The organism is Mycobacterium lentiflavum (genome assembly GCF_022374895.2).
GTDB lineage: Bacteria > Actinomycetota > Actinomycetes > Mycobacteriales > Mycobacteriaceae > Mycobacterium > Mycobacterium lentiflavum.
In genome coordinates, this window is the sequence record NZ_CP092423.2 from 3414513 (window position 1) to 3645198 (window position 230686).

Below are 230686 nucleotides of genomic sequence, written 5' to 3' on the forward strand. Positions count from 1 at the left end.
GCCGAGAATCGTGGTGACCAGGATCGCGGCCAGCGAGATCAGCAGTCGGGTGCGCAGTTCGGTCAGGTGATCGACCAGCGACATCGTCGCGTCGGGATTGGTCCGGCTGCGCCTGTTGCGCGGGTTGAGGTGCTTCAGAAACGCAGCAGTGCGCGCTGGAATCTTGAATGCTTTCACGACGGTCGGTCAGTGGCGCTCGGGCACCATCTTGGCCAACGAAGCCGATTCCCGGCTACGCGGGACGCGCTTCGGTGTGGCCCTGCTCGGTTGCCGCCGACGGGTCGACCCGCTGCGACTGGACGGGCTGGGGCGCCGCCGCGGGGCTTTCGATGGACGGCGCGTCGGACTTGTTCTCCGTCTGCATCTCGCGCAGCTCGGACTTGAAGATGCGCATCGATTTGCCCAGCGAGCGCGCCGCATCCGGGAGCTTCTTGGCACCGAACAGCAGAATCACGACGACCGCGAGGATCGCCCAGTGCCAGGGACTAAGACTGCCCACTTTTATTACCTCCAGACGTCTACCCGATGCTACCGCAGCGCGGCGTTGTGCCGGTGTGCCCGCGCCGTAGGGTCAGGACGTCACTGCCTGGTAGGACTCCAGTGCCGCCGCCGCGGCATCCCGTACACGCTCGGCAAGGGAGCGTGGTTCAACCACGCGCACGTCCGCCCCGAAACCGAGCACCAGGCGTGTCATCCACTCCTCGGAGGCATACGTCATGACCGCCTCGCACGATCCGTCCGGCAACTCGCGGACGTCGCGCATCGGGTAGTACTCGAACATCCACGACGCGGCCGGCGCCACCCGCAGCCTGGCCGACGGCAGCGACGGATCGCCGTCGAACAGCGAGGTGTCCGGCGGCGCCTGCAGCGCCGGCTGGGGTGGGGCGGACGGCTCGCCCAGCTCGCTGGCCTCGACGATCCGGTCGAAGCGGAACAGCCGCACGCCCTCGGCTTCGCGGGACCACGCCTCTAGATAACTGTGTCCGCCGATCAGCAGCACCCGGATGGGGTCGACGATCCGGCTGGTCAGGGTGTCGTGCGAGGCCGAGTAGTAGTCGATGGCCAGCGCGTGTTTGTACTGCACGGCCGTGCGCACGGTGGCCGCGGCGCGGTTTTCGATGGGCGCCGGCTCGTCGATCGCGGTGACCGTACCCGTTGCGTCCTGCCCGACGGCCCCGGCCGCGGCGGCGATCTTGGCGATCGCGCTGCGGGCCGCCTCCGGATCGACCACGCCCGGGATGTCGGCCAGCGCCCGCAGCGCGACCAGCAGGCCCGTCGCCTCCGGCGAGGTGAGCTTGAGCGGGCGGTCGATGCCCGCCGAGAACGTCACCTCGATGGTGTCGCCGGAGAACTCGAAGTCGATGAGATCACCCGGGGAGTAGCCGGGAAGACCGCACATCCACAGCTGGTTGAGATCCTCCTCGAGCTGCTTGTCCGAGACGCCCAGCTTGGCGGCGGCCTCGGCGCGCGTGATCCGCGGATTGGCCTGGAAGTACGGCACCATGTTGAGCAGCCGGACCAGGCGAGTGGAGACGGGAGTCATTGGCGCCACTCCTCCTCATCGCTTCGCTCTGCATCGTCGCCGGCGCGCGTCATGCCGGTGTCTCCGCGTGGGCGCGCAACCGGGCCAGCACATCGTCGCGCAGTGTTCGGGGCTCGAGTACGACGGCGTCGACCCCGTATCCGGCGATTTCGCGGGCCAGCCGATCGCTCGAGCTGATCTCGAGCTCGATCACCTCGCCGTCACGGCCGCCCAGTTGGCGGGTACCGGTGGACCGTCCAGCGCGACGCAATGCGGTCGCCCGCCCGGCGGCGACCCACACCAGCGCCTGCGCACCGGTCGGTGTCCCTGAAACGTCCGTGACCGTTTGCGCGACGATCTTGCGCAGGTCGACGCCGTCGGGGACGGTGACGGCGCCGGCCGGGCCGATCGGCTCGACGTCGGCGCCGATGCGGGAGAGCCGGAAGGTGCGGGTGGCATCGCGGTCACGGTCGTGGCCGACCAGATACCAGCGGCCCTTCTCGGTGACCACACCCCACGGCTCGACCGTGCGCATCGTGTAGGGCTCGGCACGCGATGGCCGGTGCGGAAACTGCACGGCCTGTCGGGAATCGATGGCGGACAACAGGATTCCGAGTACATCCTCGGAGCCGCGCAGACCCGGCACGCCCTCCGGGGAGGCGATGGCCACCGGCGCCTCGGGGTCGACGTCGACACCGGCGGCACGCAGCTTGAGCAGCGCGCCCTGCGTCGCGGTGATCAGTTCCGGTGACTCCCACAACTGGGTGGCGACGGCGACCGCGGCCGCCTCATCCGGGGTCAGCTCGACCGGCGGCAGCGAGTAGGCGTCACGGTTGATGCGGTACCCCTCGCTGGGGTCCAACGCCGACACCCGGCCGACCTCGAGCGGGATGCCGAGGTCGCGCAATTCGTTCTTGTCGCGCTCGAACATCCGGGAAAACGCCTCGAGGCTCGGGCTTTCCGAATAACCCGCCACGCTGGACCTGATCTTTTCCGCGGTGATGTAGCCGCGAGTGGACAGCAGGGCGATGACGAGATTGACCAGACGTTCGACTTTCGAGGTCGCCATTTGCTTTAGGTTAGATGGCCCGTTCTCGGCGCGCGCACCGACTCGCCATCGCCACACTGGCCACACGCGTTTCAATTTCGGAGGGCACAGGTGCTTTTGAAATGTGATAGCGCATGCGATATCGCGTTTGGACTTCGACTAGGCCAACCCATGGCGGTGCCGGTGTGACTGGTGTGACGGGCAGGCGGCGGCGGTGAGGCGGGTAGGCAACGGCTACATGCTGGCGATGAGCCGCTTGACCCGCTCGTCGACCGCCCGGAACGGGTCCTTGCACAGCACGGTGCGCTGGGCCTGGTCGTTGAGCTTGAGGTGCACCCAGTCGACGGTGAAGTCGCGACCGGCCGCCTGGGCGGCGCTGATGAACTCGCCGCGCAGCCGCGCCCGGGTGGTCTGCGGGGGGTTGTCGACCGCCTCGGCGATCTCCTCGTCGGTGGTGACGCGCGTCGCGAGGCCCTTGCGCTGCAGCAGGTCGAACACGCCGCGACCGCGCTTGATGTCGTGGTATGCCAGGTCCAGCTGCGCGATCTTGGGGTCGGACAGCTCCATGTTGTAGCGGTCCTGGTAGCGCTGGAACAGCTTGCGCTTGATCACCCAGTCGATCTCGGTGTCGACCTTGGCGAAGTCCTGGCTCTCGACGGCGTCGAGCTGACGGCCCCACAGGTCGACGACCTGCTCGATCTGCGCGTTGGGCTCGCGGGTCTGCAGGTGCTCGACGGCGCGGGTGTAGTACTCGCGCTGGATGTCCAGCGCGCTGGCCTGACGCCCGCCGGCCAGCCGCACCGGACGACGACCGGTGATGTCGTGGCTGACCTCACGGATGGCTCGGATCGGATTGTCCAGCGAGAAATCGCGGAACGGCACACCGGATTCGATCATCTCCAGCACCAGTGCGGCGGTGCCCACCTTGAGCATGGTGGTGGTCTCGCACATGTTCGAGTCGCCGACGATGACGTGCAGCCGCCGGTACTTCTCGGCGTCGGCGTGCGGCTCGTCGCGGGTGTTGATGATCGGGCGGCTGCGGGTGGTGGCCGACGAAACGCCTTCCCAGATGTGCTCGGCGCGCTGCGACAGGCAGAACGTCGCGGCCTTGGGGGTCTGCAGCACCTTGCCGGCCCCGCAGATCAGCTGGCGGGTGACCAGGAAGGGCAGCAGCACGTCGGAGATCCGGGAGAACTCACCGGCCCGCACGATCAGGTAATTCTCGTGGCACCCGTAGGAGTTGCCGGCCGAGTCGGTGTTGTTCTTGAACAGGTAAATGTCGCCGCCGATGCCTTCGTCGGCAAGCCGCTGCTCGGCATCTACGAGTAGGTCTTCCAGCACCCATTCCCCGGCCCGGTCGTGGGTGACCAGCTGCACCAGGCTGTCACACTCGGCGGTGGCGTACTCGGGGTGGCTGCCCACATCGAGGTACAGCCGAGCGCCGTTACGCAAGAACACGTTGGAGCTGCGACCCCATGACACCACCCGGCGGAAAAGGTAGCGGGCTACCTCGTCCGGGGACAGGCGGCGATGGCCGTGGAACGTGCAGGTGACACCGAACTCGGTCTCGATGCCCATGATTCGTCGCTGCACATCATCGAGGGTACTGGTTGTGTGAGCGCGAGGGTCAGCAGCCGCGCCCACGGGCTACGAGTCGTCGTCAGAATCCGGGGAATCGCCCTCTGATTTCGAGCCCTTCGAATCCTTCAGAAGGTTTTCCAGGGTCGATCGGCCGATCCGCCGGAACGCTCGCCGCGGGCGGTTGACGTCCAGAATGGCCACCTCGAGGCTGGCCACGTCGAGGCTGGGTTCGTCGTTGCCGTTGGCGCTGCCGGCCCTGAGTGCATCCAACGCGATGCCCAAAGCATCGTGCAGGTCGGCGTTTTCGGCGTAGGTCTCCTTGAGAGCGGTGGTGATCGGTTCGGTGGTGCCGCCCATCACCACGAAGTGCGGCTCGTCGTTGATCGACCCGTCGTAGGTGATCCGGTACATCTCAGGCGGTCTGGTCTCGCCGTAGTGCGCGACCTCGGCGACGCACAACTCGACCTCGTACGGCTTGGCCTGCTCGGTGAAGATGGTGCCGAGGGTCTGCGCGTAGACGTTGGCCAGCTGCCGGCCCGTGACGTCGCGGCGGTCGTAGGCGTAGCCGCGGGTGTCGGCGAACTGGATGCCGCCGCGCCGCAGGTTGTCGAACTCGTTGAACTTGCCCGCGGCGGCAAAGCCCACGCGGTCGTAGAGTTCGCTGATCTTCTGCAGGGACCGCGACGGGTTCTCCGCGACGAACAGCACACCGCCGGCGTAGGCCAGCGCCACCACGCTGCGGCCCCGGGCGATGCCCTTGCGCGCGAGCTCGCTGCGCTCACGCATCGCCTGCTCAGGCGAGATGAAGTACGGGAAGCTCACTTCTCACCGCCGTCCGGGCCGAAAGTGTCGGCGCGCGAGCGACTTTCGATGACCTCGCGGGCCAATTCGGCGATGCGGCTCTCGGGCACGTCGGCCGCCCCTTCGGCGCCGATGGTGACCGCCGTCGGGAAGATGCCGCGCACCAGATCCGGTCCGCCGGTGGCGGAATCGTCGTCGGCGGCGTCGTATAGCGACTCCACGGCTACCCGCAGCGCGGAGTCGACGTCGCTGACTTGGGCGTACAGCTTCTTGATCGATGACTTGGCGAAGATCGAGCCCGAGCCGACCGACTGGTAGCCCTCTTCCTCGATGTTCCAGCCGCCCGCCGCGTCGAATGAGACTATGCGCCCGGCGCTTTCCGGGTCGGCCGCGTGGATGTCGTATCCCGCCAGCAGCGGCAGCGCGACCAGCCCCTGCATCGCGGCGGCCAGGTTGCCACGCACCATGATCGCGAGGCGGTTGACCTTGCCGGCGAACGTCAGCGGGACGCCTTCCAGCTTCTCGTAATGCTCGAGCTCGACTGCGTACAGGCGGGCAAATTCGACGGCGATCGCGGCGGTGCCGGCAATGCCGGTCGCGGTGTAGTCGTCGGTGATGTAGACCTTCTTGACGTCCCGACCCGCGATCATGTTGCCCTGCGTGGAGCGTCGGTCACCGGCGATCACGACACCGCCGGGGTATTTCAGGGCGACGATCGTGGTGCCGTGCGGCAGGCCGGCGTCACCCCTGGATTGGCCGCCGCTACCGCCCAGGACGGCCGGGAGCAACTCGGGGGCCTGACGGCGCAACAGATCCGCGAATGAGGACGTATTTACAGCAGAAAATCCGGGTAGTGCCGAGTTAGTGGACAGGCGTTCGGGAAAAGGCCAGGTCACTGTCCGCCCTTTTGGACATACGCACGGACGAAGTCCTCCGCGTTTTCCTCCAGGACGTCGTCAATCTCGTCGAGCAGATCGTCGGTTTCCTCGGTCAGTTTCTCGCGACGCTCTTGGCCCGCAGCCGTGGTGCCGACGACGTCATCTTCGTCGCCGCCGCCACCGCCACGTTTCGTTTGCTCCTGCGCCATCGCCGCCTCCTGCTATGTCTGGGCTTGCTTACTGGCCGCTTAAGCCGCCCGTTGGTATCTCTACCCTACCGGTCAAAGCCGAGGTTCTTTGGTTAACAAGCCTCAGCTCGTCAGTTGTTCCACCAGTTCGACGGCGCTGTGCACGGAGTCCAGCAGGGCTCCGACGTGCGCTTTGCTGCCCCGTAACGGCTCCAGCGTCGGGATGCGCACCAGCGAATCGCCACCAAGATCGAAAATCACCGAGTCCCAACTGGCCGCGGCGATGTCGGCGCCGAACCGGCGCAGGCATTCGCCACGGAAGTACGCGCGGGTGTCGGTCGGTGGGTTGTCCACCGCCTCGAGCACTTGATGTTCGCTGACCAGACGCTTCATCGAGCCGCGCGCGACCAGCCGGTTGTACAAGCCCTTGTCCAGGCGGACATCCGAATATTGCAGGTCCACCAGGTGCAGCCGGGGCGCCGACCAGCTCAGGTTCTCGCGCTGCCGGAACCCCTCGAGCAGTCGCAGCTTGGCGGGCCAGTCCAGCAGCTCCGCGCACTCCATCGGGTCGCGCTCGAGCAGGTCCAGCACGTTCGCCCAGGTCTCGACAACGTTTGCTGCCCGCGGGTCCGGGTCGCGGCCGTCGACCAGTTTGGCCACTCGATCGAGGTAGATCCGTTGCAGCGCAAGCGCTGTCAGCTCCCGGCCGTCGGCCATGGCCACCGCGACGCGCAGCGACGGGTCGCGGCTGATCGCGTGGACCGCGTGCACCGGTCGGGCCAACGCGAGATCGCTCAGGTCGATGCCGTGCTGCGGGCCCTCTTCGATCAGGTCGAGCACCAGCGCCGTGGTGCCCAGTTTCAGGTAGGTCGACGTCTCGGCGAGGTTGGCGTCGCCGATGATCACGTGCAGCCGGCGATACCGGTCGGCGTCGGCGTGCGGCTCGTCGCGGGTGTTGATGATGCCGCGCTTGAGCGTGGTCTCCAGCCCGACCTCGACCTCGATGTAGTCGGAGCGCTGGGACAGCTGGAAGCCGGGCTCGTCGCCCGACGGGCCGATGCCGACCCGCCCGGAGCCGGTGACCACCTGCCGGGACACCAAAAACGGCGTCAGACCGGCGATGATGGCCGAGAACGGCGTCTGCCGGCTCATCAGGTAGTTCTCGTGCGATCCGTACGAGGCGCCCTTGCCGTCGACGTTGTTCTTGTAGAGCTGCAGCTTGGCGGCTCCCGGCACGCTGGCGACGTGGCGCGCGGCGGCCTCCATCACCCGTTCACCGGCCTTGTCCCAGATCACCGCGTCCAGTGGGTCGGTGCACTCGGGTGCGGAGTACTCGGGGTGTGCATGGTCGACGTAGAGCCGTGCCCCGTTGGTCAGGATCATGTTGGCCGCACCGACCTCGTCGGCGTCGACCACCGGCGGCGGGCCGGCCGAGCGGCTCAGGTCGAAACCGCGGGCGTCGCGCAGCGGCGACTCCACCTCGTAGTCCCAGCGGGTGCGCTTGGCGCGCTGAATGCCGGCGGCGGCCGCATAGGCCAACACCGCCTGAGTTGAAGTAAGGATCGGGTTGGCGGTCGGGTCGGTCGGCGACGAAATACCGTACTCGACCTCCGTCCCGATAATCCGTTGCATGCGTTAAGCGTAGGCCCGCCGACGTGGCGCTCCGCGCCGGGGAGCTGCCAACCGTCGAAACACCGCTTGGTTAAAGGTGATTCGCCCCAATCGCCGGCCCTTCTCCTGAACAAATGCTGACCTGCGCCAAACGGCAAGCACAGAGATTGCTGCGCCACTAGGGTGTGCCGGTGTGGAGGTAACTGCGCGCCGCACGCCGAACAGCCAAAAGGCAACGACGGCCGCGGCTGAAAGGTGGTTCCTGGAGCGCGGTTTGCCGTCGGTGCTCACAACGCGGGGCCGCTGGCGACGACTCTGGCCGCGGTGCGCTCCGATGCTGACCGCCTGGGCAGCCGTGGAAGCTTGCCTACTCGGCGTCTATTTCGTCAGCGACGGCAACGAGGTCTTCATCAACGGAACGCCGACAACCCACCAGTGGGTGATCCTCGCGCTGCTCGCCGTCGCTCTCCCGCTGGCCGCCCTGCTCGGGTGGCTGGTGTCCCGCATATCGAGCGGACGCTCTCGCACGACCGTCGCGACCGCGGCGTTGGCCGTCGCGGTCTCGTGCGGCCTCATCGAATCCGGCCCCGTCCAACTGACCCGCGATGGCGTCATCCTGCTGCTGGTGCTGCTGCTGACCGGCGCGGGCGTCGGGTCGGTGCTGGCCTGGGCGGTGCGCATGACGCTGGAGCATCTGTCCACGGTCGGCACGCTGGCGGTCCGCGCGCTGCCGATCGTGCTGCTGACCGCGTTGGTGTTCTTCAACACCTACGTCTGGCTGATGGCCGCGAACATCAACGGCGAGCGGCTCTCGCTGGCCATCTTCTTTCTGCTCGGCATTGCGGGGACCTTCGTGGTCTCCAAGACCGTCGAACGGGTCCGGCCGCTGCTGAAATCTACGGCGTCACTGCCCGAAGGCAGCGACTACCTCGCCGGCACGCCTTTCGCCGCGATGCCTGATCCCTCGGCCGGCTCACCGCTGAAGCGCGCCGAACGCCTGAATGTGGTGTTCCTGCTGGCGACCTCGCAGCTCATCGAGATCCTGGTGGTGGCCGCCGTCGGTGCCACGATGTATCTCATCCTCGGGCTGATCATCCTGACGCCGCCGCTGCTCAAGGAATGGGCACACAACACCGCCACCACCTCGACGGTGTTCGGCTTCACGTTCCCCGCCCCCGACTCGCTGATCCACATGTGCCTGTTCCTGGGTGCGCTGACGTTCATGTACATCAGTGCCCGAGCGGTCGACGACGACGAGTACCGGGGGATGTTCCTCGACCCGCTGATCGACGACCTGCATACCGCCCTGGCCGCTCGAAACCGCTATCTGGGCAACGTCGCCGACGAATCTGACACAACGACAGAAAGCGAGTAGGCAAGTGACCGACCTGTCCGGAAAGCGTTATGGCGAAGTACTTCTCGTCGAGGTGGGCGAATCCGGCCCACAAGCCACCGTCTACAACAGCTTCGGACTCAACGACTGTCCGGCCGAGTTGTGGTCCAAACTCGACCCGCAGGCCATCGCGGCCGAACACGGCGTCGCCGCGGCCTTGCTCAACGGCCCGCGCTACTGGCTGATGAACGCCATCGAAAAGCAGGCCGACGGTCCGCAGGAGCGGAAGACGTTCGGCGGCATCGAGATGATCAAGCAGGCCACCGTGGCGCTGTCGTCGATGAACCCCGCGCCCTACACCGTCAACGAAGTGACCCGCAATACGGTCTTCGTCTTCAACGCCGGCGAAGAGATTTACGAGCTGATCGATCCCGACGGCAGGCGCTGGGTCATGCAGACCTGGAGCCAGGTCGCCGACCCCAACCTGTCGCGGGCCGACCTGGCCGGGCTGGCCGAGCGACTGACACTGCCCGAGGGGTGGAGCTATCAGCCGCGCGTGCTCGACCAGACGTTGCGGGTCGACACCACGACGCGCCCCGCCCGCGTGACGCAGGACGACCTGACGAACAGCTACTCGTTCGAATTCGACTGAGCTGCTTAGGGATTGGACCCCTAGAGGTACTGGCCGAGGTTCGATTCGGTGTCGATGGCCCGCGACGCGCTCGACGACTTGCCGGTGACCAGGGTGCGGATGTACACGATCCGCTCGCCCTTCTTGCCCGAGATCCGCGCCCAGTCATCCGGGTTGGTGGTGTTGGGCAGGTCCTCGTTCTCGGCGAACTCGTCGACGATCGAGTCGAGCAGGTGCTGAATCCGCAGACCGGGCTGACCGGTCTCGAGCACCGACTTGATCGCGTTCTTCTTCGCGCGGTCGACGACGTTCTGGATCATCGCCCCGGAGTTGAAGTCCTTGAAGTACATGACTTCCTTGTCACCGTTGGCGTAGGTGACCTCCAGGAACCGGTTGTCGTCGATCTCGGCGTACATCCGCTCGACGACCTTCTCGATCATCGCGTGGATGCAGGCCGCCCGGTCGCCGTCGAACTCGGCGAGATCGTCGGCGTGCACCGGCAGCGTCTCGACCAGATACTTCGAGAAGATGTCTTGTGCCGCTTCGGCATCGGGCCGCTCGATCTTGATCTTCACGTCGAGGCGTCCGGGCCGCAGGATCGCGGGGTCGATCATGTCCTCGCGGTTGGAGGCACCGATCACGATGACGTTCTCCAGACCCTCGACACCGTCGATCTCGCTCAGCAGCTGCGGGACCACCGTGGTCTCGACGTCCGACGACACACCGGTACCACGGGTGCGGAAGATCGAGTCCATCTCGTCGAAGAACACGATCACCGGTGTTCCCTCGGACGCCTTCTCCCGGGCCCGCTGGAAGATCAGCCGGATGTGACGCTCGGTCTCACCGACGAACTTGTTGAGCAGCTCGGGGCCTTTGATGTTGAGGAAGTAGGACTTCGCCTCGCGGGCGTCGTCGCCACGCACCTCGGCCATCTTCTTGGCCAGCGAGTTGGCGACCGCCTTGGCGATCAGCGTCTTACCGCACCCGGGCGGGCCGTAGAGCAACACACCCTTGGGCGGACGCAGCGCGTACTCCCGGTAGAGCTCCTTGTGCAGGAATGGGAGCTCGACGGCGTCGCGGATCTGCTCGATCTGGCGGGTCAGACCACCGATGTCCTGGTAGCTGACGTCGGGCACCTCTTCGAGAACCAGGTCCTCGACCTCGGCCTTGGGAATGCGCTCGAACGCGTAGCCGGCCTTGGTGTCGACCAGCAAAGAATCGCCAGGCCGCAACTTGCGCGGCCTGGTGTCATCGTTGAGTGCGTCGGGAACGCCGTCGGGCAAGTCCTCTGCCACCAGGGGCTCGGCAAGCCACACGATCCGTTCCTCGTCGGCGTGGCCCACGACCAAAGCGCGGTGGCCGTCGTTGAGCACCTCACGCAAAGTCGAAATCTCACCCACGGATTCGAACGTCCCCGCCTCGACGACGGTCAGGGCTTCGTTGAGCCGGACCGTCTGTCCCTTGCGCAGCACGGACACTTCGATGTTGGGCGAGCACGTCAAGCGCATCTTGCGACCCGAGGTGAAGACGTCGACGGTTTCGTCCTCGTGCGTCGCGAGCAAAACGCCGTAACCGCTCGGCGGCTGCCCTAGCCGGTCGACTTCCTCCCGCAGGGCCAGCAGTTGTTGCCGGGCCTCTTTAAGAGTTTCCATTAATTTGGAATTGCGGGCCGCAAGCGAGTCGATCCGCGCTTCGAGTTGATGCACATCGCGTGCCGAGCGCGCGCCGGGCGGCGATTCAGCCGCTTGCTCGAGTTGCTCGCGCAGCACCGCGGCCTCGCGGCGCAGCTGCTCCAGCTCGGCAGCATCGCTGCTGGACATGCCGGTTTCATGATTGATCCCGAATGCTTCAGAACGCTCTGACTCACCCATGTTGCGCTCCTTTCCCGCCCCGAATTGATGCGGTGGATCCTTACAACGCTACCGGCGATTGGCCGTTCATGCGTGAACTCAAAAGCCATCAAAAGTCGCGTCTTTACTCCCGCTGGTAACCTCGGCGTCGATTTGGGACCACCGAAAGGACACCCCTTGACCGCAAAACCCCTCACCACAGGCCTTGCCGTGGTCGCGGTCATCAACGCAATGTTTCCAACTGTGACTTCCATTGCACCAGTTGGCCAGATCGCAGCAACCACCGCCCTCCAAGAATCAGGCCTCGAATCAGACGGCGCCGAATAGCGGGGCCGGTTCAAGGGATGCACCGACACCTGTCCGTAGCGTTGAGCGCCGCCACCGCCGTGGCGGCCTTCGGGCTCGCGGCCTGCTCGCACAGCGAACCCAAGGTGCTGCCGTCGTCGAATGCGGCGGTGCCGGTGCCGACGTCGAGTCCGTTGCTCGTCGCGGCTCCCCCGACGGCGCCGCTGCCGGTACCCGAAGCTCTGGTCGAGGTGCTGAACCGGCTGGTCGATCCGAACGTCCCGGGCGTCAACAAGGTGAACCTCGTCGAAGGCGCGACGCCGGAAAGTGCGGCCACGCTGGACAAGTTCATCAACGCGCTGCGCGACAACGGCTACCTGCCGATGACGTTCGTGGCGAACAACATCGCGTGGTCGGACAAGAATCCGGCGAACGTGGTGGCCACGGTCAGCGTCAACACCGCCAAAGGACCCAACGGGGCGTTCACCTTCCCGATGGAGTTCGCCGCCTTGGCGGGCGGCTGGCAGCTTTCCCGCAAGACCGCGGAAATGCTGTTGGCGCTGGGCAACTCGCCGGCCCCGCCGCCCCCGCCACCCAGCCCGACGCTTCCGCTGCCCCCGCCACCCGAACCGGTCCAGCCGCCGTCACCGCCGCCGGCTCCACCGTCAGCCGCCCCGGCTCCGCCGCCTGCGCCCGCCCCGCCACCGAAGCCCGCGCCGCCTTCCGAGTCCGCGCCGCCTTCCGAGCCCGCGCCACCTGCGCCCGGCTGATGTGGATCGCCTGGCTCGAATTCGACGTGCTGCTGGGCCGGGAGCTTGGGGTGCGATCGCTCAAGGAGAAGCGCTCGATGATCCGTCCCGTCGTCGCCGAGTTGCGCCGCAAGTTCAGCGTATCGGCCGCCGAGACCGGTTCGCAGGATCTGTATCGGCGAGCGAGGATCGGGGTGGCCGTCGTGTCGGGTGACCGGGCGCATGCGGTCGAAGTCCTGGACGCGGCCGAACGTCTGGTCGCCGCGCATCCCGAGTTCGAGGTGCTGTCGGTGCGACGATCGCTGGCGCGCAGCGAGGACGACGACTAGCGGGCCTAGCCGTCCCTGCCTGCCCGCTTGCGGCCCAACGGCATCGGGGCCACCGTGCCCGGCGCGAGTCGTCGCGACGCCACCAGGAACGCGGTGTGACCGCGCATGGTGTGCTGCGGCCGCACCGCCAGGCCGACGACATGCCAACCGCGCTGCATCGTCTCCCAGGCGCGCGGTTCGGTCCAGGATCCCTGGGCCCGCAGCGCCTCCACCACCTTCGACAGCTGGGTGACCGTGGCCACGTAGATCAGCAGCACCCCGCCGGCGACGACGAGGCGCGATACCGCGTCCAGCACCTCCCACGGCGAGAGCATGTCCAGCACGGCCCGGTCGAAGGAGCTGTCGGGCAGCACGGAGTCGACGACATCGCCGATGATCAGCTCCCAATTTGCCGGAGCTGCGCCGAAGAACACGTCCACGTTGCGCCGCGCATGCTCGGCGTGATCGGCGCGCACTTCGTAGGACACCACCCGCCCGTCGGGTCCCACCGCACGCAACAGCGAACAGGTCAGCGCCCCGGACCCGGCTCCGGCCTCCAGCACGCGGGCCCCCGGAAAGATGTCGCCCTCGTGCACGATCTGAGCGGCGTCCTTGGGATAGATGACCTGGGGCCCCCGAGGCATCGACATGATGTAGTCGACCAGCAGCGGGCGCAGCACCAGGTATGGGTTGCCGTTGCTGGATTTGACCACGCTGCCCTGTTGCAGCCCGATGATCGTGTCGTGCGGGATGGCGCCGCGATGGGTGTGGAACTCCGCACCTTCGGTCAGCTCCACCGTGTAGTGGCGGCCCTTGGCGTCGGTGAGCTGAACGCGCTCGCCGACGACGAATGGACCGACGAATCGACCGGGGTGGGACACGCCGTTCAGCGTGCCAGCCGACTCGCCGTCGGCGATGCTCGGGGTTGTCGGCACGGCGTCCTAGGCTGCGAATATGACCGACCAGCCAGAAGAGCAGGCGCGGGCGGCTTCCAGACCGGCCTCGAGGCCGGCCCTGTCGCCGTCGCGAGCGGCCGACTTCAAGCAGTGCCCGTTGCTGTACCGGTTCCGGGCGATCGACCGGCTGCCCGAGCCGCCGTCGACGGCGCAGATCCGCGGGTCGGTCGTGCACGCCGCGCTCGAGCAGCTCTACGGGCTGCCCGCGGCAGCGCGCGATCCCCAGACCGCGATCTCGCTGCTGGAGCCCGCGTGGGAGCAGGTGATCGCCGCCGAACCCGACCGGTTCGGCGAGCTGGACGCCGGGCAGCGCTCCCAGGTACTCGACGAGGCTCGCGCGCTGCTGTCCGGCTATTACCGGCTGGAAGACCCGACCCGATTCGACCCGCAGTGCTGCGAGCAGCGGGTGGAGGTGGAACTCGCCGATGGAACGCTGCTGCGAGGCTTCATCGACCGGATCGACGTCGCCGCGACCGGCGAGCTGCGGGTGGTCGACTACAAGACCGGCAAGGCACCGCCGGAGGCGCGCGCACTCGCCGAGTTCAAGGCGATGTTTCAGATGAAGTTCTATGCGGTGGCGCTGCTGCGCACCCGCGGGGTGCCGCCGACCCGGCTGCGGCTCATCTACCTGGCCGACGGCCAGGTGCTGGACTACTCACCCGAACTCGACGAGCTGGAGCGCTTCGAGAAGACGTTGATGGCGATCTGGCGTGCCATCCAATCTGCCGGGCAGACAGGCGATTTCCGCCCCAGCCAATCACGGTTGTGCGACTGGTGTCCACACCAGGAGTTCTGCCCGGTTTTCGGTGGCACCCCGCCGCCCTACCCTGGCTGGCCGGACAACGTTGGGGCGCAAGCTCTTTCGTGTTCGAGCGAACCGGCGGCCTAGTCGCCACCGGTTACTTGAGCGGTGTCATCTCCTGCAGCACTGTGGGAATGAGCTCGCTGACTGTCGGATGGATGTGCATCGTGCGCGACAGCGTGGTGTACGGCGCCTTAGCCGACATCACGTCCAGGATGGCGTGAATCGCCTCGTCACCGCCGACCCCGAGGATGGTCGCCCCGATGATCTGGTCGGTTTCCGCGTCGACGACGACCTGCATAAAGCCTTGCGTCTCACCCTTTTCCACGGCTCGGCCAACTTTGGTCATCGGCCGCCTACCGATCAGCGCCTTGCGACCCGACGCGCGGACCTCGCCGACGGTCATCCCGGCGCGGCCAAGCGGTGGATCGATGTAGAGCGCGTAGGTGGTGATGCGGTCGCTGACCCGGCGTGGATCGTCGTCGAGCAGGTTGGCGGCCACGATCTCATAGTCGTTGTACGAGGTGTGAGTGAAGGCGCCCTTACCGTTGCAGTCGCCCATCGCCCAGATGTGGTCGACGTTGGTCTTGAGCGCATCGTCGACGACGATGTAGCCGCGGGCGTCCGTCTGCACACCGGCGGCATCGAGTCCCAGATCGTCGGTGTTGGGCCGCCGTCCCACCGCCAGCAACAGGTGGCTGCCCGGGATCGGATCGGCACCGGCACGCGCAGTGAGCTCGAATCCGTTGTCTGTCTTGGCGATCCGCACATCGTCGGCATTGACGATGATCTCGATGCCTTCAGCCTCCAGGATTTCCTTGATGGTGGCCGATACGTCCTCGTCCTCGCGCGAGGCCAATCGCGGGCCCCGCTCCACCACGGTGACCGCCGAGCCGAAGCGCCGGTACATCTGGGCGAACTCCAGCGCGATGTAGCTGCCACCGACGATGACGAGATGCGTTGGCAGCGTGTCGAGTTCGAGGATGGACACGTTGGTGAGATAGTCGACCTCGTCCAGCCCCGGGATGTCGGGCACAACCGCGCGGCCGCCGACGTTGAGGAAGATCCGCTCGGCGTGCAACTCCTGGTCGTCAACGGCCACGGTGTGCGGGTCAATGAAACGGGCGTGGCCGCGAACGACGGTGCAGCCGTCCATGCCCTCGAGCCAGTCCTCGACACCGTTGCGGTCGGCGAGCACGATGCCGTCTTTGCGGTCTTTGATTTTCGCCATGTCCACGCTGATCCACCCGGTCGCCACTCCGTATTCGCTGCTGCGACGGGCCAGTTGGGCGACATGCGCACTGGCGACCAGCGTCTTGGTCGGGATGCATCCGTTGTTGACGCAGGTGCCGCCGATCAGTTTGCGCTCGACGATCGCGACGCGCTGCCCCGCCGCGGTCAGCCGACCCGCAAGTGACGGCCCGGCCTGTCCGGCGCCGACGATGACCGCGTCGAAATGCGCGCTCACTTAACGGCCGAGATCAGGTATTCCGTCAACACGTGGCCCGTCAGCGCCGCGATGGCGAACCCGCCCAGGATCGCGACCGCATCCTCGAGCAGCGCGATCGGCAGGTCGCGCCCGCCGCTGACCGCCACCAGACGCTTGCGTGCCTGATAGCCGCCGAGGGTGCCGAGCACCGCGCCGATGATGCCGGCCCCGAGCGCGGTGAAGGTCCAGTGCGGCCACGCGCCCAGCGCCGCGCCCGCGAGCCCGCCCATCAGGAGCCGGGCCGCGAAGACCGGTGGCGCCGTCCGCGGCGGCGTCTTGGGCAGCTTGTCGTTCACCAGTTCGCCGACGGCCAGCACGCTGAAGATGACGACCGTGATGATGTTGCCCATCCACGATGCCCAGGTGCCGTGCAGGTCGATCCAGCCGAGGTACGCGGCCCACGCGACCACCGCGGGAGCCGTCAGGGAGCGCAACCCGGCGACAACGCCAATCAGCAAAGCCAGCAACAAAACAAGGACATGTGTCACGGCGACCCTCCTGGGGATGAACAGTGCGGCAACCTAAGAGGGGGCGGCCGTACGGGTCCCCATCCTCTAGCCGGACGCTAACACAGCCGGGGCCGGGCTGGTGAGATCAGAATCGGCAGAACCTGATATCGGAAGCCAGGATCGCTTTGGCACCGATGGCCGCGAGCTCGTCCATGATCTCGTTGACGCCCCGACGCGGCACCAGCGCACGGATCGCGACCCAGTCCGGGTCGGCGAGCGGGGCGATGGTCGGTGACTCCAGACCCGGCGTGATCGACGTCGCCTTGTCCAGCACCGAGCGCGGGCAGTCGTAGTCGAGCATCAAATACTGTTGCCCGAACACCACACCCTGAATCCGGGCGACCAGCTGATCGCGTGCCGCCTGCTGTGCGCCGTCGCGGTCCGCGGCGGCGCGCTCGATCAGCACCGCCTCCGAATCACACAGCGGCTCACCGAAGGCCACCAGATCGTGCAGGCTCAGGGTGCGCCCGGACCCGACCACGTCGGCGATCGCGTCGGCCACGCCGAGTTGCACCGAAATCTCCACGGCGCCGTCGAGCCTGATGACGGTTGCTTCAATTCCCCTGTCCGCCAGATCTTTTCGCACTAGATTCGGGTAGGCGGTGGCAATCCGCTTGCCGGCCAGATCGGCCGTCGTCCAGTCGAGCCCGGCCGGTCCCGCATAGCGGAAGCTGGACGACCCGAAACCCAGCGCCAGGCGCTCTCGCACCGGCGCATCGGAGTCGAGCACGAGGTCGCGTCCGGTGATGCCGAAGTCGAGCTGTCCCGAACCGACGTAGATGGCAATGTCTTTGGGCCGCAAGAAGAAGAACTCGACCTGGTTGGCGCGGTCGATGACGGTGAGGTCTTTGGAATCGGTGCGCCGCCGGTAGCCGGCCTCCGAGAGGATCTCACTGGCCGGCTCGCTCAGCGTGCCCTTGTTCGGTACGGCGACTCGCAACATGCTCATAGCTTCCGATAGACGTCGTCGAGGGACAGTCCACGCGCGATCATCAGCACCTGCGCCCAATACAGCAACTGGCTGATCTCTTCGGCCAATGCGTCGTTGGATTCGTGCTCGGCAGCCAGCCACACCTCGCCGGCCTCTTCCAGGATCTTCTTGCCCAGCCCATGAATCCCGCCGTCGAGCGCGGCGACCGTCGCACTGCCGGCCGGTCGGGTGCGGGCACGATCGCCGAGCTCGGCGAACAGATCCTCGAATGTCTTCACGGCCAGCGATTGTTTCACGAGGCGGCGAGCAAAGTCACCTCGGTTTCTCGAGGTGACGACGCCGACCGGCGATCCCGAAGCCCCACAGGCTGTTTCGCGGTGCGCAGAACCGTTAGCCGAACCCGGCGAGCGTGGTGCGCAGCGCATCCTCCAATTGGACATTGAACGGTCCGTTCGGGGCGGCATCCGGGTTCAGCCAGCGGTCGAGGACGAATTTGACTGTGGCCAAACTCGTGTGAACCAGCAGAGCGGGTCGGACGTCGGCCTTTGCATCGACCTTTGCATCGGCCTTTTCATCGGCCTTCGCATCGACCTTTGCATCGGCCTTCGCATCGAGGCCCAAGCGGCAAGCGACCTGCTCGAGGAACTTATCGCGATCGGTCTCGCTGACCAGCGCCGTTTTACTCAACAGGTGTGGCGCGGTGGCGATGGCACGGCGCCAGGTATCCAAATTGTCGAGTTCATCCGCATCGCGGGCACGTGTGACGAATACCTGAATCAATGCCTCAACGGCCGACTCGGCAGGCGGTCTCGCGCTGTACGAACGAACGATTTCGCCGATCGCCGCCCGGACGGGATCGACCAGCAGGCCTTCTTTTGTGGGCGCATGCCGGAAATAGGTACTGATAGAAATTCCGGCGGCCGCGGCGATCTCCTCGGTAGTGACGGCATCGAATCCGTGCTCGGCGAAAAGCTCGAACGCGGTGTGCTGGATCTGTGTGAGCAATTCCGCGCGGCGCCGGTCCCGCAATGAGCCGGTGTTTGCTGAGGGCATGCCCATAACCTTCGTCGAGCTGACATTCCAACGCGTCGGTGCCGTCCGGTGACGATCGCAGGTGAGTGACTCTACACTATTGAAAGTCCCTATCAAGTAGGCTAGTGTGACTCAGCACACACCGAGAACCGCAGTTCACAGAGCCCCGTGACACTATCTTTATGCAGATGCGTTGCACGGCACCCGGCCCCTCCTGTTCTGCACTCGAGAACTTATTGGTGGGGGGAACGCCAATGGAGGCGGCAGCTGGTGCGCAATGACCGGTAGATCAGGTTTGCTGGACCGACTACCGGTGGCGCGCCGATGACGACCCGAGAAGACGGCGTCATCGCCATCCAGAACTGGTCCGTCGGCTACGTCAAACGTCATCCGATCGCATCGCTTACGACCGTCGGCGAGCAGTTCGTCCTTGGCGTGCGCACCATTCAGTACTTCTTTTTCGACCTCGTGACGGGCCGATTTCAATGGCAGGAGTTTGTTCGCCAGGGTGCGTTCATGGCGGGCACCGCGGTATTGCCGACGATTCTGGTGTCATTGCCGATCAGCGTCACCCTGTCCATTCAATTCGCCCTGCTCGCCGGGCAAGTGGGTGCCACCTCGCTGGCCGGCGCGGCCAGCGGTCTGGCCGTCATCCGGCAAGGCGCGTCGCTGGTCGCCGCCGTGTTGATGGCCTCCGCGGTCGGTTCGGCGATCACCGCCGACCTGGGGTCACGAACCATGCGCGAGGAAACCGACGCGATGGAGGTGATGGGCGTATCGGTGATCCGCCGCCTGGTGGTGCCGCGCTTTGCCGCGGCGATCATGATCGGCGTCGCGCTCACCGGTGTGGTGTGCTTCGTAGGATTTTTCGCGAGCTACATGTTCAACGTGTATTTCCAGAACGGCGCTCCCGGCAGCTTCGTGTCGACCTTCGCGTCGTTCGCGACGACCGACGACATGATTTTGGCGTTGGTCAAAGCGGTCATCTTCGGTGCCATCGTCGCCGTCGTGTCGGCGCAGAAAGGCCTGTCCACCGTCGGTGGCCCGACGGGTGTCGCGAACTCGGTCAATGCCGCTGTCGTCGAAGCCATCCTGCTGCTGATGATCGTCAATGTCGCGATCAGCCAGCTCTACATCATGTTGGTGCCCAGGACGGGGCTCTGACATGGCGGCCGCCCCCTACCTGCCGTTCGCCCCCATCACGGTCCCGATTCTGCGGCTGTACCGTCGGGGCACGGTGCCGATCATCCGGCTGGGCCATTTGCTGGTCTTTTTCATCCAGGCGCTGGTCGCGGTGCCACTCGCGTTGCGCCAGTACCGCGGCGAGTTCCTGCGGCTGCTGTCGAACATCACCTGGGGCAACGGCTCAATCGTGGTGGGTGGCGGAACCGCCGGTGTGGCCGTCGTTCTCGGCATGACCGTCGGCGCCCTGGTCGGCATCGAGGGCTACAACTTCCTGGACCTGCTGGGCCTCGGACCGGCCACCGGCTTCGTCTCCTCGTTGGTCAACACCCGCGAGCTGGCACCGCTGATGGCGTCACTGGCGTTCGCCATGCAGGGCGGTTGCCGCTTCACCGCCCAGTTGGGGTCGATGCGGATCGCCGAGGAGATCGACGCGCTGGAATCCATTGCGATCCGCCCGATTCCGTATCTGGTGACGACGCGGCTGATCGCGTCGGTCGCGGCCATCGTCCCGCTGTATGTGGCGTGCCTGGCGATCGGCTATCTGACCACCCAGGTCGTGGTGGGGATCAGCAGCGGTGGCTCGACGGGCTCCTACCTGCATTACTTCACGCTGATGCTGGCCGGCCAAGACATCGTCTTCTCGTTGATCAAGGCCGTGATCTTCGTGTGGATCGCGTCCACGATTCAGTGCTACTACGGCTACTACGCGACCGGCGGCCCCGAGGGCGTCGGGGTGGCCGCCGGGCATGGAATGCGGGCCAGCATCACCGTCGTGATCATGGTGAACATGCTGCTCACCATGGCGTTGTGGGGGGTCGACGCCGGCGCAAGGTTTGGTGGTTAGGTTGAGCGGCAAGCCGAATTCCTTTGAGCTGGACGGCCGTGGGCCCTCGGACCGGCAGTTGCTTCTCACCGGTGCGGCGGTGGTAGTGGTCGCGGCACTGCTTACCGTCGCGATGTTGCTCAAGTCCACCGGCCGGCTCAACGACTATGTCCGGGTGGTCGCCGATCTGGTCAACGTCGGGGACGGGCTACCGCAGAAGTCCGACGTCAAGTATCACGGCGTGCTCGTCGGGACGGTCGATGATGTGGTTCCCGCGTCCAACGGAAAACCCAACTACGTCCATATCGATCTCAAAACCGAGTACGCCAAGTCGATTCCGGCCGGGGTCACCGCTCGCGTGGTGCCCAGCAACGTTTTCGCGGTGTCGTCGGTGCAGCTGGTGGGCTCGCCGCGACAGGACGGCCGGGACGGGGCGATCCGCGCCGGCGCGCACATCCCGGAAGACACCCGGCTTCCGACCGTGCTGTTTCAGACCACCGTCAGCAAGTTGCGCGACCTGCTGGCGGCCGCCGGCCGTGGCCGCGACGACAGATCCATCGGGATTTTGGCCGCACTCGGGGCGGCCACCGACCACCGCCGCGTCCCTTTGCTGAACGCCGGCGCACAGCTGAATCGCCTTCTCGACCAACTAAATTCGATCGTCAGCACCGATACGGGGCCGTCGACCGTGTCCGCGCTCGTCGATGCGGCCCGTGGGCTGCAGGCCACCGCACCCGATCTGCTCGACGCCTTGCACCAGGCCGTCGAACCGATGCAAACCTTCGCCGAGACGCGAGAGCAGTTGACCTCGCTGCTCTCCGGCGCCGAAGACACCGTCGGGACGGTGCACCAATCCTTCGACCGCCACATCGACCAACTCATCCACATCACCAGCGATTTCACCCCGGTGCTGGGCGTGTTGGCGATGAAGTCCAACAATTTCGTGCCCGCCGTCACCAAGTTGGACAACCTGGCCAACAGGTTCATGGAGGAAGTGTGGGTACCGGGCCAAGATGTCGGCAATATGCGCGCAATGCTGACCTTTACCCCTAGCTCCACCTACACCCGTGCGGACTGCCCGCATTACGGAGACCTGAAGGGGCCCAGCTGCTTTACCGCACCGCTGATCCCGGTGCGTCCCGATATGCCGGAAGTGCTGCTGCCGCAGAACTATCAGCCGCCCAAGGATCTGGCGCCGCCGCCGGGTACGGTCATCGGCCCGGACGGGAATCTCGTCGCTGTCGGACCGCCGCTGATCAACCCGAACCCCGATCTGACCGATCCCAATCCCCCACTGGCCCCGGGGATTACGCCGTCGCCTCCGGTGCCGGGCAGCGCCAACCCCGATAACCCATCGCCCGGGGCTCCCGCGACTCCTGCACCGAACGCGCCGTGGGTCGCACCCGTGGCGCCGAAGGCGCCGTGGATCCCGCAATCGTCTTTCGGAGGCAACGTCGGGCCCGTCGGCAGCCAATACGAGCGAAACATGCTCAGCGTGATCACCGGGCAGGCGGCCACGCCGGCCACCGAGCTACTGCTGGGACCGGTGGCCCGCGGATCCACCGTCTCTTTAAGTCATGCACCGAAACCTGCACCCGGAGGGGCGAAATGAGATTTCGCGGCCCGTTGATCGGGCTCACCCTGTTCATGGTCGTCGCGTTGACGCTGACCTGGCTGGTGTACGTCAGCCTGCGACGTGACGTCGCCGGCGAGACCGCCAGGTATTCGGCACTGTTCACCGATGTCTACGGGCTACGCGAAGGCGACGACGTCCGGATGGCCGGGGTGCGGGTGGGCCGGGTGGAGAGCGTGGAACTCGACGGGAAACTCGCCAGAGTCGCATTCGTCGTGCAAACCGATCAGCACCTGTACGGCAACACCGTCGCGTCGGTGACCTACCAAAACATCGTCGGACAACGGTATCTCGGGCTGTCTTTGGGGCCGGAGGGGAATCGGAGCCTGCTCCCGCCGGGCAGTGTGCTGCCGCTGGAACGCACCGAACCATCTTTTGATGTCACCGCGCTGCTCAACGGCTACGAGCCGCTGTTCAGCCTGCTCAACCCGCAGGACGCCGACAACCTCACCAAGGGAATCATCGCGTCGCTGCAGGGCGACTCCGCATCGCTGACCACGCTGATCAGCCAAACATCAACGCTCACACAGACTTTCGCCGGACGAGATCAAGCCCTCGGCGACGTGATCACCAACCTCAACAAGGTGGTCGGCAACCTTGCGCGGCAAAACGACAATTTCGACGGGGTCATCACCGAAACCCGCGAGGTGGTCGATCGACTCGACCGGCGTCGCCCGGAACTGGTGGGCTCGGTGGGTTCACTGTCCCGAGTGATGGGCCGGCTCTCGACATCGGCCAACGACGTATACCCGGCGCTGCGCGAATTCATCGACCGCAAACCCGGCGTGGCCCGGCACCTGATGGACGTCGAACCGCAGGTGGCGTTCTTCGGCGACAACATCCCGCTATTACTCAAAGGCCTTGTCCGAGTGGGTAACCAGGGTGCTTACGGCAACGCCTACGTGTGCGACGTCAACTTCATGGGCTTCTTCCCCGGCCTCAACGACGTCGTGCCGATCATCGTCGCCGCGGCCACGCCGGGAAACAAGACGTGGCACACACCGAGATGCAGGAGCACCGCCGGTGGCTGATTCGTCGGTCTGGCAGCGGTTGAGGAAGCGTCCGCTGGAGAGCTACAACACCACCTGGATGGGGTCTATCGCCGTCGCGGTGGTGGCTGCCGTGATCGGCGCCATGCTGGCGGTGCACGCGCTCGGTGCCGGCTACCGGCACTACACCGCCGAATTTCTGCAGGCCGCCGCACTGCGGGCCGGCAATCCGATCGTCGTCGCGGGGATCCCGGTCGGCGAAGTCACCAGCATGAAACTCGACGGCGACCACGTCGAGGCCGGACTGAAGATTCGCGACAATATCGTGCTGGGCAAGGATTCTCGAGCCACGATCAAGGTCACCACGATCCTGGGATCGCGTTATCTCTCGGTGCAGCCCAACGGCTCGGCGGCGCTGCCCCACGGCACCTTTGACCTCGCGCACACCGAGGTTCCCTACGACTTGCAATCCGCATTACAGGATGCCACCACGACGTTCGAGCAGGTCGACTCCGACCGGTTCGCGCAATCGCTTGCCGTGCTGGGCAAGCAACTCGAGGGCCTGCCCGCGGTGGTGCCACAGGCGATGACGAACATTCGATCGCTGTCGTCCATCATCGCGGTGCGACGCGACCAACTGGGTCAGCTGCTGGGAAGCACCGAACGAGTGACCAACACGTTGCGGCGCCAGCAGGCCGGCCTCGGCAATCTGATCAACCAGGGACAGGACCTGCTGGGCCAATTCGTCGCGCGGCGAGCCGTTTTCCACGCGATGATGCAATCGCTGACCAACATCGTCGACACCATGAGCCAGATCGTGGTCACCGACCGGTCGGGTCTTGACTCGCTGATCGCCGACATGCGCGACTTCACCGCCATGATGGCCAAGCACGACGACCTGCTGAGCAACCTGCTGCAAATCAGCCCAATCTTCTTCCGTGAGGCCACCAACCTCACCGGCGAGGGCAACGCAATCAATTTCAACGCCAACAACGTCCCGCTCGTCGACTCGTGGATGTGCGCCATCAGTGGCCGCGCCAAGCAGTTCGGGATGGTCCAATACTTCAAGGACTGCAAGTGATGGCGTCGAAGATCCGGGCCAGGGCAGTGGCTACCATCGCGGCCCTGATGTTGGTGACCGCGGCCGTCGGGGTCGGCTGGTGGTACCTGGCGCCCGATCAGGACAGCATCACGGTGACGGCCCAATTCGACAGCGCCTCAGGACTTTACCAGGGCAATGTGGTCGCGGTACTGGGAATGCCGGTGGGCAAGATCACCAAGATCAACGCCAAGGGCGGCTACGTCGAAGTCGAATTCACCGTCGATCGCCACGTCAAGGTCCCCGCTACCGCCCAAGCCGTCACCGTGTCCACCTCGATCCTCACCGACCGGCAGATCGAACTCACGCCGCCCTACCATGGCGGTCCCGTCCTGGAGAACCACGACACCATCGGCTTGACCCGGACCAAGACCCCCGTCGAATTCAGCCGGGTGCTCAGCGTTCTCGACAAGGTCACCAAGTCGCTCGAGGGAGACGGCCGTGGCGGCGGCCCCGTCGCCGACGTACTGAACAACGGGACCTTGGTTATCGAAGGCAACGGCGGGCAGATCAAATCGGCGCTCGACGAGCTGTCCCGGGCGCTGCGCCTGTCCAGCGACGGCGGCGCGGCGACCCGCGAGCAGATCACCACGATCGTCAAGAACATCAGCTCGCTGTTCGACGCGGTGGCCGCCAACGACGGCAAGCTGCGCGAATTCGCTTCCACCATTCACCAAGTCAGCCAGATCATGGCCGACGAGGATATCGGCGGCGGCAGTACCGGACGAAGATTCGACCAGCTGGTGCAACGAGCCGGCGAGCTGCTCGACGCCAACCGGGACACCATCAAGACGAGTCTGCTCCACGGCAACAAGATGCTGACGATGGTGACCAACCAGCGCCGCGACCTCGCCGAGCTCCTCGATGTGGCGCCGATGCTGGCCGACAACGCCTACAACATGATCGACCGCGCCAACGGTGCCGTGCGCGCCCGTTTCCTCACCGACCGATTGGTGTTCGACAGCCAATACACCAAAGAGATCTGCAACTTGATGGGCCTTCGGCAACTCGGATGCAGCACCGGAACGATCCAGGACTTCGGACCGGATTTCGGGTTGACCTACGTATTGGACGGCATGGCCGCGATGGGGCAGAAATGATCACCGCCCGCGTCCGCGTCGCGCTGGCCATGGCGGCCACGGCGCTGATCGCCTCCGGATGCGGCACGAATGGTCTTGCCAGCCTGCCTCTTCCGGCTCCGGGGCTGGGTTCGGGCGGATACACCTTGACCGCGGTGTTCTCCAACGCGCTGAACCTTCCGATGAACGCGAAGGTGAAGCTCGCCGGCGCCGACGTCGGGCAGGTCGAAGCGATGGTCGCACGCAACTACACCGCGGTCACCACGCTGCGGATCAGAAACGGGGTGCGGCTGCCCCGCGGCAGTACCGCCGAATTGCGCACCGCCACACCGCTGGGCGACGTGTTCGTGGCCCTGAAGCCACCCGCCGACGATCCCGCCGACGATCCGATGCTGCGGGGCGGCGACACCATCGGCCTGGATTCGACAGCCGCGGCAGCGACCGTCGAATCGGTTCTGAGCTCGGCGGCGATCCTGGTCAACGGCGGAGCGGTGCGCAATTTCACCAACATCATCAACGGTTTCGGGAAGGCCACCGGTGATCAGGGCCAGGCGTTCGGTGAGCTGATCCGCAAGTCCAACCAACTGGTCGCAACGCTCGACGCCAGATCCGACCAGATCTCGGGCGCGTTGACCGAATTATCCCGTCTGGCAGACCAACTCGACGCCAAGGACGCCGCCATCACCGACCTGATGACCGCGGCCCGGCCCGCCGTCTCCGCCCTGGCCGACAACACCACCCAGCTGTCGGATCTAGCGGTGCAGGTGGGCAACACCTCCCGGTTGCTGGCCAGATTCCCGTCGATCGGGGGCACCGACACCAGCGGCCGCAGCATCATCGGTGACCTCAACACGATTGCCGGGGCCGCCAACGACGTTGCCGTGAGCCCGGATACCAGCTTTTACGCGATCAACCGGATGATCCCCCCATTGGTCAAATCGACGTCAGGGAGCGCGATTTCGGTGCACGTGGGCGTCGACAAGCTGATCCTCGGATCGCTGCCCGACATCGGATATCCCGGCGATATCGGGCTACACGGGCCGCACCACTACAACATGAACCTTCTCGTCGGCACCCTGAAATACACCCTGTGGCGCTTGCAAGAACGCGTGGTCGGGCGGGGGCCGAACGCACCGCAGGTTCCCGTCATGCCCGATCCGAACATCCCGGGCCAAATCGATATCGCCCCCGGTCCTCCCCTGCCCGCGCCGGGACCGCCACCGTGATCGCCGGAGCCGCCAACGTCGTGGTCAAAGTGGTGCGCGCCGCGCACCGCCAACAGGTCTGGCTGTCGGTGGCCGGACTGGTGCTCACCCTGGTGGTCGGAACCGCTTACCTGCTGATCGGGGCGTTGCGGGTGACACCGTTCGCGTCGTCCTACCGGGTCACCGTCCAGCTACCGGAATCCGGTGGCCTGCTGCCCAATCAGGATGTGGCGTTGCGTGGCGTGCGGATTGGCCGCGTCGAGTCGTTGCAGATCACCGACAGCGGAGTCAATGCGATCGCCAGCATCTCGTCGAAGGTGCGGGTTCCGGCCAACAGCGTCGCGCGCGTGTCGGCGCTCTCACCGGCCGGCGAGCAGTACATCGACTTGCTAGCCGAATCCGATGCCGGGCCGTATCTGCACGACGGCAGCCTGATCGCACTGGCCCACACCAGTGTTCCGGTCAGCCTGGCGCAATTGCTCGGTGACGCCGACGGGATGCTGGCCCAGGTCGATCGCCGCAAGGTCGAGCTGATCAAGAAGGAACTGAGCCTGAGCGCCGAGGGTCCGGCGAAGCTGGCCGCCATCGTTGACGGCGGCACGTTCCTGTTGTCGACACTCGATTCGGTGCTGCCCCAAACCACCAGCATCATCAAGACCAGCCGGGTGGTACTCACCCTGACGAGTGATAAGAACGCCGGATTAGCTTCCACCGCAACCGAACTCAACCGGACGTTGTCCGGGGTTGCGCGCATGCAGGCCGGCTACCGGCGGCTGACCGCGCAGACACCGCAGACGCTGTCGGCGGTCGATAATTTGTTCTCCGACAATTCCGACACGATGGTGCAGCTGCTGGGCAGCATGGCCACCATGTCGCAATTGCTCTACCAGCGGGTGCCGGCACTGAACGCGCTGTTCCCCGACTATCGCGGCTCGGTGCTGGACGCGGTGTCGAGCGCCTTCCACGACCAGGGAGTCTGGGCAATCGCCGACCTCTACCCCCGCTACGTGTGCGATTACGGGACGCCCGCGCACCCACCGTCGGCCGCGGACTACTACGAGCCGTTCATGTACACCTATTGCCGCGACACCGACCCCGCCGTGTCGATCCGCGGGGCCAAGAACGCGCCGCGTCCGGGCGGCGATGACACCGCCGGTCCGCCGCCAGGAGCGGACCTGGGGCGCCGAACCGACCCAACTCCCAAGGGCCGCTTCACGATTCCCACGCCGTACGGCGGACCCCCGCTGCCGATCGAACCGCCCCACTGAGACCAACCTAAACTCTGACCGAGGAGTCGATAATGACCGCCGCATCCGAGAAAGTTGCCGAGGCCGAAATGCCCCACGCGCCAAGCTCAGAACCCGAAGACGTCGAGGGCGCCGACGTCAAAGACGAAGACGTCGACGTTGACGACGAAGACGTCAAGGACGGCACGGACGGCACGGACGGCACGGACGGCAAGGACACCGAAGCGATCGACGCGGACGACGAGGACATCCCGTTCGGGCGCAAGGCCAATAACAACGGCGACAAGATCCCGCTGCGCAGCCGGCCCTGGGGGCACTATCTGCGCCGCAGCGCGCTGCCGCTGTTACTCATTGCCTCGCTTGCGGTTAACGGCTTGCTCGGCTGGACGCTGTGGCAAGAGCATCAGGTGAAGGAGGCGGGCCAGCAGGCTCAACAGGCCGCGATCACCTACGCGCAGGTGCTGACGAGCATCGACTCCAACAAGGTCGACGAGAACTTCCGGCAGGTGCTCGACGGCGCGACCGGCGAGTTCAAAGACATGTACACCCAGTCCAGCGTGCAACTTCGGCAGCTGCTGATCGACAACAAGGCGAGCGCCCACGGCGTGGTGGTGGATTCGGCGATTCAGTCCGCATCCACGAATAAGGTTGTGGTACTTGTCTTTATCGACCAAACCGTGGCCAATTCGCAGTCGCCCGATCCACGCATCGACCGCAGCCGGATCAAAATGACGATGGAGAAGGTCGATGGCCGCTGGCGGGCCAGCAAGGTGCAGCTGCTGTGATCGGACGACTCCTCGCGACGCTTTTATTGGCCTCCGCCGCGACGGCGATTCCCGGTGCGGCCGTCGCGCGGGCCTCGGCCCCGTCGTTCTGCGGCGAGCTCGGCGGCGACTGGGACGGCCAGTACTGCCACACCACGGTGACCTCGGAACGCAATGCCGTCCGTGACATCAAGGTGGCCCTGCCCGGCGAGCTGATCGACAACCCCGTCACCAGTGGTGTGGTGCGCGACTATCTGCACACGCTGGTCAACAACTGGCGTAACGCCAACACCCACATGGCCGCCGACAGCTATGGCGAGGAGAACTACGAAATCTTCCGGCACGCCAACCTGCTCAGCGCGGTGTTCCACGAGGACTACCACGCCGACGGGCCCAAGCCGAACAATGCCTACCGCACCTTCACGTTCGACCTGGCCAGCGGGCGCCGGCTGCAGCTGTCGGATGTGACGACGCCGAATCCGCTGACCGCGATCCCGCCGCTGGCGCAGCCCTTCATCGAAACCGCGCTCAATCAAGCACCGCCGCCGCACGATCCGGGGACCTACCCGTTCATCGTCGACCGCTGGACGCCGGACAAGGTGTACTCCGGCGCGTACAAGGCGTGGGCGCTGACCCCCGACGAGTTGATCCTCTACATGCCGGACTATCCCGTCGGCCATGACGAGCCGATCAACTTCTCACCGGGCCTGCCGCAGTGGTACATGGACGGCGGCACCGTGCAGGCCCACATCCCGCTCTCGGCATTGGCGCCGGTGCTGCGCATCTAGTCGGCGGTCCCGCCGGTGCCCGCGTACAGTGGCGGTGGTTAAGTCACCTAACTAATGCAGAGACACCGCGGAGGAACACCCATGGCCCGCACCGAGAATGACACCTGGGATCTGGCGTCCAGCGTCGGCGCGACCGCGACGGCAGTCGCGACGCAGCGCGCGATGGCGTCGCAGGGGCCGGACGCGCTGCTCAACGACCCCTGGGCCGATCCCCTAGTGCGCGCGGTGGGCAGCGACACCTTCGTCAAGCTGATCGACGGAAAGCTCGGCGACACCGACGATCCGGTGATGAACCGGCAGGCCGTGATCGAGCAGATCACCGTGCGCACCCGGTACTTCGACGAGTTTTTCCAGCAATCCGCCGAGGCGGGCGTGCGGCAGGCCGTGATTCTGGCGTCCGGCCTGGACACCCGCGCCTACCGGCTGTCCTGGCCGGCGGACACCGTGGTCTACGAGATCGACCAGCCGGGCGTGATCGACTTCAAGACCCGCACGCTGGCCGACCTGGGTGCGCAGCCGCCCGCCGAACGCCGCACCGTCGCGATCGATCTGCGCGAGGACTGGCCCGCCGCGCTCGTCGAAGCCGGACTGGACACCTCGAAGCCGACCGCGTGGAGCGCCGAAGGCCTGCTGGTCTACTTGCCACCCGAGGCGCAGGACCGCTTGTTCGACAACGTCGCCGCACTGTCGGCGCCGGGCAGCCGGATCGCCTGCGAGCACATGGATTTCCGCAACATTCCCGCGGATTGGGCCGAAAAGCTCACCGAGAGGTCGCGGCGCATCGGCTCGAAGATCAATCTGGCCGAGTTGTTCTACACCGGCGATCGCAACGCCGCCGGTGACTACCTCGCCGAGCGCGGTTGGCGGGTCGACATCACCACGACCGAGCAGGCTTTCGCCGCCAACGGTTTTCAGGTGCCGCAGGACGAGCTGGCCTCGTTCGGCGCGGCGTCCGGTTACCTGACGGCCGTGCTGGGCTGACACGCCCGGCCGGAGCGGTCCGTGTAAGCGGAGCGCACGCGGGTACACCCCGGTCGTGTCTCCGGTGCCCGACGATCTACGAAAACTCGCCAAAGCCCATGGGGTGGCGACCTTTTACCGCAATGAACGACGCGAACCGGTCGAAGTCGACCCCGAGGTCGTGGTCAAAGTGCTTTCGCTGCTCGAGGTGGATGCCGCGACCGCTGCGGATCGGCGTCGGGAGTTGGACAAGCTAGCCGACCGCGAAGGAGTCCTGTCGCCCACCGTCGCCGTCCGGGTCGGCGGCCGAACCCAGCCGTTTCCCGGTGCGGTGGGATTGGTCAGCGAGGACGGCGCCGAACGCAACCTGCGCGACGAATTACCAGCCGATCTGTCCCCGGGCTGGTACCGCCTGCATACCCGCGACGGCCAGGAAACCACCCTGGTGGCGGCCCCGCCGCAGGTGCCGCAGACACCGGCGACCTGGGGATGGATGCTGCAGCTTTACGCGCTGCGTTCCGCTGGCTCTTGGGGCATCGGCGATTTGGCCGACCTGCGCGAGTTCATCGAGTGGACCGCTGCCGAGCATGGCGCGGGCGCGGTCTTGCTGAACCCGCTGAATGCGCCCGGGCCGACGCACCCGGTGCAGCCCTCGCCCTACACGCCGTCCAGCAGACGATTCGCCAATCCGCTGGCGCTGCGCATCGAGGATCTCGATGCGTACCGTCGGGCCGACCCGGCGACGCGCACGGAAGTGGATGCGCTGCGTGTCGCACCCGATACCGGGCGCGTCGACCATGATCTCGTGTGGGTCGCCAAGCGCGGCGCGCTGGAATTGCTGTGGCGCGCCCAAGGCCGACCTAACCCCCTGGACGAGCGGGGGGCGTCCACCGCGCTGCGCGACTGGGCCACATACTGCGCACTTGCGGAGCGGCACGGTGGTCGCTGGCCGCAATGGCCGCAACCCCTACGAGATGTCAACGGCCCGGCCGTGAGCGCGGCCCGCACGCAGCTGGCGCCCCGGGTCGCCTTCCACGCATGGGTCCAGCAGCGCTGCGCGGAGCAGCTCGGCGCAGTGCGCAACACCGCGCGCGATGCGGGCATGGCGCTGGGTGTTCTGCACGACCTGCCGGTGGGAGTCGACTCGGACGGCGCCGACGCGTGGGCACTGGCCGACATGCTGGCCACCGGGGTCCACGTCGGTGTACCTCCGGACAACTTCACCCCGCGCGGCCAAGATTGGGGATTGCCTCCGTGGCGCCCAGACCGGCTCGCCGACACCGGATACGCCGCGTTTCGAGACATGTTGTGCGCCACACTGGTTCACGCCGACGGCCTACGGATCGACCATGTCGCCGGGTTGTGGCGACTGTGGTGGATTCCTCCCGGCGACACCCCCGACCGTGGCACCTACGTGCACTACGACGCCGATGTCATGCTCGCGGTGCTGGCGCTGGAAGCACACCGGGCGGGTGCGACCGTCGTCGGCGAGGACCTGGGCACCGTCGAAGCCGAGGTCACCGAGGCACTGGGCGCCAACGGCATGCTGGGCTGCGCCGTGTCCTGGTTCACCCGGAACGAATCCGAGCCCGACCAACCGTTGCTGCCGGCGTCGAAATGGCCGACGCGGGTGGCCGCCAGCCTCTCCACGCACGACTTGCCCACCGCGGCGGGTTTTTTGCGTGGCGAACATGTGCGCGCCCGCGCGGAACTCGACCTTCTCAACGACGTTGCGGCCGAACAAGCCGCGGCCGACAAGGAAAAAGCGGAGTGGCTGGCATTGTTACACGCCGAAGGGTTATTGCCGGCCGATCCGGATGAGGCCACGATCATCTCGGCCATGCATCGCTTCTTGGCGGCGACCCCGAGCCGGCTGAAGCTGATCTCGCCGTACGACATCGTCGCCGAGCCGCGCCAGCCCAACTTGCCCGGGACCATCGACGAATACCCGAATTGGCGGCTGCCGCTGCCGAAGACACTCGAGCAGCTGCGCGTCGACCCACGAGTCGCCGAGATCGCCGCCGTTTTTCAGGCTGCCGCCGAAATGCCGATCCGCTGAGGTTTTCAGTTCGCCCGACGGCGACGCAGGTCGATCGAGATCACCTCGGCGCTGCGGTTCAACTCTCGCACCAGCACGAACATCCCTCTCCTGATGTCCCCTCGAGCTTGAACGTTGACGTACCCGGCCCGGCTCAATCCTCCGGGTTGTAGCCGAGGTTGGGGCCGAGCCAGCGTTCGGCTTCGGCCAGGGTCCAGCCCTTGCGCTTGGCATAGTCGGCGACCTGGTCCTGGGCCAGCCGGCCGATCACGAAATACTGCGACTGCGGGTGCGAGAAATACCAGCCGCTGACGGCGGCACCGGGCCACATCGCCATCGACTCGGTCAGCTCGATCCCGGTCCGCTCCTTGACGTCCATCAACTCCCAGAGGGTCACCTTCTCGGTGTGCTCCGGGCAAGCCGGGTAGCCGGGGGCAGGGCGGATTCCCACGTACTTCTCGCCGATGAGTGCCTCGTTGTCCAGCTGCTCGTCGGGCTGGAATCCCCAGAACTCCTGGCGGACCCGCTGGTGCATCCGTTCGGCGAACGCCTCCGCCAGCCGGTCGGCGAGCGACTCCAGCAGGATCGCGCTGTAGTCGTCGTTGGCCGCCTTGAACTCCGCGATCTTCTCCCCGCTGCCAAGCCCCGCGGTGACGGCGAAGGCGCCGACGTAGTCCCGCAGGCCCGTCTCTTTGGGGGCGATGTAGTCGCCCAGCGAGCGGTTCGGGATGCCGTCGCGGTGCTCGCCCTGCTGGCGCAGGTTGTGCAGCCTGGTCAGCACCTCGCTGCGGGTGTCGTCGGTGTAGACCTCGATGTCGTCCCCGACCGCATTCGCCGGGAAGAACCCGATCACCCCGTTGGCCGTCAGCCACTTCTCCTTGATCAGGCTGTCGAGCATCTCCTGGGCTTCGTCGTACAGCTTGCGGGCAGCCTCGCCCGAGGTTGGATTGTTGAGGATGTCGGGGAACCGGCCCTTCATCTCCCAGGCGTTGAAAAACGGCTGCCAGTCAATGTATTCGCGCAACTCGGCGAGGTCGTAGTCCTGAAATTCTCGTATTCCCGCACCTATCGCGGGCACCGGCGGCGTGTAGTCGTCCCACTCGATCGGCGTCCGGTTCGCGCGGGCCTTCTCCAGAGTCAGCATCGGCCGCTCGTTCTTCTGGGAGTGCCGCTCGCGAAGGGCTGCGTAGTCCTTCTCGGTGGCCTCCAGCAGGCCCGGCCGCTGCTTGTCGTCGAGCAACGCCGCGGCGACCGGTACCGAGCGGGACGCGTCCTTGACCCACACCACCGGACCCGTCCGGCGCGGTGATATCTTCACGGCCGTGTGAGCCCGCGAGGTGGTCGCGCCACCGATCAGCAGCGGGATCTCGAGGCCTTCACGTTCCATCTCGACGGCGAAGTTGGACATCTCGTCCAGGGACGGGGTGATCAGTCCGGACAGCCCGATGATGTCGGCGTCGTGCTTTTTCGCCGCGGCCAGGATCTTTTCGGCGGGCACCATCACACCGAGGTCGATCACTTCGAAGTTGTTGCACTGCAGGACGACTCCGACGATGTTCTTGCCGATGTCGTGGACGTCCCCCTTCACCGTCGCCATGATGATCGTGCCGTTGGTGTCCTTCTTCGCGGCCTCCCCGGGCAGGGGCTCGGCCTTCTCCGCCTCGATGAACGGCAGCAGGTACGCCACGGCCTTCTTCATCACCCGGGCCGACTTCACCACCTGGGGCAAAAACATCTTGCCCGACCCGAACAGATCACCGACGACGTTCATGCCGTCCATCAGCGGGCCCTCGATCACCTCGATCGGGCGGCCCCCGGCCGCGGCGATCTCGGCCCGCAGTTCCTCGGTGTCGTCGTCGACGTGGGCGTCGATCCCCTTGACCAGGGCGTGCGTGATCCGCTCGCGGACCGGCAACGATCGCCACTCGGCGACCGCCGGGTCGTCCGCTTTTTCGGTGCTGTTGAACCGTTCCGCGATCTCCAGCAGCCGTTCGGCCGCATCCTCGCGGCGGTTCAGCACCACGTCCTCGATGCGGTCGCGCAGCTCGGGGTCGATCGAGTCGTAGGGCACCAGGGCGCCGGCGTTGACGATGCCCATGTCCAGGCCTGCCTTGATGGCGTGGAACAGGAACACCGCGTGGATCGCCTCGCGGACAGGGTTGTTGCCCCGGAACGAGAACGACACGTTCGAGATACCGCCGGAGATGTGCACCCCGGGCAGGTTCTCCTTGATCCAGGCGCAGGCCTCGATGAAGTCGATCCCGTAGGTCGCGTGCTCCTCGATACCGGTCGCCAGTGCGAAGCAGTTCGGGTCGAAGATGATGTCCTCGGCCGGGAAGCCGACCTCTTCGGTCAGGATCCGGTAGGCGCGCCCGCAGATCTCCTTGCGGCGCTCCAGATTGTCCGCCTGCCCCTGCTCGTCGAAGGCCATCACGACGACGGCCGCACCGTACTTGCGGCACAGCCGGGCTTCGCGGATGAACTTCTCCTCGCCCTCCTTCATCGAGATCGAGTTGACGATCGGCTTGCCCTGCACGTTCTTCAGGCCCGCCTCGATGACCTCCCATTTGGAGGAGTCGATCATCACCGGGACGCGGCTGATGTCCGGTTCGGCCGCGATCAGCTTGGTGAACCGATCCATCGCGGCGACGCCGTCGATCATGCCCTCGTCCATGTTGATGTCGATGACCTGCGCACCGACCTCGACCTGCTGCAGGGCGACCGACAGCGCGGTGTCGTAATCCTCGGCCTTGATCAGGTTGCGGAAGCGGGCGGAGCCGGTGATGTTGGTGCGCTCACCGATGTTCACGAACAGGGAGTCGTCGGTGATGTTGAGCGGCTCCAGGCCCGACAGCCGGGTCGCCACCGGGATCTCCGGCAGCTCGCGCGGCGGCTTGCCCTCGACGACCTTGGCGATCTCGGCGATGTGCGGCGGCGCGGTTCCGCAGCAGCCACCGACCAGGTTGACCAGGCCGGCCTCGGCGAAGTCTGCGATGTAGCCGGCCTGACGCTCCGGGGACTCGTCGTACTCGCCAAAGGCGTTGGGCAGACCGGCATTCGGGTAGCAGGAGACGAAGGTGTCCGCGATCCGCGACACCTCGGCGATGTAGGGCCGCATCTCCGGCGCACCCAGGGCGCAGTTGAGGCCCACCGCGAGCGGCTTCGCGTGCCTGATCGCATTCCAGAAAGCCTCGGTGACCTGGCCGGACAGCGTGCGCCCCGATGCATCGGTGATCGTGCCCGAGATGATCAATGGCCAGCGCCGTCCGCGCTCCTCGAACAGTGTCTCGACGGCGAACACCGCGGCCTTGGCGTTCAGCGAATCGAAGATCGTCTCGATGATGAGGAGGTCGGCGCCGCCGTCGACCAGGCCGTTGACGGATTCCAGATACGCGGCAGCCAGCTGGTCGTAGGAGACGTTGCGGGCTCCGGGGTCGTTGACGTCCGGCGAGATCGACGCGGTCCGCGTCGTCGGCCCGATCGCCCCGGCGACGTAACGAGGCTTCTCCGGGGTGCTGTACTCGTCGGCGGCCTTACGGGCCAGGGCGGCGCCGGCGTAGTTCAGTTCGTAGGCCAGCTCGGCCATGTCGTAGTCGGAGAGCGAGATAGCGTTCGCGTTGAAGGTGTTGGTCTCGAGGATGTCCGCGCCCGCCTCGAGGTACTCACGGTGGATGCCCTCGATGATCTGCGGCTGCGTCAGCGTGAGAAGGTCGTTGTTGCCCTGAAGAGCCGTCGGCCACTCGGTGAACCGGTCGCCGCGGTAGCCGGCCTCGTCCGGCCGGTCCCGCTGGATCGCCGTGCCCATCGCACCGTCGATCACCATGATCCGCTGGCGCAGCGCCGCCGTCAGTTCGTCCGTGCAGTCGGGGCGGATGTTCGGCGCGAAGGCCTTCGTCTCAGCGTCGTTCACGTACGTTCCTTCCATAGCGGAAGGCGTCCTTGACTCTGCCGAGCGTGGCGGCTACCGGCAGGAACCGGCGAACCGTTGCAACGCCTCTCGACCAGAAAAGTCTACGTCCTCCCCCGACGTCTGGACGCCCAGCTCGATCCGATCCACTCGGTGATCGCGGATCGTGTCGGCACAGTAGTAATTACCAATGTTAACCAGTTTGCTGCCAAGCGTATTTCGTGTCGACCGCGTCGAGGGGGCCGGTGACGAAGTCGTGTTCGCTGGTAGCAGCCACGCCACAACGATAGTCGGCCTATGCGAATGCCCAGCTGCGCTGGCTGACCGCGCGGCTGGGAGTCGTCGCCGGGCGCGCAGGCCTTAGGCTGATTCTGTGACTCCGCCCGATCGTGGCCCGGAAGCCTCAGCGCTGCCCGACCTCCGCAACACGATTGTTGTCGCGGCGTTCGAGGGCTGGAACGACGCCGGCGACGCGGCCAGCGATGCGCTGGAGCACCTCGACGCGATCTGGGAAGCCCACCCGATCGTCGAGATCGACGACGAGGCGTATTACGACTACCAGGTGAACCGCCCGGTCATCCGTCAGGTCGACGGGGTGACCCGCGAACTGGTGTGGCCGGCGATGCGGATCACGCACTGCCGGCCGCCCGGCAGCGACCGTGACATCGTGTTGATGCACGGCGTGGAGCCCAACATGCGCTGGCGCACGTTCTGCGCCGAGCTGGTGGCAATCGCCGACAAGCTCAACGTCGACACGGTGGTGATCCTCGGCGCGCTGCTGGCCGACACCCCGCACACGCGGCCGGTCCCGGTATCGGGCGCGGCCTACTCGCCCGAGTCGGCGGAACGTTTCGGCCTGCAGGAGACCCGCTACGAAGGGCCGACCGGGATCGCCGGGGTGTTTCAGGACGCCTGCGTGGCCGCCGGGATCCCGGCGGTGACGTTCTGGGCCGCGGTGCCGCACTACGTGTCGCACCCGCCCAACCCGAAGGCGACGGTGGCGCTACTGCGCCGCGTCGAAGACGTGCTGGATATCGAGGTTCCACTGGCCGATCTGCCCGCCCAGGCCGAGGAGTGGGAGCTGGCGGTCACCGAGATGGCCACCGAGGACGAGGACTTGGCCGAATACGTGCTGTCGCTGGAGCAACGCGGCGATGCCGAGGTCGATGTGAACGAAGCCCTGGGCAAGATCGACGGCGACGCCCTGGCCGCCGAGTTCGAGCGCTACCTGCGCCGCCGCCGCCCGGGATTCGGTAAGTAATTGACGGGCTTGTCCTGTTGCCCTCCCGGGCCGACTGCGACAAGATCGCTGGCAAACCAACCGGATTGACAGCCCCGGTCTTGGCGATTCGAGACCACCGCGCAGGTTGGGCGAACGACGACGATTGGACCTCGATGACCGCCCTGCCTGACACGCCTCAACCCGATGTCCCGCCGGCGATTCTCAACGAGGAAGCCGGCTATCACAAGGGACTGAAACCTCGCCAGTTGCAGATGATCGCGATCGGCGGCGCGATCGGAACCGGCCTGTTCCTGGGCGCCGGCGGGCGTCTGGCCAACGCCGGGCCCGGGCTGTTCATCGTGTACGGCGTGTGCGGCGTCTTCGTCTTCCTGATACTGCGCGCACTGGGCGAGCTGGTGCTGCACCGCCCGTCGTCGGGCTCGTTCGTGTCCTACGCGCGCGAGTTCTTCGGCGAGAAGGCCGCCTACGTGGTGGGTTGGATGTACTTCCTGAACTGGGCGATGACGTCGATCGTCGACACCACCGCGATCGCCACCTACCTGCGCCACTGGACGGCGATCGCGGTTGTCCCCCAATGGGTTCTCGCCCTGGCAGCCCTGGTGGTGGTGTTGTCGATGAACCTGATCTCCGTCGAGTGGTTCGGTGAGCTCGAGTTTTGGGCGGCGTTGATCAAGGTGTTCGCGCTCGTCGCCTTTCTGATCATCGCACTCGTGTTCCTGGCCGGGCGATTTCAAATCCAGGGGCACGACACCGGGCCCGGCATCTGGTCCGACCATGGCGGCCTGTTCCCGGCCGGTGCGATAGCACTGCTAGTGACGACCTCAGGGGTGGTATTCGCTTATGCCGCAGTCGAATTGGTGGGGATCGCGGCCGGCGAGACCGCCGAGCCCGAGAAGATCATGCCGCGGGCGATCAACTCGGTGATCGCGCGAGTCGCGGTGTTCTACGTCGGTTCGGTTGCCCTGCTGGGGGTGATGTTGCCCTACACCGCATTCAAGGCCGGCGAAAGCCCATTCGTCACGTTCTTCTCCAGCATCGGCTTCCACGGTGCCGGCGATTTGATGAACATCGTGGTCCTCACCGCGGCGCTGTCCAGTCTGAACGCGGGACTGTATTCGACCGGCCGCGTCATGCACTCCCTCGCGATGAGCGGCAGCGGCCCCCAGTTCGCGAAACGGATGACCAAACGTGGCGTGCCCTTCGGCGGAATCGCGATGACCGCCGTCATCTGTCTTTTCGGCGTCGCGCTCAACGCCTTCAATCCCGGTAAAGCCTTCGAGATCGTGCTGCACAGCGCCTCGCTGGGCATCGTGGCGTCCTGGGCCATGATCGTGTTGTGCCAGCTCCAGTTCTACAAGAAGACCCAGGCCGGGATCCTGGAGCGCCCACGATTCCGGATGCCGTTCACCCCGTACAGCGGCTACCTCACCTTGGTGTTCCTGGTCTGCGTCGTGGTGCTGATGGCCTTCGACAAACCGGTCGGCATGTTTACCGTGGGCTCGTTGCTGGTGATCGGTCCGGCGCTGGTGGTGGGCTGGTTCGCGGTGCGCAAGCGGGTCGCGGCTTCCCCCACGCACTGGTGAGCGGGCGCTAGGCCTGGCCCAGCTCCTGGTTGTAGGCGCTGGTGGAACGGCCAAGCGCGGCAACCTCGGCGTCCATCTGGGGCAGCAGTTCCGCGGCGGTTCGGCGAATCGGGAGTTCGCCGACGCGGGTGGACAGCACCGGCTTGAGCCAGCGGAACGCGACCACCCAGCCCGGGCAGTAGACCCGGTCCTTGCGGCCCTCGATGCCCTTGACGAAGGCGGTCGCGCAGCTGTCCACGTCGGTGGTCTTGCTCAACGGCCACGGCAGTTTCTTGAGCAACGTGGTGAACGCAGGCAGGTCGGCCTTGGTGTCGCGCACCAGCGCCGTGTCGATCCACGACATGTGCGCCACCCCGATTCCGACGCCGCGATGAGCGACCTCGAGTCGCAGCGCATTGGCCAAGTGCTCGTTGCCGGCCTTCGACATGTCGTAGGAAGCCATTCCCGGGGCCGCAGCGAACGCCGCGAGCGACGACACGATCAGGAGGTAACCGCGGCGGTCGATCAGCGCGGGCAGTGCGGCGCGCGCGGTGTGAAAGACACCGAGCAGGTTGACGTCCAGCACCCGCTTGAATGCCTCCGGGTCGACCTGCAACACCGAGCCGTAGCTGGCGATGCCGGCATTGGCCACGGCAACGTCGAGGCCGCCGAAGCGTTGCACCGCGTGGTCGACGACGGCCTGCATGGCGGGCAGGTCACGCACGTCGGCGACGGCGGTCAGCACGTGTTCGTCGCCACCGAGTTCGGCGGCCAGGGTGTCCAGCGCGGCTCTGTCGAGATCGGTCAGGACGAGCTTGGCGCCCTGGTGGCGCAGCCGGCGGGCGACCTCGGCGCCGATTCCCCGGGCACCCCCGGTGATGAGAACGACTTTGCCCTGCACCGAAGTCATGGCCGTCAACTACCTTTCACAGCGATCACAGTTCCACCCCGAGCAGCGCATCGATTGCGGTGGCCACCAACTTCGGCGCACCCTCGTCGTGTCCGCCGTACTCGAGTGCGTCGGTGGTCCAACCATCAAGTGCCGCAATCGCTTTGGGAGTGTCGAGGTCGTCGGCCAGGTACTTGCGCACCCGCGCGATGACGTCGGCGGCATCCGGGCCGGCGGGCAGCGTCGTCGCGGTGCGCCAGCGCTGCAGCCGCGCGGCCGACTCGTCGAGCAGTTGCTGGCTCCACGACCGGTCAGCGCGGTAGTGACCGGCCAGCAGACCAAGCCGAATAGCGGCCGGCGGGGCGCCTTGCGCACGCAGCACCGACACCAGCACCAGGTTGCCGCGGCTCTTCGACATCTTGTGCCCGTCCCAGCCGATCATCCCGGCATGCACATAATGCCGGGCGAATCGCCTTTCGCCCCTTACACATTCGGCGTGTGCGGCGGTGAATTCGTGATGCGGGAAGATCAGGTCGCGGCCGCCGCCCTGAATGTCTAGGCCGCTGCCGATGCGGCTAAGTGCGATCGCCGCACACTCGACGTGCCAGCCGGGCCGCCCGGGACCGAACGGTGAAGGCCAGCTGGGCTCCCCGGGCCGCTCGGCCCGCCACAGCAGCGCGTCGAGTTGGTCGGTCTTGCCGGTGCGGTCGGGGTCGCCACCGCGCTCGGCGAACAGCCGCAGCATGGTGTCGCGGTCATAGCCCGACTCGTAGCCGAACTGCGGCGTGGCATCCGCGCGGTAGTAGACGTCTGGATATTCGCCTACGTCTGGGTCGATGACGTACGCCGCCCCCGACGCCAGCATCTTTTCGACCAGCTCCACCACTTCGGGAATGGCTTCGGTCGCGCCGACATACTCGCGCGGCGGCAACACCCGCAGCGCGGCCATGTCCTCGCGGAACAGCGCCACCTCGCGATCGCCGAGCTCACGCCAGTCGATGCCGTCGCGCGCGGCCCGCTCGAACAGCGGGTCATCGACGTCGGTGACGTTCTGCACGTAGTGCACGTCGTGCCCCAGATCCAGCCACAGCCGGTGAATCAGGTCGAACGCGAGATAGGTGGCCGCGTGGCCCAAATGCGTGGCGTCGTACGGAGTGATCCCGCAGACGTACATGGTGGCGACTGAACCAGGACCAGACCCGGCCGCCACCGGGCGGACCTGGCGATCGGAGGTGTCGTAAAGCCGAAGCTCCGGGCCGCGTCCGGGCAGCTCCGGAACCTGTGCGGGAGACCACGACTGCATGCTGTCGACTTTAGGCCCGGTGACGGTGCGGCCCGCGCAGCGGGCCGTTGAGAAGGCGGGCAATCGGGCCAGGCCCGGTGACGATGCGGCCCGCGCAGCGGGCCGTTGAGAAGGCGGGCAATCGGGCCAGGCCCGGGGGTCAGCGCCACGCGTCGCGGATGGCGCCGAGCAGGATCGGCGCCACCTCCGCACGACACATGACGAAGTCGGGCAGGTACGGGTCTTCCTGGTTGTAGCGCATCGGCGAGCCGTCCAGCCGCGAGGCGTGCATACCGGCCGCCATCACCACCCCGGCCGGCGCCGCCGAGTCCCACTCCCATTGGCCGCCGGCGTGCAGATAGGCGTCGACGTCGCCGTCGATGATGGCCATCGCCTTGGCGCCTGCCGAACCGATCCCCACCGGCTGGATCGCCAGCGATTGCCGGATGCGGTGCAGCACGGCCGGTGGCCGGGTGGCGCTGACGGCGATGCGCAGCGTATGCGGAATCCCGGCCCGTGCCTGGCTGTCGTTCACCGTGTCGCTGCGGTACACGATGTTGTCCCGCGCCGGCAAAGAGACTGCCGCATCGGTGATTTCGGGTCGACCATCGACCGGACGCTGCCACAGCGCGATGTGCACCGCCCAGTCGTCACGTCCCGGCGTGGAGAACTCGCGGGTGCCGTCGACCGGGTCGATGATCCACACCCGGTCGTGCTCGAGCCGCTTCAGATCGTCGTAGGCTTCCTCGCTGAGCACGGCATCGTCGGGGCGCTCGGCCCGCAGCCGGCGCAGGATCAGCTCGTTGGCCAGGCTGTCACCCGCGTCGCCGAGCATCCACGGATGACCGAAGCCGATCTCCTCGCGGACTTTGAGCAGCAGCTCCCCGGCGTCGGCGGCGAGATCGGCGGCCAATTCGGCGTCAGTCATCTCCGCCGATTGGTCCTGGGAGGCCGGGCTCACCGTTTCAGTATCGCCGACGGCGATGCCGGACCCTAAAAGGCGGGCCAGGGAATCGGGCGATGCCGATTGGGGACGGGCATCACCGGGTTGTCCAGCAGCGCGTGCGCCCGCATGCCCAGCGCCGCGACCTCGCTTCGGGTGATCTGGCCCGCCAGCGCATCGCGGAATTCATCGTCCAGCGCGTCACACAGGCCGGCGATGGCCTCGCACGTCTGATCGTCGATCGGCTTGCCGGCCCAGCCCCACAACACTGTGCGCAGCTTGTTCTCGACGTGCAGGCACACGCCGTGGTCGACGCCGTAGATGTGGCCCTCGAGATCGCGCAGAACGTGCCCGCCCTTGCGGTCGGCGTTGTTGACCAGCACGTCGAACACCGCCATCCGCCACAGGCGAATGTCGTCGGCGTGCATCAGGATGACCTCGTCGCCGCGGTAGTCCTGGGCGCGCAGCACCGGCAGATAACCCGGCTGCTGCCGGCCGGCGGGAAACAGGTCCACCAGATCCGGCCCCGGCCGCGGATCGCTGTCCACCTCGTCGCCGGGCTGCTTCACCCACAGCTGCAGCATGCCCGGTCCCGCCGGACCGTGACGAATGATGGTGTAGGGCACCAGGTTCCAGCCCAGCTGTGCCGATACCTGGTACGCGGCAAGCTCGCGGCCGGCCAGCGTCCCGTCCGGGAAGTCCCACAGCGGCTGTTCGCCGGAGATCGGCTTGTAGACGCAGTGCACGCTGGACTCGCCCAGCGTGGCCTCGCACAGGAAGGTGGCGTTACTGGCCGAGCGGATCCGTCCGAGAACCGTCAGCTCGCCGTCCCGCAACACCTCGCGATCGTCATTCGTGTTATTCCGGGGGGTCATCGGTGGACCCGAGTAGCGCGCTGCGCTTGTAACCGTTGGCGCGCGGGCAGATGTGGCCCTCGGGGTCCAGCGGTTCCTCGCACAGGGGGCATGGCGGGCGTCCCGCCGAGATCACGCGATTGGATCGGGTGGCGAACTGCCGCGCCGACTCCGGGGTCAAGAACACGCGGACCGCGTCCGGGCCTTCGTCGGTGTCATCAAGCACCACCGAGGCGTCGAACTCGGCGTCGGTGACGGCCAACAGTTCGACCACGACGGTCTGGGCCTCCGAGTCCCAGCCCAGGCCCATGGTCCCGACCCGGAACTCCGCGTCGACGGGCGTGATGAGCGGGTTGAGATCGTCGACCTCGGACGGCTCCGGCGGGACCGGCGTCCCGAACCGGCGGTTCACCTCGAGCAATAGCGCGCCGATGCGTTCGGCGAGCACCGCCACCTGTTGCTTCTCCAGGACCACCGACACCACCCGGGAATCGCCCACCGCTTGGATGTAGAAGGTCCGATTTCCGGGCTGACCGACGGTCCCGGCCACGAAGCGGTCGGGAGTGCGGAATACATGGATTGCGCGAGCCATGGCACCTCCAAAATACCGGCTGTTGCCGTCGCAAGGCGATTCGATTCGGTTGCCGCAACCGACTTAGTCAGTGGATCCCCCGACGACCGCGTCGCTCGACGGCTCCGCTTCGGCCGGTTGTTGTTGCGGCTCTTCTGATTTGTCGCTCTCGTCGCCCGTCTTGGGTGGCGGGCCGGCCCGCAGCGCCGCGGCGAGCCGCCGACCGGTGTGGTTGACATGCAGCACGAACGGCCGCAGCGGGGTGTACCGGATGACGCTCACCGATGCCGGGTCGGCGGTGACGCGCTGGAAGCCGTCCAGGTGCATGCCGTACGCATCGGCGATCAACGACTTGATGACATCACCGTGAGTGCAAGCCACCCAGAGCACATCACCGCCGTGCTCCTCGCTCAGCCGCCGGTCGTGTTCGCGCACCGCGGCCACCGCACGCGTCTGCACTTGGGCTAACCCCTCGCCACCGGGAAACACCGCCGCGCTGGGGTGCGCCTGGACGACCCGCCACAGCGGCTCCTTGCCGAGCTCGCCGATCTTGCGGCCGGTCCACTCGCCGTAGTCCACCTCGGCGAGCCGGTCTTCGACGAACGGCGCCAGGCACAGCGCCTCGGCCAGCGGCGCGACCGTGTTCCGGCAACGCAGCAGCGGCGAGGTGATCACCGCGCGGATGGGCAGGTCGCCGATCCGGTCGATCAGGCCCACAGCCTGCTCGCGGCCCTTGTCGTCGAGGTCGACGCCCTCGGAACGGCCGGCCAGGATGCCCGCGGTGTTCGAGGTCGACCGGCCGTGGCGCAACAGGATCACCGTCACGTCGCGGCCACCGTTTGTGTCACGACGACGACCGTACCCGGTGCGAATCGCCGCGCTCGGAAGTGACTAACGAGCGACGGGGACCGCTGCGGCAACCGAGTCGCGCACCGCCGCGGTTAGACTGCGCTCGTCGGTGAGGTCGATGTCGACCAGACCGCGCACCGCCGTAGCGACCACGTCCTCGGCCTGCGGAACGGGCCCGGCGAGGCACGGACGGTAAATTTCGACGACGAGCGAGCGATGCTCGATGTGAAACGAAAAACTGCGTCCGTCACCAACTTGTCCGTATCCGCTCGCAAAGATGCCTGTCGAAATGTCCTCGACAGCAAACTCTTTGTGCGCGGTATGCCGGTCAGCGATGACGGTCATAATCCGACCATACCTCCCCAGTACGGGCGCATGTCGGCAACATGGCCCTATTGGATGCGCAAGCGTTCCTTAGAATTTGTATTCCGTGTCCGCCGATTCAAGGTTGGTTGTTGCTATCACGTCGTAAGGCTAAGAAACGAACAGCTCAACGATCTTTTGTTGGACTGGTCACTTTGCTGGCATTAGTCGGTGGTTGTTCATCGAATCCGCTCGACAGCGCCCCGCCGACCATCGAATCCGCACATCCCGCCGAGTCACCGCCGGTCTCGCAGCACCCGGCCGGCACGTTGCGGCCACTGCCCGATCACGCCGCGGCGACGGTCTTCGACGACGGCAGCCACCAGCTGGCGGTGCTGACCCCCGGCGCCGATCCGGGAGCGCCCGCCAGTGTCGCGGTGTTCGGCCCCGGGCCCCTCGCGCCGCGGGTGATCGGGCTGCCGGGCCCGGCGACCGCGCTGACCAGCGACGGCCACGGCACGGCCTACCTCGCCGCCCGCGGCGGCTACGTGGCGCTGGATCTGGCCGGCGGCCACACCACGCGGGTCGACGTCGCCGATTCAGCCGGCGTGGACTTCACCGCGATCGCGCGCCGGGCCGACGGCAAGCTGATGCTGGGCAGCGCCGATGGCGCCGTGTACACCGTCGCCCCGCCAAGCGCGGGCGCGGCGACGGTGCAGAACCGGACGAAGATTTTCGCCCGCGTTGACGGGCTTGTGACACAGGGAAATACGACGGTGGTGCTGGATCGTGGACAGACCTCGGTGACGACGATCGGCGCCGACGGCCGTGTCGCACAGTCGCTGCGGGCCGGCGCGGGCGCGACCACGATGGCCGCCGATCCCGTGGGTCGGGTCCTGGTGGCCGACACCCGCGGCGACGAACTGCTGGTGTACGGCGTCGACCCGCTGATCCTGCGGCAGGCCTACCCGGTGCGGCAGGCCCCGTACGGACTGGCCGGCTCTCGGGATTTGGCCTGGGTGTCACAAACCGCATCGAATATGGTTATTGGTTACGATTTATCAACCGGAATTCCCGTCGAAAAGGTGCGTTACCCAACTGTGCAGCAACCCAACTCGTTGGCCTTTGACGAGGCATCGGACACCTTGTACGTGGCGTCGGGGTCCGGTGCGGGGGTCCAGGTCATCGAACGCGCGGCGGGAACGCGTTGACGGCGCCGCGGTGGAGTCGCCTCCCGGCGGGCTGGGTTTCGGACATGTCCGACGACTACGAATGGGTGCCGCTGCGCCTGCCCCCGGAGGTGACCAGGCTCAGCGCCTCGATCCGGCTGTCCATCGAGGCCGAATACCGTGGCTGGGAGCTCACCCGGGTGCGGCTGTACAACGACGGCAGCAGACGAGTGTTGTTGCGCCGCAAGAAAACTCGTATCACTGATCGACGGCCCGATCAGCCGGAACTGTGACGGTGGATAACGGTCTGTACGGGCTGCTGCGCCGCCTGTTCTTCTTGATCCCGCCCGAGCGGATTCACACGCTGGTCTTCGCCGCGCTGCGCGTCGCGACCGCCGTCGGGGCGCCGCGCCGGCTGCTGCACCGGCTCCTGGGGCCGAGCGATCCGGTGCTGGCCAGCACGGTGTTCGGCGTGCGCTTCCCCGCGCCGCTGGGGCTGGCCGCCGGCTTCGACAAGGACGGCATGGGGCTGCGCACTTGGGGCGCCTTGGGTTTCGGGTATGCCGAGGTCGGCACCGTCACCGCGCAACCACAGCCCGGCAACCCGGCACCACGCCTGTTCCGGCTGCCAGAGGATCGGGCGTTGCTGAACCGGATGGGGTTCAACAATCACGGCGCCGGCGAGCTGGCCACCCGGCTGGCCCGCCATCGGCCGGACGTGCCGATCGGGGTGAACATCGGCAAGACGAAGGTCACACCGGCCGCCGAGGCCGTTGAAGACTACCGGGCCAGCGCGCGGCTGGTCGGCCCGCTGGCGTCGTATCTGGTGGTCAACGTCAGCTCGCCAAACACGCCGGGGTTACGCGATCTGCAGGCGGTCGAATCGTTGCGACCCATCCTGGCCGCGGTCCTCGCCGAGACGTCGGTCCCGGTGTTGGTCAAGATCGCCCCGGATGTCAGCGATTCCGACGTCGACGACATCGCGGACCTCGCCGTCGAGCTGGGACTGGCCGGCATCGTCGCGACCAACACCACGGTGTCGCGAGAGGGTCTGCGCACCCCGGGAGTCGACGAGCTGGGGCCCGGCGGCATCTCCGGGCCGCCGGTGGCCCACCGCGCCGTCGAGGTGCTGCGCCGGCTCTACCGCCGGGTCGGCAATCGCCTGGTGCTGATCAGCGTCGGCGGCATCGAGACCGCCGACGACGCGTGGGAGCGCATCATCGCGGGCGCCTCACTGCTGCAGGGCTATACCGGCTTCGTCTACGGAGGCGGCTTGTGGCCCAAGCACATTCACGACGGCATCGCGAGGCGGCTGCACGACGGCGGTTTCGCCTCACTGAGCGATGCGGTCGGGTCGGCGGCCAAGCCGGACCCGCTGCCCGGCTAGGCCCGTCCGCCCTAGGCCGCGCCGCCCGCTCCGTCTGCCTCGGCGGCTAGGAGCCGCTCCGGGTGATGAAACGTGTTGACCCGGGGCTGATCTCGATCGAGATGCGGCGGAGGGATCCACTCCGTGTCGCCGTTGGCACGTTTTCGGGTTGCCCAACCCTGCTCGTTGAGCTTGTGATCGGGGCCGCAGGCCAGGGCGAGCCGGTCGATGTCGGTGCAATGCGTGGTCGCCCAGTCTTCGACGTGGTGCACCTCGCACCAGTACCCGGGTACGTCGCAGCCCGGACGGGTACAGCCACGATCCTTGGCGTACAAGACGATTCGCTGACCGACCGAGGCCAGCCGTTTGGTGTGGTACAGCGCGACCGGCTTGGCGTCGTCGAAGACCGCCAGGTAGTGGTGGGCGTGGCGGGCCAGCCGGATCACGTCGGACATCGGAAGCACCGTGCCACCGCCCGTCAGCCCGCTGCCGTCCGCGGCGTCCAGGTCTTTGAGGCTGGTCGTGACGATGATGGTCGCGGGTAATCCGTTGTGCTGACCCAGCTTCCCGCTCGCCAACAGCGCCCGTAGCGCGGCATTGAGGCCGTCATGGTTGCGCTGGGCGGCAGTGCGGATATCACGGCGCGCGACATCGGCGGCCGGTGTGCCGTCCACGACGGGCAGGTTGTCCTCGGGATTGCACATGCCGGGCGAAGCGGTTTTGGCCAGTACGGCCTCGACCGTGGCGCGCGTTTCGGGGGTCAGCCAGCCGGACAACCGCGACATGCCGTCGATATCCTGCTTGCCCAGGGTCACTCCGCGCCGGCGGACGCGGTCGGCGTCGGTGTAGCTCCCGTCGGGATTCAGGCAGGCGGCCAGCCGGTCGGCGAGCTTGGCCACCTGGTCGGGCCGATAGTGGGTGGCGTGTTCGGCCAGATCCTTCTCGGCGCATTCCCGGGTATCGATGTCCACCCACTGCGGCAAGCGTTCGAAGAACTGGCGGATCACCGCGACATGGGATGGGCCGATCTTGCCGTCGCGCTGGGCTTTTGCCGTCGCGGTCAATTGCGGCGGCAGCGGCTCGCCGCTGATTGCACGCCGCGGGCCCAGATCGGCCGCCTCAGCAATACGCCGGCCGGCCTCACTTCGCGTGATCCGCAGCCGGTCGGCCAGCGCCGCGGTCAGGGTTCCACCCAGCTCACCGGAGTCGGACTGTTCGCCGAGCTGGTTGATCAATTCCTGCCCCGGGACCCGCAAGCGCCGAGTCTCGTGTTCGAGTCGCTCCAGCAGTGCCAGCCGCTCCGGAGTGGTCAACACGTCGAACGTGTGCCCCACAACGCGCGACACCGCGCTGCGCAGTGCGTCGAAGTCCGCTTGGATCTCCTCGCGACTACTCGAACTCATGTTCGAATGATATTCCTGCCCTACGACAAGAAGGTCCGCCTTGAAACCACTGAAACCACTGAAACCAAAGTGAATCAAGTGATTTGGGTCCGCGTGCCTTCTCTGGGGTTTCGATCAGGGCCGAAATCCAGCGCTGGCAGACTGCCAGCCGAGCACCCTGGTTACAGCTGTATGTTGACCGCACCACAATCGACCCTCCCGAGGAGGCCGCCGGTGCGATTCAACCGATTGACGATCGTCGCAACGACTGCCATGGCAGTGGTTATCGCGGGCTGCTTCGCCGGCACGGCCAACGGCGAGCCGCCCGACACCTCCACGTGTTACGACCTCGGCGGCGCCAAGGACAACCTCATGCTCGCGTCGAAGCCGGAAACCGCCCGCAAAGCTGCCGACACGCTGGAGAACTACAGCCCTCCCGACGCGGTTAAAGCCGCGATCGAGCATTTCGTCACCACGGTCGGCGCCCAGCCCAGCGATCCCACTCTCGACGTCAATCGCAGCTCAATTGCCAACTGGCTCAAGCAAATGTGCCCTATGTTGAACACTTACTGAAGGTAATCGCTTACGAAATCGACTGTGCGACGGTGCCATTCAAAGTACGGTCGCAGCATCGAATGGCCCGCACCCGCGATGCCCACCCATTGAGCGTCCAGCCCACGTTCGCGGGCTCGTAGCGTCTGGATGCGCGAGGCTTCGGGGTCGGTGCGGGCGTCGGCGGTGCCGTGCACCACCAGCAGCCGGGTCGACGGCGGAATCAGATCGCCGTCATCGCGGGGCCAATACGGTGCCAGCGCTACCACCGCACCGACCTGCCCACCGGCAGCAAGCCGAGTCGCGACTCGACCGCCCATCGAATGGCCGACCAGCACAATGTTTTTCGCATCGAACCGACGACGAACGGAGTCAAGCACCGCGGTGGCGTCGACCACCGCGTCGTATCGCGGGCTGTTCCAGCCACGAAGGCGGTACTGGACGCGTCGCACCTCGACGCCGCGGCCCAGCCGCCACCGCAGGGCGGCAGCGACCAACATCATCCGGACGTTGGCCAGCTGCCACCACCGCGACGCCTCGTCGCTGCGCACCCGCCCGCCCGGTAGGACGAGCACGATCGCGCGAGGTTTCACCTACTGTTCGTAGGTGCCGTAGATGTAGGCCCGCGCGATCGCGTGCTGGAACAGGTTGAAGCCGAGGAACGCCGGGCTCGCGTCCTCGGTGAGGTCGATCTTGTCGACGTCGACGGCGTGCACCGCGACGTAGTAGCGATGCGGACCGTGTCCGGGCGGCGGCGCGGCGCCGATATAGCGCCGCATGCCGGCGTCGTTGACCAGCTGCTGCGCGCCGCCGGGCAGTTCGCGGCCGTCGCCCGCGTCCTCGGGCAGCTCGGTGACGTCGGCCGGCAGGTTGGCCACGGCCCAGTGCCAGAACCCGGACAGCGTCGGGGCATCGGGGTCATAGACGGTAACCGCGAAGCTGCGCGTCTCCGCGGGGAATCCCGACCAGCTCAGCTGCGGGCTCACGTCTTCTCCCCCGGCGCCCATGATGCCGCTGACCTGCGGCATGGCCAGCGGCTGACCGTCGGTGATCGAGTTCGAGGTCAAGGTGAACGACGGCAGCTTGGGCAGCGCGTCATACGGGTCGGACGGCACGCTCATTGGCGATCCTCTCGTTTCGGTTTTCTCTAACAGTGGGTCAGGAAGCGGGCCAGCACGTTGGTGCCGAACCTCAGCGCGTCCACGGGTACCCGCTCATCGACGCCGTGGAACAGCGAAGCGAAATCCAATTCCGGCGGCAACTTCAGCGGCGCGAAGCCGAAGCACCGAATACCTATGCGCGCGAAAGCTTTTGCGTCGGTACCGCCGGACAACATGTAGGGCACGGTGCGGCCGTCCGGATCGACCGCAAGCACCGCGGCGTTCATCGCGTCGACCAGATCGCCGTCGAAATTGGTCTCGTACGACGGCAAGTCCCGGATCCACTCCCGGGTCACATCCGGGCCGAGCAACTCGTCGATCTCGGCCTCGAACGCGGCCTGCCGGCCGGGCAGTACGCGGCAGTCGATCACCGCCTCGGCACTGCCGGGGATCACGTTGGCCTTGTACCCCGCCTTGAGCATCGTCGGGTTGGCGGTGTCACGCACGATCGCCTTCAGCATGCGGGCCATCGGGCCAAGTTTTTCGATCACGCCCTCCAGATCGCCGGAGTCGGTGTCGAAGGTCAGGCCGGTCTCGTCACTGATGGCGGCCAGAAACTCGGCGACAGTGTCGGTCATTACCAGCGGAAACTGGTGCCGGCCGATCCGGGCAACGGCCTCAGCGAGCAGCGTTACCGCGTTGCGGTCGTTGGCCATCGAACCGTGCCCCGCCTGGCCCCGGGCGGTCAGCTTCATCCACTGGATGCCCTTCTCGGCCGTCTCGATCAGATACAGCCGGCGTTCGCCGCCGTCACGACGCGGCACGGTCAGCGAGAACCCGCCCACCTCGCCGATCGCCTCGGTGACACCCTCGAACAGCTCCGGGCGGTTGTCGACCAGCCAGTGTGACCCGTACTTGCCGCCGTGCTCCTCGTCGGCCACGAACGCGAACAGCAAATCGCGTGGCGGCACGATGCCGGCCTGCTTCAACTGGCGCGCGACGACGATCATCATGCCGACCATGTCTTTCATGTCGACCGCGCCGCGGCCCCAGACATAGCCGCCCTCGACCGCGCCGGAAAACGGATGAACGCTCCAATCGGCGGGTTCGGCCGGCACGACGTCGAGATGCCCATGGATCAGCAGCGCTCCCCGCGAGCTGTCGGCGCCCTTGAGGCGGACGAACACATTGCCCCGCCCAGGGGCGCCGGATTCGAGGTATTCGGGCTGGTAGCCGACCTCGGCGAGCTGCTCGGCAACCCAGTGGGCGCATTCGGCCTCGCCGTGGGTGGTCTCGGGGTCACCGGTGTTGGTGGTGTCGAACCGGATCAGCCTGCTGACAACTTCGACCACATCGTCGCTCGGATGGTTGGGAACTCCGTTCTCAACTGTCACAACCACCTTTCCTACCACTGCCCGGGTTGCCCGGCTCAGGCAGCGGAGGCCAGTCGGCCCACGATGCGGCCTGGAAACGCCGCGGCCCTGTCGCGTACGCCACCGCCACCGCTAGCGCGCCGTCGATTCAGACCGCCGTCGGCGAGCTAACTTGGGTCCGCGCGGGCCGATCCGCTAGCCTTAGCTGCCAACTCTCGTTGGCCTGGTCCGAGTGGCGGAATGGCAGACGCGCTAGCTTGAGGTGCTAGTGCCCTACTAATGGGCGTGGGGGTTCAAGTCCCCCCTCGGACACCCTGTGATGAGTCGAGTCATCGGTGACAGATGAGTCGGGTCATGGGTTACAGATTCCCCGGCCATCGGCCGGGGTTTTTGTTTTGGTTGCGCCAGTAGTTTGCGGCGGGGTCGATGTGGTGGCTGCTGAGGACTCGGTGCTGGCTTTTGCTGATGACCGTGACGGTGTTGGTGGTCACCAAGATGAGCACGGCGATGCCGGCGTGGGTGCGGCCGATGCCCAGGTGGTGCAGGTGGCTGCCGTGGCGCAGGGTGAGTTTGCCGAATTGGTCGACGGTGTCGTGGCGGATGCGGAAGTGTCCGGTGGGACTGTGCGGTGGGCTGGCTTTGGGGCGAGCGGTGTAGGCCTGGGCGGGAGTGGTGGCCGCGGGTAAGGCGCGGTGCGTGCGTTGGGTGTTGTAGATGACGGTGAAGTCGTCGAGCAGGGTTTGCATGGCGGCTACGGTGGCTGGCCGGGGTCGAGGGGCTAGCCAGCGTTTGAGGGTTTGGTGGAAGCGTTCGATTTTGCCTTGGGTTTGGGGATGTCCGGGGTGACCGTTTTTCTGGGTGATGCCCAGGCTGGCCAGGAGGCGTTCGAAGTCGTTGTAGCCGTGGGTGAATCGTGAGGTGTAAACCGATCCGTTGTCGGTCAAGGTGGAGGCCGGCAGACCATAGTGTGTGGCGGTGGTGGTGAAGCTGGCCACGACGTCGGAGCCACCCACGCGCCGATAAGCGGTGGTCGCCAGCAGAAATCGGGAGTGATCATCGAGCCAGTTGAGGATTTCCACACCACTGCCATCGGCCAGGCTCCAATGGGTGAAATCCGATTGCCAGCATTCGTTGGGCTGCTCAGCGGCAAAGCGGTGATAGGAGCTTTTGGGGCGTTTACGCGGCGCCGGGACGATCAGGCCATGGTGATGCAGGATGCGTCGGATGGTCGAGGTCGACGGCGATGCAAAGCCCTGTTGCGTCAGATGCCACTGCAGAGTCAGCGGGCCGGCGTCGAGGCCTTCGATGGTGAGCTTTTCTCGCAGTAACACGATCGCCGCGATCACTTCATCAGACACGGCGCGAGGGTTGCTGGCCGGGCGTCGAGACCGCGGATCCACCGCTTCCAAACCGCCCCGCTGGTAGCGACCGACCAGCCGATAAATATGTTGCCGCGACATGCCATAGACCCGGGCTGCCGCGCTCACCGACAGATGACCACTAACGACTTCAAGGACGACCACACGCGCTTTGGACATCCACCATGACTGTCACCTATGACGCGACTCATCAGGTATCGACACAGGTGTAACCCATGACGCGACTCATCTGTCACCTATGTCGTGAACTCACACACCCCCTCGGACACCCGACCCTGAGGCGAGCGGCATGAACGCCTGCGTTCATGTCCGAGCCGATGGAGTGTGTTGAGCGGCGAAGCCGCGATCACACACATGTGATGAGTCGAGTCATCGGTGACAGATGAGTCGGGTCATGGGTAACAGATTCCCGGGCTATCGGCCGGGGTTTTTGTTTTGGTTGCGCCAGTCCTGAGCCAACTTCGCTCCAGCCGGTCAGCTGGTGCTAGAACTGCTACAGAAACCACAGTGGCGCAAGAGATTTCACCCGTGTGCGCGCACGGCGGTTCTCTTTCAAAGGCAGCAAGACGACACCGACGCACGGCGCCTGCCGACTCCGTCCTGGGATCCAATTCACCTGCCGCACAACACTATTCAATCTATTCGGCCCGATTTCTCGGGAGAATCGCGGCTGCGGAGTAGGCTGAATACGACCCATGAACCCACGAAATGGCTCCCTGCGGCGCACCGCGACGCGATCCTCGCGGTCCTTCAAGGACCGCCACGAAGCCGGACGCGCGCTGGCTCAGCAGCTAACCGCCTACCGCGGCAAGGACAACGTGCTGGTGCTCGGCCTGGCGCGCGGCGGCCTTCCGGTCGCCTGGGAGATCGCCTCGGCGCTACCCGCTGAGCTGGATGTGTTCCTGGTTCGCAAGCTGGGGGTGCCGCGCTGGTCGGAGCTCGCGATGGGCGCCCTGGCCAGCGGCGGCGGCGTGGTGATGAACGACAACGTGGTCTCCAGCCTGCACATCACCGACGAGCAGGTGCGAGAGGTCATCGACAGCGAGACGGCCGAATTGGCGCGACGCGAGCACGCGTATCGGGGCGACCGCCCGATCGCGGACCCGCACGGCAAGACCGTGATCCTGGTCGACGACGGCATCGCCACGGGCGCAAGCATGCTGGCGGCCGTCCGGGCTATTCGGGCCGCCGGGCCGCAGTCCATCGTCGTCGCCGTCCCGGTCGGGCCGCGGTCGGTTTGCCGCGAACTCGCGCGGGTGGCCGACAACGTCGTATGCACAACGATGCCACCGGGATTCGAAGCCGTAGGACAGGTCTACGGCGACTTTCATCAGGTCAGCGATCATGAGGTGCGCCAGCTGCTGACTACGCCGACGCGCTGAGGCTATTTGGCCGGGTCCTCGCCGCGGGTGTCGGCCGCGACCGTCTCGTCGGCCGGCTGCTCGGCGGCTTCGTCCGGAACTTCCTCCGGGTAGTCGACGGCCTCGTCCGCCGCCGGCTGCTCTTCGTGGGCTTCGTCACTCGCGTCACGGCGCTGCCGTTCCCGCAGTGCGTCGACAATCAGCAGCACGACACCCAGGACGCTGGCGCCGATGCACACCCAGGCGACCAGTTCGTTGCTGGTCACGACTGCGAACACCAGCGCAACAAGCCCGATCAGGGCCAGTACCAGCGCAATGATCAGCATCGGTCATCCTCCAGCGGAAGGGCGGGACAGCCAGGTCCAGTGCACATAAGTGTGCCGGACAGGTCGTCCGGCACTATTCCCGCCTAGTTATTACCCCGATTGAATTGGTCGAACCCACCGGCATCGGCACTGGAGTCGACGGGAGCCGCCGATCCGCGCTGGCCGAGTTCCTCCAGCTGCGACTCGAGGTAGGTCTTGAGGCGGGTGCGGTATTCGCGTTCGAAGGTGCGGAGCTGCTCGAGACGGCCTTCCAGCACGGTGCGCTGCTGGTTGATGGTGCCCATGATCTCGGAGTGCTTGCGTTCGGCGTCGGCCTGCAGGGCATCGGCCTTCTCCTGGGCCTGGCGCAACTGCGTCTCGGAACGGGTTTGCGCGTCGGCCAGCATCGCGTCGGCGCGCTGACGGGCTTCGGTGACGGTGGCTTCGGCGGTCTGCCGGGCCTCGGTCAGGATATGGTCGGCGTTGGCGCGCGCGTCGGACAGCAGCTTGTCCGACTCGGCCTGCGCGGTGCTGGTCAGCCGGTCCGCGGTGTCTTGGGCCAGGCTCAGCACGCGTGCCGCCTTGAGGGCCTGCTCCTCGGTGGTCCCGGCTACGGCCGCCGGCGCGGGCGCCGCCCTGACCGGTTCGGGCTCCGGCTCGGGCTCGAAGACAGGGGCAACAGGGGCGGGCGCAGCGGCAGGGGCGGCAGCAGCGGCGCCGCCTCCGGCGGCCAATTCCCGGTCCAGCTCCTCGACTCGCTGGCGCAGATCGGAGTTCTCTTCGATGAGCCGCGTCAGCTCGTTTTCCACCAGGTCGAGGAACGCGTCGACCTCGTCCTCGTTGTAACCGCGCTTGCCAATAGGCGGCTTACTGAACGCCACATTGTGGACGTCGGCTGGTGTAAGCGGCATTGTTTCGTCCCCTCAAGTTCCTGTCAAACGTTCTCGAAAGTGTAGAACGGAGTGGCAGCGGTTGTGCAACTGCCGCCCATCCTGTCACACCAGACCCGGCGGTTGCCGATTCGCCCAATAAATAAGAACCAATTTCAAACACTAAGAGTCATAAAATCCCAATCCTTAGAATTTGCAAATCGCGCGCATCAAACCGAGGCCGATCCGTGGCCAAACCGTCGCTTAGAGCCGCCGATACATAACGCGGCTCACGCCGCAGCGCCGAATGCGAGCTGCATGCCGATGAACGCGACCAGCAGAAGCACCATGATGGATAGGTCGAAGCGGACCGCTCCGATCGTGAGCTGAGGGATCAGCCGGCGCAGCAGCTTCACCGGCGGATCCGTGATCGACATGATGATCTCCAGGACCACCACGGTGATGCCGGTGGGATGCCAGTCACGGCTGAACGAGCGAATGAACTCGACGACGACCCGAGCGATAAGCAGCAGCCAAAAGATGAATAGCGCAAACCCAAGGATCTGAAAGAACAGCACCAACGAGAGCCCGACCTTACCGATGAGACGTCAACCGCCGCGCGATAGCGCGGACATCGCAAGAGTACCGACTCACCCTTGAGCGGACATCTCAGATGCGCCGCATCGGCAGGCGGGTGATGGACACCTGACCCGGCGCTCCGCCGGGGCAGATCTGGCTATTGGTAAGCGTAGAAGCCGGTTTCGGCGATCCGGCGGCGCTCCTCGGGCGAGACATCGACGTCGGCGGGCGACAGCAGGAACACTTTGGTCGCGACCTTGTCGAACGAGCCACGCAGGGCGAAGGCCAGCCCAGCCGCGAAATCGACGAGCCGCTTGGCGTCGGCGTTATCCATCGACACCAGGTCCATGATGACCGGGGTGCCGTCGCGGAACCGCTCGCCGATGGTGCGGGCCTCGCTGTAGTCCTTGGGCCGCAGCGTCGTGATCTTTGACAGCGGGTGGCCGTCCTCGAACATCATCGCCATCCGGCGCGGGTCCATGGCCAGGGCGCCGCGGGTGCCGCCACCGCGGAGGAAGGACCCCAGCCGCGGGCGGCCCATCTCCGGGCGGTCGAACTCACGGCCACGGAACGGCGGCGGTTCGTCGGCGTAGCCACCGCGGTAGCCCGGAGGCGCATAGTCGCCGGCCTCGCCACGTGGGTCGTCGTATTCGGGCCGGTCATAGCCACGGCCGTAATCCTCGTCGAAGCGAGCACGGGGGAATCCGCGCGACGGCGCGCGGTCGTCGTAGTACTCGTCTTCGTAGTCGTCCATTGGGGCCATACCGAAATAGGCCTTGACCTTGTGCAGTGTGCTCATTGCGTACGACCCCTTCTAGCCCCGGGATTTTTGTTGTCTGTGATGAAGGTGTGACTACAGTGACTACTCACGGTGACGGTAGCCGCCGTGGGCCCAATAGCGCGGTACCGACACGCACACACGTCGAACCGTGTTTTACGGCAATTTCGAAATCGTTGGACATACCGGCGGACAAACCGACCGCACGCGGGTGCGCTTCCAGCACCCGCCGGTGTTCGGATTGCAGCCGCTCAAAGGCCGCTTCAGGGTCGGCGCCCAGCGGCGGAATGCCCATCAGCCCGACCAATTCCAGGCCTCGCGACTCCTCGACCTGCGCACACAGTTCGTCGAGGCGCTGCGGCGTCGTGATGTCGACGCCCCCGCGCGAGACGTCGCCGTCCAGACTGACCTGAACGTAGACGCGCAACGGGTGCTGCCGGCCACCGTCAGCCAACGTTGCCGTCACCGCCCGTTCCAGCGCCGTTACCAGTTGCGAGCTGTCGACCGAATGGGCGGTGTGCGCCCAGCGGGCCAGCGAACGCGCCTTCTTGCGCTGAATGCGTCCAACCATGTGCCAGTGCAACTCTCGCGATTCCGACCGCCCGGAAGTTACAGAAGCCGTAGCCAAGCGAGTGAGTTCCGCCACCTTTGCGGCCGCTTCTTGTTCCCGGGATTCGCCTACCGATCGACAACCCAATCGAGACAAAATCGCGACATCGCTTGCCGGAAAGAATTTGGTAATTGGCAGAAGTTCAATTTCGCCGACATTGCGTCCCGCCGCTTCCGCGGCCGCCGCTAGTCGCGAACGCACGGCGGCCAACGCGTGAGTCAATTCAGTTTCGCGGTTGCCCTGACTCGACGCCGCGTCCGCCATTCCAACCGCCATCGCGGTCACTCCATCCAGACCAGCGACGCCAGCCGCCCGGTCGGGGCGTCGCGGCGATGACTGAACAGGGCGGCGTCGGCAACCGTGCAGCGCGGATCGATGTCGATCGATGTGACGCCCAAATCCTTTAGCTGGCAGGCGATTCCGGCCCGAAGGTCGAGACCTGGCTGGCCATTCGCGGTGGTGGCGCGGCTGCCCGGCAGCGCCGCCTCGACCTCGTCGGCCATCGCCGCGGGCACTTCGTAGTTGCGCCCGGAGACCGCCGGACCGAGCAGCGCCGAGATGTCGTGGGGCTGGGCGCCCAGCTTGCGCATCGCCTCCACCGTGCGCAGCACGACGCCCCGCTGCGCACCGACGCGCCCGGCGTGGATCGCCGCGGCCACCCCCGCGCGCGCATCGGCCAACAACACCGGCACACAGTCGGCGGTCACCACCGCCAAGGCCAGCCGGGGGGTGCGCGTCACCAAGGCATCGGTGTCGTCGAAGGCGGTATCCCGCGCCTCGTCGACGACCTCGACCCGGTCGCCGTGGACCTGGTTCATCCACACCACCCGGTCGGCACCCAGGCCGATGGCGCGGGCCAGCCGGGCGCGGTTGGCGGCCACCGCCGCCGGGTCGTCGCCGACATGGTCGCCGAGGTTGAAGGTGTCGAAGGGCGGCTTCGAGACGCCGCCCGCGCGGGTGGTCGTCACTCGCCGGACGCGAACGCTCACCAGACCAGTATCCGGAGCGTCGGGTTTCCGCTGCTCGGCGTCAGCGGCGCATGAAGGGCGGCACATCGACGTCGTCGTCATCGCCACCGATACTCAGCGTCGCGCCGTTGGTGTGGACCGGGACGCTGACGGCGTCGACCGGCTCGAACAGCGTCGAGGTGAGCTTGCCCGCCTTCGCCGACTCGATCCGGTGCGCACCGCCGGCCTTCTCCCCCTTGTCGGCACCGGCGCCGACCACGGGTTTGCGCCCGGGCCCCTGCGCATCGAAGCCCGCGGCGATGACGGTGACGCGCACCTCGTCGCCCAGCGAGTCGTCGATCACGGTTCCGAAGATGATGTTGGCGTCCTGGTGGGCGGCGTCCTGCACCAGCGAAGCCGCTTCGTTGATCTCGAACAGGCCCAGGTCACTACCGCCGGCGATCGACATCAGCACGCCCTGGGCGCCCTCCATCGAGGCTTCCAGCAGCGGGGAGTTGATGGCGATCTCGGCGGCCTTGAGCGAACGGCCTTCACCGCGGGCCGAGCCGATGCCCATCAACGCGGTTCCCGCGCCGGACATGATGCCCTTGACGTCGGCGAAGTCGACGTTGATCAGACCGGGCGTGGTGATCAGGTCCGTGATGCCCTGGACACCGTTGAGCAGCACCTCGTCGGCGCTGCGGAACGCGTCCATCAGCGACACGGCGGCGTCGCCCATCTGCAGCAGGCGGTCGTTGGGGATCACGATCAGGGTGTCGCAACTCTCGCGCAGCGAGCTGATGCCGTTTTCGGCCTGGTTGCTACGTCGTTTGCCCTCAAACGAGAACGGCCGGGTGACCACGCCGACGGTCAGCGCGCCCAGTTTGCGCGCGATGCTGGCGACGACGGGCGCCCCGCCGGTACCGGTTCCGCCGCCCTCACCGGCGGTCACGAACACCATGTCCGCGCCGCGCAGCAGCTCCTCGATCTCGTCCTTGGCGTCCTCGGCGGCCTTTCGCCCGACCTCGGGATCGGCGCCGGCGCCCAATCCGCGGGTGGAATCGCGGCCCACGTCGAGCTTGACGTCGGCGTCGCTCATCAACAGTGCCTGCGCGTCGGTGTTGATCGCGATGAACTCGACGCCTTTGAGGCCCTGTTCAATCATCCGGTTGACGGCGTTGACGCCGCCGCCACCGATACCCACAACCTTGATGACGGCCAGGTAGTTATGCGGGGGGGTCATCATCTCGTCTTCCTCCCTGGTGGGGATTCGGTTCTTACCGGTACATGCGCGGTTCCTCCGGGGCAAACTCTCAACCTCAACCATAGAGTTAGAGTTATGTCAAGTAGTTCCGCGCAACCAGAACGGTATGGGTACGACGCGCACTAACCCCGCAGGCGCGCCGACGCGCCGCGCGCAAATTTTGGTCAAGTTCCCGCATCGAGCTGCTCGCGAGCACGGCTTAACTACTTGACGGTGGGCAGATCCGGGCTGGACACGTCGTAGGTCTTGCCCGGCTGTGTGAGCAGGGCGGCGAGCTTTTCGGCCTTCTCATCCGTGCGGTCGGTCGTCCCCCAAATCACCACTCGCCCATCGCCGAGGGTCAGGGTGATCGAGGCCAGCGACGGCGCCGCGATCCGGCCCACTTGCCCCGCGACCTCGGGGCGCAGTGCCAGTAGCACCTGCAGCGCGGCCTTGGTCGTCGGGTCGGTCGGCCCGGGACTGGCGACGTCGATATACGGCAACGCCGGGGGTGGCGGACCGGTCGCGAAGTCGACACCGTCGCGATCGAACAGGTGCGGCCCGTCGGGGAAGTCCTTCACCACCACGGGAACTCGCTCGATGATCGTGATCCGCAGCGCGGACGGGTACTGGCGCTGCACCCGGGCGCTGGCCACCCGGCGGATCGCGGCCACTCGGTCGGCGACCTGGTTGGTGTTGATCTGCAGCAGCGGCGTGCCGACCCGTACCTGCGCCGCGTCAAGGACCTCTTCGCGGGTTACCGCGCCGGTGCCGGTGACCACGATATTGCGCGCCGACATCACCGGCGTGAAGTAGAGGATCAGCGCCAATCCGACCCCGACGACGACCAACATCATGGTCGCGAGGAGCATCTTGAGGCCCCGGACGACGCCGCGCGCAGGTTTCTTGGGGGCGTTGGTCCCGTCGATCCGCCCACTGGCCCGGCGCTTGGCTTCGCGGCGCGCTTCCTCGATCGCGGTGGCCCGTTCCTGCGCGGCGCGGCGCTCGGCTCGTTCGCGGCGGGCCCGCCGGCGCGGTCCCTCGAATTCGACGGGCTCGTCCTCGGATTGTGTTCCCGGCTGGGCTTCTTCGACGGGGATCGGTTCGGTGATCGCGTTCTCGTCGACCGGCCGGGTGAGTTCAGCAGAGTCGGCGGCCAGGTCGGTGGATGGGGCGTCGTTGGGCTCGGTCATCGCAATACCCCGGACTGGCCGGGCGCGCTGCGATTGGCCCGCACCCGCAGCGCGTTCACGATTTCGGCGCCCAGCAGCGTCACGTCGCCGGCGCCCATCGTCACGATTACGTCCCCGGGACCGGCGGCCGCGGCGACCTGCTCGGCGACCGCGGAGAAATCCGGCAGGTAGCGCGCCGGCACGCTGACATGCTCGGCGACGCTGGCCCCGCTGACACCGGCCAACGGCTTTTCGCGCGCGCCGTACACGTCGAGCACGAACACCTCGTCGGCGGCGTCCAGGGCGTGGCCGAACTCGGCAGCGAAAGTCTTTGTGCGCGAATATAAGTGGGGCTGAAACACCACCAGCGAGCGACCCTCGCCGCCCTGCTCGACGACCGTGCGGACCGCCGCCAGCGTGGCAGCGATCTCGGTGGGATGGTGGGCGTAGTCGTCGAACACCCGCACCGAGCCGACCGTTCCGACCAGTTCGAACCGGCGACGCACCCCCTCGAAGCCGGCCAGCCCGTCGAGCACCTCGTCGGGCGGGGCGCCGACCTCGATCGCGGCCAGCAATGCACCCAACGCGTTGAGCGCCATGTGCCGTCCGGGTACCGAAAGCCGCATCGCGCGCACGGGTTCGTCACCCAACCGGATATGCGCGACGGCTCCGGTGCCCTGCTGCTCCCAGGACAGCAGCGTGCCGGCCTGGGGGTACTGCCCGCTTGCGGGGGCCTGCTGGTCAGGGACAGATCCGTAGCGCAGCACCCGGATTCCCAGTTCGCTGCTGCGCTGCGCCAGCGCGGCGGCGCCCGGGTCGTCGCTGCAGACCACCAGCGCTCCGCCCGGGGCCAGCCGCTCGACGAACGCGTCGAACACCGCGACGTAGGCGTCTTCGCTGCCGTAGAAGTCCAGGTGATCGGTCTCGATGTTGGTGACCACCGCGACGTTGGGCGTGTATTCGAGCAGCGAGCCGTCGCTTTCGTCGGCCTCGGCGACGAAACAGTCGCCGCTGCCGTGGTGGGCGTTGGTGCCGGCCTCGCCGAAATCCCCACCCACCGCGAACGACGGGTCGCGCCCGCACTGCTGCAGCGCCACGATCAGCATCGACGTGGTCGTGGTCTTGCCGTGGGTACCGGTGACCATCAGCGTGGTCCGCCCGTCCATCAGCCTGGCCAGCACGGTCGGCCGCAACACCACCGGAATGCCGCGGCGCCGGGCCTCGACCAGCTCGGGGTTGGTCTTCGGGATCGCGGCGTGAGTGGTGATGACCGCGGTCGGTCCGCCGGGCAGCAGATCCAGCGACGACGGATCGTGCCCGATGCGGATCTGGGCGCCCCGGGCTTGCAGCGCGCGCACACCGCGAGATTCCTTGGCGTCGGACCCGGATACCTGCGCGCCGCGGTCCAGCAGGATGCGGGCGATGCCCGACATGCCGGCTCCCCCGATACCCACCATGTGCACCCTTTGAAGCTCGGGGGGTAGCTCCGGGGGTAGCTCGGGGGGTAGCTCCGGCGGCATCTGGTCGGCCGTCACGGCGTTCTCCCGGCCCTCCGGCCAGACCTCGGCCCCGTAGCCCGTGCTTGTCGCGCGATGTCCAGGGCCGCCGCGGCGACCTGGCGCGCCGCGTCCGGATGCCCTACCCGGGCGGCGGCCGCGGTCATCGCCGCCAGCCGCGGCGGGTCGCTAAGCAGCCCGCTCACCTCCCGGGCCACCAGGGCCGGCGTCAGGACGGCGTCGGAGACGACCGTGCCACCGCCGGCGTTGACCACCGGCAGCGCGTTGAGTCGCTGCTCGCCGTTGCCGATCGGGAGCGGAACGTAGATGGCCGGCAGGCCCACCGCCGACACCTCGGCGACCGTCATCGCCCCGGAGCGGCAGATGACCAGGTCGGCGGCCGCATACGCCAGGTCCATCCGGTCCAGATACGGCACCGCCCGGTACGGCGGATCGCCGCCGCGGGGTTCGCGCAGCTCGAGGGTGTTCTTGGGCCCGTGCGCGTGCAGCACGGACACGCCCGCGGCGGCCAGCTCCGCGGCGGCCCCCGAGACCGCCCGGTTGAGCGAGACCGCGCCCTGCGAACCGCCGAACACCAGCAGCACCCGCGCGTCGTCGGCGAATCCGAAGTGCCGGCGCGCCTGGCCCCGCAGCGACGCGCGATCCAGCGAGGCGATCGTCGCGCGCACCGGCACCCCGACCACCTCGGCGCGGCGCAGCCCGGAATCCGGCACCGCGGACAGCACCCGGTCCGCCGAGCGGGCACCGACGCGATTCGCCAACCCGGCGCGGGCGTTGGCCTCATGGATGAGCACCGGGATACGACGCCGGAACCTGGGGAAACCGCGGGCGGCGAGATAGGCCGGCAGGGCGACGTAGCCGCCGAAACCCACCACCACGTCGGCGTCGACGACGTCAAGCACCGAGCGGGTCTCGCGCACGGCGCGCCATACCCGTGGCGGCAGCCGGGCCAGGTCACCGCTGGGTTTGCGGGGCAGCGGCACCGGGGTGATCAGCTCGAGGTGGTAGCCGCGTTCGGGCACCAGCCGGGTCTCAAGCCCACGCGCGGTGCCCAGCGCGGTGATTCGGACCTGGGGATCCAGCGCGCTCAGGGCATCGGCGACGGCCATCGCGGGCTCCACATGGCCGGCCGTGCCGCCGCCGGCCAGCACCACCGACAGGGCACCGGCGGGCGAGGGACTTGCCCCCTGCCCGCCGGTCGGCTGCGTGACCGTGTGGTTCACCCGTAACGCTGACCTTCCAGTGCGCGAGCGCGCCGTGTTTGACGCTGACCGGCTCCCTGTCTGGGGTTGCGCTGATCAGATCCATGATGCCTTGAGCGGGGTTCGGCGCGGACAGGTGTCCGCGGAAAAACCGGTCGCAGGGGCGGCTCGGGCTCTCGGCGTGCCCTACGCGCAGGTGGCTCGGCTTTCCGGGCCGGGGCCTGACGCCCACGTGCCGGGGCGGGCGGTCGCGGCGCTCGCGGCTGCGACTTGCGGTCGCGGAACGACTCGAGGCGAGTCGGCGAATACGGCTCGGGCAGCGGCAACCGCAGCAGCCGGTTCATCTTGTCATCGCGCCCGGCGCGCAGTGCCGCCACCGCTTCGGGCTCATGGCGCGCCGCGTTACACATGATGCCGATCATGAATAGCGTTGCAGCCGTGGATGTTCCGCCCGCCGATATCAATGGCAGCTGCAGACCGGTCACCGGCAGCACGCCGATCACGTAGCCGATGTTGATGAAGGCCTGACCGAGGATCCACATCGTGGTGGTGGCGGTCAGCAGCCGCAGGAAGGGGTCGGCCGAGCGGCGCGCGATCCGCATCCCGGTATAGGCGAACAACCCGAACAGCGCCAGCAGCCCGAAGGCGCCGATGAAGCCCAGCTCCTCGCCGATGATCGCGAAGATGAAGTCGTTGTGCGCATTGGGCAGGTAGTTCCATTTCGCGGTGCCCTGGCCGAGGCCGTCGCCGAAGATGCCGCCGTGGGCCAGCGCGAACTTCGCCTGACGCGCCTGGTAGCCGGTGTCCTGCGGGTCGTTCTCCGGGTTGATCCAGGAGCGCACCCGGTCCGACCGGTAACCGGCGGACATGGCCAGCACCGCGCCGGCCATGAAGACCGCGAGCAGCGAGGCGCCGAAGACTCGCAGCGGCAGGCCGGCGTACCACAGCAGGGCCAGCAGGATGATGCCCATCGACACCGTCTGCCCGAGGTCGGGCTGGGCGACGATCAGCCCGAGCGCGATGACCGCCGCCGGCACCAGCGGGATCAGCATCTCGCGCAGCGAGGCCCGCTCCATGCGCCGCGAAGCCAGCAGGTGCGCACCCCAGATGGCGAATGCGATCTTGGCCAGCTCAGAGGGCTGCATCGAGAAGCCAGCGACGACGAACCACTTCCGCGACCCGTTGGCGAGGTTTCCGATGCCGGGCACGAGCACCAGCACCAGCAGGATGATGGTGACGACGTAGCCCGGGAAGGCCACCCGACGCAGGAAGCGCACCGGCATCCGCATCGACACATAGGCCCCGAAGACCCCGATGACCGTCCACAGGACCTGTTTGCCGAAGATCACCCACGCCGAGCCGTCGTCGCCGTAGGACCGCACACCCGAGGCCGACAGCACCATGGTCAGGCCCAGCGTGGTCAGCAATCCGGCGATCGCGACGATCAGGTGAAAAGACGTCATCGGGCGGTGCAGCCACGCGCCGAACCGGGCGCGCGGACTCTCCTGCGGATCCTTGAACTGGACTTTTGCCGCCGCTGGCGGCTGCTCCGGGGTCTGGTCCGGCCCGGGGGCGCCGGACGCCTCGGGGGCCTGCGTCGCATCCGTCGGCGCCTCGGCATCCGTCACGGTGTCGGCGCCGGTGCTTTCCGGGACGGCGTCCGCCGCCTCGGCCGGCGGGGCCTCGATTTTCTTCTTGCCCCGGCGTAGGCGCCGGGTCAGCGCGTTACCCACACCCGCCTACCGCAGCGCCGCGCGTACGGCGGCCGCGAATGCGTCACCACGGTCGGCGTAGCTGCTGAACTGGTCAAACGAGGCCCCCGCCGGTGCCAGCAGCACCGTGTCACCCGACCTGGCCAAAGTACGAGCCGCCGCCACAGCAGCGGTCATCACGCGAGCGCCGAGACTATCCCCCACACTGTCAACTTTTGTCACATTAGTATCAGCAGTCGCATACATACCAGCATCCTCGCCTGTCACAACCTGGACCACGGGGACATCGGGCGCGTGTCGCGATAACGCCTCGGCAACCTCTTGGCGGTCCCGGCCGATGAGCACCGCGCCGACCAGCCGAGATGCCATTCTGGCCACCTCCGCGTCCAGCGTTGCGCCCTTCAGCAAACCGCCGGCCACCCACACCACCCGCGGGTAGGCCATCACCGACGCCTCGGCGGCGTGCGGGTTGGTCGCCTTCGAATCGTCGACGTATCGGATGCCGTCGGCCACCGCGACGACTTCGGACCGGTGTCGGCCCGGCTGAAACGTCGAGATGGCGTCCGCGATCGCGGCGGCGGGCACGTCGACGCTGCGGGCCAGCGCCGCCGCGGCCAGGGTGTCGAGCACGCCGACCGGGCCCGGCACCGGGATGGACGCGGCCGACAGCAGGGTCAGATCGTCGGCAAACGCGCGGTCGACCAGCTGGCCGTCGCGCACCCCGAGCTCCCCCGCCCCCGGCTCGCCGAGCCGGAAACCCGCCCGCACCGGTGCCGCGGCGGTGCTCAGCAGCGCAGCGGCCCGATTGTCGTCCAGCCCGACCACCGCGACCCGGCCATCCAGCACCCGGGCCTTGGCCGCGGTGTACTCGGCCATCGACGCGTGCCAGTCCAGGTGGTCCTCGGCGATATTGAGCACGACGCCCGCCTCGGGCCGCAGCGACGGTGCCCAGAACAGCTGGAAGCTGGACAGTTCGACGGCCAGCAGGTCGGCCGGCTGGTCCAGGACGTCGAGCACCGGGTCGCCGATATTGCCGCACAGCAGGCTGCGCCGCCCGCCGGCGATCAACATGGCGTGCAGCATCGACGTCGTGGTGGTCTTGCCGTTGGTGCCGGTCACGACCAGCCAGCGCCGCGGCGTGCCGTAGCACCCCGCGGCGTCTAGCCGCCAGGCCAGTTCCACGTCGCCCCAGATCGGCACTCCCGCCGCCGCGGCAGCCGCCAGCACGGGCGCCGACGGCCGGAATCCCGGGCTGGTGACGACCAGCGGATAGTCCGCGATCTGCTGCACCGCGGTCGTGGGATCGATTGTGGGGATCCCGTTTTCGGCGTACGGCGCCAGCATGGCCGCATCGTCGTCGCACAGCGTGGCCACGGCGCCGAACCGGGTCAGCGCACCCAGGATCGCCCTGCCGGTCACCCGGGCGCCGGCGATCAGGACGGGCGCGCCCGCAGACAGCGGAGCCAAGGGTTCGAGCCCGGACATGTCACGCGCCGATCGTGGCGAGCCACTCACCGTAGAACAGCGCCACTCCCAGCCCGCACGCGATCGCGGTGAGCAGCCAGAAGCGGATGATGACCGTGGTTTCGGCCCAGCCGCCCAACTCGAAATGGTGATGGAAGGGCGCCATCCGAAACACCCGGCGACCGGTGGTCCGGAAGGTGAGGATCTGCAGCACCACCGAGACGACCTCGGCGACGAACAGCGAGCCCAGCACCACCGCGAGCAGCTCGGTGCGGCTCGCCACGGACAGACCGGCGATGATGCCGCCCAGCGCCAGCGAACCGGTGTCGCCCATGAAGATCTTGGCGGGCGCGGCATTCCACCACAGAAAGCCGATGCAGGCGCCCGCGGTCGCGGCGGCGACCAGCGCCAGGTCCAGCGGGTCGCGCACGTTGTAGCAGCCCAGGCCGGGCGCGGTGGCGCACGCGTTGCGGTACTGCCAGAAGGTGATCAACACGTAGGCGCCGGTGACCATCGCCATGCAGCCGGCGGCCAGCCCGTCGAGACCGTCGGTGAAGTTGACCGCGTTAGACCAGGCGCTGACGACGAGCACGCAGAACAGCACGAACAGTCCGGGAGCCAGTGTGACGGTGGCGATTTCGCGCACGTAGGACAGATCCGCGCTGGCCGGCGTCAGGCCGTTGGCGTTGTGAAACTGCAGGACCAACACGGCGAACAGCACCGCCGCCACGATCTGCCCGACCGTCTTGGCCGTCTTGTTCAAGCCCAGGTTGCGCGACCTGCGGATTTTGATCAGGTCGTCGAGGAAGCCGACGCCACCCAGCATGGTGGCCAAGCCGAGCACCAGCAGACCGGACGCGGAGGCGCCCTCGCCGTCGAACGCCAGCCCGGCGAGGTGGGTGCCCAGGTAGCCGGCCCAGATGCCCGCCACGATCGCCACGCCGCCCATCGACGGGGTGCCTCGTTTGGTGTGGTGGCTCGGCGGCCCGTCCTCGCGGATCTGGTGGCCGAAGCCCTGCTTGGTGAACAACCGGATGAGCGCGGGGGTCAGCAGAATCGAGACGGTCAGGGCGATCGCGACGGCGACGAGAATCTGCCTCACGGACGGACCTCGCCCGCCCGGCCCGCTGGACCTTCGGTGACCAGTGCCTCGGCCAGTGTGCCCAGTCCGGCGGCATTCGACGCCTTCACCAGGACCACGTCGCCGGGCCGCAGTTCGGCCCGCAACACTTCGAGGGCGGCGTCGCCGTCGGCCACCTGCACCGCCCCTCTATCACCGGAAGAGCCCCACGAGCCCCACGCCCCTTCTAGGACCGCAGCGTGGTGCATGGCGGTTACCGACCTCCCCATTCCCACGACAACGAGTCGAGACACATCTAAGCGCACCGCCAGCCGGCCGATGGCATCGTGCTCGGTTATTGCGTCCCGCCCCAGCTCGGCCATCTCGCCGAGCACCGCCCAGCTCCTGCGCTTCTCGGCCGGCCCGGGCCCCCCGCCGCGGGCGATCTGAGCCAGCGCCTGCAGGCCCGCGCGCATCGAGTCGGGGTTGGCGTTGTAGGCGTCGTCGATGACGGTCACCCCGTCGGCGCGGTTGGTCACCTGCATGCGGTGCCGCGACACCGGGCCCGCCGCGGCCAGCGATGCGGCAATCTGCTCGACGCTGGCGCCGCACTGCAGGGCGACCGCGCTGGCACACAGCGCATTGGTGACCTGGTGTTCGCCGTACACGCCGAGTCGCACTTCGACCTCCAGAGCGCCGCGCGCGTCCATCGCGTGCAGGGTAAAGCGCGGCCTGGCCAATTCGTCCAGCGACACGCCCTCGGCCCAGACGTCGCTGGGTCCCGAATCGGTCTCGCTGGATCGGCTGACCCGAACCACCCATCCCGAGCTGACGTTCGCCATCGCCGCCACCGATGGGTCGTCGACGTTGAGAATGACCACTCCGGACGACGGAACAGCTTGTGGCAGTTCGGATTTAGTGCGTGCGATGGCCTCTCGCGAGCCGAACTCACCGAGGTGCGCGGTGCCCACGTTGAGCACCACGCCGATGGTAGGCGGGGCGATCCGCGCCAGCGCGGCGATATTGCCGGGATGGCGTGCCGACATCTCCAACACCAGGTAGTCGGTGCGCCGGGTCGCCCGCAGCACCGTCCAGGGATGACCCAGCTCGTTGTTGAACGACCCCGGCGGCGCCACCACCTCACCCAGCGGCTCGAGCACCGCGGCGACCAGGTCTTTGGTCGACGTCTTGCCCGACGAGCCGGTGATCCCGATGATCGTCAGTCCGCCGGCCACCAGCTCCTCGGCCACCACTGTGGCCAGCTTGGCAAGCGCGTCCAGCACCGCCGCGCCCGAGCCGTCCGGGTCGTGCTCGAGCACGCCGGCCCGCGAGCCCGAGGCGCCTTGCGGGGCGACGACGATGGCGGGCACCCCGACCGGCCGCGCGGCCAGCACCGCGACAGCACCGGCCGCGACGGCCGAGGCGGCGTGGTCGTGTCCGTCCGAGCGGGCGCCCGGCAGCGCCAGAAACAACCCGCCGGGGCCGACGGCGCGGGAGTCGAATTCGACCGTCCCGGTGACGTGCCGCTCGGCGGCGTCCTGCGGCGTGATGTCGGCCAGGGTGCCGCCGACGATCTCGGCGATCTGCGCGACGGTCAGCTCGATCATCGGCGGTCTTCCAACGCCTGCGCGAGTTCGACACGGTCGTCGAACGGGCGAACCACATGGCCGGTGCGCTGGCCGGTTTCGTGGCCTTTGCCGGCGACCAGCACCACGTCGCCCGGGCCGGCCCAGTCGACCGCATGCCTGATCGCGGCACGCCGGTCGCCGATCTCGACCACCTCCGCGCCGAACCCGGCCGCTCCGTCGAGGATCTCGCGGCGGATGGACGCGGGGTCCTCGCTGCGCGGGTTGTCGTCGGTGACCACGACCAGGTCGGCCAGTTCGGCGGCGACGGCGCCCATCGGCCGCCGTTTGCCGGGGTCGCGATCGCCCCCGGCGCCGAACACCACCGCCAGCCGCCGGCCCGGCTGCCGCAGGGTGGTCAACACCGCCCGCAGCGCGCCCGGCTTGTGGGCGTAGTCGACGAGGGCCAGGAAATTCTGGCCGCGATCGATTTCTTCCAGCCGCCCCGGAACGCGGGTGTTGCGCAGCCCGTCCGCCGCCTGCTCCGGCGAGACGCCAACCGCGTCGAGGATCGCCAGTGCCACAAGGCAATTCGCGATGTTGTAGGCGCCAGTGAGCCGAATGCGGATCCGGTGTTGACCGCCGGCGGGGTCCACGGCGGTGAACTCTTGCCCCACTCCCAGCGGCGTCACATCCGTCGCGCGCCAGTGCGCCGGCAGGCCGGTGGCGCTGACCGTGATCGCATCGATGGCCCGCTGCGCCATCGCGCGCCCGGCGTCGTCGTCGATGCACACCACGGACTTTCCGGCCCGCAGCGGCGAATTCGGGTCGAACAGAAGGGCTTTCGCGTCGAAGTAGTCGGCCATGGTGGGATGAAAGTCGAGGTGGTCACGGGACAAGTTGGTGAAACCGCCTACCGCGAAACGGGTTCCGTCGACGCGGCCCAGTGTCAGAGCGTGACTGGAGACCTCCATGACGACGGTGTCCACCCCGCGCTCGGCCATCGCGGCCAACATCGCCTGCAGCGCAGGGGCTTCCGGAGTGGTCAGGGCGCTGGGGATGTCAGCGCCGTCGATGCGGATGCCAATGGTGCCGATCAGCCCCGCGGTGTGGCCGCCGGCGCGCAACCCCGACTCGACCAGATAGCTGGTCGTGGTTTTCCCGGAGGTGCCGGTGATGCCGACGACCGTTACCCGGTCGGACGGGTTTGCGTACACGGTGGCGGCCAGGCCACCGAGCACGCTGCGCGGCGCGGGATGCACCAGCGTCGGCACCGCGGCGGCGCCCATCTCGTCGACTCCGGCAGCGTCGGTGAGCACCGCGACGGCGCCGCGGCCGATCGCGTCGACGGCATAGCGGGCGCCGTGGGTGGCCGAGCCGGGCAGCCCGGCGAACAGGTCGCCGGGCCGCACATCCTGGGCACGCAGCGTCACGCCGGTGATCGGCAGATCCGGGACGGCGGCGCCGTCGGCCGCCACCGCGCCCACCTGGGCGGCCAGCGCAGCCAGTGGCACGCCCGCGCCCTGGTCCGGGCGCAGCTCAGTGGGTGCCTGCATTACACACCTCCTCCCGTCGCCGCTTCATCCCCATGATCAGCCATGACACCCTACCCAGACCCACCGGCTGGTCCGGTTCTACCGCGCCCGGGGGCGCACCGCGGCGCCAGCAGCGGCAGAAAGATCGTGTCGACGATTTCTTCGATGGCCGCGTCGGGCAACGGTTGCAGCGTCATCAAGATTTCGTGACGCCACAGGTCGGCGGGTAACCGCGCGATGCGCTCGGTCACGCATTCGGCGTCGATTTCGCCGCGATCGATGGCGCGCTGGATTGCCTGCTCCATCGCGGTGTCCCGGCCGCCCCGGACGAAAGCGCTGAGATCGGCCAGGCTGGTGCCGGTTTCGCGGTAGAGGCTGCCGAGCTGGATGAACACCTGTGCCGCCAACCCGATCCTGACCTTGTTGGCCCGCCGCAGCAGCCCGATGACGTCGCCACGCAGGCTGCCGGTGTCGGGGGCGACCACTTCATCCTTGCCCGCCGCATGCGCCAAGGCGGCGACCACCAGTTCCTGCTTTCTTGGCCAGCGCCGGTAGAGCACGGCGCGACTGGTCGCCGCCCGGGCGGCCGCGGCGTCGATCGTGAAGTCGTCGTACCCACGCTCGGTCAGCTCGGCCCAGGCCGCGTCCAACAGCGCCTCTTCCAGTGCGCGGCCGCGGCGCCGCTTCGACACACCCGCGTTAAGAGACATTGCGTTTCCTAAAATCCGGATCTATGTTCTAGGGTACAAACCGTATCTTAAACGTGAAGGAGTTCGTCCGATGCGCATTCTGGTGTCCGGTGCCGGCGTCGCAGGCCTTAGCACGGCGATCAACCTTGGGGCCGACGGCCACGATGTCACCGTGGTCGAGCGCGCCGATCACCTGCGAGTCAACGGGTCCCCGATCGACATTCGCGGCGACTCGATCGCCGTGGCCGACAAGATGGGCGTGCTCGGCCAGATCCGCGAATGCCAAATCGACATGACCGAACGAGTGCAATTCGTCGACCGCGACGGCGCCGTGGCGGCCGAACTGCCCGAGGACATCGGCGATTCCCCCGACGACATCGAGATTCCCCGGGAAGACCTCACCAAGATCCTGCACAACCACCTCGGGCCGTCCGTCGACCTGCGGTTCTGCGAGTACGTCACCAAGATCGACGCCGACAACCGCGGCGTCGAAGTCGGCTTCGCCTCGGGTGCGCGCGATCGGTATGACGTGGTGGTGGGTGCGGACGGGATGCACTCGGCGGTGCGCCGGCTGGTGTTCGGGCCCGAACAGCAATTCGTACACCACCTCGGCTTCTACACCGCGCTGGCCGATCTGCCCGGCTACGTCCCGTCCGGACGAATCAATCCGATGTACAACTTCCCGGGCCACCTGGCCGGCATCGCCACCTATCGCGATAAAGCGTTGGCAGTCTTGATTTTTCGCTCACCCTGGATCGAGTACGACTACCACGATCTGGCGGCGCAGAAGCAAATTCTCGCCGATGCGTTCGCCGGTCACTGGGAGTGGAGAGTGCCCGAGTTGGTCGACGCGGCGATTGCCGACCCCGAGCTCTACTTCGATTCGGTGAGCCAGATCCACCTGCCGAGTTGGCATCGCGGTCGCGTCGTCCTGGTCGGCGACGCCGCGCACTGCGCCTCGCCCCTTTCCGGACGCGGCACCGCCCTGGCGCTGACCGGCGCCTGGTTCCTAGCACAGGCGCTGCGCGATCAACCCACCGACTTACCCCATGCATTCGCGCAATACGAACACGACCAACGGCCGCACGCCGCTCGCTCGCAGGCGACCGCGGCACCGGGCGGTGACCGCTTGGTCCCGGCCACCCAGGAGCAGATCGACGCGCGCAACCGCGAGTTCAGCGCCCTGAGTTGAACGCGGACCGCTAGGTGGCCTGCAGGGTCAGCGGCGGCCCGGGATCCGGTGAGAGCGGGACGTTTTCGCGTTGCATCAGCCAACCGGCGATGTTGTGGAACAGCGGGGCCGCCGAGTGGCCGGGCGTACCGTCGGCGTTGCGGTCCGGGTTGTCCATCATGATGCCGATCACGTAGCGCGGATTGTCGACGGTGGCCATCCCGGCGAACGTGATCCAGTACACGTTGTCGAAGTAGCAGCCGCAGCCCGGGTTGATCTGCTGAGCGGTGCCGGTCTTACCGGCCATCTGGTAGCCGGGCACCGCGGCCGCCGGTCCGGTGCCCTGCTGGTAACCCATCGGGTCGTGTTGCACGACGGCGCGCAGCATCTGCCGCACGGTCTGCGCGGTCTGCGGCGAAACGACCCGAACACCTTCCGGGCGCGCTTCTTCGGTGCGGGTGCCGTCGGGGGCGATGGTGGCCTTGATGATTCGCGGCGGTATCCGCAGGCCGTCGTTGGCGATCGTCTGGTACATGTCGGTCATCTGCAGCAGGGTCATCGAAAGACCTTGACCGATCGGCAGGTTGGAGAACGTGCTACCCGACCACTGGTCGATCGGCGGCACCAGGCCGGCGCTCTCACCGGGCAACCCGACGTTGGTCCGCTGCCCCAGCCCGAATTTGCGGACCATGTCGTAAAACCGTTCCGGGCCAACGCGTTGGGCCAGCATCAGCGTTCCGACGTTGGACGACTTCCCGAACACGCCGGTGGTGGTGTACGGCATCACGCCGTGCTCCCACGCGTCGTGGATGTTGACGCCACCCATGTTGATGGAGCCCGGCACCTGCAGCACCTCGTCGGGGTTGGACAGGCCGTATTCGATGACCGAGGACGCGGTGACGATCTTGTTCACCGAGCCCGGCTCGAACGGCGAGGACACCGCGAGATTGCCGAGTTGCCGGTCGCCCTGGCGCCCGATGTCCTGCGACGGGTCGAAGGTGTTGTCGTTGGCCATGGCCAGCACGTCACCGGTCTTGGCGTCGAGCACGACGGCCGAGACATTGTGCGCCCCAGACATGTTCTTGGCCTGCTGGACCTGCTGCTGCACGTAGAACTGGATGTCGTCGTCGATGGTCAGCTGGACGGTCGAACCGTTGACCGCCCGGTGCCGGTTGCGGTAGCTGCCGGGGATGACCACGCCGTCCGAGCCGCGGTCGTAGGTGACCGAGCCGTCGGTTCCCGACAGCACGGAGTCCATGCTGTCTTCGAGTCCGAGCAGACCGTGGCCGTCCCAGTCGATGCCGCCGACGATGTTGGCCGCCAGCGATCCGCCCGGATATTGGCGCAGATCCTGCCGCTCGGAGCCGACCTCGGGGTACTTGTCCGAGATCGCGCTGGCGACCGCCGGGTCGACGGCACGCGCCAAATAGACGAAGTTGTCGTCGGTTTGCAGCTTCTTCAGCACCGTCGCGTAGTCCGGCTTGTTGTTCAGCCGGCTGGAAACCTCTTTTGCGATGTCGCGCAGCCGCGCCTGCGGATCGGGAGCGGCCGGGTTCTTCTTCTTGGCCTCTTCCAATTGCTGGCGGATCTTCTTCGGCTGAAACGTCAGGGCGCGCGACTCGATGGTGAACGCCAGCTGCTGGTTATTGCGGTCAACGATGCTGCCGCGGATGGCCTTTGAGACGTCGGTGACCCTGAGCTGGCCCGCGGCCTGGGCGCGCAGCTTCGGCGCGTTGGTGACCTGCAGGACGAACAGCTGGGCGGCCGCCACCAGCGTCAGCGCCAAGATGACCACATTGCCGGCGCGATGCCGAAAGACGAACGACGCGCCCCGGGTGCCGGCCTCGACGGCCTGCCGGGTGCGTCGCTCGCTGGCCGAACGGCCGAGCGGCGCCTCGCCGGATTTCTTGGCCTTGCGGAATCCCGTTGTTTCCTTCGCGTCTCGGCCCTGTTGCGCCTTCTCCGGCTTCCGAGTTCGAGCGGGTTGCCGGACGTCCCGGGTCCCCCGCGGTTTACCTGAACCGCGCGTCGGCCGCGACCGTCGGGTGCGGCCGTCCTCGTCGCGACTCACCGCGCGGGCCCCGGCAACACGGCGGCGGGCGGCGCGCCGCTATTCGGTGCGATCACCGGTGCGGCTTGCGGCCCCGGCAGTCCGGGCGCGGCCGGGACCGCGGCCTGCGGCGCCCGTTGCACGGGGACCGGTATTTCGGCCGGCAACGGCGCGGGCGGTACCGAAAGGGGCAGTCCACCAACAGGAATCGGCACTTCGGCAGGCACCGGATCGGCCGCTGGACCCGCCGGCGCGGGCAGCCCCGGCATCGGCAGCCCTTGGGCCGGCCACGGCTGTGCCGGAAGTCCTTGCGTCGGAAGTACTTGCGTGGGAAGTCCTTGGGTCGGCAGTCCTTGCGCCGGCAACCCCGGCGTCGGCAGCATACCCGGGAATTGCCCGCCAACCGGGCCACCGGGCACACCGGGCGCGCCGGGTACCAGCGGCGCGGCCGGCGGCAAGTGCTGGCCGCCCACCGTCGTCGAACCATCCGGCGCGCGCAGCAACGCTTCGGGCCCAACCGGCCGGCCCGGCACCAGAGCGGCACCGGGATCCGGTTGCACGCGAACCGGGACTTCCGGCGGGGCTGCCGCCGGTTTCGGCAGCGGCTGCGGGCCTTCGTCGGGCAGCTTGGTGTTCAGCGGCGGCGGCGGAACGCCGTCGGCCGGCTTGGGCGTGCCGACCACCACCCAGCTACCGGACGGATCCTGGACCAGGTGAGCGGTGTCGCGCGTCGGGATCATGCCCTGCTTGCGCGCGGCCTCGGCGAGCGCCGGCGCGGCTTCGGCCTCGCGCACATCGCGTTCCAGCGCCTCCTTCTGCTGCTGCAGCATCCGGCTCTTCTCGCGCGCGTGACTCAACTGGTAGGAGCGTTCGGCGGCGTCGGTGGACAGCCACAGCGTCAGCGCCAGCCCGGCACCGAGCGCGCCGATGATCAGCACGACGAACGGGACCTTGGCCAGCAGGGTCTGCGGCCGCAGGTCGATCGAGGCCAGCCGGATGGCAATCCGCTCGGTCAGGCGGGGCCGAATAACCTTGGGCGCCTTGGCCTTGCGCGCCTTCGCGCGAGCCTTGGCCTGGCCGCTGCTCTTGGGGCGAGCCGTCCGCTCGACCGGCCGCGTATTCGGGCTGGTCTGCGGGCCGGATTTCGGCGCCCGCGCCTCGCGACCGGTCGTGGAACCCTGCGCCGGGCGGGTGCGCCGCGCCGTCGAGTCGGCCGCGTTGCGCCGGGTCTTGCGGGCCGCAACGTCGCGCCCACCGCGACGGTCGCTGCCGCCCCGGCGTCTCGGCGCCTCGCGCTTGGCTTTCGCTTTCATGAGTCGCCCTTCTTGGTCACCCGCTGCTGTGGTTGTCCCTCGGATTCCAGCCGTTGCAAGGCCCGTAGTCGCACGGCGGTGCTGCGAGGGTTACGTTCGATTTCGTCGGCGCCGGCGCGCTCGGCACCGCGGGTCAGCGATTGGAATCGCGGACCGCGGCCGGGCAGCTCGAACGGGAGATCCAACGGCGTGCGGGAGGCCACCGCATCGGCGAACTCGCGCTTGACGATCCGGTCTTCCAGCGACTGGTAGGCCAGCACCACGATGCGCCCGGCGACGGCCAGGGCGTCCAGCGCGGCCGGAATGGCCCGGCGCAGCGTGTCCAGCTCGTCGTTGACCGCGATGCGCAGCGCCTGGAAGGTGCGCTTGGCCGGATGTCCGCCGGTGCGCCGGGCCGCGGCCGGAATGGCCTGGTACAGCAACTCGACCAGCTCGGCGGTCGTGGTGAACGGGGTGCGGGCCCGCCGACGCACGATGTGGCTGGCGATCCGGCGCGCGAACCGCTCCTCGCCGTAGCGGTGCAAGATGTTCGCCAGCTCGGCCTCGTCGTAGGTGTTGACGATCTCGGCCGCGGTCAGCGGCGACGACGGATCCATTCGCATGTCCAGCGGCGCGTCCTGGGCGTAGGCGAAACCCCGCTCGGCGCGGTCGAGCTGCATTGAGGAGACGCCCAGATCGAACAACACCCCGTCGATCGATTCGTTTGCGGCATAACCGGATTGGGCCAGCGCCGCGTCGATGCCGTCATATCGGGTGTGCACCAGGGTGATTCGGTCGGCGAACGGCGCCAGCCGCGCGCCGGCGATGTCCAGCGCGCTGGGATCGCGGTCGAGGCCGATCAGCTTCAGGCCCGGCAGGTCGCTCAGGAATCGTTGCGCGTGCCCGCCCGCACCAACGGTGGCGTCGACGAGCACCGCGCCGGATCCGTCGGCGTGCTGGCGGGTCAACGCCGGGGTCAGCAGTTCGACACAGCGCTCCAGCAGCACGGGCACGTGCCCGAAGTCTCTGTCAGCCAACGCAACACCTCCCCGGGTCTGGAGAAATTCCTCAGATCGAGGGACGGCCTGAGAAAGACGCGCCCCTGCACCGAGGTCCCTGTCCGAAGTTACGAACCAGGCGTTGGGGAAGTACGCCAGGGTCGGTTCGGGCAGAGGCCACGATGCACGGGCATGCGCCTCAGATGATGTCGCCGAGTGCTTCATCGCTGGCCGCGGAGAAGTTCTCTTCGTGCGTTTGCTGGTAGTCCTGCCAGGCCTGGGCATCCCAGATTTCCAGGTAGTCGACCGCACCGATCACCACGCAGTCCTTGGATAGGTTCGCGTAGCGGCGGTGGTCGGACGACAAGGTGATGCGGCCCTGGGCGTCGGGGTGTTGTTCATCGGTGCCGGCGGCCAGATTGCGCAGGAACGCCCTGGCTTCCGGGTTGCTTCGAGACGTCTTGCTCGCCCGGCGGGCCAGCTGCTCGAATTCCGTCCGCGGGTAGACGGCGAGGCTGTGATCCTGGCTCTTGGTGACCATCAACCCCCCTGCCAGCGCGTCGCGGAACTTGGCGGGCAACGTCAGTCGCCCTTTGTCGTCGAGCTTGGGCGTGTAGGTGCCGAGAAACACCAGCTCACCTCCTGTCGAGGCCGGGTCTCGGCTCGCCCAAACACTTCAGCCACCATACCCCACAGTCCCCCACTTTGCCCCATAAAAGAAGTGTCGTCGGGGTGTTTCGCTGCTCATTTGCCACCAGGCACCGGCGGGCGGCCGTAGACCGCCATCTCGGGCATCGCTGGCGGCCTCGGGAAACCGCATTTCAGACCACTAAGTCGGCCAGTGGGGCGAAGTGGGTCGCGTGGTGGGGCGAAGTGGGGCTCGGATTGGCCTCGATTAGGACTCGAATCGGGCTACCCGCACAAAAACAAGGGGTAGCCGCTTCGGCTACCCCTTAAGGTCTGGTGTTCGGTGGTTCGATTACTCGTCGAAGCGGCGGCGGAAGCGATCTTCCATGCGGCTCGTGAACGAGCCGCCGCCGCCTTTGTTGCGGCGTGGGCGCGAGCCCTGCGCCGGCCCGGACGGGCTGGGGCGCCCGGACATCCGCGGACCGGTGATGGCGAACACGACACCACCGAACATCACAACGAAGCCAACGACGCTGAGAATCGGGAAGTTGCCAATCATCGTGGCCTTGAACGCCACGCCGGAAACCAGCATCGCCAGACCGATAACGAAGAGCGCCGCACCCTGCAGACGGCGCCGCGCGGTCGGTGCGCGGAACCCCCCACCCCGTACGCTCGAAGCGAACTTGGGATCCTCGGCGTAGAGAGCGCTCTCGATCTGATCGAGCATCCGCTGCTCATGATCGGAGAGTGGCATTCGTCCCTCCTTGCCGACAGTTTGACACGTAACTATCGATAGCACGCGGATGCCCATGGTATAGGCAACTAAGTCAAATGATACGAGGTCAATCTGACCCGTACCACTGGTTCGCCCGCGATTCTATCTTCGTTGCTTCCCGACAATCATCGGGCCGCAACGCCGATGCGTTACAACACCCTTGCCGAAACCCTTGCCGAAACCCTTGCCGAAACCGACGCAGCGGTCGGCTGGTTGCCACCACCGCCCGGCAGCCGTTCGGCTCCGGACCCGATAATGGCGATACGGGCCCGGGGACCGACGGCGATCAAGTGCATGAGGCCCACCGGAAGCCCACCGGAAGCCAACGGAAGCCAACGGAAGCCACTGACTGTGACGAGGAGGACACCGCGAGTTGGCGATATTCCTCATCGATCTGCCGCCGAACGATATGGAGCGCCGTCTCAGTGACGCCCTCGGGGTCTACGTCGACGCGATGCGCTACCCGCGGGGTACCGAGAACCAGCGTGCGGCCATGTGGCTCGAACACATCCGCCGGCGCGGGTGGCAGGCGGCGGCCGCGGTAGAGGCGGACGCGGACCAGGGCGGCGCCGTGCCGTCGGCGTCCGAACTCAGCCAAGCGCCGTTGCTCGGGGTGGCCTACGGCTACCCGGGGGCGCCGGGCCAGTGGTGGCAGCAGCAGGTTGTCTTGGGCATGCAACGCGGCGGCTTGCCCCCGCAGCAGATCACGCAGTTGATGGACAGCTATTTCGAGCTGACCGAGCTGCACATTCATCCGCGCGCCCAGGGCCGCGGCATCGGCGAGGCGCTGGCCCGCCGGCTGCTCGCCGGCCGCTGCGAGCGCAATGTCCTGCTCTCGACGCCGGAAACCAACGGCGAGGCCAATCGTGCCTGGCGGTTGTATCGGCGGTTGGGCTTCAACGACATCATCCGCCGCTACCACTTCGCCGGTGACCCACGGGCATTCGCGATCCTGGGGCGCCCGCTGCCGCTCTGACAGCCTTGCCGGTGGACTCGCAAGCCGAAGACGTGGGCAGGCGTCACGCCAGATCTGGCACGATAACCTGGTGCGCGCCAGCTCTGTCCCACGTCGAACCCGTGCATCCACTCGCGTGCTGGCCATCGCGATGCTGATGCTGCTGGTCCCGCTGGCGACCGGATGCCTGCGGGCCAGAGCCTCGCTGACGATCTCGCCCGACGACCTGGTGTCCGGGGAGATCATCGCGGCAGCCAAACCGAAGACGCCGAAGGACACCGGCCCGCAGCTCGACACCAACAACCTGCCGTTCAACCAGAAGGTCGCGGTGTCGAACTACGACAGCGACGGCTACGTCGGGTCGCAGGCGGTGTTCTCGGACCTAACGTTCGGCGAGTTGCCGCAGCTGGCCAACATGAACTCCGACGCGGCCGGCGTGAATGTGTCACTGCGCCGCAACGGCAACGTGGTGATCCTGGAAGGCCGCGCGGATCTGACATCGCTGACCGATCCGGATGCCGATGTCGAGCTGACCGTCGCCTTTCCCGGGGTCGTGACGTCGACCAACGGCGACCGCGTCGATCCCGATGCGGTGTCGTGGAAGCTCAAGCCGGGCGTGGTCAGCACGATGACCGCCCAGGCGCGCTACACCGACCCCAACACCCGTTCCTTCACCGGCGCCGGGGTATGGCTGGGCATCGCCTCGTTCGCGGCCGCGGGCGTGGTCGCCCTCCTGGCCTGGATGAGCCGCGACCGCTCCGAGCGGTTCACCACGCCGGGCAATCAGCCGCCGAGCTAGACGCGCTGGGCAGGCGCCCAGTAGTTGATCATCTCGGCGAAGGTCGCAAACGCCGGGCTGGACAGCCCGTACGTCGCCTCCAGGTGGACACTCAGCGGAAAGCCGAGCTCGGCGACGCCGTCCACCACGCGCTTGTACAGGTCGAGCATCATCTGGCGCTTCTGGGGCGGTTCGCGGCCGGCCAGCTCCTTGACGAAGTCCTGCTCGGCGGCCACCGCGGCGTTGCCCGGGTCCTGAATAAGCCAGTTGATCAGGCCGGTCTTGTTCTCCATCTTCGGCACGAAGCCGAACGACAGCAGGATCTCGGGCCGATGATCGGTGGTCTTGGCGAACTCGGCCAAAAAGCCCACGATCGCATCCGAATACAGCAACTGGGTCATGCCGTAGGTGGCGCCCCGATCGCATTTGAAGTTGAACCGGCCGTGTTCACCGTCGCGGGTCGGGATCAGGATCACGCCGCGATTGGGCACCAGGTCGCGATAGATCGACAGGGCGTCGGTCGGCGCGACGCCGGAGCCCTCGCCGTCGTTCATGGTGCGCGGGACGCCGACGAACACGACGCCTTCCATGCCGGAGTCGGTGAGCGACGTGAGCCGCGCACGCAGCGTCGATTCGTCTGAGAACGCGGTGACCTGCGTGCAGAGGCCGCTGATCCCCGGCAGTTCGGGCTTGATCACCGACCAGAAGTCCAGGACGTCGAACTTTGGCTTCATCGCGATGGGCCGGTCGTCGTCCTCGGCGATGATGCCCGGAATCATCACATGACGAATGCGGCCGGTCAGACCGGACTCCGCGGAGTACCGCAGCACCTTGCGCGCCTCCTCTAGCGCCCGCTCCCGACCCTCGTCCACGTTCGGCGGCACCAGCTCGAGCGCGACGGTGTTGAGAGTCACGCGGCTCCTTTCCATCGGATCCATCGGACGAATCGCACCTCGCCAGCATAGGGGCGTCGAATTACCGCCCGGCTTGGCGGGGACCGGTGGTTATGGGGAGACGCCGATCACTATGACGCCGAATACACTGGTCGGGCCTAGCAGACACCAGGGCATGCCGAGGGAGAAAGGGGCGCCGCGCTGAGCCTGCAAACCCCAGCAGAAGCGGCAACCGTCGAGTTGACCGGCGCGATCGGCGAGCAACTTCGCCGGTACCTGCACGAGCGGCGTGCGGAGACTGCCTACATCGGCGCCGACTACACCGCATTGATCTCCGCTCTCGAAGACTTCGTGCTCAACGGGGGCAAACGGCTGCGTCCCGCCTTCGCGTATTGGGGATGGCGTGCGGTGGCCGACACCGAACCCGATACGCAAGTGCTGCTGCTGTTTTCCGCGCTGGAGCTGCTGCAGGCCTGCGCATTGGTGCACGACGACGTCATCGACGACTCCTCCACCCGCCGTGGCCGTCCGACGGTGCACGTCCATTTCGCTGCGGCACACCGCGCCCGGCAGTGGCGGGGCTCGGCAGAACGGTTCGGAATTTCGGCGGCCATCCTGCTCGGCGACGTCGCCCTGGCCTGGGCCGACGACATCGTGTTCGGGGCCGACCTGCCTGCGGATACGCAGCGCCGGGTCCGGCGGATCTGGGCCGATATCCGCACCGAGGTGCTCGGTGGCCAGTACCTAGACATCGTCGCGGAGGCCAGCGCCTCGGAGTCGATCGCGTCGCCGATGAACGTCGCCACGTTCAAGACCGCCTGTTACACGGTGACGCGACCGCTGCAACTCGGCGCCGCGGTCGCCGCCGATCGCCCGGACGTGCAGGCCGTCTTCCAGCGGTTCGGGACCGACCTCGGCGTGGCGTTCCAGCTGCGCGACGACGTGCTGGGAGTATTCGGCGATCCGAGGGTGACAGGCAAGCCGTCGGGTGACGACCTGCGCTCCGGCAAGCGCACGGTGCTGCTGGCCGAGGCAATGGAGTTAGCCGACAATTCAAACCCCTTGGCCGCCAACCTGTTACGGAGTTCGATCGGCGCGCCGTTGACCGACCCGCAAGTGGCCGAGCTGCGCGACGTGATCGAGTCGGTGGGCGCGCTTGCCGCGGCCGAGCAGCGGATCGCCACGCTGACCCAGCGGGCGCTGGCCGATCTCGCCGCCGCTCCCATCAGCGATGCCGCCAAGGCGGGACTCTCCGAACTGGCCAGAATGGCCACCGACCGGTCCGCCTAAGTCGATGACCACACCGGACACCGGCACGCCAACGGTGAAACGATCTGTTGCGCAGCGCCTTTCGGAGCTAAAGGAATTCGCTTCGGCGCCGCAGGCCCGCCCCGCGAAGCTGGGCTTCCTGGGTTCACTGCTGATCACCGCCGGCGGACTGGGGGCGGGAAGCACCAAGCCGCACGATCCCGTGCTGGAGTCAATCCACATGTCCTGGCTGCGATTTGGCCACGGTCTGGTGCTGTCGTCGATCTTGCTGTGGACTGGCGTGGCGCTGATGCTGATCGCGTGGCTGGCGCTGGGCCGCCGCGTGATGGCCGGTGAAACCACCGAATTCATGATGCGCGCCACCACCGGCTTCTGGCTGGCACCGCTGCTGCTCTCGGTGCCGGTGTTCAGCCGCGACACCTATTCCTATCTGGCCCAGGGTGCGCTGCTGCGCGACGGTTTCGATCCCTACGCGGTTGGTCCGGTGGCGAATCCGAATGTGTTGCTGGACAACGTAAGCCCGATTTGGACGATCACCACCGCGCCGTATGGTCCGGTGTTCATTCTCATTGCCAAGCTCGTCACGGTGGTGGCCGGAAATCATGTGATCCTCGGCACCATGCTGCTGCGGTTGTGCATGCTGCCCGGCTTGGCGCTGTTGATCTGGGCCGCTCCCCGGCTGGCCCACCACATCGGCACCAGCGGCGCGACCGCATTGTGGATCTGTGTGCTGAACCCGCTGGTGCTGATCCATCTGATGGGCGGGGTGCACAACGAGATGCTGATGGTAGGTCTGATGACCGCCGGTATCGCGCTCACCTTCGCACGCCGTCACGCCCTGGGCATTACCCTGGTCACGATCGCGGTGGCGGTCAAAGCCACTGCCGCACTGGCGTTGCCGTTTTTGGTCTGGGTGTGGATGCGGCACCTGCGCGACCAACGCGGCTATCAGCCGGTGCGGGCGTTCGCGGTGGCCACCGCGATGGGCCTGCTGATCTTCGTCGCGGTGTTCGGCATCCTGTCCGCGGTGGCCGGCGTCGGCCTGGGCTGGCTGACCGCGCTGGCCGGCTCGGTGAAGATCATCAACTGGCTGACCGTGCCGACCGCGGCTGCGAATGTGATCCATTGGGCCGTCAACGGTTTCGTTCCGGTCGACTTCTATGCCACGCTGCGCGTCACCCGCTTCATCGGCATCCTCATCATCGCGGTGTCCCTGCCCCTGCTGTGGTGGCGGTACCGCCGCGACGACCGGGGCGCGCTGACCGGGATGGCGTGGTCAATGTTGATCGTGGTGCTGTTCGTACCGGCCGCCCTGCCGTGGTACTACTCCTGGCCGCTGGCGGTGGCTTCCCCGCTGGCGCAGTCGCGACGGTGGATCGCGGTCATCGGTGGGCTCTCGACCTGGGCCATGGTGATCTTCAAGCCCGACGGATCGCACGGGATGTATTCCTGGACGCACTTCGCGATGGCCACGGCGGCGGCGCTGATTGCCTGGCGGGCGCTGTACCGAGCCCCGGAAGCACCCGCTGAGCAGGCCGAAGAACCTCTGGCCGCTTAGTACGCCTTTTAGTACGCCTTTTAGTACGCCTTTTAGTACGCCATCGCCTGGGCCCGGCGCACCACCTCACGGGCCTGATGGGCGTGCAACGCGTCGACGGGACGAGCGTTGCTGAGCGCATCCCTGCTGCCGTCGCGCGTCACCGTCAGCGACGCATCGGGGGTGAACAGCCAGCGCACGATCTCGGTCTCGTGATAGCCGCCGTCGTGCAGGATCGTCAGCAACCCCGGCAGGCTCTTGACCACCTCGCCGGAATTCGTAAAGAAGACCTGCGGTATCACCACCCCGCCGGCGCGGCGCACCGCAAGTAGGTGACCTTCTCGCAGCTGCTGCTGCACCTTGCTCACCGGCACGCCGAGCAATTCGGCGACCCGGGGCAGGTCGTAGGTTGGCTCGTCGGGATCCAGAACGTCGTCGCCGGCCGGAATACTGCCCACGGCGCAAGTGTAGGCCGTGCTAGTCGGGTGCGGCGGCGCCTTGAGCGGATGTTCTCCTCGCCATGCGCCGGCCCGCACCTACGATGGCCCCGTGACCAGACCCGGGACGGGCGACCCGTTGGACAGCACGTTGCTGGATGGCCGCTACCTGGTCCAGGACAAGATCGCCAGCGGCGGCACCTCGACGGTCTACCGCGGCCTCGACGTGCGGCTCGATCGTCCGGTCGCGCTGAAGGTGATGGATTCGCGCTATGCCGGTGACAGCCAGTTCCTTCATCGGTTTCAGCTCGAGGCGCGCACGGTGGCCCGACTGAAGAACCCGGGGCTGGTCGCCGTCTACGACCAGGGCCTGGACGCGCGTCACCCGTTTCTGGTGATGGAGCTGATCGAGGGCGGCACCCTGCGCGAGTTGCTGGCCGAACGCGGCCCGATGCCACCCCATGCCGTGGTGGCGGTGCTGCGGCCGGTGCTGGGCGGGCTGGCCGCCGCGCATCGCGCCGGGCTGGTGCATCGCGACGTCAAGCCCGAGAACGTGCTGATCTCCGACGATGGCGACGTCAAAATCGCCGATTTCGGGCTGGTGCGTGCGGTCGCGGCCGCCGGAATCACCTCGACCAGCGTCATTCTGGGCACCGCCGCCTACTTGTCGCCCGAACAGGTGCGCGACGGCAATGCCGGCCCGCGCAGCGATGTCTACTCCGCCGGAATCGTCACGTACGAGCTGCTGACCGGCGCTGCGCCGTTCACCGGCGACTCCCCGCTGTCGGTCGCCTACCAGCGGCTGGACCACGACGTGCCGCGTCCCGGCAGCGTGATCGAGGGCGTGCCACCGCAATTCGACGACTTCGTGGCGTGCGCGACCGCGCGCGATCCCGCGCAGCGCTACGCCGACGCGATCGAGATGCTCGCCGACGTGGAGGCGATTGCCGAGGAGCTGGACCTGCCCGACTTCCGGGTGCCGGCGCCGCGCAATTCCGCCCAGCACCGCTCGGCGGCACTGCACCACGGCCGGCGCAGCGAGCAGCGGCCCCCGGCGGCGCCACCGCAGGCGCCAATCCGCCAGCCCACCCGTGCGCTGACCCGCGGACCCGGCGACTGGCCGGAACCGGAGCCCCGCAACGAGGCCGACTCCGAACCCGAAGACGATTACGAATATCAGCCCGTGGCAGGCGAATTCGCCGGCATCCCGCTGAGCGAATTCGCGGTGGCACGTCAGAATGGCCGCCGTATGGTGCTGATCTGGGTGGCGCTGGTGCTGGCGCTGACCGGCCTGGCCGCGACGGCCGGATGGACGCTGGGCAGCAACCTGAGCGGCCTGCTGTGAGTGGCGACGCGCGGCCTTGCGCTGCTGAATGAGCTTTTCAATAGCGGTTGAAATGATATGGTTCGCCCGTGCCCTCACCTGGGGAAACGACGAAGCGACGAGGCAGACGTCAAGGCGAGCCGGTATCGCGCGACACGGTACTGCGCGCGGCAAAGCGCCAGTTCGCCATCAACGGGTACGACAAGACGCCGCTGCGGGCGATTGCCGACGATGCGCAAGTCGATCCGTCGATGATCCTCTATCTGTTCGGCTCGAAGGCGGAGTTGTTTCGCGAGTCGATGAAGTTGGTACTGCCGGCCGACCTGCTGACGACCGTGGTCGCCGAGAAGGACGACGACTTGGGCTACCGCGTGGTGCGGGCCTACCTCAGTATCTGGGAGCAACCCGAGACGGCCGCGAGTATGGCCTCGATGGTGCAGTCGGCGACGTCGAACAGCGATGCCAACCAAGCGTTCCGCGTCTTCCTGCACGACTATCTGCTGACCGCGGTGTCCGGTGCCATGGGCGGTGGCGACGAAGCACGACTGCGCGCGACGCTGGCCGCGACCAACCTCGTCGGCACCGCGATGTTGCGCTACATCATGCGGGTGCCGCCGCTGTCGTCGCTCGGGGTTGACGACGTCGTCAGGTTGCTGGGGCCTGCGGTGCACCGGTTCTTGACCGCGCCCGCCGCGGAGCTGGGACTGGAGCCCGCGCAACTGCCTGCCAAGTCGCCGCGAAAGAAGGCGAAGCCGCGCGCAGCCACCCCGGCTACACCGCGGTCGCCTCGATGATGCTGAGCGGCGACACGGTTTCGACGACCCGGTTCAACCGGAAACCGGCCTGATCGAATAGCCGGCGGTACTCGTCCGCGGTGCGTTCGCGCGCGCCGGCGACGACGAGCATTTCGATGTCCACCCACTTGCCATGGAAATCCCGGTCGTGGTCGGGAATGACGAACTCGCAGAGCAACAGTCGCGCGCCGGCGGGGGCCGCGGCGCGGACGTTCTTCAGGATGCGGACCGCGTCTTCCTCGGGCCAGTCGTGTATGACGTTCTTGAGCACATAGGCGTCGCCGCCCGCCGGCGCGGAATCGAAGAAGGAACCCTCGTCGATCCGGACGCGGCCGTCGACACCGTACTTGCGAAACAACTCCGGGGCGCCCGCCACGACCTCCGGAAGATCGAACAGCACGCCGCGCGAATTCGGAGCGGTCTGAAGGATCGCCGCCAGCAGGCGACCGTGTCCGCCGCCGACATCGACGATCGTGCCGAACGCGCCGAAGTCGTAGGCCGCGGTCAGGGGCACGGTCGCGAATTCGGACACGTTGGTCATGGCGGAGTTGAAAATCGCGCCCAGCTCGGCTTCGTCGGCCAGGTACTCGAAGGCCGGCTTGCCGCGAAGCTCCGGAAGCACCGGGTTCCCGGTCCGGACCGCATCGGTCAGGTGGCTCCAATGCTCCCGGTGCTGCGGCGATCCGACCCACCGCGCCATGCCCGCCATGGACACGGGCGCGTCGGTGCGCAGTGTTTCCGCGAGGGGGCTGAGCACGTAACGCCCGTCCTTGCGCTGGCTGAAAATCCCGATGCCGATCAATGCGCGCAGGAGCCGCCGCAGCGCGTCGGGTTCGGCGCCGACCCGGTCTGCCAACTGCTCGCCGGATAGCGGGCCGTTGGCCAAGGCGTCCGCCACGCCCAGATCCGCTGCGCACGCGATCGCCTGAGCAACCCACGCATTCAAGATCAGTTCCATCATCACCGCCGCAGGCGGAGCCGAACGTTGACGCAGCCGCGACAGCTGCTCGCGGACCCGCTCGACGGCTCGCGCAACCTTGACCGGCGGAACCTTAGACGTCAAGTGACTACCTTCCTCGTTCACCGTCGCCACCTGGACGCATCCCGTGGCCGTGTCTGTCTCGGGCGCTCGGACAGCAGCGACAGCCCGCCGATGCCTGCGCTCGGCAGGCGATCCACACCGCAGACCGAGCGCCGATGCGCCCCAAGGTACTTGTTCACCTCAACGCCGGTACTGCGCGGCCGATCACCCCGTCCGCGTAGCAACTATGCCTGCAAGCTTCTCGTATTTCAATGCGTATTGAAAAAATGCTATTTTCGATCTAGAGTTCTGACAGGGGGGTCAAATGAACGGAGTCGTCATGTCAGGTCTAGCCACCAAGATCGTCGTTGCGACGATCCTCGCGTTTACCGCCGTAACAGCGACCGGATGTGTTCCGGCGGCCAGCGTGGAACCACCACTCGGGGTTGCCGCGGGGTAATGGCGCATAGCGCCGAATACCTAAGCAGCACTTCGTAATACAGGAACAGCCAACCTCTGGCGCTGCGCCGCCATGACCCAATATCGATCGGGCGTTCACCTACCGGGTGCCACCTGGTGGGTGAACGCCTGTACCCGCTGACCACCTCGCGTCGGGGCTGACCGTCACTAGATCCACCATGCCGGCTCTCAGCCGGACGCGATTTGAGCCCTCTCCAACAGCCCATCCACGTTGAGCTGAGGCTGAATTCCTGCGGTACCCGCCAGACCTGGTGTGCTGCTCAGCCCGGCTAACACGGGCACCGCTCCCGCCGCGCCGGACGAGGTGGCGGCGACCGGCGCCACGGTGGGGCCGGTGATGATCGTGCCGGTGTTGACGACGATGACGGAGCCGCTGGCGAGGGTGACGTTGGTGCCGGCGCCGACCGCGGTGATGGACCCGCTCGGGACGGTGAAAGTGCCAGCGACGCCTGAGGAGCCAGAAAGGACAGTGAAGGTTCCGCTGTCGACGACGCCCGGAACGCCAAGGGAAACATCGGTGCCGGCGGCGAAGGTAAAGGGTAGTCCGCCGTTGATGTTGACGGTGACGGTCACCTGGGTGACGGCAAAGAACTCGGAATTTGCAGCGAATGCGACCGGGTAGCCGTTGCTGGCGGTGGCGGTGACGCCGGTGGTCAGGACGGCTCCGCCGGGCGCGACGTTGGCGGTGCTACCAGCAGGGAGGACGGGGTCGCCGGCGCTGGCGGTCGTGGTGAGTTGCTGGGAGCTGGTTTGTGCGCTGAGTTGCGCCAGTGATTGGGTGCGGGCGCTGGTGTTGGCGGCGGCCTGGGCCACCGCGCTGGATTGGTCACCCTGTCCCGCCTCGTTCGTGGTCTGCGGTGGGTCGTCAAAGGAGGCCAGGGTGCTGGCGATTTCGGAGTCGGCCGCATAGCCGTACATGGCGGTGGCGTCCTGAACCCACATCTGCATGTACTGCGCTTCGGTGGCCGCGATCGCCGGCGTGTTCTGCCCGAAGAAGTTGGTGGCGACCAGCGCGATCAGCTGTGCTCGGTTCGCCGCGATCACCGGTGGAGGCACCGTCATCGCGAACGCCGCCTCGTAAGCCGCCGCCGCCGCGGAGGCCTGGGCCCCGGTCTGCGCGGCCTGAGCAGCGGCAGTAGACAACCACTCCACATACGGCGTGGCCGCCGCGCTCATCAACAGCGACGAGGGGCCAGACCACGCCTGACCGGTCAATCCGGCCAGCTGCGCCGCATAACCGCTGGCCGTCGACTCCAGCTGGGCGGCCAGCGCGTCCCAACCCGCCGCGGCCTCCAGCAATGGCCCCGACCCCGGACCGGCATACATCAACCCGGAGTTCACCTCCGGAGGCAGCAACGCAAAATCCATGTCGCCCAGACCCTTCGGGTGCACCACGATTCGTCTACCTTCAACTGGCAACCGTCTGAGCCCACTCCAGCAGCCCGTCCGCATTGAGCTGCGGCTGAATGGCTGCGGTGCCCGCCAGGCCCGGCGCGGCCAGCCCGCTCACCGGGGCGGCCCCCACCGCGCTCGACGAACTCGGCGCGATCGGGGTGACGGAGGCGATGGTGACCGTACCGAACGCGTTGGTGATGGACGCGCCCGCGGGGCCGACGATGGCGGTGGCGGTGTTTGCGAAGGTCAGGATGGCGGCCTGCCCCCCGGCGACACCGGGCAGGGTGGCAGAGCCGTTGACCAGGGCGACCAGGACCTCCTGGAAGGACCCGGGAGTCAGCACGACGGGGTTGGCCCCGGCAGTGAAGTCAACGCCTCCCGGAATCAGAACACCGTCGGCGGAGCAGTCGATGATCGTGTGAATTGTGCTGCCGGGGTTCACAATTACCGAGCCGTAGGTGATGAGGTTAGTGCCAGGGCCGGTGACTGTGATCTCGCCACTGTTGATCAACATGCCCGTGTTGGTACCGAGGGTGATGGTGCTGCCCGGCGGGGCCGTCACCGTCTGGTCCGGAGCAACAGGCCCGACGGTGTCGGTGGTGGCGGAGCTCAGCGTGTGCATCGTGGCATTGCTCGTGGCCACCTGCTGTGTGGCGCTGGTCGCGTCCTCGGTCGTCTGCGCCATTGTCTGGGCCTGGGTCTGGGCGCCTTGCCCGACGGGGTTGGTGGTTTGTGGTGGGTCGTCAAAGGAGGTCAGGGTGCTGGCGATTTCGGAGTCGGCCGCATAGCCGTACATGGCGGTGGCGTCCTGAACCCACATCTGCATGTACTGCGCTTCGGTGGCCGCGATCGCCGGGGTGTTCTGCCCGAAGAAGTTGGTGGCGACCAGCGCGATCAGCTGTGCTCGGTTCGCCGCGATCACCGGTGGAGGCACCGTCATCGCGAACGCCGCCTCGTAAGCCGCCGCCGCCGCGGAGGCCTGGGCCCCGGTCTGCGCGGCCTGAGCAGCGGCAGTAGACAACCACTCCACATACGGCGTGGCCGCCGCGCTCATCAACAGCGACGAGGGGCCAGACCACGCCTGACCGGTCAATCCGGCCAGCTGCGCCGCATAACCGCTGGCCGTCGACTCCAGCTGGGCGGCCAGCGCGTCCCAACCCGCCGCGGCCTCCAGCAATGGCCCCGACCCCGGACCGGCATACATCAGCCCGGAGTTCACCTCCGGAGGCAGCAACGCAAAATCCATGTCAACGGCCCTTTCAGCGGTCGAGCATGCCTATTTCAATGCCCATTGAATATTTTTTCAACGGCCATAGAATAGCCCTGACCCTGGCCGGGCGCCAGTAATCGGTGGGACATCACGGTCGCGACACGAATCTTAAAGTAATCTCAAGTTTCTCTTATTTTTCTTAATTTTCGGGTAGCGTGCTGCTACATGGGTTCGACAATGCATCGCGTCGACTCGCCGAACCGGCTCGGCGAGCACGCAGTCGTACTGGGTGCCGGAATGGCGGGTTTGCTTGCCGCCCGGGTGCTTTCAGAGTTCTACGATTCGGTCAGCATGGTCGAACGGGACAGGTTGCCCGACTATCCGTGTCATCGCCGGGGCATCCCCCAAGGGCGGCACGCGCACAACTTCTACAGCCGCGGCCTGCAGGTACTGGGTGAGCTGTTTCCCGGACTGCTGGACGACCTGGCCCGGGCCGGGGCGGTCGTTGTCGATGACGGTGACCTGTCGCACTTCTACGTGCGCCTCGGGCGTTACCAGCTGAAAAGCGCAGGCACCTTCGCCGATCCGGCCGCGCTGACGCTGCACATGGCGAGCAGGCCGTTTATGGAGTTTCAGCTGCGCCGCCGCGTCAAGGCCCTCGCGAACGTGACCTTCCTCGACGGGCATGACGTGTCCGAGCTGCTCACCACCGGCGATATCGTCAACGGCGTTCGCATCATCCGGCGTTACAACGGTTTACTGACAACGCTGGACGCCGACCTGGTGGTCGATGCGATGGGCCGGGCGGCACGTACCCCGGCGTTCTTGGAGAGGCTGGGTTTCGAACGGCCCACCGAGCACCGCATGGCCGCGAGGTATAGCTACGCGAGCCAACAGCTGAGCATGCCCACGGGATCGATCACCCAGCGGCTGGTGATGTTCAACCCAGGCGACGACCGACCGGGCGGCCTGTTGCTGGCCAACGAACATGACACCTGGATGCTGGCGATCGGCCAGCCGGCCGAAACCGGCGAACCGCCAACCGATTACGACGCGATGCTCGCGCTGGCCGCGCCCTTCCTGCCCGCGGACTTGGTGGAAGGACTACGCCGGGCACACCCCATCGGGGAAGCCGTGACATATCAGCACACCGCCGCCGTGTGGCGCCGGTACGACCAAATGTCGCGATTCCCATCGGGTTTGGTGGTTCTCGGCGACGCATTGTGCGCCCCCGACCCGACCTACGGCCAGGGCATGACAATCGCCGCGCTCCAAGCGCTGACGTTGCGCGATTGTCTGCTGGCTGGCGATGCTGCGCTGGCACACCGGTATTTCGGTGCAACGGCGCGCTACATCGGCGAGATGTGGGCGGCAAACAGAGCCAGGTCGCGGGTCACTTCCCCGGTTCGCGACCGGAGTTCCAGGCGGGCGCGGCTGCAAGGCTGGGTGACTAGAGCGGCACTAAACGCCGCCGCCCACGACGTTGTGCTGACCGAACGCTTCTTTCGGGTTTCCCACTTCATCGACCCGCCGTCGCGGCTCCACGATCCCGCCCTGCTGCCACGCATCGTCTGGGGCAATTTGCGGGCCCGGGTTTCGCGGACACCGTCACCGCCCGAGCCTTCGTCGCGGGCCGGCACCGCCATCGACCGGACGAAAACGGCGGCGACGCGATAACAGCGACCGCAGTGCCGGGGCCACCGAAAGCCGGCCATTAAGGATGCTTCAGAAGCGATACCGCCGGCGATATCGGATTCGCGGATCGGTCGCCGCCTCCCCCGCTGTGCTGCTGTGACGGACGTGACCGGACCGATATCTCTCAGTCCCGCAGCATCTCGGCGACCAGGAACGCCAACTCCAGCGACTGCTGAGTGTTCAGCCGCGGGTCGCACGCCGTCTCGTACCGGCCGCCCAGGTCGTGGTCCGAAATGTCTTGTGCGCCACCCAAACACTCGGTGACGTCCTCGCCGGTGATCTCGACGTGAATGCCGCCGGGATGGGTGCCCAGCGCGCGGTGCACCTCGAAGAAGCCCTGCACCTCGTCGACGATGCGGTCGAAGTGACGGGTCTTATAGCCGGTCGACGACTCATGGGTGTTGCCGTGCATCGGGTCGCACTGCCAGATCACCTGGTGACCGGTGGCCTGCACCTTCTCGATGATCGGCGGCAGCAGGTCGCGGACCTTGTTGTTGCCCATCCGGCTGACCAGCGTGAGCCGGCCCGGCTTGTGGTGCGGGTCGAGGCGCTCGACGTATTCCATCGCCAGCTCGGGCGTCATCGTCGGGCCGAGCTTGACGCCGATCGGGTTCGCGATCACCTCCGCGAACGCGATATGCGCGCCGTCGAGCTGGCGGGTCCGCTCCCCGATCCACACCGTGTGCGCCGACAGGTCGTAGAGCTGCGGGTCGCCGTCTTCACTTTCCGACAGCCGCAGCATCGCGCGCTCGTAGTCGAGCACCAGAGCCTCGTGGCTGGCGTAGATCTCGGCGGTTTGCAGATTGCGATCGGCTACGCCGCAGGCGCTCATGAAGCTCAGCGCGCGGTCGATCTCGGCCGCCAACGCCTCGTAACGGGCACCGGCCGGCGAGGTCCGGACGAACTCCCGGTTCCAGTCGTGCACCCCGTGCAGCGAAGCCAGCCCCGACGATGTCAGCGCCCGCATCAGGTTCATCGCCGCGCTGGCGTTGGCGTAGGCGCGCACCAGCCGCGACGGGTCGTGCTCGCGCGCAGCGACATCCGGGGCGAAGCCATTGATCATGTCGCCGCGGTAGGACTTCAGGCCCAGCGCGTCGATGTCGGCCGAGCGGGGCTTGGCGTACTGACCCGCGATGCGGGCCACCTTGACCACCGGCAGGCTGGCGCCGTAGGTCAGCACCACCGCCATCTGCAGCAGGGTGCGAACGTTGCCGCGAATGTGCGGCTCGGTGTTGTCGACGAACGTCTCGGCGCAGTCGCCGCCCTGCAGCAGGAATGCCTCGCCCTTGGCGACCTGCGCGAGTTGGTCCTGCAGCCGCACGATTTCGGACGGCACCGTCACCGGCGGAACGCTCTCCAAGACCGTGCGCATCGCCGCGGCCTGTTCGTCGGGCCAGGCCGGTTGCTGCGCAGCCGGCTTGGCCAGCGCAGCGTCCAGCCGGGTCCGCAGGTCAGCGGGCAGCGGAGGCAGCGGCGGCAGCTGGTCGATCGGTATGTCGACGGTCCAGTTCATCGGTCCATGATATCTGTGGCCAGCCTGGGCTAATGCCATTCGGCAGGTGCGCAGCAGCTCGGCTGGGAATGGTTAACGGGTTGCTTCCGCACCCGCATCGTCGCCGGAGACTATCAGTCGGAATCGGCGCATCTGATCGCGGGCATCCACCAGCGCATCGTGGACGTCGCGGTGCCGCGGCGGCAGCGGCGGCGATCCCCGGTCCTCCCAAAGCTGGCGCAGCTCCCGGGTGAAGCGCGGGATCGCCTTCGGCAGTCCCGGCATCGGCCCCCACAGTTGGCACAACGCGACGTGGTCGTAGGCGGCCACCCAGGCCCACAGCTCGATCGGCTCGGCGGCCTGTCCACCCGCGATGCCGAAGAACTCTTCCAGTTCACGGCGAATCTGCTTGCGCGAGCGCCACAGCTGCGAGGCGGGCGGCGGCAGTTTGGGCAGCACGTTGGCGCGCACCCAGGCCCCGGCGCGCTCGGGATCGAATTCGGTGGACACGGCGTAGTACTCACGGCCGTCTTCGGCAACAACCCCGATCGAGACCAGCTCGATGGTGCGGCCGTCCTCGATGAATTCGGTGTCGTAGAAGTACCGCACTCCGAAAGGCTAGCTGCCGATCAGGATGGGCTCGGTCCCCTCGGGCGGCGGTGCGGCATGGACGTCGTGGTCTAGCTGGGCGTCGACCAGGCGTTCGTCGGGCAGCCGCGGCGTGCCGGCGATCGCGCACTGCAACCACAGCTTGGCCTGCACTACGGGCCGGCGCCATTTGCGTTCCCGCTGCAGCGCGCGCCGCATCTTGACCGGCTGCGTGGTGTATCGCCAGCGCGCCCACGGCGCGTGCGGACGCGACAGCCGGATCGCCCCGATCACCAGCAAGACCACGATGAACATGCCGAGCAGGCCGGTCCACACCTTGCCCTTGAGCACCACCACCACCGCCAGCGGCAGCGTCATCACCATCGTCGCGAGCACCGCGGCATGCCAGACGAACGAGTCGGTGCCGTGCCAAAAAGGAAAGAAGAACGTCAATGGGTGCAGCCCCATGATCAGCAATCCGGCCACCGCCGCGGCGGCGAACACCGCGTCCACCGAGGTGCGGCCGTCCTCTTCCCAGTAGACATCGGACAGGTGCAGGATCAGCGCGTACTCGTCGAGTACCAACGCCGCACCGATACCGAAAAATACTGCGGACACCGTGTTTTCGGGCTCTTGCCCGTTGACGGACAACGTCACCAGCGCCACTCCGGAAATCATCACCAACACCACCCCGAACGCCACGTGGTGGATGTGCACTCCCCCGACGTGGACGTTGCGCGGTTGCCACCATCTGGCCGGGCGCCCAGACGCAACGCGGTGCCGGATGAAGCGCACGAACGTCCGGGTGACGAAGAAGGTCAAGATGAAGGCGACCAGGCAGCAGAGCAGGGGAAGCCGACCGCCGTCGACGATGTCGTGCGAGAACCAGTGGGCCACTCTGGGCGTGAACCATCCCAACACGTTTGCAACCTACGCCCGCACCTGCTGGCAACGCGGGAGCCGCGCTGCGAGACATCGCGGCCGTCGACACCGATTACGCTGTGGTGCGAGATGAATAATTCGCAGGCGCCCGTTGTGGGCAGCCGACCGGGGCGGGCGTTGTTGTGGGGCTTGTTGTGGCTGCTGGCCGCGGCGGCCCTGGGCTATGCGGCCTGGGGCTTGTTCGCGCACACGCCGTATCGCATCGACATCGACATCTATCAAATGGGCGGCCAGACCTGGCTGGACGGGCGTCCGCTGTACCGCGGTGACGTGTTGTTCCACACACCGATCGGGCTGAATTTGCCGTTCACCTACCCCCCGCTGGCCGCGATCGTGTTCTGCCCGTTCGCCTGGTTGCACATGCCGGCGGCCAGCGTCGCGATCACGGCGCTGACCCTGGTGCTGCTGATCGTCTCGACGGTCATCGTGCTGACCCGCCTCGACGTGTGGAACACCTCGGCGCTGGTGCCCGGGCCGGCCTGGCTGCGCCGCTGGTGGCTGGCCGTCGTCGTGGTGGCGCCCTCCTCGATCTGGCTGGAACCCATCGCCTCGAACTTCGCGTTCGGCCAGATCAACGTCGTGCTGATGACCCTGGTCATCGCCGACTGCGTACCGCGCCGCACGCCCTGGCCACGCGGGCTGCTGCTGGGGCTGGGCATGGCGCTCAAACTCACCCCGGCGGTGTTCCTGCTGTATTTCCTGGTACGCCGCGACTTGCGCGCCGCCCTGACGGCCATGACGTCTTTCGCGATTTGGACGCTGGTCGGGTTCATCCTGGCCTGGGACGACTCGTGGGAGTACTGGACACACACCGTGCACCACACCGACCGGATCGGCTCCGCGGCGCTGAACACCGACCAGAACATCGCGGGTGCGCTGGCCCGCATCGGGCTTTCCGAGCACCTGCGTTTCCTGCTCTGGGTGGTCCTGTGCCTGGCCGTGCTGGCCCTGACCATCTGGGCGATGCGACGGGTGTTGCAGGCCGGTGAGACGGCGCTTGCGGTCATCTGCGTGGCCCTGTTCGGACTGATGGTGTCGCCGGTGTCGTGGTCACACCACTGGGTATGGGTGCTGCCGACGCTGCTGGTGACCACGATCCTGGGCTGGCGGCGCCGCAACATCGCGCTGGCGGTCGTGACGCTGGCCGGAGTCGCCCTGATGTACATCGACTGGACACCGATTGAGTTGATGCCCAAACACCATGAGGAGACCGCCAACTGGTGGCGTCAGCTGCTCGGGATGGGCTACGTGTGGTGGGCGCTGGCCGTGCTCGTCACGGTCGGACTCACGGTGACCAGCCGGGTCGCGGTTCGGGATGCGCGCGGGCGCACCGATTCCGGCGCCGGCCCTCAGCTGCTGCGCGACGCGAACGTCGCGACCTAGCCGACAGCGGTCTCGGGGATCCGCGTGGCCTCGTCGTCCGGTCCCTGACCGTTCGAGCCGTTGCTGCGGTTCTTGACGGTCGAGGCGTAAACGTCGACGTACTCCTGGCCGGACAGACCCATCAGCTCGTAGATGACCTCGTCGGCGACGGCCCGCTCGATGAACCGGTTACCGGCCAGGCCCTCGAATCGGGAGAAGTCCATCGGCTTACCGAACCGGACCGTCACCTTGCCGAAGCGCAGCATCGTGGTGCCCGGCGGGTTGACGACGTCGGTGCCGATCATGGCGACCGGAATCACCGGCACGCCGGTCTCCAGCGCCAGTCTGGCCAGGCCGGTCTTGCCCTTGTAGAGCCTGCCGTCGGGCGAACGGGTGCCTTCCGGGTACATGCCCATCAACTTGCCCTCGCCCAGCAACCGCTGAGCGGTTTGCAGCGCGGCCTGGGCGGCGTCGGCGTTGGTCCGGTCAATCGGCACCTGGCCGACGGCGGTGAAAAACCAGCGGCTGAACCAGCCTTTGATTCCGGTGCCGGTGAAATATTCGGACTTCGCCAGGAAGGTGATGCGTCGCCGCACCACCAGCGGCAAAAAGAAGCTGTCCATCACCGCGAGGTGGTTACTGGCCAGGATCGCCGGACCCGTGCTCGGAACATATTGCAGGCCTTCGACTTTCGGCCGGCCAAGTAATTGCAGCAGCGGGCCCAGGAGGATGTACTTGAATAGCCAGTACGCCATGGCCCTCCCTCTCGCCCGAAACCCGCCGATGTTCTGCGCCAACTGTACCCATCCGCGACGGAGGGGACCACTTTCAAACCCTGAGGATCACTCTTCGATTGTGACTGGGATGGGCTGGTAGCGAGTCCGCCCGCCGGCCTCGTGGGCGCGGGGGTCCTCGGCCGGCACTCCCCCGCCGGGCGAACCGTCCGGAGGCGGTTGCGGTGGGGATCCCGAAGACCGGTCGATGTCATTGACGTCATTGACGATCGCGCGGATCACCTCCAGCAGTGCGATGCTGTGATCGGCGATCACGGTCAGCAGGGGGTGCTGGTCGCCGGACGCCAAGGCGGCCAGCGCGCACACCGGACACCAGATCTGCTGGCACTTGCCCGTGCCGACGCCGTTGCCCGCCGTCATCGCGGCAGCCATGCGCACGGCGGGGTCGATTCCGTTCAGAATCGCCTCGGCGAGTTTGCGGAGTTCCGGGCCGATATCGGGGTGCGGCTTACTCACCTAGGCCACACCTCCGGATCTGGTCGAAAACGAACTGTCAGCTCACCGCCCCGCAGATGCGCGTCGAGCACCGTGCACCGCCGTAGTACCGACGCCAACCGAACCCGGCGCCGCAACCCGCCGGCACTGATGATCAGGTCGTCGTCCACCCGGCCCAGCGACAGCGATCCGGGGTCGAGCTGGGGCAACGTTAGCCGCATCCGGTAGATCGACCCAAGTCCCGACCCCGATTCGAGATCCACAATAGGACGCAACGGTCCTGGTGGGGCGGCTCCACGCCGTAGCCGGGCGCTGTCAAGCAATCCGCCCAGCGCTTTGGGGCCGATCGGCTCGCCCGCCAAGTGCGGGGTCATCACGAGCGCCACGTCACCGATCGTGGCATCGAGCTCCTCGAGTACCGCGCGCTGCTCACTGATGCGCTCGCCGTACCAGTAGAACGCCGGATGCTCGGGCAGGTTGCGGTACTCGTAGGACTCATCCTCGACCAGAACCTGATTGATGATCAGCTCCTCGACACGAACCCCCATTAGCGACAACGAGCCCAGCGTCCGGACCGCCTCGGCGGCCACCACTCGTTCGGGCGTCAGCACCAGGTGCGCGCTGACCAGATCGCCGTCGGTGAGCAGTGCGCTGAGCCGCTCGACGCTGGAGCTGATGCGTTCGATGAGCTCCACCACCGCGGCCGAGCGGGCGTCGTCGGCGGTGATCGACAGTCGGCGATGGCGAGGCCAGGCGCGCTCGACGTAGAGCCCGAAGGTGGCGGGCAGGGTCAGCATGCGCAGCGCGTCCGCGGTCGAGGCGCAGTCCACGACGACGCGATCCCATCTTCCCGACGCCGCGAACTCGCCGACCGCGTGCAGGCCGAGCACCTCCTGGATGCCCGGCAACGCCGAGAGTTCCTCGGGCGCAATACTGCTCAACTCGGAGTCGGGGAACCGCCGATCCAGGGCAGTGACCACCTCGTGCCAGCGGGCCTCGAGCAGAGCCAGGGTGTCGAGCGCCATCGCGTCGAGGAATCCGCTGCCCGTCTTGGCGGCTCCCCCGGTTTCCAGGTCGGCAAGCACCCGAACCGGTTCGCCGTGTCCGCTCGGCGGCACGGGGATGCCGAGCACGTCGCCCAGCGAGTGCGCCTGGTCGGTTGAGACCACCAGCACGCGCTGCCCCTCGATCGCGTCACAGACCGCGGTGGCAGCAGCGAGGGTGGATTTTCCTACCCCACCCTTCCCAACGAAGAGACTGATCCGGGCCCTGGAATTGGAAGAAGGCGTGGAAACAGACTCCGAGGCGGGCGGGGTGGGTGAAACGGACTCACTCAGCCTCGACTCGTTTCTTCAGGTCCTTTAATGCGGTGTCGGTCAGCCTTCGCTCGGCCTTGCGCTTGAGCAACCCGATCATCGGGATGGCCAGGTCGACCGAGAGTTCGTAGGTGACATCTGTCCCAGAATCCTTGGCCGCCAACCGATATGACCCTTCGAGGGAGCGCAGCAGCGAACTGGAGACCAGCGTCCAGCTCAGCGACTTGTGGTCGGCCGGCCAGTGGTAGGACATCACCATGGTGTCCTTGATGACGCCGGCGTCCATCACGAAGCGCACGGTCTTCGGGTAGCCGTCGGCCCCGCGCTCCTGCACCTCGGCTTCCTTGTACTCGGAGATCCAGTCCGGGTACGAATCGATGTCGGCGATCACCTGCAGCACTGTGCCGGGGTCGGCGTCGATGTGAATCGTCTGGGTCGTCTTTTCCGCCACCTGGCCGCTACCTTCTCTCCCGCAAGGGGGTCCACCTCCGGTCATCTCCGGTAGTACCCCGCCTTCGGACCGAAACGGTACTCTCCGGGCGAACCTTGACCGGAGTTAAACTACCGGAGAAACACCGACCGGTCGTGACCGTTCCAGTGTCGTCTTGACCTCGAAAGCCATCTTCTTGCCCGCCACCCGACGGCGGTGCGTCATCTTCGCTAAGTTCAGTTTGGCCAGCTCGTGGGCCGCCACGCCAGTGGGTTCGGCGTGCACGAAGTAGTGCAGCACCACCCCGTCCAGCCCGTCCGGTACGGGCTCCAGCCACACCTCCATGGTGCCGGTCAGCGCCCCGGTGACCGCCCAGCGGATTCCTTTTTCGGCACGGTCCTCGACGACCTGCAGCCGCAGATCCGGCCACCACCGTCGCCAGCACGCCCGATCGCCGATCGCCGCGCCGACCAGTGCGCCGTCGGCGGCGACGTACGTCTGGTCCGCGATCTGGATGCTGTGCATGCTGTCAGCTTCACATATCGATATCCGCCGCACGCCGTCGAGGGCACGCCGCAACCGTACGCACCCGGCCGCGCCGCCCAACCGACTGCTTGGTTGCTGTGCGAATACCGCGATTAGTCTGAGTTACAGCAAGCCGGCCACCGGTCACCCGATCAATCGGAGTCAAAAGAGTGCGTGAGTACAGCGTTCCTGCCCGCTTCTCCGTCGGCGAGCACGACAACATCGCGGCCATGGTCTTCGAGCACGAGCGCGACGACCCCAGCTTTGTCATCTATCAACGTCAGGTCGATGGGGTGTGGACCGACGTCACGTGCGCCGAGGCCGCCCAGCAGATTCGTTCCGCGGCACTGGGACTGATCTCGCTGGGCGTGCAAGCCGGCGACCGGGTGTCGATCTTCTCGGCTACCCGCTACGAGTGGGCGATCCTCGACCTGGCCATCCTGTCGATCGGCGCCGTCACCGTCCCGATCTACGAGACCTCCTCGGCCGAGCAGGTGCGCTGGGTGCTGAAGGACTCCGAAGCCGTGGTGGCGTTCGCCGAGACCGACGCGCACGCCGCGACGGTCACCGAGCTCACCGGCGAACTGCCCGCCCTGCGCCGGGTGCTGCACATCGACGGGTCGGGCCCCAAGGCGCTCGACCAGCTCGTCGAGGCCAGCGCGTCGGTCGACCCCGACGAACTGACCGCCCGGCAGGCGGCGTTGCGCTCGGAGCATCCCGCGACACTGATCTATACGTCGGGGACCACCGGACGTCCCAAAGGGTGCCAGCTCACGCATTCCAACCTGCTCTACGAAACCCGGGGTGCCAAGGAGTGCCTGCCGACCCTGCTGCACGAGGGGCAACGGCTGCTGATCTTCCTGCCGCTGGCCCATGTGCTGGCCCGGGCGCTGACGCTGTCCGCGTTCGCCAACAAGGTGACTTGCGGGTTCACCGCCGACATCAAGAACCTGCTGCCGATGTTTGCGGTGTTCAAGCCGACCGTGGTGGTGTCGGTGCCGCGGGTGTTCGAGAAGGTGTACAACACGGCCGAGCAAAACGCCGCCAACGACGGCAAGGGGCCGATCTTCGCCCGCGCCGTGCAAACCGCGGTCGACTGGAGCGAGGCGCAGGACACTGGCGGGCCCGGGCTGCTGCTGCGCGCCAAGCACGCGCTGTTCGACCGGCTGGTCTACTACAAGCTGCGCGCTGCGCTGGGCGGCGACTGCCACGCGTCGGTGTCCGGCGGCGCACCGCTGGGTGCCCGGCTGGGGCACTTCTACCGGGGCGTGGGCCTGACCATCCACGAGGGCTACGGCCTGACCGAGACCAGCTCGGCGATCACGGTCAACCAGGTGGGCAGGGTCAAGGTCGGGACCGTCGGAACGTTGTTGCCGGGCAACAGCATGCGCATCGCCGACGACGGCGAGCTGTTGGTGCGCGGCGGCGTGGTGTTCAGCGGCTACTGGCGCAACGAGCAGGCCACCGCCGAGGCGTTCGCCGACGGCTGGTTCAAGACCGGCGACCTCGGCGCGCTCGACGAGGACGGTTTCCTGAAGATCACCGGCCGTAAGAAGGAGATCATCGTCACCGCCGGCGGCAAGAACGTCGCCCCCGCGGTGCTGGAAGACCAACTGCGTGCACACCCGTTGATCAGCCAGGCGATGGTGGTCGGGGACGCCAAACCCTTTGTCGCAGCACTGATCACGATTGACCCCGAGGCCTTCGACGGCTGGAAGCAGCGCAACGGCAAGGGCGAGGGACCGTCCGTCGGCGATCTGGCCACCGATCCCGACCTGGTTGCCGAGATCGACGCCGCGGTCAAGCAGGCCAACCTGTCGGTGTCGCATGCCGAGTCGATCCGCAAGTTCCGCATCCTGCCGGTCGACTTCACCGAGGACACCGGCGAGCTGACCCCGACGATGAAGCTCAAGCGCAAAGTCGTGGCCGAGAAGTTCGCCTCCGATATCGAGGCGCTCTACCAGAAGGACTAGCGGCCCTCAGGCCAGCGTGGCCGGCGAGGGCTGACCGCGCAGCAGGTCGGCCAGCCGGGCGGCCAGCGTGTCCCAGCGCCAGTGCGAGGTCACCCAATCGCGTCCGGCGGCGCCCATCATGGCGGCCCGGTCCGGGTCGGCCAGCAATGCGGTGACGGCGTCGCCGATGTTGCGCACCGAGTTGCCGTCGACGACCAGTCCAGTCTTATTGTGCTGCACGGCTTCTGGAGCTCCTCCTGAATCGCCGGCGATGACCGGGACGCCGGTCGCCGAGGCCTCCAGGAAAACGATGCCCAGGCCCTCGACGTCCATGCCCGCGCCGCGCGTGCGGCACGGCATCGCGAACACGTCGGCCAGTGCGTAGTGGGCGGGCAGTTCGGCCGACGGCACCGCACCGGTGAACGTCACGTGATCGGCCACGCCGCAGTCGGAGGCCAGCTTGCGCAGCGGATCGAGGTACGGGCCGCTGCCGACGATCACCAGGGCGGCGCCGTCGACGCGTTGCCGGATCGACGGCAACGCCTTGATCAGCATGTCCTGGCCCTTGCGCGGCACCAGTCGGGACAGGCACACGACGGTGGGCCGCTCCCCCAGCCCGTAACGGTTGCGCAGCTCGGTGCGGCCGGCCGGGTCGGGCCGGAACCGGTCGGTGTCGACTCCCGACGGCAGGTACTCCAGCGAGGCCGTGGGCCCGAACGCCGTCGCGAACCGGGACCGCGTGTAGCGGCTGACGAAGGTCACCACGTCGGTGTCGTTGCCGATGCGACGCAGCACCGACCGCGCCACCGGCAGCATCGACCAGCCGACCTCATGACCGTGCGTGCTGGCCAGCACCCGGGTTGCCCCGGCCTGCCGGGCCCGCGCCGCCAGCAGCGCCAGCGGTGCGGCCGCGCCGAACCACACGGTTTCGATGCCGTGGTCGCCGATCAGCCGGCGCATCCGGGCATCGACCGCCGGCCCCGGCAGCATCAGCGTCCCCGGATGGCGCACCACCCGGTAACCGGCCGCTTCGGCGTCGAAGGCATCCGCACCCTTCCATTGCGGCGCGTACACCAGCACCGCATGCGACCCGGTGCTCACCAGCCGACCGACGAATTCGCGCAGGTAGGACTGGATGCCGCCACGCCGCGGCGGAAAGTCGTTGGTTACCAGCAGGACCCGGCTCACTTGCGTCAGGCTAGCCTGACGATGCAGAGCGGGCTGGGGGCACCGCCCGCTTGCGCGGTCTGAGGTGGGGGCACCCCCAACCGCGCTGGGGAAACCGCCCGCTCGCGGGGAACGACGCGGGGGCAGGTCAAGCCATCAGGCCCCGCCGACCATCCATTGCTGCCAGCGCGTCAGCAGGCCGGCCGGGTCGATGTCCAATACGTCGCGGCCGGCCTGGTACGGGTCGGCGTGGGTGCCGCCGCAGACGGCGAGATAGTAGGCGCGCAGCTTCGGCACCCCGAAGGTATCGGCGACGAAGCGGGCGAACCACCAGGCGCGATCGTAGGCCAGCGAGCGCTGCGGCCCCGGGGTGTCCAGGTCGAAGTCCGACGGTAACGACACGGGCCGCGAGCGCTCCTCGGCTGGGACCGGGGCACTGGGCCGGGCGACGAAGTCGGCGACGCCTTCGGCCAGCCATTGCGGCGCGTCGATCGCGGTGTCGGCGCGCGACGCATAGTGAAAAAGCTCGTGGGTCAACACAATTCGCAACGCCGAATCGCTCATGGTCGCCGCGCCCGGGGCGAACACGATCCGCTGGCCGACGACCACGCGATGCGCCGGATCGATGTGATCGGCGACGGTGATCGCCGCGATGTCCGCCCACTGCGACGGCGCTCCGCCCCCGGCGGCGGTACGAAATTCGTCGTCGGATCCGGCGACGACCACCGAGATGTCACGCGACCAATCCACGCCCCAGAAGGCCTCGACCTTGTCGATCGCGGTGCGCAGCTGCGCTGCGATCCGGGCCAGTAGCCGGTCGGCGGTCGCACCGCCCAGGCCAATCAGGCGGACCTGGCGGTCACCGACGATCAGGGGCACCCGCCCGGCGATCGGCTGGCTGGGCGGGGGCGCAACCAGCTGTGCGGGTCTTATCCGGCCCGCGCGGGCGTCCAGCGGCACGGCGGCCGCCACCACGATCTCGACGACAAAAACCCAGGCCAGCAGGACCGGAAGCCACCGGCGCCGCCGACGGGATGGTCCCCGCGCGGGACGATCAGTAACGGCGGGCGTCGTGGATCGGGCCCGCGGCATTCATCGGCACCACCCGCACCGGCACGCCGTACGTGGAGGAATGGATCACCATGCCGTCACCGACGTAGATGCCGCTATGCGACGCGTCGGAATAGAAAGTCACCACATCGCCGGGCTGCAGGTCGGACAGCGCCACCGGCTGACCGCCGTTGGCCTGGGCCTGGCTGGAGTGCGGCAACGAGACGCCGGCCTGCTGGAAGGCCCACATCACCAATCCCGAGCAGTCGAATCCGCCGGGTGCGGCACCACCCCACGAGTACGGCGTTCCGACCTGGGTCAGGGCGGCCTGAACGACGTTGGCGCGGTCACCGCCGGGGCCACCGGGGCCGCCCGGAACCATTCCCGGCATCGGCATGCCCGGCAGCATTCCACCCGGAGGCGGCGCGTCACCCGGGGGGAACGCGCCGGGTACCGGCGGGGCACCGGGCGCAAACGCGTCCGGCTCGGGCGCGCCAGGAGCCGGAGCCGCGGCGGGCAACTGCCCGGGGTCGGCCAGCGCGGTGCGCTGCTGCGGCGTCAGAGATACGTACTGCGATTTCACGACGGCGATCTGTACCTGCAGCTGGCTCTGCTTGGACTGCAGACTGGCTCGCACCGCGGCGGCCTGCTCGGCCGCGCTCTTGGCGTCGGCGGCGGACTTGGCCGAAGCCTGCTCGGCCCTGGCGGCCTGCTCACCCGCAAGGCGGAAACTTGCCATCTGCGTTGCCATTTGGGTCGCCATCACCCGCTGGACGGCCAACTTGTCGATCAGCCCCTGCGGCGATTGCGCGGTCAGCATCGCCTCCATGCCGTCGACGCGGCCACCCATGTAGGTCGCGGCGGCCAGCTTGTTGACGGCGCTCTGGAAGCTGGCCAGCCGGGCCCTCGCCCCATCCACCGCGGCCTGGTCATCAGCGTGCTTCTTCTCCGCGGCCTGCTGGGCGGCGACCTTCTCGTTGAGGTCGAGCTGCGCGCTGTGCATGGCCTCGGTGGTCTGCTCCGCCTGCCGCGACAGTTCACTCAGCTTTGCCAGGGCGTCGTCGGCCGGATCGGCCGAAACATTGGCGACACAGACACCCGATAAGACCGTGAGGGCTGCCAGCATCCCGATGACTGACCGCGTGAAGACACTCGAGATCACATGCACGGAGCCGAAACTCAAAGTATTGCTTCCTTAAACTGCCATCGACGTTCGAGGTCGAGCTGGGTTTAGGTCTCAGACAGGTTACGAAACGATAAAGGCGTTTGTCCAAACAAGATCGTTAAGAAAATGGAAAGATTTCTGTCATAACTATGTGAACGAGACGGGGCGGGCGGGGCGGCCAGGGGTTTTGGCACCCAGAGCCATTAGGCGACACCGGACCCGCGGTTTCGATGAATCGGTACCAAACGCAACCGCGGTGCCATCCCCACCTCCGCGAGCACTTCGAGTGCGGCCCGCTCGTCCTCCAACAAAGTTTCCGGTACCCCGAGTAGCACGCTGACCACGCAATCCCGGCATCCCGGGCCGCGCGCAGCGCAGTCGTCGCAGTCGATCACCACCGGTGCACCCGGTCCCGACGCGGCGACACCTTTGCTGTCGGTTGGTCTGCTGTGGGCCATCGGAATCGGTCCTCTCATCCGGCTTGTCGTGCTCGACCCGAACGCTAACGGCGGGCACCGACATCTTTCGGCGCGCGCGACCCCGGCGTGGGAGCGCCGCCAGTGTCGGTCCCGATGCTTAACGTCACGCCCATGGGTGTGACTGGTGGGACTCAACTGAGTTTTGCCGACGTGGAAATGGACCGGAAATCCAGCGGGGACACCAACTGGACGACCACCGACGAAACCCCGCTGCGCGAGACCACCTTCGTCATCGTCGACCTGGAGACGACCGGCGGACGCAGCCGGGCAAAAGACGGGGCGGCTGCCGACGCCATCACCGAGATCGGGGCGGTCAAGGTCCGCGGCGGCGTCGTGCTCGGCGAGTTCGGCACCCTGGTGGACCCGCAGCGCAGCATCCCGCCCCAGATCGTGCAGCTCACCGGCATTACGACGGCGATGGTGTGTGATGCCCCGACCATCGACGCGGTGCTGCCGATGTTCTTGGAGTTCGCTGGCTTGGACCAGGCAGCGGTGCTGGTCGCCCACAACGCGGGGTTCGATATCGGGTTTCTGCGCGCGGCCGCCGAACGCTGCGAAATCCGTTGGCCCCGAACGCAAGTGCTGTGCACAGTGCGACTGGCCCGCCGGGTGCTGAGTCGCGAGGAAGCGCCCAGCGTGCGACTGGCCGCCCTGGCGCGGCTGTTCGCCCATCGGGTTGGGGGCGCCGCCCAGCCCACCCACCGGGCGCTGGACGACGCCCGCGCCACCGTCGACGTCCTGCACGCGCTGATCGAGCGGGTCGGCAACCAGGGCGTGCACACCTACGCCGACCTGCGCGCGTATCTGCCCAACGTGACACCGACCCAGCGCCGCAAGCGCGTGCTCGCCGAGAACCTCCCGCCCCGGCCCGGGGTGTACCTGTTCCGGGGCCCGTCGGGCGAGGTGCTCTACGTCGGCACCGCCGTCGACCTGCGCCGCCGGGTCAGCCAGTACTTCACCGGCGCCGACCCCCGGGGCCGGATCAAGGAGATGGTGACGCTGGCCGGCTCCGTCGACCACGTCGAGTGCGCCCACGCCCTGGAGGCCGGGGTTCGGGAGCTGCGGATGCTGGCCGCACACGCGCCGCCGTACAACCGCCGCTCGCGGTTCCCGCAGCGGTGGTGGTGGGTGGCGCTGAGCGACGAGGCGTTCCCGCGGCTGTCGGTGGTGCGGGCCCCGCGACACGATCGCGCCGTCGGGCCGTTTCGGTCCCGCACCGACGCCGCCGACACCGCCCGGCTGCTGGCGAGGTTCACCGGAATCCGCACCTGCACAACGAGACTCGGCCGATCTGCCCGCCATGGACCGGCCTGCCCCGAAGCCGAAGTGTCACCCTGTCCGGCCGCGCGCGACCTGAGCGCCACGCAGTACGCCGAGGCCACCCAGCGCGCGGCGGCCCTGATCGACGGCGCGGACAACTGCGCGCTGGGCGCGGCCGTCGATCAGGTCGGCGCGCTGGCCACCCGTCGGCACTTCGAGAGCGCGGCGCGACTGCGCGACCGCACCGCCACCGCCGTCGAGGTGCTGTGGCGGGGCCAGCGGCTGCGGGCGCTGGCCGCGCTGCCCGAGCTGATCGCCGCTGCCCCGGACGGCAGTGGGGGCTATCACCTCGCCGTGATCCGCTACGGCCAGCTCGCCGCGGCCGGCACCGCCCGGCGCGGAGTGCCGCCGATGCCGGTGATCGACGCCATTGTGGCTGGGGCTCAAACGATTTTGCCGGCCGCGGCCCCGCTGGGCGGTGCACTGGTCGAAGAGACGGCGCTGATCGCACGCTGGCTACTCGCCCCGGGAGTGCGCATCGTGCGGGTCGCCGACGACATCGGCTGGGCCTCGCCGCTGCACGCGGCCGGCGCTTGGGCGGGGTGGGCCGCGGCGGCGCGCTCGGCGCGGCTGGCGGGCGAACAAGCGGCGCGAGAGCTGGACTCAGGCCTGCTGGCTGAACCGCACCCAACGCGCCAGCAGCTGTTCGGCCGCCCCGGAGTCGATGGCCGCGCCGGCGCGCTGCAGGCCGTCCTCCCACGCCGGCAACCATTCGGCGCGGCTGGATAGGCCCGCGTGCGCGACGATCGCGCCGGCGGCGTTGAGCACGACGGCGTCGCGGACCGCGCCCTTGGCGCCGCCCAGCACGGCGCGCACTTCCGCGGCGTTGGCGTACGCGTCACCGCCCAGCAGCTGGTCGAGATCGGCGCGAGCGAACCCGAATCCCGCGGGATCGAACGTGAGCTTGTCCACCGTGCCCGCCTGGACGCGCCAGATCGTGCTCGTGGTGGTCGTGGTCAGTTCGTCGAGGCCGTCGTCACCGTGCACGACCAGCACGCTGGCACGGCGCGCGGCGAACACCCCGGCCATCACCTCGGCGAGGTTGGCGAACGCGCAGCCGATCAACCCGGCCCGTGGCAACGCCGGGTTGGTAAGCGGCCCAAGGAGATTGAAGACCGTCGGAATACCGATCTCGCGGCGCACCGCCGACGCGTGCCGGTAGGACGGATGAAACGTGGGCGCGAAGCAGAACCCGATCCCGACCTCGGCGAGACTGCGCGCAACCTGATCGGGCCCCAGATCGATGCGCACGCCGAGGGCCTCGAGCGTGTCGGCGCCACCGGACAGCGACGACGCCGCGCGGTTGCCGTGTTTGACCACCGGCACCCCGGCGGCGGCGACCACGATCGCGGCCATCGTGGACAGGTTGACGGTGTTGACGCCGTCACCGCCGGTACCGACGATGTCGACGGCGTCACCGCGGATCGCTTCGGCCGGGATGCGGCGCGCGTGGCCGAGCATCACGTCGGCCAGCTCGCTGACTTCGGCGGCGGTGGGCACCTTCATCTTCATCGCGACCGCGAAGGCGGCGATCTGGGCCGGGCGCGCATTGCCCGTCATGATCTGGTCCATCGCCCACGCGGCTTGACCGCGGGCCAGGTTCTGCCCGTCGGTCAACCGGCCCAGCAGCTGCGGCCAGGTCGGGGTGGCCCCGGGAGCAGTCGCGGAAAACGCCCGAAGCGAGGGAGGCTCCGAGGAAGCCTCAGATGATCCAGCCACGCGCCGATGGTCCCACGTGGACCAACCGACACCCAACCGTCGTTTCGGGGCCGGAAAAAGTTCCACAAAAACGACGCGCGCAGACGAATTTCCGCCCCGGGTAGAGTTCAACAACTACAAAGCGTCATACTTGCGGATGTGACGAGTGCTGTAGGGACCTCGGGGACCGCGATCACGTCGCGAGTTCATTCGCTGAATCGGCCCAACATGGTCAGTGTCGGCACCATAGTGTGGCTGTCCAGCGAGCTCATGTTCTTTGCTGGCCTGTTCGCGTTCTATTTCACGGCGCGGGCGCAGGCGGGTGGGAACTGGCCGCCGCCGCCGACCGAGCTGAATCTGTACCAGGCCGTGCCGGTGACGTTGGTGTTGATCGCGTCGTCGTTCACCTGCCAGATGGGCGTGTTCGCCGCCGAGCGCGGCGACGTCTTCGGCCTGCGCCGGTGGTACGTGATCACCTTCCTGATGGGACTGTTCTTCGTCCTCGGGCAGGCCTACGAGTACTTCCACCTGGGCACCCACGGGACGACCATTCACGGCAGCGCCTACGGCAGCGTGTTCTATCTGGCCACCGGCTTCCACGGCCTCCACGTGACCGGCGGGCTCATCGCCTTCATCTTCCTGCTGGCCCGAACCGGGATGAGTAAGTTCACCCCGGCGCAGGCGACGGCCAGCATCGTCGTCTCCTACTACTGGCATTTCGTCGACATCGTGTGGATCGCGCTGTTCACCGTGATCTATTTCATCCGATGAGCCGGCGGCTCCGAATACAGGGAAATAGACAGGAGTGCTCGGTTGAAGAACCTGGGGTTCATCCGATCTCGCGGCCGTAAGCCGCAGAGTCAGCCTCGCAAAAAAGCCCTGCCGGAGCAGAGCAGGCGGCGCCTGCGCCGTCGGCTGTCGGGCGGGCTGCTGCTGATGATCGCGCTGACCATCTCCGGCGGGCTGGCCGCAGTGCTGACCCCCACCCCACAGGTCGCGGTCGCCGACGAGTCGAACTCGGCGCTGCTGCGCAACGGTAAGCAGCTGTTCGACACGTCCTGTGTGTCCTGCCACGGCGCCAACCTGCAGGGCGTGCCGGACCACGGGCCCAGCCTGATCGGTGTCGGCGAAGCGGCGGTGTACTTCCAGGTGTCCAGCGGCCGCATGCCGGCCATGCGCGGCGAGGCCCAGGCCCCGCGTAAAGCGCCGATCTTCGACGAGGCCCAGATCGACGCACTCGGGGCCTACGTCCAGGCCAACGGTGGCGGCCCCACCGTGGTCCGCAACCCCGACGGCAGCATCGCGATGCACTCGTTGCGCGGCGACGACCTCGGCCGCGGTGGCGATCTGTTCCGCCTCAACTGCGCCTCGTGCCACAACTTCACCGGTAAGGGCGGCGCGCTGTCGTCGGGCAAGTACGCGCCCGACCTGGGTGAGGCCAACGAGCAGCAGATCCTGACCGCGATGCTGACCGGCCCGCAGAACATGCCGAAGTTCGACGACCGCCAGCTATCCTTCGAGGCCAAGAAGGACATCATCGGCTACGTCAAGAACGTCACCGAGGAGCGGTCGCCGGGTGGCTACGGCCTCGGCGGGTTTGGACCGGCGCCCGAGGGCATGGCGGCGTGGATCATCGGGATGGTCGCGGCCATCGCGTTGGCATTGTGGATTGGGGCACGGGCATGAGCTCGGAAAGCACCGGCGTCGGTAAAGAGCCGGACCAGGCCGCACTGGCCGCGATGTCCAACCAGGAACTGCTCGAGCTGGGCGGCAAGATCGACGGCGTCGAGACCGTCTTCAAGGAACCGCGCTGGCCGGTCGAGGGCACCAAGGCCGAGAAACGTGCCGAGCGCGGTGTGGCCCTGTGGCTTTTGCTGGGCGGCGGGTTCGGGTTGGCCCTGCTGCTGATCTTCCTGTTCTGGCCGTGGGAGTACAAATCGAACGGGCAGGCCGGCAACTTCCTCTACTCGCTGGCCACGCCGCTGTACGGCTTCACCTTCGGCATGTCGGTCCTGTCGATCGGCATCGGCGCGATCCTGTACCAGAAACGCTTTATCCCGGAAGAGATTTCGATCCAGGACCGCCATGACGGCGCCTCGCGCGACATCGACCGCAAGACGGTCGTCGCGAACCTGACCGATGCCTACGAGACGTCGACGATCGGGCGCCGCAAGCTGATCGGAGCGTCGTTCGGCCTGGGCATGGGCGCGTTCGGGCTTGGCACCCTGGTGGCGTTTGCCGGCGGTCTGATCAAGAACCCGTGGAAGCCGGTCGTGCCCACCGCCGACGGCATGAAAGCGGTGCTGTGGACGTCGGGCTGGACCCCGCGCTACCACGGCGAGACGATCTTCCTGGCGCGTGCCACCGGCGCCACCGAGGGTGCGCCGTTCGTCAAGATGCGCCCCGAGGATATGGCCGCCGGCGGCATGGAGACCGTGTTCCCGTGGCGCGAGTCCGACGGCGACGGCACCACGGTGGAATCGCACGAAAAGCTGATCGGCATCAAGATGGGTGTCCGTAATCCCGTGATGCTCATCCGGATTCGGCCCACCGACATGCCGCGGGTGGTCAAGCGTCAGAACCAGGAAAGCTTCAACTTCGGCGAGTTCTTCGCATTCACTAAGGTCTGCTCGCACCTGGGCTGCCCGTCGTCGCTGTACGAGCAGCAGTCATACCGAATCCTGTGCCCCTGCCACCAATCGCAGTTCGACGCTCTGCACTTCGCCAAGCCGATCTTCGGCCCGGCGGCCCGTGCGTTGGCGCAACTGCCGATCACCATTGACTCCAACGGGTATCTGGTTGCCAACGGTGACTTCATCGAGCCCGTCGGTCCTGCATTCTGGGAGAGGACGACAACATGAGTCCGAAACTGAGTCCCCCGAAGATCGGCGATGTCCTGGCCCGCCAGGGCGAGGACATCGACACCCGGTATCACCCGTCGGCCGCGGTCCGCCGGCAGCTCAACAAGGTCTTCCCGACGCACTGGTCGTTCCTGCTCGGTGAGATCGCGATGTACAGCTTCTTCGTGCTGCTGATCACCGGCGTGTACCTGACGCTGTTCTTCGACCCGTCGATGGTCGACGTCACCTACAACGGCGTGTACCAGCCGCTGCGCGGCGTCGAGATGTCGCGGGCCTACCAGTCGGCACTCGACATCTCCTTCGAGGTCCGCGGCGGCCTGTTCGTCCGCCAGATCCACCACTGGGCCGCGCTGATGTTCTCGGCGTCGATCATGGTGCACCTGGCGCGCATCTTCTTCACCGGCGCGTTCCGCCGGCCCCGCGAGGCCAACTGGGTGATCGGCTCGCTGTTGCTGATCCTGTCGATGTTCGAGGGCTACTTTGGCTACTCCCTGCCCGACGACCTGCTCTCCGGTATCGGTCTGCGGGCTGCGCTCTCGTCGATCACCCTGGGCATGCCGGTGATCGGAACCTGGCTGCACTGGGCATTGTTCGGCGGTGACTTCCCCGGCACCATCCTGATCCCCCGGATGTACGCCCTGCACATCCTGCTGATCCCGGGCATCATCCTGGCGCTGATCGGGTTGCACCTGGCCATGGTGTGGTTCCAGAAACACACCCAGTTCCCCGGGCCCGGACGCACCGAGCACAACGTCGTCGGCGTGCGCGTCATGCCGGTGTTCGCGGTCAAGTCCGGCGCGTTCTTCGCGGCCATCGTCGGGGTGCTGGGCCTGATGGGCGGTCTGCTGCAGATCAACCCGATCTGGAACCTGGGTCCGTACAAGCCATCTCAGGTGTCGGCCGGCTCGCAGCCCGACTTCTACATGATGTGGACCGAAGGCCTGGCGCGTATCTGGCCGCCATGGGAGTTCTACTTCTGGCACCACACCGTTCCGGCCGTGGTCTGGGTGGCGCTGATCATGGGTGCCGTTTTCATGCTGCTGATCATCTACCCGTTCCTGGAGAAGCGGTTCAGCGGCGACAAGGCCCACCACAACCTGCTGCAGCGGCCGCGCGACGTGCCGGTGCGCACCTCGATCGGCGCGATGGCGATCGCCTTCTACATGCTGCTGACGCTGTGCGCGATGAACGACATCATCGCGTTCACGTTCCACATCTCGCTGAACGCGACGACGTGGATCGGGCGTATCGGCATGGTGATCCTGCCGCCGTTCGTCTTCTTCATCAGCTACCGCTGGTGCATTGGGCTGCAGCGCAGCGACCGGGCGTTGCTTGAGCACGGCGTCGAGACCGGCATCATCAAGCGGCTGCCGCACGGTGCCTACATCGAGCTGCACCAGCCGCTCGGCCCGGTCGACGACCACGGCCACCCGATTCCGCTGGAATACGCAGGCGCGGCGATTCCCAACAAGATGAACAAGCTGGGCTCGGGCGGTACGCCGGGCAGCGGCAGCTTCTTGTTCGCCGACCCGGTGTCCGAGGATGCCGCGCTGCGTGAGGCGGCCCACGCCTCGGAGCAACGCGCGCTCACCGCGCTGCGGGAACGCCAAGAAACCAACGGCTCCACTAACGGGGAACACTAGCCGCTACGGCTAGTGTCAGTCGGCGGCGCGCTGCTGTTGGGCGGCGCGCAGGATCGATCCCGCGGTCATGAAGGCGGGCTTCTCCTGGTCGGCGGGACAAACCGGGAGGTCAGCTGCGCAGCGCAACACCATGAGCGCCAGCGCGTTGTAGGTCGCATACGGGATGACCAGCAGGTTGGCGTGACGGTCGCCAGCCGCGATGGTGATGATGTGGTGGCGCTTTTGGTCCCATCCCGGCCAATTGAAGTCCGGTGGTCGTTGCAGCGGTTGCCAATTGACGTTGATCGACGTGATGTCGCCCAGCATCGGGGTCAAGAGGGCGACCAGGTCGGGCAACTCAATGCTCATGCGGTCAGCGCGCGGCCACCACGCGCCATCGATGACGCGGCCGAGCTCACGAGCCACCGATAACCGGATGGGTTTCGCTCGGCCTCGACCGAAGGGACGGCTCATCGCGGATGTCGGCTTGCGCTGCTGAGTGACATACACTTCATGGGCGATCCCTTCACCGTCGACATCGCCCTCAAAGTCGGGGGCGGCGGAGCGGGGCGCCGATGCGGTTGTACCACCGCTGACAACGAGGCCAACTCACGCTTGACGCTACGCCACAGGTAGGCGATTCCCGAATATGACTGCGTGACGCGGCCCGAAAGTGGGGATGGCTGTCCAATGGCAATTCAAGACTGGAACGACGCACCCGAGATTCATCCGTCGCAGATTCGAGTGGGTGACGTCATCGGGACGATTCGCCCCACCGGTATGCGCTACACGGTCAAGATGATCGGCTCACCGCACACGGGTCCGCGACAGTGGACGTTTTTCTGCCGGGACGACGGGGGTCTGCAGCACACCAGCACGTTCCGGGACGGCGAGTTGGTCCGCCGGTACGCCAAGGCTTCGTGACACCCGCCCCGGCTAGGTTGCCGCGACTTCGCGGCGTAGCTGCCGAACGTAGAGCCATTCGACTGCGGGCATCGCCGCGGTGACGGCCGCGGCCAGCGCGTAGCCGACCCAGGACGGACCGTCATGCCCGACCGCCATCGAGTACGTCGCCGCGGCGACGGCAATGAGTGCGATGCCCATCGTGCCGGTCAGGACGACGGTGCCGCGCAACCAGATTCGGTCCACGGCCTCCCCGGACCACGCCCCGTTCGCGCCGGCGGTCGGTGCGCGCTGCGGGCGCACCCGTTCGACCACGGTGCGCGTGGCGGGCGGCCGGCTCGGCGGCCGTCCCTGCAGCGCCGTCGACCGAACGATCGGCGGTTCGGCCTTGGTCATCCGGCGGGCCCGCAGCAGCACCGGGATGGCCCCGGCGATGATCAACGCGGACACGACGATGACGGTGTACAGCACCCAGGGCGTGCTGTGCGGATTCCGGGCGGCGCTGTGCAGCCCACGGCCAAGGTCGGCCAGCGCGACGGCGGCGGCCACGCTGACGCCCAGCAACAGCAGCCAGATCGCGGCGCACGTCCCCAGCAGGAGGCGATCGATGACATCGGGCGGAACGGTGTCGTCACCGCTTCGATACGCGGCGTATCTGCTGACCATCAACAGCTCGTCTGGGGTTGGTCAGCATTGTTCGACGACAGCACCGTTCCGTCACTGGTGGTGATCGAGCAATTGAGCCGGCTAACCCGGAAGAGGCTGGACGCCTGCACGGAGCCGACGTCGGATTGCGAGATCGGTGTGACCGTCATCGACCACGGGATGTAGACGTTGTGCTGGGTGCGTGAGCGGCCGGAGGCGTCGACGTAGGTCACCGAGATGATGTCGCCCGGCGCCTTGGTCCCGGTCACCGAATAGGTGACCTGACGTGGACCGGCCGGCGTCGTCGATGGTGGCGGCGCTGGCGGCGGGGCCGCGGTAGCCGACGTCGTGGCCGGCGGCGGTGTGGTCGACGGCGCGGGTGGCGGCGGCGGTGGCGGGGGCGGCGGCGTCACCGTCACTGTCTGGGTCTCCGTGGCTGTTGGGGGCGGTGGCGGCGGCACTTCGGTGGTGGTCGGCGGCGGTGGCGGCTTGGTCGTGGTGATCTCGTCCTGCACCGGCGGCGTCGAGGACGTGGTGCCCGGATTGGCGAGTTGGCTGGTGTCGGTGCGCGCGAACAGCAGCGACACCGAAACCACCAGGGCGATCGCGGCCACGATGGCGGCGACGCCGACCACCCACGGCCAGCGTGGGGCGCCTGCGTCGTCAGCGTCGTCGGCCGAGTCGTCGTAATCCTCGTAGTCGTACAGCCTCAGATCGGCCGGCACATACGGGCCGCTGATGAAATGCTCGGCCTCCGGGGCGGAGTAGGCGCGCGAATATGCGTCCGTCTCGCCGGTCTGATCTGCCGCCGGTATTGCGCCGCTGTCGCCGAAGGGCTCGAGTTCGTGACGGCCATGCAATTCGCCGCGCACGTCTAATTCGTCATGGTGCTCGTCTAATTCGTCGTCGGGCTCGCCGCCGGAATTCGGCTCGTGGGTGAGGTCACTGGCCGAATCGGATTCTTCGGGTTCCCATCCCGGGGGTTTCGGCCCGCTCATGTCTGCCTGCCCTGTCCAACTGCGTCACCTGCGCACGCGGCTTCAGGGGTACCTCGTGTCGCACGCGCTCGGGAGATTCTCATGTGCTTGCGCAAACCCTACCGAACCGGGTGGCGCAAAGAAGTCTTGGCAAACGGGCGACGGCTCAACTGATGCCCAGATTGTTACCTTTGAGACGCAAATCAGTGCTTCTCGGGACCCACGTAGTACTCAAAGACCAAGCCGGCGGCCGAAGCAAGGATGAACACCACGCCGGCGACGATCAGCCACGGCAGCCACAGCGCGATACCGACCGCGGCGACCGAGCCCGACAATGCGAGCATCAGCGGCCACCAGCTGTGCGGGGCGAAGAATCCCAATTCGCCTGCACCGTCGCTGATTTCAGCGCCCTCGTAGTCCTCGGGCCGGGTGTCGAGGCGACGGGCCACGAACCGGAAGAAGGTAGCCGTGATCAACGCCAGACCGCCGGTCAGCGCCAGTGCGGTGGTACCGGCCCATTCCTCGCCGCCGGTGGCGTACAGCGCGGTCAGTACCCCGTAGAGCACCGCGCAAAAGACGAAGAACGCGGCGACGAATTCGAACAGCCTCGCTTCGATATGCATTGCGTGTCCTAACCGACTGGTTGGGTCTGTTCGCCGCGGCGAGTGTCGAACGGATGAGTGGTCACCGCTACCGGAGACTGGGCGATCGCCTGCAACGCCTGGGCGTTCGTCTTTCCCTCGCTGCGTTGCTGCAAATACGCCTTGAAGTCATTGGGCTCAACGACACGGACCTCGAAGTTCATCATCGAGTGATACGTGCCGCACATCTCCGCACAGTGGCCGACGAATGCCCCGGTCTTTTGGATCTCTTCGACCTGGAACACATTGACCGAGTTGTTCTGTTTGGGGTAGGCCATCACGTCGCGCTTGAAGAGGAATTCCGGCACCCAGAAAGCGTGGATGACATCGGCTGAATTCAACACGAATTCGATACGCTTGCCGGCCGGTAGCACCAGTACCGGAATCTCGGTCTGCGTTCCCAGCGTCTCGATCTTGTCGAAGTTCAGGTAGGACCGGTCTTCGGTGTTGATGCCGCGCACCGGGCCGACGCGCTCTTCGCCGTGCTCGTCCTTGCCCTCGGGCTTGGAGACCATCGCCTTCTTGCGGGCCTCGTCGGCGCCGTCGTAGGTCAGCGTGCCGTCCTTGAAATTGACGCTCTGATAACCGAACTTCCAGTTCCACTGGAAGGCCGTGACGTCGATCACAACCTCGGGGTTCTTGTCCAGGTGCAGCATCTTCTCCTGCACCACAACGGTGAAGTAGAACAGCACCGAGATGATCAGGAACGGCGTCACCGTGAGCACCAGCTCTAGCGGCATGTTGTAGCCGAACTGCCGCGGCAGTTCGGTGTCGGTGGCCTTCTTCCGGTGAAACGCCGCCGACCAGAAGATCAGACCCCAGACGATGACCCCGACGACGAGCGAAGCGATGACCGCGCCGATCCACAGCTCCCGGTTGAGGTGAGCCTGGGGGGTAATGCCCTCGGGCCAGCCCAGGGCAAACACCGTTTGCCAGCTGCAACCACTAAGCGTGACCGCCAGCACTCCCAGCGTTGCGGCCAGCGCCAGCGGTCGAAATATGCGATGCGACAAACGCTGCGAACGGAACTGCCCGCCGGGTGTCACGTTGGCGCCTCCTGCTCGAACGTCGAATACTACGCAGCGTAGACCACGCCGCTCGGCGCGGCGACTAAACCCCGGCCGGTCGGGGGCCGCGTCGTTGGGACGGCCCGGTGCGGCGCCCACAAGCCTCGCCGAAGTACGGCATATTGGTGGCCGTGTGTGGACTGCTGGCGTTCGTCGCGGACCCGGCCGGCCTGAACGACCAGGCGGCCGGACCCGCCGCTACCGGGACGGATGACGCCGTCACCCGCTCGCTACGCCTGATGCGGCACCGGGGACCCGACGAGCCCGGCGGTTTGTTCGACCCGGCCCAGGACGGGGCCGTCGTGTTCGGCTTCAACCGGCTGTCGTTCATCGACATCGCGCATTCGCATCAGCCGCTGCGCTGGGGACCGCCCGAGGCGCCCGACCGCTACGTGCTGGTGTTCAACGGCGAGATCTACAACTACCTCGAGCTGCGTGACGAACTGGCCGCCCAGTACGGCGCCGCCTTCGCCACCGACGGTGACGGCGAGGCCATCGTCGCCGGCTACCACCACTGGGGCACCGAGGTGCTGACACGGCTGCGCGGCATGTTCGCCTTCGCGCTGTGGGACACCGCCACCCGCGAATTGTTCTGCGCCCGCGATCCTTTCGGCATCAAGCCGCTGTTCATGGCGACCGGCACCGGCGGCACGGCGGTGGCCAGCGAGAAGAAATGCCTGCTGGATCTCGTCGATCTGGTCGGGTTCGACACCGCGATCGACGAGCGCGCGGTGCAGCACTACACCGTGCTGCAGTACGTGCCGGAGCCCGAGACGCTGCACCGCGGGGTGCGCCGGCTGGAATCGGGCTGCTACGCGCGGATCCGGCCCGGATCGCCGCCGCAGGTCACCCGCTACTTCACGCCGCGGTTCGCCGCCGTGCCGTTGACCCGCGACACCGAGCAGGCCCGCTACGACGAGATCACCGCGGTGCTCGAGGACTCGGTGGCCAAGCACATGCGGGCCGACGTGACCGTCGGGGCGTTCCTGTCCGGCGGCATCGACTCCACCGCGATCGCCGCCCTGGCCATCCGGCACAACCCGCGGCTGATCACGTTCACCACCGGATTCGAGCGCGAGGGCTTCTCGGAGATCGACATCGCGGTCGCCTCCGCCGAGGCGATCGGGGCCCGGCACATCGCCAAGGTGGTCAGCGCCGGCGAGTTCGTCGCCGCCCTACCCGAGATCGTCTGGTACCTCGACGAACCGGTCGCCGACCCGGCGCTGGTGCCGCTGTTCTTCGTCGCGCGTGAGGCCCGCAAGCACGTCAAGGTGGTGCTCTCCGGCGAAGGCGCCGACGAGCTGTTCGGCGGCTACACGATCTATCGAGAACCGTTGTCGCTGAGGCCTTTTGACTATCTGCCGCGGCCGCTGCGGCGGTCGATGGGCAAGATGAGCAAGCCGCTGCCCGACGGGATGCGCGGCAAGAGCCTGCTGCATCGCGGTTCGCTGACCCTCGAGGAGCGCTACTACGGCAACGCCCGCAGTTTCTCGGACGCGCAGCTGCGCGACGTGTTGACCGGGTTCCGCGAGCAGTGGACGCATACCGACGTGACGGCCTCGGTGTACGCCGAATCGGCGGGCTGGGACCCGGTAGCCCGGATGCAGCATGTCGACCTGTTCACCTGGCTGCGCGGCGACATCCTGGTCAAGGCCGACAAGATGACGATGGCCAACTCGCTGGAGCTGCGGGTGCCGTTCCTGGATCCGGAGGTGTTCGCCGTCGCGTCGCGGCTACCCGTCGAGGCGAAGATCACCCGTACGACCACCAAATACGCGCTGCGGCGCGCGCTGGAACCGATCGTCCCCACCCACGTGCTACACCGGCCCAAACTGGGCTTTCCGGTGCCCATCAGGCACTGGTTGCGCGCCGGCGAACTGCTGGAGTGGGCCTACGCGACCGTCGACGCGTCGCAGGCCGGTCAGCTGGTCGACACCGCCGCCGTGCGCCGGATGCTCGACGAACACCGCGGCGGCACCAGCGATCACAGCCGGCGGCTCTGGACGGTGTTGATCTTCATGCTCTGGCACGCGATCTTCGTCGAGCACACCGTGGTGCCCCAGATCAGCGAGCCGGTCTACCCCGTCCAGCTCTAGCAGCTGCGCGAACTCAGGCCGGCACTAGGCCAGTACGGAGGCGATCTCGGCGGCCGCCTCGTCGCCGTAGGCATCCGCCAGCCGCGTCTTGGCTTCCGCGTGGTCCCACGTCCACTCCTGCGTGCCGGTCGATTCCAGCACCAGCACGGCCACCAGCGAGCCCAGCTGCGCCGAACGCTCCAGGCTCAGTCCGGCGCTGCGCCCGGTGAGGAAACCGGCCCGGAACGCGTCGCCGACGCCGGTGGGGTCGGTCTGACTCTTCTCCGGCACCACGCCGACGTGGGTGGTGGTGCCGTCGCGCTCGACGATGTCCACGCCCTTGGCGCCCAGCGTCGTCACCCGCAGGCCGACCTTTTCCTGCACCTCGTTCTCCGACCAGCCGGTCTTGTTGAGCATCAGCTCCCATTCGTAGTCATTGGTGAACAGGTAGGCGGCCCCGTCGATCAGCTTGTTGATCTCCTCGCCGGACAGGCGCGGCAGCTGCTGGGACGGGTCGGCGGCGAACTCCAGGCCGAGCTTGCGGCACTCCTCGGTGTGCACCACCATCGCGTCGGGGTCGTTGGCCCCGATGATGACCAGGTCCGGCTTGCCGACCGATGACACGACGTCGGAGAGCTTGATGTTGCGGGCCTCCGACATGGCGCCCGGGTAGAACGACGCGATCTGGGCCATGTCCTCGTCGGTGGTGCAGGTGAACCGGGCGGTGTGCGCGGTCTTGGAGATCAGCACGTTCTCGCAGTTGACCCCGTGGCGCTCCAGCCATTCGCGGTATTCGCCGAAGTCGTGGCCGGCCGCGCCGACCAGCGCGACGTCACCGCCGAGCACGCCGATGGCGAAGGCGATGTTGCCTGCCACGCCGCCACGGTGAATCACCAGGTCGTCGACCAGGAAGCTGAGCGAAACCTTCTGCAGATGTTCGGCCAGCAGATGCTCGGAAAACCGGCCGGGAAAACGCATCAGATTGTCGGTCGCAATCGAACCGGTCACCGCGATCGTCACGAAATGTCCACCCTTCATCGGTAAGCGCGTCTAGCCTACCCAGGTGTTTAGACGGCGTGTTTCGAGGCCAACCAGACAGCGCCGGCGTCCGCAGTCGGCGCACGGGGGTGCGCTAGCCTCCCTAGGGAACTCACTGAAGTCGCCGGGGCCGAATACTCGGGCGGTACCCGCTCGTGGTCGGTGTCGACCAACGTAGGAGAACCACGATGGGCGGTCCGCATTCGCCGAACCACGCTGTCGGCGGTGACCGACCGGTGCCCTACACCGAGCCGGTCGACTTCCCGCACGATCCCCCGGTTGGCGAAACCGCCTTCGCGCCGGGGCCGGGCAACCAGCATGCCCCGGGCGGCTACCCCGGCCCAACGCCGCCGCCGGGCTACCCGAAGCGGCGTTCAACGCGACGGTTGGTCATCGGGGTGCTAGCGGCCATCGCACTGGTCGCGGCGATGACGGCGGCGATCGTGTACGGCGTCCGCACCAACGGGGCCAACACCGGCGCCTCGTTCTCCGAAGCCTCGGCCAAGACGGCGATCCAGGGCTACCTGGACGCGCTGGAGAACCGCAACACCGACGAGATCGCCCGCAACGCGCTGTGCGGCCTCTACGACGGCGTCCGCGACCGCCGGTCCGACCAAGCGCTGGCCAAGCTGAGCAGCGACGCGTTCCGTAAGCAGTTCTCCCAGGTCCAGCTGACATCGATCGACAAGATCGTGTACCTGTCGCAGTACCAGGCTCAGGCGCTGTTCACGATGCAGGTATCACCTGCCGCCGGCGGCCCAATGCGCGGACAGGTTCAGGGCGTCGCGCAGCTGTTGTTCCAGCGCGGCGAGATCCTGGTGTGCTCCTACGTGCTGCGTACCGGGGGCTCGTACTAGCCCGACGGATCACACGCCGCTGTTAGTTGAAGGAATCCCCGCAGGCGCATGAACCCGTGGCGTTCGGGTTGTCGATGGTGAAGCCCTGCTTCTCGATGGTGTCCACGAAGTCGATCGAGGCGCCTTCGACATACGGAGCGCTCATCCGGTCCACCGTCAGCGTCACGCCACCGAAGTCGGCGGTCAGATCGCCTTCCAGCGAACGGTCGTCGAAGAACAGGTTGTAGCGCAGGCCGGCGCATCCGCCCGGCTGAACGGCGATACGCAGCGCCAGGTCGTCGCGTCCCTCTTGGTCCAGCAGGGACTTCGCCTTGGTGGCGGCGGCCTCGGTCAGGATTACGCCGTGGGTGGTCGTGGCGCTCGACTCGTTTTGCACCGTCATTACTTCTCCTACATGCCTGTCGTTGGGTAGGTGCCCGGGCACCCGAACCACTCGGGTAAAACCCAATGCGTCAACGGTACCTCGCGGGACCGCTATTCCCGAGTCGCGCCGCCACCTGTGACGCTAATCCCATCAGCTGGTTTGCGGCGTCGGCCAGCGCCAATCCCACCGAACCGGCGTACTCGGCCATGGACAGCGCGGACATGATGCCCGCCGTTCGCACCGCCGTCTTCTCCAGGCCCACCTGCCCGGCCAGCACGATCACCGGAATTCCCAGCGGGCCGGCCGCCGCGGCGAGCGAACCGACCACCTTTCCGTGCAGCGACTGCTCGTCGAACTTGCCTTCGCCGGTGACGATCAGCTCGGCAATGTCGAGGTCGTCGGCCAGATGGGTGTGCTCGGCGATGATCGCCGCGCCGGACTCGCAGCGGCCCCCGAGCGCAAGCAAACCCGCGCCGATACCCCCGGCGGCGGCGGCCCCGGGCTCCGAGCTCACATCGCGACCGGCCACCGCTTCCAGTTGCAGCGCCCACGCCTCGAGGCGGACTTCCAGCGCCGCGACGGTCGCCGTGTCGGCGCCCTTCTGCGGCCCGAACACCCGGGCCGCGCCCCACGGCCCCACCAGCGGATATTCCGTGTCCGAGGCGGCGATCAGCTCGACATCGGCCAGTTGATGCCGGGCGATCTCCAGGCCGCCCAGCTCGGCGATCATGCCCTGCCCGCCGTCGCTGCACGCGCTGCCGCCCAGTCCCACCACGATGCGCCTCGCCCCGGCGCGCAGCGCCTCGGCGATCAGCTGCCCGACTCCCCTGCTGTGCGCCGTCAGCGCCGTCTCGGGGTCGGCGGGACGGCCGAGCAGTGCCAGACCGCAGGCCTGCGCAATTTCCAGGTAGGCGGTCGCCGTCTCCGGCTCCCAGACCCACTCGGCTTCGACCGTCGTGTCCAGCGGCCCGGCGACCTCGACGCGCCGCTTCTCCCCTAGCCGGTTGGCCAGCACCTCGATGAAACCGGGGCCGCCGTCGGACTGCGGGGCGACGATGAACTGGTCACCCGGGCGGGACCGTGTCCAGCCGGTCGCGATAGCGGCGGCAGCTTCCAGCGCCGAAAGACTGTCGCCGTAGCAGTCCGGGGCCACCAACACCCGCATCGCCGGCAATTGCAAACGACCCGGAGAAAGACCAGTGGCAACATCGTCCGAGGCCATCGAGCCGTTGTCCATCACCCGTAGCCGTTCATCACTGTTAAGGGTAGGTCCAACTAACCTGCGGCCGCAGAGCTATCGCGATGCCTGACGGGCCCATTCACCGAACCGGGCGAGTCGCGAAGTAACCTGGCGGTTGTGAAGTTGTTGGGCCGTAAGAAAACCCATGAAGAGGTCGGCGACGGCGATCTTGTGACACCGGTTGTGTCCGATGCCGCCCAGGAGGCGGCGCCGCGCGGGTCGCGCACGACCGGCCCCAAGGGCCGGCCCACACCCAAGCGCGAAGCCGGCCGGCGCAACGCGAGGAAGGGCCCCGTCGCCCCGGCGCCCAAGACCGCCGCCGAAGCGCGGGCTCGCCGCAAATCGCTGGCCGGCCAGAAGCTCAGCCGTGAGGAGCGCAAGGCCGAGCGCACCGCCGGCCGGGCCCGGATGACCGACCGCCGGGAACGCATGATGGCCGGCGAAGAGGCCTACCTGTTGCCGCGCGACCAGGGTCCGATCCGCCGCTACGTGCGCGACGTGGTCGATGCCCGGCGCAACCTGCTCGGCCTGTTCATGCCGTCGACGCTGGGTCTGCTGTTCGTCATGTTCGGGGCTCCGCAGCTGCAGCTCTACATCTCCCCCGCGATGCTGGTGATCACCGCGATCATGGCCATCGACGGCCTGATCCTGGGCCGCAAAGTCAGCAGGCTGGTCGACGAGAAGTTCCCCAGCAACACCGAAAGCCGTTGGAAACTTGGCATTTACGCCGCCAGCCGGGCATCCCAGATGCGCCGCATGCGGGCGCCGCGGCCTCAGGTCAAGCGCGGCAGCAGTGTCGGCTAGCCGTTGCCGGAAAGCCTCCTGACCCCAGTGCGCACCCTGGTGCTCGGCGGGATCAGGTCGGGCAAATCCGAGTGGGCCGAGGAAGCCATCGCCGCGTCGGTGCCGTCCGGGCAACCGGTCCGTTACCTGGCCGCCGGACTGAGCGACGACAGCGATGCGGACTGGGTTGATCGGATCGCGAAACACCGCGGGCGCCGGCCCGCGCACTGGTCGACGGTCGAGACCTTGGACATCACCACCGAATTGCAGCAGTCCCCGGACACGCCGACCCTGGTCGACGACCTCGGCACCTGGCTGACCGGGACCCTGGATCGCCACCAGGCCTGGGTGCACGGATCGGTGGCCGCTCCGGTCGACGCGATGCTTGACGCCGTCGGCGCGTTCGAATCCACGCTGGTGCTGGTCAGTCCCGAGGTCGGGCTGACCCTCGTGCCCGCCACCGCGTCCGGGCGCCGTTTCGCCGACGAGCTGGGCTGCCTCAACCAGCGCGTCGCGGCATTGTGCGATCAAGTGGTGTTGGTGGTGGCCGGTCAGCCGCTATCGATCAAACCGTCAGGAACATGATGGAATTCGCGCTGATCTCCGCCCCCGACGCGGCCGTGGCCGCTGCTGCCCGCGCCCGGCAGGACACCCTGACCAAACCGCGCGGCGCGCTGGGCCGTCTCGAGGACCTGTCCGTGTGGATCGCGTCGTGCCAAGGGCATTGCCCGCCAATGCAATTCGCACGCGCTCGGGTGGTGGTGTTCGCCGGCGATCACGGCATCGCCAAATCCGGGGTGTCGGCGTACCCGCCGGAGGTGACCGCACAGATGGTCGCCAACATCGAGGCCGGCGGCGCGGCGATCAACACGCTGGCCGCGATCGCGGACGCGACGGTGCGCATCGCCGACGTGGCGGTGGACGCCGAGCCGCTCTCGGAGCAGATCGGCGCGCACAAGGTGCGGCGCGCCAGCGGCGACATCGCGGTGCAGGACGCGCTGACCGACGAGGAGACCGCCAGCGCGATCGCGGCGGGCCAGCGCATCGCCGACGAAGAGGTCGACGCCGGCGCCGACCTGTTGATCGCCGGCGACATGGGCATCGGAAACACTACCGCCGCAGCCGTTCTGGTGGCAGCGCTGACGAACGCCGAGCCGGTCGCGGTGGTCGGCTTCGGCTCCGGTATCGACGACGCCGGCTGGGCCCGCAAGACGGCCGCGGTCCGCGACGCGTTGTACCGGACCCGGCCGGTGCTGCCCGACCCGGTCGCCTTGCTGCGCTGCTGCGGCGGCGCGGATCTGGCCGCGATGGCCGGCTTTTGCGCTCAAGCCGCGGTGCGGCGCACCCCGGTGCTGCTCGACGGCATGGCGGTGACGGCCGCCGCGCTGGTCGCCGAACGCCTGGCACCGGGCGCGCGGCAGTGGTGGCAGGCCGGCCATCGATCCACCGAGCCGGGTCATGCGCTAGCGCTGACCGCGCTGGACCTGGACCCGATCCTGGACCTGCGGATGCGGCTGGGCGAGGGTAGCGGCGCGACGCTGGCCGTGCCGGTGCTGCGCGCCGCGGTGGCCACGCTGTCGTCGATGGCGACGTTCTCCGAAGCCGGTGTTTCGAACCGGCCCGACGACGCCACGACGTCCCCGTGATCCGCTCGCTGGCAACGGCTTTCGCATTCGGAACGGTACTACCCGGGCGAGGCGGCGCCCCGATGGGCCGCGGCGCGATGACCGCGCTGCCGGTAGTCGGTGCGGCCCTGGGAGTACTGGCCGCGGGCATCACCTGGGGCGGCTCGCTGACCTTCGGTGCATCCAGCCCGCTGCCGGGATTGCTTGCCGTGGCGGCACTTGCACTCGCGACCCGCGGACTGCACATCGACGGCGTCGCCGACACCGCCGACGGGCTGGGCTGCTACGGGCCGCCGCCGCGTGCCCTGGCGGTGATGCGCGACGGGTCGACGGGACCTTTCGGAGTCGCGGCCGTCGTACTGGTGATCCTGTTGCAGGGCTTGGCATTTTCGGCGCTCGGCGCGACCTGGCGGCACGGGCTTCCCGCGATCGGCGTGGCGGTTGCCGCCGGCCGGGTCAGCGCCGTGCTGGCCTGCCGCCGCTCGGTGGCGGCGGCCGACGGGAGCACCCTGGGCGCCCACGTCGCCGGCACTCAGCCACTGCCGGTCGTCGCCGGCTGGATCGTGGCGCTGCTGGGGGCTTCGCTGGTGGCGGCTCCGCGACCGTGGCAGGGGCCGGCCGCGGTGCTGCTGGCGTTGTGCTGCGGCGCGGTGCTGGTCGCGCACTGCGTGCGCCGCTTCGGCGGCATCAGCGGCGACGTGCTCGGCGCCGCAATCGAACTGACCACGACGGTCAGCGCCGTGGCGCTTGCCGCACTTCGTTAGTCCAACCGTGAAACTGACTTCATGCTGGGCACGTCAGCGGCACACCCGCCGAGTGCGTTAGCCAAGCCGCGTCATCCAGCCGTGCGTGTCGGCGAAGGTCCCCCGCTGAATGCGGGTCAGCGTGTTGCGCAGCGCCATCGTCACCTCACCCGGCCGGCCGTCGCCGATGGTGAACTCGGTGTCGGCGTACTTCACCCGCCCGACCGGCGTGATGACCGCCGCGGTGCCGCAAGCAAATACTTCGGTGATCTCCCCAGCGGCGGCCTTCTTCTGCCACTCGTCGATATCGATCTTGCGCTCTTCGACCGTGAAACCTGCGTCAAGTGCCAACTGCAGCAACGAATCCCGCGTTATGCCCGGCAGCAGCGAGCCGGACAGCTCCGGGGTGACCAGCCGAGAGGTGCCGCCGCTGCCCAGCACGAAGAACAGGTTCATGCCGCCCATCTCTTCGATGAAGCGACGCTCGACTGCATCGAGCCAAACCACTTGGTCGCAACCGTTTTCCGCGGCTTCGACCTGAGCCACCAGCGACGCGGCGTAGTTGCCGCCGAACTTGGCCGCACCGGTACCGCCCGGGCAGGCCCGCACGTAATCCGTTGACACCCAAACGTCGACGGGGTTGATGCCGTTTTTGAAGTACGCGCCGGCGGGCGAAGCGATCAGCAGGTACCGGTAGTGCTTGGCCGGCCGCACCCCCAGCCCCGGCTCGGTCGCGAAGATGAACGGCCGCAGATACAGCGCCTCTTCGCCGCCCGCCCTGGGCACCCACGCGTTGTCGACAGCAATGAGCTGGCGCAGGGATTCGAGGAAGAGCTCGTCGGGCAGCTCGGGAATGGCGATGCGCCGCGCGGACCCGCGCATCCGGGCGGCGTTGGCTTCCGGGCGAAATGACACGACCGAGCCGTCGGCCCAGCGGTATACCTTGAGCCCCTCGAACACTTCCTGCGCGTAGTGCAGCACGATCGCGGACGGGTCCAGCTGGATTGGGCCGTACGGGATCACCCGGGCGTTGTGCCAGCCCTGGCCTTGACCGGTTCCGTCGTAATCGACCGAAACCATGTGGTCGGTGAAGAACTTGCCGAATCCGGGGTCGGCCAGGATGGAGTCACGTTCTGCGCCACTAGCGGGATTAGACGCGTGTTGAACGGTGAACTCTAGCAGGCCGCTCGTCATGCGCCGATTGTATATGCGTATACCAACAGGTTTTTCCCGCATGAAGCGGCGGTGGCTAGCGCGTTTTCAGCTCGACGAACGGCGGGCGTACCACTTCGCACTCCGCCGCGCGGCCGCGCACGTCGACGGTGACCCGCTGGCCGTCTTCGACCCCGGCGTCGGTGTCGATCAACGCCAGCGCGATGCCGGTCTGCAGCGTCGGCGAAAACGTCCCGGATGTGGTGAGCCCCACCGGGTTCTCCCCGACCTGCACCGTCAGCCCGGGCCGCAATACACCGCGGCCCAGCATTTTCAGACCCCGCAGCAGCCGTCGCGGCCCCGCCGACTTCTCGGCCAGCAGCGCATCGCGACCGAAGAACTCGTCCTTTTTCCAGCCGATCGCCCAGCCGCAGCGCGCCTGCAGCGGCGAGATGTCGAGCGACAACTCGTGGCCGTGCAACGGATAACCCATCTCGGTTCGCAGGGTGTCGCGGGCGCCCAGACCGGCCGGTTCGCCGCCCGCGTTCGACACCGCCGTCACCAGAGCGTCGAACACCACACCGGCGGTGTCCCAGGGCGGCAGCAGTTCGTAGCCGTGTTCGCCGGTATACCCGGTGCGGCAGACCCGCACCGGCACTCCCGCGAAGGAGGCGTCGGCGTAGGCCATGTAGTCCATCTCCGTCGGCAGCCCCAACTCGGCGAGCACGTCGGACGAGCGCGGGCCCTGCACCGCCAGCACTGCGTAGCCGCGATGCTCGTTGGTGATGGTCAGGCCGTCGGGCGCAGCTCCGGTCAGCGAGGCCTGCAGCGCCTCGACCACCGCGGCCGTATTGGCGGCATTGGGCACCAGAAAAATCTCGTCGTCGTCGACGTAGTACGCGATCAGGTCGTCGATAACGCCGCCAGATTCGGTGCAGCACAACGTGTATTGCGCCTTACCCGGTTCGATGCGACCGAGGTCGTTGGTCAGCCTTGAGTTGACGAACTGCGCGGCACCCGGACCGCGAACCAACGCCTTGCCGAGATGGCTGACGTCGAACAGGCCCACGGCATTTCGCGTCGCGTGGTGCTCGCTGACGGTGCCCGCGTACGACACCGGCATCAGCCAGCCGCCGAATTCGGCGAAACTGGCGCCCAACTCACGATGACGATCTTCCAGCGGTCCCTTGAGTGGCTCCGTCGCATCGCTCACGACGATCCACCCTAATCGTGTCTGCACCTGGCAGACTTCTCTAGGTGTCCGATTCCCTGGATTTCGAGGCGCTAGAGGCCGCTGGGGTAGCGAACGCGCGCGAGCGGGCCGACCTGATCAAATATCTGGACGACCTTGGCTTCACGGTCGACGAGATGGCGGAAGCCGAACTCCGCGGCCGGTTGTTCGGCTTGGCCGGTGACGTTTTGTCGTGGTCGGGGCGACCGATTTACACGTTGCAGACCGCGGCCGAGGAACTCGGAATAACAGCCGAAGACGTCGCACGCGCCTGGGCTTTACTCGGTCTGACCGTCGCCGGTCCGGATATTCCGGTGCTCAGCCAGGCGGACGTCGACGCCCTGGCGACCTGGCTGGCGATCAGGGCCGTAGTCGGGCGGGAAGGTGCCTTCGGTCTGTTGCGGGTGCTGGGCGCCGCGATGGCCCGGTTGGCGGAAGCCGAGTCGACGATGATTCGCGCCGGGACGCCGGATATTCAGATGACCCACACCCGTGACGAGCTCGCCACGGCGCAGGCCTACCGCTCCGTCGCCGAGTTCGTCCCCCGGCTCGGCGCCCTGATCGACATCGTGCACCGCCACCATCTGACCAGCGCTCGAACGCATTTCGAAGGCGTTCTGCGCGACACGTCGGGCTCGGTGGTCTGTGGTGTCGGTTTTGCGGATCTGTCCGGCTTCACCGCGCTGACTCAGGCGCTGACGCCGGAGCAGCTGTCGCATTTGCTCAACGAGTTCGCCGGCACCGTCTCGGATGTGGTGCACTCCGACGGCGGCCGGGTGGTGAAGTTCATCGGCGACGAGGTGATGTGGGTGAGTTCGGCGCCCGAGCAGTTGCTGCGGGCGGCGGTCCATCTGGTGGAGCACCCCAAAGCCCGCGACGAAGGATTGCAGGTCCGCGCCGGCCTCGCGTACGGCACCGTCGTTGCCATCAACGGCGACTACTTCGGCAACCCGGTCAACCTGGCCGCCCGACTTGTGGCGGCAGCGGCCCCAGAACAGATCCTGGCCACCTCCGAGTTGCGCGACGAACTACCCGATGTGCCCGCGGTCGCGTGTGGCCCGTTGGCGCTCAAGGGATTCGACGACCCGGTGCCGGCTTTCGACCTGAGTGCGGGGACGCTGCCGAGCTAAGGCCCACCCCCGGTGACTAGGGTGTTTACGCGTGAGTACCGAACCGGGATACCAGGCTCCTTCTGTCACTGTCGCCACGTCGCTGTCCAAACGCGGTGCGGGTTCGTCGGTATTGGTCTTGCCGGTCGTCTCGACCGGTGACGAAGACCGGCCGGGCGCGACCGTCGCGGCCGCCGAACCCTTCCTGTCCGAGGAAGCCGTCGCCGAGATTCTTTCCGGCCTGCAGGCACTGGAAGCCACCGGCGCCAGCGAGCAGGTGCACCGGCTGGTGGTGTCGTCGCTTCCGGTAGCCAGCGTGCTCACCGTCGGCCTCGGGAAGCCGCAATCCGAATGGCCCGCCGAGACCGTCCGGCGCGCCGCCGGAGTGGCCGCGCGCTCGCTGGGCAAGGCCGAGTCGGTGATCACCACGCTGGCCGAGCTGCCCGGCGAGGGCGTCGCCGCCGCCGCGGTCGAGGGACTGATCCTGGGCAGCTACCGGTTCACCACCTTCCGCAGCGACAAGACCGCGCCCAAAGACAAAGGCCTGAGCAAGATCACGATGCTTGCGACCGCCAAGGACGCCAAGAAGCAGGTCGCGCACGGTGCGGCCGTCGCGACCGCCGTCGCCACCGCGCGCGACTTCGTCAACACCCCGCCGAGTCACCTGTTCCCCGCCGAATTCGCCAAACGCGCAAGGGCGTTGGGCGAGTCGGTCGGCCTCGAAGTAGAGGTGCTCGACGACAAGGAGCTGAAGAAGGGTGGCTACGGCGGCATTGTCGGGGTCGGCCAGGGCTCGTCGCGTCCCCCGCGGCTGGTGCGGCTGATCCACCGCGGCTCGAAGCTGGCCAAAGCGAAGAAGGGCAAGGCCGCAAAGCGAGTGGCGCTGGTCGGCAAGGGCGTCACGTTCGACACCGGCGGCATCTCGATCAAGCCCGCCGCCTCAATGCATCACATGACCTCGGACATGGGCGGGGCCGCCGCGGTGATCGCGACGGTCACGCTGGCCGCACAGCTCGAACTGCCGATCGACGTGATCGCGACCGTGCCGATGGCCGAGAACATGCCGTCGGCGACCGCGCAGCGGCCCGGCGACGTGCTCACCCAGTACGGCGGGATCACCGTCGAGGTGCAAAACACCGACGCCGAGGGCCGGCTCATCCTGGCCGACGCCATCGTTCGGGCGTGTGAGGACAACCCGGACTATCTGATCGAGACGTCCACGCTGACGGGTGCGCAGACGGTGGCGCTGGGCGCCCGCATCCCCGGGGTGATGGGCAGCGACGAATTCCGCGACCGGGTCGCCGCGATCTCGCAGCGGGTGGGCGAGAACGGCTGGCCGATGCCGCTGCCCGACGAGCTCAAGGACGACCTGAAGTCGCAGGTCGCCGACTTGTCCAACGTCAGCGGGCAGCGCTTCGCCGGCATGCTGGTGGCCGGGGTGTTCCTGCGCGAGTTCGTCGCCGACGGGGTGAGTTGGGCGCACATCGATGTGGCGGGGCCGGCCTTCAACACCGGCAGCCCGTGGGGCTACTCCCCGAAGGGTTCCACCGGCGTGCCGACCCGCACGATGTTCGCGGTGCTCGAGGACATCGCTGAACACGGCTAGTAAGCGGCTGGTAAACGGGCTCCGATGACGACCGCGTCTGCCGTATCCGCGGCCACGCGCTACTTGACCTGGCTCGGCTCAAGGCGTTCGGCCAGCGCCGCCAGCCGCAACAGGCACTCCCGGTTGCGCGGGTAGACGGCGGCCAACGCCAGCCGATCGGGGACGATCCTCATCGGGCCCGCTGCGGGCACCTCGATCATGTCGATCCGGCATCCATCGCCAATTTCGGTGAGCCGCAGCGTAATCCGGGCAGCACCGAGGGCGCCCAGGTGAGCACGGAGCACGAGTTCCTCGCCCGGCGTGCAGCTTTCGACGACGGTCTTGTCATTGATCACCAATGGCCACACACCCACCGAGTGCCGGATCGCCGAGCCAGGCTGTGGCCAGTCCGCATCGACGGCACGGGTGCGGCTGTTGCCCACCACCCATTGGGTGTAGGTCCATCCGTTGGCCATCGCGTCCCAGACCTGCTGGCGGGAAGCCCGCACCTCCCGGCTGGTGGCCATCTGTTCCTTTGACGTCATGAGCAGTCCTTCACATCGGGGTCTCGGCTCGGATACCCCGGGAAGTACGGCCCAAGCAGATCACCGTTTAGCCACCCCTTGCGGTGGATAACCTCCCCACCGATCAGTACTCGAACGGGAGGCGAATCATGACGGTGCGTCGGTTGATTCTTGCTGTGGCCGCCGTGCTGCTGCTGGCAGGCGTGATCGGGCTTTTGGTGCCGGTGTCGGTATCCGACGGCAACGGCGGGTCCTTGGGGTGCGGGAACGCGGTCGTCGCGGATCTCACCGCGGCGCGCAACGCCAACGACAAGAGCGTGGCGAACATCCCGATCGTCAACCAGGTGGTGCCGCATACCGACTATGTGGCGCGCTGCGAGTCGGAGCTGGGCAGCCGACGCACCTGGACGATCCCGTTGACGGTGATCGGGCTCGTCGCGATTGCGGGTACGTTGCTCGTGCGTCGCGAGGGAGCGCCGGCGGTCTGAGCCGGCAGCCTCAGCCGGCAGCCTCAGCCGGCAGCCTCAGCCGGCAGCCTCAGCCGAGCCATTTCACGCCCGAGCCTGAACCAACTTCAGGCCGCGCGGGTCAGATCACCCGGAAGCGCGCGGTGCTGCGCAGCGCTTGTGGCAGCAGTCGCGAAATCGCGTACAGCGCATAGGCTTCCGGTGCCACGGGGCGAATCGGCTTGTTTTTGCGGACCGACGACAGGATCGCGTCGGCGACCTTCTCGGGCCCGTAGCGGCGCAGCGCGAACATCTTGCCCAGCTGACCCCGCCGGCCTTCGACGTGCTCGTCGTGCTTGCCGGCGGCCGCGTCGAATCGGGTGGTGTTGATGATGTTGGTGTCGATCAGACCCGGGCAGATCGTGGTCAGCCCCACGTTGGCGGCGTCGAGTTCGGCGCGCAGGCAGTCGGAGAACATGTACGTCGCGGCTTTGGACGTGCAGTAGGCGTTCAGCGACTGCAGCGGCGCGTAGGCGGCCATCGACGACACGTTGACGATGTGCCCGCCGGTGCCGCGCTCGACCAGGCGCCGCCCGAATGCCCGGCTGCCGTTCACCACGCCGCCAAGGTTGACATCGAGCACCCGGTCGAACTGTTCGGCGGGTGTGTCCAGGAACTGGCCGGCCTGCCCGATACCCGCGTTGTTGACCACGACATCGGGCACACCGTGTGCGGCGCAGACCCGCTCGGCGAACGACTCGACCGCATCGGTGTCGGACACGTCGAGCACGTAGGCGTGCGCGACCCCGCCGCGTGCGGCGATCGCGGCCGCGGTCTCCTTGACGGCGGCTTCGTCGATGTCGCTGACGATCAGCTCCGCTCCGTCGCCGGCGAAGGCGTACGCGGTCGCGCGCCCGATACCGCTGCCGGCGCCGGTGACCGAGACCAGCGTGTCGCCGAAGGGCCGCCGGGGACGGCCCACCTGCGCACGCAGCAGCGCACGGCTGGGCGCCTTACCGTCGGTCAGGTCGGCGAACTCGTGCACGGCGGCCGCCATCACTTGCGGGTGGGACATCGGCGAAAAATGCCCGGCCCTGATGTCGCGCCGCCACAGCCGCGGCACCCACCGCCCGGTCTCGTCGTAGCCGTACGGCCGGACGTATTGATCGCGGGTGTTGACGATCAGCTGCACCGGCACGTCGACGACACCGATGGGTTGGCCGCGCACGGAGAAGGACCGAAAGTAGTTGGCGGGATAGGTTTTAACCGAGGTGGCCGCATCCGCGGCCATGTTCGGCGAGTGGTGGATCTGCTCAGCGGGAATGTTATCGACCACCATGCGTCGCAGCGCGCGCACCGAGAAGGCGGCCCGAATCAACAGCGGCGCCAGCACCGGGATCGAGAAGAAGAGCATGTAGGTCAGCCGCAGTGCCTGACTGATCGAGCGGGCGAACCGACGCGGGCGCCACGGTTGGCGCAGGCCGCTGAAGATGTATTGCACCAGCTGCTCGTGGCTTTGGCCCGACACCGAGGTGAACGAGGCCACCCGGTCACCGGCGCCCGGGCGTTTCAGGTACTCCCAGATACCCACCGAACCCCAGTCGTGGGCCAGGACGTGGACCGGCGCCCCGGAGCTCAGTTGGCTGGTCACCGCCGCGAAGTCGTCGGCAAAGTGCGCCATCGTGTACGACGAGACTTTCTTGGGCGACCCCGACCGCCCGACGCCGCGGTTGTCGTAGCGGATCACCCGGAACCGCTGCGCCAGCAGTGGTACGACGCCGTCCCAGAGCACGTGCGAATCGGGCCACCCGTGCACCAGTACGACGGTTGGACCGTCGGGGTTGCCTTCCTCGTAGACGGCAATGCGGACACCGTCCGCGCTGTCGACGAACTGCTGTAGTGCCGGCATCGAACCCCTCCCCGCGATCTAGCGATGACCGCCCCCCTGACAACTCGGCACACTGTAGCGAGCGGGTCAGCCCTGGTTGTGTGCCGACGCAGAGGCAATGACAGGATAGTTTCGACGTCAACTTGCAGTACACCGCGGTGTGGTAAGTCAGATGTTGACCTGCGCAGACCCACGAGCGATCGAGGAGTCAAAAGACATGGCCTTCTCCGTCCAAATGCCGGCACTCGGTGAGAGCGTCACCGAGGGGACGGTCACCCGCTGGCTTAAGCAAGAAGGCGACACGGTCGAGCTCGACGAACCGCTTGTCGAGGTGTCGACCGACAAGGTCGATACCGAAATCCCCTCGCCCGCCGCGGGTGTGCTGACCAAGATCGTCGCCCAGGAGGACGACACCGTCGAGGTCGGCGGCGAGCTCGCCGTCATCGGCGACGCCTCGGAGAACGGCGCCTCCGCCGCGCCCGCCGCGGCGCCAAGCCAACCGGCAGCCGAATCCGCGCCTGAACCAGAGCCCGAGCCCCAGCCGGAGGCCCAGCCGGAGGCCGAGGCCCAGCCAGAACCCGAGGCCCAGCCAGAACCCGAGCGTCAGCCCGAACCCGCCGCGCAGGCCGCGAGTTCGGGCAACGGCAGTGCCACCCCGGTCCTGATGCCCGAGCTCGGCGAGTCGGTCACCGAGGGGACCGTGACGCGCTGGCTCAAGAAGGTCGGCGATTCGGTCCAGGTCGACGAGGCACTGGTCGAGGTCTCCACCGACAAGGTGGACACCGAGATTCCGTCGCCGGTGGCCGGAGTCCTGGTCAGCATCACCGCCGACGAGGATGCCACCGTGCCGGTCGGCGGCGAGCTGGCCCGGATCGGCAGCGGTTCCGCGGCGGCCGCCACGCCGCCGCCCGCGCCCAAGCCGGAGCCCAAGCCCGAGCCAAAACCCGAACCGGCACCGGCGCCTAAGGCCGAGACCCCGCCGGCCCCGAAGCCCGCCCCGGAGCCCGAGCCCAAGCCCGAGCCGACCCCGGCTGCCAAGACCGCACCGTCGGAGCTGGCCGAGCCCCAGGGTGACGGGAGCCCGTACGTGACCCCGCTGGTGCGCAAACTGGCCAACGAAAACGACATCGACCTTGCCGCGGTGAAGGGCACCGGCGTCGGTGGCCGCATCCGCAAGCAGGACGTGCTGGCCGCCGCGCAGCGCAAGCAAGAGGCGGCGAAGACCCCCGCTCCGGCCGCTCAGGCTCCCACCGCACCGGCCGACAAGGCTCCTGCGGCGCCGGCTCCGGCAGCGGCGTTGGCACACTTGCGCGGCACCACGCAGAAGGCCAACCGGATCCGGCAGATCACCGCCAAGAAGACCCGCGAATCCCTGCAGGCCACCGCGCAGCTCACCCAGACCCACGAGGTCGACATGACCAAGATCGTGGGGCTGCGCGCGAAGGCCAAGACGTCGTTCGCCGAGCGTGAGGGCGTGAATCTGACCTACCTGCCGTTCATCGCCAAGGCGGTGATCGACGCGCTGAAGATTCACCCCAACATCAACGCCAGCTACAACGAGGACTCCAAGGAGATCACCTACTACGACGCCGAGCACCTCGGTTTCGCCGTCGACACCGAGCAGGGCCTGCTCTCCCCCGTGGTCCACAACGCCGGCGACCTGTCACTGGCCGGGCTGGCCCGCGCGATCGCCGACATCGCCGAGCGGGCCCGGACGGGCAACCTGAAACCGGACGAGCTATCCGGCGGCACCTTCACCATCACCAATATCGGCAGCCAGGGCGCGCTGTTCGACACCCCGATCCTGGTTCCGCCGCAGGCCGCCATGCTGGGCACCGGGGCGATCGTCAAGCGCCCGCGGGTGGTGGTCGACGAGAGCGGTAACGAATCGATCGGCGTGCGCTCGATCTGCTACCTGCCGCTGACCTACGACCACCGGCTGATCGACGGGGCCGATGCCGGACGATTCCTCACCACGATCAAGCACCGGCTTGAAGAGGGAGCGTTCGAGGCCGACCTGGGGCTTTAGAGAGGCTTGAGCACGTTGGCCAAGCCCGTCGTCGCGATTGCGGGTTCCTCCGGTCTGATTGGCTCAGCCTTGGCTGCGGCCCTGCGCGCCGCCGACCATCGGGTGCTGCGCATCGTGCGCCGGACACCGGCGAATCCCTATGAGCTGCACTGGAATCCGGAGAGCGGTGAGTTCGATCCCGACGCGCTGAGCGAGGTCGACGCCGTCGTCAACCTGTGTGGTGTCAACGTCGGCAAGCGCCGGTGGTCGGGCGCGTTCAAGCAGAGCCTGCGCGACAGCCGCATCACGCCCACCGAGGTGTTGGCCACCGCGGTCGCCGACGCCGGCGTCGAAACCCTGATCAACGCCAGTGCCGTGGGCTACTACGGCAACACCAAAGACCGCGTGGTCGACGAAAACGACCGCGCCGGAGCGGGTTTCCTCGCCCGGCTCTGCGAAGATTGGGAGGCCGCGACGCTGCCGGCCCAATACGGCGGTGCCCGTGTGGTGCTGGCCCGCACCGGTCTGGTGATGGCCGCGGCGGGCGGAGCGTTGCGCCGGATGCGCCCACTGTTCTCGGTGGGCCTGGGCGCTCGGCTGGGGAACGGCCGTCAGTACATGTCGTGGATCAGCCTGGAAGACGAAGTGCGGGCGCTGCTTTTCGCCATCGGGCATCCGTCGCTGTCCGGCCCGGTGAACATGACCGGGCCCGCGCCCGTCACCAACGCCGAGTTCACCACGGCATTCGGCAGCGCGGTCAACCGTCCGACCCCGATGATGCTGCCGGCCTTCGCGGTGCGCGCCGCGCTCGGGGAATTCGCCGACGAGGGCCTGCTGACCGGGCAGCGAGCCATCCCGTCGGCACTGGAGCGCGCCGGATTTCAGTTCCACCACAACACAATTGGCGAGGCGCTGGCCTACGCCACCGCCCGACGCGACCAGGACTAGCGCCTACGCGGCGTCGGGGTCGTCGTCTTCGTTGCGTAGCAGTTTGTGGGGGGGGTGGTAGGTGTTGGTGCGGGGTTGGCCGCGATCCAGGTGCGGGGGCGGGATCCATTGGGTGTGGCCGTTGGGGTGTTTTCTGGTGGTCCAGCCGCGGGGTTGGAGCAGTCGGTGATGCGGTCCGCAGGCCAGGGTGAGGTTGTCGATGTCGGTGCTGTGGCATGTCGCGTAGTCGGTGATGTGGTGGACTTCGCAGTAGTAGCCGCCCACGTCGCAGCCGGGGGCGGTGCAGCCGCGGTCCTTGGCGTACAACACGATTCGTTGGCCGGGTGAGGCCAGGCGTTTGCTGTGGTAGAGCGCGAGGGGTTTGCTGTGGTCGAAGACGGCGAGGTAGTGGTGGGCGTGGCGGGCCAGGCGGATGACGTCGCTGATCGGCAGGCGGGTGCCGCCGCCGGTGCGGCCGTTTCCGGCGGCGGCTTCCAACTCGGTCAGGGTGGTCGACACGATGATCGTGGCGGGCAGCCCATTGTGCTGGCCCAACTCGCCGGAGGCCAGGACCGCGCGCAGCGCGGCGTTCAACCCATCGTGGTGGCGCTGGGCCGCGCTGCGGGGGTCGTGGTCGATGGCGTCTTGGCTGGGGGTGCCGTCCACACACGGGGTGTCGTCGTCGGGGTTGCACATGCCGGGGGCGGCCAGTTTGGCCAGCACCGCCTCCAAACTTGCCCGCAGTTCCGGCGTCAACCAGCCACTCAGCGCCGACATGCCGTCGGGTTGCTGGTGGCCCAGGGTCACCCCGCGGCGCCGGGCGCGGTCGTCGTCGGTGTAGTTGCCGTCGGGGTGGAGGCAGTCGGCCAGTGTGTCGGCCAGCCCGGCCAACTGCTCGGGGCGGTACCGGGTGCCCTCGGTGGCCAGCTTCGCCTCGACCTGGGTGCGGGTTTCGGTGTCGATCCAGCCGGGCAGCTGGTGATAGAACCGCCGGATCACCGCGACCTGCCCAGAACCCAGCTGTCCGGCGCGCTGGGCTTTGGCGGTGGCGGCCAGCACCGGCGCCAACGGCTCACCGGTCAGGGCGCGGCGCTCACCGAGATCAGCCGCCTCGCGTACCCGCCTGCCGGCCTCGGCGCGGCTGATCAACGTCCACTCCGCGATCGCATGCGACAATTTGCCGCCCAACTCCGCCGGCGTGGCTTGACGGGCAATCTGGTTGATCAGCCGATGCTCGAGGGCCGGCAAGCGCCGCCGCACTCGCTCGGTGCGCTCCAACAGCACCAACCGCTCGCGGGTGCACAGCATCTCGGTCTCCAGGCCCACCACGTCGTCCAGGGCGGCATCGAGCGCGTCGAAGGCCGCCGTGACCGCCTCACGATCCATGACAGCCGCAGAACTCATACCGTGAAACTATCCGCGGGCACCGACAGAAAATGCCGCCTTGTGACCACTGGAACCAAAGTGGTGCAAGGTATTTCGGTCATTGCCGGTAATCATCGATTGTCGCTGCGAGGCGGGCAAATCACCCACCGGTGTGACGCTGGATCCGCGCCAGGTTCGCGCGGAGCGTAACCTCGCCACCGTGACAAGCTCCATCCGGTCGCAGACCAGGGCGATCGACGTCCGTCAACTGGGGACGGTCGAATACCGCACCGCCTGGCAGCTGCAGCGCGACCTGGCCGACACCAGGGTCGCCGGCGGCAGTGACACCTTGTTGCTGTTGGAACATCCGGCGGTCTACACGGCCGGGCGGCGCACCGAGCCGCACGAGCGACCGGTGGACGGAACTCCCGTCGTCGACACCGACCGCGGCGGCAAGATCACCTGGCACGGGCCGGGACAGTTGGTCGGCTACCCGGTGATCGGGCTGGCCGAACCCCTGGATGTGGTGAATTACGTTCGGCGCCTTGAGGAGTCGCTGATCAAGGTGTGCCGCGATCTGGGACTGGATGCGGGCCGGGTCGACGGCCGCTCCGGCGTCTGGCTGCCCGGTCGGCCCGACCGCAAGATCGCGGCGATCGGCGTGCGGGTCTCCCGGGCGACCGCCCTGCACGGGTTCGCGCTCAACTGCAACTGCGATCTGGACGCATTCGGGGCCATCGTGCCCTGCGGCATCACCGATGCCGGGGTGACGTCGTTGTCCGCAGAACTCGGGCGCACGGTGACCGTCGGCGACGTCCGCGCGGCCGTCGCCGCGGCCGTGTGCGACGCCCTGGACGGGGTCTTACCGGTGGGGGCACACGACGCCGCCCGCGTAACATCAGGCATGTGACTGTCGTTCCGGAAGGCCGCAAACTGCTGCGGCTGGAAGTGCGCAACGCGCAGACCCCGATCGAGCGCAAGCCGCCGTGGATCAAGACGCGGGTCCGGATGGGACCGGAGTACACCGAGCTCAAAAGCCTGGTCAAACGGGAAGGGCTGCACACCGTCTGCGAAGAGGCCGGCTGCCCCAACATCTTCGAATGCTGGGAGGACCGGGAAGCCACCTTCCTGATCGGCGGCGACCAGTGCACCCGCCGCTGCGACTTCTGCCAGATCGACACCGGCAAGCCCGCCGCGCTGGACCGCGACGAGCCTAGGCGCGTCGCCGAAAGCGTGCAGACGATGGGGTTGCGCTACGCCACCGTCACCGGCGTCGCCCGCGACGATCTGCCCGACGGCGGGGCGTGGCTGTACGCCGAAACCGTGCGCGCCATCAAGGAGCTCAACCCGTCGACCGGTGTCGAGCTGTTGGTTCCCGACTTCAACGGTGAGCCCGCCCGCCTGGCCGAGGTGTTCGAGTCGCGCCCAGAAGTGTTGGCGCACAACGTCGAAACGGTCCCGCGTATCTTCAAGCGGATTCGGCCGGCGTTCACCTACCAGCGCAGCCTGAGCGTGCTCACCGCGGCACGCGAGGACGGGCTGGTCACCAAGAGCAACCTGATCCTCGGCCTCGGCGAGACTCCCGACGAGGTGCGCATCGCGCTGGCCGATCTGCGCGACGCCGGCTGCGACATCATCACGATCACCCAGTACCTGCGCCCGTCGGCGCGCCACCACCCGGTTCAGCGCTGGGTGAAACCCGAGGAGTTCGACGAGTTCGCGCAGTACGCCGTGGGGCTGGGCTTCGCAGGAGTGCTGGCCGGGCCGCTGGTGCGCTCGTCGTATCGGGCCGGCCGCCTCTACGAGCAGGTGGTACGCAGCCGGGCCGCCGACGCCCTGGGGTAACTCGGTGCCGTCGCCTCGTATCCTTGGTGATTATGGCTAAACCCCGCAATACCGCCGAGAACAAGGCCGCCCGGGCAGCGGCGGCCGCCGAACGCAAGGCCGCGGCCAAGGAGCGCCGCGGCCAGCTATGGCAGGCGTTCAACGTTCAGCGCAAGCAGGACAAGCGCCTGCTCCCCTACATGATCGGCGCCTTCGTCGCGATCGTGGCCGTCTCGACGACGGTCGGTGTGCTGGTCGGCGGGTTCACCATGTTCACCCTGATCCCGCTCGGCGTGGTGCTAGGCGCGCTGGTGGCCTTCATCATCTTCGGGCGCCGGGCCCAGAAATCGATCTACCGCCAGGCCGAGGGGCAAACCGGTGCGGCGGCCTGGGTGCTGGACAACATGCGCGGCAAGTGGCGGGTCACGCCGGGAGTGGCCGCGACCGGCCACTTCGACGCGGTGCACCGGGTGATCGGCCGGCCCGGTGTCGTCTTCGTCGGCGAGGGGGCGACGACCCGCGTCAAACCGCTTCTGGCCCAAGAGAAGAAACGCACCGCGCGGCTGGTCGGCGACATCCCGATCTACGACATCGTCGTCGGCAACGGCGAGGGCGAGGTTCCGCTGTCCAAGCTGGAGCGTCACCTGACCAAGCTGCCGGCCAACATCAGCGTCAAGCAGATGGACACCCTGGAGTCGAGGCTGGCCGCGCTGGGTTCGCGCGCTGGAGCCGCCGTCCTGCCAAAGGGGCCGCTGCCCAATTCCGGCAAGATGCGCGGCGTGCAGCGGACGGTGCGCCGCAAGTAGGCGCGCTACCGCCGAACTACGGCGGTGTTCGTCACCCGATCCTGAATGCCCCGCCCGTCCCAGTCGGTGAACAACGCCGGCACCACCAGGGCGACCAGCAGCCCGCGCGCCAGCACGCGACCCACGCCCAGGCGTCCGTCCAGTGCGGTCACCCGAAGGCCGAGTGCCAGCTGACCGGGCGTGAATCCGTACAGCCGCACCGCCACCACACCGAGCAGAAACCAGATCACCAGCACCGCCGTCGACAACATCCGTTCGGAAATCACCCCGAACGCCATCGCCAGCGCCGCCAGACCGTAAGCGATCAGCCAGTCCACCATCAATGCCGCCAGCCGGCGTCCCATCGACGCCAGTGAGCCCGGGCCGGCCTTCGGCAGGCCGAGCGTCTCGCCCGAGTACGCCGGGCGCGACTCGGACATCATCGCCCCTTCGCCGGGTCGGGGCTGGCCGCACGGGGCAGGCACGGGTTGCTGCGCCCGCACGGCCGACCAGATACGATTTTGCGGTCCATGGGCCTCACAATAGAACCCGCCGTTGCTCCACTCCGATCTGTGGGACGCGTGGTCACGTAACCTCCGCGCAACACGGGGTTGATGGGCGGGCAACATCATCTTCATAGCGTCAGGCCGCGGATTACCAAGCAAAGGAGCAATCAGTGACGGAAAAGACGCAGGATGACGTCTTCAAACTCGCCAAGGACGAAAACGTCGAATTCGTCGACGTCCGGTTCTGTGACCTGCCCGGCATCATGCAGCACTTCACGATTCCGATTTCGTTCTTCGACGAGAGCATCTTCGAAGACGGCTTGGCCTTCGACGGCTCGTCGATTCGCGGCTTCCAGTCGATCCACGAGTCGGACATGTTGCTCCTGCCCGACCCCGCGACCGCGCAGATCGACCTGTTCACCGAACACAAGACGCTGAACCTCAACTTCTTCGTGCATGACCCGTTCACCCTGGAGGCGTACTCGCGCGACCCGCGCAACGTCGCCCGCAAGGCGGAGAACTACCTGATCAGCACCGGTGTCGCCGACACGGCCTACTTCGGCGCTGAAGCCGAGTTCTACATCTTCGACTCGGTGAGCTTCGACTCGCGCACCAACGGCTCGTTCTACGAGGTGGACGCGATCTCAGGCTGGTGGAACACCGGCGAGCCCAGCGAGAACGACGGTTCGCCCAACCGCGGCTACAAGGTCCGCCCCAAGGGTGGGTACTTCCCGGTGGCCCCCGTCGACCACTACGTCGATCTGCGCGCCCAGATGCTGTCGAACCTCATCAAGGCGGGCTTCAGCCTGGAGAAGGGCCATCACGAGGTGGGCACCGGCGGGCAGGCCGAGATCAACTACAAGTTCAACACCCTGCTGCACGCGGCCGACGACATGCAGCTGTACAAGTACATCGTCAAGAACACCGCGTGGCAGAACGGCAAGACCGTCACGTTCATGCCCAAGCCGCTGTTCGGTGACAACGGCTCCGGCATGCACACCCACCAGTCGCTGTGGAAGGACGGCAGCCCGTTGATGTACGACGAGACCGGCTACGCCGGCCTGTCGGACACCGCGCGTCACTACATCGGCGGACTGCTGCACCACGCGCCGTCGCTGCTGGCGTTCACCAACCCGACGGTGAACTCCTACAAGCGGCTGGTGCCCGGCTACGAAGCCCCGATCAACCTGGTCTACAGCCAGCGCAACCGGTCGGCGTGTGTGCGTATCCCGATCACCGGCAGCAACCCGAAGGCCAAGCGGCTCGAGTTCCGTTGCCCCGACTCGTCGGGTAACCCGTACCTGGCATTCGCGGCCATGCTGATGGCCGGCCTGGACGGCATCAAGAACAAGATCGAGCCGCAGGCACCGGTCGACAAGGACCTCTACGAGCTGCCGCCGGAAGAGGCCGCCAACATCCCGCAGGCGCCCACTCAGCTGTCCGCGGTGATCGACCGCCTGGAAGAAGACCACGAATACCTCACCGAGGGAGGCGTTTTCACGCCCGACCTGATTGAGACGTGGATCAACTTCAAGCGCGAGAACGAGATTCTGCCGGTCCAGATCCGGCCGCACCCCTACGAGTTCGCGCTGTACTACGACGTTTAAGGACGTCTAGACAGACGTTTAAGGACGTCTAAGTCGGCTTAACGACAACACCCGCGTGGCAGTCGCCGCGCGGGTGTTGTCGTCGTGCGGATCAATTCCTGCCGATGCCGCCTCGCCGCCCGGGACCGGCGCCGGGGCGGTACTCCCCGATTCGGTATCAGCGCTCATCTGGTGCTGGCCACGGCCTCGCACCGACTCTGCCGAAATGCAGCGAGCGCAAGGAACAGAGCTTAAGGTCGCGTTATCCCTGATCGTCGATGACGTCGGAAGGGGAGCAGTGGACGGAACGCCGTTCGGCCGCTACCGGCTGACCGAGTTGCTGGGCCGCGGCGGCATGGGCGAGGTGTGGCGCGCTTACGACCCGGAAATGAACCGCGTTGTGGCGCTGAAAGTGTTGGCGCCCAGCTTTGCCGACGATCAGGCGTTCCAAGAGCGGTTCCGCCGCGAAGCACGATCAGCCGCCGGGCTCGATGAACCGCATGTGGTCCCGATACACGACTTCGGTGAGGTCGACGGTCGCCTGTACGTGACCATGCGGCTGATCCACGGCAGCGACCTGCGCGACCTGCTCAACGACGGTCCGTTGCCGCCAGCCCGTGCCGTCGGGATCATCGAACAGATCGCCTCGGCGCTGCACGCCGCGCACGAAATTGGGCTTGTGCACCGTGACGTCAAACCGTCCAACATCTTGGTTGCCGAAGACGACTTCGCCTATCTGATCGACTTCGGAATTGCCCGAGCCGCAGCGGAATCCAGCATGACCATCACCGGCGCGACGATGGGTACGCCGGCTTACATGTCACCGGAGCGGCTCAACGCAGGCCGCGCCGACGCTCGCGCTGATATCTACGCCTTGGCCTGCGTACTGCATGAAGCGCTGACCGGCCAACGCCCCTTCCCGGGTGAAAGCCTCGAACAACAGCTCGTCGGGCACCTGACCTCGCCTCCGCCTCGGCCTTCCACGCTGCAAACGGGAGTGCCGGAAGCGATGGACGCCGTCGTCGCCACCGGCATGGCCAAAGATCCCGACCACCGGTACGCGACGGCTAAGGACCTCGCCCAAGCCGCGCGCGCCGCGCTGACCACCTCGGGTCCACGCGAGGCGGACTCGCCCCAGAATTCGGCGACCGCGGGCGTACCCACCCAATTCGCTCCGGTCCTGAACACGACTCAACCTCCCCCACCGATTCCGGCCTCGTCCGGACGTACCAAGCTCGTCGTCGGTGCGGTCAGCCTGCTCGCCGTCGCGACCGCAGTCGTGGCCATCGTCATCGCAACGACGTCATCGTCGGGCGGTGGAGTCGCGTCGTCATCGCGAGTTTCGACGGCCCGCGGTACGGGGACAGCGCCGGTGGGCAACCCCGTGTCGCGATTGCTGGCCGTGGTGCCCAACAGCGAACGCTGCACGCCCGTTGCGCCGGCCCACCCCGGGTCGCTGGCGGCTGTACATTGCCCGACGGCGATAAGCAACAACGGCTATTTGGAGTTGGTGTATCACCTATTTCCGGACCAAGCCACGCAGAACAACGCCTTCCAAAGCCTCAACTTTGTGCCGTGCCCGGGAGCGGCCGCGTCGCCCCAACCGTGGCAACGCCCTTCGGCCCAGCACACAGAGGGTCAGGTGGGGTGCCTCGTCAGTGACGGATTCGAAGTGATGTGGACGATTCAATCCCAACTGGTGACCGGTGACGCACGAGGCCAGCCACCAAATGTGAGCCTCGACAACGTGTACCAATGGTGGGCTGCCCAATATCAATGATCCACTGACTTTCGCCAACACACCGAATTCAGTCGTAACCTGAGGAAACCGCAATGACTTTGTTCGTGAGCTATTCGAGCCAAGATCGGTCAACGGTCGACGCGCTGGCGGCAACTCTTCGGCGGGCCCATCAACAGGTTTGGTTAGACCAAGAGCTCGGCGGCGGCGATTCCTGGTGGGCCCAGATCCTGGAGCAGATCCGCGCCTCCGATGTGTTCGTTGTTGCCCTGTCCAGCAACTGGTTACAGTCCAAGCCCAGCCAGTCCGAGCTGCGTTACGCGCAGGCCTTGAACCGGCCGATCCTTCCCGTTCGGATTGGTGACATCGGCAGCATGCGTGTCAATCCCCTTGCCGCGCTGCAGATCATCGACTACCGGGACCCGACGGTTGACGCCGGCATCCAATTGGTCACCGCCATCCACTCGCTCGTCAGTAAACCCCAACCGCTGCCCGATCCGCTGCCCGACGAGCCGCCGGTCCCGTTCGGCTATATCACGCGGTTAGGCAACCAGCTCTCCGAAAAGGAGCTGAGCCCGCAGCAGCAGCTGCAACTCTTGGTCGAACTGAGATCCGGACTCGACGAGGACGGCGACGACCCCAGCGCCCGCAGCGATATCGCCCAACTGCTGCGGATGATGCGTATGCGGCACGACGTTACCTACCGTACGCGAAACGACATCGACAATGTGCTGGCTTCGATCGAGCCTTCCGACTCCGGTTCATCGGCCACCATCGAAGCGTCGATGATCGCTACCCAACCCAATACGGCCGGCCCGCGCGACGGCAGCCCGGATGCGGCTACTTTACCTGCAGCACAGGGACGTTCATCGACACAAGCCCGAAGCACAAGTGCCACCCAGGATTCCCGCAAGCGACTGGTCATCATCGGCGGGGCCGCTGCCGCACTCGTCGCCGCGATCGTCGTGGCGATCGTGCTCGTCACCCAGAGCTCTGGAAAGAAGCCGGCGGCGACGCCGAGAGCCGCGCATCCGGCACCAACACCGCCCGGCTCCGCCGCGCCGGGCGGAGCACCTCCGGCAGCGCCGGGCAGCGAGGTCCCCGCGCCGACACAGCCCACCCCCCTGGACTCTGTCCTGCTGGGCGCTCCGGAAGTCGCCACGATCATGGGGGTACCGAATCTGGACATCGGCAATCAGACACAGCAAATGGCCCCGGAATGGCAACTGTCAAACCCGAACTGCCTCAACGCGTTTTATCCCACCCAGGATCCGGCCTACGCGGGCAGCGGCTTCACCGGGGTGCGCGGTCAGTTGTTGCATGCCGGCGCCGATTATCGAGTTTACGAGGCCGCGGTGAGTTTTCCGACCGCCGAGGCGGCCAACGCCTTTGTGGCCGCATCGGCGAACAATTGGAAGGCGTGCGCCGGCTCAACCGTGACCGTAACCGCGTCCGCCGGAACGGCTCACTGGAATTTCGGGAACCCTGCCGGGGCCGCCCCGAAGATTACGCTGGAACGCACCCGTAAGGATGGCACCAATCAATGCCAGCGCGTGCTGAGCGCGGTGTCCAGTGTTGTCCTCGACGTGGTGGCCTGCGCACCCGTCGTCCAGAACCGCGGTGTCGAGATCACCGATCAGATGGCCAACAACGTCAAGCAGTGACACGGGCTTTCGAGACTGCTTGACACTGCCTGTCTCCGGGTATCGACCCCACCGCATACCCGTAAGTGCTCAGAATCCCGAGTCTCCTCCACCGCCAGAGTCGAATCCGCCGCCAGAGTCGAATCCGCCACCACCCGAATCGAATCCGCCGCCGAAGTCAACGCTGCCACCGGAGTCGTAACCCCCGCCGTCACTGCCACCGGCGAAGCTGACGTCGCCGCCGCCGGAGTAGGAATCGCCCGAGCCTTGGTAGCTTCCGTCGAACCCGACGTTTCCCTGCTGGCTGTCGTAGTCAACGTCCTGGCCGCCGCCGTAGCCGGTGTCCGTCCATGCCGAGTCGCGACCCGCCTCGAAGCCTCGCTCGTAGCTGCCGCCCCAATGGTCGTCCAGGACCGCATCCATCAGCAGCACATCGGTGAGCCCCCAGCTCCAGCCCGGCCCCCAAAAGGCGTACGGATAAAAGCCCGGATAGAAAAACATCCCGTTGTAGTAGCCACCGCCGTAGTAGTGCGGGTATCCCGGCTGCGGCGAGGTGCTGTAGTTGTTGTTGTTGATCGTCACGCTCTGACCGGTTTCCGGGTTGGTCGTCTGCACGCTCGCCTGCTTGCGCTCCGCCACCGGGACTGAATTCACAGCGTCCACATCGGGTTTGGCGTCCGGGTACAGCTTTTGGTAGGCCCTGGCCACCGTCGCCTGCACGACCCGCAGGTGCGCCCGCGCGGCCGAGTAGTCGCCGGACTGGTAGGCGTGCCGCGCCTCGTAGAGGCTGGAATTAGCCTTCGTCGCCTCGGCACTGACGTCGACATCGCTGCCGGTGACCAGCGCATTGTTGATATCGGTGACGCCGGATTCGGCGTTGATCAACTCTTGCTTTATTTGGTCTTTCGCCTCGGCGTCCCTGCGGCGCTTACTATTTCGGCTTACTGCGAACACCATCAGACCCACCAACGCCAGCACAACGCCGACGACGATCAGCATCGTCCACAGCCACGCCCAGCTAGTGTGCTTCTGGCTCGAAACAGGAGACGTGGTGACATGTGAACCGGATGCCACGTCGACGTTCGCCAGCTTCCCGACGAACTCACTGGTCGCACCGAAGGGATCATTGCGGTGATCTCTGGCCGACTGACTCAGAAGTGGGTCGACGTTGTCCGCAACGGGCTTCGGCACGTTATAGGCGCGCACGTGGTAACCCTTGGCGTCGATGACCAAGATGACGCCACTGAAATCGGGATGCCGACCCAGGATGACGTCATGGATGGCGTCCGGTGTGGTCACCCCGGTCTGGTCGGGCGCAACCGCCGCAACCCACAGCGGCGGTGCACTGCTCCACGCCCAACGGGTGGTCAGGATCTGCCGGTTGACCTGGTCGGCGTTCTGCAGCGGCGGCCTGCCCGCCGAGTCCGCCACCACGTGCGTCTGCGAGTTGAAGCGCGCCACCACCCGATCCGTGTAGGTGTCGGCCACGGCGGACGGCGCGAACAGCAAAGCCAGCGCCACGCTGATCGGGATCAGGGCAAAGCCCCGGCCACGTTGTGTCACGATTCTCCTGCAGCTAGTTCGTTATTGGCGGTGGCCGCAGTCGAGGTTGGCCACAGCCACGGTCATCGCGACGACCGCCGCGACATACCTCTGACGTCTCACGTCCTCCCCTTCGGGCGATCTTCGGCCTGAGGCCAGGTCTAACGAGTCGGTCTGACACCCAAGATCCCGCGCGATGTGCCTGCGGGCTGTCCGTCGGCCATGTCGACAAGCTCGAGCCAACTTCCCGGAGCGATGTAGTGCCGCTTGACGTCCGCCCGATGCATGTCGATGACCAGCACGCCCGCATCCGTGACTTCGTACTTGTCGAATACGCCGTAGTCGCGCGGTTCGCCGTTGCTGAACACCACCGTGAAAGGCATGCGTTCGAGTATGGCCGTGACCGAACTCGCCGTCTAGCCGTCGAGCGCGAGATCCTTGCGGAAGCGCTGCAGGCCGTCGATCTTGTCGTCGAGCGTCGCGTCGGGTCCGGAGTAGAACATCCACGGCATCGTGATGATCCCGGTGATACCGGCATCGGCGACGCGTTGATAGTCGGCGGTGGTGAAGGCGTCTGTCAGCGGCGTGAGAATGGTGAAATCATGCATCGTCAAACCCTTTTGAGCGCGCAGCTCACGCAGCTTGCCGACTGCCTCGATCGCGTGCTCGGTCTTGATCAGGTCGCCGATCCAACCGTCGTTGCGCGCGGCCCGGCGCAATGCGGCATCACTGAGCCCGCCGACGTAGACCGGTATCGGCGGCGGAGTCGGTTGCATCTCCAGCCGCGGCGTCTGGTAGAACTCGCCGTCGAACTCCGTCCAGCCCGGCGACCACAGCGCCCGCATCAATTCGATCATCTCGTCGGTGCGCTTGCCGCGGCGGTCGAATTGTTCGCCCATCAGCGCGAATTCCTCACGGCACCAGCCGACTCCGATGCCGAGCTCAAGACGTCCCGACGCCAAAACAGCCGCGGTGGCAATGGCTTTGGCCGCCGAGTACGGATTGCGCATCGCGGGGATGTAGACCGTGGTGACGAACCGCAGCCGAGTGGTGACCTGGGCCAGCGCGCCGGCCAACACCCACGGATCGAGCCAGTCCGTGAACGGCTGCCAGCGCCGTTCCCCGTCTTTGGTGTACGGGTACGGCGTGTCGAGGGTCTCCAGGTTCACGACATGATCGGGTATACCGATACCGTCGTAACCGAGTTCGTCTGCGGCCCTGGCGATCTCGATGATCTCCCGGGTGTTCAAAAACGCACTGCTGACGTAGAACTTCATTGGCCGTCCCGCGCCCACGCCGGTTCGATGAAGACGCCGTCGGCCTCCACGGTCACCCCTTTCGCATCCGAAATAGTGCCCCTCGCAAAGGCTTTGGCGCCTTCGGTGCGGTCGATCCAGGCGTCACAACGAAGCGGGCCCAACGGGGTGCCGCGCAGGTACTTCACGGTGATAGTTCCGGTGAAGCGCGCCCGGGACAATCCCTCACTGGCCGCCTCGCCGAGCATGTGGTCGAGCACCAAGGCGCTGACGCCGCCGTGCACCAGGCCGGGCGGGCCCTCGTACGCGGTTCCCAGCACGAACTCGCTGTGGCAGCGCCCGTCTCCGTCATGTTGGACGACGACGGGTGGCGCGATCGGATTGCACGCGCCGACGACGGCATTGCCCAGCGGCAGCGGACGGCCAGCCACCCGAAAGCTGACACCGACCGGCCTGGTCCGTTGGCGCAGCAACCGGGTGACGGCCTCGATCTCGGTGCGCGCGTGAGCGACGGCATCGTCGTCGGCGTCGGTCCGGATGGTGGCGTCGATGAGCTCGCGAACCGCGTCGGCCAACGGCGCGTAGCGACCCGTCACCCGATCAGCCTCTGCGGTGCTGAGCACCTCGAACATCGCCTCGAACGCGCCGGCTCCCTGACTCAACTCCCGAACACCTTGCGCACCACCGCTTTTGCACGTCGCGTCACCCGCAAATAGTTGTCCAAGAACTCACTTCCATCATCGTTGTGCCAGCCCGCCGCGACCGCGACCGCATTCAGCTGACGTCCGGGTCCTGGCAGCTGATCGGTCGCCTTGCCCCGCACCAGCACCAGCGCGTTGCGGGCACGGGTGGCGGTCAGCCAGGCCTGGCGCAGCAGGTCCACCTCGTCCGCCGGCACCAGCCCCGTCTCGGCGATCACGTCAAGCGATTCCAGCGTCGACGTATTGTGCAGCGCCGGGATCTCGTGCGCGTGCTGCAGTTGCAGCAGCTGCACCGTCCACTCGACGTCGGCCAGTCCCCCGCGACCCAGCTTGGTATGGGTTTTGGGGTCGGCGCCACGCGGCAATCGTTCCGATTCGACGCGGGCCTTCATCCGGCGGATCTCGTGCACCGTCTCGGCGGACACGCCGTCGGCCGGGTAGCGCGTCTTGTCGGCCATCAGCAAGAATCGCTGACCCAATTCGGCGTCACCGGCCACGGCGTGGGCGCGCAGCAGTGCCTGGATCTCCCACGGCTGTGCCCACTGGTCGTAGTAGGCGGCGTAGGAGCCCAGGGTGCGGACCAGCGCACCGCTGCGGCCCTCGGGTCGCAGGTTCGCGTCGACTTCCAGCGGCGGGTCGACGCTCGGTGTCCCCAACAGGGTGCGCACCTGCTCGGCGATCGTGGTCGCCCACTTGACCGCCGCGGAATCTTCGACGCCACTGGCCGGTTCGCAGACGAACATCACGTCGGCGTCCGAGCCGTAGCCCAGCTCGGCGCCGCCCAACCTGCCCATGCCGATGACCGCGATCGCCGCGGGCGCCCGGGCGTCGTCGGGGAGGTTGGCCCGGGTCAGCGCATCCAGTGCGGACTGCAGCACTGCCACCCACACCGACGTCAGCGCCTCGCAGACGTCTCGTACCTCGAGCATGCCGAGCAGATCCGCCGAACCGATGCGGGCCAGTTCTCGGCGACGCAGCGTGCGGGCGGCGGCGATGGCGCGCACCGGGTCGGGATGACGGGCCGCCGACGCGATCAGCCCGCGTGCCACCACGGCGGGCTCGGTCTCGATCAGCTTCGGGCCGCTGGGCGCGTCGCCGTAGTCCTGAATCACCCTGGGCGCGCGCATCAACAGGTCCGGCACGTAGGTGGAGGTGCCCAGCACGTTCATCAGCCGCCGGGCCACCGCGGGCTTGTCGCGCAGCGTGGCCAGGTACCAGGTCTCGGAAGCCAGCGCCTCGGACAGGCGCCGGTAGGCCAGCAATCCGGCGTCGGGATCCGGCGTGTACGACATCCAGTTCAGCAGCCTGGGCAGCAGCACCGACTGCACCCGGCCGCGGCGACCGCTTTGGTTCACCAACGCCGACATGTGATTCAGCGCGGTCTGCGGCCCCTCGTAGCCCAGCGCGGCCAGCTGGCGCTCGGCGGCTTCCGACGTCATGCCGTGCGAGATCTGCAGGCCGGGCGGCCCGATCGACTCCAGCAGCGGCTGGTAGAAGAGCTTGGCGTGCAGCTGGGACACCCGCACGTTCTGATGCTTGAGCTCCTCGCGCAGCACCCCGGCCGCGTCGTTGCGGCCGTCCGGACGGATGTGGGCCGCGCGCGCCAGCCAGCGCACCGCCTCCTCGTCGTCGGCCTCCGGCAGCAGGTGCGTGCGCTTGAGCCGCTGCAGCTGCAGCCGGTGTTCGAGCAACCGCAGAAACTCGTAGGAGGCAGTCAGGTTCGCGGCGTCCTCGCGTCCGACGTAGCCACCCGCACCCAACGCGGTCAGCGCGTCGACCGTGGAGGCCACGTGCAGGGACTCGTCGCCGCGGCCGTGCACCAACTGCAGTAGCTGCACGGCGAACTCGACATCGCGCAGTCCGCCACTACCGAGTTTGAGCTCGCGAGCGCGGACCTCGGAGGGCACCAGCTGCTCCACCCGTCGCCGCATGGCCTGCACTTCGCCCACGAAGTCCTCGCGCTCGCAGGCGATCCAGACCATCGGCATCAACTCGTCGAGGTAGCGCTTGCCCAGTTCGGCATCACCCACGGCGGCGCGGGCTTTCAGCAGTGCCTGGAACTCCCAGGTCTTCGCCCAGCGCTGGTAATAGGCGACGTGCGATTCGACCGTGCGGACCAACTCACCGCTGCGGCCCTCCGGGCGCAGGCCGGCGTCGACTTGGAAGCATGCGGTCGACGCGACCCGCATCATCTCGGTGGCCACCCGGGTGGACAGCCCGTCGGCCCGCTCGGCGACGAAAATGATGTCGACGTCGCTGACGTAGTTCAATTCGCGGGCACCGCATTTGCCCATCGCGATCACCGCCAGCCGCGGTGGCGTCTTGTCGCCGCAGACGGTGGCCTCCGCGGCCCGCAGCGAGGCCGCCAGCACGGCGTCGGCGGTGTCGGCCAGCTGGGCGCCGACCACGGTGAACGGCACCACCGGCTCGTCCTCGACCGTCGCCGCCAGGTCGAGCGCAGCCAGCACCAGCAGGTGGTCGCGGTACAACGTGGACAACCGCGGCACCACCGAATTCGGCACGGCCAGCGCGTCTTCGACGCACCCGATGAACGCTTCGTGCAACTCGTCGCGCGTCGGCAGTTTGACATTGCCCCGCAGCAGCTTCCACGACTTCGGGTTTGCGACCAGATGATCACCCAGCGCCAGCGACGAGCCCAGCACCGAGAACAGTCGCCCGCGCAAACTGCGCTCGTTGAGCAGCGCGGCGTTGAGTTCGTCCCATCCGGTGTCCGGGTTCTCCGAGAGCCGAACCAATGCCCGCAGCGCGGCGTCCGGGTCGGGTGCTCGCGACAACGCCCACAACAGGTCGACATGCGCCTTGTCGTCCCGGGCCGTCCAGCCCAATTGCGCCAGGCGGTCACCGGCGGGCGGATCCACCAAACCGAGGCGCCCGACGCTGGGCAGCCGGGGACGCTCGGTCGTGGGTCCGGTCACGACCAAAACGGTAGCGCAACCTGCCGATCTCTCAGACCAACCGGCAGCCTGTGTGAGCTACAGCGACAGGTAGGTGCTCAGCTCGAAGGGCGTGACGTGGCTGCGGTAGTTCGCCCACTCCGTGCGCTTGTTGCGCAGGAAGAAGTCAAAAACGTGCTCCCCCAACGTTTCCGCAACAAGCTCGGAGGCCTCCATGGCGTGTAGCGCGCTGTCGAGGCTGGTGGGTAGCTCGCGGTAACCCATCGTGCGGCGCTCTTCGGGGGTGAGGTCCCAGACGTTGTCCTCGGCCTGCGGACCGAGCACATAGCCCTTCTCCACCCCGCGCAGACCGGCGGCCAGCAACACGGCGAATGCCAGATAGGGGTTGCACGCCGAATCGGGGCTGCGGACTTCGATGCGCCGAGACGACGTCTTGTGCGGCGTGTACATCGGCACCCGCACCAGCGCGGACCGGTTGGCCGCGCCCCACGACGCCGCGGTGGGCGCCTCGCCGCCATGCACCAGACGCTTGTAAGAGTTGACCCATTGGTTGGTGACCGCGCTGATCTCCGAGGCATGCTCGAGGATCCCCGCGATGAACGACTTGCCCACATCCGACAGCTGCAGCGGGTCGTCCGGGCTGTGGAAGGCGTTGACGTCACCCTCGAACAGGCTCATGTGGGTGTGCATGGCCGAGCCGGGGTGTTCGCCGAACGGCTTGGGCATGAACGACGCCCGCGCGCCATTTTCGATCGCGACTTCTTTAATGACGTAGCGGAACGTCATCACGTTGTCCGCCATGGAGAGCGCGTCGGCGAAACGCAGGTCGATCTCCTGCTGGCCGGGCGCGCCCTCGTGGTGGCTGAACTCCACTGAGATGCCCATGAATTCGAGCGCCTCGATGGCGTGCCGGCGGAAGTTGGACGCGGAGTCGTGGATCGCCTGGTCGAAGTAGCCGGCGTTGTCGACGGGCTCCGGCCGGGTTCCGTCGTTGGGGCCGGGCTTCAGCAAGAAAAATTCGATCTCGGGGTGTACGTAGCAGGAGAAACCAAGGTCATTGGCCTTCTGCAGCTGACGTCGCAGCACGTGCCGCGGATCGGCCCAGGACGGCGAGCCGTCGGGCATGGTGATGTCGCAGAACATCCGCGCCGAGTGGTGGTGGCCGCTGGGCGAGGCCCAGGGCAGCACCTGGAAGGTCGACGGATCGGGGTTGGCCACGGTGTCGGATTCCGAGACGCGCGAAAAGCCTTCGATCGAGGACCCGTCGAAGCCGATGCCTTCTTCGAAAGCGCCCTCGAGTTCGGCCGGGGCGATGGCGACCGACTTCAGGTAGCCGAGCACGTCCGTGAACCACAACCGGACGAAGCGAATGTCCCGTTCCTCGAGCGTGCGCAGGACGAATTCCTTCTGTCGATCCATACGTCGAACAGTAGGCAATTGCTGTTAATTCCGTGTTACACGGGTGCTTAGTGCTCGGCACCCTTGTTAAAGCCACCAGCGCAAACAGCCGCACCCGGCGCCCCGGCGGGCCCCACCGCCGCGAGACGCCTGGCGTGTCGTCCGCAGCACTGTCGCAACCGTGCCCGCGCCGGCCGGATGCCGATGATTCCTCAGCGCCGGCTCAGCCACGACTGCGTACCGTCGGGCACCAAGAACACCCCCGGGCCTACGGGTCCCACCGCGGCACCCACGACACCCGTAACCGACTCGTGTGGTTACCGTTCTTGGTCCGAAAGATGTAACCTATTAAAGTGGTTACACGCAGTACGAGGCATTACCAGGAGGTACCGAACGTGATCACCAAACTTCTCGCCGTCGCAGCTATCGGTCTCGGTGTCGTCCTGGGACAAGGCCCGAGCCAGGCCGCACCCGTCGTGGCGGATCCCGCGTTCAACGACCTCAGCTGCACCTGCCAGGCGCCGCCGCCAGTGCCGGGTCAGACGACCGAGGACCGGATCAATCAGGGTCTGCAAGACGCGCTCAACAGGTGAGACCAGAGCAGATCCACCGGGGGGTTGCAGGACGCTCAGGGTCCCCGATTCGTCGGTCGGCTCAGGGTCGGCAATGCAATGCCGGTGGCGGTGTCCCCGTTACGAAATAGTGCATGACAGCGCTATCCACGCATTGGTTCCCACCGAATACCGCGGTGTGCTGCGTCCCGTCGAAGGTGATCAGCGGCGCATCTAGCTGGCGGGCCAAGCTCACGCCCGCCTGATACGGAGTTGCCGGATCGTGCGTGGTGGAGACCACGACGACCTTGCCGGGCGGCATCGCCGGAGCAGCGTGCGGAGCGGATGTCGCCGGCACGGGCCACAGTCCGCACAGATCGCGCGGGGCGTTGCCGGTGAACTGCCCGTAGCTGAGGAATGGCGCGGCCTGGCGGATCTGTTGGTCGGCGGCAATCCAGGCCGAGGGATCCGTCGGCGCCGGCGCATCGACACAGCGGATCGCGTTGAACGCGTCTTGGTCGTTGTCGTAGTGCCCCTGCTTGTCGCGGCCCTGGTAGTCGTCGGCGAGCAGTAGCAGGTCGCCCGCGTCGCTGCCGCGCTGCAACCCGAGCAGACCACTCGTCAGGTACTTCCAATGCTGCGGGGTGTAAAGGGCATTGATCGTGCCGGTGGTCGCGTCGGCATAGCTCAGGCCGCGCGGGTCCGAAGTGCGCCCCGGCTTGGCGACGAGCGGGTCGATCAGTGCCTGGTAGCGGTTGACGAACTGGGCCGGGTCGGTGCCCAGCGGACACGCCGGCGAGCGAGCGCAGTCCGCGGCGTAGTCGTTGAAAGCCGTTTGGAATCCCGCGGTCTGGCTGATGTTTTCCTGGATCGGGTCGACGGTCGGGTCGATGGCACCGTCGAGCACCATCGTCCGCACGTGGTCGGCGAAGTGCTCGAGGTACATGGTGCCCAGCTCGGTGCCGTAGCTGAAGCCGAGATAGTTGATCTGCTCGTCGCCCAGGGCCTGACGCACCATATCCATGTCGCGCGCGACGGACGCGGTGCCGGCGTTGGCCAAGAAGTCTTTGCCCATCCGGCTCACACATTCCTGGGCCAATTGCCGGTAAATCTGCTCGATGTGCGCCACGCCCGTCGGGCTGTAGTCGACCATCGGTTCGGTTCGGTAGGCGTCAAACTCGGCGTCGGTGCGGCAGCGCAGCGCGGGCGTGGAGTGCCCGACGCCGCGCGGATCGAACCCGACCAGATCGAAGTGGCGGGTGATGTCACTGTTCTGCAGATCCGGCGCCATCCCGGCGACCATGTCCACGGCCGACCCACCGGGTCCGCCCGGATTGACCAACAGCGACCCGATCCGCTGACCGGTCGCCGGCACCCGAATCACGGCCAACTTCGCTTGTGCCCCAGTGGGATTGTTGTAATCGATCGGGACCGACACGGTGGTGCACTGTGCGGTCGGAACGTCGCTGCTGTCGGTCAGAACTTGGCTGCAACTACCCCAGTTCGGCGGCGACGCCGCGGCCGGCGGCGCCGGGTTCGGCGTCTGGCCGGCCCCGGGTTCCGGCGTTGCGCCGGCCATGGGCAGAGCAGGTTGGACGGCAACCAAGAGGCCTAACGACAGCAGCACCGAGCTCAGCGATCTCAGGCGCGACATGGCTGTCAATCGTCGCAGCCTTCGGTACCTGTGACGGCGCGAATCGGTCACGCCTTGGTCTCGGGGACGGCGCGTCGCCACGGCGAATCAGCTTTCGGGTGCCACTAACACTTCGCCCCGCTCGGCGGGGTGGTGCCGCCGATCAGATACGCCGTCACGTAATCGTCGACGCAACTGTCGCCCTGGAACACGACCGTGTGCTGAGTGCCGTCGAAGGTGAGCAACGAGCCGCGCAGCTGGTTGGCCAGATCGACGCCGGCCTTGTACGGCGTCGCCGGATCGTGTGTGGTTGACACCACTACGGTCGGGGCGAGGCCCGGCGCAGAGACCGAATGCGGCTTGCTGGTGGGCGGCACCGGCCAGAACGCGCAGGTCCCCAGCGGAGCGTCACCGGTGAACGTGCCATAGCTCATGAACGGGGCGATCTCGCGGGAGCGGCGATCTTCGTCAATTACCTTGGCGCGGTCGGTAATTGGTGGCTGGTCGACGCAGTTGATCGCGACCCGCGCGTCGGTGGCGTTAGTGTAGTGCCCCTTCTGGTCGCGACGCATGTACATGTCGGCCAGGGCCAGCATCGTGTCGCCGTGGTTGTCGGTCAACTCCCGCAGACCGTCGGTGAGGTGGTGCCACAGCGTCGGCGAATACAGCGCCATGATCGTGCCCACGACGGCGTCGCTGTAGCTCAACCCGCGCGGGTCCTTGGTCGGGATCGGCCTGCCAACAAGTTCATTGTTCGGGTCGACCATCGGATCGATCAGGCTGTGGTAGACGTCGACGGCCTTGGCCGCATCGGTACCCAGCGGGCAGTTCGCCTGCTTGGCGCAGTCGGCGGCGTAATCCTTGAACGCGTCCTGGAATCCCTTGGCCTGCCGCAGATCGGCCTCGATCGGGTCGGCGTTGGGGTCGACGGCGCCGTCGAGGATCATCGCCCGCACGTTGTGCGGGAAGGCCTCGGCGTACGCCGCCCCGATCCGGGTGCCGTATGAGTAGCCCAGGTAGGTCAGTTTGTCGTCGCCGAGGGCCGTGCGGATGGCGTCCAGATCCTTGGCGACGTTGACGGTCCCGACGTTGGCCAGAAAGTCTTTGCCCATCTTGTCGACGCACCGGCCGACGAACTGCTTGGTCTCGTCCTCCATGTGCGAGACGCCGGCCGGGCTGTAGTCGACGTTCGGCTCGGTGCGCAGCCGGTCGTTGTCGGCATCGGAGTTACACCAGATCGCCGGGCGCGACGACCCCACGCCGCGCGGGTCGAACCCGACCAGGTCGAACCGCTCGCGGACCCGCTTGGGCAACGACTGGACGACGCCGAGCGCGGCCTCGATGCCGGATTCGCCGGGCCCGCCGGGGTTGATCACCAGCGAGCCGAGCTTGTCGCCTGTCGCCGGGAAACGAATCATCGCCAGCGTCGCGACCTCGGCGTTGGGGCCGCCCGGGTGGTCGTAGTCGACCGGCACGGCGAGCTTGCCGCACATCGCGCCGCCGGGAAGCTTCACCGATCCGCTGACAACGCGACACGGCGTCCACTCCACCGGCTGCCCCAATTTGGGACCCGCCATCAGCGGATGTCCGGCGACAACGCGTACGCAGCCCCCCAGCAGCAGCGTCACGGCAGCGATCGCTGTCGAGACCGCAAGCATGCGCGCGAACCTGTCGCGGCGAGTCAGACTCATGCCAACACATGGTGCCAGAGAGAACCTGAGACTTTCGTGTGCGGCCGCGGCAGGTCGGCTACCAGTCGTTATGCAGGGTCACTCCGGGTCGCTCCGGGTCACTCCGGGTCACTGCGGGTCACGCCGGCGTGCGGAATGGCACGTCTCACACTGCCGCGACGGTGCAACTGCCCCTCAGAGATGGCAGAATAGCGACGGTCAGACGAACCCGGGGACCTTTGAAAGGCCACGAGGATCGACCCGACCACCATTTAGGGACAATGATGTCTGAGCACAACGTTTACGGTGCAAACGCGGCGGGTGAAGCGTCCAAAGCGCCCCGAACCAAAATCCGCACCCATCACTTACAAAAAATGAAGGCCGAAGGCCACAAGTGGGCCATGCTCACGGCCTACGACTATTCGACCGCCCGCGTTTTCGACGAGGCCGGCATTCCGGTCCTGCTGGTCGGCGACTCGGCGGCCAACGTCGTGTACGGCTACGACACCACGGTGCCGGTCTCCATCGACGAGCTGATCCCGCTGGTCCGCGGGGTTGTCCGGGGCGCACCACACGCCCTGGTCGTCGCCGACCTGCCGTTCGGCAGCTACGAGGCCGGGCCCGCCGCGGCGCTGGCCAGCGCCACCCGCTTCATGAAGGAAGGCGGCGCGCACGCCGTCAAGCTCGAGGGCGGCGAGCGGGTGGCCGAGCAGATCGCCTGCCTGACCGCGGCCGGCATTCCGGTGATGGCCCACATCGGCTTCACGCCGCAGAGCGTCAACAGCCTGGGCGGCTTCAAGGTGCAGGGCCGCGGCGACGCGGCCGAGCAGACCGTGCACGATGCGATCGCCGTGGCCGAAGCCGGCGCATTCTCCGTCGTGATGGAAATGGTGCCCGCCGAATTGGCCACCCAGATCACCGGCAAGCTGACCATCCCGACCGTTGGGATCGGCGCCGGCCCGAACTGCGACGCGCAGGTGCTGGTCTGGCAGGACATGGCCGGAATGAGCAGCGGCAAGTCAGCACGATTCGTCAAGCGATTCGCGAACGTCGGCGACGAATTGCGCCGGGCCGCGACTCAATACGCGCAAGAAGTGGCCGGCGGAGTTTTTCCCGCCGACGAACACTGCTTCTGAGCTACTGCATTTGGCATCGACTCTTGAAGTCGGTCAGCGGCTGCCGAATTGCTTCGAGGTCGGCGTGTGCCTGCGGGTTGGCGTCCATGTACTGCTTGATTTGATCGCCAATCTCGCTGCGCGGCTGGCCTTTCAGGCTGGTGAAGTACGCGTTGACGTCCGGGTGGCTGAACAGATACACCGAGGTCGCGGCCGCAACGCCCGACGAGACCTGGGCGAGATCGGCCGCCGTGCAGTTCGGTGGCGGCGGCCCGGGCTCCGGGTCCGCTTGAGCCGAGCCCACGGCGGCCAAAAGCATTGCACCGCCGATAGCGCCGGCAGCAATTCCGCCGATGACCGCGCGCGAAGTGGCGAGAGCGAAAAACACCATCGTTAGCTCCTCCATCAGGTATCCGATACTTACCCGCACGCAAACCATAGGCGGTTTCGGCGATTCCATGGACCAAATCCATTCAGGTGGCAAAGAAGCAAAACCCGCCGCGGTGGCCGCCGGGGCCGATATGCTTGCGAAATGAATCGGCGCCGCTGGATCGCCACACTGCTGGCAGTGTTGGCGATGATGCCAATTCCCGGAATCGTTGTCGCGACGGGATCCGCCGGGCAGGCGCAAGCCACGGTCTGTGTCGGGGTGGGCCGACGTGTGTCGGTCAGCGGTTGCGCCAACGTCGGCGACGCGATCCAGCGCTACGTGCCGCCGCCGGCGGATTACGCACCGATGCCGGAGGACACTCCGCCGCCTCCCCCGCCGCCGTAGTCGATCGCCCGGCGGTCGAATACGTCCGCCCGGGTCAGCGGTCGCGGACACGCCGCAGCAACGATCTCTGCGGGCGGTGCAAGAGTGGTGTGGCACCCTATGGGTAACCATTTACGAGCGTCGATGACCGTGTAATGCCGCGTCGGCGCGCCCTCCTACGGAGCCGCAAAAATGCCAGAAACCTCGCGCCATCTGGAGGTCGAGCGCAAGTTCGACGTCCTCGATTCGACGGTCACGCCGTCGTTCGAAGGCATCGCGACGGTGGCCCGGGTAGAGAAGTTGCCGACGCAATCGCTGGACGCGATGTACTTCGACACGCAGACGCAGGACCTCGCCCGCAACAAGATCACACTGCGTCGCCGCACCGGCGGCCACGATGCCGGCTGGCACCTCAAGTTGCCGGCCGGGCCCGACGCCCGCACCGAGATCCGCATGCCCCTGGGCTCCGCGGACGACGACACCGTGCCCGGCGAACTGCTGGACGTGGTGCTCGCCATCGTCCGCGACCGGCCGCTGCGACCCGTTGCCAGGATCACGACTCAACGTGAAAGCCAGGTGCTGTACAGCAACGAGGGCGCGCCGTTCGCGGAGTTCAGCAACGACCACGTCCGCGCCTGGTCGGCCAATGCGACAGACAGCCCCGACGCGGAGCCCGTCGTCCAGGAGTGGCGCGAGTGGGAACTCGAGCTCGACGAATCGCGTGGGGCGACCGACACCGAGCTGCTGAGCCGGTTGAGCAACCGGTTACTGGACGCCGGCGGCGAACCCGCAAATCATGCGTCCAAGCTGGCGCGAGTCCTCGGCACCCCGGTGCCGACCAACGGGTCTGAACCACCCGAAGATCCGGTGCGGCGGGCGATCGCCGAGCAAATCGACGAGCTGGTGGTGTGGGACCGCGCGGTGCGCGCCGACGTCTTCGACTCCGTGCACCAGATGCGGGTCACCACCCGCAAGATCCGCAGCCTGCTCAAGGACGCCCAGGCGGGATTGTCCGACGACACCCACGCCTGGGTCCTCGACGAACTGCGCGAGCTCGCCGGAATCTTGGGCGTGGCACGCGATGCCGAGGTGCTCGCGCAGCGCTACGAGCAGGAGCTGGACCGGCTCTCGCCGGAGTTGGTGCGTGGACCGGTGCGCGAACGCCTGGTCGAGGGCGCCAAGCGCCGCTACCAGTCGGGGCTGCGGCGGTCGCTGATCGCGATGCGGTCGCAGCGCTACTTCCGGCTGCTCGACGCGCTCGATTCGATAGTGGCCCAACGCCCGACGACCGCTACCGGAGAACAACCGGCGCCGGTCACCATCGACGCCGCGTACAAGAAGGTGCGCAAGGCCGCCAAGGCGGCCGCCGAAGCGGACCAGGCCGCCCAAGCGCACGAGGAGCAGGTCGCCGCCGGGGCCGACGAGGACCACGATGACGACGAAGAGCACGATCGCGACGAGGCGCTGCACGTAATTCGTAAGCGCGCCAAGCGACTTCGCTACACGGCGGCGGCGACCGGGGCGGAGGACGTCTCCAAGCAGGCCAAGGCCATCCAAACGTTGCTCGGCGATCATCAAGACAGCGTGGTCAGCCGCGACCACCTGCTGCAGCAGGCCGATGCCGCGCACGCCGCGGGCGAGGACACCTTCACCTACGGTCTGCTGTACCAGCAGGAGTCCGATCTGGCCGAGAGCTGCCGCCAGCAGCTCGACGAGGCGCTGCGCAAGCTCGACAAGTCGGTGAAAAAAGCGCGCTGACTAGCGCTGACTAAAGGCGGGCGAGTTGGCCTGTAAGCCGGATTCTGTTCCCCACCGCCGCGGCATAAGCAACGGCGGCACGGCGGCGACCATCCATCTGGACACTCCGTTGCCGGGTGCCTCGAGCGGCCTACCCGCAGGCTCGGGCGAGCTACCCTCAATCGCCTGCGCGGCCGCACCTTTCGGTGCGGCCTTCTTGACCTTGCTTCGGGTGGGGTTTGCCTAGCCACCCCGGTCACCCGGGATGCTGGTGCGCTCTTACCGCACCGTTTCACCCTTACCACCGCGAGGGTGGCGGTTTGTTTTCTGTGGCACTTTCCCGCGAGTCGCCTCGGATTGCTGTTAGCAATCACCCTGCTCTGTGAAGTCCGGACTTTCCTCGACTCGTCAGCGCGAGCCGCGGCCGCCCAGCCAACTCGTCCGCACGAACACGGTACTCGCTGGTTAATCTCCTGGCCAGCGGCACAACGGCGGTGCGGGCGGCCGATCGCCGGAGCCTGGCTATTGCCCAATTTTTCCCATCATTGCTTAAATAAGAAGTTGGTGCCACGCTGACCGCATGACAGAAGCCCAAGGATTCGTCGACCAGTCGGTCACGGGCCTCGCGGAGCCGCAACCCATGTACAAGGTGTTGCGCGAATCGAACCCGGTATTCCGGTCGGAGCAGGCGGTGGTGCTCAGCCGCCTGGCCGACATCGAGATGGCGCTGAAGCACACCGAGCTGTTCTCGTCGAATATGGACGCGGTCAACCTCGGCAACATTCGACCGCTGATTCCGTTGCAAGTCGATCCGCCCGAGCACGCGAAGTACCGCCGTGTCCTCGACCCGCTGTTCACCCCGCGCGAGATGGCCCGGCGTGAACCACGCGTCACGGAGCTGGTCAACGAGATGATCGACCGCTTCGCCGGGCGGGGCGAATGCGACTTCCACGAAGAGTTCGCGGTGCCCCTGCCCTGTACCGTGTTCCTGCAGTTGCTCGGCCTGCCATTGGAAGACCTCGACAAATTCCTGGAATGGAAGGACGGCGTGATCCGACCGGAGGGCGACTCCGGGTTCGACCGCCGCCACGAGAGTTCAGCGCCCGTGGCACAACAGATCTACGAATACTTCGACCGTGCCATCGACGACCACATCGCCAGCCCACGCGACGACGTACTGTCGGCGCTGATCAACGCGAAGGTGGACAGCGAGGGTGGTCGGGCGTTGTCGCGCGAGGAGGTGCTCGACATCTGTTTCCTGTTCCTGATCGCGGGCCTGGACACGGTCACCGACTCGCTGGACTGTTTCTTCGTCTACCTGGCCCGCCATCCCGACCACCGACACCAACTCGTCGAGCAACCCGACGTTCTCCCCCATGCAATCGAAGAGTTATTGCGTTGGGAGACACCGGTTCCCGGTGTTGCTCGGGTTGCCATGCAAGACGTCGAGGTGGGCGGATGCCCGATCAGCAAGGGTGAGCGGGTCAGCCCGTTGCTCGGCGCCGCCAACACCGACCCCGCCGAATTCCCCAACCCCGAGGTGGTGGACTTCAATCGCAATCCGAACCGGCACCGCGCGTTCGGCGGTGGGCCGCACCGCTGCCTCGGATCTCACCTGGCCCGCATGGAGCTGCGGGTTGCCTTACGCGAATTCCACCGGCGCATACCGGATTACGAGATCAAACCGGGGACCCAGCTGACGTACACGGCCGCACTGAGATCGGTGGAGTCGCTACCGCTGGTCTTCGAAGTGTCATGAGCCGGGTGTCCGTCGACCCCGACCTGTGCACCGGGCACGGACGCTGCTACAGCCTGGCGCCCGAGGTCTTCGACGCCGACGACGTCGGCCATTGCGTGGTGCTCGTCGAGGACGTCTCGGGTGCGCTGGAAGAGCAGGCCGCCGTCGGGGAGAAAAACTGCCCTGAGCAAGCGATCACGCTGTCGCGCTGACGGCTAGGAGTGTGCGCCCCGGCCACCCAGGATGCACGCTCAATGCCTAATCGCGGGCAATCGCGTGGTAGACCATGTCGACGATCGCCGCGCAGTATTCCTTTTCGATCGGAGCGTCGGAGTACAGTGCGCGAATGTTAATCGGCGCCAGGAGGATCTGGGTGGCAGCCACCGTGGTGATTCCGTCGCGGAGTTCGCCGCGCCGCCTGGCCCTGTCGATTATCCGGCGCACCACCGCGAAACGAGCCCGCCAGAACATCATTCGGGTTTCTTCGTCGTGACGCCCACGCGGCCCCATTACCAACGCCCGCAAGAATGCGCGGCCCACTTCGGTGTTGACGCGCTTGGCGACGCTGATGGCCAATGCTTCCAGGTCCCCATGCAACGAGCCCGTATCCGGCACGTCACCCCAGGTCTCGAGATCAGCGAGCGCCGCATCGACGATCAGCCGTTGACGATCGCCCCAGTGGCGGTAAATCATTTCCGCCTCGATGCGATGGCGCTCGGCCAGCGCCTCGATGCTGAATCGCTCGACGCCCCAGCGGGCCAACTCGTCGAGCACCGCCGGCATCACCTGCGCCCGGATCTCTGCCGGAACGGCGTCCGGCAATTCGTCGGGTGGTTGATCCGGCGGCATGGACTACTCCTAGCGGCTAAAGGTAGCCGGTCTGATTCACGAGTCGCACCGAAGATGCCCCATCCGAATAGAACTCAGCGATGCTCAAGGATGCCAGGTCAAGGTGCAATCTGTACAGGATCTCGGGTCCGGCATCCAGCGCCAGGCGCAGCAACATCTTGATCGGCGTGACGTGCGAGACGACCAGCACCGTGGCGCCAGGATGGGTGGCCAGGATGCGCTCCCGCGCCTGGTACACCCGTTCGAGCGCGGCATCGAAGCTCTCGCCGCCCGGCGGCTCCGTGCTGGTGTCGCGCAGCCAGCGGGTGTGTAATTCGGGATCGCGTTCGGCGGCCTCGGCGAACGTCAGCCCCTCCCAGCCACCGAAGTCGGTTTCGATCAGGTCGTCGTCCACGGTCACGTCCAGGCCCAGCGCCTTGGCCGCCGCGGACGCGGTGTCGTAGGCACGCTGCAGTGGCGAGGAGATCACCGCGGCGATGCCCCCCCGCTCGGCCAGATACCGTGCCGCCGCTTGGGCCTGCCGGCGGCCCAAGTCGGTCAGTTCCGGATTACCGCGCCCGGAATAGCGCCGCTGCACCGACAGCGCGGTCTGCCCGTGGCGCAACAACAGCAGCCTGGTCGGGGTACCACGCGCTCCGGTCCAGCCCGGTGGCGACGATGGTTGCGTCGCAGCGGATTTCGCACCCGGGGCTATCGCGGGCTCGGTCGGCACCGGCTCGGAGACCCGCGGCTCGGAGATCTCGGCGCTGACCTCGGCCGCGGCGTCCATCGCTTCATTGGCCAGCCGGTCGGCGTGTTTGTTGCGTTCGCGCGGAATCCACGTGTAGCTGATCCGGTCGAAGCGCGCCGCGAGCTTTCGGGCCTGGGCGTGCAACTCAATCAGGTCGGGGTGCTTGACTTTCCACCGCCCGGACATCTGCTCCACCACGAGCTTGGAATCCATGAAGACGTCGGCCTCACGGGAACCGAGCTTGACGGCGTCTTCCAAACCGGCTATCAGCCCGCGGTATTCGGCGACGTTGTTGGTCGCCCGGCCGATGGCCTGCTTGCTTTCGGCCAGCACCGTGCCGCGATCCTCGTCGTGCACCACCGCGCCGTAGCCGGCCGGCCCGGGATTGCCGCGCGACCCGCCGTCGGCTTCGATGACAACCTTCACTGGCCGGGCCCCTTGACCCGCAACAGGATCGCGCCACATTCCGGGCAGCGCACCACGTCGTCGTCGGCGGCCGCCGAGATACGGGCCAGCTCTCCCCGGTCGATCTCGATCCGGCACGCGCCGCATCGATGCCCGAGCAGCGGGCCGGCACCCGGTCCGCCGCCGGCGCGCTGCCGCTCGTAGAGGGCGGACAAGTCGGGATCCAGCGCCGCGGCCAGCCGGTCCCGTTGCGACGCGTGGGCCTGGCGGGTCTGGTCGATTTCGGCCAGGGCGGCGTCGAGGCCCTGCTGCGCGCCGGCCAGCTCGGCCTGCAGTGCCTCCATCGCGTCCTGCTCGGCGGTCATCTGGGCCTGCAACTCCTCACGACGTTCCATGACTTCCAGCAGCGAATCTTCCAGGCTGCCCTGACGGCGCGTCAGAGTTTCCAGTTCGTGCTGCAGATCCGACAACTGCTTGGCGTCGGTGGCTCCCGACTCCAGCAACGACCGGTCGCGATCTTCGCGCTGGCGCACCGCCGCGATTTCCGACTCGTAGCGTGAGATCTGAGTGTCAAAGTCCTCCAACGCAATTCGTGCCGCGCCCAGCCGGTCATTGGCCGCGTCGTGTTCGCGGCGCATCCGCTCGATCGCCTCCCGCTGCGGCAGCCGGGTGGCCCGATGCGCGATCCGGGACAGCTCGGCGTCCAGCTCTGACAACTCCAAGAGCGAACGTTGCTGTGCTACTTCGGCTTTCATGATTGATCTCCACATGCTTGCTGGCCGAGATTCCACGGGTCGGTGCGAGTGGTGGACACGTGCACCGGCAGGTCCCCACCGAATCGGGACCGCAGCACCTCGGCGGCTTGTGTGCACCAGGGGAATTCGCTGGCCCAATGTGCGACGTCGATCAGCGCCACCTCCGAAGCCCGGCGATGCTCGTCGGCCGGATGGTGGCGCAGGTCGGCGGTCACATAGACCTGGACGTCGGCGCGGGCAACGAGGCTCAGCAGCGAATCTCCGGCGCCGCCGCACACCGCGACCCGTGACACGACCCCGTCGGGGTCGCCGGCGGCGCGCACGCCCCAGGACGTCTGCGGCAACGCGGCACCGACGCGGGACACGAAGGCGCGCAACGATTCGGGTTGCGCCAGCGTTCCGATACGGCCCAATCCGGTATCGCCGGGCGCGGGCACCAAAGCGAGGATGTCGAATGCCGGCTCTTCGTACGGGTGGGCGGCGCGCATCGCGGCCAACACGGCCGCCCGGGCCCGCGCGGGTGCCACGACCTCGAACCGGTCTTCGTCCAAACGCTCGACGGTCCCGACGCTGCCCACCGCGGGTGTGGCCCCGTCGTGCGGCAGGAACTGCCCGATCCCGCTGACGCACCAGCTGCAGTGCGAGTAGTTGCCGATATGGCCGGCACCGGCGTCGAACACGGCCGCCTGCACCGCTTCTGCGTTCGCGCGCGGCACGTAGATCACCCACTTGTCGAGATCACTAGGCCCTGACAGCGGTTCGAGCACGGCCTCGACGGTGAGACCAAGAGCGTCTGCGAGCGCATCGGAAACCCCGGGCGATGCCGAGTCGGCGTTGGTGTGCGCGGTGAACAGCGAACGCCCGCTTCGGATCAGCCGGTGCACCAGCGCGCCCTTGGGCGTGTTGGCGGCGACCGTGTCGACCCCGCGCAACAGCAGCGGGTGATGAGCCAGCAGCAGGCCCGCTTCGGGAACCTCGTCGACGACCTCCGGCGTCGCATCGACGGCGATCGTCACCGAATCCAGCACGTCGTCGGGATCGCCACAGACCAGGCCAACCGAATCCCACGATTGGGCAAGCCGGGGCGGGTAGGCCTCGTCCAGGACCTCGATCACGTCGGATAGCCGTGCACTCACCGTCGCCCCCCACTCTGCGAGACCGGCATGGACTCCGAGATCGCCTGGACCAGCAGCGGCCACTCCGGGCGCACCGCGGCTCGCAGATAGCACTGGTCGAGGCCGACGAACGTGTCACCGCGGCGCACGGCAATCCCCTTGTCGTGCAGACTGTTTCGTATCCGAACAGCATCCGGGATGCGGAACAGCACAAACGGCGCCCGGCCATCGACCACGTCGGCGCCCAGCGCCGTCAGAGCGGCCACCATCTCGGTGCGCACGGACACCAGCCGCGCGGCGTCGGCTTGCGCATCGGCCACCGCATCCGCGGCACAGCAGGCGTCGATGGCCGCCAGTTGCAGTGTGCCCACCGGCCAGTGCGCGCGCCGGGCGGTCAACCGCGCCAACACCTCTGGGGCGCCCAGCGCATAGCCCACCCGCAATCCGGCCAGCGCCCAGGTCTTGGTCAGACTGCGCAGCACCAGCACATCGCCCGGCGCATCAGCGGCGAGCGACTCCGGCTCGCCCGGAATCGAATCGGCGAACGCCTCGTCGACCACCAGGATCCGTCCGGGCCGCCGCAACGCGAGCAGCTGTTCGCGGCGGTGCAGCACCCCGGTCGGGTTGGTCGGATTGCCCACCACGACGAGGTCGGCGTCCGGGGGCACGCCAGCGCCGTCGAGGCCGAACGGCGCTTCGACGACGACGTGGTGCACCGGCACGCCGGCCGCGGCCAGCGCGACGGCCGGCTCGGTGAACGACGGCGCGATCAGCGCGGCCAGCGCCGGCCGCAGGTTGGGCAACAACGCGAACCCTTCGGCGCCCCCGGCCAGCGGCAGCACCTCGTCGCGGGCCCGGCCGTGCCGCCGCGCGACCGCGTCCTGCGCCCGGTGCAGATCCTCGGAGCTGGGGTAGCGCGCCAGGTCCGGCAGCCGCGCGGCCAGCCGCTCGATCAGCCAGTGCGGTGGCTGACCGTGACGGACGTTGACCGCGAAGTCCAGCATGCCCGGCGTGGCGGCCTGATCACCGTGATAGCGCGCCATCGCAAGCGGGCTCGGGTCTGGACTCGCCATCCGTGAAACACTAGTGCGCCGTCCTGGGCGCCCGGCAGGAACACCGTCACACCGTGACGCCGCCCATCTAGGACAATGGTGACGTGACAGGAGCAGTTTCGGCCGATGGCCAGGCCCCGCAGCTGGTGATCTTCGATCTCGACGGCACTTTGACCGATTCCGCGGCGGGGATCGTCGCCAGCTTCACCCATGCGCTCGAGCACGTTGGCGCGAAGGTGCCCGAGGGTGACCTGGCCGCGCAGATCGTCGGCCCGCCGATGGACGAAACGTTTCAATTGATGCTCGGCGAGGACGCCGACGCGGCGTTCGCGGCGTTCCGGGCCGAATACGGCGCCCGGGGCTGGTCGAACAACAGCCTGTTCGACGGGATCGAGCCGCTGCTGGCCGATCTGCGCGCCGCCGGGGTGCGGCTGGCCGTGGCCACCTCCAAGCTGGAGCCGACGGCACGCCGCGTGCTTGCCCACTTCGCGCTCGATCACCATTTCGAGGTCATCGCGGGCGCGTGCCCGGACGGGTCGCGCCGCAGCAAGGAGGAGGTGCTGGCGCACGCGCTGGCCCAACTGCAGCCGCTGCCCGAGCGAGTGCTGATGGTCGGCGACCGCAGCCACGACGTCGACGGCGCGGCCGCGCACGGTATCGACACCGTGGTGGTCGGTTGGGGCTACGGCAAGGCCGATTTCGCCGACGGCTACCACGGCGTGACGCATGCCGCGACGATCTCCGAGCTGCGGAGGGCGTTGGGTGTCTGATCCCTTGCACGTGACCTTCGTCTGCAGCGGCAACATCTGTCGCTCGCCAATGGCCGAGAAGATGTTCGCCGACCAGCTGCGGCAGCGTGGTCTCGCCGATGCGGTCCGGGTGACCAGTGCGGGCACCGGCAACTGGCACGTCGGCAGTGGCGCCGACGAGCGGGCGGCCAAGGTGCTGCGGGCCCACGGCTACTCCACCGCGCACCGCGCCGCGCAGGTCAACGACGACCACCTGGGTGCCGACCTGGTGGTGGCCCTGGGCCGCAACCACCTTCGGATGTTGCAGCAGCTCGGTGTGGAGAGCGACCGGGTCAGGATGCTGCGCTCGTTCGACCCGCGATCGGGCGCCCATGCCCTCGACGTCGAGGATCCCTACTACGGCGACCACGCGGACTTCGAAGAGGTGTTGGCCGTCATCGAGGCCGCGCTGCCCGGCCTGCACGACTGGGTCGACGAACAGCTGGCGCAGAACGGGCACGGTTGATGCATCGCTTTCTCGCACGGTTGGCATTCCTGCTCCGGCCCGGCTGGGTAGCGCTGATCCTGGTGGTCATCGCCTTCACCTACCTGTGTTTCATGGTGCTCGCGCCGTGGCAGCTGGGAAAGAACGCCCGCACGTCACGCGAAAACCACCAGATCGAGAACTCGCTGAACACCGCGCCGGTGCCGTTGAAAACCTTGTTGCCGCAGCAGGATTCGTCGGCGCAGGCCGCGCAGTGGCGACGCGTGACCGCGACGGGGCATTACCTGCCCGACGTCGAGGTGCTGGCCCGCTTGCGGGTCGTCGAGGGCGATCAGGCCTTTGAGGTGCTGGTCCCATTTGTCGTCGACGACGGGCCGACCGTGCTCGTCGATCGCGGTTACGTGCGCCCCGAGCCCGGCTCGCACGTCCCGCCGATCCCCCGCCCGCCGCAGGACAAGGTGACGATCACGGCGCGGCTGCGTGACTCCGAGCCCGCGGTTACCGACAAGGAGCCGTTCTCCAGAGACGGTGTGCAGCAAGTGTATTCGATCAACACCGATCAGGTCTCGGTGTTGACCAAGGTGCCGCTGGCCGGGTCGTATCTACAGCTCGTCGAAGACCAGCCGGGCGGTCTTGGCTTGATCGGCGTGCCGCACCTGGACGCCGGACCGTTCCTGTCCTACGGCATCCAGTGGATTTCGTTCGGCATCCTGGCCCCGATCGGGCTGGGCTATTTCGCCTACTCCGAAATCCGGATCCGGCGTCAGGAAAAGCAAGCGAAAGCGCCTGAAACCCCGATGACCGTCGAGGAGAAACTCGCCGACCGCTACGGCCGCCGCCGTTGAGTGTGCCGTGCGGGCGCCCCAGCCGCGCACTGGCCGCCGTCCGCGCGCACTCAACGCCCTGGGCGCACACTCGATACCGCGGCCAGCAACGCCGCGGCCCCCAGCTGCACAATTCGCGACAGCGCGACCGCGCGGCGCAGATCGGCCGCACCGGGCTGGCGCCCGTCGCCCAGGGTCGGGCGGATCTGCAGCTCGTGGTGATACTGCGTGGGCCCGCCCAGCCGCACCCCCAGCGCGCCGGCGAAAGCCGCCTCGACGACGCCGGCGTTGGGACTGGGATGGCGAACCGCGTCGCGGTGCCAGGCCGCAACCGCGCCCAATGCCGACCCGCCGACCAGTGGTGCGCACACCACCACCAGCACCGCGGTCACCCGGGCCGCGACGTAGTTGGCCAAGTCGTCCAATCGTGCTGCAGCCCAACCGAATCGGATGTAACGCGGCGAGCGGTGGCCGATCATCGCGTCCAGGGTGTTGATCGCTCGATACATCAGCACACCGGGCACCCCGCTCGCGCTCGCCCACAGCAGCGGGGCCACTTGCGCATCGGAGGTGTTCTCGGCGACGGACTCCAGCGCCGCGCGGGTCAGCCCCGAGCCGTCCAGCCGGGACGGGTCGCGCCCACACAGCGACGGCAGCAGCTGCCGCGCGGCGTCGATGTCGTTGCGGTCGAGCAGCCGCGCCATGTCCAGGCCGGTGCGCGCCAGCGACGTTCCGCCCAGCGCGACCCAGGTCGCGGTGGCGGTGGCGGCGATCGGCCACAGCGGGTCGCGGTGTGTGGTGGCCCGCTGTACGGCCGTGCCGATCAGCCCCACCGTGCCGACGGCGAGACTGACGTGAAGTGCGCCCGCGATCTTCGCGTCGCGGTAGGTGAACCGCTCCAGCCAGGCGGCCGCGTCGCCGAATGCCGCGACGGGATGGCCCCGTTTCGGATCGCTCAGCGCGAGATCGGCCAGGCAGCCGACCAGCACGCCGACGATCCGGGTCCGCGTCACAAGCACTTCGGCAGCGTCTCACATGCGCCTTCCGGATCGCATCACTGAGGTCTGCCCACTTCGGGCGGGACCTGACGTCTGGGCCGTCGACGTGGTCTACTCGCCTATATGAAGGCCGTGACCCGGGTGGCCGACCTGCTCAACGCGGCGGCACCGCTGCTGCCCGCCGCGAACGTGATCATGCAGCTGTCCCTGCCGGGCGTCGGCTACGGCGTGCTGGAAAGTCCGGTCGACAGCGGCAACGTCTACAAACACCCGTTCAAACGGGCCCGCACCACCGGCACCTACCTGGCGGTGGCGACCATCGGGACCGAGTCCGACCGCGCGCTGATCCGCGACGCCGTCGACGTCGCACATCGCCAGGTGCGGTCCACGGCGGTCAGCCCGGTGTCCTACAACGCGTTCGACCCCAAGCTGCAGCTGTGGGTGGCCGCCTGCCTGTATCGCTACTTCGTCGATCAGCACGAGTTCCTCAATGGTCCCCTGGACGAGGCCAGCGCCGAGGCGGTCTATCAGGACGCCAAGCGGTTGGGCACGACATTGCAGGTGCCCGAGCGGATGTGGCCGCCGGACCTCGTCGCGTTCGACGAGTACTGGAAGCGTTCGCTCGACCAGCTGCGCATCGACCCGCCGGTGCGCGAGCACCTGCGCGGCGTGGCCGCCATGGCGTTTCTGCCGTGGCCGCTGCGGATGCTGGCCCGTCCGCTCAACCTGTTCGCGACGACGGGGTTCTTGGCCCCGGAGTTCCGGGCGATGATGCAACTGGACTGGTCGCAGCGTCAGCAGCGGCGGTTCGAGTGGCTGCTGTCCGCGTTGCGGCTGGCCGATCTGTTCATCCCGCACCGCGCGTGGATCTTCGGTTATCAGCTTTACCTGTGGGACATGCGATTTCGGGCACGCCGCGGCTGGCGGATCGTCTAGATGGCGACGCCGGCACGAGCAGCAAAGGCCACCATCGTCACCTGCATCGCGCTGGAGTTCTTCGCCCGCCGGGGTGACGCAGCGGGCCCCGCACCCACCGAGCGTGAACTCCACGACGCACACCCGGCGTGTTGCGTCGTGAAATGCACACTCGGGCAGCGTGGACGGCTGAGCTCTTAGCGAACCGTGCCGAAAAACGTACGCAGGTCCTCGACGAACAGCTCGGGTTGTTCGAACGCGGCGAAGTGACCGCCGCGCGGCATGTCGGTCCAGTGCGTGATGTGGTAGTTCGGCTCGCACCAGATGCGGGGTGACTTCAGCAGCTCACCCGGGAAAGCGGCTACGCCGGTGGGCAATTCGACGCGGCCACCCCCGCCCCAGACGCTGAAGCTCTCCCAGTACAGCCGGGCCGACGACGCGGCGGTGTTGGTCACCCAGTACACCATCACGTTGTCGAGCAGCTCGTCTCGGCTCACCGCGTTCTCGGGGTGACCGTCGCAATCGGCCCAGTCCCAGAACTTCTCGACGATCCACGCCAGCTGCCCGACGGGCGAGTCGGCCAGACCGTAGCCGAGCGTCTGCGGCCGAGTGGACTGCTGCTTGGAATAGCCGGTGCCCCACTTGCGGTGGTTGGCCAGCCCGGCCAGAGCGGCTTTCTCCTGCTCGGTCGGATTGTCGAGGTTACCCGGACGGCCGATCGGCATGTTCAGGTGAATCCCCGCGCAATGGCCACCGTTTCGGCCGATCTGCGTGGTGACGGCGGCACCCCAATCGCCGCCCTGAGCGCCGTAGCGGTCGTAGCCGAGCCGGCGCATCAGCTGCTCCCAGGCCTGCGCGATCTTCTCCACGCCCCACCCGGTGCGGGTGGGCTTGCCGGAAAAGCCGTAGCCGGGCAGCGACGGACACACGACATGAAAGGCATCCTCGGCACGCCCGGACGGCGGATTGGTCAGTGGCTCAATCACCTTGTGGAACTCCACAATTGAGCCCGGCCAGCCATGCGTGATCACCAGCGGGAAGGCGTCGGAGTGCGGGGACCGCTGGTGAATGAAATGAATGTCCAGCCCGTCGATATCGGTGACGAACTGGTCGAAGCGATTGAGCGCGGCCTCACGAGACCGCCAGTCGTATTCGTTGGCCCAGTAGTCGGCCAGCTCGCGGGTGTAGGCCAGCGGAATGCCCTGACTCCAGTCGTCCACGCATTCGGCTTCCGGCCATCGAGTGCGCGCGAGGCGCGACCGCAGATCGTCGAGTACGTCGTCGGGAACGTCGATTCGAAACGGCTTCACGCACTCATAGTGCCGCCGTGGGCGAACCCGGCGACAGCCGCCCCCGCGGCCGCGTCGCTCTTACCGTTCTCTTAATATTTGGGTAAGGTGTCCGCCATGACCGACGCGACCGGCGTGCGAAGCCACCTGCGCTCCAGCGCCGACGCCGCGGCGGCGTACCGCCTCGTGCAGGGCCGCGTCGATGCGCTGCTGCGGGGCCGCACCGACGTATGCGAGCGCGTCGTGCCGGCCTGTCCCGCGTGGTCGATTCGCCAGACCGTTTGCCACCTGGCCGGTACCGCCGAGGACGCGGTCGCGGCAAACCTCGACAACGCGGGCACCGACGAATGGACCCAGGCCCAGCTCGACCGTCTGGCCGGCCGCCGCCTCGACGAGGTGCTGGACCTGTGGGCGACGGCGACCGAGGCGGTCACCGAATTCTTGGCGGCGAGCCCGAAACTCGTTGGTGCCCAAGCAGTTTTCGATGCCCTCATCCATGAACACGACATCCGCGGCGCGCTCGCCGAACCCGGTTCTCGGACAGCGGATCCGGCGTTCGCCGTGGCCGTCGGATTCTTGACGACGATGATCGACCGGACCATCCGGCGCAATGCGCTTCCATGCCTGCAACTGACGACCCCGACCACGGGAACCACGCAGCTCGGCGACCCCGCCAAGGCGCCCGGCCAAATCGCGGTTGAGCTCAGCGATTTCGAGGCGCTACGCGTCTTCGGCGGGCGGCGCAGCCGGCGTCAGCTGGCGACCCTGCCCTGGGAAGGGGACGTCACGCAGCTGCTGCCGATCTTTCACACCGTCGCGGTGCGACCGCCAACCGAGGATCTCTGCGAATAGAGCGGGCTGCTGGTCGGGGTTGGCACTGCCCGGTCTCAAGGTGCGACCCTGATCAACCCCGGCTCCTTCGGTGGCGAAGTCGGCGGAGGCGGTGGCGCGGGCGGCGAGGGCGGCGGCAACTGTTGCGGAGGAGGCGGCGGCGGTTCCTGTGGCGGAGGCGGAGCCACTTGTTGCGGAGGCGGCGGCGGCTCCTGCGGCGCGGGCGGCAGCTGCTGCGGAGGCGCAGGCAACTGTTGCGGAGGCGGTGGCTCCTGTGGCGGAGGCGCAGGCAAACGTTGAGGTAACGGCTGCTGTGGTCGAGGCGGTGCCGCGATCGGCGGCGGTGGTGCCTGGAGGTGCGCCAAAGGCGGTGGTTCGGGAATCGTCGGCGGGTCCGGATCGGCGATCCCTGCGGGGCGAACAATTCCGATCAGCGAGACGGGCGCGCTGCCATGAACCTGAAAACCCGCCGGGTGAATGCCGTCGGCGGCCCGCCGGGTCGGCTCATTCCATCCCGCTTTGGGACGGGTGATGAGGACCGCGAGTTTGCTCTTGTCGTATGGGCAGTAGGCCCCGACTGCTGCAATGACGAAGCGCCCCTCGGTGCGTGTGAGGGGGCCGCGGGCGATCTGGCTCTGGGACGGATCATCGCTCACGGCATTGTCAACCAGAGTGTCCACAACGCGGTTCGCCGGCGTGCCGTTATCCAGTGCCTGACAAACCTTGTGAGCCGTCTCGACGAGGCTTGGCACGCCTGCCACGGCGGGGACGCCTTCATCATCGAGAAGCGCCAGAAATTTGTCGTCGTTTGGGTCAGCCGCTGCTGCACCGCCGCGCACTATTGCAACGCCGCCGAGCAACGCGATGGCGGCAATCGGAATGCCGACATAGCTGGTGATGCCATTGAATCGGTAGGTGCCGGTTAACATGAGAGGGCTTCCATTCTGCAAGAGCCCGTCCCGACGGACTTCGGATAATCACCTAGGCCGCAGGTGTGATCGCCTGCGGGTGTCGTCGTTGACGGGCGCCGGATCCGTCTCTCAGGAGGCATCGGCAGTAGGCGTCGTCCGGCGAAGTCGCCGGTGCTCGGTATTCTGAGCGATGTGCCGCCGGGCAAACGGAGATGACGGGCGAAGTGAACTTCGTCCATCTCAATGCATCCCAGCAGCCGCAGGACGATGCGCCTGGCAATCGCACTGCCGCTGGCCAACGACATAGCAAGATCGTACCGCCGGCGCTCGGCGTTGGCTGACTGTGAGTACGAGCTGCGAAAGATGTTTTGCCGATTGTGAAACATCAACTGAAAGAACGTCTTTCGAGCGGCGAATCGGCTGGTTAGGGTGCTATAACACCGGCACAGCGCGACGATCCCGCCGACGGAGACCCATCACCACGCGTCGTCGAGACCGTCGCGATCGTCGCCCGTCGCGCGCTCGGCGTCGGTCACCTGACGATCCGCTTCCTGAATCAGCTTGCGGACCTCGTTCATCAGCTCGCGCATGTCGGCGCGCAAGGCATCGACGGCGGCGTACAGATCGGCCTTGGTAGCCGGTTGATTCGCCGCCGACAGCGGCCCGACGCCAGGTGCCGTGTGGGCCGCACTGGCGCTCTGAGAACCGGGTACCTCGCTCACGCTCCCAGACAATGCCATACCCAGGCAAGCAGCGACAACGGAACGCCGCGTTATCCGAACGGCTACCGCGCATTCACCCGTCGTCGCGGCCTAGCCGCCCCGTCCTGCACCGGCGGCGTCCTCGAGAAGATCGGCTGCCCTCGCAACGCTTTCGGCGGGTTCGGTCGTCGTGGTCGCCAACTCGCGGGCCCGCGCAACGCAGTCCGGCGCGAGAATCGAGCGCAGCCCCGCGATCAGTAAATCCGGAGTGGTGGACCAGAATTCGCGCCCGAAGCCGACTCCCAGCCGGGTGACCGCCGCCGCCCACACCGGCTGATCGTCGCCGGCATGCCACAGGATCAACGTCGGAACGCCGGCGCGCATCGCAGTGGCCGTGGTTCCGGCACCGCCATGGTGGACGACCGCCCGACAGGCCGGGAAAACCGCCGCATGATTCACCGCGTCCACCAACTTCACGTGACCGGCAGGTGCAATGCCGGGCGGCCCGCCACCGATCAACGCCCGCTCCCCCAACTGCGCACAGGCCGCGGTGATCACGGCCACCGTCTCGGCGGGATTGGGCAGCGTCATGGCGCCGCCGAACCCGAAGTAGATCGGCGGCGTTCCCGCGGCGATCCACGACAACACCTCCGCGTCGGCGTCCGTCGGCAACTCCATCGTCAGTGCCCCGACGAAGGGCCGTCGCTTACCCCGTTGCGCCCATTCGGTGGCCAGCCCGGGAAAGCAGAACTCGTCATATGCCTGGATTTCCAAGGGTTCTCGCGCGGGCGCGGCGACGTCGGGCAGGCTCAGATCGCGACGTTGAGCGTTGTGCGCCTGCTGGGTCAGCTCCCCCATCAGGCCGCCCGGGATCGTGGGGTCGCCAGGGAAGAAATGCAATGCCGCATGCGGGATTCCGTAGTATTCCGCGACATTGGCGGCCACGCGTTGCTCGCCCTTGCCCGTCACCAGCAGGTCGGCCCCATTCGCCAGCGCCTTGAAGCCCGTGCTCCAGTCCGCCAGGATCTGGGTGACGCGCCGCACGACGTCGTCCACGCCGCCCAGCGGCGGCGGATTCGTGCCGAACGCGACCGCGGCAAGCCCCGTCGACTCGACGAAGCCGAGCATCCAGGGCGGGACCGCCAGGCACACGTCGTGACCCCGGCTGCGCAGCTCGCGAGCGAGCGCGGCGAACGGCTCGACATCGCCGCGAGTGCCGTAGCCGGCCAGCACGAACTTCACAGACGCTCCTGCTAGTAGTTGTCGTATTCCGAGAAGACCACGGCATTGCCCTCGCTATCGTTAGCCAGCAGCGTCACATAGTTTCCCTCATCGTCGGTCCCGCCCCGCGAACTGATCGACGGAATCGGCTCGAGCTCGGGCAGCCACGGTCGTGCAGCAGAACACCCGGTGGCCATTCCGCGACCACGCGGCCGGCGAGCGCTGCCACCGGAACGCACCTCGACATGGGCTTCACGGCTAGGGCTGAAAAGCAGGAAGAATAGAGCCGGAATCGCGAATCTCCCAGATACTGTTCTTGCTCACGCCATCAAAGTTGATCTTATTCAACGTTTCTCGCGAATACGTGAGATCGATGGCAACGTGAGTCGCGGTATTGCCGTATGGGTCGGTCATCGGGAAGGTGCCCTGCACGTTCACGGCGGAAGCGTCCGGGTAGGTCGCTCGTGCGTATCGGAGAATGTCGATGGTGTCGTGCCGCGCACCGTCTTTGATCATCGTCTCGGTGTAATTGTCCCGAATGGCAAATCGGGCGTCGACGACGTCGCCATTCGGGCCAGCAGAAATGGCGAAGGCCACTCCGTCTGGCTTCTTGGGGCCGGTCGGGGTCGGTGGCATCGCCTCGGTTAGTGTCGACGGTCCAGCCGCGGCCGGACCGCTCGACGACGACGTCGCCTGGCTGTCATTCCTATCGTCGAAACCCCAGCTTTTGCCGATGATGATGAGCAGACCGAGCGCGACGAGTGCCGCCACGGCCAGGGCCGCCTTTCTCGAGATGTCCTTCTTCGACGGGTCCGCGGGTGAGTCCTTGAGCGCCTCCGCGGCGAAAGCCCACTCGCTGGTCCACTGCCGGCCGTCGAAGTACCGCTGCAACCCATGGCCGACCCCGGCAGGGTCTGGGTACCATCCCGGCGCCGATTTGGGCGGGGGCGGCGCCTGTTCAGATGACATGTTGCACCTTTGTGTAACGGTGCCCTTCCGGCTACCCGGCACGACGGCCACTCAAAACCATGCTAGCGATCGCGCACGATGACGCTGAACGAGACGAACATTGGTGGACGGCGGCCCTGCGCTGGCATGTCGGCGGACGCGGCGGCCGGGCAGCACCGCGGGAAGCATGCGCACCATCCTGAGCTGGTTGACAGTGTCAACCATGGTGCCTACCCTGGTAGACAGTGTCAACCACGCTCGGGAAACGGGAGCAGCCATGCAGACTAGAGCGACTGCGACGACGTCGGCGTTTGCGCGTCGCTATGGACCGTGGGCGCTTGTGACCGGCGCCAGCGACGGCATCGGCCGCGAGTTCGTCACTCAGTTGGCGGCACGAGGTTTGAATGTCGTTCTGGTGGCCCGCCGCGCGGCGATGCTGGAGGCCTTGTCCGCTGAACTCGTTGCGCACCAACATGTTTCGTGCCGTGTGGTCCCTTTGGACTTGGCGCAACCCCACTCAGTCGACCGGCTGGTCGCAGCAACCAGCGACCTCGATATAGGACTCGTTGTGGCGGCGGCCGGCTTTGGGACATCAGGGCGATTGATCGACGCACCTTTGACTGCCGAAGTCGAGCTGTTGACCGTGAATTGCGCTGCGGTACTTGAGATGACGTGGCACTACGGGCGCCGGCTTGCCGAGCGGGGCCGCGGTGGCATCGTCCTCATGAGCTCGTTGCTGGGTTTCGCCGGCGTTCCACAAGCCGCCAACTACGCCGCCACCAAAGCCTATATTCAAAGCCTCGCCGAGGGCCTGAGCCGAGAATTCGCCCCCATGGGCGTCGACGTCATCTCGTCCGCGCCCGGGCCGGTACACAGCGGTTTTCGCGGCTCGCGCGAATATGCACATCGCCGCCGCGACGAAACCCGCGGTGGTTGCCCGCGCAACCTTGCACGCCCTGGGCCATCGCACCACCACACGTCCCGGAGGGCTGGCGAAGCTACTGGGCTGGTCACTGTCGCTGCTGCCGCGACCGTTGCAGGTCCTGGTGTTGGCGCAGGTGATGAAATCGATGGCGGTCGACGCAGAAAAGCCGCAGCCGGCGCCCGCCTCGTTAATCTAGGTCGTGACCGCCAGCCAGTCAGACAACACTGCCAGCGCCCGTGAGGCCTACATCGTGGCGGCTCAGCAAGTGATCGCAGAACGCGGTGTGGAGAATCTGAGCCTGCGCGAGGTGGCACGCAAACTCGGCGTCTCTCATCAGGCGCCGTACAAGCATTACCCCAGCCGCGACCATCTGCTTGCCGAGGTGATGCGCCGCTGCTTTCAACGGTTCGCCGAGTATCTGGACGCCCGAGAGCATTTCGATGACCCCGGCGACGAATTAGCCTCGCTGGGACGCCGCTACCTCAGCTACGCCCAACAGCACCCATTGGAATATCGGCTGATGTTCTCCACCCCCTGGCCGGAAACGGCCGAAGGCCCCGAGTTGGTGCGTGACGCGATTCACGCATTTGACGTACTACGGCAAGCCTTGCGTCGCATCCACGGCCCCGCAACGTCGAGCTCAGATCAGGTTGACCTCGACGCGCTGTTCATTTGGTCTTCGATGCACGGACTTGCCGGTGCGTTGAACGGCGACGTCGTCGGCAGACTGCGGTTGACACCGGATGTGCTCGACCGCGCCACCACCCATGTCATGCAACGCATCGGGCACGCGCTGGAGGATTGACGGTGGGCAGGAAGTGAGCCGCACCTCTGATCGGGGACTTGGGATGGTGGGCGCGGACGGTATCGAACCGCCGACCGCTGGTGTGTAAAACCAGAGCTCTACCACTGAGCTACGCGCCCTCTATGCCCGCCGCAGGCTACACGCCCGACGGCCGGGAGCTCAAACTCTCAGGCCCGCAAAGCGTCCAGCGCCTCGGTCCACAATCGCTGATCGCGCGCTTCACCCGGTTCTTTCATCTCGGCGAACCGGATGATCCCGGACCGGTCGACCACGAACGTGCCGCGGTTCGGATAACCGGCGTGGTCGTTGAACACGCCGTAGGCCTGACAGACCTCGCCGTGCGGCCAAAAGTCCGACAGCACCGGAAACAGGAAGCCGCTTTCGATCGACCAGACCTTGTGCGTGGGCGGGGGCCCCACCGAGATCGCCAGCACCACGCTCTCGTCGTTTTCGAATTCGGGCAGGTGATCGCGCAGCAGGTCCAGCTCACCCTGGCAAATCCCGGTAAACGCCAACGGGAAGAACACCAGCAGTACGTTCTTGTCGCCGCGATAGCTGCTCAGGGTGACGCGCTGCTGGTTCTGGTCGCGCAGAGTGAAATCGGGGGCCGTCGTCCCGACAGGCAGCATTAACGCTTCCCGGCGCGCGACTTCGGCTGCACCAGCCGGCTGGCGCTCCAGTCCCCCAGGTTGACCGACGACGTCGGCATCAGGCCGGCGGTCGGAGCCGCTTCGGCGATCTCGGCGGGCAGCACGTGGCCGGGCTTGCCGGTCTTGGGTGTCAGCACCCAGATCACGCCGTCCTCGGCCAGCGGGCTGATGGCGTCCATCAGGGTGTCCACCAGGTCACCGTCGCCGTCGCGCCACCAGAGCAGGACGACGTCGACCACCTCGTCGGTGTCCTCATCGAGCAACTCGGAGCCGCAGGCCTCCTCGACCGCCGCGCGGATGTCGTCATCGGTGTCCTCGTCCCAACCGAACTCCTGGACAACCTGGTCTCGTTGGACGCCCAGCTTGCGAGCGTAGTTCGAGGCGTCATCCGCCGCGACCACCGTGGACCTCCTTCAACAACAACCTGCGCGCCATGCGATTGGGGATTATCGTCGCACAGCCAGAAGCTGGTTCACACTCCGCCTCAGAAGGACGCCAGGCACAATTTCAGCGCCTTGGTTTTGGTGTCGTTGAGTTGATCGACCCGACGGTTGAATTCACCGGTCGCCGCGTGAGTGCCGATCGCGTTGGCCACGCCGCGCGCGGCGTCGATGTAAGCGTTGAACGCGTCCTTCAGCTGGGCCGATAGCGCATCGTTGAAATTGTTGCTCACCGTGGAGGCGCTGTTGTTGAGAGCGTCGATGGCCGGGCCCTCGAACGGGCCGGTGCCGCGGCCCCCGTTGAACGCCCCGACGTAGGCGTTCACTTTGTCGATGGCTTCCTTGCTGGTGGTGGCCAGCGAGTCGCACGAACTGCGGACCGCCTTGGTGGTCAGCGATTGTTGCCGCTGGGACTCCCGGACGCTGGACGTCGCGATCGAGGCCGACACCGACGACGAGACCGATTGCCGGTAGGCCGGAGCGACCTTCGTGTCGGGTGTGGCGGTGCCGTTCGTGACGGTGGTGCACCCCACGATGCCCATCAACGCGGCGGCGATGCAGCCAACCGCCAGCACGCCACGCTTGGGGAATTCTCCCCCGTGCGTGCGAGGGACGACTTTCCATCCGGTGAGCACGGTTTGTGACGTTACCGGGTGGCGATTGCCGGTGCCGTCAACGCATCGCGGTTTCGTGTCGCCGGGTGATGTTCGCCAGCGATCCGATTGCGGCTACCCGCCCGAGGCGCCGGTACGGCACGATAGGGAGACGGACACCCGTGCAGGTGACCGCCGACAACAGGAGCCGAAGTTGACGACCGAGTTCGCGCGCCACGATCTGGCCAAAACCCCAAGCAACGGAAGCGAACCCGATCGCGTCCGGGTGATCCGAGACGGTGTCGCGTCGTATCTGCCCGACATCGATCCCGAGGAAACGTCGGAGTGGCTGGAGTCCTTCGATGAACTGCTGGAGCGCTCGGGTCCGGGCCGGGCCCGCTACCTGATGTTGCGGTTGCTGGAACGCGCGGGCGAACAGCGGGTGTCGCTGCCGGCGCTGACGTCCACCGACTACGTGAACACCATCCCGACCGAGCTGGAACCGTGGTTCCCCGGCGACGAGGACGTCGAACGTCGCTTCCGGGCCTGGATCCGCTGGAACGCCGCGATCATGGTGCACCGCGCCCAGCGTCCGGGAATCGGCGTGGGCGGCCACATTTCGACGTACGCCTCGTCGGCGGCGCTGTACGAGGTCGGTTTCAACCACTTCTTCCGCGGCAAGGCGCACCCGGGCGGCGGCGACCAGGTGTTCATCCAGGGCCACGCGTCCCCCGGGATTTACGCGCGCGCGTTCCTGGAAGGCCGGCTGACCGCTGACCGACTCGACGGCTTTCGGCAGGAGCACAGCCACCCGGGCGGCGGGCTGCCGTCGTATCCCCACCCGCGGCTGATGCCCGACTTCTGGGAGTTCCCGACGGTGTCGATGGGCCTGGGCCCGATGAACGCCATCTACCAGGCCCGCTTCAACCACTACCTGCACGACCGCGGCATCAAGGACACCTCGGATCAGCATGTGTGGGCGTTCCTCGGCGACGGCGAGATGGACGAACCGGAGAGCCGCGGCCTGATCCAGGTGGCCGCCAACGAGGCGCTGGACAATTTGACGTTCGTCATCAACTGCAACCTGCAGCGCCTCGACGGTCCGGTGCGCGGAAACGGCAAGATCATTCAGGAACTGGAGTCGTTCTTCCGCGGCGCCGGATGGAACGTGATCAAGGTGGTCTGGGGCCGCGAGTGGGACGCCCTGCTGCACGCCGACCGCGACGGCGCGCTGGTGAACCTGATGAACACCACGCCCGACGGCGACTACCAGACCTACAAGGCTAACGACGGCGCCTACGTCCGCGACCACTTCTTCGGCCGCGATCCGCGCACCAAGGCGCTCGTCGAATCGATGACCGATTCCGAGATCTGGAATCTCAAGCGCGGTGGCCACGACTACCGCAAGGTCTATGCCGCCTACCGCGCCGCCGTCGACCACAAGGGACAGCCGACGGTGATCCTGGCCAAGACCATCAAGGGCTACTCGCTGGGCGCGCACTTCCAGGGTCGTAACGCCACGCATCAGATGAAAAAGCTTGCGATAGAAGACCTTAAGTATTTCCGCGACGCCATCCGGATTCCGATCAGCGACGCTCAACTGGAGGAAGACCCCTACCTGCCGCCCTACTATCACCCCGGACCCGATGCCCCCGAGATCCGCTACATGCTGGACCGGCGTCGCCAGCTAGGCGGCTTCCTGCCCGAGCGCCCGACGAAAGCCAAGGCGCTCAAGCTTCCCAGCCGCGACATCTACGCACCGCTGAAGAAGGGCTCGGGGCACCAAGAGGTCGCCACCACGATGGCACTGGTGCGCACCTTCAAAGAAGTGATGCGGGACAAGGAGATTGGCCCGCGTATCGTGCCGATCATTCCCGACGAGGCCCGCACGTTCGGCATGGACTCGTGGTTCCCGTCGCTGAAGATCTACAACCGCCTCGGCCAGCTCTACACGGCGGTGGACGCCGATTTGATGTTGGCGTACAAGGAAAGTGAAATCGGGCAGATCCTGCACGAGGGCATCAACGAGGCCGGCTCGACTGCGTCGTTCACCGCGGCCGGCACGTCGTACGCGACGCACAACGAGCCGATGATCCCGCTCTACATCTTCTACTCGATGTTCGGGTTCCAGCGCACCGGCGACGGGTTCTGGGCTGCGGCCGACCAGATGGCGCGCGGATTTGTGTTGGGGGCCACCGCCGGTCGCACCACGCTGACCGGCGAGGGCCTGCAGCACGCCGACGGTCACTCGCTACTGCTGGCCGCCACGAACCCGGCGGTCGTCTCGTACGACCCGGCGTTCGCCTACGAGATCGCCTACATCGTCGAGAGCGGGCTGGCGCGGATGTTCGGCCCCAACCCGGAGAACATCTACTTCTACATCACCATCTACAACGAGCCCTACGTACAGCCGGCCGAGCCGCACAACCTCGATCCCGAGGGCGTGCTGCGCGGAATCTACCGGTACCAGATGGCCAGCGAGCGGCGCACCAACACCGCGCAGATCCTGGCCTCCGGGGTGGCGATGCCGTCGGCGGTGAAGGCGGCCGAGATGCTGGCCGCCGAGTGGGACGTCGCCGCCGACGTGTGGTCGGTGACCAGTTGGGGTGAGCTCAATCGCGACGGGCTGGCGATCCAGCAGGCCCAGCTGCGTTATCCCGACAAGCCGGCCGGCGTCCCGTACATCACGAAAGCGCTCGAAGGCGCCACCGGGCCGGTGATCGCCGTGTCGGACTGGATGCGTGGGGTGCCCGAGCAGATCCGGCAGTGGGTGCCGAATACCTTCGTCACGCTGGGCACCGACGGGTTCGGCTTCTCCGACACCCGCCCGGCGGCCCGGCGGTTCTTCAACACCGACGCGGAGTCGCAGGTGGTGGCGGTGCTCGAGGCGCTGGCCCGCGACGGCGAGATCGACCCGTCGGTGCCGCTCGCGGCGGCGCGTCAGTACCGGATCGACGACGTCCAGGCCGCGCCGAAGCAGACGTCCGACCCCGGCGTCGCCTAGGCCGCGGATTACAACGTCATCCGGGTCATCCGACCGCTACCGCCAAGTCAGCGGCGGCGAGGTCGACACCGGATAGACCCTGGGTCAGCAAGTCCACGTTGACCTGCGGTTGAATCGCCGCGGTCCCCGCCAGACCCGGCGAAGCACTCAGCGGCGACACCGCCCCCAGCCCGGTAGGAGCGCCGGTGGCGGGCGCGAGCGTGGCAAGGGTGACGGTGCCGGACACATTGGTGATGGAGGCGTTGGCGGCACCCACCGTGACGGTAACGCCGTCGCCGAAGGTGAAGATCTGGGACGGAGCGGCACCGGTGGCTAGTGTGACGGAGCCGGAGTTGAGGAAGAGTGCTGCTGGGTTGACCGAATCCACCGGGGTCACGGTGATGGGCGCGGTTTCGGCCCAGAAAAACATTCCTCCGCCGGACGGGACACCGTTCACCAGGGCGTTGGATATCAGGGTGACCTTGCCGCCGAGGTTGACGACGATGGAGCCGTTGGTGCTGATTTGGGTGTCGGCCAGGCCCAAGCTGCCAACGGTGACGAGTCCCGACCCGGGATTGACGGAGACGTCCACGCTGTCGCCGAGGCTGAGGGTGCTCCCGGGTGGCGCGGTGACGGTGGTCCCCGGGTCGACGGGGGTCGCGCCGGCGGTGTGCGCTGAGGCGTTGTTCGAGGCAAGCTGAATCGCCGATTGGGTGCGTCCGCTGGTGGCCTGGCTGGCGGCCCGGGTGACGGCGTTGACCTCGTCGTTCTGCCCGTTGGGGTTAGTGGTCTGGGACGGTTCGTCGAATGGTTCCAGGCTGCTTGCGGTTTCCGAGGCGACGGCGTAGCCGTACATCGCGGTCGCATCCTGGACCCACATGCCCAGGTACTCGGCCTCGGTGGCCGCGATCGCCGCGGTGTTCTGACCGAAAAAGTTGGTCGCCACCAGTACCATCAGCCGGGCCCGATTGGCGGCGATCGCCGGCGGGGGCACCGTCATCGCGAACGCCGCCTCGTACGCCGCTGCCGCGCCGTAGGCCTGGGTCGCGGTCTGCGCGGCGCGAATGGCGCTGACCTGCAGCCACGCCACATGCCGGGAGGCCGCGGCGGCCATCCTCATCGAGGAGGGGCCCAACCACCGGCCGACCAGTGCGGAATTCTCCGAGGAACAACCCCTCGCGGCAGCCTCCAGCTGGGCGGCCGTCGCCTCCCAGCCGGCCGCGGCAGCGAGCATCGGCCCCGACCCCGGCCCGGTATACATCAGCCCCGAATTGACCTCTGGCGGCAGCAAACCAAATCCATAGCCGTGCTCCCTATTTCGCAAATATGAGCTCACCGATATCGGCGCAATCGTAGCGAACAGACGCACTCACCGCATCACGAGAAGAGCAGGGTCACAAGGCACGCGAGAATAGCAGTAGTGCAAGGCTTTTAAGAGTCACGTTCTCCGTATAGGCCTATCCATCACAGGCCGCGAGCCCCACCCGTGGCCCGCGACCGCGCAACGCCGATGGCAAACATCGCCTGACAATGTTTAGCAACTGCGGTGCACCACGCGACCAAGTCCACTGCGCGGCGAGCCGGGCCCAGGCCGCCGACCCGCCGAACGCCCGCCCGTCGGCCACGCCGCGCCGCATCCCGCCGAGCGTCACGCTGGCGTGGCATGCGGCGTCGAGTCCTGAGCGCCGAGCGCGCGGCCAGCCGGGCCGTTCGCGCCCCGACACCCGACCCGCTTTGGCGGAAAGTTCCATAAATCGGGCGTAGGTTTTAGGGGTGAATGACAACCCCTTCGCCGGCCCGTTCGCCAAGCATCCGAGGTCGCCCCTCGAGACCCTGGACACGGTCCCCGACTCCGTGCTGCGGCGGCTCAAGCAGTACTCCGGCCGGCTGGCCACCGAGGCCGTCACGGCCATGGGCGAACGGTTGCCCTTCTTCGCCGAGCTGGAAGCGTCGCAGCGGGCCAGCGTGGCGCTCGTGGTACAGACGGCCGTCGTGAACTTCGTCGAGTGGATGCAGGACCCCCACAGCAACGTCAGCTACACGGCGCAGGCCTTCGAATTGGTCCCCCAGGAGCTCACCCGCCGCATCGCGTTGCGCCACAGCGTGGACATGGTCCGGGTGACCATGGAGTTCTTCGAAGAAGTCGTGCCGCTACTGGCCCGCTCCGAGGAGCAGCTGACCGCCCTCACGGTGGGCATCTTGAAGTACAGCCGCGACTTGGCGTTCAGCTTCGCCTCGGCCTATGCGGACGCGGCCGAGGCCCGGGGCAGCTGGGACAGCCGGATGGAGGCCAGCGTCGTCGACGCGGTAGTGCGCGGCGATACCGGCCCCGAGCTGCTATCCCGCGCGGCCGCGCTGAACTGGGACACCACCGCGCCAGCGACGGTAGTGGTCGGTACCCCAGCGCCCAGCCGCGACAACACCAACGGCGAGGTCGCCAGCGAGCGAGCCAGCCAAATCGTCCGCGACACCGCCGCTCGTCACGGCCGCAATGCCCTCACCGACGTGCACGGCACCTGGCTGGTGGCCATCGTGTCGGGGCAGTTGTCCCCGACCGACAAGTTTCTGGGCGATCTGTTGAGCGCATTCGCCGACGGCCCGGTCGTCATCGGGCCCACCGCACCGATGCTGACCGCGGCCTATCACAGCGCCAGCGAGGCGATCTCCGGAATGAATGCCGCTGCGGGCTGGGCCGGTGCACCGCGGCCGGTGCACGCCCGGGAGCTGCTGCCCGAACGTGCCCTGATGGGAGATGCCTCGGCCATCGTCGCGTTGCATACCGACGTGATGGGACCCCTGGCCGATGCCGGGCCCACTCTTATCGAAACTCTTGACGCTTACTTAGATTGCGGCGGCGCGATTGAGGCCTGCGCGCGCAAGTTGTTCGTTCATCCAAACACCGTGCGCTACCGGCTCAAGCGCATCACCGACTTCACCGGGCGCGATCCGACTCAGCCACGCGATGCGTACGTGTTGCGAGTCGCCGCGACAGTCGGCCAACTCAACTACCCCACCAACCCCTCTAGTGTTGGTAACAGCCCGGCAACGGCGGTTCCGCTGCCGGTCAGAGGAGGTTCTGCGGCGTCATCCGTGCGATAGTGATCCAGGCAACAGATCGCGGCGCGGTATCGAATACGTAGCTTGTGGAGCGGTTTTGTGGAGTATCTACAAAAACCTAAGACGAGGTTCATAATCTGTTACACCCGCCAAAACCGTTTCCACAGTGTTCTCTTAGACACGTGATTGCATTACTGGCGCCCGGACAGGGCTCGCAGACTGAGGGAATGCTCTCGCCGTGGCTGGAATTGCCGGGGGCGACCGAGCAGATGACTCTGTGGTCCAAGGCCAGCGGCTTGGACCTGGTTCGACTGGGCACCACCGCATCGAGCGAAGAGATCACCGACACGTCGGTCACTCAGCCTCTGGTCGTCGCGACCACCCTGCTCGCACACCAGGAGCTGACCAAGCGCGGGCTGCTCGCCCAAAACGGTCCAGAAGACGTCATCGTGGCCGGTCACTCGGTCGGCGAGATCGCAGCCTATGCAATCGCTGGTGTGATGGCCGCCGATGACGCCGTCGCCCTGGCGGCCACCCGCGGCGCCGAGATGGCCAAGGCGTGTGCCGCCGAGCCGACCGGCATGTCCGCGGTGCTGGGCGGGGACGAGACCGAAGTCCTGGCCCGCCTCGAGCAGCTGGACCTGTTCCCCGCGAACCGCAACGCCGCCGGCCAGATCGTCGCCGCCGGTCCGCTGACCGCGCTGGAAAAGCTCGCCGAAGACCCGCCGGCCAAGGCCCGGGTGCGGGCGCTCGGCGTGGCCGGAGCGTTCCACACCAAGTACATGGCGTCCGCTATGGAGGGCTACGCCGCCGCGGCGGCCGCCATTGCGACCGCCGAGCCCACTGCCACGCTGCTGTCCAACCGCGACGGAAAACCGGTCGCTTCGGCGGCAGTGGCGATGGAAACGCTGGTCGCTCAGCTGGTCCAGCCGGTGCGATGGGATCTATGCACCGCAACGCTGGCTGAGCACGATGTCAAGGCGATTGTGGAGTTCCCGCCCGCGGGCACCCTCGCCGGCATCGCCAAGCGTGAGCTTCGGGGGGTAACGGTAAGTGCCGTCAAGTCGCCCGCAGACCTGGACGGGCTGGCTGACATCTGACAACAGCCGCGGCCAGTACAACCGCATAAAAGCACATCAAACCGATTGCAACACAACACATTACGAAGGGAAGTAAAGGCTGTGGCCGTTTCGCAGGAAGAAATCATCGCCGGTATCGCCGAGATCATCGAAGAGGTCACCGGTATTGAGCCCTCTGAGGTCACCCCGGAGAAGTCGTTCGTCGACGACCTGGACATCGACTCGCTGTCGATGGTCGAGATCGCCGTGCAGACCGAGGACAAGTACGGCGTGAAGATCCCGGACGAGGACCTCGCCGGTCTGCGCACCGTCGGTGACGTCGTCTCCTACATCCAGAAGCTCGAGGAAGAGAACCCCGAGGCCGCCGAGGCGCTGCGCTCCAAGCTAGTCGCCGAGAACCCCGAGGCTGCTGCCAACGTTCAGGCGAGGCTGGAAGCGGACAGCAAGTGACCAAGCCTTCCACTGCTAACGGCGGTTACCCCAGTGTTGTGGTAACCGCTGTCGCGGCGACGACATCGATCGCGCCGGACATCGAGAGCACGTGGAAGGGCTTGCTGGCCGGCGAGAGCGGCATCCGCGTCCTCGAAGACGAGTTCGTCGACAAATGGGACCTCCCGGTCAAAATCGGGGGGCATCTCAAGGAGCCGATCGACAACCACATGGGGCGACTGGACCTACGGCGTATGTCGTATGTCCAGCGCCTGGCCAAATATCTCAGCGGCCAGTTGTGGGAGTCGGCCGGCAGCCCGGAACTCGATCCGGACCGGTTCACCGTCGTCGTGGGTACCGGTCTGGGCGGCGCCGAGCGGATCGTTGAGAGCTATGACCTGATGAACGAGGGTGGCCCCCGCAAGGTGTCGCCGCTCGCCGTTCAGATGATCATGCCCAACGGCGCCGCTGCCGTAGTCGGCCTGGAGCTCGGAGCGCGCGCCGGGGTCATCACCCCGGTATCCGCGTGCTCGTCGGGCTCCGAGGCCATCGCGCACGCCTGGCGCCAGATCGTCATGGGTGACGCCGAGGTCGCCGTCTGCGGCGGTGTCGAGGGACCGATCGAGGCGCTGCCCATCGCGGCGTTCTCGATGATGCGGGCCATGTCGACCCGCAACGACCAGCCCGAGCGTGCGTCGCGGCCGTTCGACAAGGACCGCGACGGGTTCGTGTTCGGCGAGGCCGGGGCCCTAATGCTCATCGAGACCGAAGAGCATGCCAAGGCCCGCGGCGCCAAGCCGTTGGCCCGGTTGTTGGGTTCTGGTATCACCTCGGACGCCTTCCACATGGTTGCGCCCGACCCGAATGGCATCCGTGCTGGTCGGGCCATGACCCGGGCGCTGGAGCTGGCCGGCCTGTCCCCCAAGGACGTCGACCACATCAACGCCCACGGGACGGCGACGCCGATCGGCGACACCGCAGAGGCCAATGCCATCCGCGTCGCCGGATGCGAGCGGGCCGCCGTGTATGCGCCGAAATCGGCGCTGGGGCACTCAATCGGCGCAGTCGGGGCGCTCGAGTCGGTGCTGACAGTGCTGACCCTGCGGGATGGCGTCATCCCGCCAACCCTCAACTACGAAACCCCCGATCCCGAGATTTCGTTGGACATCGTCGCGGGCGAACCTCGCACCGGCGATTTCCATTACGCGATCAACAACTCATTCGGGTTCGGCGGCCACAACGTGGCCCTCGCCTTCGGGCGTTACTAAGAGCACGACGTCCGGCGACGATGCGGGCCGCAATCGGCCCGAGGAGGAGCCGGACGAATACGGAAGGAACGTTCGCCACTCCCATGACAGAACTTGTTACGGGGAAAGCTTTCCCCAACGTAGTCGTCACCGGCATCGCCGCGACGACTGCCTTGGCACCCGACGTGGAAGAAACCTGGAAGTTGTTGCTAGACGGCCAGAGTGGAATCCGCACCCTCACCGACCCGTTCGTTGAGGAGTACAACCTGCCCGTGCGCATCGGCGGACATCTCGTGGAGGAGTTCGACAGTCAGCTCACTCGTATCGAGTTGCGTCGCACCGGTTATCTGCAGAGAATGTCGACCATCCTGGGCCGCCGGGTGTGGGAGAACGCAGGTTCGCCGGAAGTCGACACCAACCGCTTGGCGGTGTCGATCGGCACCGGCCTCGGCTCGTCCGAGGAATTGGTGTTCAGCTACGACGACATGCGCCAGCGTGGCATGAAAGCGGTCTCCCCGTTGGGCGTGCAGAAGTACATGCCCAACGGTGCGGCCGCGGCGGTCGGGCTGGAACGGCACGCCAAAGCCGGTGTGATGACGCCGGTTTCGGCGTGCGCGTCCGGTAACGAGGGCATCGCCCGGGCCTGGCAGCAGATCGTGCTCGGTGAAGCCGACATCGCGATCTGCGGTGGCGTCGAGACCCAGATCGAGGCGGTGCCGATCGCGGCGTTCGCCGCGATGCGCGTCGTGATGTCGACCACTAACGACAACCCCGCCGGCGCGTGCCGCCCGTTCGACAAGGACCGCAACGGCTTCGTGTTCGGCGAGGCCGGCGCGCTGATGGTCATCGAGACCGAGGAGCACGCGAAGGCTCGCGGCGCCAACATCCTGGCCCGCATCATGGGCGCCAGCGTGACCTCGGACGGGTTCCACATGGTGGCACCGGATCCCAACGGGGAACGCGCCGCGCACGCGATGCAGCGGGCGATCCAGCTCGCGGACATCACCCCAGCCGAAATCGACCACATCAACGCCCACGCCACCGGCACCCAGGTCGGCGACCTCGCCGAAAGCAAGGCCATCAACCGGGCCTTGGGCGGCAACCACCCCGCGATCTACGCGCCCAAGGCGGCGCTGGGTCACTCGGTGGGGGCGGTCGGCGCGTTGGAATCGATCTTGACGGTCCTCGCGTTGCGGGAGCAGGTAATCCCGCCGACACTGAATTTGGAAAACCTCGATCCGGAAATCGATTTGGACGTGGTGGCGGGTAAGCCGCGGCCGGGCAACTACCGGTACGCGATCAACAACTCGTTCGGATTCGGCGGTCACAACGTGGCGATCACCTTTGGACGGTATTAGAACCCAGCGGTATTGAACCCCAAGCTCACCGGAAACAGGAGATCTGCGATGACACTCATGGCCCCCGAGGCGGTCGGCGAGTCGCTCGACCCCCGAGACCCGTTGCTGCGTCTGAGCAACTTCTTCGACGACGGCAGCGTCGAGCTGCTGCACGAGCGTGACCGCTCGGGTGTGCTCTCCGCTGCGGGCACCGTCAACGGCGTACGCACCGTCGCGTTCTGCACGGACGGCACCGTGATGGGCGGCGCGATGGGCATCGAGGGATGCCAGCACATCGTCAACGCCTACGACACCGCCATCGAGGAGCAGAGCCCGATCGTGGGAATCTGGCACTCTGGCGGGGCACGGCTGGCCGAGGGTGTCAAGGCATTGCACGCCGTCGGAACGGTTTTCGAGGCGATGATCCGCGCGTCGGGTTATGTCCCGCAGATCTCGGTGGTAGTCGGCTTTGCCGCCGGCGGGGCCGCCTACGGGCCGGCGCTGACCGACGTGATCATCATGGCGCCGGAGGGCCGGGTGTTCGTCACCGGTCCTGACGTGGTGCGCAGCGTCACCGGCGAGGACGTGGACATGGCCTCGCTCGGCGGCCCGGAGACCCACCACAAGAAGTCCGGCGTCTGCCACATCGTCGCCGACGACGAGCTCGACGCCTACGCGCGCGGCCGTCGGTTGGTCGGATTGTTTTGCCAGCAAGGGCTTTTCGACCGCACCAAGGCCGAGGCCGGTGACACCGACATCAAGGCGCTGCTGCCCGAGTCGGCGCGGCGGGCCTACGACGTGCACCCGATCGTGACCGCGATTCTCGACCAGGACACTCCGTTCGAGGAGTTCCAGGAAAAGTGGGCGCCGTCAATGGTGGTCGGGCTGGGCCGGTTATCGGGTCGCACCGTCGGTGTGCTGGCCAACAACCCGTTGCGCCTGGGTGGCTGTCTGAACTCCGAAAGTGCGGAGAAGGCGGCACGTTTCGTGCGGCTGTGCGACGCGTTCGGTATTCCGCTGGTCGTGATCGTCGACGTGCCCGGCTACCTGCCCGGTGTCGACCAGGAATGGGGCGGCGTGGTGCGCCGCGGCGCGAAGCTGTTGCACGCCTTCGGCGAGTGCACCGTCCCCCGAGTCACACTGGTGACCCGAAAGATCTACGGCGGGGCCTACATTGCGATGAACTCCCGCTCGCTGAACGCGACCAAGGTGTTCGCGTGGCCGGAGGCCGAGGTCGCCGTGATGGGCGCCAAGGCCGCGGTCGGCATCCTGCACAAGCGCAAGCTGGCCGCCGCGCCCGACCACGAGCGCGAGGCGCTGCACGACGAGTTGGCCGCCGAGCACGAGCGGATCGCCGGCGGCGTCGACAGCGCCATCGAGATCGGCGTGGTCGACGAGAAGATCGACCCGGCACACACCCGCAGCAAGCTCTGCGAGGCGCTGGCCGAGGCCCCCGCACGCCGCGGTCGCCACAAGAACATCCCGCTGTAATTTGTCAACGCCAGCGTAACGCCACGCGGGCAATTCACGCCGAATCTCCGCGTGGCGTTGCCCCCGCTAGCGGGACGTGTCCCCGGCTTGCGCGAGAATCGTCGAAAGCACCTGGCGTAGTTCGCCTTCCGGGTCGGCGGGCAGCTTCTCGACACGCCAGCCGACGAAGTCGTCGGGGCGGATGAGCAACGCGCCTTCCGGCGAGAGTCCGGTCACCGCGGCCCACTCGTCGCCGTCGATGCGATGGGCGGCGATCGACGCCGAAGCCGCGGCGGCGCACCATCGCTCGTCGCCGCTGAGCACGGTGAATTCGCCGCCGATCAGATCAAGCGTCGAGACTCCGTCGCGCACCCACACGTGTGGCACCCGGGTGCCCGGCTGGCCGCGCAACTCCTCCACCAACTCGCCAGGCCGCCCGCGCCGGCGCCGACGATCAGGACCGGAACCCGCAATATGACGGCCACTATAAAATGATAGTGGATGTCATATTTGACGAAGGCTAACTTCCGGCGACCCCCGCCAGGAACTCCGCCGCCTCGGCCACTACCCGCTCGCGATCGCGGGGCACCAGGCCGATCCGGGTTCGGCGATCGAGAATGTCGTCGATGTCGAGCGCACCCTCGTGGGTGACCGCGTATTCGAACTCCGCGCGGGTCACGTCGATGCCCTCGGCGACGGGCTCGGTCGGGCGCTGGCAGGTGGCGGTCGCGACGACGGTCGGCGCCTCGGCGCCGTAGCGGGCGATCAGCGAGGCGGGCAGCCCGGCCGGGGAACCCGCAACCGGCCCGGGGTTGGCCGGCGCCCCGATCAACGGCAGATTGTGGGTCCGGCAGTTGGCGGCCGCTAGGTGCCGCAGGCTGACCGCGCGGTCCAGGACGTCCTGGGCCATGAACCGGTATTCGGTCAGCTTGCCGCCGATCACGCTGATCACCCCGGCGGGCGACTCGACGACGGCGTGCTCGCGCGACACGTCGGCGGTACGGCCCTCCCCGGTGTCGATCAGCGGCCGCAGGCCGGCGTAGGAGCCGATCACGTCGGCGGGCTGCAGCGCGGTCCCCAAGGCGGTGTTGACCGTGTCCAGCAGGAATTCGACCTCGCCGGCCGACGGCACCGGCACATCGGGAATAGGGCCCGGCGCGGCTTCATCGGTGAGCCCGAGGTAAACCCGGCCCAGTTGCTCGGGCATCGCGAACACGAAGCGGTTGAGCTCGCCGGGAATCGGAATCGTCAGCGCCGCAGTCGGATTCCCGAAGGCACCGGCGTCGAAGACCAAGTGTGTCCCACGGCTGGGCCGCAGTCGTAGTGAGCCGTCGATATCGGCCGCCCACACCCCGGCGGCATTGATCACCGCACGGGCGGACACGTCGAACGACTGACCCGTGCGCTGATCGGTCAGCCGCGCCGATGTGCCGGTGGCCTCGGATGCGGCGACGTAGGTCAGGATCCGGGCGCCGTGCTGGGCCGCGGTCCGTGCGACCGCTATGACCAGGCGCGCGTCGTCGATCAACTGCCCGTCGTAGGCCAGCAGTCCGCCGTCCAGACCTTCGCGACGCACCGTGGGCGCCATCTCGGCCACCCGCTGGGCGGACACCCGGCGCGAGCGCGGCAGCGTCGACGACGGTGTTCCTGCCAGCGCACGCAACGCGTCACCGGCCAGGAATCCCGCACGCACCAGCGCCCGCTTCGGGTGACTCAGCGACGGCAGCAACGGCACCAGTTGCGGCATCGCGTGCACGAGATGAGGGGCGTTGTGCGTCATCAGGATTCCGCGTTCGATCGCGCTGCGCCGAGCGATGCCCACATTGCCGGTCGCCAGGTAGCGCAGACCGCCATGGACCAGTTTCGAGCTCCACCGGCTGGTCCCGAATGCCAAATCGTGTTTGTCCACCAGCGCCACCCGCAGGCCACGCGACGCGGCGTCCAGCGCAATCCCGGCCCCGGTGATGCCGCCGCCGATCACGAGCACGTCCAACGGCGCGCCGTCGGCCAGCGAGTTCAGGTCGGCGGCACGACGCGGCGCATTCAAAGCGGTCATGAGGACAGGTATCCGTTCAGCGAATGAGTGAGTTCGGCGGCCAGCGCATCGGCATCGAGAATCGGACGCACGATCCGCTCGGACTGAATCGTCGACTGTGCGATCAGCAACACCATGGTGGCCATCTGCAACGGATCGCCCGCGCGCACACTGCCGTGGCGCTGGGCCACCCGCAACCGGTCGGCAAGCGCGCCGATCAGCATCTGCTGGCTTTCGCCGAGCCGCTCGGTGATGTAGATCGGCGCCAGGTGCGAGTGCATCACCGACATGATCAGCTCGTCGCGGCGCAACAGATTGGCCACCGAAACAATTTGGCGCACAAGCGATTCGCGGTCTTCTCCCAGCAGTGGCGCCTCTTGCATCACAGCGGTGATCCGTTGGGTCAGCAGCGCGGCCACGACCGCGGGCGTGTCCGGCCAACGGCGGTATACGGTCGGCCGGCTGACACCCGCGCGCCGGGCGATTTCGGCGAGGGTCACCCGGTCGACCCCGAAATCGACCACACAACTGGCGGCCGCCGCGAGGATCCGGTCGGCCACATCCAAACCTGCGTTACTGATTGACAGCATGTGTAATACTGTAACGCATGACGCATGATCTTGGGACCGAGCAACTCCTTCCGCCGATGAAATGGAACGCGTGGGGAGATCCCGCTAGCGCCAAACCGCTCTCCGACGGCGTTCGGTCGCTGCTGAAACAGGCTGTCGGCCTGGACGATTCGAATCAAGCCGAACTCGGCCCCGATCAGGTGCAGCTGCGTCCGTCGGCGCTCTCGACGCAGGATCGGGACGCGCTCGCCGCGATCGTCGGCGCCGAGTATTGCCGCACCGACGATCACGATCGCCTGCTGCACGCCGGCGGCAAGTCCACCCTCGACCTGCTGAAGCGAAAAGCCGCTGAACAGGACGCGCCCGACGCCATCCTGCTGCCCGGCGACGACGACGCGGTTGCCGAGATCCTGCGCTATTGCTCCGAGCACGGCATCGCCGTCGTTCCGTTCGGCGGCGGCACCAGCGTGGTCGGCGGCCTCGACCCCATCCGCGGCGACTTCACCGCCGTGATCTCACTCGACCTGCGTCGCTTCGACCAACTCGTCTCCCTCGACGAGGAGTCCGGGCAGGCCGTCCTCGGAGCGGGCCTCACCGGTCCCGACGCCGAACGCCTGCTCGGCGAGCGCGGCTTCTCGCTCGGACACTTCCCGCAGAGCTTCCAGTTCGCCACCATTGGAGGCTTCGCCGCGACCCGGTCCTCGGGTCAGGACTCGGCCGGCTACGGCCGCTTCAACGACATGGTGCGCGGGCTGCGGGCGATCACTCCAGCCGGAACGCTGGACCTGGGCCGAGGACCGGAGTCAGCGGCCGGGCCCGATCTGCGTCAGCTGCTGATCGGCTCGGAGGGCACCTTCGGCGTGATCACCCAGGTGCGACTGCGGGTGCATCCGGTACCCGAGGCCGTCAGCTACGAAGCCTGGTCGTTCCCCGACTTCGCGACCGGAGCGGCCGCTTTACGGGCGGTCACCCAAAATGCGACCGGCCCCACCGTGATTCGGCTTTCCGACGAGGCCGAGACCGGAGTCAACCTGGCTACCACCGAGTCGATCGGCGAGAACCAGATCACCGGCGGCTGCCTGGGCATCACGGTCTTCGAGGGCACCAAGGAACACGTCGAGAGCCGGCACGCCGAAACCCGCGAATTGCTGGTCAAAAAGGGCGGCACGTCGTTGGGTGAGGGTCCCGCGCAGGCCTGGGAGCGCGGCCGGTTCGGCGCGCCATACCTGCGCGACTCGCTGCTCGCCGCGGGCGCACTCTGCGAGACGCTGGAGACCGCCACCGACTGGTCCAACATCGGCGCCCTCAAGGCCGACGTCACCGAGGCACTGACCACCGCGTTGGCCGAAACCGGGACACCGGCGCTGGTGTTGTGCCACATTTCGCACGTGTACCCCACCGGCGCATCGTTGTACTTCACCGTCGTCGCCGGGCAGCGGGGCAATCCGATCGAGCAGTGGCAGGCCGCCAAAAAGGCCGCGTCGGACGCGATCATCGCCGCCGGCGGCACCATCACCCATCACCATGCGGTCGGTGCCGATCACCGGCCCTGGATGTGCGACGAGGTGGGCGATCTCGGCGTGCAGGTGCTGCGCGCGGTCAAGGCCACCCTGGATCCGGCGGGAATCCTCAATCCCGGCAAGCTGATTCCGTGAATCGCCGCGAGATCGCCAAGGTGACCGCGCTGACCAATCCCCTGTCGGGGCATGGCACCGCCGTGCGCGTGGCGCAGGCCGCCATCGCACGACTGCATGCCCGCGGGGTCGAAGTCAACGAGATCATCGGCGACGACGCCGAAGACGCCCGCCATCTCGCCGCCGCGGCGATCGAACGCGGCACCGACGCGCTGGTGGCGACCGGTGGCGACGGGGTCATCTCCAACGCGCTGCAAGTGCTGGCGGGCACCGACATTCCGCTGGGCATCATCCCGGCGGGCACCGGCAACGACCATGCGCGCGAATTCGGCATCCCCACAAGGGATCCCGAGGCCGCCGCGGACATCGTCGTCGAAGGCTGGACCCAGACCATCGACCTGGGCCGCATCCAGCGCGGCAACGGCCGCACAACAGAGGCCAAGTGGTTCGGCACCGTGGCGGCCGCCGGATTCGATTCCCTGGTCACCGATCGCGCCAACCGGATGAGCTGGCCGCACGGACGGCTGCGCTACTACGTCGCGATGCTCGCCGAACTCACCCAACTGCGGATGTTGCCGTTTCGCTTGGTGCTCGACGGCACCGAGGAGATCAACGCCGACATCACGCTGGCGGCCTTCGGCAATACCCGAAGCTACGGCGGGGGTTTGCTGATCTGTCCGGACGCGGATTACACCGACGGCCTGCTCGACATCACGATGGCGCACACCGCATCCCGGACGAAATTCGTCCGGCTGTTCCCGACCGTGTTGAAGGGAACCCACGTCCAGCTCGACGAGGTCACCACGGCGCGCGCCAAGACCATCCACGTCGAATGCCCCGGCATCAACGTCTACGCCGACGGCGACTACGCGTGCCCGCTGCCCGCGGAGCTCGCCGCGGTGCCTGGCGCACTGCAGATCCTGCGCCCACCGGTGTAACAACTCGTGTGGCAAACGCGACATCAGGGGCAGACGTGCGCCGTGGGAGCCAGCCCTGGGAGAACCTGGGAGAACCTGGGAGGAACCTGGGAGGAACCTGGGAGGAACAATGTCGGGACATCGCATAACCGTGCTTATCACCGTGGCCGCCGCCCTGGGCGGCTCGCTTGCGGCGGCCCCCACGGCTTTCGCGGCCGATCCAGTGTGGAATGGCAAATATCAGGTGACCTTTGCCGGCACCGCCAAGACGGGCACCAGCGCTGCCGCCGGAACACCGGAGGGCAATAGCGTCGTCGACTACGCCTTCAGGTCCAGCTGCTCAACCGGGACCTGTGTCGCCACGGTGTATGACGCGCCGCCACCGAAGAATCCGTATATCCCGCGCCCGATCACCTACACCTGGAACGGTTCTCAGTGGGTGCGCACCACCACCTGGCAATGGGACTGCCAACTCCCGGACGGGACAATCGAATACGACCCGGCAAAATCGGTTGTCGCCTTCACGCCGGGCGCCGACGGGACACTGTCCGGTGTCTTTCACACCGACATCACCAGCGGTGCGTGTCACGGCAACGTCGACATGCCGGTATCTGCGGCCCCCGCCTAAAGTGGCGATTACGCCGGTCGTTTAGCCGACGCCCCGGCTGAGCCAGGTGACTTCGCCGCCGTCGCCGCCGTCGCGGTAGACCTCGAGCGCCTCGTCCCAAGCGGTGCCCAGCACCGAGTCCAGCTCGGCGGCCAGCGTGTCGGCGCCCTGCGCCATCATCGACCGCAGCCGCATCTCCCCAACCATGATGTCGCCGTTGGCGCTCATCGCCCCGGTCCACAAGCCCAGTTGCGGCGTGTGGCTGAACCGGTGGCCGTCGACGCCGGGGCTCGGGTCCTCGGTGACCTCGAACCGCAGCACTGACCAGGACCGCAGCGCGTTGGCCAGCCGGGCACCGGTACCCACCGGACCGACCCAGTTGGTGACAGCACGCAGCTGTCCCGGCATCGCCGGCTGCGGTGTCCAGACCAGGTTGGCCTTGGACTGCAGGGTCGACGACAACGCCCACTCAACATGCGGGCATACCGCCGCGGGCGAGGCATGGATGTACACCACACCTGCCGTCACGTCGGCGAATTGATTCGACGCACGCATTTACCTGCTCCTTCGGTTCCACGAGGGACGTCTTCCCCAACGACCTGGCGAACCCGACAAGCAGATATTTTGTTTCGTGCGTGTCTATTGTGCCCTGTGATACCCGTGTTGCGCTAGTGCTCGATGCCTATTTGATGTATTGGTGTAGGACCGCGTCGGCGAGGGCCGGCCACAAGTCCAGCGCCCAGTCGCCGAAATCGCGGTTCGTGAGCACGACCAGCGCCAGGTCCGCGTCGGGATCTGCCCAGATGAAACCGCCTGCTTGGCCGAAATGGCCGTAAGTTCGCGCCGAGTTGCGCGCCCCGGTCCAGTGCGGCGATTTCCCATCCCGGATCTCGAAACCCAGGCCCCAATCGTTGGGCCGCTGCACGCCGTAGCCGGGCAGCACCCCGTCCAGGCCGGGAAACTGCACGATCGTCGCCGCGGCGTGCATCTCGGCCGACACGGTCGACGGGCGCAACAGGTCGCCGGCAAAAGCCGCCAGGTCAGCAATCGTCGAGGTGGCGCCGTACCCGGCCTCCGCCGCGCCGCCGTCCAGCCGGGTCGCGCGCATGCTGAGCGGCTCGCAGACCGCCTCGGTGAGGTAGCGACTGAAGTCGATGCCCGACTCACGCTCCACGGTCTCGGCCAGCACCGCGAAGCCGTAGTTGGAATACATGCGCCGGGTACCGGGCTTGGCCAGCACCCGACCGTCCAGCATCGCCAGGCCCGACGCGTGCGACAGCAGATGCCGGACCGTCGCGCCGGGCGGGCCGGCCGGGGTATCCAGCTCGACGACGCCCTCTTCGATCGCGACCTGCGCGGCACGGGCCGCCAGCGGCTTGGTGACCGACGCCAGCGTGAACACCCGCTCGGTGTCGCCGTGCGTGGCCAGCACCCCGTCCGGTCCGATCACCGCGGCCGCGGCAGCCGACACCGGCCAATCGTCGAGCGCATCGAGAGCGGCCATCAGATCGGTCGGGTCACTAACGTCGCCGGTAGCGGCGGACCGGCACGTGGCCGCGGATGAGGACACCGACTTCGACTCCCGCCGCCCCGACCGCCTTCACCGTGAATTTGTACAGGTCACCCAGCGGGCTGGGAAACACGTCGCCCATCTGTTCCTCGACGTACCACAACACGCCCGGCTCGTTAGAAGGCGGCTTAGTTGCCCTGTCCTCTTCGACGCGCCATTGCACGTCCGGGTGCTCGGCAGGGAACTCGATGTTGTCACCCGGCTGGATCTCCTCCGCGCGAATAGCGTCGTAGTCCTGGTGCATGGTCACCGCCACGAGGTTAGTGCCTATCGGCGGTCACTTTGTCGCGATGTAGTAGTTGTTGATCGGGTCGGAGTCGATCTCGAGCACCCGGACGTCGTCGAATCCGGCGTCGACGAGCATCGAGGTGGCCAGCTGCGTGCCCCAGACCGTACCGAGTCCGGCGCCGCCCAGCGCCAGCGACACCGTCATGCAGTGCATCAGCGAGACGGTGTAGAGGTAGGTGCTCATCGGGACGTCGACGTTCTCCTCGAGCCGGCTGGATGCCTTGATGTCGGCCATCAACAACACACCGCCGGGTCGCAGCGCACGTTGGATGTTCTCCAGCACCCGGGCCGGCTGCGCCTGATCGTGGATCGCGTCGAACACGGTGATGACGTCGTAGGCGTCCCTCTTGTCCAGATCGGTCAGGTTGTGGGCCTCGAAGCTCGCATTGGTCAGGCCCAGGCCGGCCGCCTCGGCGATACCCGTCGCGATCGCCTGCTCGGAGAAATCGATACCGGTGAACCGGCTTGCCGGAAATGCCTTTGCCATCACGTTGATCGCGTGACCGCTGCCGCACCCGAAATCGGCGACGTCGGCACCGGAGCGCAGCCGGTCCGGCAGGCCGTCCACCAACGGCAGCACGACATCGACCAGCGCGATGTCGAACACCGCCGCGCTCTGCTCGGCCATCAGCGCGTGGAACCGGGGGAACTCGCTGTAGGGCAGCCCGCCACCCGCACGGAAGCAGCCGATGATTTTCTGCTCCACCTCGCCGAGTTGCGGCAGGAACATCGCCACCAAAGCCAGGTTGTCGGGCCCGGCGGCACGGGTCAGCACCGACGCGCGATGGGCCGGCAGCGAGTAGGTTCCGTTGCCCGGGTCGTAGTCGACGACATGTCCGGTTGTCATGCCGCCCAACCACTCCCGGACGTAACGCTCGTTGAGGCCCGCGGCGTCGGCGAGCTGCGCGCTGGTGGCCGAACCGAGTCCGGCCATCGTGTCCAGCAGGCCGGTCTGGTGTCCGATACTCAGCAGGATTGCCAGGCTCGCGCTGTCGATTGTCGAGACCATTCGTCCCGCGAAATCTTCGACAGTCTCTTGACTTTGGCGCGGTGCGCCGTCCGAACTCTTGTCGAGTGTCGTCACGCTCTGCAGACGCTACACCCGGTTCGCCGCCCCCGGAACGGCCCTTGCTTATGGGTGGACGCCGGGCTGCAGTGTGTATGGCCCTCACAGTAGGTTGGAGCCCATGAGTCAGACAGTGCGCGGAGTGATTTCACGCAAGAAGGGCCAACCCGTCGAATTGGTGGACATCGTCGTCCCGGACCCCGGCCCGGGCGAGGCCCTGGTGGATGTGATCGCCTGCGGGGTCTGCCATACCGACCTGACGTACCGGGAGGGCGGCATCAACGACGAGTACCCGTTCCTGCTCGGCCACGAGGCCGCGGGCACGGTCGAGGCCGTCGGGCCGGGCGTGACGTCGGTGGCGCCGGGCGACTTTGTGATCCTGAACTGGCGCGCGGTCTGCGGCCAGTGCCGCGCCTGCAAGCGCGGCAAGCCGCAGCTGTGCTTCGACACGTTCAACGCCACCCAGAAGATGACGCTGACCGACGGCACCGAACTGACGCCCGCGCTGGGCATCGGGGCGTTCGCCGACAAGACGCTGGTGGCCGCCGGCCAATGCACCAAGGTCAATCCCGAGGCCGACCCCGCGGCCGCCGGGCTGCTGGGCTGCGGAGTGATGGCCGGGATCGGCGCGGCCATCAACACCGGCGCCGTCACCCGCGACGACACCGTGGCGGTGATCGGCTGCGGCGGTGTGGGCGACGCCGCGGTGGCGGGCGCCGCGCTGGTCGGTGCGAAGAAGATCATCGCGGTCGACACCGATAACACCAAGCTGGACTGGGCCCGCAAGTTCGGCGCCACCCACACCGTCAATGCCCGCGAACTCGACGCCGACTTAGTCGAAACCATCCAGGACCTCACCGACGGCTTCGGCGTCGACGTCATCATCGACGCGGTGGGCCGGCCCGAGACCTGGAAGCAGGCCTTCTACGCTCGAGACCTTGCCGGAACGGTGGTGCTGGTGGGTGTGCCGACGCCGGACATGAAACTGGAGATGCCGCTGGTCGACTTCTTCTCCCGCGGCGGATCGTTGAAGTCCTCCTGGTACGGCGACTGCCTGCCCGAACGCGACTTCCCCACCCTGATCGACCTCTATCTGCAGGGCCGGCTCCCGCTGGAGAAGTTTGTCTCCGAACGAATCGGGTTAGACGACATCGAGGAGGCGTTCGAGAAGATGCACGGCGGCAAGGTATTGCGTTCGGTGGTGATGCTCTGATGGTTCAAATCGACCGCGTGGTTACCCACGGCACCTTCGAACTCGACGGTGGCAGTTGGGAAGTCGACAACAACATCTGGGTCATCGGCGACAACTCCAACGTCGTGGTGTTCGATGCGGCCCACGACGCGGCACCCATCGTCGAAGCCGTCGGCGGGCGCCACGTGGTGGCGGTGGTGTGCACGCACGGGCACAACGACCACGTCACGGTGGCGCCCGAACTCGGTAAGACACTGGACGCACCGGTGCTGCTGCATCCCGCCGACGAGGTTCTGTGGCGAATGACCCACCCGGACAGCGACTTTCGCGCCGTGTCCGACGGGGAGAAGTTGAAGATCGACGGCACCGAACTGACCGCGATCCACACGCCCGGACACTCCCCCGGATCGGTGTGTTGGTACGTGCACGACCTCGGCGTGGTGTTCAGCGGCGACACCCTGTTCTCCGGCGGGCCCGGCGCGACGGGCCGTTCGTACTCCGACTTCCCGACCATTCTGAAGTCGATCTCCGAGCGGTTGGGGGCGTTGCCGGGTGAGACCGTCGTGCATACCGGCCACGGCGACAGCACCATCATCGGCGACGAGATCGTGCACTACGAGGAGTGGGTCGCCCGCGGCCATTAGGCCCGCGGCCCACTCAGTGCCCTTCGAGGATCCGCCGCTTCTCGTTCTGGAACTCCTCTTCGGTCAACGCCCCGGAATCCCGCAGCGCCGCAAGCGTTTTGAGGCGCTCAAGACGAACACCCTGGTCGCTGGGTTCGTACGCCGTGGTGGGCGACTGCTGGGGTGCCGCGACGGAAACGACGGGCCATGACCCCTCCACGACGGCCGTCGCCGCCTTGCGCCGGGTGCTGCGCAGCCAACGCCCCGCCGGAATCGAAGCGGCCAGGCCCACCACGAACATGCCGACGAACAGCCAGATCAGAAATCCGTAGGAGGTCGAGTGGCCAAAGGCAAGTCGCGGTGCAATGAATCCGTTGACCTGGCCGTCCGTCGTGATGTTGTAGGTGCCCTCAGCCGGAATCTGCGCCACCCACACCCGCACGTGCGCGTCATTGTTGACTGAGGTTGTGCTGCCGATGCTTTCCGTCATCGTCGGCTGGGCGACGCCGTCGGGCGGCGAAATCGTGACGCCGAGCGGCGGCACCGGCAAGCCGCCGTCGGGGCTGCCGATCACGACGGTGTGCAGGCTGACGGTGACTTCACCTTGCGGCAGATGCAGGCTGCCCGACCCGGGGACCGGAACCTCGCCGTACGCGTTGTAGTCGTCCAGGAAAAATACGTTGAGCACGATGGCGACGACGATGCCGGCCAGCGACATGATCGTGACGACGATGGCAGAGATAAATGAAATCTTGGCGGGCAGTCTGCTCCACATTCCCGGAGTGTGTCACCGCTAGTGACCCTGGGCCAGTGAAAGAGCACACTGATACCCATGTCGAACGATCTCGTCGCCACGGTGCCGGACCTCACCGGCAAGCTTGTCGTCATCACCGGGGCCAACAGCGGTCTGGGCTTCGGGTTGGCCAGACGACTCTCCGCGGCCGGCGCCGATGTGGTCATGGCCATCCGCAATCGGGCCAAGGGTGAGGCCGCGATCGAAGAGATCCGCCACAGCGTGCCCGACGCGAAGCTGACCATCAAGTCCCTCGACCTGTCGTCGCTGGCATCGGTCGCCGCGCTGGGCGAGCAACTCAACGCCGAGGGCCGCCCGATCGACATTCTGATCAACAACGCCGGGGTGATGACGCCCCCAGAACGCGACACCACCGCCGACGGCTTCGAATTGCAGTTCGGCAGTAACCATCTCGGGCACTTCGCGCTGACCGGGCATGTGCTGCCGCTGTTGCGCGCCGCGCAGCGTGCCCGCGTCGTGTCGCTGAGCAGCCTCGCGGCCAGCCAAAGCGGCAAGATCCACTTCGACGATCTGCAGTTCGAAAAGTCCTACGCGGCGATGTCGGCCTACGGCCAGTCGAAGATCGCGGTGCTGATGTTCGCCCGCGAATTGGACAAGCGTAGCCGCGCCGGCGGCTGGGGCATCGTCTCCAACGCCGCACATCCCGGGCTGACCAAGACCAACCTGCAAATCAGCGGGCCGTCGTACGGCCGCGAAAAGCCGGCGCTGATGGAGCGCTTGTACAAGGCGTCGTGGCGCTTCACGCCGTTCCTGTGGCAGGAGATCGACGAGGGAATCCTGCCCGCCCTGTACGCGGCGGCCACGCCGCAGGCCGAGGGCGGCGAGTTCTACGGACCCCGAGGCTTCATGGAGCTGGCCGGCGGTGGCGTCAAAGTAGCCAAAACGCCCGCGCGCGCCCGCAACGACGACGATTGCCGGCGACTGTGGGAGATTTCCGAGGAACTCACGAAGGTCAGCTACCCACCAATCAACTGGTAACCGATACAACGCTTTTCCTCAAAGCCGACGCGGGCATTTGTCAAACGCAGTCGCGCGCATATGCGGTCTCGCCCGCCTAGTGACCGCTGGTCAGACAAAAATGATTGCGGTAACGAGAGTTTCGACACAGCGCGGCAACGGGTAACCGACAGCGAGTTGCGGTCGACACTGCGACTCAAAGGGGGAACACGGATGAGCGTGCAGGACGACAAAACAGCCGGTCAAGACAGAGCAGCCGGTCAAGACGAAGCAGCCGGTCAAGACGACAAGCAGCAGGTATCCGAGGAGACCGGGCAATTATCCGAGAAGCCCGAGCCTGACGATGACGCGAAGCAAAAAGCCGCGGAGATGATGGTGGCCTACGAGGACCGGCCTACGCTGGTGCTGCCGGGTTCCGGCGGAGCAATCTCGGGTACGGCGGTCAACGATTGGATCGACGAGGATGGCAACCCCAAGTACAGCGATGAATCGGGCGACGATCGTTCAGGCGACAAAGAGTGGCAGCAGCAAGTCGAGAAAGACAAGACGTTAAACGAAGAACTCCGGAAACTCGCCGACGAGGAAAACAAGGGCGAAAAGCCCCCCAACTCCCGTAAAAAATAACCCGTACTAACCACCGAATCCGGGAATTGGCAAGCCCAGTCCGGGGATTCGCGGGATGGGCGGAATCGCGGGAATCGGCGGGACGTGAGGTGCGGGTGCCGGTATCTGGGGCACCGGCGGCGGTGCCGGAGCCTCCACGGGAGGCGGCGGTGGTGCCGCCGGGACCGGGGTATCGATCGCCGCGGGCGGTGGTGTGTCGACTGCCGCGGGCGGCGGTGTGTCGACTGCCGCGGGAGCCGGAGCGTCGGCCGTCGGCGGCGGCGCGGCGGGTTGGGGCGCGGCCTGACCCGTGATCGGCGCCTGGCTCGGCGGCACGGGTTGCGGCCCAGCGCCGTTAGCCGGTGGCGCGGTAGCCGGAGACGTCTTGACACCCGGGTTGGGCGTGGTGGCCGGTTTGTCGTCGGACAGGCCGATCGCCAACGCGATGCCGACCAGCAGTACCGCCACAGCCGTACCGATGACGACCATGCCCGGCAATCGCGACCACGGAACGACCGGAGCCTTTTTCTCCCGGCGTGGCTGTGCGGGCTGCTCGAAGTTCAACGCCGGTCGCGCCGACGTATACCCGGACCCGCCAACATGATTCGGAATCTGCGCGGCCGCGGCGGGCATCATGCGCGACTCGTCAGCGGCCTCCGACCACGCCAGCGCCGGCATCAGGCTCGATACCGGTTCCGAGGCGTGGGTGAGCACGGGCTGTCGCTCCTCGACCGCCACCGGTGCTGCCGGTGCGGCCGCCATGGCGGCCGCGGTCGCGCGGGACACCGACGGGGTCAGCAACGTTGCGCTGGTCTCCGCCGGCCCACGCGTCGCACGCAACGCCGCACCGATGGCCGGGGCCAGCTGCGGTCGCGGCGTCGTCACGACCGGAACCCTCAGGTGGCCGGAGAGCATCGTGGTGACCGCCGGGATGTTTGCGCCGCCGCCGACCGACACCACCGCGACCAGATCACGAATCCCGTTGCGCGCCAGCGTTTCATCCAGCACCGCGACGAAGTTGGTCAGGGAGGTCCGGATTGCGTCGTCGAGTTCGTTGCGGGTGAGCCGGATTTCGCCGGGTATGCCCGGCAGCCCCTCGGCCAGCGTCGCGACCGTGCTCGTCGACAGCTGTTCCTTGGCGGTGCGGCAGCCGGTGCGCAGCCGGCTCAGCGGTCCGATCGCCGAAGTGCCGGACGGATCGAAAGAATCGGCGCTGGGCAGGTTGGCCAACACGGTCGTCAACAGAGCCTGATCGATCAGGTCTCCGGAGAAGTCGAGGTGGCGCACGGTCGGCGCGAGCGGCTGGTAGTCACCCGCGGCGTCCATCAGCGTGATGCTGCTGCCGCTGCCGCCGAAGTCGCACACCGCCACGGTGCCGCGCGCCGGGATGCCGGGGTTGGCCCGCGCGGCGAACAGCGTCGCGGCGGCGTCCGGGATCAACGTCAGCGGCCGGTCGCGGTTCGCCCATTCGGGCACCCGGCTCAGCGCGGAACCCAGCGCGTCGACGGCGTTCGATCCCCAGTGTGCGGGGTGCGTTACCGCGACGTTCTCCGGAAGGTCCGCGCCGTTGGTGGCGGCGTAGGCCAGGGCGCGCAGCCCGTCGGCCGCCAGGACCTCGCTGCGGTGCACGGAGCCGTCGGCCGCGACGATGCCGATCGGGTCGCCCACGCGATCGACGAAGTCGGTGATCACCAGGCCCGGCTGGTCCAGCCGGGGGTTCTCACCCGGCACCCCGATCTCGGGCACGCGCTCGCGGAACAGCGTCATAACGGGCTTGCGCGTGATGGCCTGGTCGGCGGTGACCGCGGCGAAGTTGGTGGCGCCGATCGAGAGCCCCAGCGCGGGCGTAGCTCCGTCTGACATGGCCCCATCCCCGTTATCGAGCGGTATGCCCCCGCATCCGCCTATCCCCGATTTTGTCGGTTATACATATAGCCAATCTCTGCGCTGGCTATGCGTGAGCTGTATAACGTCGCGGCCTCAGTATAAGCCCTGGTCACCGTATGTTGCCGGCTCCGGCGATAAGCGGAAGGTCCAGCGGGGTGACCCAGCCGGGCCGCAAGTCGTTGACCGCCGGCACCGCATTCAGTGCCCGCAGCCCGGTCGCCAGACACCCGGCCGCGGCGGCGTCCCGCCCGGAGCCGTCGGTGAATCGGAACGCGGTCTCCTGAAAGATGCTCGGGGTTCCTTCGATGTCCACCCGGTAGACGTCGTTGTCGTGACCGGTCGGCCAGTCGGGGGCGGCGTCGAGCCCGATGCGGTTGACGTGCTCGAGCTGGATGCGGGTCTCGCCCTGGTAGACGCCGTTGATGGTGAACCGCACAGCGGCGACGTGCCCGGGCTTGATGACGCCGCGCGCCGAGTTACGTTCGGTCGGTGTCACCCACTTGTCCCAGGTGGTGGTGATCTCGTCGAGCATGATCCCGGCGGCGTGCGCGATCATCGGGACGGTCGCACCCCAGGCGAAGATCAGCATGTCGCGATCTTCGAGCATCGGCTTGAATTCGGGCTCGCGGCCGATGCCCATCTCGAACTCGTAGTCGCCCTCGTAATTGGTGTAGTCGAGCAACTCGGACGCCCGCACCTTACGGATCTCCGAACACAGACCCATCAGCGTCATCGGGAACATGTCGTTGGCGAATCCGGGGTCGATGCCGGTGGTGAAGCACGACGACTCGCCGAGCTCACAGGCTTCGGTGATGGGCTCGATCCAGTTCGGCGGGTTCAGGTGCATCGTCGGCCACACCCACGGCGTCATGGCCGTCGAGCACACGTCGATGCCGGCGCGCAGGAAGCTGGTGATCAGCTTGATGTTCTCCTTGGCGTGCATCGCCGTCGGGCCGTAGTGCACCAGCGCGTCCGGCTTCAGCGCGATCAGCGCGTCCATGTCGTCGGTGGCGGTGATGCCGACCTTCTCGGACATGCCGCAGATGTCGCCGACGTCGCGGCCGACCTTGTCCGGATTGCTGACGCCGACGCCGACCAACTCAAACAGCGGGTGCTTGACGATCTCGGGGATCACCATCCTGCCCACGAAGCCGGTACCGAACACCACCACGCGCTTTGAGCCGCTTATCGACATACCCAACCTTCCGGTCACCAGCCCCCCGCTTCACATTAAGTGGGTGACCGGTGTGGCACCTAACATCTGACTGTGCGAACGATGATGCCGCGATGAGCCGCCCCGACACGGTTATTCGTAAGGGCCCGATCTGGCTCACCCGGAATGTGTGGGTGCTGTCGCTGGTGTCACTGCTGCAAGATGCGGCGAGCGAGTTGCTTTACCCGCTGCTGCCGATTTACTTGACGACCGTGTTGGGTGCGCCGCCGTCGGTCGTCGGGGCGGTGGAAGGCGCGGCGGAGGGCGCCGCGTCGATCACCAAGCTGGTGTCGGGCCCGTTGGGCGATCGGTTTTCCCGCCGACCGCTGATCGCGACCGGATACGGGATGGCAGCACTCGGCAAGGTCCTCGTCGCCGTCGCCAGCGCGTGGCCCGGTGTGTTGCTCGGGCGGGTTGTCGACCGATTGGGCAAGGGACTGCGCGGTGCGCCGCGCGATGCACTGCTGATCGACGGAATCGATTCGGCCGCGCGCGGCCGGGTGTTCGGGTTCCACCGCGCGTGGGACACACTCGGTGCGGTCATCGGGCCGCTGCTCGGGCTGGCCGGATACGAGCTGTTCCATCACCAGATCGGTCCGGTCCTCTATCTGGCGGTGATCCCCGCGGTGCTCAGCGTGCTGGTGATCGCCTGGGTCCGGGAACGACCGCGAGACGCGCGGCGAGCAACCAGGGTGCGGGTGTTCGCCCAGACCCGTCTGCTGCCCCGCCGGTACTGGGCGGTGGTTTCCTTTCTGGTGGTGTTCAGCTTGGTAAACTTCCCTGACGCGCTACTTCTGTTGCGGCTCAAGGAGATCGGCTTTTCGGTGGCCGACGTCATCTTGGCCTATGTCGGCTACAACCTGGTCTACGCGGTGGCGAGCTTCCCGGCCGGGTGGCTGGCGGACCGTTTCGGTCGTCCAGTCACCTACGGAGCCGGTCTGGTGTTCTTCGCGATCGGCTATGTCGGTCTGGGCATCACCACAGACGCGGCGATCGCCTCAGCCCTGATCGTCGCCTACGGGTTGTTCACCGCCTGCTATGACGGCGTCGCGAAGGCCTGGATATCGACGCTCGTCGGGGAAGCGCTGCAATCGAGCGCCCAAGGCGTCTTTCAGGGGCTCAGTGGGTGCGCGGTGCTGGCTGCGGGCCTGTGGGCCGGCTTCTCGTGGGGCGCCGACGGTCGGCTGCCGTTGCTGATCTCGGGTGTGGTCGGGGCGGCATGCGCTGTTGTTCTGCTGGGCGCCCTGGCCGTTCGCCGGCGCCGCACCGGGCCAGTTTCCTGAAGGCGTCGGACGCCAACCGCTTCCCTACCGTCGCCCGTGGTGACACGATGCAATTCATGAGAACGCACCTCGCCGCACCGTCGATGCTGCTGGCTATCGGTTTCGGGTTCGCAAATGCCTGCGGCGTCGCCCACGCCATCCCCCAGATGCCCCAGGTCCGTTACGAAGTCAATGGCCCGGCGGTCGCCCAGTTCATCTACTACCAAACCGACACCGGGCAGCTGCACCAAGTGAATGCGCCGCTGCCCTGGTCGACGGAGTTCACCGCGTTCGGCGGTCAGGTGTTCACGATCAGCGCCCAGGGCCCGGGTCCCATCTCCTGCAAGATTTTGATGGACGGCAACGTAGTCAGCGCCGCGACGGCGACGACGGGCGTTCCCGCGAGAACCGTCTGTACGCACTGATCCGGGTCTAGGCTCCCCAGTGTCACCTCTTCAGATCCCGTTCGACGGCGAAGGGAAGCCACGTGAGCCTTGAGACCGACATGGCGTCGCGACCGAACGGGACACCCCCGCCCGAACTCCCGCTTGCCGATGTCCAACTCGAATCGCTCGATTTCTGGGTGCGCAACGACGACCTGCGCGACGCGGCTTTCGCCACCTTGCGCCGGGAGGCCCCGATATCGTTTTGGTCGCCGATTAAGTACGAGGGGTTTGAGACCGGCAATGGGTATTGGGCGCTGACCAAGCTCGACGACGTCCACTTCGCCAGCCGTCATCCCGACATCTTCAGCTCCGCCAGCGGCATCACGATCAACGACCAGACACCGGAATTGGCCGAGTATTTCGGCTCGATGATCGTGATGGACGACCCGCGACACCAGCGGCTGCGTTCGATCGTCAGCCGGGCGTTCACCCCGAAAGTGGTTGCCCGCATTGAGGCTTCGGTGCGCGAACGTGCGCACCGACTGGTCACCTCGCTGCGCACCGAGAATCCCGACGGCCAGGCCGATCTCGTCACCGAGCTCGCGGGGCCGCTGCCGCTGCAGGTCATCTGCGACATGATGGGCATTCCCGAAGCGGACCATCAGCGAATCTTCCACTGGACCAACGTGATTCTCGGCTTCGGCGACCCCGATCTGACCTTGGATTTCGAAGAGTTCATGCAGGTGTCGATGGACATTGGCGCCTACGCCACCGCGCTGGCCGAGGACCGCCGGTCCAACCACCACGACGACCTGACCACCGCCCTGGTCGAAGCCGAGGTCGACGGCGATCGGCTGACCTCCCAGGAGATCGCGTCGTTCTTCATCCTGCTGGTGGTGGCCGGCAACGAAACCACGCGCAATGCGATCAGCCATGGCGTGCTGGCCTTGTCCCGCTTCCCCGAGCAACGGGAGAGGTGGTGGTCCGACTTCGAGGCCCTGACGCCCACCGCGGTCGAGGAGATCGTGCGGTGGGCCTCCCCGGTGATCTACATGCGCCGCACCCTGACGCGGGATTTCGAATTGAGCGGCGTCAGGATGGCCGAAGGCGACAAGGTTGCGCTGTACTACAACTCGGCCAACCGTGACGAGTCACGGTTCGACAATCCGTGGGCTTTCGATGTCGCGCGCAACCCGAATCCGCATCTGGGTTTCGGGGGCGGTGGCGCACATTTCTGCTTGGGCGCCAACCTGGCTCGCCGCGAGATCCGGGTCGTCTTCGACGAACTGCGCCGCGAGATCCCCGACATGACCGTGACCGGCAAACCGGCGCGGTTGCTGTCCCAATTCATTCACGGCATCAAGACCCTGCCGGTGTCCTGGACTCCCCGGGGTTAAGCCCGTTTCATCGCGGGCCCCGATTGCGGGCGCGATATCGGAAGCACGGCCTGGGATTACGCTGACCCGATGACAGCCCCCGCGTTTCCCGCCCCCGAAGTGCTGGCCGCGCGCCAGAAACTCGTGCTCGACCACTTCCACGACGAGGTCCGCCAGGACTGGGACGACGTGCTGGCGACCTTTCCGCACCCCCACTACGAGCTGATCCCGCAGATGGTCATCCACGATGGAAACGACGCGGTGCGTGGCTACTACAACTACACGCGCACCGCGTTCCCCGATCAGGACCACGAGATCATCGCGCTGCGGCACAGTGCCGACGCGGTGATCGTCGAGTTCTGGTTGATGGGCACACATCGGGGTTTCCTGGGCAAGGTGCCGCCCACCGGCAGCCGGTTCCGGGTGCGCATGAACGCGTACTTCGTGTTCGACGACACCGAAACGCTTGTCTGCGAACGCATTTACTTCGACACGCTGACGATGATCAAACAGCTCCTCGGCGGGCTGGACATGAAGAAGCCGTCGAACTGGCTGCTGGGCGCCCGCGCGGTGCGCGGCCTGTTGTCGATGTCTTCGGCGAAGCCGGACCCGGCGCTGACCAACACCGTGGCGCCGGCCTTCACCCGAGCGAGCTAGCGGTCGCCATGCGGACGCGTTAAGACGGCCACCAGACGCCCAGCTGATCGGCGAGGTCGAGGAAGTCCGGCGCGTTGATGTCGAACTCGTCCGAATACTCCACATCGGGATCGCCGTCGGCGCCGAATTCCAGCGGACGCGCGATGAACGCCGTGCGAAAGCCGAGTTCGGCCGCGGCGCGGAGGTCGTATTTGTGGCTGGCCACCATCATGATCTCGGCGGGTTCCAGGCCCAGGTAGGTCGCGGCCATCCGATAGATCGCCGGGTCCGGCTTGAAAACGCCGGCCATCTCGGCGGCGAAGATCGCGTCCCAGGGCAATCGCGCGCGCTTGGAGATATTGATGACCGCGGACACGTCGGCGTTCGACAGCGTCGCCAAGGTGAAGTCGCTCTTCAACCAGGAGAGCCCGGGTGCGACATCCGGCCAGGGCTCGAGTCGTTGCCAGGCCAGGGTGAGATCCTCGCGCTCGGCATCGGTGAAGCCGACGATGCCGCACTCGTCCAGCAGGGTATCGAGCGCGGTGCGGTATACCGAGTGCACCGACACCCATCCACTCTGGCGGCTGCGCGTGTCCTCGAGCGTGGCGAAGTAGCCTGCCCGCCAACGCCGGACCAGGTCGGGCCAATCGACGTCCGGGTGACGTCCCGCGCTGATCCGTTGCGCCTCGCCGCAGACCGTCGAATGGAAGTCCGTCGCGGTGCCCTGCACGTCGAACAACAACGCCTTAACCACAACCTTCATCATGCAACGGCGCGGCGCAAGGCGCCGTGGTGAGCCACGCGGTTGGTTAAAATCATCGGTAAAGAAAAGCTTGTTCCCATCTGCTCTGCGAGGTACGCGTGTCCGACAAGGCCATCACCGAGCGCCACCCCGAGGACCACGCGGAAGAGAGCGAGCCTGACTATCGGTTCACCATGGCCAACGAACGCACCTTCCTGGCCTGGCAGCGCACCGCACTGGGTCTACTCGCGGCCGCCGTCGCACTGGTGCAGCTCGTTCCAGAGATGACGGTGCCCGGTGCCCGCCGGCTGCTCGGCCTGGGCCTCGTGGTGCTGGCGATCCTCACCAGCGGGATGGGGCTGCTGCGCTGGCAGCAAGCGGATCACGCGATGCGCCGCGGCGAGCCCCTGCCCCGGCATCCCTCGCCGGCCTACCTCGCGGTGGGTCTCAGCCTGGTCGGCCTTGTCGCACTCGGGTTGGTCGTTCTGAAGGTCGTCTCGGGTTGACGGCGGCGCACGGAAATCCCGTCCGCGGGCTCCAGGCCGAACGCACGACGCTCGCCTGGTCCCGGACATCGTTCGCGTTCCTGGCCAACGGCGTGCTGCTGGCCATCAAGGAAATCCACGGCGCACGGGGCTGGGTGCCATTGATCCCGGCGGGTGTGGCTCTGCTTGCCGCGACGTGTACCTACCTGATCGCCTTCCGGCGACAGGCGATATTGCAGCGCCGACCGCTTCCGGCCCACATCAGCCCTCGTCGCCCCGTCTACATCATCGGGATCGCCACGTTGCTGCTCATCGTCATGGCCACGGCAGCGCAGCTGGTGTAGCGACCTTTCACCTACCCTTTGCGTTCACCATCTCCAAACGTGCTGTTTACCATAACTTTTCGCTGCAACGCTGCGGATGCGGCTTCGCTGAATAGCTCCTTACAATCGGCCTGCCACGTGGATGCAGCGCGACATCTTGGAGGCTTGAAATGACGACGACAGGTTTGCCGGAGACATCGCGCGGAGTCCGCCTGCGCAGGCAGGGAAATCTGGTCGCCGGCTTCGGCCTGGCCCTGCCGGTCGGCGCGGGCGCGCTGGGTGTTGGCCTGCTGACCCGCAGCCGTCGGCGCGGGCTGAACTTCTTCCGGTCCACCTGGCCCCGGTTATTGCTCGCCACTAACGGCATTCGCTACCGCGTGATCGGCGCCGAGAATTTGACGGCACAGCGCCCGGCCGTGTTCCTCTACAACCACCGCAACGGAGTCGACCCCTTCATCGCCGCCGCGTTGCTGCGCGACGACTGGATCAAAATCGCGAAGAAGGAATTGGCGAGCGACCCGATCATCGGCACGCTGCTCAAGTTCAACGAGGGCGTCTTCCTCGACCGAGACGACCCGGCCGCCGCGGTGGAAACCCTGCACGAAGTCGAGGAACGCGCGAAGGGCGGCCTGTCCATCCTGATCGCCCCGGAAGGCACCTCGCGCGACACCATGACGGGGGTGGGGCCGTTCAAGAAGGGGGCGTTCCGGATCGCGATGGCCGCGGGCATTCCGATCGTGCCGATCGTGATCCGCAACGCCGAGATCATCGCCGCAAAGAACTCGCTCAAGATCACCCCGGGCACGGTCGACGTTGCCGTGCTGCCGCCGATCCCGGTCGACGAGTGGACGCTGCAGACGCTGCCGGATCACATTGCCGAGGTGCGTCAGCTCTATCTGGACACCCTCGCCGATTGGCCGACGGATGTCCCCAAAGAAGCTGTCCCAGGCTAAGTTTCACCGGCCGTTCAGAAACGCAACGATCCCCTGCGTGACGGCGGCGGCGTATTTCGCCCGCCCGTCCGCGCTTTCCATCAGCGCCGCTTCCTCCGGATTCTTCATGTTGCCGAGTTCGACGAGCACCGCCGGGTACTGGGCCAGGTTCAGGCCGGCCAGGTCGGCGCGCCCGTAGAGGCCATCCGCCCCGATGTAGGTGGAGGGATGAAACCCCGCTTGCACCAGGGCATCTCGCATCGTATGTGCCAGTTGCACGGCCGGGCCCGCCTGGACGTCGTTGAGCGGTGGGGCCGAGTAGTTGACGTGAAATCCGCTGCCGGACGCCGGACCGCCGTCGGCGTGAATGCTCACGATCGCATTGGGATGCATCGCATTCGCCTGCGCGGCGCGCTGGTCCACGCAGGGGCCGACGGAGCTGTCGTTGTCGCGAGACAGCGCGGTATTGACGCCCATTTGCCGCAGCGAGTCATTGATCAGGCCGACGACGGCCCAATTGAACGCATGCTCCGGATAGCCGCCGTTGGTCGCGGCGCCCGACGTTTGGCAGGCTTTGGTGCCGCCCCGGCCATTCGGGACTTGCTCGTTTATCGAGGCGTCATTCACGGCGTTGTGGCCCGCGTCGAGGAAGACGGATGAGCCGGCGAGCCCGGCGGAAGCGCGCGGGGCAACAAGCGTTGTCAGACCGAGCAGTGCTGGGGTCACACCGGCAAGTTTCAGGGCGTCGCGTCTGGAAACAGATTTCACCCGGGCGAACCCTCGATGCGCAGGCGGATCGCTCACCGCGCGATGGTAACAATCCCGCGCTATCCTCGAGATCAAGCCGATTGATTGGTAAAGGCACGACGTCGGGACCTGCCAGCAGTCCTTCGGTATTGACCGGGGATATCGCGCCAAATAAGACCACTGCCGCACTTCTGCGTGTCGCTTTTGTGGTCATTGGCAACGGTGGTCAACTGGTCGTGGAACTCAGATGTTTGGGATGGGCACCGATGGGAATTTATTTCGGCATGATCGCCGGTCACATCACTCGAATCGTCAAACCAACGGCACTAGCAGCCGTGGGACTTGGTACCAGTTTCCTTGTCTCCCCTACTCCGTCGGCTTTGGCCGAGCCGTGTCCGGACGCCCAAGTGGTGTTCGCGCGTGGCACCGGCGAGCCGGAAGGTATCGGCCCGACCGGGCAGGCCTTCGTCGATAACTTGCGCGGGCGCGAAGCCGGAAAGTCCGTCGACGTCTACGCCGTCAACTACCCCGCCAGCAATGAGTGGCAGACTGGGCTCGACGGCATCCGAGACGCCGGCGCGCACGTCGTGTCGATGGCGAACAGCTGCCCCAAGACCAAGATGGTGCTCAGCGGCTTTTCCCAGGGCGCGGCCGTGATGGGCTTCGTCACCTCGGCGTCGGTTCCCGATGGCGTCGATCCCGCGACCGTGCCAAAGCCACTGGCGCCCGAAATCGCCGACCACGTCGCCGCGGTGGTGCTCTTCGGCACGCCCAACGTGCGGGCCATGAACTTCCTGGGCCAACCGCCGCTGGTCATCGGACCGAGCTACGTGGGCAAGACCCTCAAGGTCTGCGCCACCGACGACCCGGTGTGTTCGGACGGCATGAACTTCGCCGCCCACGACACCTACGCAGACGGCGGAGCGTACATCGACAAGGGGGCGGCGTTCGCCGCGAGCCGACTCGACGAGGCCGCCGGCGGACCGACCGTCGTTGCGCACGCGCCCACCGGCACCGGATTCGGCAACTGACCGGGTTTACATACTAAAAGGTATGTTACGGTGACCGCATGTCTGCGGTCGAAAGCCGCTCGCTGCACGGAATCACCGACGAATTCGTCACGCGGTTAGCGCAGCGTGCTGAGGAAGCCGAGCAGCTGCGCCGGCTTCCGACGGCGACGGTGAGCGAGTTCAGGCAGACGGACCTGTTCCGGCTGCTGCTGCCCGCCCGGTTCGGTGGTATCCAAGCATCGTTTCCCGAAGTGCTGGAACCGATTCGGTTGATGGCGCACGGCTGCGCATCGAGCGCGTGGACATTGGGGTTCTACGCGCTGCATAACTGGATGCTGTCACTGTTCGACCCGCGGCTTCAGGAAGAAGTGTTCGCCTCGGGTCCGGTGCTGGCGCCGGCTCCGTTGGCCCCGACCGGCCGTGGCCATCCGACCGAAGGCGGCGTGCGCCTGACCGGCCGATGGTCATGGGCGACGGGTGCGATGGACGCCGATTGGGTGATCGTGGGTGCGCTGGTCGAGAGCGACGACGGCATCCTTCCGGCGCTCGCGGTGCTGCCCGCCGGCCAGGTCGAGGTCGACGACGTATGGCATACCGCGGGCATGCGGGCCACCGGCTCCCACGACCTGATCGCGACCGACGTCTTCGTCCCCGAACACCGCATCGCCAGCGTGGCCGACATCTATGGCGGCACGGCCCCGGGCGCGGCTGTGCACGGGGTCGCTACCTATCGGTGGCCGCTGGTGCCCGCGCTCGCGTTGGTGGCATCGATGCCAGTGCTCGGTACCGCCGAGCGGGTGACCGAGCTGTTCGCCGAGCGGCTGAGCGGCCGCGTGCTGGCGTATAGCGGTGTGGCGCAAAAGGATCAGCCCGCCGCGCAGATCAGGCTGGGCGACGCGACCGCGCGGCTGCGCGCGCTGCGGGCGCTGGTGGCCGAGACTGCTGCGACCATCGACGCGCTGGTGGTCAGCGGTGAACGGGTGCACCGATCGGAACGGGCCAACGCCCGGCTGGCCGCGGCGTACACCGTGCATGAGTGCCGGGCGATAATCGCCGATCTGCTGGAGGCCGCCGGCGCGAGCGCTCACTTCTTGTCAAGCCCATTGCAGCGCGCCAAGCGCGACGTGGACATTGCCGCGGGCCATGTGGTGTTCGACTATGACGTGAGCCGGGAGTTGGCCGGAGCGTTGGCGATTGGCGCCAAGATCTCGCCGATCGCGATGGTGTGACTATTTCGAACCGGCCAGCATCAGGTCCAGGAAGCGTTCGTGTCGAGCCAGCTTCTGCGCCTGGCCGGGCGAGGCGGTGAGGTGCAGTAGCCCGATGCCCGCCGCGAAGGTCAGCTCCGCCCGCAGTTTGGCGTCCTCGTGGCTGAATCCGCAGTCGCCATAGGCCTTTGTGACGGCGCGAAGCAGGCGGCGATCCGCGTCCCGGATGTTCGCGGCGGCGGTTTGATCGGTGCGGGCCCATTCCCGCATCGCGCGTTCGAGCATCCAGTGTTGCGGCCTGACCAAGGAAATCATCATGGCGGACAGGCGTTCCCGGGGCGGAAGTGTGTCGATCTCGGCCAAGCTTTGCCGATCCTCCTCGCGGAACGCATTCCACGAGTCGACCAGTGCGGCGCGGTAACCGTCCATGTCCTCGAAGTGCCAATAGAAGCTGCCGCGGGTGGCGCCGACTTGTCGACAGAGGCGTTCGATCTTGAGGGCGCGCGCCCCCTCCTCGGCGAGCAAGGTGTAGCCGGCCTGCAGCCAGTCGTCGGCTGACAGGCGCGTCGAGGGCTTACGCGCGGCCACGTCGTGCAACGTTACGGCCAATCAGGTCCGCATCGTTAGGCTTGTGGAAAATTAAGCGGCAGGTGTTGGGCGAGTTCGTAGGCCGAACCCTGCAGGTTGGCCACCCGTAGGACGATCACCTCGCGCATCCGCGCGCTGAAGGTCGGGCTGGCGTACAGCTCGTCCATCTGCTGTGTCCAGCCGGGAAATACGTTGGGCGCGTTGGCGAGTAGCCGGAAGACGTTGAGGTTGCCGCGACGGGCCGCCCACTCGCGGGTTGACTCGGGCTGCTGGTCGAGGTCGGCGAGCGCGATTCGTGTCATGGTTTCACTTTGCCGCGAGCGTGAACGTCCAGTCCAGGGTGACGAACGGTTCGTCGACTGTCGTTCCATCCGGCGCGACGCCCGGTTCGTGGCGCACGAAGTCGGCCTTCAGGGATTCCTGCGCCGAGAACACGGCATCGCAATCGATGTAGGGGTCGTCTTTGAGGAATAGCTGCGTGATCAGTGGTTGGTAGCCGTCGGCGTGGAACCAGAAGTGCACATGTTGGGGTCGCATCACGGATCGATTGGCGGCGCGCAGGATTTCCCCGCACGGGCCGTCGGTGGGCACCGGGTAGTAGCGGGGCGTGATCGAGCGGTACCAGAATTTGCCGTCGTGATCCGTGGTCAGCAGCGCGCGCATGGCGAACTCGCCGTGCAGTGGTTCGGTCATTTGCACGTCGTAGAACCCGGTGCCGTCGCTGTGCCAGGTGTCCACCTGCGCGCCGGCGATCGGCCTGCCCTGTTCGTCGACGACCCGACCGGTCATGAACATCGGTGTTCCCGCAACGCCATTGGAGATGTCGGCGCCATTGGGTGCGGTCGGACGGTCCTTGACATAGAACGGGCCCAGCAGCGCCGAGTCGGTGGACGATCCGCCGGTCTGCTCGTTGATTTTGTCCAGCAGCATCGACAGGCCGAGGATGTCGGAGAGCAGCACCACCTCCTGGCGGGTGGGGCTGGAGATCTTGCCGAGCCGTTCGATGAAGTCCATCGCGGTGAACCACTCGTCGCCGGTCAGCCGCACCTCGCGGGCGAAGTCGTGCAGGTGCTGCACCAGGCTTCGGAAAACTTGGCGAAAGCGTTCGTCGGTGGACGTGTCGAAGGTCTTGAGCACTTCGTCGGTGATGGTGTGTTCGTTCAGATCGGTTGCCATTGTGGTTGCCTCTCTTAGGGATTGATCACGACGCGGCCCGGGATGTGGCTGGCGACCGCATTGTAGGCTGCTGCGCTGTTTTCGAGGTCGTAGCGGGCGGTGATGGGCAGTGGGCGGAACTCGCCGGATTCGAAGTGGGGCAACATCTTTTGCAGTAGCTGCGCGCAGTCGACGACGCTGAGTTTGCCGCTGTCGACGCCCAGGATGCGGGTTTCGTTGCGGTACAGGGCCCGTATATCGATCTCGACTGTTGGCGAGCCGACGGCGCTGATGATGACCAGCCTGCCGCGCCGGGCGAGCGAGGCCAGCGCGGCCTGTGTAGTCCCGCCGCCTACCGCGTCGTACACGACATCGACACCCTTACCGTCGGTGAGTCGTTTGATCTCGGTGGCGGCATCGTTGTCGAGGAAGACGAATTCGTCGATGACTGTGGCGGCGGGAGTCTCCGGGTCGGGTTTGCGGCGACTCGCGCCGATTACCCGGGCGCCGAGCGCGTGCGCGATCTGCGCGACGGCACCACCCACTCCCCCGGAGACACCGAAGATGGCGATCGTCTCGCCGTTAGCCAGCTGTGCTGTCTCGACCGCGCCCGACCAAGCGGTGACGAAGTTGACGCCGACGGCGGCGGCCTCGTCGAAGCTGAGTTTTTTCGGCTTTCGCGCCAGCGCTTCGACGGGGACCTTGATGAGCTCGGCGTGCGAGCCGTCGCGGGTAAAACGGACGTCGCCACCGGTGCCCCACACTTCGGCGCCTTCCCATTCGGGTGGACCGCTCACGACCACCCCGGCGAAGTCGCGTCCGGGGGTGCGCGGCAGCACCGTCCAGTCCATCAGGCCGGCAACGTTTTTCACATCGGATGGGTTGACCGATGCGGCTTCGACGCGGATCACCGCTTCCCGCGGGGTCGCCGACGGGTCGGGCAGATCGGCAATGTGCAGAACGGTGGGGTCACCGAACGTGTCGAAACGCAACGCCCGCATGGCTGTTCCTCCGTCACTCATCTTCGTCGGTATCGGCGCCGTCGACGTCGATGCCTTCCGAATTGAGGATGTCGATGAGGTCAAGCGCTTCGTCGTCGCTATCGTCGGCGGCATCGACATCGATGGGCTCGACGTTGCCGCTCTTGTCATACAAGAAGCGCTCGCGGTAGGCCCAGTACGCGGCATCGGCAATGTCGGCGACTGTCTTCCAGTTCAAGGCGGCGCCAATCCCGACTCCGACGACGGGCGCAAGCTGAAAGACTTTTGACCGGGCCAGCTTCTCGGTGAACTTGACGGCGAACTTCTGAGCCACCTTGGCGAAGGTCTGCTCATCAAGCTCGTGCCAGGCCGCGTTTCGGGCAAGTCTTTCCGTCAAGACCGCAAGCTGTTGGTAGGCAGCGGCTTTCGCCGACGGTGTTCCGGCGAGTCCCAATCCGATGACTTGCATCATGAAAATCTCTTCGGCGGGATCGAACGGGTCATAGCCGTAATACAGAGCATCCTGCGCTACAACGCTGCTGCACGCTGTCAAAAGCACTGCGGCGTCGACACCCATGGCCGTGACGACGGTGCCGAGTCCCGGCCCGGCTGCGACGCCGGCGGTTCCGGCCGCACCGACAGTTGCTACCGCCTCACCACTGCTGATGGCGAGGCCGGCCGCAGCACCTTCGACTGCTGCGGATATCGAGTAGGCGTGACGCGTGAAAGCAAACGCCGCCACGTCGTCGATGGTTCTGAGGTCGAGCTTGCGGATGTCATCGAGATGTTCTACGGCGTGACCTTTCCGCGCGTAAGCGCCGATCACCAGGCTGGGCGACGTCGTCATTTGACCGGTCTTGGTCATGAACTTGCCGGCGTTCGCGGCCGTGGTGCCGAGCAGCGCCGCGCCGGAGTCGGCCACCTTGTCAAGCCCCGACACCTTCAGCGCCTTGTTGACCAGGTCGGGGCCAATGCCTCGGACCCGGTCGGGAATTGCGGGAATCAGGCGACGTGGCGGACGAAGGCTGCGCTGCTTATGCGCGGTGACCTTCTTGAGCTGTTCTTGCTCGTAGCCAGATAGCGCCACCCGCTGCTCCCATGTGGTTGTTCCCGCATCATCACAGCACAACCGGAGTCACTGTGCCGCGCGCGATCTGCGCCGAGCCCCGTCCTCGAGTTCGGCACCGAGTTGGCACGTTAGTGCGCACGTCGGCGCGGATCGCGGTGAGGGTATTGCCGAGGTCGTCGGGGTGGCGGGCCGGCGGTGCGGGTCTGGTTGTCAACGTCGTTTCACGATGCAGTTGCAGCGCGGATCGCGAACGAATTTCTTGATGCCGCAACCCGTTTGAGCGTTGATCCGGTGCTGGTCATGACCGGCGGCGGTGAGCTACCTAGTTGTGTGTTGGTGGTGGTTGTGGTTGGAAGGGTTGGTACCACCACCAGTGGGCGCGTTCGCCGGTGGGCCCGGGGCATGGCGCGACCGCGGGTGGGGGTTGGGTTGGTGGGCGCGCCAGCGATCCCGGGCTGAGCGGTCGGCCGGCGTGGTCGGTGACGATGAGGGCGTCTGCGGTTCCGGCGATGGTGATAACGCCCCGATGGTGCAACCGATGGTGATACGGGCACACCAACACCAGGTTGACCAACTCCGTGGAGCCGCCGTCTTCCCAGTGCCGGATGTGATGGGCGTGCAGACCACGCGTGGCCCCACAGCCAGGAACCGCGCACGTGGGATGGCGATACTCAAGCGCACGCCGAAGCCGCCGGCTGATCAGCCGCGTCGACCGGCCGGCACCGATGACCTCGCCGTCACGTTCGAACCACACCTCACAGCTGGCATCACAGGTCAGATAGCGGCGCTCGGCCTCGGACAGCAGCGGACCCAAATGCAGCGCCGCAACACGCTGCTCCACATCGACGTGCACCACCACAGTGGTGTGCTGCCCATGCGGGCGGCGGGCCGCCTCGGCGTCCCACCCCGTCTCGACCAGGCGCATCAACGCCTCGACAGTGCCCGGCACCGGCGGCACCTGATCTGACGCGCCGTCACCCTTGCCGTGCGCAAGCTTCCACTCGGCGATCAGCGCCTCACGATGAGACACCAAGGCGGCGTCGAACTTTGCGGCGTCGTGGTGGCCCAGAGTGATGCGGTAGCAGCTGCCCTGCTGGGTGGTGGTCGTGGTGATCGAGCGCTCGGGCTCGGGCTGAGGCTCGGCTTCGGGTCGCGGTTCCAGCTTGACCGCCGTGCGCAACTGGCTGACCGTCGCCACCGCAGCCAGCTCCGCATAGTGCTCATCAGACCCCGCCCCGGCCCGCGCCGCGATCACACCGACCTGATCCAACGACAGCCGCCCCTCCCGCATACCCTGAGCACAGCGCGGAAACTCCGCCAGCCGGCCCGCGACGGCGGCGATCGCGTGAGCATTTGCCGACGAGCAACCGAGCTTCCAGGCCACCAACGCCGCCACCGACCGCGCGCCCGTCACGCCACACAATTGGTCGCGATCAATCTCGGCCACGATCTCCACGATGCGCCCATCAATCGCATTACGCTGACCCGTCAACTCCGCCAACTCCTCGAACAACACCTCCAGCCGCTCGCCAGGACCCACCCCTGCGGCAGCCGATGCAGTCAAAGACATAACGACATCATCACATCGGGGTACGACAACTTTCGGGCGTCGATCCGCGCCGGGAAGTGGCCGTCATCAACTGCCAACAGGTGCCCGACGCCGCGCCACGCCGTCATGCGCCTTAGGCGGTCTTCACGGTGCGCACGTCGACCACCCGCCGCTGACGTGGACGCTGTATCTGGCTTCCGCGGAGTCGCAAACCGGCGCCGTCAAGGCGCTCGTGGACACGATCGCGCGATACGTCGACAACTAAATTCATTGCGCCGCAAGTGATCTGCGCCGGGCCCCGTCGTCAAAGTCGGCGCCGAGCGCGGCGTAGGCGCCCGCGTACTTATGTGTCAGTCGGGCACGGTCGGACTCGGTCAGGGTCGCCATGCGTTCGGGATCGGTGTTGTCGGCCAGATCCGCGAGCTTCACTTCCCGGGCGGTCGGGTGCTCGCTGATGCGCTGGTAGTAACTGGCGGACGGCTGGTCGCTGCGGCGGGTGAGCAGCTCGATCGCGTCGATTGCCGCCTGCGGGATGCCGCGATCGCTCAGTTCCGCCGCGGTGATGCCGGTGTCCTCAATGACGTCGTGCAGCAAGGCCGCCACCACGGCATCGGTGTTGGAGGGATCCACGTAAGACGCCACCCGACGGACGTGTCCCACATAGGGCATGCCGGCCTTGTCGACCTGGCCCGCATGCGCCTCGGCCGCAATTGCGTCTGCCACAGCAATGGGGTCCAATGCGCCGATCCTTTCACTTGCCGGGGTGGATACCTTCCGACTTCAGGATGTCGACAACATCAATCGCCGGTAGATCGTCGTCGGCGAGATCGACATTAATTGCAGGGGAGTCGACTTCGCCGCTCTTTTCGTACAAGAAGCGCTCGCGGTACGTCCAATAGGCGGCATCGGCAATCGCGGTGACCGCCTTCCAGTTCAAGGCTGCGCCGATACCGACTCCGATGACGGGTACCAGCTGACCGAGCTTTTTGGTCGCCAGCGACTCGGCGAAGTTCACGGCGAACTTCTGAACCACTTTGGCGAATGTCTGTTGGTCGAGTTCCTGCCAGGCCTCGTCTCGAGCAAGGCTTTCGGTCAATAGTGCAAGCTGTTGGTAGGCAGCGGCTTTCGCCGATACTGAGCCTGCCAATCCCAATCCGATGACTTGCATCATGAAGATCTCTTCGGCGGGTTCGCGCGGGTCGTAGCCGTAATAGAGCGCATGCTGAGCCACCACCCCAGTGCACGCGGTCAACAGCGCTGCGGCATCGACACCCATCGCCGTAGCGACCGCGCCCAATCCGGGAACGGCCGCGGCTCCAGCAGTTGCCGCCGCGCCCGCGGCTGTCACCGCCTCGCCGCCGCTGATGACGAGGCCGGCTGCCGCACCTTCTGCGGCTGCCGACAGAGAGTAGGCGTGCTGCAGGAGCGTGAAGGGCGCCACATCGTCGATCGTCTTCAGGTCGAGCTTCCCGATGTCGTCGAGGTGTGCTACCGCATGACCTTTCTTCGCGTAGGCACTGATGACGCGAGTAGCAGAGGTCGTGAGTTGACTCGTCTTGCTCATGACCTTGCCCGCGGCCTCGGTCGTTGCGTCCACCACTGCCACGACGGGTTCGGTCACCGTCTTGACACCCGGCAGCTTCACCATCTTGTTGACCAGCCCGGGACCAATGCCTCTGACGTTGAAGGGTAGGAATCGGCGTGACTTACGACCGAGGACACGCTCCTTATGCGCGGCGACCTTCGCGAGCTGTTCCTGCTCGTATTCGGATAACGCCACCGGATGCTCCCCGCGTTGATTGGGCCCAACAACATGAGAGCACAGCCACGGGGAGTCAGCAGGCCGGTGCCAATCCTGATCCTCCTTCGGGATACATCCCGCCCTTGGCAGCCCCAGGCGGTGGCTTTCCCGCTATCGGCAGTTCACAGTCGCATGAATGCGTTTAGCCGCGTATCAGCAGTTGATTGGGGGCTCGAGGCCGGCGCGTTTGAGCCCCCGTCTCTCCCTAGGGCCTCGGCGGCAATGCCGCCAGCCAGTCATCCGTGACCAGCTCGATGATCTGCCCGTCGGGGTCGCGGATGATGCCCATCATGTCGGACACCGCTTCCTCGACCACCGATCCCCCGAACTCCGGAACCTTGGCCAATACTGCGCCGAGGTCAGACACCGACATTGAAATGTGGGTCAGCCCAACCTCATCCATGACGCGCCGAGGGCCGGCGTGCACCTGCCGCTTGGAGTAGTCGATCAACTCCAGCACAAAGCCGTCGCGAACTAGATACGACGCCTTGACCCCGAGCGGCGCGGGAAGCTGCACCACCTGGGCGGTGAGGTTGTCGGGCGGTTCGAGCTCCCACCAGAACTGGAAACCGAGCACTTCCTCGTAGAACCGGCGCGACCGCTCGGTATCGGCGACGCACAAGCCCACGTGATTGAAGGTCGTTCGGTAGCTGCTCATCGCTCCTACTTCAGTCGCCCGGCCCAAAAGCGTAATAATGCAAAGATAGCCAGGAAGGCAACCCATTGACTCACCGCCCCGGCGTCGCCCCAGACGCGATAGTCGACTTCGACCATCACTCCGACGAATTCAACCTCAACCCGGAGACCGTCAACGCGTACCTCAGGCAAAAGTGTCCGGTCGCGTGGAACACGCAATACGACGGCTTCTGGTACCTCAGCAGCTACGACGCCGTGAGCACGACGGCAAGAGACGGCGACACCTTCGCCCACAAGTACGAACCGAACGCTGACGACGGCGTCGATTACCAAGGCGAAATGGGCGTCCCGCGCCCCGAAGGTCAGCCGGCGCTCGGTATCGGCGAAATAGACGGCCCCTATCACCTGGCCCTACGGCACGCGCTCGCCCCGTTCTTCTCCCCCGGCGCCGTCGAAAAGATGAAGCCGTTCATGGAGGAAAAAGCCCACCAGTTCCTCGACCAGCACATCGAAGACGGCGAGATGGATCTGGTGCTCGACTACGCCAGCCCGGTGCCGGCCATCCTCACGATGAAGTTGATGGGCCTGCCGCTCGACAACTGGCACATCTACGCCAGCATGTTCCACAACGTCATGGCCGTCCCGCAAGACAGCCCCGAATACGCCGAAGCCATCGGCAAAGTCCCGGCCATGATGGAAGAAGTTCTCCAGCACGCCGCGCAACGACGCGCCGACAAACGAGAAGACTTGACCAGCTTCCTGATTCAATTCGAGTTCGACGGGCAGCACCTCACCGACGAACAGCTGCTCAACATCCTCTGGAACCTGATCGCCGGCGGTGTCGACACCACCACCTCACAAACCGCGCTCACGCTCAAACACCTCGGCACGCACCCGGAACTCAGACAACAACTGATAAACCACCCCGAGCTCTACCGCACCGCCACCGACGAATTCCTGCGCTACTTCAGCGTCAACCGCTCGCTGAGCCGGACCGTCACCAAGGACGTCGAGCTCTATGGCCAACAGCTGAAGAAGAACGATCGGCTCATCATCAGCTGGGTCTCGGCGAACCACGACGAAAAAGAATTCGAAAATCCCGACGATGTCATCCTGGACCGAACCCCTAACCGCCACTTAGCCTTTGGGCTCGGACCCCACAGATGCATCGGCTCGCACCTGGCACGGCTGATGTCCGAGGTGATGGTCAAGACGGTCCTCGACCGGATCCCCGACTACCGGGTCAACGAAGAAGAAGCTCACCAATACCTGGGCAACCCGAGCATGACGGGGCTGAGCAAGCTGCCGGTCACGTTCACGCCCGGAACCCGGCGCGGCTGAGCGACACTCACGGCCCTTCTCCGCCTTTGTGCTTCTTCGGCCGCTTTGGCGGTGGCGGCGGTGGTTGCTCGAGGCTGCTGCTCGGTGTGGTGGTGGTGATGCTGGTGGTCGTCGGTGGCGGCGGCGTGGGCGTCGTCGTGTCGACCGGCGCCGGCGGCGTCGACGAAAACGGCGGATCGATCATGACCAGCATGAACCCCAGCACGAACAAGGCAATAATCGCCGCGATCCACAGTTTGCGTCGTGACGGGCCGGGGCCCGCGGGCGTATAGCCCGTCAGCGCGGGCAGCGGCGCCGGCATGACCCGAGTCGGCACCCGCACGGGAGGCGGCGGCGAATACGCGCCGGCCAGCGCGGCTCGCATCGCGTTGGCATGCTCGTACCGCCATGCCGGGTCGCGCGCCATCGCGCGTTCGATCGTGCCGGCAAGGCTCGGTGGCACATCCGGGCGCAGCGCGGCAATCGGCGGCGGCGCCTCGTGCAGGATCGCGTGGGCCAACGGACCGAGGTCCTCCTGCGGAAACGGCCGCCGTGCGGTCAGCGCCTCGTACCCCACCACGCCGAGCGCATACAGGTCGTCGGCCACCGTGGCCGGCTTGGCGGCGAGCCGGTCGGGGCTCAAATAGGCCATGCTGCCGATGATTTCGCCGGCTCGCGTGTAGGCGGCGCCGGATGTCTTGGCGATGCCGAAATCCGCGAGCTTGGGTTCGCCGGCGGCGGTGAACAAGATGTTGCCCGGCTTGACGTCGCGGTGCAGAATGCCGATGTTGTGCGCCTCGGCGAGTGCGTCTAGCACCCCGTCGAGGACGGCTTGCACGAACGGCACCGGCAGCGGCCCGCGCGCGATGTGGTCGGCCAGCGACATACCGGGCAGCCGCTCCATCACGATGAACGGCAACCCTTTGTGCTCCCCCACGTCATGGACCACGACGACGTGCCGACCGGTCAGCTGCGCGGCCGCCCGCGCCTCCATCTCGAACCGGGGACGGCTGTCCGGCCGAGCACTCACCCCGGGATAGAGCAGCTTGACGGCGACGGGGCGGCTCAACTTCATATCCCATCCGTCGCGTACCTCGGCCATCGCGCCGCGACCAAGCAGACCGCGCAGTTCGTAGCGGCCGCCGACGACAACCGCGCCCGTGGAAGTAGGCACCTCGTCGGTGTCCTGGGCGCGGTGACGCTGAGTACCGTCGAGCTTCAGGTCGATCCCGCCGTTCGGTTCCGCAATTAATGGCAGTCTCCTGGTTTAACCCGAGATACCGAAACTGAAACGTCGGCCACCACGCGTGGCCTGCTTGACCAGCGGTCAACCGAGGTCCACTGTCGGAGACATGAACGAGCCCGTCACGACGCTGGACGACCTCAAGAACGACCTGGCGGGCCGGCACAAATGGACGCCGAGCAGCGGCGCTTCCGTCGACTCCGCGATCGTCGACGCCGACATGGCGGCCCTCGATCGCGACGGCTACGTCATCTGGGAGAACCTGCTCAGCGCGGACGAGTGCCGGCAGATCCGCGACACCGTCACACCGTGGCTGGAGCACACCGGACGCAACTCCTTCGAAGGCCGAAAAACCCAGCGCATCTACAGCGTCCTGAGCAGGACCCGCCAGTGCGACCGACTGGTCGAGCATCCGCGCGTGCTCGCCGTCCTAGATCGGCTGCTGATGCCCAACTACTTGCTTTCGGCGTTGCAGGCCATCAACATTCAGCCCGGCGAGGCCGCGCAGCTGCCCCACCACGACGACGGCTTTTACCCGATTCCGCGGCCGCGGGCGCCGCTGGCCGCCGCGACGATCTGGGCGATCGACGACTTCACCGCCGACAACGGCTCGACCGTGGTCTTCCCCGGCAGCCATCGCTGGCCCGCCCGCGCGCCCGGGCCCGACGACAAGTCGATGCCCGTCGTCATGCCCGCCGGCTCCTGCGTCTTCTTCGTCGGAACGCTCTGGCACGGCGGCGGCGCCAACACCACCGAGCAGTCACGGCTTGCCGTGACCGCCCAATACTGCCAACCCTGGCTGCGGACGATGGAGGCCTTCACACTGTCGGTCCCGCAGGACGTCGCGCGACGGCTCTCCGCCGACATCCAGCGCATGATCGGCTACAGCATCCACCCACCGTTCGTCGGCGCGGTCGACGGCCTGCATCCCTTGCGACTGCTAGAAAATCCTTCATGAACGACATCGCGAACCGTCTGCGGAAAATCGTCGGAACCCACAACCTCTTGGAAGGCGACGCGATCCCCGACGACTATTGGCACGACGAGGAGCTGAATCAACCGCCGCAGCGTCCGGCCTACGTCGCCAAACCCGCCACCGCCGAAGAGGTATCGCGGCTGTTGAAAGTGGCTACGGAGCACCAGGTTCCGGTGACGGCGCGCGGATCCGGAACCGGCTTGTCGGGTGCGGCGATGCCACGCGAGGACGGGTTGGTCATCTCGTTCGAGCACATGAACAAAGTCCTCGAGGTCGATACCACCAATCAGGTCGCCGTCGTCCAACCCGGCGTGACGCTCACCGAGCTCGACGCCGCCACCGCAGACGCAGGCCTGCGCTATATGGTCCAGCCCGGAGAGCTGTCGTCCAGCGTTGGCGGCAATGTCGGGACCAACGCCGGCGGGATGCGCGCGGTCAAATACGGGATCGCCCGCCACAATGTGCTCGGGCTGCAAGCCGTGCTGCCGACCGGCGAGATCATCCGCACCGGCGGCAAGATCGCCAAGGTGTCCACTGGCTACGACCTGACGCAACTCATCGTCGGCTCCGAAGGCACGCTCGCGTTGGCCACCGAGGTGATCGTCAAGCTGCATCCGCGCCTTGACCACAGCGCCACCGTGCTCGCGCCGTTCGCCGATTTCGAC

The 230686-nt window shown here is 67.0% G+C and carries 220 protein-coding genes, 2 tRNA genes, 1 other RNA gene and 5 pseudogenes (2 of these 228 only partly in view); 97 read left to right on the top strand and 131 right to left on the bottom strand.

All coding sequences use genetic code 11. The features are described from left to right. From tatC to dop, 9 genes are all read right to left on the bottom strand, one after another. Positions 1-177, bottom strand: the beginning of a protein-coding gene (tatC, locus tag MJO58_RS15930; protein WP_420845358.1) for a twin-arginine translocase subunit TatC. Its footprint begins 804 nt before the window's first position; only the first 177 of its 981 coding nucleotides appear in the window; the start codon lies at positions 175-177; the stop codon falls past the left edge of the window. Between the two features lie 55 nt (positions 178-232). Beyond that, positions 233-499 (bottom strand): Sec-independent protein translocase subunit TatA, encoded by a 267-nt coding sequence (gene tatA / locus MJO58_RS15935; RefSeq protein ID WP_090603184.1) that lies wholly within the window; start codon positions 497-499, stop codon positions 233-235. Between the two features lie 72 nt (positions 500-571). After that, a complete protein-coding gene (locus tag MJO58_RS15940) occupies positions 572-1543 on the bottom strand; it encodes a helix-turn-helix transcriptional regulator (protein ID WP_090603186.1) in 972 nt (323 codons plus the stop codon). Between the two features lie 49 nt (positions 1544-1592). After that, positions 1593-2591: a helix-turn-helix transcriptional regulator gene (locus MJO58_RS15945; protein WP_239720020.1), complete on the bottom strand. Its 999-nt coding sequence runs from the start codon at positions 2589-2591 to the stop codon at positions 1593-1595. A 213-nt stretch (positions 2592-2804) separates the two neighbouring features. Continuing rightward, positions 2805-4163 (bottom strand): Pup--protein ligase, encoded by a 1359-nt coding sequence (gene pafA / locus MJO58_RS15950; protein ID WP_090603191.1) that lies wholly within the window; start codon positions 4161-4163, stop codon positions 2805-2807. A gap of 54 nt (positions 4164-4217) precedes the next feature. Beyond that, positions 4218-4973 (bottom strand): proteasome subunit alpha, encoded by a 756-nt coding sequence (prcA, locus tag MJO58_RS15955; RefSeq protein ID WP_090603194.1) that lies wholly within the window; start codon positions 4971-4973, stop codon positions 4218-4220. Then, positions 4970-5848 carry a proteasome subunit beta gene (gene prcB, locus MJO58_RS15960; RefSeq protein ID WP_090603197.1) on the bottom strand — a complete coding sequence of 293 codons (879 nt, stop codon included), beginning with the start codon at positions 5846-5848 and terminating at the stop codon, positions 4970-4972. Before prcB ends, prcA begins: the two co-directional genes overlap by 4 nt. Next, positions 5845-6039: a ubiquitin-like protein Pup gene (locus MJO58_RS15965; RefSeq protein WP_085220395.1), complete on the bottom strand. Its 195-nt coding sequence runs from the start codon at positions 6037-6039 to the stop codon at positions 5845-5847. The genes prcB and MJO58_RS15965 overlap by 4 nt, the downstream gene beginning before the upstream one ends. 102 nt (positions 6040-6141) lie before the next feature. Next, entirely contained in the window at positions 6142-7650 is a 1509-nt protein-coding gene (dop, locus tag MJO58_RS15970) for a pup deamidase/depupylase (RefSeq protein WP_090603200.1), read from the bottom strand. Between the two features lie 172 nt (positions 7651-7822). Between dop and MJO58_RS15975 the strand changes: the two genes are divergently transcribed. Together MJO58_RS15975 and MJO58_RS15980 are read left to right on the top strand one after the other, a co-directional pair. Continuing rightward, positions 7823-9004, top strand: coding sequence for a hypothetical protein (locus MJO58_RS15975; RefSeq protein WP_239720021.1), 1182 nt, complete (start codon positions 7823-7825; stop codon positions 9002-9004). Beyond that, on the top strand, positions 8979-9614 hold the full coding sequence (locus MJO58_RS15980; protein ID WP_239723309.1) for a hypothetical protein: 636 nt from the start codon (positions 8979-8981) through the stop codon (positions 9612-9614). Before MJO58_RS15975 ends, MJO58_RS15980 begins: the two co-directional genes overlap by 26 nt. A gap of 20 nt (positions 9615-9634) precedes the next feature. Here the strand turns inward: MJO58_RS15980 and arc are convergent, their stop codons facing one another. Continuing rightward, a complete protein-coding gene (gene arc / locus MJO58_RS15985; protein ID WP_239720022.1) occupies positions 9635-11464 on the bottom strand; it encodes a proteasome ATPase in 1830 nt (609 codons plus the stop codon). A gap of 323 nt (positions 11465-11787) precedes the next feature. Between arc and lppK the strand changes: the two genes are divergently transcribed. Then, complete coding sequence (gene lppK, locus MJO58_RS15990; protein WP_239720023.1) at positions 11788-12498, top strand: lipoprotein LppK; 711 nt, start codon at positions 11788-11790, stop codon at positions 12496-12498. After that, complete coding sequence (locus MJO58_RS15995; protein WP_239720024.1) at positions 12498-12806, top strand: DUF503 domain-containing protein; 309 nt, start codon at positions 12498-12500, stop codon at positions 12804-12806. Before lppK ends, MJO58_RS15995 begins: the two co-directional genes overlap by 1 nt. A gap of 5 nt (positions 12807-12811) precedes the next feature. Here MJO58_RS15995 and trmI read toward each other — a convergent pair whose 3' ends face one another. After that, on the bottom strand, positions 12812-13666 hold the full coding sequence (trmI, locus tag MJO58_RS16000) for a tRNA (adenine(58)-N(1))-methyltransferase TrmI (RefSeq protein ID WP_239723310.1): 855 nt from the start codon (positions 13664-13666) through the stop codon (positions 12812-12814). A gap of 73 nt (positions 13667-13739) precedes the next feature. On the opposite strand from trmI, the gene MJO58_RS16005 reads away from it, so the two are divergent. Next, positions 13740-14630, top strand: a complete 891-nt coding sequence (locus MJO58_RS16005) for a RecB family exonuclease (RefSeq protein ID WP_239720025.1) — start codon at positions 13740-13742, stop codon at positions 14628-14630. A 10-nt stretch (positions 14631-14640) separates the two neighbouring features. On the opposite strand, the gene MJO58_RS16010 is transcribed toward MJO58_RS16005, so the two are convergent. From MJO58_RS16010 to MJO58_RS16030, 5 genes are all read right to left on the bottom strand, one after another. Then, positions 14641-16011, bottom strand: a complete 1371-nt coding sequence (locus MJO58_RS16010; RefSeq protein ID WP_090603217.1) for an FAD-containing oxidoreductase — start codon at positions 16009-16011, stop codon at positions 14641-14643. Beyond that, complete coding sequence (locus MJO58_RS16015) at positions 16008-16520, bottom strand: DUF4126 domain-containing protein (protein ID WP_239720026.1); 513 nt, start codon at positions 16518-16520, stop codon at positions 16008-16010. Before MJO58_RS16015 ends, MJO58_RS16010 begins: the two co-directional genes overlap by 4 nt. A 106-nt stretch (positions 16521-16626) precedes the next feature. After that, on the bottom strand, positions 16627-17484 hold the full coding sequence (gene hisG, locus MJO58_RS16020; protein WP_090603222.1) for an ATP phosphoribosyltransferase: 858 nt from the start codon (positions 17482-17484) through the stop codon (positions 16627-16629). Between the two features lie 2 nt (positions 17485-17486). Then, complete coding sequence (locus MJO58_RS16025) at positions 17487-17768, bottom strand: phosphoribosyl-ATP diphosphatase (RefSeq protein ID WP_090603224.1); 282 nt, start codon at positions 17766-17768, stop codon at positions 17487-17489. A gap of 94 nt (positions 17769-17862) precedes the next feature. Further along, the gene (locus MJO58_RS16030; RefSeq protein WP_239720027.1) at positions 17863-18525 is read right to left on the bottom strand and encodes a TetR/AcrR family transcriptional regulator; all 663 of its coding nucleotides are present in this window, start codon (positions 18523-18525) and stop codon (positions 17863-17865) included. Positions 18526-18828: 303 nt separating this feature from the next. Between MJO58_RS16030 and MJO58_RS16035 the strand changes: the two genes are divergently transcribed. From MJO58_RS16035 to malQ, 12 genes are all read left to right on the top strand, one after another. After that, positions 18829-19668, top strand: coding sequence for an MlaE family ABC transporter permease (locus MJO58_RS16035; RefSeq protein WP_090603227.1), 840 nt, complete (start codon positions 18829-18831; stop codon positions 19666-19668). 1 nt (position 19669) lies between these two features. After that, positions 19670-20533: an ABC transporter permease gene (locus MJO58_RS16040; protein ID WP_239720029.1), complete on the top strand. Its 864-nt coding sequence runs from the start codon at positions 19670-19672 to the stop codon at positions 20531-20533. A gap of 112 nt (positions 20534-20645) precedes the next feature. Next, positions 20646-22124: an MlaD family protein gene (locus MJO58_RS16045; protein ID WP_239723311.1), complete on the top strand. Its 1479-nt coding sequence runs from the start codon at positions 20646-20648 to the stop codon at positions 22122-22124. Further along, the gene (locus MJO58_RS16050; protein ID WP_239720031.1) at positions 22121-23176 is read left to right on the top strand and encodes an MlaD family protein; all 1056 of its coding nucleotides are present in this window, start codon (positions 22121-22123) and stop codon (positions 23174-23176) included. The genes MJO58_RS16045 and MJO58_RS16050 overlap by 4 nt, the downstream gene beginning before the upstream one ends. Continuing rightward, the gene (locus MJO58_RS16055) at positions 23169-24215 is read left to right on the top strand and encodes an MlaD family protein (protein WP_239720032.1); all 1047 of its coding nucleotides are present in this window, start codon (positions 23169-23171) and stop codon (positions 24213-24215) included. Before MJO58_RS16050 ends, MJO58_RS16055 begins: the two co-directional genes overlap by 8 nt. Then, entirely contained in the window at positions 24215-25333 is a 1119-nt protein-coding gene (locus tag MJO58_RS16060; RefSeq protein ID WP_239720034.1) for an MCE family protein, read from the top strand. The genes MJO58_RS16055 and MJO58_RS16060 overlap by 1 nt, the downstream gene beginning before the upstream one ends. Further along, positions 25330-26538: an MCE family protein gene (locus tag MJO58_RS16065; protein ID WP_090603241.1), complete on the top strand. Its 1209-nt coding sequence runs from the start codon at positions 25330-25332 to the stop codon at positions 26536-26538. Before MJO58_RS16060 ends, MJO58_RS16065 begins: the two co-directional genes overlap by 4 nt. Next, a complete protein-coding gene (locus MJO58_RS16070) occupies positions 26535-27785 on the top strand; it encodes an MlaD family protein (RefSeq protein ID WP_239720035.1) in 1251 nt (416 codons plus the stop codon). The genes MJO58_RS16065 and MJO58_RS16070 overlap by 4 nt, the downstream gene beginning before the upstream one ends. Before the next feature lie 68 nt (positions 27786-27853). After that, positions 27854-28549 carry an Rv1363c family protein gene (locus MJO58_RS16075; protein WP_434086376.1) on the top strand — a complete coding sequence of 232 codons (696 nt, stop codon included), beginning with the start codon at positions 27854-27856 and terminating at the stop codon, positions 28547-28549. Beyond that, positions 28546-29316 carry a mannan-binding family protein gene (locus MJO58_RS16080; protein WP_239720038.1) on the top strand — a complete coding sequence of 257 codons (771 nt, stop codon included), beginning with the start codon at positions 28546-28548 and terminating at the stop codon, positions 29314-29316. The genes MJO58_RS16075 and MJO58_RS16080 overlap by 4 nt, the downstream gene beginning before the upstream one ends. An 81-nt stretch (positions 29317-29397) precedes the next feature. Further along, the gene (locus MJO58_RS16085) at positions 29398-30297 is read left to right on the top strand and encodes a class I SAM-dependent methyltransferase (protein WP_239720040.1); all 900 of its coding nucleotides are present in this window, start codon (positions 29398-29400) and stop codon (positions 30295-30297) included. Positions 30298-30361: 64 nt separating this feature from the next. After that, positions 30362-32335, top strand: coding sequence for a 4-alpha-glucanotransferase (gene malQ, locus MJO58_RS16090; protein WP_239723312.1), 1974 nt, complete (start codon positions 30362-30364; stop codon positions 32333-32335). Between the two features lie 133 nt (positions 32336-32468). Here malQ and metH read toward each other — a convergent pair whose 3' ends face one another. After that, entirely contained in the window at positions 32469-36239 is a 3771-nt protein-coding gene (gene metH, locus MJO58_RS16095) for a methionine synthase (protein WP_239720041.1), read from the bottom strand. Between the two features lie 355 nt (positions 36240-36594). Here metH and MJO58_RS16100 point away from each other — a divergent pair, with 355 nt between their 5' ends. Both MJO58_RS16100 and MJO58_RS16105 read left to right on the top strand, forming a co-directional pair. Then, a complete protein-coding gene (locus MJO58_RS16100) occupies positions 36595-37482 on the top strand; it encodes a PAC2 family protein (RefSeq protein ID WP_175364446.1) in 888 nt (295 codons plus the stop codon). A gap of 134 nt (positions 37483-37616) precedes the next feature. Next, positions 37617-39047 carry an amino acid permease gene (locus MJO58_RS16105; protein WP_090609163.1) on the top strand — a complete coding sequence of 477 codons (1431 nt, stop codon included), beginning with the start codon at positions 37617-37619 and terminating at the stop codon, positions 39045-39047. A 7-nt stretch (positions 39048-39054) separates the two neighbouring features. On the opposite strand, the gene MJO58_RS16110 is transcribed toward MJO58_RS16105, so the two are convergent. The 7 genes from MJO58_RS16110 to MJO58_RS16140 all read right to left on the bottom strand — a co-directional run bounded on the left by MJO58_RS16110 (position 39055) and on the right by MJO58_RS16140 (position 44759). Continuing rightward, positions 39055-39936, bottom strand: a complete 882-nt coding sequence (locus MJO58_RS16110) for an SDR family oxidoreductase (RefSeq protein WP_239720042.1) — start codon at positions 39934-39936, stop codon at positions 39055-39057. Between the two features lie 25 nt (positions 39937-39961). Further along, entirely contained in the window at positions 39962-41218 is a 1257-nt protein-coding gene (gene mshC / locus MJO58_RS16115) for a cysteine--1-D-myo-inosityl 2-amino-2-deoxy-alpha-D-glucopyranoside ligase (RefSeq protein ID WP_090603257.1), read from the bottom strand. Between the two features lie 139 nt (positions 41219-41357). Beyond that, a complete protein-coding gene (locus tag MJO58_RS16120) occupies positions 41358-42125 on the bottom strand; it encodes a 3'(2'),5'-bisphosphate nucleotidase CysQ (protein WP_090609166.1) in 768 nt (255 codons plus the stop codon). A gap of 65 nt (positions 42126-42190) precedes the next feature. Then, a complete protein-coding gene (locus MJO58_RS16125) occupies positions 42191-43015 on the bottom strand; it encodes an SCO1664 family protein (RefSeq protein WP_350355895.1) in 825 nt (274 codons plus the stop codon). Further along, the gene (locus MJO58_RS16130) at positions 42999-43586 is read right to left on the bottom strand and encodes a DUF3090 domain-containing protein (RefSeq protein WP_090603263.1); all 588 of its coding nucleotides are present in this window, start codon (positions 43584-43586) and stop codon (positions 42999-43001) included. Before MJO58_RS16130 ends, MJO58_RS16125 begins: the two co-directional genes overlap by 17 nt. A 63-nt stretch (positions 43587-43649) precedes the next feature. Continuing rightward, positions 43650-44390 carry a histidine phosphatase family protein gene (locus tag MJO58_RS16135; protein WP_090603266.1) on the bottom strand — a complete coding sequence of 247 codons (741 nt, stop codon included), beginning with the start codon at positions 44388-44390 and terminating at the stop codon, positions 43650-43652. Positions 44391-44456: 66 nt separating this feature from the next. Further along, positions 44457-44759, bottom strand: coding sequence for a hypothetical protein (locus MJO58_RS16140; RefSeq protein ID WP_090603269.1), 303 nt, complete (start codon positions 44757-44759; stop codon positions 44457-44459). 110 nt (positions 44760-44869) lie between these two features. Between MJO58_RS16140 and MJO58_RS16145 the strand changes: the two genes are divergently transcribed. The 3 genes from MJO58_RS16145 to MJO58_RS16155 are packed head-to-tail and all read left to right on the top strand — an operon-like array spanning position 44870 to position 47273. Continuing rightward, positions 44870-45928, top strand: a complete 1059-nt coding sequence (locus tag MJO58_RS16145) for a hypothetical protein (RefSeq protein WP_239720043.1) — start codon at positions 44870-44872, stop codon at positions 45926-45928. Further along, a complete protein-coding gene (locus MJO58_RS16150) occupies positions 45925-46179 on the top strand; it encodes a DUF5703 family protein (RefSeq protein WP_090603272.1) in 255 nt (84 codons plus the stop codon). Before MJO58_RS16145 ends, MJO58_RS16150 begins: the two co-directional genes overlap by 4 nt. 14 nt (positions 46180-46193) lie before the next feature. Then, the gene (locus MJO58_RS16155; RefSeq protein WP_239723314.1) at positions 46194-47273 is read left to right on the top strand and encodes a quinone-dependent dihydroorotate dehydrogenase; all 1080 of its coding nucleotides are present in this window, start codon (positions 46194-46196) and stop codon (positions 47271-47273) included. A gap of 11 nt (positions 47274-47284) precedes the next feature. On the opposite strand, the gene MJO58_RS16160 is transcribed toward MJO58_RS16155, so the two are convergent. Beyond that, on the bottom strand, positions 47285-48655 hold the full coding sequence (locus MJO58_RS16160) for an HNH endonuclease signature motif containing protein (protein WP_239720044.1): 1371 nt from the start codon (positions 48653-48655) through the stop codon (positions 47285-47287). Positions 48656-48883: 228 nt separating this feature from the next. Between MJO58_RS16160 and MJO58_RS16165 the strand changes: the two genes are divergently transcribed. Further along, positions 48884-49207 carry a hypothetical protein gene (locus MJO58_RS16165; RefSeq protein ID WP_239720045.1) on the top strand — a complete coding sequence of 108 codons (324 nt, stop codon included), beginning with the start codon at positions 48884-48886 and terminating at the stop codon, positions 49205-49207. Here the strand turns inward: MJO58_RS16165 and MJO58_RS16170 are convergent. Genes MJO58_RS16170 through MJO58_RS16180 form a run of 3 tightly spaced genes read right to left on the bottom strand, consistent with a single transcriptional unit; the run spans position 49201 to position 51680 of the window. Continuing rightward, positions 49201-49779 carry a dienelactone hydrolase family protein gene (locus MJO58_RS16170; RefSeq protein WP_239720046.1) on the bottom strand — a complete coding sequence of 193 codons (579 nt, stop codon included), beginning with the start codon at positions 49777-49779 and terminating at the stop codon, positions 49201-49203. The genes MJO58_RS16165 and MJO58_RS16170 overlap by 7 nt on opposite strands. Then, positions 49780-50307 carry a YbhB/YbcL family Raf kinase inhibitor-like protein gene (locus tag MJO58_RS16175; RefSeq protein ID WP_090603282.1) on the bottom strand — a complete coding sequence of 176 codons (528 nt, stop codon included), beginning with the start codon at positions 50305-50307 and terminating at the stop codon, positions 49780-49782. Positions 50308-50333: 26 nt separating this feature from the next. Then, positions 50334-51680 carry a M20/M25/M40 family metallo-hydrolase gene (locus MJO58_RS16180; protein WP_239720047.1) on the bottom strand — a complete coding sequence of 449 codons (1347 nt, stop codon included), beginning with the start codon at positions 51678-51680 and terminating at the stop codon, positions 50334-50336. A gap of 205 nt (positions 51681-51885) precedes the next feature. Here MJO58_RS16180 and MJO58_RS16185 point away from each other — a divergent pair. Continuing rightward, a tRNA-Leu gene (locus MJO58_RS16185) sits at positions 51886-51971 on the top strand. A 47-nt stretch (positions 51972-52018) separates the two neighbouring features. Here MJO58_RS16185 and MJO58_RS16190 read toward each other — a convergent pair. After that, positions 52019-53197 carry an IS481 family transposase gene (locus MJO58_RS16190; RefSeq protein WP_090600974.1) on the bottom strand — a complete coding sequence of 393 codons (1179 nt, stop codon included), beginning with the start codon at positions 53195-53197 and terminating at the stop codon, positions 52019-52021. 527 nt (positions 53198-53724) lie between these two features. Here MJO58_RS16190 and MJO58_RS16195 point away from each other — a divergent pair. Further along, positions 53725-54420, top strand: a pseudogene (locus tag MJO58_RS16195) (phosphoribosyltransferase); the annotation flags it as partial. Between the two features lie 2 nt (positions 54421-54422). Here the strand turns inward: MJO58_RS16195 and MJO58_RS16200 are convergent. From MJO58_RS16200 to MJO58_RS16275, 16 genes and pseudogenes are all read right to left on the bottom strand, one after another. Then, on the bottom strand, positions 54423-54725 hold the full coding sequence (locus MJO58_RS16200; RefSeq protein WP_090603287.1) for a hypothetical protein: 303 nt from the start codon (positions 54723-54725) through the stop codon (positions 54423-54425). Between the two features lie 83 nt (positions 54726-54808). After that, positions 54809-55615 carry a DivIVA-like cell division protein Wag31 gene (wag31, locus tag MJO58_RS16205; protein ID WP_090603290.1) on the bottom strand — a complete coding sequence of 269 codons (807 nt, stop codon included), beginning with the start codon at positions 55613-55615 and terminating at the stop codon, positions 54809-54811. A 248-nt stretch (positions 55616-55863) separates the two neighbouring features. Further along, a complete protein-coding gene (locus tag MJO58_RS16210) occupies positions 55864-56154 on the bottom strand; it encodes a YggT family protein (RefSeq protein WP_003878110.1) in 291 nt (96 codons plus the stop codon). Positions 56155-56309: 155 nt separating this feature from the next. After that, on the bottom strand, positions 56310-56951 hold the full coding sequence (locus MJO58_RS16215; protein WP_090603292.1) for a cell division protein SepF: 642 nt from the start codon (positions 56949-56951) through the stop codon (positions 56310-56312). 67 nt (positions 56952-57018) lie between these two features. After that, positions 57019-57804 (bottom strand): YggS family pyridoxal phosphate-dependent enzyme, encoded by a 786-nt coding sequence (locus tag MJO58_RS16220; protein ID WP_090609184.1) that lies wholly within the window; start codon positions 57802-57804, stop codon positions 57019-57021. Positions 57805-57821: 17 nt separating this feature from the next. Continuing rightward, the gene (gene pgeF, locus MJO58_RS16225) at positions 57822-58529 is read right to left on the bottom strand and encodes a peptidoglycan editing factor PgeF (RefSeq protein ID WP_217493132.1); all 708 of its coding nucleotides are present in this window, start codon (positions 58527-58529) and stop codon (positions 57822-57824) included. 40 nt (positions 58530-58569) lie between these two features. Continuing rightward, entirely contained in the window at positions 58570-59730 is a 1161-nt protein-coding gene (gene ftsZ, locus MJO58_RS16230; protein ID WP_090609181.1) for a cell division protein FtsZ, read from the bottom strand. 224 nt (positions 59731-59954) lie between these two features. After that, a complete protein-coding gene (locus MJO58_RS16235; protein WP_239720048.1) occupies positions 59955-60923 on the bottom strand; it encodes a cell division protein FtsQ/DivIB in 969 nt (322 codons plus the stop codon). Beyond that, the gene (gene murC / locus MJO58_RS16240) at positions 60920-62422 is read right to left on the bottom strand and encodes a UDP-N-acetylmuramate--L-alanine ligase (RefSeq protein WP_239723315.1); all 1503 of its coding nucleotides are present in this window, start codon (positions 62420-62422) and stop codon (positions 60920-60922) included. Before murC ends, MJO58_RS16235 begins: the two co-directional genes overlap by 4 nt. A gap of 11 nt (positions 62423-62433) precedes the next feature. Beyond that, positions 62434-63642 carry an undecaprenyldiphospho-muramoylpentapeptide beta-N-acetylglucosaminyltransferase gene (gene murG, locus MJO58_RS16245; RefSeq protein WP_239720049.1) on the bottom strand — a complete coding sequence of 403 codons (1209 nt, stop codon included), beginning with the start codon at positions 63640-63642 and terminating at the stop codon, positions 62434-62436. After that, positions 63639-65249 carry a putative lipid II flippase FtsW gene (gene ftsW, locus MJO58_RS16250; RefSeq protein ID WP_434086377.1) on the bottom strand — a complete coding sequence of 537 codons (1611 nt, stop codon included), beginning with the start codon at positions 65247-65249 and terminating at the stop codon, positions 63639-63641. The genes murG and ftsW overlap by 4 nt, the downstream gene beginning before the upstream one ends. Positions 65250-65360: 111 nt before the next feature. Further along, entirely contained in the window at positions 65361-66818 is a 1458-nt protein-coding gene (murD, locus tag MJO58_RS16255; protein WP_090603302.1) for a UDP-N-acetylmuramoyl-L-alanine--D-glutamate ligase, read from the bottom strand. A gap of 1 nt (position 66819) precedes the next feature. Then, the gene (gene mraY, locus MJO58_RS16260) at positions 66820-67899 is read right to left on the bottom strand and encodes a phospho-N-acetylmuramoyl-pentapeptide-transferase (protein ID WP_090603305.1); all 1080 of its coding nucleotides are present in this window, start codon (positions 67897-67899) and stop codon (positions 66820-66822) included. Continuing rightward, entirely contained in the window at positions 67896-69464 is a 1569-nt protein-coding gene (locus tag MJO58_RS16265; protein ID WP_239720052.1) for a UDP-N-acetylmuramoyl-tripeptide--D-alanyl-D-alanine ligase, read from the bottom strand. The genes mraY and MJO58_RS16265 overlap by 4 nt, the downstream gene beginning before the upstream one ends. After that, positions 69461-71012: pseudogene (locus tag MJO58_RS16270) on the bottom strand (UDP-N-acetylmuramoyl-L-alanyl-D-glutamate--2,6-diaminopimelate ligase). The gene MJO58_RS16265 and the pseudogene MJO58_RS16270 overlap by 4 nt, the downstream one beginning before the upstream one ends. Positions 71013-71028: 16 nt before the next feature. Next, positions 71029-71667 carry a TetR-like C-terminal domain-containing protein gene (locus MJO58_RS16275; protein WP_239720054.1) on the bottom strand — a complete coding sequence of 213 codons (639 nt, stop codon included), beginning with the start codon at positions 71665-71667 and terminating at the stop codon, positions 71029-71031. Positions 71668-71737: 70 nt separating this feature from the next. Between MJO58_RS16275 and MJO58_RS16280 the strand changes: the two genes are divergently transcribed. Next, positions 71738-72838 carry an FAD-dependent monooxygenase gene (locus tag MJO58_RS16280; RefSeq protein WP_239720055.1) on the top strand — a complete coding sequence of 367 codons (1101 nt, stop codon included), beginning with the start codon at positions 71738-71740 and terminating at the stop codon, positions 72836-72838. Positions 72839-72848: 10 nt separating this feature from the next. Here the strand turns inward: MJO58_RS16280 and MJO58_RS16285 are convergent, their stop codons facing one another. The 5 genes from MJO58_RS16285 to MJO58_RS16305 all read right to left on the bottom strand — a co-directional run bounded on the left by MJO58_RS16285 (position 72849) and on the right by MJO58_RS16305 (position 78538). Next, a complete protein-coding gene (locus MJO58_RS16285) occupies positions 72849-74888 on the bottom strand; it encodes a peptidoglycan D,D-transpeptidase FtsI family protein (protein ID WP_239720057.1) in 2040 nt (679 codons plus the stop codon). Next, positions 74885-76180 carry a cell division protein FtsL gene (gene ftsL, locus MJO58_RS16290; protein ID WP_239720058.1) on the bottom strand — a complete coding sequence of 432 codons (1296 nt, stop codon included), beginning with the start codon at positions 76178-76180 and terminating at the stop codon, positions 74885-74887. The genes MJO58_RS16285 and ftsL overlap by 4 nt, the downstream gene beginning before the upstream one ends. Next, entirely contained in the window at positions 76177-77382 is a 1206-nt protein-coding gene (gene rsmH, locus MJO58_RS16295; RefSeq protein WP_239720060.1) for a 16S rRNA (cytosine(1402)-N(4))-methyltransferase RsmH, read from the bottom strand. The genes ftsL and rsmH overlap by 4 nt, the downstream gene beginning before the upstream one ends. Then, positions 77357-77788 carry a division/cell wall cluster transcriptional repressor MraZ gene (gene mraZ / locus MJO58_RS16300; protein ID WP_090603327.1) on the bottom strand — a complete coding sequence of 144 codons (432 nt, stop codon included), beginning with the start codon at positions 77786-77788 and terminating at the stop codon, positions 77357-77359. Before mraZ ends, rsmH begins: the two co-directional genes overlap by 26 nt. A gap of 348 nt (positions 77789-78136) precedes the next feature. Then, positions 78137-78538 (bottom strand): SCO2097 family morphological protein, encoded by a 402-nt coding sequence (locus MJO58_RS16305; protein ID WP_239720061.1) that lies wholly within the window; start codon positions 78536-78538, stop codon positions 78137-78139. A 394-nt stretch (positions 78539-78932) separates the two neighbouring features. Here MJO58_RS16305 and MJO58_RS16310 point away from each other — a divergent pair, with 394 nt between their 5' ends. Next, positions 78933-79535: a GNAT family N-acetyltransferase gene (locus tag MJO58_RS16310; protein ID WP_090603332.1), complete on the top strand. Its 603-nt coding sequence runs from the start codon at positions 78933-78935 to the stop codon at positions 79533-79535. 130 nt (positions 79536-79665) lie between these two features. Next, the gene (gene lppM / locus MJO58_RS16315; RefSeq protein ID WP_090609195.1) at positions 79666-80313 is read left to right on the top strand and encodes a lipoprotein LppM; all 648 of its coding nucleotides are present in this window, start codon (positions 79666-79668) and stop codon (positions 80311-80313) included. On the opposite strand, the gene MJO58_RS16320 is transcribed toward lppM, so the two are convergent. Then, positions 80310-81206, bottom strand: coding sequence for a mycobacterial-type methylenetetrahydrofolate reductase (locus MJO58_RS16320; protein ID WP_239720063.1), 897 nt, complete (start codon positions 81204-81206; stop codon positions 80310-80312). The genes lppM and MJO58_RS16320 overlap by 4 nt on opposite strands. Before the next feature lie 219 nt (positions 81207-81425). On the opposite strand from MJO58_RS16320, the gene idsA2 reads away from it, so the two are divergent. After that, positions 81426-82475 (top strand): bifunctional (2E,6E)-farnesyl/geranyl diphosphate synthase, encoded by a 1050-nt coding sequence (gene idsA2 / locus MJO58_RS16325; RefSeq protein ID WP_239720065.1) that lies wholly within the window; start codon positions 81426-81428, stop codon positions 82473-82475. 4 nt (positions 82476-82479) lie between these two features. Continuing rightward, positions 82480-84012 (top strand): alpha-(1->6)-mannopyranosyltransferase A, encoded by a 1533-nt coding sequence (locus MJO58_RS16330; protein ID WP_090603337.1) that lies wholly within the window; start codon positions 82480-82482, stop codon positions 84010-84012. 32 nt (positions 84013-84044) lie between these two features. Here MJO58_RS16330 and MJO58_RS16335 read toward each other — a convergent pair whose 3' ends face one another. Then, positions 84045-84449 (bottom strand): Rv2175c family DNA-binding protein, encoded by a 405-nt coding sequence (locus MJO58_RS16335; protein WP_090603340.1) that lies wholly within the window; start codon positions 84447-84449, stop codon positions 84045-84047. Between the two features lie 91 nt (positions 84450-84540). Here MJO58_RS16335 and MJO58_RS16340 point away from each other — a divergent pair, with 91 nt between their 5' ends. After that, positions 84541-85773: a protein kinase domain-containing protein gene (locus tag MJO58_RS16340; RefSeq protein ID WP_175364448.1), complete on the top strand. Its 1233-nt coding sequence runs from the start codon at positions 84541-84543 to the stop codon at positions 85771-85773. 68 nt (positions 85774-85841) lie between these two features. Then, complete coding sequence (locus MJO58_RS16345; protein WP_239720066.1) at positions 85842-86546, top strand: TetR/AcrR family transcriptional regulator; 705 nt, start codon at positions 85842-85844, stop codon at positions 86544-86546. On the opposite strand, the gene MJO58_RS16350 is transcribed toward MJO58_RS16345, so the two are convergent. From MJO58_RS16350 to MJO58_RS28740, 3 genes are all read right to left on the bottom strand, one after another. Continuing rightward, positions 86524-87609 carry an acetylserotonin O-methyltransferase gene (locus tag MJO58_RS16350; RefSeq protein WP_239720067.1) on the bottom strand — a complete coding sequence of 362 codons (1086 nt, stop codon included), beginning with the start codon at positions 87607-87609 and terminating at the stop codon, positions 86524-86526. The two genes, MJO58_RS16345 and MJO58_RS16350, sit on opposite strands and share 23 nt — an antisense overlap. A 606-nt stretch (positions 87610-88215) precedes the next feature. Next, positions 88216-89415 carry a PPE family protein gene (locus MJO58_RS28735; protein WP_350355921.1) on the bottom strand — a complete coding sequence of 400 codons (1200 nt, stop codon included), beginning with the start codon at positions 89413-89415 and terminating at the stop codon, positions 88216-88218. Between the two features lie 40 nt (positions 89416-89455). Beyond that, positions 89456-90688 (bottom strand): PPE family protein, encoded by a 1233-nt coding sequence (locus MJO58_RS28740; protein ID WP_276553171.1) that lies wholly within the window; start codon positions 90686-90688, stop codon positions 89456-89458. 189 nt (positions 90689-90877) lie between these two features. On the opposite strand from MJO58_RS28740, the gene MJO58_RS16365 reads away from it, so the two are divergent. Beyond that, positions 90878-92329: an FAD-dependent oxidoreductase gene (locus tag MJO58_RS16365; RefSeq protein ID WP_239720068.1), complete on the top strand. Its 1452-nt coding sequence runs from the start codon at positions 90878-90880 to the stop codon at positions 92327-92329. A gap of 142 nt (positions 92330-92471) precedes the next feature. On the opposite strand, the gene MJO58_RS16370 is transcribed toward MJO58_RS16365, so the two are convergent. The 3 genes from MJO58_RS16370 to MJO58_RS16380 all read right to left on the bottom strand — a co-directional run bounded on the left by MJO58_RS16370 (position 92472) and on the right by MJO58_RS16380 (position 95324). Further along, complete coding sequence (locus tag MJO58_RS16370) at positions 92472-93860, bottom strand: class II 3-deoxy-7-phosphoheptulonate synthase (RefSeq protein ID WP_090603351.1); 1389 nt, start codon at positions 93858-93860, stop codon at positions 92472-92474. 72 nt (positions 93861-93932) lie between these two features. After that, positions 93933-94448 (bottom strand): polyadenylate-specific 3'-exoribonuclease AS, encoded by a 516-nt coding sequence (locus MJO58_RS16375; RefSeq protein WP_090603353.1) that lies wholly within the window; start codon positions 94446-94448, stop codon positions 93933-93935. A gap of 9 nt (positions 94449-94457) precedes the next feature. Next, on the bottom strand, positions 94458-95324 hold the full coding sequence (locus MJO58_RS16380; RefSeq protein WP_239723316.1) for a hypothetical protein: 867 nt from the start codon (positions 95322-95324) through the stop codon (positions 94458-94460). Between the two features lie 114 nt (positions 95325-95438). Here MJO58_RS16380 and MJO58_RS16385 point away from each other — a divergent pair, with 114 nt between their 5' ends. Then, positions 95439-96752 (top strand): glycosyltransferase 87 family protein, encoded by a 1314-nt coding sequence (locus MJO58_RS16385; RefSeq protein WP_239720069.1) that lies wholly within the window; start codon positions 95439-95441, stop codon positions 96750-96752. On the opposite strand, the gene MJO58_RS16390 is transcribed toward MJO58_RS16385, so the two are convergent. The 5 genes from MJO58_RS16390 to MJO58_RS16410 form a co-directional block, all read right to left on the bottom strand. Continuing rightward, the gene (locus tag MJO58_RS16390; RefSeq protein WP_090603361.1) at positions 96749-97486 is read right to left on the bottom strand and encodes a lysophospholipid acyltransferase family protein; all 738 of its coding nucleotides are present in this window, start codon (positions 97484-97486) and stop codon (positions 96749-96751) included. The genes MJO58_RS16385 and MJO58_RS16390 overlap by 4 nt on opposite strands. A gap of 87 nt (positions 97487-97573) precedes the next feature. After that, a complete protein-coding gene (locus tag MJO58_RS16395; RefSeq protein WP_090603363.1) occupies positions 97574-97981 on the bottom strand; it encodes a hypothetical protein in 408 nt (135 codons plus the stop codon). Beyond that, positions 97978-99222, bottom strand: a complete 1245-nt coding sequence (locus MJO58_RS16400; RefSeq protein ID WP_090603366.1) for an ArsA family ATPase — start codon at positions 99220-99222, stop codon at positions 97978-97980. Before MJO58_RS16400 ends, MJO58_RS16395 begins: the two co-directional genes overlap by 4 nt. Positions 99223-99289: 67 nt before the next feature. Next, entirely contained in the window at positions 99290-99727 is a 438-nt protein-coding gene (locus tag MJO58_RS16405; RefSeq protein ID WP_090603368.1) for an SRPBCC family protein, read from the bottom strand. Between the two features lie 105 nt (positions 99728-99832). After that, positions 99833-100231, bottom strand: a complete 399-nt coding sequence (locus MJO58_RS16410; protein ID WP_090603371.1) for a polyketide cyclase / dehydrase and lipid transport — start codon at positions 100229-100231, stop codon at positions 99833-99835. Between the two features lie 170 nt (positions 100232-100401). Here MJO58_RS16410 and MJO58_RS16415 point away from each other — a divergent pair, with 170 nt between their 5' ends. After that, a complete protein-coding gene (locus MJO58_RS16415) occupies positions 100402-102204 on the top strand; it encodes an AMP-dependent synthetase/ligase (RefSeq protein WP_239720070.1) in 1803 nt (600 codons plus the stop codon). A gap of 6 nt (positions 102205-102210) precedes the next feature. Here the strand turns inward: MJO58_RS16415 and pimB are convergent, their stop codons facing one another. From pimB to MJO58_RS16435, 4 genes are all read right to left on the bottom strand, one after another. After that, entirely contained in the window at positions 102211-103371 is a 1161-nt protein-coding gene (gene pimB, locus MJO58_RS16420; RefSeq protein ID WP_239720071.1) for a GDP-mannose-dependent alpha-(1-6)-phosphatidylinositol monomannoside mannosyltransferase, read from the bottom strand. Between the two features lie 135 nt (positions 103372-103506). After that, positions 103507-104355, bottom strand: a complete 849-nt coding sequence (locus MJO58_RS16425) for a hypothetical protein (protein ID WP_239723317.1) — start codon at positions 104353-104355, stop codon at positions 103507-103509. Between the two features lie 49 nt (positions 104356-104404). Beyond that, the gene (gene ripC, locus MJO58_RS16430; RefSeq protein ID WP_090609204.1) at positions 104405-105526 is read right to left on the bottom strand and encodes a peptidoglycan hydrolase RipC; all 1122 of its coding nucleotides are present in this window, start codon (positions 105524-105526) and stop codon (positions 104405-104407) included. A 242-nt stretch (positions 105527-105768) separates the two neighbouring features. Beyond that, a complete protein-coding gene (locus tag MJO58_RS16435) occupies positions 105769-106023 on the bottom strand; it encodes a hypothetical protein (protein WP_090603378.1) in 255 nt (84 codons plus the stop codon). 177 nt (positions 106024-106200) lie between these two features. Here MJO58_RS16435 and MJO58_RS16440 point away from each other — a divergent pair. Next, positions 106201-108030: pseudogene (locus tag MJO58_RS16440) on the top strand (DEDD exonuclease domain-containing protein); the annotation flags it as partial. Here MJO58_RS16440 and trpD read toward each other — a convergent pair. Next, positions 107968-109083, bottom strand: a complete 1116-nt coding sequence (gene trpD / locus MJO58_RS16445) for an anthranilate phosphoribosyltransferase (protein ID WP_420845359.1) — start codon at positions 109081-109083, stop codon at positions 107968-107970. The pseudogene MJO58_RS16440 and the gene trpD overlap by 63 nt on opposite strands. Positions 109084-109221: 138 nt before the next feature. On the opposite strand from trpD, the gene ctaE reads away from it, so the two are divergent. From ctaE to qcrB, 4 genes are read left to right on the top strand one after another with little or no spacing between them, the layout of a single operon-like run. Continuing rightward, a complete protein-coding gene (gene ctaE / locus MJO58_RS16450) occupies positions 109222-109833 on the top strand; it encodes an aa3-type cytochrome oxidase subunit III (RefSeq protein WP_085220481.1) in 612 nt (203 codons plus the stop codon). Between the two features lie 42 nt (positions 109834-109875). Continuing rightward, positions 109876-110748 carry a cytochrome bc1 complex diheme cytochrome c subunit gene (gene qcrC / locus MJO58_RS16455; RefSeq protein WP_420845360.1) on the top strand — a complete coding sequence of 291 codons (873 nt, stop codon included), beginning with the start codon at positions 109876-109878 and terminating at the stop codon, positions 110746-110748. Then, positions 110745-111923, top strand: coding sequence for a cytochrome bc1 complex Rieske iron-sulfur subunit (gene qcrA, locus MJO58_RS16460; RefSeq protein ID WP_090603385.1), 1179 nt, complete (start codon positions 110745-110747; stop codon positions 111921-111923). Before qcrC ends, qcrA begins: the two co-directional genes overlap by 4 nt. Beyond that, positions 111920-113566 carry a cytochrome bc1 complex cytochrome b subunit gene (gene qcrB, locus MJO58_RS16465; RefSeq protein ID WP_239720072.1) on the top strand — a complete coding sequence of 549 codons (1647 nt, stop codon included), beginning with the start codon at positions 111920-111922 and terminating at the stop codon, positions 113564-113566. Before qcrA ends, qcrB begins: the two co-directional genes overlap by 4 nt. A gap of 15 nt (positions 113567-113581) precedes the next feature. Here qcrB and MJO58_RS16470 read toward each other — a convergent pair whose 3' ends face one another. Next, entirely contained in the window at positions 113582-114019 is a 438-nt protein-coding gene (locus tag MJO58_RS16470; RefSeq protein WP_239720073.1) for a DUF5994 family protein, read from the bottom strand. 216 nt (positions 114020-114235) lie between these two features. Here MJO58_RS16470 and MJO58_RS16475 point away from each other — a divergent pair, with 216 nt between their 5' ends. After that, a complete protein-coding gene (locus tag MJO58_RS16475) occupies positions 114236-114469 on the top strand; it encodes a hypothetical protein (RefSeq protein ID WP_090603390.1) in 234 nt (77 codons plus the stop codon). 12 nt (positions 114470-114481) lie between these two features. Here MJO58_RS16475 and MJO58_RS16480 read toward each other — a convergent pair whose 3' ends face one another. From MJO58_RS16480 to ctaC, 4 genes are all read right to left on the bottom strand, one after another. Next, the gene (locus tag MJO58_RS16480; RefSeq protein WP_239720074.1) at positions 114482-115114 is read right to left on the bottom strand and encodes a DUF2561 family protein; all 633 of its coding nucleotides are present in this window, start codon (positions 115112-115114) and stop codon (positions 114482-114484) included. Further along, positions 115114-116091 (bottom strand): MmpS family transport accessory protein, encoded by a 978-nt coding sequence (locus tag MJO58_RS16485; protein ID WP_239720075.1) that lies wholly within the window; start codon positions 116089-116091, stop codon positions 115114-115116. Before MJO58_RS16485 ends, MJO58_RS16480 begins: the two co-directional genes overlap by 1 nt. A 182-nt stretch (positions 116092-116273) precedes the next feature. After that, on the bottom strand, positions 116274-116693 hold the full coding sequence (locus tag MJO58_RS16490) for a cytochrome c oxidase subunit 4 (protein WP_090603396.1): 420 nt from the start codon (positions 116691-116693) through the stop codon (positions 116274-116276). A gap of 8 nt (positions 116694-116701) precedes the next feature. Next, positions 116702-117757, bottom strand: coding sequence for an aa3-type cytochrome oxidase subunit II (gene ctaC, locus MJO58_RS16495; RefSeq protein WP_090603399.1), 1056 nt, complete (start codon positions 117755-117757; stop codon positions 116702-116704). A 152-nt stretch (positions 117758-117909) separates the two neighbouring features. On the opposite strand from ctaC, the gene asnB reads away from it, so the two are divergent. Beyond that, on the top strand, positions 117910-119874 hold the full coding sequence (gene asnB / locus MJO58_RS16500) for an asparagine synthase (glutamine-hydrolyzing) (protein ID WP_239723319.1): 1965 nt from the start codon (positions 117910-117912) through the stop codon (positions 119872-119874). A gap of 24 nt (positions 119875-119898) precedes the next feature. Here the strand turns inward: asnB and MJO58_RS16505 are convergent, their stop codons facing one another. Next, the gene (locus tag MJO58_RS16505) at positions 119899-120873 is read right to left on the bottom strand and encodes a carbohydrate kinase family protein (RefSeq protein WP_239720076.1); all 975 of its coding nucleotides are present in this window, start codon (positions 120871-120873) and stop codon (positions 119899-119901) included. Between the two features lie 206 nt (positions 120874-121079). On the opposite strand from MJO58_RS16505, the gene MJO58_RS16510 reads away from it, so the two are divergent. Continuing rightward, entirely contained in the window at positions 121080-121748 is a 669-nt protein-coding gene (locus MJO58_RS16510) for an Rv0361 family membrane protein (protein ID WP_090603404.1), read from the top strand. A gap of 22 nt (positions 121749-121770) precedes the next feature. Here MJO58_RS16510 and MJO58_RS16515 read toward each other — a convergent pair whose 3' ends face one another. Together MJO58_RS16515 and MJO58_RS16520 are read right to left on the bottom strand one after the other, a co-directional pair. Continuing rightward, positions 121771-122130, bottom strand: coding sequence for a HesB/IscA family protein (locus tag MJO58_RS16515; RefSeq protein ID WP_239720078.1), 360 nt, complete (start codon positions 122128-122130; stop codon positions 121771-121773). Positions 122131-122200: 70 nt separating this feature from the next. Further along, entirely contained in the window at positions 122201-123277 is a 1077-nt protein-coding gene (locus MJO58_RS16520) for a glycerate kinase family protein (protein WP_175364450.1), read from the bottom strand. A gap of 246 nt (positions 123278-123523) precedes the next feature. Here MJO58_RS16520 and MJO58_RS16525 point away from each other — a divergent pair, with 246 nt between their 5' ends. The 4 genes from MJO58_RS16525 to MJO58_RS16540 are packed head-to-tail and all read left to right on the top strand — an operon-like array spanning position 123524 to position 126524. Then, positions 123524-124156, top strand: a complete 633-nt coding sequence (locus MJO58_RS16525) for a DUF3043 domain-containing protein (RefSeq protein ID WP_239723320.1) — start codon at positions 123524-123526, stop codon at positions 124154-124156. Positions 124157-124183: 27 nt separating this feature from the next. Then, entirely contained in the window at positions 124184-124720 is a 537-nt protein-coding gene (locus MJO58_RS16530) for a bifunctional adenosylcobinamide kinase/adenosylcobinamide-phosphate guanylyltransferase (protein WP_239723321.1), read from the top strand. Further along, entirely contained in the window at positions 124717-125781 is a 1065-nt protein-coding gene (cobT, locus tag MJO58_RS16535) for a nicotinate-nucleotide--dimethylbenzimidazole phosphoribosyltransferase (RefSeq protein ID WP_239720079.1), read from the top strand. The genes MJO58_RS16530 and cobT overlap by 4 nt, the downstream gene beginning before the upstream one ends. Continuing rightward, positions 125778-126524 (top strand): adenosylcobinamide-GDP ribazoletransferase, encoded by a 747-nt coding sequence (locus tag MJO58_RS16540; protein ID WP_239720081.1) that lies wholly within the window; start codon positions 125778-125780, stop codon positions 126522-126524. Before cobT ends, MJO58_RS16540 begins: the two co-directional genes overlap by 4 nt. Positions 126525-126581: 57 nt before the next feature. Here the strand turns inward: MJO58_RS16540 and MJO58_RS16545 are convergent, their stop codons facing one another. Then, on the bottom strand, positions 126582-127697 hold the full coding sequence (locus tag MJO58_RS16545) for a branched-chain amino acid aminotransferase (protein ID WP_239720083.1): 1116 nt from the start codon (positions 127695-127697) through the stop codon (positions 126582-126584). Between the two features lie 55 nt (positions 127698-127752). Then, complete coding sequence (gene gcvT / locus MJO58_RS16550) at positions 127753-128868, bottom strand: glycine cleavage system aminomethyltransferase GcvT (RefSeq protein WP_090603426.1); 1116 nt, start codon at positions 128866-128868, stop codon at positions 127753-127755. A gap of 44 nt (positions 128869-128912) precedes the next feature. Here gcvT and MJO58_RS16555 point away from each other — a divergent pair, with 44 nt between their 5' ends. Both MJO58_RS16555 and MJO58_RS16560 read left to right on the top strand, forming a co-directional pair. Beyond that, complete coding sequence (locus MJO58_RS16555) at positions 128913-130016, top strand: adenylate/guanylate cyclase domain-containing protein (protein WP_239720084.1); 1104 nt, start codon at positions 128913-128915, stop codon at positions 130014-130016. Between the two features lie 31 nt (positions 130017-130047). Beyond that, entirely contained in the window at positions 130048-131601 is a 1554-nt protein-coding gene (locus tag MJO58_RS16560; RefSeq protein ID WP_090603433.1) for a leucyl aminopeptidase, read from the top strand. A gap of 59 nt (positions 131602-131660) precedes the next feature. Here MJO58_RS16560 and MJO58_RS16565 read toward each other — a convergent pair whose 3' ends face one another. Further along, positions 131661-132125 (bottom strand): SRPBCC family protein, encoded by a 465-nt coding sequence (locus tag MJO58_RS16565; RefSeq protein WP_239720085.1) that lies wholly within the window; start codon positions 132123-132125, stop codon positions 131661-131663. Positions 132126-132253: 128 nt separating this feature from the next. Between MJO58_RS16565 and MJO58_RS16570 the strand changes: the two genes are divergently transcribed. Next, positions 132254-132592, top strand: coding sequence for an aminopeptidase (locus MJO58_RS16570; RefSeq protein ID WP_239720086.1), 339 nt, complete (start codon positions 132254-132256; stop codon positions 132590-132592). A 100-nt stretch (positions 132593-132692) separates the two neighbouring features. Here the strand turns inward: MJO58_RS16570 and MJO58_RS16575 are convergent, their stop codons facing one another. Next, a complete protein-coding gene (locus MJO58_RS16575) occupies positions 132693-134459 on the bottom strand; it encodes an SDR family oxidoreductase (protein ID WP_239720087.1) in 1767 nt (588 codons plus the stop codon). Between the two features lie 196 nt (positions 134460-134655). Here MJO58_RS16575 and sucB point away from each other — a divergent pair, with 196 nt between their 5' ends. Next, on the top strand, positions 134656-136467 hold the full coding sequence (sucB, locus tag MJO58_RS16580) for a 2-oxoglutarate dehydrogenase, E2 component, dihydrolipoamide succinyltransferase (RefSeq protein WP_239720088.1): 1812 nt from the start codon (positions 134656-134658) through the stop codon (positions 136465-136467). A 15-nt stretch (positions 136468-136482) separates the two neighbouring features. Further along, positions 136483-137394 (top strand): TIGR01777 family oxidoreductase, encoded by a 912-nt coding sequence (locus tag MJO58_RS16585; RefSeq protein ID WP_239720089.1) that lies wholly within the window; start codon positions 136483-136485, stop codon positions 137392-137394. 3 nt (positions 137395-137397) lie between these two features. Here the strand turns inward: MJO58_RS16585 and MJO58_RS16590 are convergent, their stop codons facing one another. Further along, the gene (locus MJO58_RS16590) at positions 137398-138777 is read right to left on the bottom strand and encodes an HNH endonuclease signature motif containing protein (protein ID WP_239720090.1); all 1380 of its coding nucleotides are present in this window, start codon (positions 138775-138777) and stop codon (positions 137398-137400) included. A gap of 181 nt (positions 138778-138958) precedes the next feature. On the opposite strand from MJO58_RS16590, the gene lipB reads away from it, so the two are divergent. Genes lipB through MJO58_RS16605 form a run of 3 tightly spaced genes read left to right on the top strand, consistent with a single transcriptional unit; the run spans position 138959 to position 141368 of the window. After that, positions 138959-139648 (top strand): lipoyl(octanoyl) transferase LipB, encoded by a 690-nt coding sequence (lipB, locus tag MJO58_RS16595; protein WP_239720091.1) that lies wholly within the window; start codon positions 138959-138961, stop codon positions 139646-139648. Beyond that, a complete protein-coding gene (gene lipA / locus MJO58_RS16600; protein WP_239720092.1) occupies positions 139645-140583 on the top strand; it encodes a lipoyl synthase in 939 nt (312 codons plus the stop codon). Before lipB ends, lipA begins: the two co-directional genes overlap by 4 nt. A 32-nt stretch (positions 140584-140615) precedes the next feature. Further along, positions 140616-141368 (top strand): DUF4191 domain-containing protein, encoded by a 753-nt coding sequence (locus MJO58_RS16605; protein WP_239720093.1) that lies wholly within the window; start codon positions 140616-140618, stop codon positions 141366-141368. A 5-nt stretch (positions 141369-141373) separates the two neighbouring features. Here MJO58_RS16605 and MJO58_RS16610 read toward each other — a convergent pair whose 3' ends face one another. After that, positions 141374-141790, bottom strand: a complete 417-nt coding sequence (locus MJO58_RS16610; RefSeq protein WP_239720094.1) for an RDD family protein — start codon at positions 141788-141790, stop codon at positions 141374-141376. Positions 141791-142023: 233 nt separating this feature from the next. Here MJO58_RS16610 and glnA (MJO58_RS16615) point away from each other — a divergent pair, with 233 nt between their 5' ends. The 3 genes from glnA (MJO58_RS16615) (at position 142024) to MJO58_RS16625 (ending at position 146841) form a co-directional block, all read left to right on the top strand. Beyond that, positions 142024-143460 (top strand): type I glutamate--ammonia ligase, encoded by a 1437-nt coding sequence (glnA, locus tag MJO58_RS16615; RefSeq protein ID WP_090603446.1) that lies wholly within the window; start codon positions 142024-142026, stop codon positions 143458-143460. 277 nt (positions 143461-143737) lie between these two features. Then, positions 143738-145219 (top strand): serine/threonine-protein kinase, encoded by a 1482-nt coding sequence (locus MJO58_RS16620; RefSeq protein ID WP_239720095.1) that lies wholly within the window; start codon positions 143738-143740, stop codon positions 145217-145219. 53 nt (positions 145220-145272) lie between these two features. Next, positions 145273-146841 (top strand): sensor domain-containing protein, encoded by a 1569-nt coding sequence (locus tag MJO58_RS16625; RefSeq protein ID WP_239720097.1) that lies wholly within the window; start codon positions 145273-145275, stop codon positions 146839-146841. 69 nt (positions 146842-146910) lie between these two features. On the opposite strand, the gene MJO58_RS16630 is transcribed toward MJO58_RS16625, so the two are convergent. The 6 genes from MJO58_RS16630 to glnA (MJO58_RS16655) all read right to left on the bottom strand — a co-directional run bounded on the left by MJO58_RS16630 (position 146911) and on the right by glnA (MJO58_RS16655) (position 154653). After that, positions 146911-148383: a hypothetical protein gene (locus tag MJO58_RS16630; protein WP_239720098.1), complete on the bottom strand. Its 1473-nt coding sequence runs from the start codon at positions 148381-148383 to the stop codon at positions 146911-146913. A gap of 140 nt (positions 148384-148523) precedes the next feature. Beyond that, positions 148524-148745: a hypothetical protein gene (locus tag MJO58_RS16635; protein ID WP_090603456.1), complete on the bottom strand. Its 222-nt coding sequence runs from the start codon at positions 148743-148745 to the stop codon at positions 148524-148526. A 33-nt stretch (positions 148746-148778) separates the two neighbouring features. After that, on the bottom strand, positions 148779-149639 hold the full coding sequence (locus MJO58_RS16640) for a TIGR03619 family F420-dependent LLM class oxidoreductase (protein WP_239720099.1): 861 nt from the start codon (positions 149637-149639) through the stop codon (positions 148779-148781). Next, on the bottom strand, positions 149636-150280 hold the full coding sequence (locus tag MJO58_RS16645; RefSeq protein ID WP_090603460.1) for a PaaI family thioesterase: 645 nt from the start codon (positions 150278-150280) through the stop codon (positions 149636-149638). The genes MJO58_RS16640 and MJO58_RS16645 overlap by 4 nt, the downstream gene beginning before the upstream one ends. Further along, positions 150277-153261: a bifunctional [glutamine synthetase] adenylyltransferase/[glutamine synthetase]-adenylyl-L-tyrosine phosphorylase gene (locus tag MJO58_RS16650; protein ID WP_239720100.1), complete on the bottom strand. Its 2985-nt coding sequence runs from the start codon at positions 153259-153261 to the stop codon at positions 150277-150279. Before MJO58_RS16650 ends, MJO58_RS16645 begins: the two co-directional genes overlap by 4 nt. A 51-nt stretch (positions 153262-153312) precedes the next feature. Continuing rightward, positions 153313-154653, bottom strand: coding sequence for a type I glutamate--ammonia ligase (gene glnA / locus MJO58_RS16655; protein WP_090603465.1), 1341 nt, complete (start codon positions 154651-154653; stop codon positions 153313-153315). Positions 154654-155027: 374 nt separating this feature from the next. Between glnA (MJO58_RS16655) and MJO58_RS16660 the strand changes: the two genes are divergently transcribed. Continuing rightward, the gene (locus MJO58_RS16660; protein WP_090603467.1) at positions 155028-155225 is read left to right on the top strand and encodes a hypothetical protein; all 198 of its coding nucleotides are present in this window, start codon (positions 155028-155030) and stop codon (positions 155223-155225) included. A gap of 61 nt (positions 155226-155286) precedes the next feature. Here MJO58_RS16660 and MJO58_RS16665 read toward each other — a convergent pair whose 3' ends face one another. Next, positions 155287-156846: an alpha/beta hydrolase gene (locus MJO58_RS16665; protein ID WP_090603469.1), complete on the bottom strand. Its 1560-nt coding sequence runs from the start codon at positions 156844-156846 to the stop codon at positions 155287-155289. 95 nt (positions 156847-156941) lie between these two features. Next, positions 156942-158507, bottom strand: a complete 1566-nt coding sequence (locus MJO58_RS16670; protein ID WP_090603471.1) for an alpha/beta hydrolase — start codon at positions 158505-158507, stop codon at positions 156942-156944. Positions 158508-158770: 263 nt separating this feature from the next. On the opposite strand from MJO58_RS16670, the gene panB reads away from it, so the two are divergent. Further along, positions 158771-159622 (top strand): 3-methyl-2-oxobutanoate hydroxymethyltransferase, encoded by an 852-nt coding sequence (panB, locus tag MJO58_RS16675; RefSeq protein ID WP_090609224.1) that lies wholly within the window; start codon positions 158771-158773, stop codon positions 159620-159622. Position 159623: 1 nt separating this feature from the next. On the opposite strand, the gene MJO58_RS16680 is transcribed toward panB, so the two are convergent. Continuing rightward, positions 159624-159992: a heme-binding protein gene (locus tag MJO58_RS16680; RefSeq protein ID WP_175364451.1), complete on the bottom strand. Its 369-nt coding sequence runs from the start codon at positions 159990-159992 to the stop codon at positions 159624-159626. A gap of 141 nt (positions 159993-160133) precedes the next feature. Between MJO58_RS16680 and MJO58_RS16685 the strand changes: the two genes are divergently transcribed. Both MJO58_RS16685 and MJO58_RS16690 read left to right on the top strand, forming a co-directional pair. Continuing rightward, positions 160134-160376: a hypothetical protein gene (locus MJO58_RS16685; RefSeq protein WP_239720101.1), complete on the top strand. Its 243-nt coding sequence runs from the start codon at positions 160134-160136 to the stop codon at positions 160374-160376. A 171-nt stretch (positions 160377-160547) separates the two neighbouring features. Continuing rightward, entirely contained in the window at positions 160548-162113 is a 1566-nt protein-coding gene (locus MJO58_RS16690) for a CYTH and CHAD domain-containing protein (protein WP_090603475.1), read from the top strand. Between the two features lie 17 nt (positions 162114-162130). On the opposite strand, the gene rnpB is transcribed toward MJO58_RS16690, so the two are convergent. Then, positions 162131-162532, bottom strand: an RNA gene (rnpB, locus tag MJO58_RS16695) — RNase P RNA component class A. A gap of 140 nt (positions 162533-162672) precedes the next feature. Between rnpB and MJO58_RS16700 the strand changes: the two genes are divergently transcribed. Then, on the top strand, positions 162673-163851 hold the full coding sequence (locus MJO58_RS16700; protein ID WP_090603476.1) for a cytochrome P450: 1179 nt from the start codon (positions 162673-162675) through the stop codon (positions 163849-163851). Continuing rightward, a complete protein-coding gene (locus MJO58_RS16705) occupies positions 163848-164042 on the top strand; it encodes a ferredoxin (RefSeq protein WP_090603479.1) in 195 nt (64 codons plus the stop codon). Before MJO58_RS16700 ends, MJO58_RS16705 begins: the two co-directional genes overlap by 4 nt. A gap of 46 nt (positions 164043-164088) precedes the next feature. Here the strand turns inward: MJO58_RS16705 and MJO58_RS16710 are convergent, their stop codons facing one another. The 5 genes from MJO58_RS16710 to cobC are packed head-to-tail and all read right to left on the bottom strand — an operon-like array spanning position 164089 to position 168757. Further along, complete coding sequence (locus MJO58_RS16710) at positions 164089-164679, bottom strand: TetR-like C-terminal domain-containing protein (protein ID WP_090603481.1); 591 nt, start codon at positions 164677-164679, stop codon at positions 164089-164091. Between the two features lie 16 nt (positions 164680-164695). Further along, positions 164696-165835: a bifunctional RNase H/acid phosphatase gene (locus tag MJO58_RS16715; protein WP_090603483.1), complete on the bottom strand. Its 1140-nt coding sequence runs from the start codon at positions 165833-165835 to the stop codon at positions 164696-164698. Then, on the bottom strand, positions 165832-166569 hold the full coding sequence (locus tag MJO58_RS16720) for a zinc ribbon domain-containing protein (protein ID WP_090603485.1): 738 nt from the start codon (positions 166567-166569) through the stop codon (positions 165832-165834). The genes MJO58_RS16715 and MJO58_RS16720 overlap by 4 nt, the downstream gene beginning before the upstream one ends. Next, a complete protein-coding gene (locus tag MJO58_RS16725; protein WP_090603487.1) occupies positions 166566-167705 on the bottom strand; it encodes a Nif3-like dinuclear metal center hexameric protein in 1140 nt (379 codons plus the stop codon). Before MJO58_RS16725 ends, MJO58_RS16720 begins: the two co-directional genes overlap by 4 nt. Next, the gene (cobC, locus tag MJO58_RS16730; RefSeq protein ID WP_090603489.1) at positions 167702-168757 is read right to left on the bottom strand and encodes an Rv2231c family histidinol phosphate aminotransferase CobC; all 1056 of its coding nucleotides are present in this window, start codon (positions 168755-168757) and stop codon (positions 167702-167704) included. Before cobC ends, MJO58_RS16725 begins: the two co-directional genes overlap by 4 nt. A gap of 83 nt (positions 168758-168840) precedes the next feature. Between cobC and MJO58_RS16735 the strand changes: the two genes are divergently transcribed. Genes MJO58_RS16735 through MJO58_RS16745 form a run of 3 tightly spaced genes read left to right on the top strand, consistent with a single transcriptional unit; the run spans position 168841 to position 170814 of the window. Then, positions 168841-169506, top strand: a complete 666-nt coding sequence (locus MJO58_RS16735; protein ID WP_175364452.1) for an HAD-IA family hydrolase — start codon at positions 168841-168843, stop codon at positions 169504-169506. Further along, a complete protein-coding gene (locus MJO58_RS16740) occupies positions 169499-169990 on the top strand; it encodes a low molecular weight protein-tyrosine-phosphatase (RefSeq protein ID WP_090603493.1) in 492 nt (163 codons plus the stop codon). The genes MJO58_RS16735 and MJO58_RS16740 overlap by 8 nt, the downstream gene beginning before the upstream one ends. After that, complete coding sequence (locus MJO58_RS16745; RefSeq protein WP_239720102.1) at positions 169990-170814, top strand: SURF1 family cytochrome oxidase biogenesis protein; 825 nt, start codon at positions 169990-169992, stop codon at positions 170812-170814. The genes MJO58_RS16740 and MJO58_RS16745 overlap by 1 nt, the downstream gene beginning before the upstream one ends. 50 nt (positions 170815-170864) lie before the next feature. On the opposite strand, the gene MJO58_RS16750 is transcribed toward MJO58_RS16745, so the two are convergent. Then, positions 170865-171812: a cobalamin biosynthesis protein gene (locus MJO58_RS16750; protein WP_239720103.1), complete on the bottom strand. Its 948-nt coding sequence runs from the start codon at positions 171810-171812 to the stop codon at positions 170865-170867. Between the two features lie 102 nt (positions 171813-171914). Here MJO58_RS16750 and MJO58_RS16755 point away from each other — a divergent pair, with 102 nt between their 5' ends. Beyond that, positions 171915-172727, top strand: a complete 813-nt coding sequence (locus tag MJO58_RS16755; RefSeq protein ID WP_239720104.1) for an oxygenase MpaB family protein — start codon at positions 171915-171917, stop codon at positions 172725-172727. 176 nt (positions 172728-172903) lie between these two features. On the opposite strand, the gene MJO58_RS16760 is transcribed toward MJO58_RS16755, so the two are convergent. Further along, on the bottom strand, positions 172904-174016 hold the full coding sequence (locus MJO58_RS16760) for an epoxide hydrolase family protein (protein ID WP_239720105.1): 1113 nt from the start codon (positions 174014-174016) through the stop codon (positions 172904-172906). 96 nt (positions 174017-174112) lie between these two features. Between MJO58_RS16760 and MJO58_RS16765 the strand changes: the two genes are divergently transcribed. Further along, on the top strand, positions 174113-174847 hold the full coding sequence (locus MJO58_RS16765) for a maleylpyruvate isomerase N-terminal domain-containing protein (protein ID WP_239720106.1): 735 nt from the start codon (positions 174113-174115) through the stop codon (positions 174845-174847). A gap of 35 nt (positions 174848-174882) precedes the next feature. On the opposite strand, the gene MJO58_RS28745 is transcribed toward MJO58_RS16765, so the two are convergent. From MJO58_RS28745 to MJO58_RS16795, 5 genes are all read right to left on the bottom strand, one after another. Further along, positions 174883-175755, bottom strand: coding sequence for a DUF732 domain-containing protein (locus MJO58_RS28745; RefSeq protein WP_276553172.1), 873 nt, complete (start codon positions 175753-175755; stop codon positions 174883-174885). 458 nt (positions 175756-176213) lie between these two features. Beyond that, positions 176214-176459: a hypothetical protein gene (locus tag MJO58_RS16780; protein WP_239720107.1), complete on the bottom strand. Its 246-nt coding sequence runs from the start codon at positions 176457-176459 to the stop codon at positions 176214-176216. A gap of 90 nt (positions 176460-176549) precedes the next feature. After that, positions 176550-177680 carry a glycosyltransferase gene (locus tag MJO58_RS16785; RefSeq protein WP_239720108.1) on the bottom strand — a complete coding sequence of 377 codons (1131 nt, stop codon included), beginning with the start codon at positions 177678-177680 and terminating at the stop codon, positions 176550-176552. A gap of 11 nt (positions 177681-177691) precedes the next feature. Then, positions 177692-177856 carry a hypothetical protein gene (locus MJO58_RS16790; RefSeq protein WP_239720109.1) on the bottom strand — a complete coding sequence of 55 codons (165 nt, stop codon included), beginning with the start codon at positions 177854-177856 and terminating at the stop codon, positions 177692-177694. 61 nt (positions 177857-177917) lie between these two features. Further along, positions 177918-178628: a DUF2510 domain-containing protein gene (locus MJO58_RS16795; RefSeq protein WP_350355922.1), complete on the bottom strand. Its 711-nt coding sequence runs from the start codon at positions 178626-178628 to the stop codon at positions 177918-177920. Between the two features lie 166 nt (positions 178629-178794). On the opposite strand from MJO58_RS16795, the gene MJO58_RS16800 reads away from it, so the two are divergent. After that, a complete protein-coding gene (locus tag MJO58_RS16800) occupies positions 178795-179772 on the top strand; it encodes an SDR family NAD(P)-dependent oxidoreductase (RefSeq protein ID WP_239720111.1) in 978 nt (325 codons plus the stop codon). Between the two features lie 10 nt (positions 179773-179782). Then, a complete protein-coding gene (locus tag MJO58_RS16805) occupies positions 179783-180337 on the top strand; it encodes a TetR/AcrR family transcriptional regulator (RefSeq protein WP_239720112.1) in 555 nt (184 codons plus the stop codon). Positions 180338-180381: 44 nt separating this feature from the next. On the opposite strand, the gene MJO58_RS16810 is transcribed toward MJO58_RS16805, so the two are convergent. The 4 genes from MJO58_RS16810 to MJO58_RS16825 all read right to left on the bottom strand — a co-directional run bounded on the left by MJO58_RS16810 (position 180382) and on the right by MJO58_RS16825 (position 182062). Then, positions 180382-180456 (bottom strand) — tRNA-Val (locus MJO58_RS16810). A 48-nt stretch (positions 180457-180504) separates the two neighbouring features. Further along, entirely contained in the window at positions 180505-180966 is a 462-nt protein-coding gene (locus MJO58_RS16815) for a peroxiredoxin (RefSeq protein ID WP_090603513.1), read from the bottom strand. Further along, on the bottom strand, positions 180966-181388 hold the full coding sequence (locus MJO58_RS16820; RefSeq protein ID WP_036469938.1) for a DUF3052 domain-containing protein: 423 nt from the start codon (positions 181386-181388) through the stop codon (positions 180966-180968). The genes MJO58_RS16815 and MJO58_RS16820 overlap by 1 nt, the downstream gene beginning before the upstream one ends. Before the next feature lie 83 nt (positions 181389-181471). Then, the gene (locus tag MJO58_RS16825; RefSeq protein WP_090603515.1) at positions 181472-182062 is read right to left on the bottom strand and encodes an Rv2240c family protein; all 591 of its coding nucleotides are present in this window, start codon (positions 182060-182062) and stop codon (positions 181472-181474) included. Positions 182063-182234: 172 nt separating this feature from the next. Between MJO58_RS16825 and aceE the strand changes: the two genes are divergently transcribed. Then, a complete protein-coding gene (aceE, locus tag MJO58_RS16830) occupies positions 182235-185024 on the top strand; it encodes a pyruvate dehydrogenase (acetyl-transferring), homodimeric type (RefSeq protein ID WP_239720113.1) in 2790 nt (929 codons plus the stop codon). A gap of 25 nt (positions 185025-185049) precedes the next feature. Here aceE and MJO58_RS28750 read toward each other — a convergent pair whose 3' ends face one another. Continuing rightward, complete coding sequence (locus tag MJO58_RS28750) at positions 185050-186339, bottom strand: PPE family protein (RefSeq protein WP_276553173.1); 1290 nt, start codon at positions 186337-186339, stop codon at positions 185050-185052. Between the two features lie 437 nt (positions 186340-186776). Between MJO58_RS28750 and MJO58_RS16840 the strand changes: the two genes are divergently transcribed. From MJO58_RS16840 to MJO58_RS16865, 6 genes are all read left to right on the top strand, one after another. Continuing rightward, positions 186777-188102 carry a PucR family transcriptional regulator gene (locus tag MJO58_RS16840; RefSeq protein ID WP_239720114.1) on the top strand — a complete coding sequence of 442 codons (1326 nt, stop codon included), beginning with the start codon at positions 186777-186779 and terminating at the stop codon, positions 188100-188102. Between the two features lie 140 nt (positions 188103-188242). Next, positions 188243-189160: an ACP S-malonyltransferase gene (locus tag MJO58_RS16845; RefSeq protein WP_239720115.1), complete on the top strand. Its 918-nt coding sequence runs from the start codon at positions 188243-188245 to the stop codon at positions 189158-189160. A gap of 81 nt (positions 189161-189241) precedes the next feature. Beyond that, on the top strand, positions 189242-189589 hold the full coding sequence (gene acpM / locus MJO58_RS16850; RefSeq protein WP_090603524.1) for a meromycolate extension acyl carrier protein AcpM: 348 nt from the start codon (positions 189242-189244) through the stop codon (positions 189587-189589). Further along, on the top strand, positions 189586-190836 hold the full coding sequence (kasA, locus tag MJO58_RS16855; protein WP_090603526.1) for a 3-oxoacyl-ACP synthase KasA: 1251 nt from the start codon (positions 189586-189588) through the stop codon (positions 190834-190836). Before acpM ends, kasA begins: the two co-directional genes overlap by 4 nt. Positions 190837-190919: 83 nt before the next feature. Continuing rightward, positions 190920-192173, top strand: coding sequence for a 3-oxoacyl-ACP synthase KasB (kasB, locus tag MJO58_RS16860; RefSeq protein ID WP_090603528.1), 1254 nt, complete (start codon positions 190920-190922; stop codon positions 192171-192173). A gap of 48 nt (positions 192174-192221) precedes the next feature. Beyond that, complete coding sequence (locus MJO58_RS16865; protein ID WP_090603530.1) at positions 192222-193643, top strand: acyl-CoA carboxylase subunit beta; 1422 nt, start codon at positions 192222-192224, stop codon at positions 193641-193643. A 66-nt stretch (positions 193644-193709) separates the two neighbouring features. Here MJO58_RS16865 and MJO58_RS16870 read toward each other — a convergent pair. From MJO58_RS16870 to MJO58_RS16880, 3 genes and pseudogenes are all read right to left on the bottom strand, one after another. Continuing rightward, positions 193710-194048, bottom strand: a pseudogene (locus tag MJO58_RS16870) (aromatic-ring hydroxylase C-terminal domain-containing protein); the annotation flags it as partial. A gap of 94 nt (positions 194049-194142) precedes the next feature. Beyond that, entirely contained in the window at positions 194143-195678 is a 1536-nt protein-coding gene (locus MJO58_RS16875) for a glycerol-3-phosphate dehydrogenase/oxidase (RefSeq protein WP_239720116.1), read from the bottom strand. Then, the gene (locus MJO58_RS16880; RefSeq protein ID WP_090603534.1) at positions 195675-196247 is read right to left on the bottom strand and encodes a TetR/AcrR family transcriptional regulator; all 573 of its coding nucleotides are present in this window, start codon (positions 196245-196247) and stop codon (positions 195675-195677) included. The genes MJO58_RS16875 and MJO58_RS16880 overlap by 4 nt, the downstream gene beginning before the upstream one ends. A gap of 56 nt (positions 196248-196303) precedes the next feature. On the opposite strand from MJO58_RS16880, the gene MJO58_RS16885 reads away from it, so the two are divergent. From MJO58_RS16885 to MJO58_RS16895, 3 genes are all read left to right on the top strand, one after another. Continuing rightward, the gene (locus MJO58_RS16885; protein WP_350355923.1) at positions 196304-197881 is read left to right on the top strand and encodes an FAD-binding oxidoreductase; all 1578 of its coding nucleotides are present in this window, start codon (positions 196304-196306) and stop codon (positions 197879-197881) included. Further along, positions 197878-198798 carry a diacylglycerol kinase gene (locus MJO58_RS16890; protein ID WP_090603538.1) on the top strand — a complete coding sequence of 307 codons (921 nt, stop codon included), beginning with the start codon at positions 197878-197880 and terminating at the stop codon, positions 198796-198798. The genes MJO58_RS16885 and MJO58_RS16890 overlap by 4 nt, the downstream gene beginning before the upstream one ends. 109 nt (positions 198799-198907) lie before the next feature. Further along, positions 198908-199405, top strand: a complete 498-nt coding sequence (locus MJO58_RS16895; RefSeq protein WP_090603540.1) for an Rv2253 family sensor-like surface protein — start codon at positions 198908-198910, stop codon at positions 199403-199405. A 21-nt stretch (positions 199406-199426) separates the two neighbouring features. Here the strand turns inward: MJO58_RS16895 and MJO58_RS16900 are convergent, their stop codons facing one another. From MJO58_RS16900 to MJO58_RS16915, 4 genes are all read right to left on the bottom strand, one after another. Beyond that, a complete protein-coding gene (locus MJO58_RS16900) occupies positions 199427-199939 on the bottom strand; it encodes a DUF3145 domain-containing protein (protein ID WP_090603542.1) in 513 nt (170 codons plus the stop codon). Between the two features lie 127 nt (positions 199940-200066). After that, positions 200067-200888, bottom strand: coding sequence for a serine hydrolase domain-containing protein (locus MJO58_RS16905; protein ID WP_239720118.1), 822 nt, complete (start codon positions 200886-200888; stop codon positions 200067-200069). A 16-nt stretch (positions 200889-200904) separates the two neighbouring features. Then, on the bottom strand, positions 200905-201204 hold the full coding sequence (locus MJO58_RS16910) for a hypothetical protein (protein WP_239720119.1): 300 nt from the start codon (positions 201202-201204) through the stop codon (positions 200905-200907). A gap of 27 nt (positions 201205-201231) precedes the next feature. Then, on the bottom strand, positions 201232-202251 hold the full coding sequence (locus tag MJO58_RS16915; RefSeq protein ID WP_239723322.1) for a class I SAM-dependent methyltransferase: 1020 nt from the start codon (positions 202249-202251) through the stop codon (positions 201232-201234). Positions 202252-202429: 178 nt separating this feature from the next. On the opposite strand from MJO58_RS16915, the gene MJO58_RS16920 reads away from it, so the two are divergent. Further along, on the top strand, positions 202430-203521 hold the full coding sequence (locus MJO58_RS16920; protein ID WP_090603550.1) for an S-(hydroxymethyl)mycothiol dehydrogenase: 1092 nt from the start codon (positions 202430-202432) through the stop codon (positions 203519-203521). Continuing rightward, positions 203521-204144, top strand: a complete 624-nt coding sequence (locus MJO58_RS16925; RefSeq protein WP_090603552.1) for an MBL fold metallo-hydrolase — start codon at positions 203521-203523, stop codon at positions 204142-204144. The genes MJO58_RS16920 and MJO58_RS16925 overlap by 1 nt, the downstream gene beginning before the upstream one ends. Positions 204145-204157: 13 nt before the next feature. Here MJO58_RS16925 and MJO58_RS16930 read toward each other — a convergent pair whose 3' ends face one another. After that, on the bottom strand, positions 204158-204898 hold the full coding sequence (locus MJO58_RS16930) for an SHOCT domain-containing protein (RefSeq protein ID WP_239720120.1): 741 nt from the start codon (positions 204896-204898) through the stop codon (positions 204158-204160). Between the two features lie 57 nt (positions 204899-204955). On the opposite strand from MJO58_RS16930, the gene MJO58_RS16935 reads away from it, so the two are divergent. Both MJO58_RS16935 and MJO58_RS16940 read left to right on the top strand, forming a co-directional pair. Next, entirely contained in the window at positions 204956-205915 is a 960-nt protein-coding gene (locus MJO58_RS16935; protein ID WP_090603556.1) for an SDR family oxidoreductase, read from the top strand. A 192-nt stretch (positions 205916-206107) separates the two neighbouring features. Then, a complete protein-coding gene (locus tag MJO58_RS16940; RefSeq protein ID WP_239720121.1) occupies positions 206108-206518 on the top strand; it encodes a hypothetical protein in 411 nt (136 codons plus the stop codon). A 6-nt stretch (positions 206519-206524) separates the two neighbouring features. Here the strand turns inward: MJO58_RS16940 and MJO58_RS16945 are convergent, their stop codons facing one another. Together MJO58_RS16945 and MJO58_RS16950 are read right to left on the bottom strand one after the other, a co-directional pair. Further along, entirely contained in the window at positions 206525-208360 is a 1836-nt protein-coding gene (locus MJO58_RS16945) for an Hsp70 family protein (protein WP_239720122.1), read from the bottom strand. A gap of 133 nt (positions 208361-208493) precedes the next feature. Continuing rightward, entirely contained in the window at positions 208494-209579 is a 1086-nt protein-coding gene (locus MJO58_RS16950; protein WP_239723323.1) for an NAD(P)H-dependent amine dehydrogenase family protein, read from the bottom strand. Between the two features lie 92 nt (positions 209580-209671). Between MJO58_RS16950 and MJO58_RS16955 the strand changes: the two genes are divergently transcribed. The 4 genes from MJO58_RS16955 (at position 209672) to MJO58_RS16970 (ending at position 213278) form a co-directional block, all read left to right on the top strand. Continuing rightward, on the top strand, positions 209672-210880 hold the full coding sequence (locus MJO58_RS16955) for an MFS transporter (protein WP_090603564.1): 1209 nt from the start codon (positions 209672-209674) through the stop codon (positions 210878-210880). A 56-nt stretch (positions 210881-210936) separates the two neighbouring features. Then, entirely contained in the window at positions 210937-211284 is a 348-nt protein-coding gene (locus tag MJO58_RS16960) for an MmpS family transport accessory protein (protein WP_175364453.1), read from the top strand. Positions 211285-211364: 80 nt separating this feature from the next. After that, complete coding sequence (locus MJO58_RS16965; RefSeq protein ID WP_434086378.1) at positions 211365-212642, top strand: cytochrome P450; 1278 nt, start codon at positions 211365-211367, stop codon at positions 212640-212642. A gap of 69 nt (positions 212643-212711) precedes the next feature. Continuing rightward, positions 212712-213278, top strand: a complete 567-nt coding sequence (locus MJO58_RS16970; protein ID WP_090603570.1) for an ester cyclase — start codon at positions 212712-212714, stop codon at positions 213276-213278. Positions 213279-213297: 19 nt separating this feature from the next. On the opposite strand, the gene MJO58_RS16975 is transcribed toward MJO58_RS16970, so the two are convergent. Further along, positions 213298-214020 carry a haloacid dehalogenase type II gene (locus MJO58_RS16975; RefSeq protein ID WP_239720124.1) on the bottom strand — a complete coding sequence of 241 codons (723 nt, stop codon included), beginning with the start codon at positions 214018-214020 and terminating at the stop codon, positions 213298-213300. A gap of 173 nt (positions 214021-214193) precedes the next feature. Between MJO58_RS16975 and MJO58_RS16980 the strand changes: the two genes are divergently transcribed. From MJO58_RS16980 to MJO58_RS16990, 3 genes and pseudogenes are all read left to right on the top strand, one after another. Then, on the top strand, positions 214194-214505 hold the full coding sequence (locus tag MJO58_RS16980) for a YidH family protein (RefSeq protein ID WP_090609234.1): 312 nt from the start codon (positions 214194-214196) through the stop codon (positions 214503-214505). Further along, positions 214502-214828, top strand: coding sequence for a DUF202 domain-containing protein (locus MJO58_RS16985; protein ID WP_239720125.1), 327 nt, complete (start codon positions 214502-214504; stop codon positions 214826-214828). The genes MJO58_RS16980 and MJO58_RS16985 overlap by 4 nt, the downstream gene beginning before the upstream one ends. A gap of 182 nt (positions 214829-215010) precedes the next feature. Next, positions 215011-215733: pseudogene (locus MJO58_RS16990) on the top strand (lysophospholipid acyltransferase family protein); the annotation flags it as partial. Positions 215734-215763: 30 nt separating this feature from the next. Here the strand turns inward: MJO58_RS16990 and MJO58_RS16995 are convergent. Next, on the bottom strand, positions 215764-216507 hold the full coding sequence (locus MJO58_RS16995) for an Rv3717 family N-acetylmuramoyl-L-alanine amidase (RefSeq protein ID WP_090603578.1): 744 nt from the start codon (positions 216505-216507) through the stop codon (positions 215764-215766). 245 nt (positions 216508-216752) lie between these two features. Between MJO58_RS16995 and MJO58_RS17000 the strand changes: the two genes are divergently transcribed. After that, a complete protein-coding gene (locus MJO58_RS17000; RefSeq protein WP_239720127.1) occupies positions 216753-217517 on the top strand; it encodes a cutinase family protein in 765 nt (254 codons plus the stop codon). Positions 217518-217555: 38 nt separating this feature from the next. After that, positions 217556-218725 carry an acyl-CoA dehydrogenase family protein gene (locus MJO58_RS17005; RefSeq protein ID WP_239720129.1) on the top strand — a complete coding sequence of 390 codons (1170 nt, stop codon included), beginning with the start codon at positions 217556-217558 and terminating at the stop codon, positions 218723-218725. Here the strand turns inward: MJO58_RS17005 and MJO58_RS17010 are convergent, their stop codons facing one another. From MJO58_RS17010 to MJO58_RS17050, 9 genes are all read right to left on the bottom strand, one after another. Continuing rightward, complete coding sequence (locus tag MJO58_RS17010; RefSeq protein ID WP_090603582.1) at positions 218726-219292, bottom strand: TetR/AcrR family transcriptional regulator; 567 nt, start codon at positions 219290-219292, stop codon at positions 218726-218728. A 35-nt stretch (positions 219293-219327) separates the two neighbouring features. After that, positions 219328-219594: a carboxymuconolactone decarboxylase family protein gene (locus MJO58_RS17015; protein WP_090603584.1), complete on the bottom strand. Its 267-nt coding sequence runs from the start codon at positions 219592-219594 to the stop codon at positions 219328-219330. Positions 219595-219598: 4 nt separating this feature from the next. Continuing rightward, positions 219599-220468, bottom strand: coding sequence for a dioxygenase family protein (locus MJO58_RS17020; RefSeq protein ID WP_239720131.1), 870 nt, complete (start codon positions 220466-220468; stop codon positions 219599-219601). A gap of 14 nt (positions 220469-220482) precedes the next feature. Continuing rightward, positions 220483-221448, bottom strand: coding sequence for a quinone oxidoreductase family protein (locus MJO58_RS17025; RefSeq protein ID WP_239720133.1), 966 nt, complete (start codon positions 221446-221448; stop codon positions 220483-220485). 13 nt (positions 221449-221461) lie between these two features. Beyond that, positions 221462-222514, bottom strand: coding sequence for an EcsC family protein (locus MJO58_RS17030; protein WP_239720134.1), 1053 nt, complete (start codon positions 222512-222514; stop codon positions 221462-221464). Positions 222515-222818: 304 nt separating this feature from the next. Next, entirely contained in the window at positions 222819-224066 is a 1248-nt protein-coding gene (locus tag MJO58_RS17035; RefSeq protein ID WP_239720135.1) for an HNH endonuclease signature motif containing protein, read from the bottom strand. A 246-nt stretch (positions 224067-224312) separates the two neighbouring features. After that, entirely contained in the window at positions 224313-224783 is a 471-nt protein-coding gene (locus MJO58_RS17040; RefSeq protein ID WP_090603592.1) for an HD domain-containing protein, read from the bottom strand. 13 nt (positions 224784-224796) lie between these two features. Continuing rightward, a complete protein-coding gene (locus tag MJO58_RS17045) occupies positions 224797-225825 on the bottom strand; it encodes an EcsC family protein (protein ID WP_239720136.1) in 1029 nt (342 codons plus the stop codon). 226 nt (positions 225826-226051) lie between these two features. Then, entirely contained in the window at positions 226052-226504 is a 453-nt protein-coding gene (locus tag MJO58_RS17050) for a VOC family protein (protein WP_239720137.1), read from the bottom strand. Between the two features lie 65 nt (positions 226505-226569). Between MJO58_RS17050 and MJO58_RS17055 the strand changes: the two genes are divergently transcribed. Next, complete coding sequence (locus tag MJO58_RS17055) at positions 226570-227823, top strand: cytochrome P450 (RefSeq protein WP_239720138.1); 1254 nt, start codon at positions 226570-226572, stop codon at positions 227821-227823. 7 nt (positions 227824-227830) lie between these two features. Here MJO58_RS17055 and MJO58_RS17060 read toward each other — a convergent pair whose 3' ends face one another. Further along, positions 227831-228976 carry a serine/threonine-protein kinase gene (locus tag MJO58_RS17060; protein ID WP_239720139.1) on the bottom strand — a complete coding sequence of 382 codons (1146 nt, stop codon included), beginning with the start codon at positions 228974-228976 and terminating at the stop codon, positions 227831-227833. 178 nt (positions 228977-229154) lie between these two features. Between MJO58_RS17060 and MJO58_RS17065 the strand changes: the two genes are divergently transcribed. Together MJO58_RS17065 and MJO58_RS17070 are read left to right on the top strand one after the other, a co-directional pair. Next, the gene (locus tag MJO58_RS17065; RefSeq protein WP_239720140.1) at positions 229155-230003 is read left to right on the top strand and encodes a phytanoyl-CoA dioxygenase family protein; all 849 of its coding nucleotides are present in this window, start codon (positions 229155-229157) and stop codon (positions 230001-230003) included. Beyond that, positions 230000-230686, top strand: the 5' end (the start) of a protein-coding gene (locus MJO58_RS17070; RefSeq protein WP_239720141.1) for an FAD-binding oxidoreductase. It continues 699 nt past the right edge of the window; 687 of the gene's 1386 nt are visible here — the first part of the coding sequence; the start codon lies at positions 230000-230002; the stop codon falls past the right edge of the window. The genes MJO58_RS17065 and MJO58_RS17070 overlap by 4 nt, the downstream gene beginning before the upstream one ends.

What these genes read in the sequence shown, in the direction of transcription:
- hisG (WP_090603222.1), bottom strand. Translation starts at nt 17,484, where the DNA reads ATGTTGCGAGTCGCCGTACCGAACAAGGGCACGCTGAGCGAGCCGGCC.
- MJO58_RS16895 (WP_090603540.1), top strand. Translation starts at nt 198,908, where the DNA reads ATGTCGGGACATCGCATAACCGTGCTTATCACCGTGGCCGCCGCCCTG.
- MJO58_RS16975 (WP_239720124.1), bottom strand. Translation starts at nt 214,020, where the DNA reads ATGAAGGTTGTGGTTAAGGCGTTGTTGTTCGACGTGCAGGGCACCGCG.
- MJO58_RS16980 (WP_090609234.1), top strand. Translation starts at nt 214,194, where the DNA reads ATGGCCAACGAACGCACCTTCCTGGCCTGGCAGCGCACCGCACTGGGT.
- MJO58_RS16435 (WP_090603378.1), bottom strand. Translation starts at nt 106,023, where the DNA reads ATGGCCCACAGCAGACCAACCGACAGCAAAGGTGTCGCCGCGTCGGGA.
- MJO58_RS15940 (WP_090603186.1), bottom strand. Translation starts at nt 1,543, where the DNA reads ATGACTCCCGTCTCCACTCGCCTGGTCCGGCTGCTCAACATGGTGCCG.
- MJO58_RS16110 (WP_239720042.1), bottom strand. Translation starts at nt 39,936, where the DNA reads ATGACTTCGGTGCAGGGCAAAGTCGTTCTCATCACCGGGGGTGCCCGG.
- MJO58_RS16065 (WP_090603241.1), top strand. Translation starts at nt 25,330, where the DNA reads ATGATCACCGCCCGCGTCCGCGTCGCGCTGGCCATGGCGGCCACGGCG.
- MJO58_RS16235 (WP_239720048.1), bottom strand. Translation starts at nt 60,923, where the DNA reads ATGACCGAGCCCAACGACGCCCCATCCACCGACCTGGCCGCCGACTCT.
- MJO58_RS16275 (WP_239720054.1), bottom strand. Translation starts at nt 71,667, where the DNA reads ATGTCTCTTAACGCGGGTGTGTCGAAGCGGCGCCGCGGCCGCGCACTG.
- MJO58_RS16060 (WP_239720034.1), top strand. Translation starts at nt 24,215, where the DNA reads ATGGCGTCGAAGATCCGGGCCAGGGCAGTGGCTACCATCGCGGCCCTG.
- MJO58_RS16680 (WP_175364451.1), bottom strand. Translation starts at nt 159,992, where the DNA reads ATGGTGTTTTTCGCTCTCGCCACTTCGCGCGCGGTCATCGGCGGAATT.
- MJO58_RS16470 (WP_239720073.1), bottom strand. Translation starts at nt 114,019, where the DNA reads ATGAGCCGTCCCTTCGGTCGAGGCCGAGCGAAACCCATCCGGTTATCG.
- cobC (WP_090603489.1), bottom strand. Translation starts at nt 168,757, where the DNA reads ATGGCGAGTCCAGACCCGAGCCCGCTTGCGATGGCGCGCTATCACGGT.
- MJO58_RS17000 (WP_239720127.1), top strand. Translation starts at nt 216,753, where the DNA reads ATGGGAATTTATTTCGGCATGATCGCCGGTCACATCACTCGAATCGTC.
- MJO58_RS16385 (WP_239720069.1), top strand. Translation starts at nt 95,439, where the DNA reads ATGAATAATTCGCAGGCGCCCGTTGTGGGCAGCCGACCGGGGCGGGCG.
- MJO58_RS16690 (WP_090603475.1), top strand. Translation starts at nt 160,548, where the DNA reads ATGCCAGAAACCTCGCGCCATCTGGAGGTCGAGCGCAAGTTCGACGTC.
- MJO58_RS16085 (WP_239720040.1), top strand. Translation starts at nt 29,398, where the DNA reads ATGGCCCGCACCGAGAATGACACCTGGGATCTGGCGTCCAGCGTCGGC.
- MJO58_RS17035 (WP_239720135.1), bottom strand. Translation starts at nt 224,066, where the DNA reads ATGTCTTTGACTGCATCGGCTGCCGCAGGGGTGGGTCCTGGCGAGCGG.
- MJO58_RS16160 (WP_239720044.1), bottom strand. Translation starts at nt 48,655, where the DNA reads ATGAGTTCGAGTAGTCGCGAGGAGATCCAAGCGGACTTCGACGCACTG.
- MJO58_RS16905 (WP_239720118.1), bottom strand. Translation starts at nt 200,888, where the DNA reads ATGGCCGCTCTCGATGCGCTCGACGATTGGCCGGTGTCGGCTGCCGCG.
- metH (WP_239720041.1), bottom strand. Translation starts at nt 36,239, where the DNA reads ATGGAAGGAACGTACGTGAACGACGCTGAGACGAAGGCCTTCGCGCCG.
- MJO58_RS16190 (WP_090600974.1), bottom strand. Translation starts at nt 53,197, where the DNA reads ATGTCCAAAGCGCGTGTGGTCGTCCTTGAAGTCGTTAGTGGTCATCTG.
- MJO58_RS16545 (WP_239720083.1), bottom strand. Translation starts at nt 127,697, where the DNA reads ATGACGAGCGGCCTGCTAGAGTTCACCGTTCAACACGCGTCTAATCCC.
- murC (WP_239723315.1), bottom strand. Translation starts at nt 62,422, where the DNA reads ATGCCGCCGGAGCTACCCCCCGAGCTACCCCCGGAGCTACCCCCCGAG.
- MJO58_RS16520 (WP_175364450.1), bottom strand. Translation starts at nt 123,277, where the DNA reads ATGCGGGTGTTGGTGGCCCCGGACTGCTACGGCGACAGTCTTTCGGCG.
- MJO58_RS16610 (WP_239720094.1), bottom strand. Translation starts at nt 141,790, where the DNA reads ATGATGTCCGAGTCGCGCCCGGCGTACTCGGGCGAGACGCTCGGCCTG.
- MJO58_RS17015 (WP_090603584.1), bottom strand. Translation starts at nt 219,594, where the DNA reads ATGACACGAATCGCGCTCGCCGACCTCGACCAGCAGCCCGAGTCAACC.
- MJO58_RS16280 (WP_239720055.1), top strand. Translation starts at nt 71,738, where the DNA reads ATGCGCATTCTGGTGTCCGGTGCCGGCGTCGCAGGCCTTAGCACGGCG.
- MJO58_RS16795 (WP_350355922.1), bottom strand. Translation starts at nt 178,628, where the DNA reads ATGTCATCTGAACAGGCGCCGCCCCCGCCCAAATCGGCGCCGGGATGG.
- MJO58_RS16800 (WP_239720111.1), top strand. Translation starts at nt 178,795, where the DNA reads ATGCGCACCATCCTGAGCTGGTTGACAGTGTCAACCATGGTGCCTACC.
- MJO58_RS16200 (WP_090603287.1), bottom strand. Translation starts at nt 54,725, where the DNA reads ATGCTGATCATTGCGCTGGTACTGGCCCTGATCGGGCTTGTTGCGCTG.
- MJO58_RS16040 (WP_239720029.1), top strand. Translation starts at nt 19,670, where the DNA reads ATGGCGGCCGCCCCCTACCTGCCGTTCGCCCCCATCACGGTCCCGATT.
- MJO58_RS16885 (WP_350355923.1), top strand. Translation starts at nt 196,304, where the DNA reads ATGAAATGGAACGCGTGGGGAGATCCCGCTAGCGCCAAACCGCTCTCC.
- MJO58_RS16590 (WP_239720090.1), bottom strand. Translation starts at nt 138,777, where the DNA reads ATGAGTTCTGCGGCTGTCATGGATCGTGAGGCGGTCACGGCGGCCTTC.
- MJO58_RS16305 (WP_239720061.1), bottom strand. Translation starts at nt 78,538, where the DNA reads ATGCCACTCTCCGATCATGAGCAGCGGATGCTCGATCAGATCGAGAGC.
- MJO58_RS16640 (WP_239720099.1), bottom strand. Translation starts at nt 149,639, where the DNA reads ATGAAGTTCTACGTCAGCAGTGCGTTTTTGAACACCCGGGAGATCATC.
- MJO58_RS16175 (WP_090603282.1), bottom strand. Translation starts at nt 50,307, where the DNA reads ATGAGCGTGCCGTCCGACCCGTATGACGCGCTGCCCAAGCTGCCGTCG.
- MJO58_RS16710 (WP_090603481.1), bottom strand. Translation starts at nt 164,679, where the DNA reads ATGCCGCCGGATCAACCACCCGACGAATTGCCGGACGCCGTTCCGGCA.
- MJO58_RS16050 (WP_239720031.1), top strand. Translation starts at nt 22,121, where the DNA reads ATGAGATTTCGCGGCCCGTTGATCGGGCTCACCCTGTTCATGGTCGTC.
- MJO58_RS16030 (WP_239720027.1), bottom strand. Translation starts at nt 18,525, where the DNA reads ATGCCCTCAGCAAACACCGGCTCATTGCGGGACCGGCGCCGCGCGGAA.
- ripC (WP_090609204.1), bottom strand. Translation starts at nt 105,526, where the DNA reads ATGCTGGCAGCCCTCACGGTCTTATCGGGTGTCTGTGTCGCCAATGTT.
- MJO58_RS16755 (WP_239720104.1), top strand. Translation starts at nt 171,915, where the DNA reads ATGAAGGCCGTGACCCGGGTGGCCGACCTGCTCAACGCGGCGGCACCG.
- MJO58_RS16265 (WP_239720052.1), bottom strand. Translation starts at nt 69,464, where the DNA reads ATGATCGAGCTGACCGTCGCGCAGATCGCCGAGATCGTCGGCGGCACC.
- MJO58_RS16765 (WP_239720106.1), top strand. Translation starts at nt 174,113, where the DNA reads ATGACCGACGCGACCGGCGTGCGAAGCCACCTGCGCTCCAGCGCCGAC.
- MJO58_RS16575 (WP_239720087.1), bottom strand. Translation starts at nt 134,459, where the DNA reads ATGCCGGCACTACAGCAGTTCGTCGACAGCGCGGACGGTGTCCGCATT.
- MJO58_RS16510 (WP_090603404.1), top strand. Translation starts at nt 121,080, where the DNA reads ATGGGCGGTCCGCATTCGCCGAACCACGCTGTCGGCGGTGACCGACCG.
- MJO58_RS16670 (WP_090603471.1), bottom strand. Translation starts at nt 158,507, where the DNA reads ATGAGTCTGACTCGCCGCGACAGGTTCGCGCGCATGCTTGCGGTCTCG.
- MJO58_RS16720 (WP_090603485.1), bottom strand. Translation starts at nt 166,569, where the DNA reads ATGAAAGCCGAAGTAGCACAGCAACGTTCGCTCTTGGAGTTGTCAGAG.
- MJO58_RS16045 (WP_239723311.1), top strand. Translation starts at nt 20,646, where the DNA reads ATGTTGCTCAAGTCCACCGGCCGGCTCAACGACTATGTCCGGGTGGTC.
- murD (WP_090603302.1), bottom strand. Translation starts at nt 66,818, where the DNA reads ATGTCCGGGCTCGAACCCTTGGCTCCGCTGTCTGCGGGCGCGCCCGTC.
- MJO58_RS17050 (WP_239720137.1), bottom strand. Translation starts at nt 226,504, where the DNA reads ATGAGCAGCTACCGAACGACCTTCAATCACGTGGGCTTGTGCGTCGCC.
- MJO58_RS16945 (WP_239720122.1), bottom strand. Translation starts at nt 208,360, where the DNA reads ATGTCAGACGGAGCTACGCCCGCGCTGGGGCTCTCGATCGGCGCCACC.
- MJO58_RS16390 (WP_090603361.1), bottom strand. Translation starts at nt 97,486, where the DNA reads ATGGCGTACTGGCTATTCAAGTACATCCTCCTGGGCCCGCTGCTGCAA.
- MJO58_RS16565 (WP_239720085.1), bottom strand. Translation starts at nt 132,125, where the DNA reads ATGACGTCAAAGGAACAGATGGCCACCAGCCGGGAGGTGCGGGCTTCC.
- MJO58_RS16365 (WP_239720068.1), top strand. Translation starts at nt 90,878, where the DNA reads ATGGGTTCGACAATGCATCGCGTCGACTCGCCGAACCGGCTCGGCGAG.
- MJO58_RS16330 (WP_090603337.1), top strand. Translation starts at nt 82,480, where the DNA reads ATGACCACACCGGACACCGGCACGCCAACGGTGAAACGATCTGTTGCG.
- MJO58_RS16120 (WP_090609166.1), bottom strand. Translation starts at nt 42,125, where the DNA reads ATGACTGACGCCGAATTGGCCGCCGATCTCGCCGCCGACGCCGGGGAG.
- MJO58_RS16605 (WP_239720093.1), top strand. Translation starts at nt 140,616, where the DNA reads ATGGCTAAACCCCGCAATACCGCCGAGAACAAGGCCGCCCGGGCAGCG.
- MJO58_RS16075 (WP_434086376.1), top strand. Translation starts at nt 27,854, where the DNA reads ATGCCCCACGCGCCAAGCTCAGAACCCGAAGACGTCGAGGGCGCCGAC.
- MJO58_RS16955 (WP_090603564.1), top strand. Translation starts at nt 209,672, where the DNA reads ATGAGCCGCCCCGACACGGTTATTCGTAAGGGCCCGATCTGGCTCACC.
- qcrA (WP_090603385.1), top strand. Translation starts at nt 110,745, where the DNA reads ATGAGCTCGGAAAGCACCGGCGTCGGTAAAGAGCCGGACCAGGCCGCA.
- MJO58_RS16475 (WP_090603390.1), top strand. Translation starts at nt 114,236, where the DNA reads ATGGCAATTCAAGACTGGAACGACGCACCCGAGATTCATCCGTCGCAG.
- MJO58_RS28735 (WP_350355921.1), bottom strand. Translation starts at nt 89,415, where the DNA reads ATGGATTTTGCGTTGCTGCCTCCGGAGGTGAACTCCGGGTTGATGTAT.
- MJO58_RS16125 (WP_350355895.1), bottom strand. Translation starts at nt 43,015, where the DNA reads ATGACCCCCCGGAATAACACGAATGACGATCGCGAGGTGTTGCGGGAC.
- MJO58_RS16485 (WP_239720075.1), bottom strand. Translation starts at nt 116,091, where the DNA reads ATGAGCGGGCCGAAACCCCCGGGATGGGAACCCGAAGAATCCGATTCG.
- wag31 (WP_090603290.1), bottom strand. Translation starts at nt 55,615, where the DNA reads ATGCCGCTTACACCAGCCGACGTCCACAATGTGGCGTTCAGTAAGCCG.
- glnA (WP_090603465.1), bottom strand. Translation starts at nt 154,653, where the DNA reads ATGGATCGACAGAAGGAATTCGTCCTGCGCACGCTCGAGGAACGGGAC.
- MJO58_RS16790 (WP_239720109.1), bottom strand. Translation starts at nt 177,856, where the DNA reads ATGGCCACCGGGTGTTCTGCTGCACGACCGTGGCTGCCCGAGCTCGAG.
- MJO58_RS16370 (WP_090603351.1), bottom strand. Translation starts at nt 93,860, where the DNA reads ATGAACTGGACCGTCGACATACCGATCGACCAGCTGCCGCCGCTGCCT.
- MJO58_RS16570 (WP_239720086.1), top strand. Translation starts at nt 132,254, where the DNA reads ATGACGGTGCGTCGGTTGATTCTTGCTGTGGCCGCCGTGCTGCTGCTG.
- mshC (WP_090603257.1), bottom strand. Translation starts at nt 41,218, where the DNA reads ATGCAGTCGTGGTCTCCCGCACAGGTTCCGGAGCTGCCCGGACGCGGC.
- MJO58_RS16035 (WP_090603227.1), top strand. Translation starts at nt 18,829, where the DNA reads ATGACGACCCGAGAAGACGGCGTCATCGCCATCCAGAACTGGTCCGTC.
- MJO58_RS15945 (WP_239720020.1), bottom strand. Translation starts at nt 2,591, where the DNA reads ATGGCGACCTCGAAAGTCGAACGTCTGGTCAATCTCGTCATCGCCCTG.
- kasB (WP_090603528.1), top strand. Translation starts at nt 190,920, where the DNA reads ATGACAGAACTTGTTACGGGGAAAGCTTTCCCCAACGTAGTCGTCACC.
- MJO58_RS16950 (WP_239723323.1), bottom strand. Translation starts at nt 209,579, where the DNA reads ATGTCGATAAGCGGCTCAAAGCGCGTGGTGGTGTTCGGTACCGGCTTC.
- qcrB (WP_239720072.1), top strand. Translation starts at nt 111,920, where the DNA reads ATGAGTCCGAAACTGAGTCCCCCGAAGATCGGCGATGTCCTGGCCCGC.
- MJO58_RS17065 (WP_239720140.1), top strand. Translation starts at nt 229,155, where the DNA reads ATGAACGAGCCCGTCACGACGCTGGACGACCTCAAGAACGACCTGGCG.
- MJO58_RS16515 (WP_239720078.1), bottom strand. Translation starts at nt 122,130, where the DNA reads ATGACGGTGCAAAACGAGTCGAGCGCCACGACCACCCACGGCGTAATC.
- MJO58_RS16940 (WP_239720121.1), top strand. Translation starts at nt 206,108, where the DNA reads ATGAGCGTGCAGGACGACAAAACAGCCGGTCAAGACAGAGCAGCCGGT.
- MJO58_RS16685 (WP_239720101.1), top strand. Translation starts at nt 160,134, where the DNA reads ATGAATCGGCGCCGCTGGATCGCCACACTGCTGGCAGTGTTGGCGATG.
- ftsZ (WP_090609181.1), bottom strand. Translation starts at nt 59,730, where the DNA reads ATGACCCCCCCGCATAACTACCTGGCCGTCATCAAGGTTGTGGGTATC.
- MJO58_RS16865 (WP_090603530.1), top strand. Translation starts at nt 192,222, where the DNA reads ATGACACTCATGGCCCCCGAGGCGGTCGGCGAGTCGCTCGACCCCCGA.
- MJO58_RS16105 (WP_090609163.1), top strand. Translation starts at nt 37,617, where the DNA reads ATGACCGCCCTGCCTGACACGCCTCAACCCGATGTCCCGCCGGCGATT.
- MJO58_RS16005 (WP_239720025.1), top strand. Translation starts at nt 13,740, where the DNA reads ATGACCGACCAGCCAGAAGAGCAGGCGCGGGCGGCTTCCAGACCGGCC.
- MJO58_RS16480 (WP_239720074.1), bottom strand. Translation starts at nt 115,114, where the DNA reads ATGGTCAGCAGATACGCCGCGTATCGAAGCGGTGACGACACCGTTCCG.
- MJO58_RS16965 (WP_434086378.1), top strand. Translation starts at nt 211,365, where the DNA reads ATGGCGTCGCGACCGAACGGGACACCCCCGCCCGAACTCCCGCTTGCC.
- MJO58_RS16880 (WP_090603534.1), bottom strand. Translation starts at nt 196,247, where the DNA reads ATGCTGTCAATCAGTAACGCAGGTTTGGATGTGGCCGACCGGATCCTC.
- cobT (WP_239720079.1), top strand. Translation starts at nt 124,717, where the DNA reads ATGATGGAATTCGCGCTGATCTCCGCCCCCGACGCGGCCGTGGCCGCT.
- MJO58_RS17020 (WP_239720131.1), bottom strand. Translation starts at nt 220,468, where the DNA reads ATGGCAACCGATCTGAACGAACACACCATCACCGACGAAGTGCTCAAG.
- MJO58_RS16925 (WP_090603552.1), top strand. Translation starts at nt 203,521, where the DNA reads ATGGTTCAAATCGACCGCGTGGTTACCCACGGCACCTTCGAACTCGAC.
- MJO58_RS16140 (WP_090603269.1), bottom strand. Translation starts at nt 44,759, where the DNA reads ATGACCGTCATCGCTGACCGGCATACCGCGCACAAAGAGTTTGCTGTC.
- MJO58_RS16970 (WP_090603570.1), top strand. Translation starts at nt 212,712, where the DNA reads ATGACAGCCCCCGCGTTTCCCGCCCCCGAAGTGCTGGCCGCGCGCCAG.
- MJO58_RS16745 (WP_239720102.1), top strand. Translation starts at nt 169,990, where the DNA reads ATGCATCGCTTTCTCGCACGGTTGGCATTCCTGCTCCGGCCCGGCTGG.
- sucB (WP_239720088.1), top strand. Translation starts at nt 134,656, where the DNA reads ATGGCCTTCTCCGTCCAAATGCCGGCACTCGGTGAGAGCGTCACCGAG.
- MJO58_RS16490 (WP_090603396.1), bottom strand. Translation starts at nt 116,693, where the DNA reads ATGCATATCGAAGCGAGGCTGTTCGAATTCGTCGCCGCGTTCTTCGTC.
- MJO58_RS16220 (WP_090609184.1), bottom strand. Translation starts at nt 57,804, where the DNA reads ATGGCGGACGCGGCGTCGAGTCAGGGCAACCGCGAAACTGAATTGACT.
- MJO58_RS28740 (WP_276553171.1), bottom strand. Translation starts at nt 90,688, where the DNA reads ATGGATTTTGCGTTGCTGCCTCCGGAGGTGAACTCCGGGCTGATGTAT.
- ftsL (WP_239720058.1), bottom strand. Translation starts at nt 76,180, where the DNA reads ATGAAAGCGAAAGCCAAGCGCGAGGCGCCGAGACGCCGGGGCGGCAGC.
- MJO58_RS16935 (WP_090603556.1), top strand. Translation starts at nt 204,956, where the DNA reads ATGTCGAACGATCTCGTCGCCACGGTGCCGGACCTCACCGGCAAGCTT.
- lppK (WP_239720023.1), top strand. Translation starts at nt 11,788, where the DNA reads ATGCACCGACACCTGTCCGTAGCGTTGAGCGCCGCCACCGCCGTGGCG.
- MJO58_RS16705 (WP_090603479.1), top strand. Translation starts at nt 163,848, where the DNA reads ATGAGCCGGGTGTCCGTCGACCCCGACCTGTGCACCGGGCACGGACGC.
- MJO58_RS16900 (WP_090603542.1), bottom strand. Translation starts at nt 199,939, where the DNA reads ATGCGTGCGTCGAATCAATTCGCCGACGTGACGGCAGGTGTGGTGTAC.
- MJO58_RS16410 (WP_090603371.1), bottom strand. Translation starts at nt 100,231, where the DNA reads ATGCACAGCATCCAGATCGCGGACCAGACGTACGTCGCCGCCGACGGC.
- MJO58_RS16635 (WP_090603456.1), bottom strand. Translation starts at nt 148,745, where the DNA reads ATGCCTTTCACGGTGGTGTTCAGCAACGGCGAACCGCGCGACTACGGC.
- MJO58_RS17025 (WP_239720133.1), bottom strand. Translation starts at nt 221,448, where the DNA reads ATGCGGGCGTTGCGTTTCGACACGTTCGGTGACCCCACCGTTCTGCAC.
- rsmH (WP_239720060.1), bottom strand. Translation starts at nt 77,382, where the DNA reads ATGAAGCACTCGGCGACATCATCTGAGGCGCATGCCCGTGCATCGTGG.
- MJO58_RS16960 (WP_175364453.1), top strand. Translation starts at nt 210,937, where the DNA reads ATGAGAACGCACCTCGCCGCACCGTCGATGCTGCTGGCTATCGGTTTC.
- MJO58_RS16875 (WP_239720116.1), bottom strand. Translation starts at nt 195,678, where the DNA reads ATGACCGCTTTGAATGCGCCGCGTCGTGCCGCCGACCTGAACTCGCTG.
- panB (WP_090609224.1), top strand. Translation starts at nt 158,771, where the DNA reads ATGTCTGAGCACAACGTTTACGGTGCAAACGCGGCGGGTGAAGCGTCC.
- dop (WP_090603200.1), bottom strand. Translation starts at nt 7,650, where the DNA reads ATGCAACGGATTATCGGGACGGAGGTCGAGTACGGTATTTCGTCGCCG.
- MJO58_RS16920 (WP_090603550.1), top strand. Translation starts at nt 202,430, where the DNA reads ATGAGTCAGACAGTGCGCGGAGTGATTTCACGCAAGAAGGGCCAACCC.
- MJO58_RS15965 (WP_085220395.1), bottom strand. Translation starts at nt 6,039, where the DNA reads ATGGCGCAGGAGCAAACGAAACGTGGCGGTGGCGGCGGCGACGAAGAT.
- MJO58_RS16815 (WP_090603513.1), bottom strand. Translation starts at nt 180,966, where the DNA reads ATGCTGCCTGTCGGGACGACGGCCCCCGATTTCACTCTGCGCGACCAG.
- MJO58_RS17005 (WP_239720129.1), top strand. Translation starts at nt 217,556, where the DNA reads ATGTCTGCGGTCGAAAGCCGCTCGCTGCACGGAATCACCGACGAATTC.
- MJO58_RS16130 (WP_090603263.1), bottom strand. Translation starts at nt 43,586, where the DNA reads ATGGCTCGCGCAATCCATGTATTCCGCACTCCCGACCGCTTCGTGGCC.
- lppM (WP_090609195.1), top strand. Translation starts at nt 79,666, where the DNA reads ATGCTGATGCTGCTGGTCCCGCTGGCGACCGGATGCCTGCGGGCCAGA.
- MJO58_RS16215 (WP_090603292.1), bottom strand. Translation starts at nt 56,951, where the DNA reads ATGAGCACACTGCACAAGGTCAAGGCCTATTTCGGTATGGCCCCAATG.
- MJO58_RS16700 (WP_090603476.1), top strand. Translation starts at nt 162,673, where the DNA reads ATGACAGAAGCCCAAGGATTCGTCGACCAGTCGGTCACGGGCCTCGCG.
- MJO58_RS15995 (WP_239720024.1), top strand. Translation starts at nt 12,498, where the DNA reads ATGTGGATCGCCTGGCTCGAATTCGACGTGCTGCTGGGCCGGGAGCTT.
- MJO58_RS16930 (WP_239720120.1), bottom strand. Translation starts at nt 204,898, where the DNA reads ATGTGGAGCAGACTGCCCGCCAAGATTTCATTTATCTCTGCCATCGTC.
- MJO58_RS28745 (WP_276553172.1), bottom strand. Translation starts at nt 175,755, where the DNA reads ATGTTAACCGGCACCTACCGATTCAATGGCATCACCAGCTATGTCGGC.
- MJO58_RS16625 (WP_239720097.1), top strand. Translation starts at nt 145,273, where the DNA reads ATGACTTTGTTCGTGAGCTATTCGAGCCAAGATCGGTCAACGGTCGAC.
- arc (WP_239720022.1), bottom strand. Translation starts at nt 11,464, where the DNA reads ATGGGTGAGTCAGAGCGTTCTGAAGCATTCGGGATCAATCATGAAACC.
- MJO58_RS16915 (WP_239723322.1), bottom strand. Translation starts at nt 202,251, where the DNA reads ATGGTCTCGACAATCGACAGCGCGAGCCTGGCAATCCTGCTGAGTATC.